Raw genomic sequence first — 229,262 nt, 5'->3', positions numbered from 1 at the left:
ATAACCATGCGGATACCCAGCGCTTCAGCCTGAGCCCGGCTACCCGGACGATAGTCCTGCCCCTGAAACTGCATCTGGCCGGTGGTCGGCGTGACCAGCCCGCCAATAATCTTCGAAAGCGTGCTTTTGCCTGCACCGTTTTCACCGGTCAACGCCAGCACTTCCCCGCGCATGAGTGTCAGGTCGATGCCGGCCAGGACCGGTTGGGCGTAGGTCTTGCCGATACCGCTGACCGAGAGGACAGCGTTCGGAGCGCAAACTGACATAAAAACTCTCCATGCGCTCGTCCGGCTGGACGAGCGCCGTTATGTCGCCAGAAGGCTACTTGGTGACCAGCTCTACCGGCGTTTCAATCACGCCATTGGCGCCGCCGTCGACCTTTTCACCCTTGAGAATTTTCAGTGCAGTCTCGATACCGAACACCGCCTGTTTGGCCGCGAACTGGTCCGCGGTGGCCAGCACGCGACCGTCCTTGAGCATTGGCTGGATGGCATTGATGTTGTCGTAGCCGACCACTTGCACCTTGCCGGCCTTGCCCGCGGCGCGCACGGCAGACACCGCACCGACCGCCATGCTGTCGTTGCCGGCCAACAGGGCCTTGGTTTGCGGGTATTCACTGAGAATCGAGGCGGCCACCTTGTTGCCTTTGTCGATTTCCCAGTCACCGGATTGCAGGGACACGACCTTGATCTGTGCCGCCTCCATCGCATCCTTGAAACCCGCGGTCCGCTGCTGGGCATTGGTGGTGGTGGACACACCTTCGATGATGCCGACTTCGTCACCGGCCTTCAGCTGTTTGGCCAGGTAATCGCCCACCAACCGCGCACCCTTGCGGTTGTCCGGGCCTACGAACGGCACATTGATGTTTTTGCTTTTGACGACGGCGGGGTCCAGCTGGTTGTCGATGTTGATCACGGTGATACCGGCATCGATGGCTTTCTTGATCACCGGGACCATGGCTTTGGAGTCTGCCGGCGCAATCACCAGTGCATTGACCTTGGCCAGGATCATCTGCTCGACGATGCGCGTCTGACCTGCGGTGTCGGTTTCATCCTTGATGCCGTTGGAGATGAGCTCGAATTCGCCGGAGTGATCTTTCTGGTAGGCCTTGGCGCCGTCTTCCATTGTCAGGAAGAACTCATTGGCCAAGGATTTCATGACCAGTGCGACTTTCGGTTTTTCAGTGGTTTCAGCAAAAGCCGAAGAGACAGGCAGTGCAGCGGATGCGGCAGCCAATATAGCGACAGCGAGAAGACGTCCAGCGAATGGCAGCTTCATGGGTTCACTCCGATCTTATGATTATTGTGAGCAACGCTTGCGCTGGCGTAAGCTTCACGGCCCACTGCGATGAAAAGCCATCACTGGAGCCGCGCAAACGTTTGCGTGAAGCAAACTATGCGAACCCTGCCGGTATTTGTCAACGACCTGAAAAGTGCTTTCAGAGATGTTCAGCGAAAAACGGCATCCCGTTCACGCCGTGGTGTTGACCACCGATCCCGTGCCAGAACCCTTGGCCAGCTCTTTGATCAGGCTCGCACTCACTTGCAGGATGGCGCCGTTGGTGTCGGCAACCTGCCCCTCAATGGCCGCTACCGCGGTGGTCTTGGCTTGCGGAGTCGGATAGGCCGCCGCCTGGGCTTGCGCCAGTTGCTGCTGTTGCTCGCGCAATTGCTGCTGAAGCTCCTTCAAGCGCTTGAGCAGGACCTTCACCGTAACGCTGGTGTTATCGCCGGTTTGCGATTCGGCCTGTGCGCCGGCACTTTCTTCCAGACCTACCGGGCCCGTTTTAACCTGGGTACCGTCGCCTTCCTTTGCACCCAGCGCTTGAGCAGCCGCATCCTCTGTCGCATCGCCTAAAGCACGAATGGTCGTCGCAGACTTTCCCCCGATGGTGATGCCCGCGGCATTTGGGAAGCCAATAGATAACGACATGTGAACTCCTGCAGAAAAAGACCCCTTGAAGGAGCATCGACCGACGCACGCGTTTCTTTAGTCGTTAACGACGATTTGAGGCGTTGAAGTCTTAAACAGAACTGCAATCCGTTTCGGAGAGCCGAACGCGAAAGTTAAACATGTTCGGTAATCCGGACGCCAAGACCCAAAACCGCCTCCGGACACAAACAGCAATACCGTTACAAATCATTAAGTTAAGCGTTTTTTTCGATTCAGAGTGTTGCTGGTACAGATCCTGCTCTTCCCCTCGCACCCCAGCGTTCAGATTCGCCTGGGGCGTATCTAGATGAACTTGCATCTGCACCACCTCACAACTAGAAGAGAAAAATAATGACATCTGCACTCAAGACCTTTGTTCCGGGCGCCTTGGCCCTCCTCCTGCTTCTGCCCACCGCCCTTCAGGCCAAAGAAGCCGAAACCCAACAGAAACTGGCCAACGTGGTGATCCTGGCCACCGGCGGCACCATTGCCGGCGCAGGGGCCAGCTCCGCCAACAGCGCAACCTATCAAGCGGCGAAAGTCGGCATCGAACAGTTGATCGCTGGCGTTCCTGAGCTGAGCCAACTGGCTAACGTTCGCGGCGAACAGGTCATGCAGATCGCCTCCGAAAGCATTACCAACGAAAACCTGCTGCAACTGGGTCGCCGCGTGGCTGAACTGGCCGACAGCAAAGACGTCGATGGCATCGTGATCACCCACGGCACCGACACCCTGGAAGAAACCGCGTACTTCCTGAACCTGGTGGAAAAAACCGAGAAGCCGATCATTGTCGTGGGCTCGATGCGCCCGGGCACCGCGATGTCCGCCGATGGCATGTTGAACCTGTACAACGCGGTGGCCGTGGCCGGCAGCAAAGACGCGCGGGGCAAAGGCGTGCTGGTGACCATGAACGATGAAATCCAGTCGGGTCGCGACGTCAGCAAGATGATCAATATCAAGACCGAAGCGTTTAAAAGCGCCTGGGGTCCGCTGGGCATGGTAGTAGAAGGCAAATCCTACTGGTTCCGCTTGCCAGCCAAGCGCCACACCATGGATTCCGAGTTCGACATCAAGACCATCAAGAGCCTGCCTGACGTCGAGATCGCCTATTCCTACGGCAACGTCAGCGATACCGCTTACAAGGCCCTGGCTCAATCCGGCGCCAAAGCCATCATCCACGCCGGCACTGGCAATGGCTCGGTATCGTCGCGGGTAGTTCCATCCCTGCAAGCCTTGCGCAAGGACGGCGTGCAGATCATTCGCTCCTCCCATGTCAACGCCGGTGGCTTTGTATTGCGCAACGCCGAACAGCCTGACGATAAATACGACTGGGTCGTGGCCCACGACCTGAACCCGCAAAAGGCCCGTATCCTGGCGATGGTCGCGCTGACCAAGACCAACGACAGCAAAGAGCTGCAGCGGATGTTCTGGGAATACTGATTCGCCCTCGCCCGACCGATCCGGTCGGGCACCCCATGCGCCATTCGCCAGCCTTGGCGAGTGGCTGCCGCTGGATCTGACAAAAAAACTCCCTTCGCCTTATGCCAAACGGAACAAATCGCTGTCAGACGATTTTCTTGATTTTTAAGCAGTTGCGAAATGGCCTACAGTTAAATACTGTATGCACGTACAGCTTAATAAGGATAATTCCGTGGACACCACCTCCTCCTCTCCTGACACCTATGTACGCATGGGCCTGCGCGTTCAGAAAATCATCAACTCTCCCACCGCACAAAAGGCCAGGGCAGCACTGATCTTCCGCCTTCCTGACGAGCCGGTGGATGAATGGGAACGCTTGCTGGAAGAAATCGACGAAAACGACAACGTCACCCTCGCCTATCGCGACGATGGCGGCGTGCAGATTTTCTGGGTTTTGCCGAAGGAAGACTGAGTCGATGAGTGCCCGCTGGTTTGCTTTGTTGTTCCTGTTTTTTGTCATGGGCGCGCAAGCCGACGCCCCGCGCACCTTCACCGAAGCGAAAAAGGTGGCGTGGAAGCTCTACGCGCCCCAATCCACCGAGTTTTACTGTGGCTGCAAGTACACCGGCAACCGGGTGAACCTTGCCGCCTGCGGTTACGTGCCACGTAAAAATGCCAAACGCGCATCCCGCATCGAATGGGAGCATATCGTTCCTGCCTGGCAGATCGGCCATCAACGCCAGTGCTGGCAAGAAGGTGGCCGCAAGAACTGCACCCGCTACGACCCGGTTTACCAAAAGGCCGAGTCCGATCTGCACAACCTGGTGCCCAGCATTGGCGAGGTCAATGGCGATCGCAGCAACTTCAGCTTCGGCTGGCTGCCCGAGCAGTCGGGGCAATATGGTTCCTGCCTGACCCAGGTCGACTTCAAGGCCAGGAAAGTCATGCCCCGCCCGTCCATCCGCGGCATGATCGCCCGAACGTACTTCTACATGAGCAAGCAGTATGGTTTACGTCTGTCGAAACGGGATCGGCAACTGTACGAAGCGTGGGACAAAACCTATCCGGTTCAGGCCTGGGAACGGCAACGCAACCAGAGCGTGGCGTGTGTCATGGGGCGCGGCAACGAGTTCGTCGGCCCGGTAAACATGAAGGCCTGCGGTTGAATCCAGGCGACACCTGAAACAAAAAAGGCCTCGGGACTAACCACCCGAGGCCTTTTTTGTTTCTTCAACGTCTGCGCTACTGAATGTTATTGAGCGGCCGGACGCTCAAGCACCAGCAATTCGATGTTCTGTTTCTTCGCGCGAGTGAGCGCGGCACGGACTTCATCCTGTTTGGCTTCGGCCTCGGCTTTCGAATTGAACGGCCCCATCAGGATTCGTGTATTGCCATTTTCCTTGACGACGCTGGACATGAAGCTGTGCTCGATCAGCCAGCCACTCAAATCGCTGACCGCCTGAGGGGTTTCACCTCGCACTTCAAGATCCCATTGCGGGCCGGACACCGCCGCGGGTACGGCAGCCATGGCCGGTTCAGGCTTCGGCGCATCCACACTACTGCCCTCGCCACATCCCGCCAGCGCCAATATCGCGATTACCAAAACCATTTTGCGCACGGCGTTTCCCTCTAAATCCATAAAGCAGGGATTTTAACATCCATGAATACTTCGCGAGTGCCGTAAAATGGGCTCAAAACAACGAGAATGATGGTTGCGGCCTCTGTATAGTTACGCCTTGGGAATTAATGCCGCATCTGCACGTCAGAAAGAGGCACCCAAACCGCGAGACTTCGCACTAATCTATACGTACCACCGACCTCTGCACTGTCCGAATCAGGTGCCCCACAAAGCAATCAAGGAGAAGACCATGCTGATACTCACCCGCAAAGTCGGTGAAAGCATAAACATTGGTGATGACATTACGATCACCATCCTGGGCGTAAGCGGCCAGCAAGTCAGGATCGGCATCAACGCCCCGAAGGACGTTGCAGTGCATCGTGAAGAAATTTATCAGCGCATTCAGGCTGGCCTGACCGCCCCGGAAAAGCCGCAACCCTGAATCCTGTTGCAGTCAGTAGCCAGCCCGTTCAGTCCGGAATCACGGCTGGCTAAAGATTCGGCATTGCATCGCTTCCGCCTGCTTTCCACACAAGCCTCCAGGGTCCGATACTAGCGACAAGCTCAACGCTCTGGCTGTCAGACATTTCTGGTTCACCCCACGGAAGTACGCGTTAACTGCGTGATCAACCAAACATCACGCCACGCGCCATACCAGTCGCCGCCACCACCATCAGCAGCACCAGCAGCGCCTCGACATGACTGATCCGCGCAAATAGCTTCGCACGGCCTGTATCGATCGCCACTTTACGGGCAAGCGCTATCCGCCATTTGATCAGCGTCACCATTGGCGCAATCTCCAGCAGCAAGATCAGGACGAACAGCGTCATCTTCAGATGAAACAGCGGCTGATGCAGGTAATAGTCCGTGCCTTTCTCGTACCCGCCAAAGGCTCGCATCCCCCCGCTGACCAGCAAAACGACAGCTGAAATACCCCAGATATTGTCCGCCATCAGAACACTACGCACTTGCGCGGCCCCATCGGCCAAACGCCGAAAAGCTGTGCCTCGAACCAACACAGCCCAAAATCCCAAGGCAAATGCCAAAAGATGAACCGCCGCTAGAAACCAGTGAGTCAGCATCGAGAAACTCCTGCCAGGTCGAAGTTGTATGAGCCTGTCAGTAGTAGCCCATGAAATGGCTGCTTGCACGGCATCTGCGGACATTGTCCGGAACACAAATGACAGACCGACTAGACTCCATTGCGCTGGTATTGAGTGTCCGTGACAGTACCAGCCCCAACGACAACTCACTCTCACCGCATTGAACTGAGTAAACAAAATCATGTGTGAATCATGTGATTCAAGCTCTGCTTCAAACACAACAGGCCGTCGTCGTTTTCTTCAACTTGCCGGATTGGGCGCAGGCGCCCTGCTGCTGACCGGCACACTGCCCGGCAAGCTCATCCAGGCAGCCGAAAAAGCGTCAGCCCCACCCAAACCTCAAAACGTAATCAGTCCCGATATGGCGCTGAAAAGACTGATGGAGGGCAATGAACGATATGTAAGCGGTACTTCCACTACACACGACTTCAAGGCTGAGCGAGAGGCCTTGGTGTCCGGTCAAAATCCGTTCGTGGCAGTACTGAGCTGCTCCGACTCGCGGATCGCCCCGGAATATGCGTTTGATACCGCGCGAGGCGATCTTTTCTCCATCCGTGTCGCGGGCAACTTCGTGACCCCGGAAGGCCTGGCCAGTCTTGAATACGGGGTTGCCGTACTGGGCGCACCGCTGATTCTCGTACTCGGTCATGAGAGCTGTGGCGCCATCGAGGCAGGCATCAAGGCCGTCAAGGATCAGACGATTTTCCCCGGCCATATCCCGAAACTGACTGACGCACTCAAGTCGGCAATCGAGACGGTGCTGAAGCAACCCGGGAGCTTGATGGAAAACGCCACCGCGCAAAACGTCAAAAACTCTGTCAACAGCCTGAAACAGGCCTCGCCATTGCTGACAGATGCCCAGAGCAAGGGCAAGTTGAAGATAGTGGGAGGCATTTATCGCCTGGCAAGCGGCAAGGTAGAGTTGATCGTTTGAACCGCAACACGTACATCGCCTGCATCGGAGCACAACCGCGCATGCAAAGGGCCCAGCGCGATGGCTGGGCTCTGTTTATTTTCGATTTTCCATCATTTTGTCGGCGAGGGCTTTAGCCCTCTCGATCAACAGGTTCTGCCTGTCTTCGTGCGTAGCACCGCCCACAACCGGGGCAGTCAGATTGCTTTCCGCAATCAATGCAGTGCAGAAGTATTGATCCCAAACAGCCTTGTCCACAGATGCCTGCTTGCTGATTTGATCGACGTTCATAGGCGGCTCCTTTCGATGAGGCAGCCCCACCAGTTTACGCCTGAATGGCAAAGAATCCGGACTATCATCCACAGTGGCCCGCCATTCGTCGCCTACGAAAACACAACGAAGAACTCACCCACATCCGCGGCTTGAGGATTGCTAAGATCGCGCGTAGCAGCGGCCGGAACGACATGATTCTGACGCAGTAGCCATTCAACCAATGCTTAAGGACTCCAGCGATACGCTTGGCCAGTCACCAGGAGATGTAACGTGTCAACGCTCAACGAAATCGCAATGAACCACGCAAGAATGGCTAGGGAAAAGGCAGCAGAATCGACCGAACCGAGCGAGCGGCAGCTCCAGATTGTAGGAAGCATCGAGGTACCGTCCATTGAAGTACAGCAGAACATCCCGCTGCACCTGATCGCGGGAGTGCAGGAGGGACATCTTGCCCATGCGACGGGTTTCGCGCTCTGACCTTTTATGAGGCAGGCGACACCCGGATCGATGTATCCGGCAACAGCTGCGCAGCGATCGGCATGCGGACGTATGCGTGGGGAGCCACCAGAGAACCAAATACCGGGACGCGCCTGCTCGAGATGCAGGCGTCTTCGCAAATCATGGCAAGGTCTGCTCTTGCTGGATGTATTGCAACCCGAGAAGCCTCGGTGAGCTCACCATGCAGGAGCTGCGAGCTGACCTTCCCATTCAAGAGTGACAGCAGAACCCGGCCGCCACGCCGCTTATTGATTGATAGCTAAAAGCTACTTCACGACATACCTCGTGCCGTGTGGATCGTTGAGTTTTGCCTGCAATATCCCCCACTCGCGCTGAATGATCGAGTAAGGAATAAAGATGCTGATCCTCTCAGCCTCCTTTACGCCGGAGTGAGTGCTCACATCGTTCAGAGTGGTTGAGTAGAAACCGATATTGATGCCAACAATACAGCCGTCACTGGTGAGGACCGGCCCACCCGACATGCCCTTGACCAGCGGGGCATCATGGATGGCATAGAGATCACCGCTGTGTTCGTCGGCATTGACGAAAGGCGTTTGATACACCTTGCCTTTCCCGGTAGTGGTCATGAGGTAAGGACTCGTCCCAACGGCAGTGATGCTCTCGCCCACACGCGGTGCGCGCCATGATGGGTAGCGGCCGCTGGCCTTGTGCTGGATGAAGACGAGATCGCAGCCTGTACTGCAGCTGTACTTCACGTTGGGGATGAACGGAGTGTGGCGGGTGGTTACCGCATAGTCATCGTTCCATTGCACGGCCGAGGCCACGTATAGATACGGTGCGGGAAACCCCGAGTGGACTAAAAAGTATGAATCATTGGCAGGACCCGAAAAGTCGGGTTTTACGATGCCGTTGCATCCTGCAGTTACAGCTCCAATTAAAAAGTAGGCCATGATCTTGATCATGATATATCACCGACTTAATTGGGAGAATGTGACTGTTTTTTGTTGTCATTATTTTGGCTTTTGTCGGATTGCAGTACTCCTCGCCGCTTGCTCTAGTTGGACGTTTTCTTACTTATGGCTGAGATTGTAATGACGCGTATGAATAAATCGTGCTAAGGCCAATCGCTTTTCGATCAACTTCAAAAGTTCAAATATTTGGCGCCTGAAAATTGTTAAAGACGAGAGAAAAAACCAGGCGTTGCTATCGACGCCTTCGTTAATGGCACCATCGATCATGGAAAGCGGCGCCTACCTGAATCAATCGCTATGCCCGTCACTCACAAGAGCGACAAGTGCAAGCGGTCGCGGTCGCAAGCGCAAGAACATTTACATCGGGCACCTATACAACAGGCAATTCGCCAATAGCAAACCCGGACCGTTTCAATATCGACGGAACGGGTTTTAGCGGTAGTACCAAGTCAACTAACCTTTCTAAAGAGCAGTCATCCATAGACGGCAATCCAGACACTACCGGAGTTAAAGGCATGGTTATTCCTCACTGTTTTATTGATACGTCCAGGCACCAGGATATTAAGCCGTCACTGACAGGGTTAATGGTAAAAACATGGGAGCCTGGCTGCATGCGCTGTTATGTAGTGGGCACTACGAACATCACGATCGAATATCGGCTGGTAACACAGGCTATAGGGGGGATCATGAGTATCGCCGTACAAACGACGGCGCAGTAACGCGAGGCAAGAGGCTTAGGCCTCCTGCTTTTAGCAGACCAGGAAAAATCTCATAAAACTTCAAACAACAAAAAAGGGCCCACCTTTCGGTGAGCCCTTCCAGACCGCCCAGCAGAGCGGATTTTGTTTGGTAGGCGCGATTGGACTCGAACCAACGACCCCCACCATGTCAATGTCTGCTTGCGCAAGCTGCAAGCCTTGCTGCTCTTGGATTTCACAGAACGCCCATTCACATCATGAGGCGTCAAAAATGGCCAATATTCGCTTACTTCCGTCCGGTAACTGGAACGCTCAGGTACGCGTAAAAGGTGAATCTCCCCAGTCAAAAACCTTCAACACCAAAGCTGAAGCAGAGTCATGGGCAAACCAGCTTGAAGCCGTGACGATGGATCGCAAACATCACACCATTTACACGTTAGGCATGACCTACTGCGAAACGATGCTCAAGGGCAAAGGTAGCTACGACCACGCACTGAAAATCGTTGAGCATCTGGGTAGGTACTTCACGCAGCCGATTCACGAAATCACCCCACAAATGATCAACGACTTCAAAATCATGCGATTGAAGAAGGTCAAGCCGTCCACGTGCAGAACGCAGCTTGCATTCATGTCGCGGTTCTACAGGTTCGCCAAACGCGGCTTACTGATCGACATTCATAACCCTGTCAGTGACATTGCACTTCCCAAACCTGACCGATCTTCTGACAAGGTGATCCGTGCAAGTGAGCTTGAGCGGTTACTGGCGAAGCTATCTCCAACCATGAAACTGATTGTCGAACTGGCGTACGAGACTGCCATGCGGCGATCCGAAATTCTGAAACTGACGAAAGACTGCCTTCACCTGAAAGAACGCATTGCCGATGTGATCGATGGAAAGAACGGCACACGATCAGTCCCCCTCACCCACCGTGCTGTTGAAATTCTCCAACTTGCCCAACTGTTGGCCACTGTGGGACGTCACCCGAACGGCCAAGTGTTTACGGTTACACCGCACGCCGTAACTCAGGCTGTGCGCTTGGCACGCGTGAAGGCAGGCTTAGACAGTAGCGTCCGACTTCACCAACTTAGGCACACCAGAATCACGAACGTCGCGAAAAAGGGATTCAACAACGCTCAGATCATGATCGTATCTGGGCACCGTGATACACGATCCGTTGCGCGGTACTCCCATCTAAACGTGAGGGACGTGTTGCACCTAATCGACTGATCAAACCGGATAGGCAGCCATGATGAATTAGGAGTTGGCTGCCTCGCCCCATGCAAATGGTTTAGTCGTACCGAACCAAAATAGGCATCACCGCACCCAAGAACACGAAAATAAGTCATTCACGTTGAACATCTACAGTGCCGGATGCTCATTTGAACAGAAGCAGAAAGCGATCCAACACCTCAACTTTAACTTTGAAAAATAGTTAAAGAAAGTGTTTGACAAACTGTCAATTGGTATTGACATTTTCAACTAATTAGTTCATACTGTCTTTATTGGAGTTGAGCAGGTTCACACCGTATTTCTGGTTGTAGAACATACAACTACGGTTCCTCACAACGAGCTTTTTCCTCCTTTCAAGTTCGTTGTTGAAGTTGTTCCTCCACTAAATTCCCCAAAGCCATTTCCTTAACCGGTATGGCTTTTATTTTGTCCTTACTGGACGTTTTGTAAACACTTTAAATTAACGAGGTAGCATCTATATGCGTATCACCCATTGTCGTGCCTGTAATTCACCATTGGTTAACCGTAGGGCGCATGCAACAACATGCTCAAGTAAATGTCGGAACATCGTTTGGCGAGCATCAAAGATCACTTTGATTCCAGAAAAGATTATGTTCAGCATTACCAACCATGCACTTATTACCAAAGCTGCATCTGTTGCTGGTAAGTCAATCAACCAATACGTGGTTGATCGTGCTGTACAAACTATGGAGAGCCCACAATGCTAATGAAATTAAACGAAGAGGCGGTTGCTCAACTGCAAACGATCATGTCGATGACTGGTCGTACCAATTACAAGCACACTCTACAGACCATGATAAGTCAAGTTCTGAACAATCTGAGGAAAGCTGAATACAAGAAGAAAGCAGTAACAACAAACATCTAACATCCATTTCAATCCTAATACCTTCAACCTACAGAGCAAGGATCGAACATACCGAAAAGGAAAACCAATGACCAACTACATCTGTGTTCATACACCATCGCAATTCATCCTACGAGTAATCACCTGTCCAACACCACCAACGCCTGATGATTACCACGGCTTTCATGAAGCTTCAATCGTTGTACTCAACCATTACTACGCACTACTGAAGAAGGCACGTCTCAAAGGCGAACTGGTAAGTGCCGGTGATCTGATGGACAACTGTCCAAGTTTCAAAGAACAAGTCAGTAATGGTAAAGAAAGTACAACTGCTGTCGTTGATCGAGTGCCAACCATTCTTGATTGGATCAAAGCCAATCCAGATGCAGATGTACATGATCTGGACGCCCACATAAACAAAATAAAGAAGTACCGCTGACAGCACCAGTAACAGTGCCGCCGAGAGCCCCTGTAACGCGATTACAGCCTTAATAAACGAAATCCTGGGCTATCCCATAGGTTGCCACTCTTGCACGCCTGTAAGCCTTGATACAAAGGATTGAAAGTGCCAAGTCAGGTGTCTTTCTATACAAACGAACCAAAAGGAATCAACAATGAAATTCTATAATGAATTTAGTAACTCACATCTACTAGAACGCCAAGCAGCGGTCTTACAAATCAAGGATTATCTGCAAGACCGCCAAGCAGCAATCGATACCTCTAACGTGGAAGCAGCACATAGAGCAACTAACAGCATTGAAAGACTAGTGAACGAATATGGTGTTCAAGTGCTACGTCAAGCACAGGAGCAATACTAAATGACAACTGAAAAAATGGGACGGCGAATGGTAGAAGCATTTGCACGTCGTACTAAAGAACGTGCCGAGCAACAAGAAATACAAGCAGCGAAGGATAAGTTGCAGAAACAACTGCTGACTATGGCTGACTTGAAAGCTCAGATTGATGTATTCAAAAATGCTGACAATGCAATCACCAATGCCAGCGCACAACAATCAAGTGACGAACAATACCGCATGACCATCATCGAAAAGATGATCAACCACATTCGACAGAAGGATAAAACAAATGACTGACAAGATCGTGATTCATGGAACGCCCCGCAAATATGATGAAGTTGAGCTAAAACAACTTCAGGAAGATTACCACGTCAAGTACAGGCAATCTGCGCAATGTTTGGAGGTTGTACAAGCTGAATTCCCTTACGAATTTATTACCGCCATTATTGAGAAATCGCAACTCGGTTATGAACTCAGCAAATGGTCACCAATCAGAACGCTGTCGCTTGATTACTCGGCATCGATGATCAAACCGCCAGAAATGCAAAAATTAGATCTCTCGATTATCGATGCTGACGTGAAAGCTCAGTATGTGAAAGAACTTGAAGTTGAAAGAGAAAAGTATCGCCAGCTGTTGACGGAACAACTTCTGCAAAAGGCAGAATTGGCAGAAGCCAAGAAAGTCGCTGACAAGAGAGCGAAGCTGTTAGCTGAGGTACAGCGTGAAGTTGACAGTGTGTTCACCGAACTAGTGATTCCAGTTTGATCCTGTAACACATGCTGCAAGCTCCCACAATAGCTTTTGAGCGCTTCACAATGAAAAGTAATACCGCTACGGCTCCGGCAGACTAACCACGTCTGTGCGGAGCTTTTGCGTCAAATGACTTCTGCCACTTTTTAGGGGGTTGACAAGTTCTCTAATATTTCTTTCGAATAAGGGAAGAAAACAGTTTGACGCGTCCGAATTGCGGGCACTAATATCCGCCCCGCTTCAAAACCACTACACACAAAACCATCTGGCAGTTACCCGAGAGGAATGCCTATGACATGAACTTGAACAAGGAGCCACACCATGCCGCACGCACTCGCTTTGAATTTGAGCACCGTAGCAACCGATCTTCCAGTTACCTCCGATCACCTCGATCTCCCCAAGCAATGCCGCACCAGTATTATCGATGGCTTCAGGATCGATAAGCACACTGGCGAAATCTATGGGCAGCTTGTCATTTCACCACTCCAGGTCAACATCGAACAGTACCGAAGTGGAATTCCACGACCTCCAGCCAGCCCGAGCCAGTACCTGCATCTAATGGATGTCAGGAAAAGCGACAATGTGGTGTACGTAGATTTTGGTGGGCCAACGCCAGCTAAACCAACAACCGTCATCGATGTGCTCAGCCCCAAGCCGAAGCGCGGCCCTAAGCCGAACGTATGCTTAAATCCGTTTGCTGCGATCATCAAACAGGCAATTATTGAGAATGCTCACTGGATCGAGAATGCCGTCATGGCAGGCATGTACATCTCAGTTGGAAGCAACAATGGCAAACTGAACATCAGACCGAGCTACGTGCGGAAGGTCATTACAATGGCAGTGATTTCAACTGACGCGATTGAGGGCAACACCGTCTTCCGCAACCACGATTTTGAGCCAGTCAAAGACCGCTATGTTCGTTACCTTGCTGCGGCAGGCCGTGTTGCGCTCCAGAACATTGAACGGTATTTGAACGCTCACCCATCAGAACAGCTGCGTCTGGAGCTGAAGGTTTTAGAGCCAAAAACCGGGGATGAAGCGGACGATATGGATGAAGCGGACTATCTGATGGATGAAACGGATGATCTGGAATGTCGTATTGAGCTAAAAAATAATTACGGCAGGATATAATAAGAGAGCGAAGCGAACGAAGCTTTTTCTTCTCGGGAGATTGTCCCGAGGTATGCTCAGTTTTCAGGGAGGTCATCCCTGATGATTCTGTCTTTAAGGAAGTTGAGAAGGAGATGGGTAAGTAAACCCATCAAGACAAAAAGTATTATCTTAAAGAATAACTATTCTGTCATGTATGACAGGAAGTGTCTATTCAGTGTAAACACTGGAAGATAGTCAAAAGCATGATGGGCTTTCGCTTCCATCTTCTGAAAGGCATTCGCTACGCTCACTTGCGGACATGTTCTGTATATGAGAGTTACAAACTCTAGAGAGTCTTTCCCTGATTGACAATTAGATGTCCAGCAATCTCCTGTGTGTCACACACAGAAAAGTATTTGATGAACATTCAGGAGAGATGAACGAAAGTTAACCAAACACCAGACATTACTTTCCACCGTTGACGGTGAATCCAACGTCTCAACAATCTCATACCCTTGATGCCTAACCAGTGTCAGGTTTTTTTTGTGGCCGATGATATTCCCCATGAAAACATTCGCACAACATTCGGATGTCAGTTGTAAATCAAACAACAGTGGAATGCTTCACCAGAATGGAATGGTTATCACCAGTTTGGTTACCACCAGTAATAGTTGCCACCTGTGATAGATGCCTTAGGTGTCAGCGTTTCCAACAGGATTGCAACAGGTGATGAAACAGGCATGATTGTGGTGTTGTAACAACCATATCTAAGACCAGCACGCCTGAAACACTGATAAAACCTGGGGCTTCAACAACACTCGGCTAAACACAATTCACTTTCTCTCCAATTTCTTCACAGGTGAAAGCAATTCGATTGAAATTGGAAGAAAACTACAGTCGTCACATGTCGATCATCATGTCAAAGTCAGCATTGAATGAAATTCTTCATAAACGCCGTACAGATGTCGTCACAGGGTGTTCACGTTAACCATGACTGGTAAACCTCACCACAGATACCACCACATCACCATCGTTCAGTAACATGTCAGCAGCATTTGTACATTCACAACAGGCGCTGTCGGCGCCAGCAACTTTCGTGTTGAGCTACGATCTTCACACCACTATCAAGGACGACAGCCATGTCAGACAACCACGCCGCCATCGCCACCGCCGATGTGCTCACCCTTCTGCTGCACAATCAGCACGCGCTCGCCGCAGCAATTGAAGAGGTCGCCTTGTGGGTAAAGGCCACAGGTTCACCAGACGTGCACAGCAACGCGATTACAGCATTGGAAACCATCGACAGGAATGCATCTGCCATCACCGACGCAATCAACCAAATACGGCAAACCTAATCGCGTTCATAGGGTGTACCCTATGACCACTGGTCTAGTGAATACAGAAAGGCGTATTCATAGGGTTGCTTTCAGCCTGATACACAGGCAAAGTGTGAGCCTCTAGACCCTATGACTACAGAGGCACACCAAATGGTTGACGTTGCGTACATCCGAGTTTCATCCGCTGACCAGAACACCGACCGTCAACTTGACGGCCTGACCTTCGCCAAGACATTCACAGACAAAGTGAGTGGTGCCACAACAGACCGTCCCCAGTTGCAGCAGATGATTGAGTTTGTGCGTGAGGGTGATGTTGTCCATGTACATTCGATTGACCGTCTCGCTCGCAGCCTTCAAGACCTTCTGAAGTTGGTAGAGCAGATCAACGCTAAAGGCGTGGCTGTGAAGTTCCACAAAGAGAACCTGCTATTCACTGGCGACAAGCACGACGCAACCCAACACCTGATGCTGTCCATGATTGGTGCCGTCGCTGAGTTTGAACGCAGCATGATCAAAGAACGTCAACGTGAAGGCATCGCGAAGGCAAAGGCGAAAGGGGTTTACAAGGGACGCACCAAGGCTGTTACCAATGATGATATCCGTGCTGCTATCACAGTGGACAAGATGAGTTACAGAGCCGCTGCTGAGTCCCTTGGTGTATCACTGTCGTCTGTTCAACGTGCCATGAAGGAATAGCTCAAGGTTCAGAGTTTGCACCAATGACCGTGAAACGTATTGTTGAACGTCTTGGACTCACCTTCCCATAATCACTTCTAAGCAACGACAAGCGACAAGTGCCATGACACTGGCATTCAGCTAGAGCCCCGCATACGCAATACTGCGAAGGCTCAGGGGGAGATTTTGAGAATATCGGGCGATGGCCTTACTCCACGGAGCCGGAGCGTTAATCGCGTCAGACCAATATCAGGGTGAACAGGGGGATTCCGTCTGTAGGGATTCCAACGGAAAAGTGTATTTACGAAAGTGAAAATAGGGAATTTGAAAAATACACAGAAAATGAATTTCAGGCAAAAGAAACCCCGCTCTAAGCAGGGTGATTATCCAAACTTTACCTTATTCAAGGTCAACCCAGTCCAACCAGCGCCGGCGTTCAAATGCACGGGATGAATATCTGAGGGGGATACAGTCCATCGCAAAGTCCTAATTGAAATTAATCCAAAAGCTACGATAAACGATTGACCGCCGTTATTTGGATTAATCAACCTGTTGTAAGGGATTAATTATTTGATCGTACGTGTGCTGATGACTCATAAACTTGTTCATTCTCAACGCCATATGCAGGCTTTTTCACACCTGCCATAATGCTATATGTCAAGCCTGATATTGACGTCACTTGTAACGTAGCTTTATATTCGAGCATTTGACAATCTACTGCATAGCGCAGTGCCATAAACTGAAAAAAGGGGAAATTAGTGATCGGCAAGGAATTGGTTCATCATTACACCACTGAAAAGCACCACCTGCCATTGATCCTTGCATCAAGGGCGTTGCTCCCAAGCAATGCAGGTGCCGAGAATGAACCTCCGTTATTATGGTTCTCTAAGGCTCAGCTTTGGGAAAAGACTGCAACTAAGATGGTGCATAGTGAACACGGTCTACGCTTACTGACATTTGCTGAGCAACTGGCTGAATTTGGTTGTGTTCGCTTTTCTCTTGCGAGTGATGATCCGCGCCTGATGAATTGGGTTAACGCTTGCAAGTACGCCGGCATTACCAGCACAGCCCGCCGCAAACTGGAGACTGTGGGCAAGAAACGGGGCGGTTCGCCAATTGATTGGTTTGCAATCTCAGGGAGCATACAGCTTACTGAGTTGAAGCTACAACGATATGATGGCTCTCAATGGGTGAACAGTCCGTTGCTTTAGATAGTACCGATCATTCCCAAGGCCACCATATGTGGCCTTTTCACATCTATCACAATGTGATATGCAATGTTTAAGTCCAGCAGGAGGTATGAATCAGAAGCTTATTAGATGCACAGCTTCAAGGTATTAACCTCCACCGCCACCCTACCCACATCAAATAGCCGGCACTTTTAGTCGAAGTCTGAATCGTAGCTATCTTGCTTGTACTCATCCATAAGCCCTTGCGACGGTCTTATTCCAACCGCGACGTTACCCCAATCTCTAACCATTTTTGCCACCCCATGATAACCGGGGAAGAGTGTCGAGCCATCAACTCCAAGTTTAGAGCAGAGATCTAACAAGTCGGGAGCTTCGCTAATCGGCAATGTCATTTTAATGAGCGGTCTGCCACCTTGAGCAGTGCTGTATATCTCTTCAACCTCTTCTAGGGTTTCTGGTTGATATATATCGTTGAGACCAAGGTTATACATATCAACTTCATGAGTAGTAAAAAGTCCAGATTGAGCCGCTTGGTTTCTACTTGTTCCCCCCGGCGTCCTAATAATCTGAACTGTTTTCCAGTGCTTCGCATGCTCGGTGCTCAGTGCCCAGATTGCTATCTTTGCATTTATACTATTAAGCTCAAAATTTGCTGACGACGCTGCAAAGTAGCAGGCAACATAGCTTCTCTCTGTCCAGTCAAGGAGGCGAGTTGGTACTTCATAGTGTTGGGCAGCGGCTAAGATTTCATACAGCTCTGGCTGGGGCCACGGTCGTCTAAAAGCACTCAAGAAGGAGCTTGGTTCATTCAATATCCTTGCCTTGATCTGTTCCGAGTATCCCGGCACTACCAAACCCGACCGATCACAGCCGTCTAGAAACTTCTTGAGCACATCGAGCTCAAAGCTCACTTGTCCTGAGCTGGAATTACTAAACATCCTGTGGGGCGAGCCGTAGGCGAATGAGCCAATACCACGACGACATATCGACGGTGTTAGCTTGTACTCATCGCTTGACTGTCCTCTGAATATATACTGTCCCTGACTCCAAGCGGGGTCGAGAGGGGACACAAAATCCAGCAGTTCGCGTGCTGTTTCAAAAGGTATCTCAGTCGGGCTTCCCATCACTTCCTCTGATTTCCACTGGCCACCACCAGTGTACAGGCATATGACATCGCCGCCATGTGAAAACTCTATCGTAGAATGCTAGTGAGCATGGCTAAGTTGAACATCGCCCCTGCGCGTACGAGTCCATACCTACTAACTACAACTTAACAACTGCCCTACCATAAATAATTTTGATTTACCCTTTCAAATCTATACTTTCAGTATCGAATCCAAAATCATTATTTTGAATAGACTCTACAATTGTAATCTCAATTCGATCATCTTGAATTACATGTAGCTGATTAGCATAATTTTTAGCTCTAGGGAATACTCTCCAGCCAATAGGCTCACGAGCCAAATCAAATTTATCCGAACCGATCAGAGCATACAATTGTTGGTCGGTTTCTATTGCTGTCCCAAATGCCGCCGTTCTCGCACGCAACACTTTTTCATTAAAACAAAGATCAATTAAAGTTCTCGAATTATTACTAGAAAATCGTTCGATCATTATCTGTCCAGCTTTTAAAAAAGAGTATTTTTTATCTCCACCAATCCAAGAAGACTGAACATCTTGATATATACTTACATCTGGCTTACGCTGCTTACTTTCTTTAATTGCAGAAAAAAAATCTGCTTCATTAGAAAAATCTTTCTTTTCTGGCATCTTGCTATACGCCGCCTCTACAACTCCTTTGTCTGTGGTAGCGAAAAGTAGTGTAGATTGCCAATCAAGGTCCACACAAGTTTCTGTTATCAGTTGCTTAACATCACTTCGCCCAATAAACTTTGATGATAATGGTGACAATGTAAAAACACCTTCTTTCCCGGCAGCGAAAGCTAGCCGCCCGAAAGAATTGGGAGATATTGCAAAACACATCTCATCAAAAATTTTTAGCTCGCCACCCAACTCCCCTGTTTTGTAATTAACATCAAGTATGGATACACCGCGCTCTGATGAAATATACAATTTATTAGCGTAGACATTTATATCTGAAGGCCAAACACCGATATCATGTGAATATAGTTTCGCAGAGTTCAGCATGGACTTTGTTATTGTTACCTCAGACACGGCGAATCTGGGGATTTCATTGCGACTATCAAGGAGAAGATTCTTTAATAAAGTAGCTTGAAAAAAATTAACCCCATCAAACCCTTTTGAAAACAGGCTCTCCCATTTAAAAACATTCACCCTGTAGTTCATATCCACAAGCAACAATAAACCTGAGTAAATATAAGAGTCTACGTAATCACCCTCTATATTTACGACAAACCTATTTATACCCATCACCATTTCCCTTTGATTATTTTAGCTTGCTGGGGCTTGGTTATGAGTTCGGCATCTCGCCACCTATCTAAAATCAACGTAGGAGGCCGATCAGCAAGACGCGATGGAGTGACGGGATATCCATGCCACTCGTGATTTTGATTTGTAACATACTTCGCCATATAGGCTATATCTCGACCTGTCCGTCCTAACTCGGCGAGGTTGCTTCCATTCTTTTCCATCGCCCATAGACAACCTTTAGGGCATACCCACTCGTTAGCTTTAGCAATAGAAAATAGTTTAATTTCTTCCCATTCATTAACAGTCCACTGAGTGCAATCATCCTTTGCCACTTGATCCCTGTGCTTCCTATTTACTTTGTAACTATCTAGCTTCAATAGAGCTCACCATATTTGTTAGACCATTTAACTAAACTAGCTGGGCTTAGCCGTCACCATGAGAAAAAACCCAAACGAAACGATAATAACTTACAAAAACCTTATAATCCACGAAGTAATACGCATTATATCCATAGCCTGCCACTTATTTTCAAAAACCAACCGACCTCATCTTGGCGTATTGCTAAGCGTTAGAGCCTATGCGGATTCGATGAGTTCTCAATTCATTATTTTTCTCAGCAACATCCAAGAATACCTCGGAGATTAATTTACGACTCCAGCGGCGAGTTAGATAACACTTTATCATCTACCTCTGGCTTAGAATCCGAACTCTATCCGATCAATCAAACAGGCGAGCTTTCGAAAGTAAGTTGCGTAGGAGGATACATCTGACCTCAGACTATCGCTATTTTGCTGCAGAAAAGCCCTGACTGCTCCAATATCGATATTTGCATCATCTTGAAACGGTATTATCAAAGGAGCCTTTTCTGCGGTTGTGCTGGCAATTATATTTTCGGTGCTAAAACCCTTAAAATTACCTTCATACTGCTTCTTGTATTGCTGAATTCGATAATCCTTACGACTTGCCTTATTTAAAATTGACTCAAGACATGCAAACTCTGAGTCTCTGAGCTCCTGAAGTGAATTTATACCTACAAGCCGAAGATATTTGTAGCCGGGAATATACTTGTTAGACCGTTTCTGAAAAGTCGGGTAGACCTCCCTCAACAGCTCAACGGGATCATACTTGACGTCACCGCTAATGACATCTGCAAAAATATCGTCTAACGTAACCCCCTTGTACCCTTGACGCGACATTCCTTCATGCTCTTTAGCGACACCCACGCCCATCACAAATTCTACATCCTCCTTGTTGTCAATCTGATCAATATCTACGACCGCAAGTTTCGTCTCAGGATCGTTGGACTTAACAAGGTCATACATCTGTTCTTTACAATAACGCAATATACGAGCGGGAATTTTCCTCTTCGTGCTCTCTATAGCCTCATACACATCTAGGTAATTATTTGACTTAATTACAGTTATATTGAGATGCGTATCCCCTATAGCCATCATTGAAGGCTGAAAAGACGGTTCCTCACTACCTTTTGTCCGCTGTATGAATACTAGATTTCTCCCAAAAACATCTAGTTTGTCTTGACCCAAGCACTTCACGATTGAGCCAATGATATTTTGTATATTTTTATCGCTGACCGAGTACCCGATAAATACAATAGGATGTTCGATAAAAATTGTGATTAGCTTTGCTGCAAGATAAGGATTTTTAGCATCGAACACCTGATAATCTTCATTTGTAAGCACTAGAGAATTTGGCTGACTGGCACATCCATGTATCTTATAAATCTCAGCAATAGATTGTGGATTCGAAAACAATAGCTCTTCCTGACCAACAAAAACTTTGTAATCGGGAAACAACTCCTCCAAAAACAAATCCCAGTTGGTTGTTATTATCCCATCAACATTAAGCCGAGAAAGTGCCTCCAACTCCTTAGCAATACTCTCCCCCTCAACAAGGTCGTGACTTTTTCCTGCCAAGTAATTCGCAACCTCAAATTTAAGGGCAGATGATACATTTATCATTTGCTCCGAGCTACGCTCCCTTGACTCAGCATAGTCCTTGTCCTTCCACCATACCTCATTGAAGTCCCGAGCCATTTCACTGGCAGCCTTTGGCATATCTTTATTATGCTGCGAAGAGTAATACCCGAACTCTTTTATGCCCTTACAAAACCTCTTAAGTAACTCATCCCACTGCTCCAGCCCTATATATCTCCGAGAAAACCCAGAACCAATAAATAGGAAGGGCGCCCCGACATTCTGGGCCAACAGTCTGGTTAAGCTTAGTGTGATGTGTGAAGTCATAATTATCCCTAATAATTTCCTGCAACCCTGACGTGTGGCAAGCCCCCCTCCCCTACAATACGTATCCGCACATCTCAGTCCCTGATCCATATACCTACCGCCGGACCCAGTAGCAGAAGAGACGAGAACGGTTCCGCCTTGGGGCGCTCGTTCGCCACCTTATCTATGGCTCACACAGAGGGAGCACTCATGCATCCACGGCCTTGACTGTATTGATCACTGATATCAGTAAGTAAATCGTCAAATGCACGTACCATCCAAGCGAACGCATCGGCATGAGTCTCCCATTCTGAATCAGCAACCTGCAAGCTCTCTACCGACTTAGGATGTACCAAACGATCTCTCACCTTGATAGACGGTTTTACATGATGCCAGCCGGTCCCACCCCCAAGGTCACGATCCGACACTTTGAAGACCTTTGCGACTAGCTGGATCGTCTGCTTGATATTGGTGAGCGTCTCCGTTCTAGGCTGCTCTAAAAACGCCGCCTCCTTTGACTCCAACTCACATGCCCCAGCATCCACCAGTATCGACACCATCAGTTTAAGGGCGTGCGTAATGGCCTCAACATACGCCCACGAAGCGCGTACAAAGCTTCGCCGAAGCACTGGATTGCTCTGGTCTGGGTAAGCGTCGAGGAGCGCGTTCAAGTCCTCCCGCAGGACGCCACTCATATCCAACAAGCTGATCAGCGCCTTGTCAAAGCGTTCGCAAGCGTTTTGCAAGCCTGAGGTCATGCTCCCCTCCTGATTACAGTGCACCAGTAGAGTGTAGCGGCAGCCACGAGCGACAGAACAACACGGAGATAGGCTTGGAGGGAGGCTTATAGCAACCTACAATGCAAAGCATAGTGCACCACTTAGGTGTACTTAATCGCTTTCACACTTCGAGTTTTTTGACTAAATAATCCTTGATAATTCAAGGACTTAGAGATAGATGGCAACCCCACCAGCCACACCCCGGCGCACAACCAGATGTGAACGCTGGCGCCATCAGTATTGCTATATATCGCTGCACCGTTTACCGCTCATCCTGACGATGGCAAAGTGCCCCCACTCTAACCACGCAGGAAGCAAAGGCAATGAAAGATATCGTGATCACCGTTGTGAATTTCTTCGCTTGGGTAGGAATCATCGTGGCAACGGTTGTGGGATATTTCGCAATGAAAGGCACCTATGAGTATATCGGTGCCCTGATCGGCTTCGCTGTTGGCTGCCTAGGCTCTGGAGTGTGGTTTGTACTCTCAGCAATCCACCAGAATATTCAGACCATACGAGACATTGCAGTCAAGCAGTCGCAAGGCTGATCACAACCTTCAACACCCGATCCAACCCCCACCGATCCGAGCAGAATCCCATCCGAGAATGAGCTGATATCGGCGTTCACATTGCCCAGTGTGAACGAACCCGATATTTTGTGAACGTTCTGCATGAATTCAAGACAACAAAAAAGGGCCCACCTTTCGGTGAGCCCTTCTAGACCGCCCAGCAGAGCGGATTTTGTTTGGTAGGCGCGATTGGACTCGAACCAACGACCCCCACCATGTCAAGGTGGTGCTCTAACCAACTGAGCTACGTGCCTGCTGTGAGGCGGCATTCTACGGAATTCCGGAGGGGTGTCAACACCTTTTTTCGAGCTAACCCTATGAATATGCAAAATATTTAATTTTGCCGGTCCAAAGAAGATTTTCCGGGTGGCTGGCGGGCGATTTTCAACTCGGGTACGATCGGCGCACTCGTAAAATATATTAAACAGAGGCTGCCGGATGGCTAACACTCCCTACCCCGAGTCCTACTACGCCGCATCGGCCAATGCGGTTCCGCCGCGCCCGGCGTTGCAGGATGATGTCGAGACCGATGTCTGTGTGATTGGCGCCGGTTATACGGGGTTGTCCTCTGCCCTGTTTCTGCTGGAGAGCGGCTTCAAGGTCACGGTGCTCGAAGCCGCCAGGGTGGGTTTCGGGGCGTCCGGGCGTAATGGTGGGCAGATCGTTAACAGCTATAGCCGCGATATCGATGTCATCGAGCGCACGGTCGGTCCCAAGCAGGCCCAGTTGCTGGGGCAGATGGCGTTCGAGGGTGAGCGAATCATTCGTGAGCGCGTCGCCAAATACAACATTCAGTGCGACTTGAAAGACGGTGGCGTGTTCGCCGCGATGACCGCCAGGCAAATGGGGCACCTCGAATCCCAGAAGCGCCTGTGGGAGCGTTTCGGGCACACCCAGCTTGAGTTGATGGATCAACGTCGTATCCGCGAAGTAGTGGCTTGCGATCAGTACGTCGGCGGCATGCTCGACATGAGTGGCGGCCACATTCATCCGCTTAACCTGGCACTGGGTGAAGCGGCGGCGGTCGAGTCCCTGGGTGGCACGATTTACGAGCAGTCGCCCGCGGTGCGCATCGAGCGCGGCGCGAATCCGGTGGTGCACACGCCGCAGGGTAAGGTCCGGGCCAAATTCATCATCGTCGCCGGCAACGCTTATCTGGGCAATCTGGTGCCGGAACTGGCCGCCAAGTCGATGCCTTGCGGCACTCAAGTGATTACCACCGAGCCACTGGGCGAAGAACTGGCGAAGACCCTGCTGCCTCAGGACTACTGCGTTGAAGATTGCAATTACTTGCTCGACTACTACCGCCTCAGCGGCGACAAGCGTCTGATCTTCGGTGGCGGCGTGGTGTACGGCGCTCGGGATCCGGCGAACATCGAAGCGATCATTCGACCGAAGATGCTCAAGGCATTCCCGCAACTCAAGGACGTGAAGATCGATTACGCGTGGACCGGAAACTTCCTGCTGACCCTGTCGCGCCTGCCCCAGGTCGGACGCCTGGGCGACAACATCTACTATTCCCAGGGCTGCAGCGGCCATGGCGTGACTTACACGCATCTGGCGGGCAAGGTGCTGGCCGAAGCATTGCGCGGCCAGGCCGAGCGTTTTGATGCGTTTGCCGACCTGCCCCACTATCCGTTCCCCGGCGGACAAATGCTGCGTACCCCGTTCGCGGCGCTGGGCGCCTGGTATTACGGATTGCGCGACAAGTTCGGCGTGTAAGGATCTGTAGGAGCTGGCTTGCCAGCGAAAATGTTTCGCCAGCCAACATTGTTGTTGTCTAGACGTCTTTCGCTGGCAAGCCAGCTCCTACAGGGGGACGGTGGTTACAGCCGGTCCCGTGGGATACCGCTGCGAATCCGCAGGATGTCCGCCAGCACTGCCAGGGCGATCTCCGCCGGCGTCTTGCTGCCCAGGTTCAGCCCGATGGGCGCATGAATCCGCGCCAACTCGGCATCTCCCAGACCACCAATGCGCCGCAAGCGCTCGAAGCGCTTTTGCGAGGTCTGCAGGGAGCCCATCACACCGATGTAAAACGCCTCGGTGCGAACAGCCTCCATCATCGCCAGGTCATCGATACGTGGATCGTGGGTCAACGCCACCACCGCCGTGTCGCTGTGACAGCCGCCGTCAGCGATGAACATCGACGGCAGTTGACGGCGAATCTCCACGTTATCCAGCACGACGCCTTCCAGCACTTCGTCCCGCGGGTCACACAGAATCACCTCGAAGCCCAGGCCCACGGCAAACTCCGCACAGGCCTGGGCGACACTGGAATACCCCGCCAGCAGCAAGCGCTGGGCCGCGCCGACGCGCACGCGCACCCGGTCGATTTCACGCTCGATACGCACACCCTGCTCACGATCATCGAACAGGCTGCACGCACCGCTTTGCAGATCCACTTCGCGGATCAACCGCCGTCGGCCCAACAGCGCCGACTCAAGCTCGCACAGATGCGCTTGCACCTCGCAATCGGCATCCAGCTTCTCGACCAGCACATCCAGCACCCCGCCACACGGCAGGCTGACGCGCGAGCGTGGGTCGTTGTCTTCGCCGTAACGAACAACGCTGACCGGCTGCAGAAACGCGCCCTCGGCGACTCGCTCGAGAAAGTCCTCCTCGACACAACCACCGGACAGCGAGCCAATCCAGTGCCCCTGCGTGTTCACCGCCAGCAGCGAACCCGGTGCGCGCGGTGCCGAGCCATAAGTGGCCAGCACCGTACACAGCCAGATGCGCTGACCGGCCGCCGACCACTCCAGCGCCCGGCGCACCACTTGCAGATCGAGATGCTGCATGTCAGTGGGCCTTGTGCTCGAGCGGCGCATCGGCCCGCAGCTTCTGCACGTCGTTCACCGCCAGATCATTCGGCTGACCGCCCCAGCCCTGACGCAGGTAGTTCAGCAGATCCGTGAGTTGCTCGTCGCTCAATTTCCCGGCGAACCCTGGCATCGGTTGCATGTGTTCGAACCCGGAGAACTTCTGCTCACCGATACCGTCGTCGATCACCCGCACCAGGTTGCGCGGGTCTTCCAGGCGCAGCGTGGTGTTGCCGCGCATGGCCACGGCGATGTGCGGCTTGCCCTCGCCGCCCGGCGCATGGCAACCGGCGCAGACATTCAAATATTCCTGACGGCCGCGCCGGGCACTTGGGCTCAGCTTGTCCAACGGCACTTCGGTGAGCATTCTCGCCGCCGGCGGCTGATCGCCGAGCAGGAAGGTCGCCATCGCCGCCAGATCCGGATCGCTGAGGCCTTGGGTGCTGTTGTGGAACACCGGGAACATCTCGTTGAACATCGTGCCCTGGGCACTCATGCCGTGCTTGAGGAACGAGCTCAGGTCCTGATGATTCCAGCCACGGGCCGCCAGGTCAGTGGCCAGCAGGCTCGGCGCCAGATAACCATTGAGAATGCCGCCGGTCATGCGCTTGTCCATCTGCATCGCACCAGGCAAGCCGCGCGGCGTATGGCATTCACCACAGTGACCCAGCACGTCGACCATGTACTGGCCACGCTTCCAGGCTTCGCTCTTGCCTTCGGCAGGCTCCAGCTTCACGTCCTTGCCGTACATCATGTTCCAGCCCATCAGGCCCAGGCGCACATTGAACGGGAAGCTCAGGCTGGTGACCGGCGCGGCGCGCTCGATCGGTTCGACGGTTTTCAGGTAGGCATGAATCGCGTCGGAATCTGCGCGCGGAATCAGGTGATACGAAGTGTACGGCATCGCCGGATACAGGTTGGCGCCATCACGGCGCTTGCCTGCGGTCAGCGCGGCGAAGAACTCGTCATCGTTGTACAAGCCGATGCCGTGCTCTTTGCTCGGGGTGATGTTGGTCCCGTAGATCGTGCCGAACGGCGAAACGATCGGCAGGCCGCCCGCGTACGGCGCACCACCCGGCGCAGTGTGGCAGGCCATGCAGTCGGCGGCGCGGGCGAGGTACTCGCCTTGCTTGACCTGCGTATCATCCGCGTGAGCTGCCACCACAGGCGCAGCCAGACCAACCGCCAACGCCAGGCGGCCAAGTAGAAGCTTCATGCTTAACCCTCCTTGACCAGGCCGAGATCGGTCAACACGTTGCGGGTGGCGCTGTAGTAGCGCACATACCCGGTGCAACGGCAGATGTGATGACCGAGGCTGTCCTCGATGACTTTTTCCAGCTGGCTTTTGACGATGGGCTGACGCTGCAGCTTTTCCACCAGCACGGTCGCGGCATTCACGAAGCCTGGCGCGCAGTAGCTGCACTGGAAGGCGAATTCGTCGACGAAACGCTGCTGGATCGGGTTCAGTTCGGTGACCTTGCCCTGCTCGTCGCGGGTCGCATGGCCCTCGATGGTCCGAACTTTCTTGCCTTCGAAATAGTGTGCGCCAGTGATGCAGGTGCGCACTTCTTCGCTGGTGCCGTCGGGGTTGTCGACGATCACCACGCAGGCGTGGCAGATGCCCTGGCCGCAGCCAAGGCGCGAACCGGTGAGGTTCTTGTATTCGTGCAGGTAGTCGATCATCGGCAGGTCATCAGGGATGTCCACCGGGCCGACGGATTGACCGTTGAGGGTCAGTTGAAGCGGACGGTTAGCCATTGAGGGCCTCCTTGATGCGTGCAGAAGTGATAGGCAGGTCGCGGACACGTTTACCGATGGCATGGGCCACGGCGTTGCCGATGGCGCCGACCACCGGGATCATCACCACCTCGGCGATGCCCTTGGACGGGTCGCTCGGCGAGAGTGGCGGTAGGATGTCCGCCGTCTGTTTCCACACCGCGACGTGACGCGCCATTGGCAGGCGGTAACGGTTGAAGTTCCAGTCACCCTCCCCCGGACCACCTTCGTACAACGGCATTTCCTCCATCAGCGCGTGGCCGATGCCCATGGCGATCCCGCCTTCGAGCTGGCCCCTGACCAGTTCTTCCACCAGCACCCGACCGCACTCGACCCACGAGTGATGGTTGAGTACCGACACTTCGTTCGAACCCTTGTTGACCTTCACTTCCACCAGCGTCGCCACCGGGCTGTAGTAAGTCACCGCCGCGTTGTTCAACTGGGTTGCCGGGTAGGCGATGTTCTGCCGATCCAGCAGATGGAAACCGGCGCTGTTCATCTGCGCCTTCTTCGCCTTCGGTGCACCGTCGCCGTACTTCACGGCCAGGCCATCGAGCGGCAAGCGCTCACGTACGCCGTCGATGCTGAACTCGGCCTCGGCCCAGCTCCAGCGGTTGAAACCGTGCACGGTGGCGCCGCTTACCAGGCCACGCTCGTGAACGCGTTTGGCGAGCATGGCGAATGGCAGTGGCTCCATGCCGTTGGCCGTGAGCTTGCCGTCGACCCAATGGGCGTCTTCGCGGCGCACCACGTAAGGGTTGGCCTGGCCGCCATAAGGACCTTGACGCCAGATCTCCAGCGCCGCCGGCCACAGGCCGTGGTTGAACAGCACACGCGCCGCTTCACGGGTGGCGTGGCTGAAGTAGTACGCCGAGTTGGTGGCCGACGAAGCCGAAGCGACCTTGCCGACCCAGCGTGGATTGCGCAGGAAATTGTCCTGCTCGGCCTGGCTCATGATGTACGGGTTGCCGCCACTGATCAGCTGCAACTCTTTCCATTCGGTTTCGCCAGTCTTCACTTCGTGCGCCGGGACACCGAGGAAATCGGCCACGACCATGGCCTGGGAGGTGGACATGCCGGTGCCGATTTCGATACCGATGTGGCGCAGGCTGATGCGACCTTCGGCGGTGAATTCAATGCTGGCCATCGGCGCTTCGGAACCGGTGCCGAAGTCTTTCTGGCAGATGGCGAAACCGACGCCGTACCAGTTGTCCGGATCGGCGGCTTCGCGTTGTTTCTTGATCGCGTCGCGGTTTTTCCAGGTGTCGTGGACGGCCGCCTTGTCGAGAATCTCGTGCAGGCGCAAGGCACCGGCCGGGATCGCGCCCTGGGTGTTTTTCATGCCCGAGCGCAATGCGTTCTTGCGGCGCAGCTCAATGGCATCGACACCGAGGCGACCGGCGATTTCATCGACCATCATCTCGGTCGCCGCCATGCTTTGCAGGGTGCCATAGCCACGCATCGACCCGGCTTCAACGGCGCGGGAGTGATAGGCCGTGACCTGCAGATCGTTCTGCGGCATGTAGTAGATCGATTGTGCTGCCGTGGCGCCTACCGCCGCCACCGACGGGCTGTAGTTGATTCGCCCGCCACCGTCGACGCTCATCTCGGAGCGGAAAATCTTGAAGCTGTGGTCGGTCTTGTCCACCGCCAATTGATAGCGAATGTCGAACGGGTGCCGTTTGATGCCGCTCTGGAACTGCTCGTAGCGATCGTTGGCCAGGCGCACCGGTACACCAGCGCCGTACAACGCTGCGAGAGCTGCGTAGTAGACGAAAATATTGTGGTCTTTGGAGCCGTAACCGACGGTGTAACCCGGGTGCATGTTCAGGTTGACCAGGCCGAAACGCGACGGCGCGATCATCTTCGCCGTTTCGGTCGCTGCCTCCAGCGGACACTGGGTGGCAACGACGAAATGCAGGGTCTTGGTCGCCGGGTCGTACCAGCCGTTGCCGTTGTCCGGCTCCAGGGCGGCCGGCTCGATCGACGGGGTCTTGTAGCGCTCGTCGAACACCAGCCAGTTGTCCGGCGGCGTATCGATCTGCTGCTTCATGCGCTCGGCGTAGAACAACCCGCGCTCGGTCAGGTTGCCGTGCAGGTTCGGCTGGGCATTCCACACTGGACGGCGATTGCGCAGCATCGGGAACAGGATCGAATCCTTGAGGCTGGCGAACTCATCTTCGTCCGCCGAGGTCGCACCGCCGACGCGTACGTAGCGGAAGCTGCCGTAAGGATCGCCTTCGTAGAACGGCGCTATATCGCCGTAGCGGATTGCCTTGTCATTGAATTTGAGTTGGTTCTTGGCCTGACGGAAGCGCTCGAAATCGTTCCAGATCAGGATCGCCACCGGGTGCCCGATGAACATCGGCACCTTGCCGGCCGGCAACAGCGGATCCGGGGCGTGCTCCTCAGGGAACACGATACCGTCCTTGACCAGGTCTTCGGCAGTGACGATGCGGTCCGGTTGCAACTCGGCACCGAGCCACGACAGGTCGATGCCTGCAAAGATGTGGTCGGCCTTGATGGTTTTCAGCAGCATGGCGTGGCCTTGCTGCTGCGGCCAGCCCGGCATGTCCTTGGCGCGGATGTCGCGGGCAAAGACCTTGCTGCCGCAGACTTTGGACAAGGCATCGTTACGGGCGCGCGCCTTGCCATTGTTGCCGAGCCACTGCTCGGACGGCACGGTCACGCTGTTTTCCATCAAGGCGGCCAGCGCCTGGCTGCTCAATGGCGTGAGCGTCACGCTCACACCCGCTACCAGCCCGCCCTGAAGGAACGAGCGCCGGGATATATCACGGTTGGACATGGATCATCCTCTGGGCGGTTATGGGGTCCGCCCTTCTGGTTATGTTCTGGAAATCTCGAGTCTTGCAGAAGCCCTTTTCGACGATGCAAAGGGCTGTTGTTGACAGTGCAAAGCTGACCGAAAGGTTAAGTTTATAGGCTTATGCCTTCGCGGAAAACCAAAAACTGACCAAGAAATCAAAAAACCGCGACTTTTCGACGCAGCAGATCGATGAACAACCCCAACTCCCGACTGATGTGCTCGCCCTTGCGCAACAACAGCCCGAAGGGTGCCATTTGCACATCCAGTTCCACCGGCAGCGCCACCACCAGTCCCATTTTAAGATAGTCACGCAATGCGGTTTCCGACAGCACCATGATCGCGTCGGTCAGCTGAATCAGTTGCTGCATGGAGTACACCGAACTGCATTCGATGATGTCTGCCGGCAACGGCAACGCCAGGCGCTGCAAAGCCTGATCCAGACCGATGCGCGCCGGACTGGTTTCCGGTTGCAGGATCCACGGCCACCCGTTGACCAACTCTGCCATGTCCAGTTTTTTGCGCCGGGCCAGCGGGTGGCCGGCGTGCACCACCACCAGCAAGCGTTCGTTACCCAATTGCTCGAAGACGTAATGCTCACTGTCGGTGGCGGCATTGCGCCGGGCGATGGCGAGGTCAATACGGCCCTGCTCCAGCAACTGGATCACCTGGTCGCTGGTGTCGCCCATGATGCGAATCCGCAGCTGCGGATTGAGCGACTTGATTTCGGCAATCGAATCCATGACCAGACCCGGCGCCGCGCCCATGATGGTACCGATCGACAGATAGCCGTAGCCGCCCTGCTGCCGCGCCATCAGGTCCTCGGCACAACGGTCGAGGCCACTGATGGCCGACTCGGCAAAGCGAATCAGCTCCTGACCCAGCGCTGTCGGGCGCATCCCCCGCGGCAGGCGCTCGAACAGATCGCAGCCGAACATGTCTTCAATCTCATGGAGCATGCGGGTTGCCGCCGGTTGCGACATGTTCAGGCTTTGCGAAGCGCGGTGCAGGTTCTGGCTGCTGCTGAGCGTCACCAGCATGTGCAGATGCTTGTAGCGCAGGCGATTGAGCAGGCTGCGGGAGATGGTCGGCGTGGTCATGGCGGGCCTTTTTTATCGATACCCTAAAGGTATCAGTTGTGAGCTAGATTCGATTTGTAACGCATCGATCTGCAGCCGTACAGTCTTCCCCATAAGAACAAATGCCCTACCAAAGGAAAACTGCGATGAAGACTCTACCCGCGCCTCTGCTCGCCAAAATTTCCTGGCGGCTACTGCCGTTTCTCCTGCTGATGTACATCATGGCCTTCCTCGACCGCGCCAACGTCGGGTTCGCCAAGCAAGCTTTCCAGGCCGACACCAACATCAGTGATGCCGCCTTCGCCTTCGGTGCCGGCGTGTTCTTCGCTGGTTACGCACTGCTCGAAGTGCCAAGCAATCTGATCCTGCATCGCGTCGGCGCCCGCCTGTGGATGTGCCGGATCATGGTCACCTGGGGTCTGGTCTCCGCCGCCATGGTCTTCGCCCACACTGAAACCAGCTTCTACATCCTGCGCTTTCTGCTGGGCGTGGCCGAAGCCGGGTTCTTCCCCGGCGTGATCCTTTACCTCACCTACTGGTTCCCCAGCGCCGTGCGCGGCAAGGCCATGGGTTTCTTCTACTTCGGTGCGCCGCTGGCGTTCATCTTCGGCAGCCCGTTGTCTGGCTTGTTGCTGGAGCTGGACGGCTTTGCCGGTTTCCACGGCTGGCAGTGGCTGTTTGCCGTTGAAGGCCTGATGGCGACGGCGGTGGGCATCTGGGCCTACTGGTACCTGGACAACCGGCCGGCCGACGCCAAGTGGCTGACCGTCGAGGAACGCCAGCAAGTGCAGAGCCTGCTCGATCAGGAAGACAGCCATAAACAGAACCACGGCCGCAGCCTGCTCAACGTGATCTGCCAACCCTCGGTGCTGTACCTGTGCCTGATCTACCTGCTGATCCAGGCCAGCGTCTACGGCGTGGTGTTTTATCTGCCGAGCCAGGTTGGCGGACTGCTGGGCACCAAGGTCGGGCTGATGGTCGGCCTGGTGACGGCGATCCCGTGGATCTGTGCATTGATCGCCGCCTACCTGATTCCCGGCTACAGCGACCGCACCGGCGAACGCCGCCGCACCGCGTGCCTGACCCTGTTGATGGCTGCTGCCGGCATCGCCTGCTCGGTGACCTTCAGCAACCCGCTGCTGGGGATCATAGCCCTGTGCTTTGCCGCCTCCGGCTTCATCGCCGTGCAACCGGTGTTCTGGACCTTCCCCTCCAGCTACCTCGCCGGCAGCGCCGCCGCGGCCGGGATCGCCCTGATCAACTCGTTCGGCGCCCTCGGCGGCTTCATCGCCCCGGTGCTGAAGAACTGGGCCGAAGGCGCCTTCCATTCACCGGCAGCAGGCTTGTACGTGCTGGCCGCTACCACCGTCATCGCCGCGTTGTTGGTGCTGGGCATACGCGCGCCCGGCCATAAAGCCTCGAACAAACCGGCCACCGTTTAACCTGAGGAGTCACACCATGGGCATTCCAACCATCAAACACGTCCGCGCTTTCACTCTGCGAGGCGGCGGCGCGGATTATCACGACCAGGCCGACGGCCACTGGATCGACGATCACATTGCCACGCCGATGAGCAAATACCCCGAGTACCGCCAGAGCCGCCGCACCTTCGGCATCAACGTACTCGGCACCCTGGTGGTGGAAATCGAAGCCAGCGACGGCACCATCGGCTTTGCCGTGACCACTGGCGGCGAGCCGGCCGCCTACATTGTCGAGAAGCACCTGGCGCGCTTCCTTGAAGGGGCGAAAGTCACCGACATCGAAAAAATCTGGGACCAGATGTACCAGTCGACCCTGTATTACGGGCGCAAGGGCATCGTCATCAACACCATCTCCGGCGTCGACCTGGCATTGTGGGACTTGCTCGGCAAGATCCGCCAGGAGCCCGTACATCAGCTCCTCGGCGGTGCGGTGCGCGACGAATTGCAGTTCTACGCCACTGGCGCCCGTCCGGACCTGGCGCAGAAAATGGGCTTCATCGGCGGCAAGATGCCGCTGCACCACGGTCCGGCCGAAGGCGAGGAAGGTCTGCGCAAGAACCTCGAAGAACTGGCGACCATGCGCGAACGCGTCGGCCCGGACTTCTGGCTGATGCTCGATTGCTGGATGAGTCTGGACCTCAACTACGCCACCAAACTGGCGGTTGGCGCCCACGAATACGGCTTGAAATGGATCGAAGAAGCCCTGCCGCCGGACGATTACTGGGGTTACGCGGCCCTACGCAACAACGTGCCCAAGGGCATGCTGGTGACCACCGGCGAACATGAAGCCACGCGCTGGGGCTTCCGCATGCTCCTGGAAATGGGTTGCTGCGACATCATCCAGCCGGATGTCGGCTGGTGCGGCGGGATCACTGAACTGGTGAAGATCTCGGCCCTGGCCGACGCCCACAACGCGCTGGTCATCCCCCACGGCTCTTCGGTTTACAGCTACCACTTCGTCGCTACCCGGCATAACAGCCCCTTCGCCGAGTTCCTGATGATGGCGCCGAAGGCTGACGAAGTAGTGCCGATGTTCCACCCGCAATTACTCGGCGAACCGGTGCCGGTCAATGGCCGCATGCGCCTGTCCGCGCTCGACCAGCCAGGTTTTGGCGTGACCCTCAACCCGGAATGCCAACTGCATCGGCCGTATAACCGCTGAGAAAGGAGTTCGACATGAACATGCCGCACAACGCGTTCAAGGCCGCGCTGAACAGCTTAGCGCCCCAATATGGCATCTGGGCCGGGTTCGCCACCGGCTACGCCGCCGAGATCGTCGCCACCACCGGTTACGACTGGATGCTGATCGATGGCGAGCACGCGCCCAACACCGTGCCCGGCGTACTTGCTCAGTTGCAGGCCGTGGCGCCTTATTTGACTGCGCCAGTGGTGCGCGCGGTGAATGGTGATGCCAACCTGATCAAGCAACTGCTGGATATCGGTGCACAGACGCTGATGATCCCGATGGTCGAAACCGCCGAGCAGGCACAGGCACTGGTGCGCGCCATGCGCTACCCGCCCCACGGCATTCGCGGGGTCGGCGGCGGCCTGACCCGTGCCACCCGCTGGGACGGCGTGCCCGATTACCTGAATACCGCCCATGAACAACTGTGCCTGATCGTGCAGGTGGAATCGCGCACCGGCGTGGAAAACGTCGCAGCGATTGCCGCCGTCGAGGGCGTGGATGCGGTGTTTATCGGGCCGGCGGATTTGTCGATCGGCCTGGGTCATGCCGGCAACCCCGGCCATCCGGAAGTCCAGGAGCGGATTCAACACGCCGTGAACGCCACGCTGGTGGCCGGCAAGGCCTGCGGCATCCTCGCCCCCAACGAAGAAGACGCCCGCCGCTACCAGCGCTGGGGCTGCCAGTTCATTGCCGTGGCCATCGACATCAGCCTGCTGCGCCAAGGCGCCATGGCCACCCTCGCCCGCTACCGCGAACCCGCTACCACTCAAGCGCCGTCACGCACTTACTGATCTGCCAAGGAGTCGCACCATGTCATCCGTGCCTGTTTACGAAAACTTCATCGACGGCCAGTTCGTGCCCAGCGCTGCCCACCTCGATGTGATCAACCCGGCCACCGGCGCCGTGCTGTCGAAAGTCCCGGCCTCGACCGCCGAGGACGTCGAGCGCGCCCTCGCTGCCGCCCGTGCAGCGCAGAAAGACTGGGCGCGCAAACCGGCGAATGACCGCGCCGGCTACTTGCGCCGGATCGCCGCCAAACTGCGGGAAAACGTCGCGCACCTGGCGCGCACCATCACCCTGGAACAAGGCAAGATCAGCGCTCTGGCGGAAGTCGAAGTCAATTTCACCGCCGACTACCTTGATTACATGGCCGAATGGGCCCGGCGCATCGAAGGCGAGATCATCACCAGTGACCGCCAGAACGAAAACATCTTCCTGTTCCGCAAACCGTTGGGCGTGGTGGCCGGGATCCTGCCATGGAATTTCCCGTTCTTCCTGATCGCCCGCAAGATGGCCCCGGCCCTGCTGACCGGCAACAGCATCGTCATCAAGCCCAGCGAAGAAACCCCGAACAACTGCTTCGAATTCGCCCGACTTGTGGCCGAAACCGACCTGCCGCCCGGCGTGTTCAACGTGGTCTGTGGCGATGGGAAGGTCGGCGCTGTCCTGAGCTCGCACAAGGGCGTGGACATGATCAGTTTCACCGGCAGCGTCGACACCGGCTCGCGGATCATGGCCGCCGCCGCGCCAAACATCACCAAGCTCAATCTGGAACTGGGCGGCAAGGCGCCGGCCATTGTGCTGGCGGATGCAGACCTCGACCTGGCCGTGAGGGCGATCCGCGATTCGCGCATCATCAACAGCGGGCAGGTGTGCAACTGTGCCGAGCGGGTGTATGTCGAGCGCAAGGTGGCGGATCAGTTCATCGAACGCATCGCGGCAGCAATGAGCGCGACCCGCTATGGCGACCCGATTGCCCAGCCCGACGTGGAGATGGGTCCGCTGATCAACCGCCAGGGGCTGGACAGCGTCAACCGCAAAGTCCGCACCGCATTGAGCCAGGGTGCAAGCCTGATCAGTGGCGGGCAGATGGCCGACCTGCCGAATGGCTTCCACTTCCAGCCCACCGTTTTGGCCGGATGCCGCGCGGACATGGAGATCATGCGCGAAGAGATTTTCGGGCCGGTGCTGCCGATCCAGATAATCGATGACCTGGACGAAGCCATCGCCCTGGCCAACGACTGCGACTATGGCCTGACATCGTCGATCTACACCCGCGACCTGAGCAAAACCCTGCAGGCGATGCGCGAGCTGGATTTTGGCGAAACCTACGTCAATCGCGAGAACTTCGAAGCGATGCAGGGTTTCCACGCTGGCGTGCGCAAGTCCGGCATCGGTGGCGCGGATGGCAAGCATGGGCTGTACGAATACACCCATACCCACGCGGTCTATCTGCAAGGCTGAGCCACGCCCTTTCTGTGAAGGGCACGCGCCTATGCCATCGCTCAGGCGCCTGCCCCCCCCCTGAAATGCACATCTCATCGGCATTTCCCCGGGCGTAGCAACGGGCAAGTCGAACAGTATTCAGCAGGCTCGGTGGCCAGGTAGTAGAAGCAGCAAGTTCGGCGAAAGCGAATGCTGCGCTGACCTTCGTCCACCAGCGTCGGCGGTCGGCGGAAATGACTCAGCGGGTTGTAATCGAGACCGAACAGCGCAGGCTCGGCTTGTGTCAGCAGCCAATTGAAATCCGCTTCACAGCGCTCGCGCACTGACGGATCTTCGATTTTCGCCATACGTTTTTCATACAGCGAATACACGCGCACGGCGGTGTTTTCCCAGAGAATGCGCCGGGAAACACCGCTGACCCGGTTGAAGGTTTGCCATAACGGTTTCAGTAATCCAGCGAACAGTCCCTGCACCAGGGCTTCCCTCCAGGCCTCGCGCTCATTGCGGCCATAGGTCAGCGGCTGACCGTGATGCAGCGGCATCGAAGACGTCCACAACCCATCATCGTGTCCGTATTCAATCACCGTGTTGTCGAGCGTCAGCAATAGCCCTTTGTCATACACCGACATCGCATACAAACAGGCGCCGGTCGCCAGAAACGACAAGCGCTTGCCCAGCAGCGAGGCCGTGATCGCCCGGGTCGGCGAGCCGATCACCGGGCCCAGGGTGTCCAGCAGTTGCTCGCACACGTCCTCCTGCAACAAGTCCCGGGCCATCAGTGAACGCAACGGGTCGCGTTCGGTGCCGTCCCTGAGCCGCAAGCCACCCGAGAGTACCGCCCACTCCGTTGTCGTGAAATGACAGGCCAGATTCATTGCGGCAACTCCCGGCCGAACGGAATGCACAGTGGCGTTGCGAAGAACGGATCGGGAATGATCCGGCAATTGAGGTCGAACACGGTCTTGACCAGGGTCTCGGTCAACACCTCGTCAGGCCGCCCCTGGGCAAAGGCCGTCCGGTTGTGCACCGCAACCATGTGGTCGGCGTAACGACAGGCCAGGTTGAGGTCGTGCAGCACCATGATGATGGTCTTGTTCTCGAGCCGGTTGAGGTCGCGCAGCAGGTCCAGCACCTCGATCTGGTGCGCCAGATCGAGAAAGGTGGTGGGTTCATCAAGCAGCACGATACCGGTGTCCTGGGCCAGGGTCATGGCGATCCACGCACGCTGGCGTTGCCCGCCGGACAACGCGTCCACCGGTCGGTCCGCCAGGGCCTGCAGACTGGTTTGCGCCAGCGCGCGGTTGACCATGGCTTCGTCTTGCGCCGACCACTGTTGCATCCAGCTCTGATACGGATAACGCCCCAGCGCCACCAACTGCCTGACGGTGATGCCCTCCGGCGCGCTGGGGGTCTGAGGCAAAATGGCCAACTCCCGGGCCACGGCGGCCGTGGACTTTTGCTGGATATCCACACCGTTGAGAATCACCGAGCCCTGCTGCGGTTTGAGCAGTCGGGCGAAGGATTTGAGCAAGGTGCTTTTGCCGCAGCCGTTGCTGCCAATCAGTACCGAAATCTTGCCCTGGGGCAGTTGCATGTCCAGCGCGTCAATAATCACCTGGCGCTGATAACTCAGGGTCAGGCCGCGACTTGCAATCGACGTCATACGTTGAATTCCTCAATGACGCTGTTTGATCAACAAATAGAGAAAAAAGGGTGTGCCCAGCACGGCGACAAAAATCCCGGCCGGAAGATCAAGCGGCAAAAACAGGACACGCCCGGCGAGGTCGGCCAGCACCACGAGATTCGCCCCGACCAACGTCGCCATCAGCGCCTGACCAGCGAAACCCGGGGCCACCAGACGCTTGGCAATGTGCGGCGCAATCAGCCCGACAAACGCTATCGCCCCACCCCAGGCAATCGCCGCACCGGCCAATGCCACGCTCACCAACAACAAACCGGCGCGCAGCCACTGCACGCGAACGCCGATGCCCTGGGCCAGAGAGTCATCCAGCTGTTGCACCATCACCTGCCGGGCCAGCAGCACCAGCAACGGGCAAATACCCAACAACCAGCCACCCAGCGCCAGCGGTTCCGGCCAACTGGCGCCGTACACGCTGCCGGTCAGCCAGACATAAGCCGACAGGGTCGTGGTCAGCGGACTGAAGACCAGAATAAAGGTGGTCGCGGCGGTCAACATCGCGCTGATGCCGACCCCGATCAACACCAGGCGCAGCGGTGAGGCCCCCTGTTTCCAGGCCAGCAGATAGATCGCCAATGCCGCCAGCCCCGCGCCGGACATCGCCGCCAGCGGCAGATACTGTTGGCCCAGAGCGACGGAGAAAAACGACAAATACAGCACCGCCGCCGCACTGGCGCCGCTGGTGATACCCAGCAAGTCAGGTGACGCCAGCGGGTTGCGGATGATGCTTTGCAGAATCAGCCCCGACACCGACAACGCCGCCCCCACCAGCGCCGCCAGCAGCATGCGCGGAAAGCGCAGTTGCTCGACGATGAACGTCAGGCTGGCGTCCTGGCTAGACAGCAAAATGCGCAGCACCTGCAGCGGCGACAGCATGACTTTGCCCAACGACAGCGAGGCGAGCATGATCAGCGCAGTCACCATCAGGGCCGCCAGCAACCGCCACAGCGTGGCGACGTTGATCCGCCGGGAAAACCTGCTGCGGCGCCAGGTCAGGACCTTATCCATAACGACCTCCACGCCGCGCCAGCAGAATGAAAAACGGTGCGCCGAACAACGCTGTCATCACGCCCACCGGCACCTCCTGCGGCAGGATCAACACCCGCGACAAGGTATCGGCCAGCAGCAGGACAATCGCGCCGAGCAGCGCACTCCCCGGCAGCAACCAGCGATGATCGATGGACAAGCCCTTGCGCACCATGTGCGGCACCAGCAAGCCGATAAAGCCGATGCTGCCGGCCAATGCCACGGCACTGCCCGCCAGACAGACCACCAGCACGCTCATCAGCAGCCGGATCAAACCGGTGCGCTGCCCCAGGCCGGTGGCGATCTCCTCGCCGGCGTTAAGCACGTTGACCTGCCCCGCCAGCAACATCGCGCCGAACAGCCCGAGTACGCCACAGATCAGCATTGGCGCGGCGACCGACAGGCTGCGCTCGGTCAACGAGCCCGCCAGCCAGAACAACACCGTGTCCAGCCCATCCTGATTGACCACCAGCAACGCCTGGCTGAACGCGGAGAACAACGCCGCCATCGCCGCACCCGCGAGCACAATGCGCAACGGGCTGAGACTGCCCTGTACCATGTTGCCGATCAGCCACACCAGGCTGCCAGCCACGGCCGCGCCGATGAACGCGCACCACAACCAGGCATCCGGGGATGACAGGGAAAACAATGAGGAACACAGGATGATAAAAAAAGTCGCACCGGCATTGATCCCGAACAAACCGGGGGACGCCAGCGGATTGCGCGTCAGCGCCTGCATCAAGGCCCCCGCCACTGCCAGGCTCGCGCCCACGGCCATAGCCATCAAGGTGCGCGACAGGCGTGTGGTGGTCACCAGCACATGACTGACGCTCAGCGGGTCGGGATGCACGAACGCTGCAGCAATTTGCGACAAGGGAATCCAGGTCGCTCCGACCGCCAGGCTCAGCACGCCGCTGAGCAGCAACACGACCCCGGCACAGCACACTTTCAAACCATTGCTCATCAGGTCGCATCCGCCGTGACCAGCCGCGCAACATCATCGAGCATGAGGTTCGCCCCGAGCATCCCGCCCGACAGGCTCCAGGCCACCCCGTCGACCCGCCACACCTGCCCCTGTTGCGGCGCACGCATTTGCTGCCACAGCGGATGCCGCACCAGGCTTTCATAATTTCGCTGCACCGCCGGTTTCTCCGCGCGCAAGAAGACAAAGAAAATGTCGGCATTGACCACCGCCAGACTCTCCTTGCTGGTGAGTTTGATCGATACCCCGCTCGCCGCCCGACTGGCCTCACTCCAGCCGAACCCCAGTTCGCTGATCACCGAACCTGGAAAACTGGCCGGCAAGTAACTGCGGATATGGTCTTCACGGACATCCAGAATCGACACCGTGGGTGGCCAGCGCCCGGCAAACCTGTGCTGCAGTTGCTGGCGCAGTTGTGCCGTGCGCAGTTGCCAGCGGGCCAACACTTCGTCGGCCCGCTGCTGGCGGTACAAGGCCAGGCCCATCAACGCCAGGGTCTTTTTGAATTCGAACACCTCCTCCTGCATCAGCACCGGGGCGATCTGCTTGAGCAAGGGTGCGATGCGCTCATGGCGAAAGCGCGAGGCGATGATCACGTCCGGCTTGAGCAGCGCGATGTCCTCAAGGCTCGGCTGGGTTTCCAGACCGACATGGGGCACCGCCTCCAGCGTCGAGCGCAGATAACGATAGGTGGGTTTTTCACTCCAGGAATCGACGATGCCGCAGGGTGTGATGCCCAACGCCACGGCGCTGTCCGTGGCGCCCTGAAACAGAGTGATCACCCGCAGCGGCGCGGCGTCGGCCTGAGCCCAGGCCGACGGAGTAAACCTGAGTGCAAGCATGCCCAGGGACAGGCGCAGCAGCGTGCGCCTGGAGGGCGTGTTGACCTGTTCGTTCTTGAGCGGGTTAGTGAGACTGGGCATGCTCTTGTCCTCTGCAATCGATGCATGACACAACTCGGCAGCGCCCTTCCCTGTGGCGCAACGCACGGTTGAATCGATTCAGAAGTCGACGGTCGCCGAAAGGAGGTAGGTTCGTGGAGTCGCAAGCGTCAATCCTGGCTCGCTGTCATCCGAGGCCCCGGCAGAACTCCAGTAGCGCTTATCGGCCACGTTCTCGACATTGGCCCGCAGGGTGATGTTCTTTTCTTCGACCTTGAAGGCGTAGCGCGCGCCCACGTCGACACGCGTCCAGGCATCGATTTCCTTGTTATTGGACTGGTCCAGATACTGCGAGCTGGAATAGATGCCGCGGCTGGTCAGGGTCAGGCCTTGCACGCTCGGCACGTCCCACTCGGCGCCCAGGTTGACGTTGTATTCCGGCGTGGCAGGCGCGCGGTTGCCGTCAAAGGTGCCGTTGGTGGTGTTGGTCAACTCGCTGTCGATATACATGACGCCGCCGAGCAGGCGGAAACCTTTGAGCGGCTCACCGAACACACTGACTTCCACACCCTTGTTTTCGCGTTTGCCGTTCGGGCCGAAAACCCGCGTCGTGGCGTTGGTTTCATAGGCAGGCTGCTTGATCCGGAACACTGCGGTGGTGATGGCGAACGCACCCGCATCATATTTGGCACCGACCTCGACCTGCCGACTGATGAACGGAGGGAAGATTTCGTCCTCGTTCACCGAGGTCGACGGCGCGATCTTGCCCTGGCTCAGGCCCTCCATGTAGTTGGCATACAACGAGAGCTTATCGGTGGCCTTGAACAGGATGCCGCCCGACGGCGAAACCTTTTCCTCATCGTAGGCCGTGTCGCCTTTGACATTATCCGTCCAGTCGTCAACCTGCACTCGCTGCCAGCGAGCGCCGAGGGTCAGCAGCACCCGGTCATCGAAGAAACCCAATGTGTCGGACAACGCCACGCTGCTGAAGCGGTTCTCGGTATACACCTTCGAATCGAGTCGCGTGGGATTGCTGGGTGTCGGTGTTTCCACGGGGTTGTAGATGTTGCTCGGGGCGGAGGCATAACGGGCGCCGCCATTTTCGAAGTCCATGTAGAAATAGCTGGCAGCCAGGTTGACCTCATGGCTTACCGAACCGGTATGAAACCAGTTGCGCACCCCGGCATTGGCCGTGCGGACATTTTCGTCACGGGTGAAGTCACGTGGCAGAACGCTGAAGTTACCCGCGTCGTTGGTGACCGCTACGGCGTGCCGGAGGAAGTCATGATTACTTTTACGCGCGCCCGCACCGGCGTACACCATGACGGAATCGCTGACATCGTACTCACCGGTCACCGTACCGAAGGTGTCCTTGGTCCGCGCCTTGCTCCACGGCTGCGCATAGTTGTGGCGAACATCGCTGGCGTGCGGAACCTGAGCGTTGGCGCCCACCTGCACGCGCTCCTGCGGGGCGTCGGTGTCACGCTCGTTATGTCCGACGTCGGTCGAGAGCCGCAGACGTTCACCGCTAAAATCCAGGCCCAGCACAGCCATCTCGCGGTCAACACTCTGGTGATCCCATTCGGTGTCGCCGGACTGCTTCACGCCGTTGAAACGAACACCGAACATGTCCCCCTCACCAAAGCGCCGACCGATGTCCACGGCCCCGCCGACCTGGCTGTCGGAAGCATAGTTGCCGGTAAACGAAGTAATCGGCACGTCGGTGGCGCGCTTGGGCACCACGTTGATCCCGCCACCCACGCTGCCCCGTGGCGAGATGCCATTGATGAGCTGGCTCGGGCCTTTGAGGATGTCGACGCGGTCGGCCATCTCCATGTCAATCGTGTAGGTCGGCAGGATGCCGTAGAGACCGTTGTAGGAGACATCACTGTTGAACAGGCTGAGTCCGCGAATGGTGAACTGCTCATACCGCCCACCCGCCGGGTTGGTGGCGCGAACCGAAGGATCGCTGGCGACGAGGTCGCCCAAGGTACGAGCCTGCAGGTTTTTCACCAACTCACTGGTGTAGGTGGTCTCGCTGAACGGCGTCTCCATGAAGTCTTTCGAGCCCAGCAAGCCTTGAGACCCACGGCGTGCGACCTGCCCGCCGGCATACGGATCACCGTGCGCCGTGTCCGCCGTCGCGTAAATAGAGGTAGCCCCCAATTGCAGGCCGCTGCCTGTTGGCACCGGGGTCAGCATGTACGCCTGTTCGCCCACCGGCTGCAGTTGCAGACCGGAACCCTGTAGCAGCAGGGCGAAGCCCTCCTCCACCGCGAAGTCGCCGGAAAGACCGGGGCTGGTGCGCCCGCTCACCAGTGCCGGGTCCACTGACAGATTGACCCCGGCCAGCCCGGCGAAACGGGTCAGCGCAGCGTCGAGGCTACCGGCTGGCACCTGATAGCTGCGGCGCGGCGCGTCTTCGGCCCAACTGGCAGTGATGAACAACGGACAGGCACTCAGGCTCAACAACAGACTCAAGTGCAACAACGGGCGCAACCTGGATGGAGCCGGACGCATACTGCTAGACATCACTGCGGGCATTGTGAATCTCTCTGATTTCGTTTCACTTGCCTTGAATGACCAGCGAGACGAAAAAAGGGGACACGCTTTAAACACTATTTTTGCGCGGTACCAGCGTTACCCAGTAACGCGTACGCGAATGCACTTCCAGTGGCAGGCTGGCCGCCAACAGGGCCAGAACGCGATCGGTGTCTTCAAGGCGGAAACTGCCGGTGATGCGCAACGATTCCAGCTCGGGGTCCCATCGCAAAACGCCCGGACGATAGGTGCTGAGTTCGCGCAGAAAATCCCCCAAGGGCTGGTTCTGCGCCATCAGCACACCGTCACGCCAGCCCGGGGCCAGCACGTCGAATGGCTCCACGGCACCGGCGCCCGTCGCTTGAAGACTGACCTGCTGGCCGCCGCGCAGCGAAATGACCGGCCCGCGCAGAGGCTGCAACTGCACCGCGCCTTTAAGCACTGACACCTTGCAACCCGCCTGCCCCTGACGAACACACACTTCGCCCTGACTGAAGACCACTTGCCCGAAACGCGTGACAATCGTCAGCGGCGAGACCCCGGGCACATTCAGTGCCATTTCGCCTTCCACGAGTGTCAGACGCCGGCTCTTCAAATCGATGTCGACGGCACTGGCCGTATTCAGTTGCAGAGAGCTGCCATCGGCCAACCGGACTTTTTTGCTTTCCCCAGTGGCGGTCCGCAGGTCGGCACTCCAGACATCCAGAGGCAACTGTCGACTGACCAGCCAGGCGGTCGGCAGCAAAGCCACCGCCCCGACGGCGCGTTTGAGCACCGTACGTCGACTGGCTTGTGGCCGGTCCAGACTGGCCATGGCAAGGGACGATGGCAGGTCGGCAAAGCGTTGGCGCAAGAGTTGCGCTTTCTGCCAGGCCTGCTCGTGACTGGAATGACTATCGCGCCAGTTTTGCAACTGCGCCCGGTCCTGCTCATTAGCGCAGCCGGATTCCATGAGGGCCAGCCACTGCGCGGCGGCCCGCACGACTTGCCGGGCCTGGGCCGAAGGTGCCGAACCGTTCACATGTCCACCAACAGGCAATGTTCGTAGGCTTGAGCCATGTAGCGCTTGATCGTGCGTTCCGACACTTGCAGACGCTCGGCAATCTCTTGATAGCCCAGGCCTTCCAGCTGACTCCAGAGAAACGCTCGTCGCACCAAGTTCGGCAATCCATCGAGCAACTCGTCCAGGGCTTGCAGGGTTTCCAGCAGGATCCAGCGTTGCTCGGGGGACGGCACGCAGTCCTCTGGCAGCAACGCCAATGCATCGAGATACGCTTGCTCCAGGCTGCGGCGCTTGTAGAAGTTGGCCAGCAGCCGTTTGCCAACTGTCGCCAGGTAGGCGCGAGGCTCTTGCAGGTCGGCGATGCGCTGAGAGCTGGCGAGCAAACGAACGAAGGTATCCTGGCTCAGATCCGCTGCGTCGCTGCCATTGCTCATGCGTCGTCTCAACCATCCTTCGAGCCAGCCCCGATGGTCGCGGTACAGGTCGTGGAAGGTTTGCTCCGGCGGCAACGCTGCATCATTCATCTAAAGAAACCCTGCGCGAAGAAATATTATAAATGCGACTCATTCTAATTAGTGTTGAGAGGTCAAACCAAGTCCTTTGTGCGAATTGCACCCGGTAAATGCTTGAATTATTTAATGACAGGCAGGAATTTCGGCTGCGCAGGCGCCGGTTTATCAAGGCTGCGGGTTACCGAGGGGAATTTTCAAGAGACATCGGAATTCACTGGCCATCCGCGCTTGGTTGGCAGATGCGAAACGGTGAGGGTCGGGAGGAGGGAGAAAAAGCCAAATTACAGACACAAAAAACCCCGGTCTTTCGACCAGGGTCTTTGCTATCGACTCGAAGTAACCAGTGGTTTCTTCGTAGCTCCAAGGCGTTCAGCAGGCCTCGGGGCAGATATGGCGCAGCGGACGGGACTCGAACCCGCGACCCCCGGCGTGACAGGCCGGTATTCTAACCGACTGAACTACCGCTGCGTATCGCTTTGGACTTGCGCCCAGGTAACTCGTCTGATTGAAAACTCAGTAGCTTTTCAATCTCGAGCCAGGCATGCCCGACTCGGAAAATATGGCGCAGCGGACGGGACTCGAACCCGCGACCCCCGGCGTGACAGGCCGGTATTCTAACCGACTGAACTACCGCTGCGCGTCGGTGGAGGCATTTCAGCCTACCTCTTGCTTTCGCAAGTATCTCGGGAGTGGTGGGTGATGACGGGATCGAACCGCCGACATTCTGCTTGTAAGGCAGACGCTCTCCCAGCTGAGCTAATCACCCGTTTGCATCTCCGAGGCCGCGAAATTTACGCAGGTAGCGAACCTAAGTCAATAGCAGTATTGAAGTTTTTCTGAAAAAGACAAAATCATTTCATTCCGGCCAATGTCGGCAACCATCAGTCCGACGATGAGGGCGATACATTCAACGCCAGTATCACTCGCTGTAAATCATCTTCTTGGTCATGCCACCATCGACGACGAATTCCTGGCCGGTGACAAACCCGGCATTTCGCGACAGCAGCCAGGCCACCATCGCCGCGACATCCTCGACCGTCCCTACCCTGCCCGCCGGATGCTGGGCATGATCGGCTTCGGTCAAGGGTTCGGCACGCCGCACCGAAGGATCGCGCGCGTCGATCCAGCCAGGGCTGACGGCATTGACCCGGATCTCCGGGCCAAGACTGATTGCAAGTGCATGGGTCAGAGCCAACAAACCACCCTTGCTCGCCGCATAGGCCTCTGTGTCGGGTTCCGACTGCCCGGCGCGGGTCGAGGCCAGATTGACGATGGCACCGCCATGAGCGCGCAGGTACGGCGCACAGTGCTTGGCCAGCAACATCGGCCCGCTGAGGTTCACCGCCAACACCCGATTCCAGTGAGCCAGATCGAGGCTTTCCAGGGTGATGTTATGCGGATCGGCAACCGCGGCATTGCAGACCAGCGCATCCAGGCGCCCGAACTGGCCGAGCACCTCGGCCACCCCCAGCGCGACCTGCCCCTCGTTGGAGACATCCATGGCGATGAACCAGGCGTTGTCACCCAGCACTTTCGCCACTTTCGAGCCGCGCTCGCGGTCCAGATCCGTCAGCACGACTTGCCAGCCTTCGCTGAGCAGCCAGGCCGAGATCCCCAGGCCAATGCCCCGCGCAGCACCGGTCACCAGCGCTACGCGGCCATTTGAGCCTGCGATCGGCGCAGACAAGTCGATCACAACGCAGCCAGGCCGCGCGCCAGATCGGCTTGCAGGTCCGCAACGTCTTCCAGACCGACCGCAATGCGGATCAGGCTGTCACGAATACCCGCCGCTTCACGCTCCTGCGGCGCCAGGCGGCCATGGGACGTGGTGCTCGGATGGGTGATGGTGGTTTTGCTGTCGCCCAGGTTGGCGGTGATCGAAATCAGGCGCGTGGCATCGATAAAGCGCCAGGCGCCCTCTTTGCCGCCCTTCACCTCAAAACTGACGACCGCACCAAAACCCTTCTGCTGGCGCAGCGCCAGTTCGTGCTGCGGATGGCTCTTGAGGCCGGCGTAATGGACTTTCTCGATGCCTTCCTGCTGCTCCAGCCACTCGGCCAGTTGCTGGGCGTTGGCGCAATGGGCCTTCATCCGCAGGTTCAGGGTTTCCAGGCCCTTGAGGAAGATCCACGCATTGAACGGGCTCAGGGTCGGGCCGGCGGTACGCAGGAAACCCACCACTTCCTTCATCTGCTCGCTGCGACCGGCAACCACGCCGCCCATGCAACGGCCTTGGCCGTCGATGAACTTGGTGGCCGAGTGCACGACGATGTCCGCGCCCATTTTCAGCGGCTGCTGCAAGGCCGGGGTGCAGAAGCAGTTGTCGACCACCAGCATCGCGCCTTTGGCGTGGGCGATTTTCGACAGTTCGGCGATATCTACCAATTCGGCCAGCGGATTGGACGGCGACTCGACGAACAGCAATTTGGTGTTGGATTTGATCGCTGCATCCCAACCGGACAAGTCCGCCAGGGCCACGTAATCGACTTCGATACCGAAACGCTTGAAGTACTTCTCGAACAGGCTGATGGTCGAGCCGAATACGCTGCGCGACACCAGCACATGATCACCGGCGCTGCACAGGCTCATCACCACGGCCATGATGGCCGCCATGCCGGTGGCGGTCGCCACGGCCTGCTCGGCGCTTTCCAGCGCGGCGATGCGCTCTTCGAACGCGCGCACGGTCGGGTTGGTGTAGCGCGAATAAACATTGCCCGGCACTTCGCCAGCGAAGCGCGCAGCGGCGTCGGCGGCGGTACGGAACACGTAGCTGGAGGTGAAGAACATCGGATCACCGTGTTCGCCTTCCGGCGTACGGTGCTGACCGGCGCGTACGGCCAGGGTATCGAACGCTACACCTTCGAGGTCGCTGTCCAGCCGACCGGCATCCCATTCCTGACTCATGCTGTCACTCCTTGCCTTATTCGATAGTAGGTACGAAACCGGCCTTGAGGAGAGACGCCTTTTGTAGGAGCTGGCTTGTGTAGGAGCTGGCTTGCCAGCGAAGAAGGCGTCACATTCAACATCACCATTGCCTGTGATACCGCCTTCGCTGGCAAGCCAGCTCCTACAGCCAGCTCCTACAGGGCCGGTGTTAAATCAGTTGTTGTACAGATCGATGATCGCACTGACTGCCTGCGTCTTGACCTTGGAGGCATCGTTGCGTGCCTGCTCGATCTTGTTCAGGTAAGCCTCGTCGACGTCGCCGGTGACGTACTGGCCATCGAACACCGCGCAATCGAACTTGTCGATCTTGATCTTGCCGCCACCGACCGCCTCGATCAAGTCAGGCAAGTCCTGATAGATCAACCAGTCAGCGCCGATCAGGTCTGCCACGTCCTGGGTCGAACGGTTATGCGCGATCAGCTCGTGGGCGCTCGGCATGTCGATGCCATAGACGTTCGGGAAACGCACCGCCGGCGCTGCGGAGCAGAAGTAGACGTTCTTGGCGCCTGCTTCGCGAGCCATCTGGATGATCTGCTTGCAGGTGGTGCCGCGAACGATGGAGTCGTCCACCAGCATCACGTTCTTGCCGCGGAATTCCAGCTCGATGGCATTGAGCTTCTGGCGTACGGATTTTTTCCGCGCGGCCTGGCCCGGCATGATGAAGGTCCGGCCGATGTAGCGGTTCTTCACGAAACCTTCGCGGAACTTCACGCCCAAGTGGTTCGCCAGTTCCAGGGCCGCAGTGCGGCTGGTGTCCGGGATCGGGATGACCACGTCGATATCGTGATCCGGACGCTCGCGCAGGATCTTCTCGGCCAGTTTCTCACCCATGCGCAGGCGGGCCTTGTAGACCGACACGCCGTCGATGATCGAATCCGGACGCGCCAGGTACACATGTTCGAAAATGCACGGAGTCAACGACGGGTTGGTCGCGCATTGACGGGTGTGCAGCTTGCCGTCTTCAGTGATGTAGACCGCTTCGCCCGGTGCCAGGTCGCGAATCAGGGTGAAGCCGAGCACGTCCAGGGAAACGCTTTCGGAGGCGATCATGTACTCGACACCTTCGTCGGTGTGACGCTGGCCGAACACGATCGGACGGATGCCGTGCGGGTCGCGGAAACCGACGATGCCGTAGCCGGTCACCATCGCCACGACAGCGTAGCCACCGACACAACGGTTGTGCACGTCAGTCACGGCGGCGAACACGTCTTCTTCGGTTGGCTGCAACTTGCCGCGCTGGGCCAGTTCGTGCGCGAACACGTTGAGCAGCACTTCCGAATCGGAGCTGGTGTTGACGTGGCGCAGGTCAGATTCGTAAATCTCCTTGGCCAGTTGTTCAACGTTGGTCAGGTTACCGTTGTGCGCCAGGGTGATGCCGTAAGGCGAGTTGACGTAAAACGGTTGAGCTTCGGCCGAGGTCGAGCTGCCCGCGGTCGGGTAGCGCACATGGCCAATACCCATGTGACCGACCAGACGCTGCATGTGACGCTGATGGAACACGTCACGCACCAGGCCGTTGTCCTTGCGCAGGAATAACCGGCCATCATGGCTGGTCACGATACCGGCAGCGTCCTGGCCGCGGTGCTGGAGGACGGTTAGCGCGTCATACAGCGCCTGATTGACGTTCGACTTACCGACGATACCGACGATGCCACACATGCGACGCAACCCCTACTTAATGGATCTGAACTGAACACAACTCACTGAGGCGTTTTGGCCATCGGCAAGAGGTGCTCCTTGAACGGTATATCAGCGGGTACGCTGATTCCGCTGGCAAGCCACTGACTGCTCCACCCGAGGATCAGGTTTTTGGACCAGTCGGCGACCAATAAAAATTTTGGCACGAGCTGTGACTCTTTCCACCACCCGTCCTGCTGTACCGGCCCCAGGCTCAACAGCCCGACGGCGATAACCACCAGCAACCCGCCACGCGCGGCGCCGAAGGCCATGCCGAGGAATCGGTCGGTCCCGGAGAGCCCGGTGACGCGAACCAGTTCGCCGATAAGATAGTTGATCATTGCGCCTACGATTAAAGTGGCGACAAACATGATGGCACAGCCCGTGATTATACGAGCCGATGGCGTTTGAATGTACCCGCCGAGGTACTCGGACAGTGAGCCACCGAACATCCAGGCAACGACTCCTGCGATGATCCAGGTCAGCAGCGACAATGCTTCTTTGACGAAGCCGCGACTCAGACTGATCAATGCGGAGATGGCGACGATTGCTACGATCGCCCAGTCAACCCAGGTAAATGGCACAGTGCAGCCTACAGACGGATAAGGCGGCGCATTTTAGCAGAGCCCATGCTTATCGGTAAGCTGCTATTGTCAGTGCATTTCATATCGGGGCGATAGTTTTAGCCACGTTCCGGTTGAAAGCGCACGACAAACCCCTTGAGATTCTGCTGGCGGTTCAATAAGTCACGCAGCCGGTCGGCTTCGGCGCGCTCGATCAGCGGCCCGACAAACACCCGGTTTTTGCCGTCGGCGGTACGAATGTAGGCGTTGTAACCCTGGCTGCGCAGGGTTTTCTGAAGCTTTTCCGCGCTTTCACGACTCGACAGGCTGGCCAGTTGCACCGACCAACTGACAGACAAGCCATTGGCATCGACACGGCTTTGCGTGGTGTCCGGCTTGCCCGGTGCCGCCGTGATCGGCTGAGCAGGCGCTGTCGCAGGCTTGGCCGCCAAAGCCGGGACCGGCGCGGGCGCAGCCGGTTTGGCCGCTGGCGCTGGAGCCGCATGCGCTGGAACCACCGGCGCAGTTGGCACCGCCAATTCCTGCTGGGCGATTTCCTCATCGCTCGGCACGGGCTCCTGAGGCAAGGCTTGCGGCTCGGGCACCACCACGGGCTCGACCTGTACCTGGGGCATCACAGGCGCCTGCGGAGCCGCAGGCGCTTCGACTGTCACCCGGCGCTGTTCATCCTGGCGGGAAAACAGCATCGGCAGAAAAATCACCGCCAGCGCGACCAACACCAGGGCGCCAACCATGCGCTGCTTGTATGCCTTATCCAGCAATGCCATTCGCCGCGTCCTCCGTGGAGCGCCGGGCCAGCCATTCAAGGGCCTCGGCGACACAATAAAATGATCCGAACAACAGGATTTCGTCGTCGCTCGTGGCCTGCGCGCACTGCCCTTCCAGGGCGGCCGCGACACTTTCGTAGGGCGTGACCGACGCACCAAGACCTTGCAACGCATCGTGCAAATCCGCAACCGGACGCGCCCGAGGCGAATCCAGAGGTGCTACGGCCCAGTGCTGGACACTAGCATTCAATTCGCCGACAACACCATCCAGATCCTTGTCCGCCAGCAGACCGAACACCGCCAGACGCTTGCCGACCGGCGGACGACTGGCCAAGCGACGCGCCAGATACTCCGCCGCATGCGGGTTATGCCCCACATCCAGCAATAGATTCAAGCGCTTGCCTTGCCACTCGAACTCACGGCGATCCAGACGACCGACCACCTTCGTTGCCCGCAGCGCCTCGATAATCTGCGCATCCACCCAAGGCAAGCCGAGCAGCAGGTACGCCTGCAACGCCAGCGCAGCGTTTTCCATCGGCAGATCGAGCAGTGGCAGGTCGCGCAGTTCAACCGCACGCCCTTGCGCATCGACACCACGCCACTGCCAGTTGTGATCGGTGACGCCGAGATCAAAATCGCGCCCACGCAGGAAAAACGGGCATTTGAGCTCGCGCGCCTTGTCCAGCAACGGTTGTGGAGGATTCAGATCGCCGCAGAGCGCAGGCGCGCCCTGACGGAAAATACCGGCCTTCTCGAAGGCCACGGACTCACGGGTATCACCGAGGTAATCCGCATGATCGACGCCAATACTGGTGACCAGCGCCACGTCGGCGTCCACCACGTTGACCGTATCCAGGCGACCGCCCAGACCGACTTCCAGCACCACCGCATCGAGCCCTGAGCGCTGGAACAGCCAGAACGCCGCCAGGGTGCCCATTTCGAAGTATGTAAGGGAAGTATCACCGCGCCCGGCCTCTACCGCAGCAAAGGCCTCGCACAGCTCGGCGTCCGTGGCTTCGACACCATTGAGCTGCACCCGCTCGTTGTAACGCAGCAGGTGTGGGGAGTTGTAAACCCCCACGCTCAAGCCCTGGGCTCGCAGCAAGGACGCCACGAACGCACAGGTGGAACCCTTGCCGTTGGTCCCGGTGACCGTAATCACCCGAGGCGCCGGCTTGCCCAGTCCCATGCGGGACGCTACCTGCTGCGACCGCTCCAGGCCCATGTCGATGGCCGAAGGGTGCAACTGCTCGAGGTAGGCGAGCCATTCGCCAAGGGTACGTTCGATCATAGGCTGGCTGGCACCGGCGGAACCACGATCGGCTCGATGGGTGCAGCAACGAACGTCGGCGTCGGCAGCCCCATCATTTGCGCCAACAGATTGCCCAGACGCGGACGCAGCTCCTGACGATCGATGATCATGTCGATGGCACCGTGCTCCAGCAGGAACTCGCTGCGCTGGAAGCCTTCCGGCAGTTTTTCACGCACGGTTTGCTCGATCACACGCGGACCGGCAAAACCGATCAACGCCTTCGGCTCACCGACAATCACGTCGCCCAGCATCGCCAGACTGGCGGAAACGCCGCCGTAGACCGGATCGGTCAGCACAGAGATGAACGGGATGCCTTCTTCACGCAGACGCGCCAGCACCGCAGAGGTCTTGGCCATTTGCATCAGGGAAATCAGCGCTTCCTGCATCCGCGCACCGCCGGAAGCGGCGAAGCAGATCATCGGGCAACGTTTTTCCAGGGCGTAGTTGGCGGCACGAACGAAACGTTCACCGACGATGGCGCCCATCGAACCGCCCATGAAGGAAAACTCGAACGCCGAAACCACGACCGGCATGCCCAGCAAAGTGCCGCTCATGGAAACCAGCGCGTCTTTTTCGCCGGTCTGCTTTTGTGCAGCGGTCAGGCGGTCCTTGTACTTCTTGCCGTCGCGGAATTTCAGACGGTCAACCGGTTCCAGGTCTGCACCCAGCTCGGTACGGCCTTCAACGTCGAGGAAGATGTCGATACGGGCGCGGGCGCCGATACGCATGTGATGATTGCACTTGGGGCAAACGTCCAGGGTCTTTTCCAATTCCGGGCGATAAAGCACAGCCTCGCAAGACGGGCATTTGTGCCAAAGACCTTCAGGCACCGAGCTCTTCTTGACCTCGGAACGCATGATCGAAGGGATCAGTTTGTCTACTAACCAGTTGCTCATGCTTTCTTTCTCCAGTACCGGCGGCCCGAACGCTCTGGTTCGCGGCCCCGTGTATGCCCTAGCGCTAAATTCATGTGTGCGGCGACGGTCGATGGACTGCCACGGTCAGCGCGAAACATGACCTGCGTGCAACCACAAACCCTCGGATCTACCTGCTGTGTGCAGTGCATCCGCTTTTTACAGTGCAGTGGACGGCGGCAGTCTGCCAGCCGTCACATCAACAGGTGCTACCGCGTACCGCTTTGATAAATGCCTGAATCTTTGCGTGATCCTTGATGCCCTTGCTCGCCTCTACCCCGCCGCTGACATCCACGGCGTAAGGTCGAACGCGCGCAACCGCTTCGGCGACGTTGCCCGGCGTCAGACCGCCCGCCAGAATGATCGGCTTGCTCAGGCCTTGCGGTATCAGTGACCAGTCAAATGCCTCACCGGTTCCTCCGGGAACGCCTTCGACATAGGTATCGAGCAAGATGCCGCTGGCACTGGCATAGGCATCACAGGCCGCGGCGATGTCATCACCCGCCTTGACCCGCAGCGCCTTGATGTACGGGCGATGCCAACCTTCGCACTCGGCCGCGCTTTCATCGCCGTGAAATTGCAGCAGGTCCAGGGGCACCGCGTCGAGAATTTCACCCAATTCGCAACGGCTCGCATTGACGAACAAGCCCACGGTGGTCACGAACGGCGGCAGCGCCTTGATGATCGAGCGCGCCTGCTGGAACGTCACCGCGCGAGGGCTTTTGGCGTAGAACACGAATCCGATGGCATCCGCCCCGGCCTCGACGGCTGCCAACGCATCTTCCATGCGGGTAATCCCACAGATCTTGCTGCGAACGGCTGACATGTCGACACAACTCCAAGACAAATCCGGGAAAGTCCCGGATGGTAACAAAAGCATTCGAGGGCGTCAGCCGCCAAGTTCCGAGAAACCGGTCAGGAAGTGTGGACCGATGTAACGCTCGGGCAATTGGAACTCGTCACGGTACTCGACCTGCACCAGATACAACCCGAACGGATGCGCCGTCACGCCACCGGTCCGCCGAATCCGGCTCTCCAGCACCTCTTTCATCCACTCCACCGGACGCTCTCCGGCGCCGATGGTCATCAGCACGCCGGCAATGTTACGCACCATGTGATGCAGGAAGGCGCTGGCACGAATATCCAGCACGATCATCTTGCCGTGACGGGTGACGCGCAGATGATGCAGTTCCTTGATCGGTGACTTGGCCTGGCACTGGCCGGCGCGAAACGCGCTGAAATCATGGGTACCGAGCAGGTACTGGGCGGCCTCGGCCATGCGCTCGACGTCCAGCGGACGGTGGTTCCAGGTCACTTCTTCGTTCAGGTGCGCCGGGCGGATCTGATCGTTGTAGATCACGTAGCGATAACGCCGGGCGATGGCCTTGAACCGTGCATGGAAATGCGCCGGCATGACCTTGGCCCAACTGACACTGACGTCGTGGGGCAAGTTGATGTTGGCGCCCATGGTCCAGGCCTTCATCGAACGCTCGACCTGGGTGTCGAAATGCACCACCTGTCCGCAGGCATGCACCCCGGCGTCGGTACGCCCGGCGCACATCAGCGAAACGGGTGAGTCGGCGACTTTGGACAAGGCGTTTTCGAGGGTTTCCTGCACGGTCAGCACCCCGGACGCCTGGCGCTGCCAGCCGCGGTAGCGCGAGCCTTTGTATTCGACGCCCAGCGCGATCCGGAAAAAGCCGTCGGCTGCCATTTCGGCGGCCGGGTTATCTATATTTGCCAAGGAGAGACAGCCTGCTGATGTACCAAAGGCGGGCATTATAAGGCCGCCGGGCGGGGATGCCAGAGAGATCTCCTTTGACTGTTCCGGCCCTTTCGCGGGCAAGCCCGCTCCTACAGGGTTCTGTGGGCGACATAAATCACTGTAGGAGCGGGCTTGCCCGCGAAAGCAATTTCACAGTCACCAACGCACACCAGCCAAACAAAAACGGCAGCCTCAATGGGCTGCCGCTCTGTTTACAACCTACCGGAAACTCAAGCCAGGCGCGAAAGCATTTCCTCGGCTTCGCTCTTCTGCTCGACACTGCCTTCGCTCACCACCTCATTGAGGATGTCGCGAGCGCCATCGCTGTCGCCCATGTCGATATAGGCCTGAGCCAGATCGAGCTTGGTAGCGGCTTCGTCAGTACCCGAGAGGAAGTCGAAGTCATCATCGTCGCCCAGCGCGGCATCTGCTTCGGTGAAGGTCGGTTCGCCGATGCTGCTGGACAGGCTCTCCAGCTCGGCGTTGACATCATCCAGCTCAGCCGCGAACGCATCCGGTGCGTCCATTTCGTCGGCCAGCGACAGATCGAAATCGGCCGGCAATTCCAGGTCATCCAGCGCGACCTCAGGAACAGCCGGGGTTTCAGCGACCGGAAAATCCTTCACGCCTTCGTCCAGATCCAGCAGGAAATCGTCTTCAGCCAGTATCGCCGGCGACGGTTGCGCACCGAGATCCAGGTCGAGATCGAAGTCCGACAGGTCGTCGAGGTTTTCCTTGATTTCAGTCTGTTGCTGCAACACCGACTCAAAACTCAGATCGTCATCCAGCGGGAACTCGTCCAGGTCCGCCAGCGCCGTCACTTCAGGCTCCGGCGCAGGTGCAGGCGCAGGCGCCACAGGCGTGATCGCGTCCAGATCATCCAGGCTCAGGTCGAAGGCGCTGTCGAGGTCATCCTCGAACGGCGCTGGCACCGGCTCTGGCGCCGGTGCTTGCGGCTCATCGAGCAACAGGTCCTTGACGTATTGCGCATCCAGCTCGGCAGCAACGGCGGCTGCGGCGATGCCACCGGCAGCCACCAGCGCCATGGCCGGGAAGCGGCTTTTGAGCTTTTCAACCTGGGCGAAGTTGTCGCCATTGGCCACCAACTGACGCTCCTGGCCGACGAACGCATCGCGGTCGCCTTGCTGGCCGTAGACTTCCATCAGTTTCAAGCGCAAGTCGCTGCGCTTCGGCTCTTGCTTGACGCCGTCCTCCAGCAACGCGGCAGCCTGGTTCAGGCGACCGGCATTGATGTGCGACTGAGCCTGGCCCAGCACATCGTCGGAACGCTCGGCAGCCGGCGCCACCAATGGCGCGGCGATCGGCGTGGTCATCACGACCGGGGCAACCACCGGCGCTGGCGCGGGAGCAGGCGTCGGGGCAGTCGCCAGCTTCACGCTCGGCGATGGAACTTCCAGGCCTTCGAAGCTGGTTTCCGGCAAGTCGAAATCGGCCGAGAACGGCTGTTCTTCAGCCAAGGCACGGGCCATGCGCATATGCTTTTCGGCTTCTTGCCGGGCTTTGCGGCGGCGCGCCAGCAACAGCAGCAAGAGCAGCAGAACCACCGCACCGCCACCCACCAGGCCCAGCAGCACCGGATTGCTCAGCAACTCATTGAATTTCTGATCGTCGGATGCTGCCGCAGTTGCCTCTGGCGCGGTGACCACTGCTGCAGTTTCAGCCGGAGCAGGCGCAGCAGGCGCTGCCGGGTTGGCAGCCAGCTCGGCCGACATCGCCGGAGCTGTCGCAGCCGCTGGTGCACCCGCAGCGCCCTCGGTTTGCAACTTGGCCAGTTGATTGTTCTTCAACTCGATCAGGCGCTGCAGCTTGTCCACCTGGCTTTGCAGGTCGGTCATGCGACTTTTCAGTTCGGCGTTATCACGACGACTGGTATCGAGGCTTTCCTGGGTCATCGCCAGCTTGTTGCTGAGGGCCGTGGCATCTCCAGCGGCCCCTTTGCCACGGTTCTTGCCGGACTCGGCAGAAACCAGGCTCAGTTTGTCGGTGGCCGCTTGAGCGGGCGCACCATCGGTGCGAGCGCGATTGGTAGCGTCGAGCTGTTGCTGCCCTGCCCCGGGTTTGGCCACGTAGCGACGCCCCTGGCGCCATGCGGTGTTCTGTGCAGCCACTTCGGCAATGGCCTTGGCTTGCGGCAGGCCCGCGCTCTGCACCTGGTCCGGCAGGCGCAGCACCTGGCCGGTTTTCAAGCGGTTGATATTGCCGTCAATGAAGGCGTCCGGGTTCAGCGCCTGGATGGCGAGCATGGTTTGCTGGATCGAACCGCCATTACGCGCCTTCGCGGCGATTTCCCACAGGGTATCGCGCGGTGTGGTGGTGTATTGGGACGCTTTGGTCGCACCGGTGACGGGCGCGGCAACCGTTGACGTTGGTTGCGCAGCCGCTTCAGCGGTTTGCGGCGAGAATTTGGACGGATCGAGCAATACACTGTAGTCGCGCAGCAAACGACCGTTCGGCCACATGACCTGAACCAGGAACTTCACCATGGGTTCGGAGAGTGGTTTGCTGGAGGTCACGCGCAGGATGCTTTTGCCGCTGGCGTTAAGCACCGGGGTGAAGGTCAAGTCGTTGAGAAACGCCTGGCGGTCGACACCGGCCTTGGCGAAATCGTCTGGTGAGGCCAGGCTCGGCACCACTTCGGCGGCGGTGAGATCCTTGACATCGAGCAGCTCGATTTCCGCTACCAGCGGCTGGTTGAGCGTCGATTTCAGGGTCAACTCCCCGAGCCCGAGGGCATGCGCCATACCGGAGGACAGCGCCGAGGCGGCCGCTATTGCTAACACCAGTTTGCGAACTTGAACCATTAGCACATCCTTAGTTTGAACATTCCTCGGCCAGCGAGAAGATATTGATAGTCGCTGCCGTAAGGCATTGCGCGCAACGGCGAGGGTCGTCGCGCGTAATCATTCGACAAATTGTTGCAAAGTATCTTTTACAGCAGGTCTTTAAGCAACAACTCGGCCAGCTGCACCGCGTTGAGCGCGGCGCCTTTGCGTACGTTATCTGACGTCAGCCACAGATTAAGTTCCGACGGGTCGTCGATACCCTGGCGAACCCGACCGACGTAGACCACATCCTGCCCTACCGCATCGCCCACCGGGGTCGGGTAATCGCCGGCTTCCACCAGCTCGATGCCGGGTGCGTCTTCCAGGGCCGCATTGATTTTCGCCAGGTCGATTTCATTCGCGGACTGCAGGGTCACGCTATAGCTATCGCCAAAAAACACCGGGGCTTGAATGCATGTGACGGAAATCTTCAATGACGGCCGCGCCATGACCTGGCGCAGCTCACGCACCAGGCGTTTTTCCAGCAATGTATGACCTTGCTCATCCGGTTTGCCGACCTGGGCCAACAGGTTGAAGGCCATCTGCCGATCAAAGAATTTCGGCTCCAGCGGCCGCACATTCAGCAGTTCGGCGGTTTGCCGCGCCAGCTCGCTCACGGCTTCGCGGCCCTGGGCCGATACCGCCAGGCTGGCGGTCAGGCTGATGCGCTGCAAATCGAGCAAATCCATCAGCGGCGCGAGCACCACCGCCAGCGTGGTGGCCGACGGACTTGGACTGCTGACCTGAAACGGTTTTTTCAAGCCGGCCAACACCTGAGCGTTGGCCTCAGGCACGACCTGCGGCGCCTTTTCGGCCGGCAAGGCACCGGAGAGATCGATCACCGAGCATCCGGCATCGATCGCGCGGGAAGCAAAACTCAACGAAACCGCCGGGCCGGCCACGAAAAACCCAAGCTGCACCTTGCTGAAGTCGAACTCATCGACTTCCCGCACCCGCACATTCTTGCCGCGAAACGGTACGGAACTGCCGGCCGATTCGCTGCTGGCCAACAGATGAAGGGTGCCGATCGGGAAATCGCGCTCTTCGAGAATCTGCACGAGCGTTTCGCCGACAGTACCGGTGGCGCCGATCACGGCAATATCAATGGACTGGCTCATGGTTTGACCTCTGGCGAAACGGGGGGAGCGGCACTTTACCGGGTGGTGGGGATGCAGGCAATTCGGCGGGAGATTTGTGGTGTTCGTGCCGGCCTCATCGCGAGCAAGCTCGCTCCTACAAGGATAAAAAAACCCGCACCTCTCTCAAGGCACGGGTTCTTTCATTGCATCAACCGATCAACGCTCGAGCAGGATCCGCAGCATGCGGCGCAGCGGTTCGGCCGCGCCCCACAGCAACTGGTCGCCAACAGTGAACGCGCCGACGAACTGCGAACCCATGTTCAGCTTGCGCAGACGTCCAACCGGGATGTTCAGGGTGCCGGTGACCTTGTTCGGGCTCAGCTCCTGAATGCTGGTCTCACGGCTGTTCGGTACCAGCTTGACCCAAGGGTTGTGCTGGCTGATCAACCCTTCGATATCAGCGATCGGTACGTCTTTGTTCAGCTTGATGGTCAGCGCCTGGCTGTGGCAGCGCATGGCGCCAATGCGTACGCAGATGCCATCGACCGGGATCGGGCTCTTGAAACGACCGAGGATCTTGTTGGTCTCGGCCTGGGCCTTCCACTCTTCGCGGCTCTGGCCGTTCGGCAGTTCCTTGTCGATCCACGGGATCAGGCTGCCGGCCAGCGGTACGCCGAAGTTTTCGGTCGGGTACGCGTCGCTGCGCATGGCTTCGGCAACACGACGGTCGATGTCGAGGATCGCGCTGGCCGGATCGGCCAGTTGATCGGCAACAGCGGCGTGGGTCGCGCCCATCTGCTTGATCAGTTCACGCATGTTCTGCGCGCCGGCACCGGAGGCCGCCTGATAGGTCATGGCGCTCATCCACTCCACCAGACCGGCTTCGAACAGGCCACCCAGACCCATCAGCATCAGGCTGACGGTGCAGTTGCCGCCGATGTAGTTCTTGGTGCCCGCGTCCAGCTGCTGGTCGATCACCTTGCGGTTGACCGGGTCCAGAACGATCACCGCGTCATCCTGCATGCGCAGGCTGGAAGCGGCGTCGATCCAGTAACCCTGCCAGCCGGCTTCACGCAGCTTGGGGAATACTTCGCTGGTGTAGTCGCCACCCTGGCAGGTCAGAATCACGTCGAGGGTTTTCAGCTCTTCAATGCTGTAAGCGTCCTTGAGCGGAGCAATGTCCTTGCCCACGGACGGGCCTTGGCCACCGACATTGGAAGTGGTGAAAAACACCGGCTCGATAAGATCGAAATCCTGCTCTTCCAGCATCCGCTGCATGAGCACGGAACCGACCATACCGCGCCAACCGATCAGACCTACACGTTTCATCGCAACTACACCTTCTTGAAATGTGGGCCGCTGCCTTGTCTTGAATTTGGCAGCGGGCCCGAGAGATTACAGATTCCGCAGCGCGGCGACTACTGCGTCACCCATTTCCTGCGTACCGACTTTAGTGCAACCTGCCGACCAGATGTCGCCGGTGCGCAAGCCCTGATCCAGCACCAGGCTGACGGCTTTCTCGATGGCATCGGCCGCGGCCTGCTGGTTGAAGCTGTAACGCAGCATCATCGACACCGACAAAATGGTCGCCAACGGGTTGGCGATGCCCTTGCCCGCGATGTCCGGCGCCGAACCGTGGCACGGCTCGTACATGCCTTTGTTGTTGGTGTCCAGGGACGCCGACGGCAGCATGCCGATGGAACCGGTGAGCATCGAGGCCTGGTCGGACAGGATGTCGCCGAACATGTTGTCGGTGACGATCACGTCGAACTGCTTCGGTGCGCGCACCAGCTGCATCGCGGCGTTGTCGACGTACATGTGGCTCAGTTCGACTTCAGGATAATCCTTGGCCACTTGTTCGACCACTTCACGCCACAGCTGGCTGGAGGCCAGTACGTTGGCCTTGTCCACCGAGCACAGCTTCTTGCCACGGACCATGGCCATGTCGAAACCGACACGGGCGATACGACGAATTTCGCTTTCGCTGTACGGCAGGGTGTCATAGGACTGACGCTCGCCGTTTTCCAGGGTACGGGTACCGCGTGGCGCGCCGAAGTAGATGCCGCCGGTCAGCTCACGGACGATCAGGATGTCCAGGCCGGCCACGATTTCCGGCTTCAGGCTGGAAGCCTCGGCCAGTTGCGGGTACAGGATCGCCGGGCGCAGGTTGCCGAACAGGCCCAGTTGCGCACGGATTTTCAGCAGGCCGCGCTCAGGGCGGATGTCACGTTCGATGGCATCCCATTTCGGGCCGCCAACGGCACCCAGCAACACGGCGTCGGCCGCGCGGGCACGCTCCAGGGTCTCATCGGCCAGCGGCACGCCGTGCTTGTCGATGGCAGCGCCGCCGATCACGTCGTGGCTCAGCTCGAAGCCCAGGGCGAACTTGTCGCTGGCCAGCTCCAGCACCTTGACCGCTTCGGCCATGATTTCCGGGCCAATACCGTCACCTGGGAGAATCAGAATCTGCTTGCTCATGCGTTCCTCATGTCATCAGTCGGTGCGCCCTGCGGCGCTCCCGGAAAAAGTCTATCGCTCGGTGCTTTTTTTTCAGAGCTTATCTTTCAAAGCTTATCGTTCAGCCATCAGCACCAATACATCGGTACTGAACGAACCATCGGCCTCAATCTCGAAATATTCGCGTACTTCGTTGCCCATCGACTGCTGCAACGCGCGGATCGCCGCGCGCATCACTTCAGGTGTGCGCATGCGCTCGACCCAGCTGTTGTACTCCAGACGCAGGCGCTGACGAGTGGTACTGCGGGTGTGCAGCCCCGCCTCGCTGACCTGGCGCAACCACTCGCCGGCGGAATAATCGCGCACATGGCTGGTGTCGCGCAGCACTTCGACGCTTTGCAGGTAAGTGTCGAACAGCGGGCTACCCGGTGACAATACGTCGACGAACGCCGCTACACCGCCCGGTTTCAACACCCGGCGCACTTCCCGCAACGCCACGCCGAGATCGCTCCAATGGTGCGCCGAATAACGGCTGAAGACGAAATCGAATTCGCCATCGGCGAACGGCAGGCGCTCGGCGGCACCGTTGACCGTGGACACGTTGCTCAAACCACGATCGACGGCGGCAGCGGTCACCACGTCGAGCATCTGCTGCGACAGGTCGTAGGCCACCACTTCTTTCACCAATGAGGCTACGTGAAAACTCACGTGACCGGCGCCGCAGCCCAGATCCAGGACCCTGGCATCACCCTGCCCGGCCAGCTCGGCCTGTAGCAGCGCGAATTCAGTGCCTTGAGCGTGTACGGCGCTGCTCAGGTAGGCCGAGGCCTGTTCACCGAATTGCTTCTGGACTACTTGGGTGTGTCGGGCGGTGCTGGTCATGGGGACTTCCTTTTTTGGGGTGAGTCTTGGGGTGTCTGGGCGGGCCTCTTCGCTGGCAAGCCAGCTCCTACAGGGGAATGCGTTTCAACTGTAGGAGCTGGCTTGCCAGCGAAGGGGCCCGCCCTGACTACATCAATCTCGGATCAATCAAGCGTCACGAAACAACCAAGGCTGGCTCGCCCGGTGCTTGGCTTCAAACACCGCAATCGCATCGCCGTCCTGCAAGGTCAGGCCGATATCGTCCAGGCCGTTGAGCAGGCAGTGTTTGCGGAAGGCATCGATTTCGAAGCTCAACACCTTGCCATCAGGTCGGGTCACGGTCTGGGCTTGCAGATCGACCTGCAATTGATAGCCCGGATTGGCCTCGACCTGCTGGAACAGCTCATCGACTTCGGCATCGCTCAAGATGATCGGCAGCAAGCCGTTCTTGAAGCTGTTGTTGAAGAAGATGTCGGCATAGCTCGGCGCGATGATGCTGCGGAAACCGTACTCTTCCAGCGCCCACGGCGCGTGTTCACGGCTGGAGCCGCAACCGAAGTTCTCGCGGGCCAGCAATACACTGGCACCTTGGTAACGCTCGGCGTTGAGGACGAAGTCCTTGTTCAGCGGACGCCTGGAGTTGTCCTGATAAGGCTGGCCCACATCCAGGTAACGCCATTCATCGAACAGGTTCGGGCCAAAACCCGTGCGCTTGATCGACTTCAGAAATTGTTTCGGAATGATCTGGTCGGTGTCGACGTTGGCACGATCCAAAGGCGCGACAAGTCCAGTATGTTGGGTAAATGCTCTCATGCTTACTGCGCTCCCTGGATCAATTCACGGACGTCGATGAAACGACCGTTCACCGCGGCGGCCGCGGCCATGGCCGGGCTGACGAGGTGGGTACGACCACCGGCGCCCTGACGGCCTTCGAAGTTACGGTTGGAGGTCGAAGCGCAATGCTCGCCACTTTCCAAACGGTCCGGGTTCATCGCCAGGCACATCGAGCAACCCGGCTCACGCCATTCGAATCCGGCTTCGAGGAAAATCTTGTCCAGACCTTCCGATTCGGCCTGGGCCTTCACCAGACCCGAGCCCGGCACGACGATGGCCTGCTTGATGGTCGAGGCCACTTTGCGGCCCTTGGCGATCACGGCCGCCGCACGCAGGTCTTCGATCCGCGAGTTGGTGCAGGAACCGATGAACACGCGGTCGAGCTGAATGTCGGTGATCGCCTGGTTGGCGGTCAACCCCATGTATTTCAAGGCGCGGACGATGGAGTCGCGCTTGACCAGGTCCATTTCCTTCGCAGGATCCGGCACGTTCTGATCAACAGCCAAGACCATTTCCGGCGAGGTGCCCCAGCTGACTTGTGGCTTGATGTCGGCTGCATCGAGTTCGACAACGGTATCGAAGACGGCGTCGGCATCGGAAACCAGGTCTTTCCAGGCTTCAACAGCCAGGTCCCACTCCGCGCCTTTCGGTGCGAAAGGACGGCCCTTGACGTAAGCCACGGTTTTTTCGTCCGCGGCCACCAGGCCTACGCGAGCGCCGGCCTCGATGGACATGTTGCAGATGGTCATGCGGCCTTCCACGGACAGGTCGCGAATCGCGCTGCCGGCGAACTCGATGGCGTGGCCGTTACCGCCGGCGGTGCCGATCTTGCCGATCACGGCAAGCACGATGTCCTTGGCGGTCACGCCGAACGGCAACTGGCCTTCGACCGCTACCCGCATATTTTTCATTTTCTTGGCGACCAGGCACTGGGTGGCGAGCACATGCTCGACCTCGGAAGTACCGATACCGTGCGCCAACGCGCCGAATGCGCCGTGGGTCGAGGTGTGGGAGTCGCCGCAGACCACGGTCATGCCCGGCAAGGTTGCGCCCTGCTCCGGGCCGATGACGTGGACGATGCCCTGGCGAACGTCGTTCATCTTGAACTCGACGATGCCGTATTCATCGCAGTTGTCATCGAGAGTCTGCACTTGCAGACGCGAGACCTGGTCAACGATGGCGTTGATGCCGCCCTTGCGCTCCGGCGTGGTCGGTACGTTGTGGTCCGGGGTCGCGATGTTGGCATCGATGCGCCATGGCTTGCGCCCGGCCAGACGCAGGCCTTCGAAGGCTTGCGGCGAGGTCACTTCGTGGATGATGTGACGGTCGATGTAAATCAGCGCAGAGCCATCGTCGCGCTGCTTGACCAAATGCGAATCCCAGAGCTTGTCGTAGAGCGTTTTGCCGGCCATCAGACGGTTCCTCATCAGCTTGTTTCTATGCCCCGGGTTTTGAAAGTCTCAATAACCCTTTGGCTTGTGAGGCTGATCCTATGGGGTTACATTAAATAACTCAAATTCATATTTTTTATGCTTTGGATAACCAACTGGAATACAACCATGGACCTGGCCAACCTCAATGCTTTTATTGCCATCGCCGAGACCGGAAGCTTCTCCGGCGCCGGGGAACGGCTGCACCTGACCCAGCCGGCCATCAGCAAACGCATCGCCGGGCTGGAGCAGCAATTGAAGGTGCGGCTGTTCGATCGCCTGGGTCGTGAAGTGGGCCTGACCGAGGCCGGGCGCGCCCTGCTGCCGCGGGCCTACCAGATTCTCAATGTCCTCGATGATACGCGCCGCGCCTTGACCAACCTCACGGGCGAGGTGACCGGCCGTCTGACCCTGGCCACCAGTCACCACATCGGCCTGCACCGCTTGCCGCCTTTATTAAGGGAGTTCACCCGACGTTATCCCGAGGTGGCGCTGGATATCCAGTTTCTCGATTCGGAAGTAGCCTATGAGGAGATCCTCCATGGTCGCGCCGAACTGGCGGTCATCACCCTCGCGCCAGAGCCCCATGCGCTGGTCAAGGCCACCCCGGTGTGGAACGACCCGCTGGATTTCGTGGTCGCCCCGGAGCATTCTCTACTCAACAACGGCAAGGTCAGCCTGGCAGACATCGCCCGGCACCCGGCGGTCTTCCCCGGCGGCAATACCTTTACCCACCACATTGTGCAACGGCTGTTTGAAGCCCAGGGCCTGACGCCAAACATCGCCATGAGCACCAACTATCTGGAAACCATCAAGATGATGGTCTCGATTGGCCTGGCCTGGAGCGTTTTGCCGCGCACCATGCTCGATGACCAGGTAGCACGCATACCTTTGCCGGGCATACAGCTCACTCGCCAGCTAGGCTATATCCTGCACACGGAAAGGACGCTGTCGAATGCTGCGCGGGCCTTCATGGCCTTGCTGGACGCTCAACTCGATCCGCCAGGGACTCAAGGCTAACTTGTGCTACTCCTATAGAGCCGAGAATTCCTGCAACAAACGCCCAAACTCAGCTCAAGGCTTGCCAATGCCGAAATCTGTAGACCGTATTCCGCCGATGCCGCGAATTCAGGCACTTGATCCGAAAAGCTCCGAACAGAGCTGGGAAAGTGCCTCGCAATTACTGGCCGCGCTCAACGGCGCGCGCCTGGGCGCCTGGTATTGGGACATCGAGCGCGGGCAGATCAGTTGGTCCCGGGGCACGCAGGCGCTGTTCGGCTTCGACCCCCGCAAACCATTGCCATCGGATCTGGAATACCTCGACCTGCTGCCTCCGGAAGATCGCGCGAAAACCCTTCGCGCCTTCCACGCGGTCATCGCTGGCGCGCCACTGGAGCAAGCGATGCATCACCGCATCCGCTGGCCCGATGGCAGCCTGCACTGGCTGGAAATCAACGGCAGCCTGTTGCCGGACAAGCACGGCAGGCCACGGATGATCGGCGTGATCCGCGAGATTACCCACCAGCGCCAGCGCGAGCAGGCGTTGAGCAGCTCGGAAAAACGCTTCGCCACCCTGTTTCACCTGTGCCCGAACATGGTCCTGCTGACCCGCCAGGAAGACGGCCTGATTTCCGAAGCCAACCAGCATTTCGAAAGCCTGTTCGGTTGGCCGGTACAAAACGCGATCGGCCGCACCACCCTGGAACTGGGGCTGTGGGTGCATCCCGAGCAACGGGCCGACCTGGTCAAGGCCACCAAGGCCAAAGGCGACCTGGTGAGCATGGAAGTGCAGTTTCGCGCCAGCAATGGCCAGGTCCATGACGGTATCCTCAGTGCGCAAAAAGTCGAGCTCGAAGGCCAGCCCTATCTACTGAGCACGTTCCTGGACACCACCGAACGCAAAGTCGCCGAACATGCCCTCAAGGACAGCCAGGAACGCCTCGACCTGGCCCTGGACTCCGCGCAGCTCGGCACCTGGGACTGGCACATTCCCAGCGGCATGCTCTACGGATCGGCACGGGCCGCCCAACTGCACGGCCTGGACGCCAAACCCTTTCACGAGTCCTTCGACGAGTTTTTCGAAGGCGTGCCCGGCAAAGAACGCGACACCATGCGCGACGCTTACCGCAGCCTGCGTGAAGGCCCGGCCGGCAACTATCAATTGACCTACCGCGTGCAATTGCCTGACGGCAGCTCGCGCTACCTGGAAAGCCGCGCCCGCCTCTACCGCGATGACAACGGCGTGCCGGTGCGCATGGCAGGCACATTGCTCGACATCACCGACCAGGTGGAGCGCGAACAACGGCTGGTGGCCTCCGAAGAGAAATTCGCCACGCTGTTCCAGGTCAGCCCCGACCCGATCTGCGTCACCCACCAGGACAGCGGCCAGTTCATTGAAATCAACTCCAGCTTCACCCAGACCTTCGGCTGGAGCACCGCCGATGTGATCGGCCGCAGCGCCGACGAAATAGGCCTGTGGGACGCTTCAGCGAAAAGCCTGCGACGGATCGAACAAGTGATCCGCGAACAAGGCCTGAACAACGTCGCCATTCTCGTCCAGCACAAGGACGGACAGGTCCTGACTTGCGTGATTTCCAGCCGCCAGATCAGCGTCGGCGACCAGCCCTGCATTGTCACCACGCTGCGCGACATCACCCAGCAACAGCGCTCGGAAGCGGCGCTCAAGGCCAGTGAAGAGAAATTCGCCAAGGCGTTCCACTCCAGCCCCGACGCCATCACCATCACCGAGCGCGACACCGGGCGCTATCTGGAGGTCAACGACGGCTTCTGCCGCCTGACCGGCTACCGCGCCGAAGAAGTGGTGGGCCGCACGGTGTATCAGGTGGGGATTTGGGCTGAAGAAAAACAACGCTCGGCGCTGCTGGCGGAATTGCAGATCAAGGGCCGGGTTCATCACCAGGAAATGCTCGGGCGTAACAAGCGCGGCGAACTGCTCACTGTCGAAGTCTCGGTAGAGCCGATCACCCTCAACGAAACCGCCTGCCTGCTGTTGACCGCGCGAGACGTCAGCCTGCTGAAAAACGCCGAAGCGCAGATTCGCCACCTGGCCTACCACGACTCACTGACCAACCTGCCCAATCGGGCATTACTGATGGACCGCCTGAGCCAGCAGATCGCCCTGCTCAAACGGCATAACCTGCGCGGCGCGCTGATGTTCCTCGACCTCGACCATTTCAAGCACATCAACGACTCCCTCGGGCATCCGGTGGGCGATACCGTGCTGAAAATCATCACCGCGCGCCTGGAGGCCAGCGTGCGCATGGAAGACACCGTTGCGCGCCTGGGCGGTGACGAATTCGTGGTACTGCTCAGCGGTCTCGAAGGCTCGCGCAGCGAGGTCAGCGATCAGGTACGCCAACTGGCCGACACCATCCGCGAACTGCTGTCCGAACCGATGTTCCTCGATGGCCAGCGCCTGCAAGTGACACCAAGCATCGGCATTGCGCTGATCCCCGATCACGGTTCGACCCCGACCGACCTGCTCAAGCGCGCCGACATCGCGCTCTATCGCGCCAAGGACTCGGGGCGCAATACCGCGCAGATGTACCACAACACCATGCAAAAGGCCGCGAGCGAACGCCTGCGCATGGAAACCGACTTGCGCCTGGCGCTTTCCCGGGGCGAGTTTCGCGTGCATTACCAACCCCAGGTCGACGCCCGGGGCGACCGCATCGTCGGTGCCGAGGCCCTGGTACGCTGGAATCATCCGGAGCTTGGCCCGCAGTCACCCAACGAGTTCATCAAGGTACTGGAAGACAGCGGACTGATTCTGGAAGTCGGCACCTGGATCCTCGACGAAGCCTGCCAGGCCTTCAAGCAATTGATCGAAAACGGCCTGATAGACCCGCTAAGATTCAGCCTGTGCGTGAACATCAGCCCGCGCCAGTTCCGCCAGAACGACTTCGTCGAGCGCGTCGAAAACAGCCTGAACAGCTATGGCCTGCCCTGCTCCCTGCTGAAGCTGGAAATCACCGAAGGTATCGTGATCCAGAACCTGGAAGACACCATCAGCAAAATGCGCCGCCTGAAAAAACTCGGCGTGAGCTTCGCCATGGACGACTTCGGCACCGGCTATTCCTCGTTGACCTACCTCAAGCGCTTGCCGGTCGACACCCTGAAAATCGACAAGTCGTTCATCCGCGATGCCACCAGCGACCCGAACGACGCCGAGATCATCCGCGCCATCGTCGCCATGGCCCACAGCCTGGACTTGAAAGTGATTGCCGAAGGGGTGGAAACAGCGGAGCAACTGGAGTTCTTGCAGGGGCTGGATTGTCACTTCTACCAAGGGTATTTGCACAGTCAGCCGTTGCCGGTTGAGGAGTTTCAAAAACTGCTGAAGTAGCGTTTTTAGAGGACAAGGCACAAAAAAGTTTCAGGCCGCTTCAGCCACCGGCAGACCCAACAAACGCGAGACGTTATCCAGTTCGGTCTCACGGCGCAGCACGGTGAACAGCTCCACCGCCTCGGGATAATTGCGGGTCAGCATCGCCAGCCATTGCTTCAGGCGACCCGGCGACTGGCGTGGCGTCATCTGCGCCTTGGCTTGCAGCCAGAAGTCCTGGATCAGTGGCAGCAACTCGGCCCAGGTCATCTCGACCACCTCCTCCCCGGCCCGCGCGGCAGCGATCTGCCGGGCCAGATCCGGACGCGACACCAGGCCACGACCGAGCATGATGTCTTCCACGCCGCTGATCTCGCGGCAGCGACGCCAGTCTTCGACGCTCCAGATATCGCCATTGGCGAACACTGGCACCTTGACCACGTCCTGCACCCGTGGAATCCACTCCCAGTGCGCGGGCGGTTTGTAGCCGTCAACCTTGGTCCGCGCGTGCACCACGATATGTTCCGCACCGCCTTCGGCCAGGGCCGTGGCACACACCAGCGAACCGTCCGGGCTGTCGAAGCCCAGGCGCATCTTGGCGGTGACCGGAATGTGTGCGGGAACGGCGCGGCGGACGTATTCGACGATCTGGTTGAGCAGCTCGGGTTCCTTGAGCAGCACCGCGCCACCACGGGATTTGTTGACGGTCTTGGCCGGGCAGCCGAAGTTCAGGTCGATCACTTCAGAACCCAGCTCGCAAGCCAGCGCGGCATTTTCTGCCAGGCACACAGGATCGGAACCGAGCAGTTGCACACGCAGCGGCACACCGGAGGCCGTCCGGGCACCGTTGAGCAACTCCGGGCCGAACTTGTGGAAATAGGCAGGTGTCAGCAGCTGGTCGTTGACCCGAATGAACTCGGTCACGCACCAGTCAATACCACCCACGCGGGTCAGCACATCGCGCAGGATGTCGTCGACCAACCCCTCCATGGGCGCCAAAGCAATTTGCATGAAAAACACACTCGAGGAAAAACGTGCGGCAGTTTACTGGTTTCAGCAGGACTCTGCAGAACATCGCAGATCCCCTGTAGGAGCGAGCTTGCTCGCGATGGTCGTCAACGTTAACGCGACCAGCCTGACGCCCCGCGGCGGTCTCAGGTTTTTCGCGAGCGAGCTCGCGCCTACATTGGTTAGAGCGATAGCAATGCCGGAGCATAACCCTCGATGAACTCTACCGGCATGCGCTTGGGCTTGCCGCTGGACAGCTCGATACAGACGAAGGTGGTTTGCGCGCGCAGCAAGGTCGAATTGTCGCTGGGTCGCTTCAACTGGAAATGCCGGGTCATTCTCAGGCGCTGATCCCAATCGACAATCCAGGTCGCCAATTGCAACTCATCGCCTTCATAGGCTGCCGCCAGGTAATCGATCTCGTGGCGCACCACTGCCATCGCGCGGTCCAGCCGCCGGTATTCGACCAGGTCCAGGCCAAGGCGTTGGGAGTGGCGCCAGGCACAGCGTTCGAGCCAGGTCACGTAGACCGCGTTGTTCGCGTGCCCCAACCCGTCAATGTCCTCGGCGTCCACTTGCAGATCAATGATAAATGGCGTTTCCCGATCCCAGCCCATGCCCGACTCCCTGGTCAGATAATTTCGACCAGGGCAGTGTAACGGATGCTCAAGCGGATTGGCGCGATTGCAGACGGCGACCGGCCAGCAGTGATAACACGCCATCAATCACCCGAGGGTCAGCCAGCACCCGCTGATGCCCACCTTCTTGCAGGCGCAGCAAACGGCTGTCGAACCACGCTTCGTGAATCAGCTGGGATTCCTTCACAGAGACAAGATTGTCGTCTTCGGCGTGGACAATCAGTCCGGGCATGTCGAGTTGATAGTGTGCGACATCCAGCGTCGCGGCGCGCATGCCGACGTCTTGCTCGACCTGGCGAATGAACGCCGAACGGGCTTTTGGTGGCAGTCCGACGTAGCGGGCGAACCCACGCAACACACCAAGAATCCGCGCTGGGGCGGCGATGCTGACCAGGGTTTCCGTACGCAGGCCCAACTGCACCGCCAGCATCGCACTGGCGCCCCCCATGGAGTGGCCGATGACCGCTTGCAGTGGCGGCAGTTCGGCGGCGGCTTCGAGCATGGCACGAGCAAAGAGCACCACATTCGCCTCGCTGCCCGGCGAGCGGCCGTGAGCCGGACCATCCAGCGCGACCACGGAGTAACCGGCATCGACCAACGCCGTGATCAGGCTGGCAAACTGCGTTGGCCGCCCTTCCCAACCGTGCATCAGCAACACGGCCGGGCCTTGCCCCCAACGCAACGCCGAAAGGCCGAAACGCAAGGTGATCCGCTCGGACCTCGCCAGCAGCGGCAGCTCCCAGTCACGGGGCGGCAGATCCCGCGGTGTCATGAAGGCCAGTCGCATTTTGCTAGCGACCAGTTTCGGGGCAAACCAGCCCAAGGTGCCATTAACGCCACGAACCCACTTTAACGCGCTCATCGCATTCTCCTCAGGCCGCAGCCTTCAGGTCAACGCACTGCCGATTTGGCGGCGCGCAGTAATCGATCGGACAACTCTCCTGGCCCCAGCGCCCGCGCCAGAGCCAGCCCACCCACCATCAAGGCCATATCGGCCAGGGCTTTTTCGGTTTCTTCAGGACTGGCCGCCAACTGCGCGACCATCATTTCGACGTGTTCATTCAATGCAATACGAAACGCTTCCGGCAGCCGCCCCAGTTCACCGACCGATGCCGGGATCGGGCACGCCGATTCGGAGGAATCACGGTGCTTGCGCGACAGGTAAAACGCTGCCACCAGAGTGCGGCGCTCTTCGCCGGTCAACTCCGCGTCCATGTCGGCAATCAGGTCGCGGCGGTGACCGAGCAATTGCTTGAACGCCTCCAGCATCATCGCGTCCTTGCTTTCGAAGTGTGCGTAGAAGCCGCCGACCGTCAGGCCCGCCGCGCCCATCACTTCGCCCACGCTTGGCTCGGCCGGGCCGCGCTGAATCAGCGCTGCGCTGGCAGCCTTGAGGATGCGTTCGCGGGTTTGAGCTTTTTTATCGTTCATCGTTGCCTCCGAATATTACGATTGAAATATTATTCTCATAATAAATTTTAGCAAGTCATGGGTGTGACCGCTGGTCTGAAGAACAGTTTTTTGGAAAATGGAGGAATTTGGCCAAACGCCAGACAAACAAAAGGGCCATTCAATAATTGAATGACCCTTATAAATCCCGCAGAGCGGGTAATCGTGGCGTCCCCTAGGGGACTCGAACCCCTGTTACCGCCGTGAAAGGGCGGTGTCCTAGGCCACTAGACGAAGGGGACACAAACCCTTCTATACAACTGATCAGTGCTGAGAGCTGATCGATTCAAGGCCGGTGTGGCCAGACCTTGAACTGTAAAATTGGTGGAGCTAAGCGGGATCGAACCGCTGACCTCCTGCATGCCATGCAGGCGCTCTCCCAGCTGAGCTATAGCCCCGGATTTTTCGCCTCGCGGCGGAGCGACATCTTGCAACATCGCTTCTGTAAAACTGGCGTCCCCTAGGGGACTCGAACCCCTGTTACCGCCGTGAAAGGGCGGTGTCCTAGGCCACTAGACGAAGGGGACGCAAACCCTTCTATACAACAGATCAACGCTGAGTGTTGATCGCTTCAAGGCCGGTGTGGCCAGACCTTGAAGTGTAAATTGGTGGAGCTAGACGGGATCGAACCGTCGACCTCTTGCATGCCATGCAAGCGCTCTCCCAGCTGAGCTATAGCCCCTCATCGTTGATGTCATCGCTGAGGACGGGGCGAATCTTAAGGGCGTATCGAAAGCCTGTCAAACTTATTTTTCAAAAAATTTAAAATTTTTTGCCGACATAACAATCACTTACCGCCCTCCCCCGGAAAATCCGGGAGGTTTGCAACCAACGCAGACCTGTAGGAGCTGGCGCAGCCTGCGATCTTTTGGCTTTGCTTTTTGAAAACAAGATCAAAAGATCGCAGCCTTCGGCAGCTCCTACAGTAGACCGCAAGCGCTTAAGCGATAGCGCCCAACAGCTTTTCCCACTCTTTGTTTTCTTTCTTCGACACACCGCCCAGCAGGTCGATCGCTTGGCGCAGACGGAAACGGGTCAGGTCCGGCCCGAGGATTTCCATCGCATCGAGCACCGACACCGAACTGGCCTGGCCGGTGATCGCAGCGAACATCAGCGGCATGGCATCACGCAGCTTCAGCTCCAGGGATTCGACCACCGCCTGAATGGTTGCGGTGATGCTGTCCTTCTCCCACTGACGCAGGCTTTCGAGCTTCCACAGGATCAACTGCATCAACTGGCGGACCTGATCGCCCGACAGCTTCTTGGATTCGAACAGCTTGGCATCGGGGTTCACGCCACCGGCAAAGAAGAACCCGGCCAGCGGTGCCACCTGGCTGAAGGTTTCGACGCGGCCCTGCACGTGCGGTGCGATCTTCATCATGTAATCGGAATTGAACGCCCACTTCTGCACGCGCGCAGCGAACTCTTCCACCGGCAGGTCACGCAGCCACTGACCGTTGAGCCAGGACAGTTTCTCGATGTCGAAGATCGGCCCGCCGAGGGACACGCGCTTCAGATCGAAGTTGTCGACCATTTCCTGCAACGAGAACTTCTCGCGCTCGTCCGGCATCGACCAGCCCATGCGGCCCAGGTAGTTGAGCATCGCTTCGGGCATGAAGCCCATGCGCTCGTAGAACGTCACCGAAGTCGGGTTCTTGCGCTTGGACAGCTTGCTCTTGTCCGGGTTACGCAGCAGCGGCATGTAGCACAGCTCCGGTTGTTCCCAGCCGAAGTACTCGTAAAGCAGGATCAGCTTCGGTGCCGATGGCAGCCACTCTTCGCCGCGCAAGACATGGGTGATGCCCATCAGGTGATCGTCGACCACGTTGGCCAGGAAGTACGTCGGCAGGCCGTCGGTCTTCATCAGGACTTGCATGTCCATGCGGTCCCACGGGATTTCAACGTCACCGCGCAGCATGTCCGGCACCACGCAGACGCCTTCGCTCGGCACCTTCATGCGGATAACGTGGGGCTCACCAGCGGCCAGGCGACGGGCGACTTCTTCCTTGGACAGCAGCAGCGCGCGGCCGTCGTAGCGCGGGGTTTCGCCACGGGCCATCTGCTCGGCGCGCATCTGGTCCAGTTCTTCGGCGGTGCAGAAGCACGGGAACGCATGGCCCAGGTCGACCAGTTGCTGGCAATACTTCTGATAAATATCGCCGCGCTCGCTTTGACGGTATGGACCGTGCGGGCCGCCGACGTCAGGGCCTTCGCTCCATTCGATGCCGAGCCAGCGCAAGGCGTCGAAAATCTGCTGTTCGGACTCGCGGGTCGAACGCAGTTGGTCGGTGTCTTCGATCCGCAGGATGAACTCACCGCCGTGCTGCTTGGCAAAGCAGTAGTTGAACAAGGCGATGTAAGCGGTACCTACGTGGGGATCCCCGGTAGGCGATGGCGCGATGCGAGTGCGGACGGTGGTCATGGCATGTCTCGAAAAGAAAAAAAGCAAAGTTCAAACAAGGCGCGAATGGTAACAGGCGACACCCGCCCGGCTCCAGCGAACAGGGCATTTAAGCCAAGGTTGCGGCTGTAACGCCCGTATGCCGCGGATATCGGCCGACGGCATTTACCGTTTATCGGCTGTATGCCAGATTCACCTGCTGATAACTTCCCTTACAATTTCTCGACTACAGTTTTCCCCATGCCTGCCCAACTCAAGCGTCGCCTGTCCTTTTTCCTGCTGATCATCCTGTTGATTGCCGGGGGCCTGTTTGCCCACTGGTTTTTAAAGGGGCGCTTTTATGAAAGCACCGACAACGCTTATGTCCAGGGCGAGATCACCCGTGTGTCGAGCCAATTGGGCGCGCGTATCGATCAGGTGCTGGTGCAGGACAACCAGCATGTCGAGAAAGGCCAGTTGCTGGTCAAACTCGAAGGCGACGACTTCCGCCTCGCTGTCGACCGCGCCAATGCCGCCCTGGCCACCCGCCAGGCCGAGCGCCTGCAAGCCCAGAGCAAACTGACCCAGCAGGCCAGCCTGATTGCCGCCAGCGAAGCGCAAGTCGCGTCCAGCCAGGTCAGCCTGGGCCGTTCGCAGATCGACCTGACCCGCGCCGAGACCTTGCGCAAACCCGGTTATGTCTCGGAAGAACGGGTGACCACCCTCTCCGCCGAATCCCACATTGCCCGCTCGCAAGTGGCCAAGGCCCAGGCCGACGCGCAAAGTCAGCGCCAGCAGGTCAATGCACTGACCGCCGAGATCAAACGCCTCGACGCGCAGATCGCCAACGCCAGGACCGACCTCGCCCAGGCAGAACTGAACCTGACCCGCAGCGAAATCCACGCACCTATCAGCGGCCTGATCGGCCAGCGTGCAGCCCGCGAAGGCCAATACGTGCAGGCCGGCGCTTACCTGTTATCGATCGTGCCGGATGAAGACATCTGGATTCAGGCCAATTTCAAGGAAACCCAGATCGGCCACATGCAGCCCGGCCAGAAAGCCGAACTGACCTTCGACGCCTACAGCGACACCCCTATCGAAGCCCGGGTCGACAGCCTGTTCGCCGCCTCGGGTGCGCAGTTCAGCCTGTTGCCGCCGGACAATGCCACGGGCAACTTCACCAAGGTCGTACAACGGATTCCGGTAAAACTGACCTTCGCCGCGGACAACCCGTTGCGCGGCAAGATTCGTCCGGGCATGTCAGTGACCGCCAAGGTGAACATCAAGGACGCGCCTGAAGATGTCACCACCAAAGTGAGCAGCAAAGACGCCGCTGACAATGGCCGGTGATCAACTGATCCGCCCGATCGGCGAACCGACCCGGCGGGACTGGATTGCGGTGATGAGCGTGATGCTCGGTGCGTTCATGGCGGTGCTGGACATCCAGATCACCAACTCCTCGCTCAAGGATATTCAGGGCGCGCTGTCGGCGACCCTGGAAGAAGGTTCGTGGATTTCCACCTCGTACCTGGTGGCGGAAATCATCATGATCCCGCTCACCGCCTGGCTCGTGCAGTTGCTGTCGGCGCGACGGCTTGCCGTGTGGGTGTCCCTCGGGTTTCTAGCGGCCTCCCTGCTCTGCTCCATGGCCTGGAGCCTGGAAAGCATGATCATGTTTCGCGCCTTGCAGGGCTTTACCGGCGGCGCGCTGATCCCGCTGGCATTCACCCTGACCCTGATCAAACTCCCGGAACACCACCGCGCCAAGGGCATGGCCATGTTCGCCATGACCGCCACCTTCGCCCCCTCCATCGGCCCGACCCTCGGCGGCTGGCTGACGGAAAACTGGGGCTGGGAATACATCTTCTACATCAACGTCCCGCCCGGCCTGATCATGATCGCCGGCCTGATGTACGGCCTGGAGAAGAAAGAAGCGCACTGGGAGTTGCTGAAAAGCACCGACTACGCCGGCATTCTCACTCTCGGCGTCGGGCTTGGTTGTTTGCAGGTTTTTCTGGAGGAAGGCCATCGCAAGGACTGGCTGGAGTCGAACCTGATCGTGACCCTGGGCAGCATCGCGCTGGTCAGCCTGATCACCTTTGTGATCGTGCAGTTTTCCAAACCCAATCCGCTGATCAATCTCGGCATCCTCGGCAACCGCAACTTCGGGCTATCCAGTATTTCCAGCGTCGGAATGGGGGTCGGGTTGTACGGCTCGATCTACCTGCTGCCGCTGTACCTGGCGCAGATCCAGAACTACAACGCCCTGCAGATCGGTGAAGTGATCATGTGGATGGGCGTACCGCAGCTGTTTCTGATTCCACTGGTGCCCAAGCTGATGAAGTTCGTCTCGCCAAAATGGCTGTGCACGCTGGGCTTCGGGCTATTCGGGTTGGCGAGTTTCTCTTCGGGCGTGCTGAACCCTGACTTTGCCGGGCCACAGTTCAATCAGATCCAGATCATCCGCGCCCTGGGCCAGCCGCTGATCATGGTCACCATCTCGCTGATCGCGACCGCCTACATCCTGCCCCAGGATGCGGGATCGGCCTCGAGTCTGTTCAACATCCTGCGCAACCTCGGCGGCGCCATCGGCATCGCCCTGCTCGCCACGCTGCTGGATGCGCGGACCAAGGTTTACTTTGACTACCTGCGTGAGTCCATCGTGCCGAGCAATCCACAGGTGGCCGAGCGCGTTGCCTCGCTGACCGACCGGCTGGGCAGCGAAACGGCCGCACTGGGCAAACTCAGCGAGATCGCGCATCAACAGGCGTCGATCATGGCCTATAACGATGCGTTTCATTTTGTCGGGATTGCGCTGGGGATCAGCATGCTGGCGGTGTTGCTGACCAGGAAGTTGCCGACGGGGTTGAAGGCTGGTGAGGCGCACTGACCAGGTTCTGCGGCGATTGTCAGGACGCCTTCGCGGGCAAGCCCGCTCCTACGGTTTTGCGTGCACCCGAGAGCCCTGTAGGAGCCGGCTTGCCGGCGAAGGCGTTTTTGAAACTTGTAGTGCGCTTTCGGCCGTCTTCGCTGGCAAGCCAGCTCCTACAAAAACGCGTACACACCGTCATTTTTTGTGTCCACACATTCCCCGTAGGAGCCGGCTGGCCGGCGAAGGCGGTAGTCCTGTCACATCCGGCCCCAAACCTGTACGACGTAAATTCATCTGCGCACTAGCCTTACCCTTTCCGATCGATAAAGGAGGGCAACGGATTGCTCACTCGTCTACACGCCAGCCACCTGCGCACAGGGCGCCACTCTCAATCCGGGCAGATCTACCTGCTCACCACAGTCACCCATCTGCGTGAACCGCTCTTCAGTGACTGGCGTGTGGGGCGTTTGGTGGTGGATCAATTTCGTCAGGCCCAGATAGACGAACGGGCCAACTCCCTTGCCTGGGTAGTGATGCCCGACCACTTTCACTGGTTGCTCGAACTCAGGAACAGCACGTTGCCAGGGTTGATGCTCGCCACCAAGTCCCGCAGTGCGAGAGCAGTGAATGCCTGTCTGGCACGCAAGGGGCAGCTGTGGCAGAAAGGTTTCCATGACCGAGCGATTCGTCGCGAAGAAGATTTGCAGGCGGTAGCCCGCTACATCGTTGCCAATCCATTACGCGCAGGGTTGGTCAAACGGGTGCATGACTACTCACTGTGGGATGCCATCTGGCTGTAGGAGCCGGCTTGCCGGCGAAGGCGTTTTTGAAACTTGCAGTGCGCTTTCGGCCGTCTTCGCTGGCAAGCCAGCTCCTACAAAAACGCGTACACACCGTCATTTTTTGTGTCCACACATTCCCTGTAGGAGCTGGCTTGCCAGCGAAGAGGCCCGCACAGTCAGCGCTATTCTCAAACCGTCAGCAACCGCTCGCGTAACTTGCCAATCTCATCGCGCATCTGCGCCGCTGCTTCAAACTCCAGATCACGCGCCAACGCATACATCTTCTCTTCCAGGGCCTTGATACGCTTGGCAATCTCGCCCGGCGAGCGCAATTCCGCTTCGTATTTGGCGTTCTCTTCGGCGGCCTTGGCCATGCCTTTGCGCTTCTTGCTGCGCGAACCGGGTACGGTGGCGCCTTCCATGATGTCGGCAACGTCCTTGAACACGCCTTTTGGCGTGATGCCATTGGCCAAGTTGAACGCAATTTGCTTGTCGCGACGACGTTCGGTTTCACCGATTGCCCGCTCCATGGAACCGGTAATCCGGTCGGCATACAAAATCGCCCGGCCATTGAGGTTGCGTGCCGCGCGGCCGATGGTCTGGATCAGCGAGCGCTCGGACCGCAGGAAACCCTCCTTGTCGGCATCGAGAATCGCCACCAATGAGACTTCCGGCATGTCCAGGCCTTCGCGCAGCAGGTTGATCCCCACCAGCACATCGAAGGTGCCAAGGCGCAGGTCGCGGATGATCTCGACCCGCTCCACGGTGTCGATGTCCGAGTGCAGATAACGCACGCGCACGCCGTGGTCGGCCAGATAGTCGGTCAAGTCTTCGGCCATGCGCTTGGTCAGCGTGGTGACCAGCACCCGCTCCTCGACAGCGACACGCTTGGAGATTTCCGAGAGCAAGTCATCGACCTGGGTCAGTGCCGGGCGGATCTCGATTTGCGGGTCCACCAGCCCGGTCGGACGCACCACCATGTCAATGACGCGCCCGGCGTGTTCTGCTTCGTAGTTGCCCGGGGTCGCCGAAACGAAAATCGTCTGTGGGCTGATGCTTTCCCACTCATCGAAACGCATCGGCCGGTTGTCCAGGGCCGAAGGCAGGCGGAAACCGTATTCGACCAGGGTTTCCTTGCGCGAGCGGTCGCCCTTGTACATGGCGCCAACCTGCGGAACGCTGACGTGGGACTCGTCGATCACCAGCAAGGCATCGGCCGGCAGGTAATCGTAAAGGGTTGGTGGCGCCGCGCCGGCTTCACGACCGGACAGATAGCGCGAGTAGTTTTCGATGCCGTTGCAGTAACCCAGTTCGAGAATCATCTCCAGGTCGAAACGGGTGCGCTGCTCCAGGCGCTGGGCTTCCACCAGTTTGTTGTTGGAGCGCAAGTATTCCAGGCGCTCCTGCAACTCGACCTTGATCCCTTCGACCGCGCCCATCAGGGTTTCCCGTGGCGTCACGTAGTGGCTCTTCGGGTAGAAGGTGAAACGCGGCAGTTTGCGAATGACTTCGCCGGTCAGCGGATCGAACGCCGACAGGCTTTCCACTTCATCGTCGAACAGCTCGATGCGGATCGCCTCGAAATCGGATTCCGCCGGGTGGATATCGATCACATCGCCACGCACGCGGAAGGTCGCGCGGGCAAAGTCCATGTCGTTGCGGGTGTATTGCAGGTCCGCCAGGCGTCGCAGCAATTCACGCTGATCGAGCCGGTCGCCGCGATCCACGTGCAACACCATTTTCAAATAGGTTTCCGGGCTGCCCAGGCCGTAGATGCAGGACACCGTGGTGACGATGATCGCGTCCTTGCGCTCAAGCAATGCCTTGGTCGCCGACAAACGCATCTGTTCGATGTGGTCGTTGATCGAGGCGTCTTTCTCGATGAAGGTGTCCGACGACGGCACATAGGCTTCGGGCTGGTAGTAGTCGTAGTAGGAAACGAAATACTCCACCGCATTGTTCGGGAAGAACGCCTTGAACTCACCGTACAACTGCGCCGCCAGGGTCTTGTTCGGCGCCAGCACCAGAGTTGGGCGCTGCACCTGGGCGATCACATTGGCGATGCTGAAGGTCTTGCCCGAGCCGGTCACACCGAGCAGCGTCTGGTGCGCCAGCCCGGCCTCGATACCCTCGACCATCAGGCGGATGGCTTCCGGCTGATCGCCGGCGGGCTCGAAACGGGTGACTAGCTGGAATTCAGACATGAAATACCTCTGGATCACTCTTGCCGGCAAAACCGGCACGAACGAGAAAGACCGCAAACGACCGATGTCGCCCGAGAAAAAACTGGATTGTGCTCAATGTGGAGCCGATTGCCAGCGCTTTCAAGGCAAACGTCCTACATCGCGCAAAACCTTTGCTGACACCATTCGACTAACGGTCGAAAAATAATCGGAAAAACTTAACCGAAAAGCCGAATCGCCTGTCGCCAGCAATCGCCGATGGCCTCTATACTAGCTCCCCGTTTGTGCACCGCTCTAGTGCATTCGGCTGGAGCGCGACACGTCCCTCCACTCTCCATTCAGAGCCGCCGCAATAATGAGCCTGTTCTCCGCTGTCGAAATGGCACCACGCGATCCAATCCTGGGCCTCAACGAAGCATTCAACGCCGATACCCGTACCAACAAGGTCAACCTGGGGGTCGGTGTTTACTGCAACGAGGAGGGGCGAATTCCACTCCTGCGCGCCGTTGTCGAAGCCGAAACCATTCGCGCCGCTCAACACGTTTCCCGTGGCTACCTGCCAATCGACGGCATCGCTGCCTACGACCAGGCCGTGCAGAAATTGCTGTTCGGCAATGACTCGCCGCTGATCGCCGCTGGCCGCGTAATCACCACCCAGGCCGTCGGCGGTACTGGCGCACTGAAAATCGGTGCCGACTTCCTCAAGCAACTGCTGCCGAACGCCGTTGTGGCAATCAGCGATCCGAGCTGGGAAAACCACCGCGCGCTGTTCGAAACCGCCGGCTTCCCGGTACAGAACTACCGTTACTACGACGCCGCGACCCACGACGTGAATCGTACCGGCATGCTGGAAGACCTGAACGCGCTGCCAAACGGCTCGATCATTGTGCTGCACGCCTGCTGCCACAACCCGACTGGCGTGGACCTGAGCCCGGCCGACTGGAAAAACGTCCTGGAAGTCGTTAAAGCCAAAGGCCACGTGCCATTCCTCGACATGGCGTATCAAGGTTTCGGCGATGGCATCGACGAAGACGCCGCTGCCGTGCGTCTGTTCGCCGAGTCGGGCCTGACCTTCTTCGCCTCCAGCTCGTTCTCCAAGTCGTTCTCGCTGTACGGTGAGCGCGTGGGTGCCCTGTCGATCGTCAGCGAATCGAAAGAAGAAAGCGCGCGCGTGCTGTCGCAAGTCAAACGCGTGATCCGCACCAACTACTCCAACCCACCGACCCACGGTGCCAGCGTCGTCGCTGCGGTGCTGAACAGCCCGGAACTGCGCGCCCAGTGGGAAGCCGAACTGGCCGAGATGCGCCTGCGCATTCGTGGCATGCGCACCCAGATGGTCGATCTGCTGGCACAAAAAGCGCCTCAGCGCGATTTCAGCTTCGTCGGTCGTCAGTGCGGCATGTTCTCGTACTCCGGCTTGAGCGTTGAGCAGGTTCACCGCTTGCGCAACGAGTTCGGCATCTACGCCCTGGACACCGGCCGCATCTGCGTGGCCGCGCTGAACCAGAGCAACATCAAGGCCGTTACGGATGCCATCGTTCAGGTGATCTGAATCGCGTCGTGATACGAAAAACGGGAAGCCATGGGGCTTCCCGTTTTTTATTTGTCGCAGATAAATCTCAAAGCCTTGTCCCACCCCTCTAAACTGCACACATCTACCCTGTAGGAGCCGGCTTGCCGGCGATGGCGGTCGATCCACCAACATCAATGTTGACCGTTATGGCCTCTTCGCTGGCAAGCCAGCTCCTACAGGTTGTCTTCACCCAGATGTTTCGAGAACCCACATGAAAAACGATGACCTTCGCGCCGACCGCGATGACCTGGATGACCTGGATCACTTCATCCCCCGCCCCCCGACAAAGCGCGGCAACAACCTGGTGATGCAAGTGGCCGCCGGTGTGTTTCTCGGCGGCTTGGCCCTGTGGCTGGTGCAAATGGGGGCCACGGCGCTCTACGCCAAACTGATGCTTGGCACGATTACCTTCGGCGGTTAAGCCAGTTCGGTCGCACGCTGGCTGGCAGCGTCGTCGTAGGCGACATACAGCGATTCCGCGACCTGGCTCTTGATCGCTTTAGTGCTTTCCAGCCCCAGGACAAAACCTTCGGCCTTGCCGCCAGCGCGGTTCAATGCTTCAGCGGTGCCGGCCTGAGTGATGGCGTCGAACAACTTTTCGGCGTGGGGGCCGACACCTTTGGGCAGGCTGATCTGAGAGATGCTCATGGGTGCACCCCGTAGTGTCGAGGCGTGAGGGTCAAATGATTCATGGCGCGTACCTTTTCGGCGAATGGCCGGCAGCGCGTGTCACCACTTCCGGGCGGCCATGGTAGACCTCTGGGGCGACCCTGGTAACCGCCAATCGCCGCTAAACCACCGCCCGTCCCGATGATTCGCTCCAATTGTCATTCGATGCTTGACTTCCCTTTTTGAATCAGTAACATACGCGCCATTCCGCGATAGCTCAGTTGGTAGAGCAAGTGACTGTTAATCACTGGGTCCCTGGTTCGAGTCCAGGTCGTGGAGCCATACAAGGTTCCAGAGAAGGCTTTCAAAATCTCTGAAACCATCGAAAAACCCGCCTTCTGGCGGGTTTTTTCGTTTTGGCGTTCTGTCGTGCGGCCAAGCCCACAGACCGCGCCTACAAGCTTTTCGACGGCGACGGACTTTACCTTCTAGTCCAACCCAATGGCCGCAAAGGGCAGATTGAGTTTGGGGAGCAACCCTGCAGTCAGAATTGCAGGGCGAGTAGGCTTTTTAGCCTCGACTTGGGACCGGCGAATGGGAGTCCCCTTTTCTGCTCAAAATACGAGGCGACGGCCGGCATCCACAATGGACATGGGGTTTACCGATATACAGGATGACGACGGCACAGCGCCACCACCTGTTCGCGCACATGATGTGCAACCTGCTCGCTGCCGCCGGACTCCAGTGCGTCCAGCACGTCACAGAGCCAGCCTGCCAGTTGCTCGCACTCAGGCACTCCGAACCCGCGGGTGGTCACGGCCGTGGCACTCGTGCAGGGTCAGGGTGTCGACAGCGGCGACCTCTTCAATACGGGCTTGCATCAGTTGGCGGCTCCTTTACGGGTGACAGGCTCGGCAGCAGGATTGACGACCGGCTCGCGACGCGGCAAACGGCCGTTGAGTACGGCGTACGCCGCCAGACCAATCAGCAGCCCCCAGAACGCCCCGCCGATCCCGAACAACGTGATGTTGGCGGCGGCTGCCAGGAAGGTAATCAGCGAGGCTTCGCGGGATTTGGCATCGGCCATGGCACTGGCCAGGCTGCCGCCGATAGTGCCCAGCAGGGCGAGCCCGGCCAGAGTAGTGATGAAGGCTGCCGGAAAGGCCATGAACAGCGCAGCAAGGGTCACGCCGAAGACCCCGACGAGGATGTAGAAGACGCCCGCAGCAATGCCGGCGATCCAGCGCTTGGAGGGCTCTTCGTGGGCTTCCTTGCCGGTGCAGATGGCTGCTGTAATCGCCGCGATGTTGAACGCGTGGGAACCAAAGGGCGCCATGAGCAAGGAACCTAGCCCGGTGATGGTCACGATCGGATTGGCACTGGTGCTGAACCCATCGTTGCGCAGCACCAGCATGCCAGGCATGTACTGACCGGTCAGGGTGATCAGAAACAGCGGCAGCGCGACACTGAGCAAGGCATTGAGCGAGAACTCAGGCAGGGTGAACACTGGTGCCGCGAGTTGCAGCTCCAGCCCCGACAAATCGACACGTCCCTGAATCAGCAGGAAGGCCAGCCCCAGTGCCAGAATGCCCACCACCGCGTAGCGTGCGGTAAAGCGTTTGAGCACGATGTAGGCAACAATCAGCAACCCGACCAGCATCGGGTCAAGGCTCATGCCGCCAAAAGCACCGACGCCGAACTGCAGCAGGATACCGGCCAGCAACCCTGCGGCCACACCCGGCGGGATCAGTCGGATGACTTTTTCGAAATAGCCGGACAAGCCCAGCAGCACGAAGGCAGCGGCCGAGATCATGTAGGCGCCCACCGCCTCGGCATAGGGTGTGGTGGCCAGGGCGACGACCAGGAATGCCGCCGCAGGTGTCGACCAGGCGGTGATGATCGGTGCGCGGGAAACCCAGCTGAGGAACAGCCCGGTAACGCCCACGCCAATCGACACGGACCACACCCACGAAGCCGTCAACTCAGGGCTCAGCCCGGCTACCTTGGCTGCCTGGAAGACCAGAATGAAGGTGCCGCCATAGTTGACAAGGACCGAGATCAGACCGGCGACAATCGGAGGGATGAGATCGCTGGGGCGAACAGGTGACCTGGATGCTGAAGAAGGCATGGTTTTACTTTGCTCCTTGCAAAGCGAGGTGCTTGGCCTCGACTGGAAAGTGATTTATAGCGCTGAAATGGCCTGTTTTACCCATACACTTTTGCGCATGAAACCAGACCACTTGTCGGACCTGCGGCGGTCCTTGCCTAGCCATGCACGCGGGCGAAGTCCTTCATGAAATCGGTCAATGCCTCGACCGCCAGCCGCGTGACCGCGTTATAGATGCTGGCCCTGACGCCACCAACCGAGGCATGGCCCTTGAGGCCTTTGAATCCGGACTGATCGGCCAGGCGCAAGAAGTCCTTTTCAACCGCGGTATCGGCGAGCACGAACGGCACGTTGTTGATCGAGCGAAACGGCGCTTGCACACTGTTGCGATAGAACCCGTCGCTGTCGTCAATCGTGCGATACAGCAGTTCGGCCTTGGCCTGGTTGGTCTGGTGGATCTTCTCGATACCACCGCAGCGTTGAATCCACTTGAGTGTCAAACCGGTGAGGTACCAGGGGAAGGTTGCCGGCGTATTGAGCATCGATTCCGCGTTGGCGATGTGCGCGTAATTGAGAATGTCGGGGGTGACCTCCAGTGCGGCATCGAGTAGCGCGGCGTCAATGATCACGATGGTAAGGCCCGCCGACCCCATGTTCTTTTGCGCGGCGGCATAGATAAGGCCGTGTTTGGCCACATCCATGGGTTTGGAGAGCAGGCTTGAGCAGGCGTCGCAGACCAGAGGAACCGACACGCATGGCGCGCCGGCGAATTGCACACCATGCACCGTTTCGTTCTCCGTGTAGTGCAGGTAGGCGGCGTTCGGGTTGAGGTTCCAGTCCGTCACGGCGGGGATGCGATCAAAGCCAGAAGCCTTGCTGCTGGCGGCGATACGAACGTCGCAATAGCGCTGAGCAGCCTGGATGGCCTTGCCCGACCAGAGCCCGGTATGCAAATAGTCCGCAGTCCCTTTGTCGCCCAACAGGTTCATCGGCACTTGGGCAAACTGCAACGAGGCGCCGCCCTGTACGAACAGCACCTTGTACTGGCTGGGCACCTGCAGAATCGCCCGCAGGTCCTGTTCGGCCTGATAGGCAAGTTCCATGAACACCTCTGAGCGATGGCTGATTTCCATCACTGACATGCCGGTACCAGCGAAGTCGAAAAACTCTTCGTGCGCTTGCCGAAGCACTTCAAGCGGCAGCGCGGTTGGCCCTGCGCTGAAGTTGTGTGACCTTGCCATACCTTAATCCCGCCCTTTTCAAAGTTGCCCACCAAGCGATAGATCGCCGAGCACAAAGGCAATAGCGACGGACAGAGTCTACGGATAGACTGGCCTGCCTTTGCAGGCCAATTTATTCATATAGGGCAGACCGCATGGCGAAAACCTTCGAGCTCGAAACGCTGAAGATGCGACTCAACGATGCCGAGTTTCAGCTGCTGGATCTGCACCAGCGGATTCAGCGAGCCCTGCGTGCACTGATCCTCGATGGTGCCCTTGACTCTGGCCTGAAGCTGCCGGCGACCCGGGCCCTGGCCAAGACGCTCGGCGTTGCCCGCGACACGGTCGAGAACGCCTATGTGCAATTGCACCGTGATGGCTTCATCGTGCGGCGCGAGGGCTCGGGCAGCTATGTATCCGAGACGGTTGGCACCGAATTGCGCGGGGCTGCGCGCCGGCGCATGAAATTGCAAGACACCAAACGCAGCGAGGCGGCGCCAGGATCGGGCTTGAGCCGGCGCGGCCGGATGATTTTCGACAGTGGTGGAGTTACCGATCAACAGGTGATCAAGGCCTTTGCCACAGGTCTGCCGGAAACCCGCACCTTCCCCACCGATGTCTGGGAACGCCTGCAGCGCCAGGTCATGAAGGACTATCGGGGCAATGTCCTGCTGCATGGCGACCCGCAAGGCGCCGAGCCTCTGCGCAAGGCGATCGCCACTTACTTGAACCTCGAACGCGGGGCCAAATGCTCCCCCGACCAGATCCTGGTGTTGAGCAGTACTCGCCAAGCCCTGTTCCTGTGTGCCCAGTTGCTAGTGGACGCCGGCAAACCGATCCTGCTGGAAAACCCGGGCTACTACGGCGCCAAGAAGGCCTTTGAAACGGCTGAGACCAAGGTCGTGCCCATTGACGTCGATGCACTGGGCATACGCACGGACCTGCTGCAGGCAGACCGCAGCGGCGCCAATTGCGTTTATGTCACGCCTTCTCATCAATATCCCACCGGGGCGACCTTACCGCTGGAACGCCGACTCGAGCTGATCAGCTGGGCGACCGAGCATGGCAAGTGGATCATCGAGGACGACTACGACAGCGAGTTCCACTACGACGGGCTGCCGACCGCGTGCGTGCAGGGCCTGGACAAATACCAGCGCACGATCTACCTCGGTACCTTCAGCAAGACGCTCTATCCGGGGTTGCGGATGGGCTACATGGTGCTGCCTTTCGAACTGGTCAAAGCCTTCACCTACGCGCGCAGCATCATGGACGGCCACACGCCACAGATCCTTCAGCTGACCCTGGCGCGCTTCATGGAAGACGGCCACTACAACTCCCACGTCCGGGCCATGCGCAAACTCTACGCCGGACGCCGTGCAACCATGCTCGATGCCATCGGCAAGCACCTGGACGGCATCGCCACGGCCTTACGCCCCCAAGGCGGGCTGCAGATTCCCTGCCTGCTGGCCGATGGCTGGTCGGAGGAAAAGACCATCCGCCAAGCTGCCAGCGCGGGCGTGCAACTGCCCGGCCTCAGCCGGCTGTACGCCGGCCAGGAGAAGAAACAAGGTTGGCTATTGGGCTATTCGTCCTTGACCGCCTATGAAATCGAAGCGGCCATGCTGCGTCTGGCCAATGCGCTGAGCAAGAAATAGGACAGCGAATGGCTGGCCGAGCTGCAGGGCACCGTGCCCTTTTCTGCGCAACGCTCCGGGACAAACACGTTTCAGGCGCTGTCACGTGCCTACGATGAATGCCACGCGGTAACGCTTGAATAGGCATATGGATGAGCAGCGTTTCACATTCGTGGTAATTGTTCATGGTTTCTTCATTCATGCTCTGCGGCAACATCGTGCGTCCATTCATGGCGGTGTTCCTCTGACCGCGGAAAAAGCTCGACGCTCGAACGCATCCCCTTTTGCAGTAGAACTCATGCAGGGTGAGCTTGCCCGCTCGGACTTCTTCAACAGCCTGGGCTAAAAGCAGCACGCTATGGCCTACGGCTAAAGCTTTGTGGTCAGGTGATCGACGAGAGGACGGGGTGGCGCCCTATCCACCAGGCTTGCCAGCTTATTCGCTGTTTCAGTTTGACCCGAATTGTCAGGACGGATCTTGAACCAGATGGCGTACATCGCTGGCAGGAACACCAGCGTCATGATGGTTCCGACGAACGTGCCTCCGATCAGCGTGTAGGCCAGCGTCCCCCAGAAGACGGAGTGTGTCAGCGGAATGAATGCCAGGATTGCCGCCAGCGCTGTCAGCAGTACCGGGCGGGCACGTTGTACCGTGGCTTCGACCACTGCATGAAACGGGTCCAGCCCTTCTTGCGCGTTGTGATGGATTTGCCCAATCAGAATCAGCGTATTGCGCATCAGAATGCCCGAAAGGGCGATTAGACCGACCAGAGCGTTGATACCAAACGGCTGCTGGAAGATAAGCAGTGTCGGCACCACACCAATCAACCCCAGTGGCGAGGTGAGGAACACCATGATCATCGCCGAGATCGAACGGACCTGCACAATGATGACCAGCAGCGTCATGGCAATCATGATCGGGAATAACGGCAACATCGCTTTACCGGCCTTGCCCGACTCCTCGATGGCACCCGCCTGCTCAATCCGGTATCCGCCAGGCAGCTTGTCGATGACCGGCTGTAGCTCCTTCATGATCACGCTCGAGACGTCCGGAGGCTGCAAGCCTTCGGCAATGTCACCACGCACGGTGATGGTCGGTGTGCGGTCACGACGCCGCAGGACCGGATCTTCCATACGCACATCGACCGCTCCCACCTGAGACAACGGAATCCGCTGACCCGCCGTACCTACCAACGTAAAGCCTTCTATCTTGGCGGGATCGAGCCGGATATCACCCGCTGCGCGACCAACCACCTGCACCGAACGAATGTCCTCACGAACCGCGGTGATCGGTACTCCGGCCAGCAGGAACTGCAATTGCTGCGCGACTGAATTTGACGTCAACCCCACCGCCTCCAGGCGATCCTGATCCAGAGCAAAATGCAGCGTCGGCGTCAGCGGCCCCCAATCGGTGTTGACGGTTCTCATCATCGGGCTCGACTGCAATACGTCCTGTACCTGGCCCGCAATCTCGCGCAACGTTGACGGATCAGGTCCCATCACCCGGTAGGCAACAGGGAATGGCGAGTACGGCCCGAACACAAGCTGAGTCACCCTGACACGCGCTTCTGGGGCAAGTCCCTCGGCCGCCGCTTCGCGGATACGGAACTTGAGGGTCTCGCGCGCCTCCTGGCTGTCCGTCAGCACCACAATCTTCGCGAACGACGGATCAGGGAGTTCCGGCGCCATTGCCAGATAGAAGCGCGGCGCGCCTTGCCCGATATAGACCGTGACGATCTTTGCCTCAGCCTGCTTTTGCAGCCAGGTCTCTATCTTGGCGGTGGTCGCGCTGGTCTGCTCAATGGAGGCTCCATAAGGCATTTGCACTTCAATCAATACCTCGGGACGGTCCGAGGTAGGAAAGAACTGCTTCTTGACCAGGCTCATGCCGAGGATCGCCACGACAAACGAAGCGATGACAGTGCCGGCCACCAGCCATTTGCGAGCGATGACTCGCGTCAAAACCTGGCGGAAGCGGTTGTAGTTAGGGGTGTTGTAGATGGCCGCGTGACCACCCTCGACTTTCTTGATGTTCGGCAACATCTTCACCCCCAGGTATGGGGTAAAAGCGACCGCAACCACCCAGGAGGCAATCAGGGCAATGCCCACGATCCAGAACATGTTGCTGGTGTACTCGCCGGCTGTCGATTGCGCGAAGCCGTTGGGCATAAAGCCGATAGCCGTCACTAGCGTACCGGAAAGCATCGGCGCGGCCGTATGACTCCAGGCGTACGCGGAAGCTTTGATGCGGTCGTAGCCCTCTTCCATCTTCACCACCATCATTTCGATAGCAATGATGGCGTCGTCCACCAGCAGTCCGAGCGCCAGAATCAACGAGCCGAGGGTAATACGGTCAAAGTTCTTTCCAGTGGCCGCCATCACCACAAACACCACGGCCAACGTCAACGGCACAGCCGCAGCGACCACAACGCCTACACGCCAGCCCATGCTGAGAAAGCAGACAAGCATCACCACAAGCAGCGCGACGAAGAATTTGACCATGAACTCGCCGACGGCCGAATCGATATTTACAGATTGATCGGTGACCTTGGAGAGCGTCATGCCCAAAGGCATGCCTTCATTTATCTTGACCGTCTCTGCGTCCAACGCCTTGCCGAGGTCAAGACCATTCCAGCCCTCACGCATCACGATCCCCAGCAACAAGGCTTCTTCACCGTTATTGCGCACGAGAAAGGTTGCCGGATCTTCATACCCACGTTCGATCGTCGCCACGTCGGCGAGTTTGAGCGTGCGCCCCTGAACCGCAATGGGTGTGTCACGAATCTTTTGCACCTTATCGAGGGCGCCATCCAGCCGGAGGAAGACCTGTGGCCCATTGGTTTCGATCGAACCGGCGGGCGTGAGCACGTTTTGATTATTCAGCGCGGCAAAGATGTCCTGAGGAGATACACCCAAGGTGGCCAACCGATCATGCGAAAAGGAAACAAAGATACGTTCGGGCTGCTCCCCAATGATGTTGACCTTCTTCACGCCCGGCACATGCAACAGTTGTTGGCGCAACGACTCTGCATCACGCACCAACAGTCGCTGCGGCTCGCCTTTGGCTTTCAGGGCGAAAAGCGCAAATGTCACGTCCGAAAACTCGTCGTTGACCATTGGCCCGATGACACCCGCCGGCAGCTTCCTGGCCTCGTCGTCGAGTTTTTTACGCGCCTGATAGAACTCCTCCTGCACTTGCGAGGGCGGCGTACTATCGAGCAGTGACACCATCGTGAAAGCAAGGCCAGGACGGGTGTAGGTTTCCGTGCGGTCGTACCATTTCAGTTCTTGCAGGCGTTTTTCAAGTGGCTCTGCTACCTGATCCTGCATCTCCTGTGCCGTGGCGCCCGGCCACGCGGTAATGACCGTCAACTGCTTGACCGTAAACGGAGGATCTTCCGCACGCCCCAGCTGAAAGAACGACAAGATGCCCGCAACGGCAATCAGGAAGATCAGAAACACCGTGATAGAGCGCTCACGAACGGCGATCGCGGAAAGATTGAAGCGCCCCTCGCTCATGGACGACCCCCGGCAACTTTGACGCCATCCTGTTGAGGCAATCTCACCTCTTCACCTTCGCGCAACAGATGTGCGCCTAACGCTACGATCTGCTCGCCGACTTTAAGGTCGCCCGCGACTCGCACTGTGTCGTCGCTCAAGCCCAGGACTTGTACAGGTCGCCAGGCCACCTTCGCCGGTGTACCGGCGATGACCCACACGCCAGTGCCTTGGCCTGGGTCATAAACGGCTGCGATCGGTACTTGCAGCCCCTGCCCTTGCGTGGTGCCCTCAGCGATCCGAAGCGTGACGGTCGAACCTATCGGTGCATTGGCCAGCGCGCCGTCAAGCACATACCGCGCCTCGAAGGTACGTGTCATTCGGTCGGCCGAGTCAGAAAGCAGCCTCAGCTTCGCTGTAACAGCATCCGTGGCATTGCCATAAAGCGTCGCCTGCGCGGTGGATCCTGCTGCGGGGCGCAACGTCTCGGGCAGGTGCACGATCGCTTCGCGCTGCCCTGCCCGCGCCAGTCGAACCACGGGCTGTCCCGGGCTGACAACTTGTCCTGGCTCGGCGAGCGTCTCCACCACAACGCCGTCGGAATCCGCAAACAGCACCGCATAACCAGAAGCATTACGGGCAACGTCAGCCTGCGCGTCTGCAGCGCTGAGCTGCGCCTTTGCGGTATCGGCTGCGGCTTTGATCTGGTCATAGGCCGATGCAGAAATAGCGCCTGCGGCAACCAGACTGCGGTATCGCGCCTCGTCATCTGCTGTCTGCCTGGCTCGGGCCCGAGCCGCTATGACCGACTCTTGCTGTGCTCGCGCCTGCAACCCCAGGTCGATTGGGTCGAGGCGCATGAGTGGCTGACCACGTTTAACGGTCTGACCGGTATCAACCAGACGCTCAAGTACCTTGCCTGATACCCGAAAGCCAAGGTCGCCCTGGACGCGGGCAGCCACTACACCCGTGAAGGAACGCGAGACGTCGGACGAAGCCTGAACAGCAGTGGACCTCACCAAAGGGGCATGCGTGCGTGGATCTTCAACGGTGGATGAATCACCGCACGCCGTCAGGACGAGAGGCAACAAGCAAGCGGCAATAGGGAAAGGTCGAAGCCGGCGCATAGGTTCCCTTACTTAAAAATAGGACGAGCGTCATATTCTCAGCCAGGTGACTATAAGTGTCAATGGTCACAAACCATGAAACATCCAGTGTCTCAAGCTCAACACAGAAACCGCCGTTATCAACGAGGAAAACCAAAAATTTGCTCAAATCGCCTCAATTGACAGAGTGTGACTATTGCGTAATATGGTCACAAACATCCTCTATCGAAGGAATCTCAATGCCGCCCCTCCGTCCCATTGCTCTTTTGGTCAGCGCCGGCTTATTGGCAGGTTGCGCGGTCGGTCCGGACTACCATCGTCCAGAGGCTCCGCTTTCGGATCGTTACCTGGGTCAGCCTTCTGTCGAACAGCGGCGTGGAGCGACGCCGACCAGCCTTGCAGCCTGGTGGGAAGGCTTTGGCGATCCAGTGCTAACCGAATTCATCTCCAAGGCGCTTGAGCAGAATCTGGACCTGGCGCAGGCGTCGGCGCGAGTCACGCAGGCGCGGGCCGGACTAGGTGCTGCAAATGCCGCTTTACTCCCCTCAGGGAACATCAGCGGACAGGCCGCGCGCTCCTATCAGTCAATCGAGACGCCGCTCGGCCAGGTGTTGAACTCAACGCCTGGCAATGATCGGTACGCAAGTTCCTACGAGGCCAACCTCGATGCCAGCTGGGAGGCAGATGTCTTTGGCGGATTGCGCCGCGGACGCGAGGCTGCTCTGGCCGAGTACCAGGCTTCCCAGGCGGGCGCCGCGGCCACACGACTGGCCATCGCCGCGCAGACCGCTGATATCTACATCACTATCCGCGGACTGCAGGCCCGGCTGGACATTGCGAATCGGCAAGTCAAAACGCAGCAGGCGCTACTAGAGAAAGTCCAATTGCTCTACAGCAAGGGGCTCGCCGCCAACTACCAGGTTCGTCAGACCGAGGGGGAGCTATCGCAGGGCCAAGCGACAGTGCCGGTCCTGCAGACCGGTCTGGATGCTGCCATGAATGCGCTGGATGTGATGCTCGGCACGCCACCCGGCACTCACCGCACGCAACTGGCAAGTGCGGGGAGCATTCCTGTAGCACCGCAGTTGAAGGCGATGGGAACGCCGGCCGATTTGCTGCGCCGCAGACCAGATCTCATTGTGGCTGAGCGCCGTCTCGCCGCCTCAAACGCACGCATCGGGGAGGCGATTGCCGAGTACTACCCGAAATTCTCCCTTAGCGCATTGCTGGGCAGTGCCACGGCTGTATCCGCAGGCAACCTTTTCACCAGCGGCGCCAGCCAGTCGGCGGGCGTATTGGGTCTACGCTGGAGACTCTTCGACTTCGGTCGTATTAACGCCCAAATCGACCAAGCCAAGGGACAGGAAGCCGAAACCCTGGCCGCTTACCGTCAGTCCGTGCTGCGCGCCACCGAGGATGTCGAGAACGCGCTCTCCGCCCTGGTGAATCGGGAAGCTCAAGCAACCATCCTCACCGGGGGAGAGGCGTCTCTGACGCAGGCTCGCCAATCGTCGTTCATTGCCTATGAGAAAGGCACGACCAGCCTGATCGATGTGCTGCACGCCGACGAGACGATGCTGCAGGCTTCTGATGCCCGAGCGCAAGCACGAACGGAATCGGCACGAGCGGCGGTTGCGGCATTCAAGTCGCTAGGTGGTGGCTGGCAACCTCTTGAAGCCCAGCCTGTTGCGACACGATGACCTGATAAGGTGACGTAGCACTACAGAAAGGCTCGAGATGTGCACCTAAAGGTCGGGAGGCAACGCGTGCTCCCGACCGGACAGTTATCGTGTAACAGCACTCAACTAGAAACGGTAACTGACAGAAGTACCGAGCCCGCTCGCACTGTTCTTATATTTGGCACTGTATGCACCTCTGGTGGGCGAGGTTTCGTTGACCTGCACGCTCTCCTCCCACAGGTAGGAATAAGCAACATCGATCGTGACGTTGTCCGCCGGAGTCCAGCCAGCACCGAAGCTGATAACCTTCCGGTCGCCTGTAGGAATGCGTGGTCCCCGGTTGGTGTTGTTGGTGGGCGACTGATCAACCGACAAACCTGCGCGAAGTACCCATTGGTTGTTCAGTTGATACGCCGTACCAATAGCGTGAGCCCATGTATCGTGCCAATTCTGTTCTTCGGTAATGGTGCCTAGCGCGCCGCTCAACGCAGGGGGTAAACCTGTGTTCTCGATGGTTAACTCTTTGAAGCGACTCCAGCGAGTCCAGGTGCTCCCCAAGTAGAGGGTCCAGTCGTTATCAAGCTGATGAGTCACCGAGAAATCCACTGACTCTGGTGTATCCACATCCAGCGAAGCGTCATAACTCCGGCCGCTGACCCCCAACACGCTAAAGATGCCGTCAGTGACCTTGGTCTTGGCATCCAATTGATAACTGACCCTGGAATGGTAGGTCATGCCCAAACGGGTTCGGTCTGTAGCCTGCACCAGGATACCGGCGTTGAAACCGAGGGCCGTGTCGTCGCCAGAGCTTTTGAGTTTTCCGTCGTTGCGACCAGGACTGAGTGGGTTGGGCACCATACCGGACAGCTCACCGCTGATACGGTTGATGGTCGGACCGAACCCGATCGAAACTTTGTCGTTAAAGGCATAGCTGATGGTGGGCTGGAACGTAAAAGTCGTGACCTCGCTTTTATTGGCGTAGTAACGCCCGGCAAAACCGCTGCCATAGTCAGTCATCAGACCGAAAGGTACATAAAAACCCACACCAAACGCCCAATGCTCATCGATAGGTTTGACGTAGTACCCCATAGGTACCGTGGTGGTTGGAACCATGTCGCCGTCTTCCTGGCCTCCGAATGTACTGCGGGTTTGGCTTATGTCGGACTTGGCGAAAAGAGTCGCCGCCCCCACGCTGACCTGCTCTCTTTTCAAGCGAGACATTCCCGCGGGATTACCGAAGACCGTGCTCGCATCTTCAGCGGAGGAGGCGCGACCGGCAAACCCGGATCCCATCCCACTGATGCTTTGTTCATTGAGAGCGAAGCCGCTTGCAAAAACGTTTGAGGATGCGAGCACGACAGCAAGGCCCAATGGGCTCTTGAGCAATATTGTTTTCATTGTTTGAACTCTATGGGTATCACTGAGATGAAACAGTAGAAGCGACGCATCCCCATACTTATTCATGTGACCAATTCAGTCAATAGTCACAAAGCAGATAAATAAAATGCCCTTCGACGGATGGGAAGAAGGGCAAAGTGAAAAGCCGTTTTGATGATCTGGTGCTTACCCGGGTATGCCGTAAACCTTTAGCCGAGGGTCAAGGCATGAGGCTACGCAAGATGAGGTTGGAGGTGAGCGTGGGCGCTTCCTCGACGAAATCGAGGTTGTACTGCAGCAGCAAAGGATTGACGAATGGCCGCAGCGCGAGATGTATCGCTTCTACTGTCTCGTCCAGTGGAGTCTTGCGTTCAAATTCGCCAATTTCTCGCCCTTCCCGCACGATTTGCAACACGAAGTGTTTGATCTGTGCGTCATAAACCTGCGAACTGGGCCAGCTTTCCGACGCCGCGAACGCTGCAATGTCATACAGTTTTCGGTCGTTGAAGAACAGATTCACACCTGTGGCGATCACAGTTTTGACCAAGCGTCGAAAGCGCTCCGTCGGCGACAGGTCTTCTACATTGATTGCCTGCTCCACAGCCGCGACGATTTCTGCCAGACAATTTGCGCAGATGGCTTCACCGATCGCCTGCTTGGAATCAAAAAATTTGTAGATGTAGGCCTTTGAAAACCCGATGGCCTTTGCCAGGTCGGAAACCGTGGTTTTGCCGTAGCCGTACTGACTGAAATGTTCATTGGCCGCCGCGACAATCTGGTCTCGAATGTCGTGATCGGCTGGGCCACGGGGGCTGGGCGAAGATGAAGATTTTGATGGCTGATTCATGAGCACAGCTTACTCACCCTATCGAAGACTGACAACTTGTGACCGATTAGTTTTATAGTCACAAATCGACCGTTTTGAACGACTTTTCCGAGCGATCACACATGCTGCGGCCCTGTTCATGGGGTATCGAAAGGATCAGGGGCTTTTTTGTAGTTTTTCATAAAGTCAAAAGATCGCAGCCTGCGGCAGCTCCATGTAGGAGCTGCCGCAGGCTGCGATCTTTTGATCTACCAGCCTTTAGACATGCTCACTGCTTTTCGCGTGCACCGCCCGTGGTTCTGCCACGCCGTGTTCCGATTCCAGCACCGGAATCTCCTTGCCGTCGCAATCGTGCAGTTTACCGTCGCTGAAGTAGTCCCCTTCGCGCAACGCCGCCAGATCCTGATAACGCAGCACCCGCTCGGTACCGGCCGCAAACACCGATTGCTGGTCAGAGTTACCGGCGGTGAGATGGTTGAAGGTCAGGTTCAGCACGATAGCCATGATCGCTGACGAGCTGATGCCCGAATGGAAAATGGTCGCGAACCAGCTTGGGAAGTGATCGTAGAAGTTCGGCGCCGCGATCGGGATCATGCCGAAGCCGATGGAAGTGGCGACAATGATCAGATTGACGTTGTTGCGGTAGTCGACCTTGGACAAGGTCCGAATGCCGCTGGCCGCGACGGTGCCGAACAGCACGATGCCGGCGCCACCCAGTACCGAGGTCGGCACGGCGGCGATAACCCGGCCCATGAACGGCAGCAGGCCGAGGATCACCAGGAACAGACCGCCAGTGGCCACCACGTAGCGGCTCTTGATGCCGGTGACCGCCACCAGGCCGACGTTCTGGGCGAAAGCGCTCTGGGTGAAGGATCCGAAGATCGGCGCGAACATGCTCGACAGCATGTCGGCACGCAGACCGTTGCCCAGGCGCCTGGAATCGACCTTGGTGCCGATGATCTCACCGACGGCCAGAATATCCGCCGAAGTTTCCACCAGCGTCACCATCACCACGATGCACATCGACAGGATCGCAGCGAAGTGAAAGGTCGGCATGCCGAAATGGAACGGCGTCGGGAAGCCGAACATCGGGCCCTGGGTTACAGACGAGAAATCCGCCATGCCGAGGAACACCGCGATCACCGTACCGATGACCATGGCCAGCAGAATCGACAGGCGGGAGATGGTCGCACTGCCGATTTTGCTCAGCAGCAGCACCAGCACCAATGTCACCGCCGCCAGACCGATGTTCGCCATGCTGCCGAATTCCGGCGCGTGGCTGTTGCCGCCCATAGCCCAGCGCGCGGCTACCGGCATCAGCGTCAGGCCGATGGTGGTAATCACGATCCCGGTCACCAGCGGCGGGAAGAACCTGGTGATACGCGAGAACACCGGGGTTATCAGCAACCCGATCAGGGACGCCGCTATCACCGCACCCAACACCGACTGAAACCCGCCCTCCCCGCCACTGCTGACAATCGCCACCATGGTCGCGACGCCGGAGAAGGACACGCCCTGTACCAGCGGCAATTGACAACCAAAAAACGGTAAACCCAGGGTTTGCAGCAACGTTGCCAGCCCCCCCGCAAACAATGAAGCAGCAATCAACAAACCGATGTCCGCCGGCGAGAGCCCGGCCGCCTGGCCGATGATCAATGGCACCGCGACAATACCGCCATACATGGTCAGAACATGTTGCAGGCCATAAGCCATATTCGCGCCGATCCCAAGATTTTCGTCCTCGGGCCGTTGGTGTGAAACATGGGGCGTTTTCATGGTAGGGGGTTCCCTGGTTTTTGTTATTCGCACACTGTATGCAATAGTCAGGACAAATGTCTATAGAGTTGTATACAACTTATCAGTCACAAAATGGATACCTGTCCATTTCCACCTGCTACCCACCCTCCAGGCCCCGCCAAAAAACCTTGAAATACATCCCTCCCTGTCCAAACGCGGGTGCTGGCTAGTCTTTCGAATTCCTGGCGACCATCGGTAAGGCCCGCCTCTTCTATATACATATAAAGTATGCATAATGAAGCCATTCGAAATTCAGTTCCACAAGGCAAAGAACGCAGCCAACAAACTCAAGCACCAAGGCATCAGCCTCGCAGAGACTGAACCGGTATTCCATGACGAACGAGCGCTGACCATCGAGGACAACCACCATGATGAACAACGCTGAATCACCCTGGGGCTGGATGCCAAAGGCCGATTGCTGGTCGTCGCGTACACCCATCGCGATCCGGATTTCGTTCGAATCATTTCCGCGCGCATCGCCACCAAAAGCGAGCGCCGTCAGTACCTGGAGGCATGACCGATGAAAGACGAATACGATTTCAGCAACGCCAGGCGCGGGGCCGTGGTGCCCGCCAAAGGCAAGACCCGCATTACCATCATGCTCGATGACGCTGTCATCGAAGCCGCCCGCGCACTGGCAGAAAACGAGGGGTACGGCTACCAGACGGCGATCAACAATACGTTGCGCCGGGCCCTGCTCAACGAAGGCAAGACCACACAACTGAAACCAACCCTCACCCCTGCCGAACTCAAGGGCCTGGAGCAGAAACTGGCAGAGGCCTTGCGCGAAATTCAACGGGTGATGGAGCCGGGTATTCGGCCCTGAAACACCAAGGGCCGATCAATCGGATCAGCCCTTGGTGATGTCTACGATCAGCCCGCTATTGCGGCGCTGCGATCAATCGTTCCAGTGTCCGCACCAATTGCGCCTGTTCCGGTACGCGAATGCCGAACTCGCTGCCCAGCAGGCCGATCAATTCCTGCACATCCGTCACCTGCCGCCGCTCGCTGTCGTGGCCAATCCGGTGGATCGCGAAGTTGCCGTTGTTGAGCGTACGCCGCCACCCCTCCCCGGTGCGCGCCACCATCAATTGCTCGGCGAAAGTCGACTCGGGGTGGGTCGAGACGTACCAGTTGCCCACGGCAAAATCGATATCCTCCTGGCGTTGCAGGTCGAAGATGTACATCGCTCGCCATTCCCCCGCAACGTTGGCGCGCAGGGTAAAGCCGTCGACGTGCAGGTCGATGCGATACGACTCGTGAGGGGTGAGTTGTTCGACGCGGGAATCGAGCAACAGGGGCGCGGTCGGTACCATGCCGCCGAAGCCGACGTCGGTGATGTAGCGCACGTCATCGATGATGACCAGGCTCAAGCGATGGGTCCGGGCAGTCCAGGCGCCCTCCGGCTGGCCCATCACCACCCGGCCGCTGATGGCACGGGCGTCGAAACCCAGCGCTTGAAGCAAGGCCAGGAACAGGTTGTTGAGTTCGTAGCAGTAACCGCCACGACCGTCATGCAAGACCTTCTGCTCGATGGACGGCAAGTCGATCAGCACCGGATCGCCGGATAATGTGGTGAGGTTTTCAAACGGGAAAACGCCGGTATGGCGCAGTTGCAGTTGGCGCAAGGTTTCCAGGGTCGGTGCCAGAGGTGCGTCGAAGCCCAGGCGTCGCAGATACAAAGCACGGTCAGTCAGGCATGGCTCGCTCATCGCTCAATCCTTTTGCACGCAAGCGGCGGATTACTCCGCCAGTGGCCGCTATGTATACGGGATCAAGCACTGCCGCCGACAATTGATTTAGCCAATCACCGGAAATGAAAAAACTCTACTGCGCTTGCGCAACCCTACACACCGGCATCAGGTAACGACTCATCCCTGGAGACGACCATGATGAACATCAGAATGACTTCGCTGCTCTTGGCGGGATTGTTGTCGGCAACGCCCCTGGCCACGCCCCTGGCCACGTTGGCGGCGTCCGGCAATGGCAATGGCACTGGCACGCCCGGTACGACATCGGGCGCCACCCGCAACCCAGCCACGCGGCCAGACAACAACCGACCCAGCGCACCCTCGGGTGACTACAGCCGCAGTCATGGCCCCGGCTCGTCAATCGGCAGCACCGGCGTCAATGGTCCGGGTAGCGGCGCGGGTGGTGGAACCGGCGCCCCCGGAGGTGGAACCGGCGGTGCTGGCGGCGGGACGGGCAGCTGGACAGGCAAAAGCAGCCGATGACGTGCAGTCATTGGCTGCTTTTTGTCGCCTGGGGCTTACATCGGCTTGACCGCCGGCGGGTTCCATTGGCCATTCAGCGCCTCGGCTTTCGGGCCGTACAAACGCATGGTCAGGTTGAACGGGCCTTTGGGCGCCGGCAGCCAGTTGGCCTCCAGATCCTTGCCGGGGCTTTCGTTCTGGAAATAGAGGTCCAGCGAGCCATCGGCGTTGGCCTTGAACGGCATCCAGCTACTGACCGCAAAACGATTGAGCGAGTTGCCGACCTGGAAACCTTCCGGGTCATACAGGGTGATCGACCAGAAGGCGTTCACCGGCGGCGCCTCGCCCTTGTTGAAATGCAGCACGTACTTGTTTGCACCCTCGAGCGGCTTGCCGTCACTGTCGCCGATGTTCAACGGATAAATCGCATCCTCGGGCAGGTTGGCACCGAGCCCCATCTGCGTAACGATGGCGCGCTTGAGGTAGTAGTTGCCGTAGACGCCCATGGTGTCGGTGTTCATCGACCAGCCATTGACCTCCCGCGCCAGGGTCGGCACTTTCCAGGTCATCAAGGCCTGTGCATCCTGCGGCACCGTTTGCAGCGCGGCCCGGATCTGCGGGTCCAGCGCGTCCATGTCGAACGGCTTGCCGGCTTCGATGCCGATACGCTTGATCTGCGCCAGCATTGGCTGGTCGGTGCTGTGCGGCGGGTTCACCTTCAGCAGGTCAGCCGCGTAAGTGAAGTAATTGGCAGCCGACATGGAATCGACCTGAATCTTCGGCGGCGTTTTCATGTCCACCGCCGGGTCGACCTTCACGGTGACGGCTTCAGGTTCCTTACCCAACCGGGACAACGGCGTCACCGTGTAGCCGGCCTGGATCTTGTGCACCGCCGCGTAATCCGCCGCACCGTCGGTCTTGGTTCGGCCGATGATCCAGACAAAGGGCGTGGGTGCCGACAGGTGACTCATCCCGGCGGGCACCGTGCCGGTCCACCCCGGTGGCGTCACCAAAAATTGCCCGGCCTCGGTGCCCGTGGTGCGCCAGCCCGGCGAAGCGAACACATCAGTCCACATATCCAGCATCGGCAACAGGTAGAAACGCCCATCGGTATCAGGCGCGGCGATCACCAGCGGTTCCTTGGTCAAGTCCAGCCAGGCAATCGAATACAAGGTGTCGAAATTAGCCCGCACCACCCCTTTGAACTCGGCCGGCGGATACTGCGGCACACTCACAAACATGTTCATCGGGCCTTTGCCGAATTCCTTGCCCGGTTCGATGTTGGTGAACTGCTTGCGAGTAATGTCCATGCTCAGCAGCGGGTAAAAATAGATGTAGGCATCCACGCCGATCGCGTGAGCTTCTGCGGCAGTGATTTTCGATTGCGCGTGGCTGGCCAGCGGGAAGATGGCAGCGGCTGCGACGGTCAGAGCAACGGCTGTCAACGCTTGGGGTATCAACATGTTGGCGATCGTCCGTGCGAGGGGGAGCCTGCCGGGTTCGGCAGCGCTAACGGAACTCTAGACGATCAATTCAGCCAGGCCCGAGAGGCGGACCACCGGCAGGAACAACACTTCAACGATCGGAACGCATCAATGCCTCGACACCGCCCGCCATCGACAACGTTGCCACGCGGTTTCGCCCCGAATGCTTGGCCTGATACAACGCCGCATCCGCCCGCTCGACAAACACGTCCATGCTGTCACGCCCCGACGGCACGAACGAATAGCAACCCAGACTGACCGTTACGTAGCCATTGGGCGAGCCGGTGTGACTGATGTGCTTGTCGATGACGCTGCGGCGGATCTGCTCGGCAATCGTCATGGCGCCGTGGATGTCGGTGTCCGGCAACAGCACCGCAAACTCCTCACCGCCGTAACGCACCGCCAGATCGGCCTTGCGGTGGCAACAACTCTTCAACGCGCGTGCCACTTCGGCCAGGCAGTGATCCCCCACCACATGGCCGTAGGTGTCGTTGTAGCGCTTGAAGTAATCGATATCGAGCATGATCAGGCTCAAGGGGCTGGCCTGCCGGGCGCCGCGCCCGAACTCGATGCCCAGCGCCCGCTCGAACAATCGGCGGTTGGCCAGCCCGGTCAGGCTGTCGTGGGTGGCGATCAGCTCCAGCGCTTGCTGGGCCCTGCGCAAATCCGACTCGACCCGCTCGCCAACACGCACCTGATACAGGAACACCCACCCGAACAAACCCACGACCAGCAACACCAGGGCAACGATGAGGCTGGAGCGAAACGCCGTGTCGTACCAGTCCGCGAGAATGGTCTCCGTGGACGACGCAGCGGCGACCACCAGCGGATACGCCTCCAGCTGGCGGTAACCGTACAGGCGTGTCACACCATCGATGATGGACGTGAACATCGCATTACCGGAGGTGGCCAGTGGCAGGAACTTCTGGAAAATCTCGCCCTGGGCCAGCGACACGCCGATCTGCGCCTCTACAAAAGGTCGACGCGCCAACAGCGTGCCATCGGTCAGGCCGAGAAACATCGAGCCGTTGTCGTCGAGGCTGAAACTTTTGAAGAACTGGTCGAAGTACGACATCTTGATGCCGGCCAGCAACACGCCCTGGAAATGCCCGTTCCTGTCGTTGACCCGTTTGGAAACCGGAATGATCCACTCGCCGTTTTCCCGGCTGCGGATGGCCGGGCCGATGTGCGCCACCGACGATACGTTCTGCTGGTGATACTTGAAGTACTCGCGATCCGCGACCCCGGCACCCCGGGGCAGGTTCTCAAACGAGGTCACCACCCACTGGCCCTTCTGGTCGAACAGCAGGATGCCGTGCAACTGATCCAGTGCCAGCACCCGCCGGGCGAAGGTCTGCTGCAAGCGTGGTCGTTGGTCCGGGCCGAAACCGTCGACCTGAATCCAGTCCACCAGACTGGTCAGCACCAGGTCGGCCTTCATGAAGGTGTCTTCGGCTTGCTGCGCCATGGCCCGCGTCAGGTTCGAAGACGCCACTTGCGCCAGGCTCAGATCATGGCGACGGGACTGTTCCAGTTGCAGGTAGAGCAAACCGCACAGGCACAGACACACCGTGGCAATGAACAACACCGCGGCCTTGCGCAGCGGTATGCGTTTCAATGCGACGCCAGGGGCGTGGTCCGGGTCGTTAAAGCGAGTGGGCAAAAGTTCATCCTGTCGGGGGCAAGGCATGGGCACCGACCCAAAGCCCTCAATCTTTATGGGCCGTAGTTTACGGGGTTATCCATGATAAATGGGTGGCCACTTGCCCAGCGGTATCACACCTGCCCGGGGGTGCTGCCCAAGCACAGCGCCTGCACCCTGCATGTGCCGCAAACATGACCCAAGGCAAGCGCGCCCCCCGCATCAACGAGCTACGATTAGTCTGAACTCCACACAGGGAATCGACATGAGCAAGGCAGACGAACTCGCCGCAAAATTGAAACAGACACGGCTGACCAGCGCGGATCAGGCGATCGATGGCTGGCCGGGCCAGGTCTACGAACTGTATCAACGGATAGAGGCCTGGCTGCTGCCCTTGACCGAAGCGGGCCTGGTCCTGCGGCGCAACCCCACCCACGTGTTCGAGAGTCACCCCAATGGCGACGCTTACAACTACGCCATCGACCAGTTGGTGATTGCCGGCAACGAGCACAGCCTCACCTTTGACCCGGTTGCACGCTTCACCGCCGATGGCGAAGGGCGGGTCGAGATTCACTCCCAAGGCAACGAATTCGCCCTGTTGCGTACCGTGGACGAACACGGTGAAACACACTGGTGGCTACAAACGATCGAGCAGGCCACAGCGCAGCTGGATGCGGTGGCGCTGACGGAAAGCGATCTGCTTTTAGTAGTGCAACAAGGGCTGGCGCTTTAGGGGGGAGCTGAATACCGCCCTTCCCTGTAGGAGCGAGCTTGCTCGCGATGGACCTGAGGGCGACGCGTTCATCCAGACAACACGCGTTATCGTTAACGTCCATCGCGAGCAAGCTCGCTCCTACAGTGTCCGCGTCTATTCATTACTGTTGGTTCTGTCCCTTCACCACCAGCGGTATCTCTGCACGACGCAAGTCCAGAGGGGGCAACTTCGTAGGCTGACTCAAGCCCTGCAGCACCCGGGCATCGTAATCATAAATGTCGGGCTTGAACGTCACCCGCCCGTCCTTGCTCAGGTCCACGGTCCAGTAAGCCAACAGCACCGGCACTTTCACCGGTAGCTGGATGTTCTCGGTCCTGCCATTGGCCAACTGCTTCTGAATGCCTTCGCTGTTCCAGCGCACCGGGTCGTTGAACAACAACTCGACCAGTTGCAATGGGTTTTCCACGCGGATGCAGCCTGAACTGGTGGCCCGAACCGTTTTGGCAAACAGTTCGCGGTGCGGCGTGTCATGCAGGTAAATCGAATAGTCGTTGGGGAAGCGGATCGCCACCTGCCCCAGCGAACTGTCGGGCCCGGCATCCTGACGCAGGTGGATGCCTCGCGGGTTGCTCCAGTCAACGCTCGACGGATCGAGCACATTGCCTTCGCGATCAAGCACGCGAATCCGGTTGGCCTCCAGATAGCCCGGATCGTTCTGGACTTTTGGAATCACGTCCTGCTTGAGAATGGTCGGCGGCACGGTCCAGGTCGGGTTGAACGTGATGTAGGTGATTTCGGCCTGGAACACCGGCGTGCTGCGCACCGGTTTACCGACTTGCACCCGCGAACGCCAGATCGGCAGACCGTCGCGGTACATCGCCACCTTGTATCCGGCGATATCGACGATCACGAACGTGCCCTGAAGCTTGTATAACAGCCACCGGGCGCGCTCCATGTTGACCCGCACCTGATCGATCCGCGCCTCGACCGGCACGTTCAGTGCCGCCAGCGTCGCCGCCCCCGCCACGCCATCGGCACCCAGGTATTGCTCGGTCTGATACTTCTTCACCGCGGCAATGACCTTGTCGTCGTAACCGGCCTTTTTCGACAGCTGCGGGTCCAGGTATCCGCCCGCCACCAGACGCGCACGCAATTGTGCGACAGCCACCCCGTCCATGCCGGGCTTGAGCGATTGCCCTTCGGTGACTTTCGGCCAGCCGCCCGCATCACGAACCTGACGCAACCGGGCCAGGCCCTCACGCAAGTTGCGGTAAATCTCTTCCTGAGGAGGCGCCTCGGCAAAGGCACGCGCCACGTCATGGGCATCGAGGGCGGCGAACAGGTTGTTCATGTCTTCGCGGGCATCGCCGCCGGAAGGCTCGAAATTCCAGTGAATGTCCAGCCGCGACGGATCGACCTTGCCCCGCCGCAGTTGCAGCAGCGCGGTGATGAACGTGCGGGTCGCCGCCATGTCGAACATCGCCCGTTGCGCCGTGGAAGGCATGGCCACTACCAGCGATTCATGGGCCTGAGCCAGTTCGGAGATGCGGAAATCCGCCGGATTCAGGCCGTCGATCCGGGTGTCTTCAAGGCTCTTGAGTAACTGGGCCACGTCACGTTCATCTGTCCACGCGGCGCGATAGTTGCGATGCATATAGAAATCCAGCACCACCCGGCTGACATCCACGCGCTGATAGCGCCGCGAAGTGAGCAACGGCGGAAAGGCCGAGCGCAGCGGTTCCAGTGTTGCCTGAATCGCCTGGCCGACCGCATCGTCGGGCGCTGCGGCATCGATTGTGCTGCTTGCCGCAGATACCGGCTCAATCGGCGAAGTTTGCCCAAACGCCGCACCGCTGATCAGAAAGCCCATAAAAAATATGCGGCTTATGACGAATGACCTTGTTAATTGCACCATGGATAATCCTTAATCACCCGTTTCAAACGGCTAGCTTTCCACTCGCTGCCAGCTAGACTCGAAATTATCATGATGAGACCCGACTATGGCGCTCAACCGCTTTGGCCCTTTATTTGCCATTTTACTGACGTGCCTTTCAGTAACGTCAGCCTACGCCGATTCGCTTGAAAACGCGCTGGTCAAAGCAGCTCCAGGCGCCGACGCCAAAGTGATTGCCCTGGCGGTTCGCGCAACCCAATGCAGCCGCGCCCAAGGTGTCGCCCCAGCCCAAAGACTGGCGGTGATCGATTATTCCCTGCCTTCGACCGAACAACGCCTGTGGGTCTTCGACCTTAAACGGCGCAAGTTGCTGTTTCACGAACTGGTCGCCCATGGCCGCAACAGCGGTGAAAACATGGCCACGCTGTTCTCCAACCAGAATGAAAGCCACGCCACCAGCCTCGGCCTGTTCCGCACACAAGAGAGCTACCTCGGCCAGAACGGTTACTCGCTGCGCATGGAAGGCCTGGAGCCCGGCTTCAACGATAACGCCTTTGACCGGGCCATCGTCATTCACGGCGCGCCCTATGTCAGCCCGGTGCTGGCCCGCGCGAATGGCCGGATCGGCCGCAGCCTGGGTTGCCCGGCCGTCAGACCGGCGATTGCCCATCGACTGATCGATTCGATGAAGGACGGGCAGTTGTTGTTTTCCTACTACCCGGACCAGCGCTGGTTGAAGTCGTCTTCCTACATCAACTGCGGCAGCGATACCGTGGCCTCGAGGGAAAAGACCACTTCGCGCCAGTAAGCAACGCCCCAACCTGTCAAAACTGTAATCCCCGCCTCAGCCTGCTGAAAGGCACCGCCCGTTAGCCTCGTCGACAAGTTCAACAGGCTGACGGGCGGAACAAACGGCATGCACTCCCACACTTCAAGACGCACCTTCGTCAAAGGCCTGGCCATCGGCGGGCTCTTCGGCGGCCTCGGGTTATGGCGCACGCCGGTCTGGGCGATCAGCAGTCCCGGCGAACCGCAGGTGTTGGCCGGTCACGATTTCGACCTGTACATCGGCGAATCCCCGGTCAACTTCACCGGCAGCCCACGCACCGCGATGACCATCAACGGCGGCATTCCCGGCCCGCTGCTGCGCTGGCGTGAAGGCGATACGGTGACGCTGCGGGTGCGCAACAAACTCAAGGACAGCACCTCCATTCACTGGCACGGCATCTTGCTGCCGACCAACATGGACGGCGTGCCGGGGCTGAGTTTCAAGGGCATCGAGCCGGGCGGCATGTACGTCTACCAGTTCACCGTGCGACAGAACGGCACCTACTGGTATCACAGCCATTCGGGCTTTCAGGAGCAATCCGGCGTCTACGGCCCGCTGGTGATCGACGCCAAAGACCCGGAGCCGTTCCAGTACGACCGCGACTACGTGGTGATGCTCAGCGACTGGACCGACGAAGACCCGGTCGACCTGATGAAGACCCTGAAAAAGCAGTCCGATTACTACAATTTCAACAAACGCACCGTGGGCGACTTCATCCACGACGTCAGCGAAAAAGGCTGGGGGCCGACCGTCGCCGACCGCAAGATGTGGGCCGAGATGAAGATGAACCCCTCCGACCTGGCCGACGTCGGCGGCGCCACTTACACCTACCTGCTGAACGGCCAGGCGCCGGACATGAACTGGACCGGGGTGTTCCGCCCGGGGGAAAAGCTGCGGCTGCGCTTCATCAACGGCTCGTCCATGACCTACTTCGACGTGCGCATCCCCGGCCTGAAAATGACCGTGGTCGCCGCCGATGGCCTGCACGTCAAACCGGTGAGCGTCGACGAGTTTCGCATTGCCGTGGCGGAAACCTTCGACGTCATCGTCGAGCCGACCGAAGCGGCCTACACCCTGTTCGCCCAGGCGATGGATCGCACCGGATTCGCACGCGGCACCCTCGCGGTAAAAGCGGGACTGATTGCGCCGCTGCCGCCACTGGACCCGCGCCCGCTGGTGACCATGGATGACATGGGCATGGCCGGCATGGGTATGGCCGGCATGGACCACGGCAGCATGGCGGGCATGGATCACGGCAACATGGCCATGGGCGACATGCCCGGCATGCAGTCCCACCCGGCCTCGGAAGCCGACAACCCGCTGGTGGACATGCAAGCCATGTCCACCTCACCGAAACTCGACGATCCCGGCATGGGCCTGCGCGACAACGGTCGCCGTGTGCTCACCTATTCCGACTTGCGCAGCACCTTCGAAGACCCGGACGGCCGCGAGCCCGGCCGCACCCTGGAACTGCATCTGACCGGGCACATGGAAAAATTCGCCTGGTCGTTCAACGGCGTGAAGTTCTCTGATGCAGAACCTCTGCGCCTCAAGTACGGCGAGCGGCTGCGGATCGTGCTGGTCAACGACACGATGATGATGCACCCCATCCACCTGCATGGTATGTGGAGCGACCTCGAAGACGAGAACGGCCAGTTCATGGTGCGCAAACACACCATCGACATGCCACCGGGCTCCCGGCGCAGCTATCGGGTCACCGCCGATGCGCTCGGCCGCTGGGCCTATCACTGCCATCTCCTGTACCACATGGAAATGGGCATGTTCCGTGAAGTTCGCGTGGAAGAATGAGGCGCACCCCATGATTCGATTCACCCCGGTTTTTTTCGCACTCGCGACCTCGACGGCGATGGCCGCCAGCGATGGCATGCAAGGCATGGATCACAGCCAGATGGACCACAGTCAGATGCAAAGCATGGACGAGGGCCAGATGCAGCCCGCCGCCCCCAGCGAAAGTCGCACACCGATCCCGGTGCTGACCGATGCCGATCGCGCTGCGGTGTATGCCGATCCCACCGGTCACCACGTACATGACAGCACGCTCAATTCATTCTTCCTCGCCGACAAACTGGAATGGCAGGACGCCGATGACGGCAGCACCCTGGCCTGGGATTTGTCCGGCTGGGTCGGCGGTGACATCGATCGCCTGTGGCTGCGCTCCGAAGGCGAACGCAGCAACGGCGTGACCGAGGACGCGGAAATCCAGGCCCTGTGGGGCCACGCCATTTCCCCGTGGTGGGACGTCGTCAGCGGCGTGCGCCAGGACTTCAAGCCCGGCGCCCCGCAAACCTGGGCCGCGTTCGGCGTGCAAGGCATGGCGCTGTACAACTTCGAGGCCGAAGCCACGGCCTTCATCGGCGAAGGCGGCCAGAGCGCCGTGCGGCTGGAAGGCGACTACGACATCCTGCTGACCAATCGGCTGATCCTGCAGCCGACCGTCGAACTCAACGCCTACGGCAAAAACGACCCGCAACGGGGCATCGGCGCGGGGCTGTCCAACACCGAAGCCGGCCTGCGCCTGCGCTACGAAATCCGCCGGGAATTCGCGCCCTACCTCGGCGTGACCTGGAACCGCACCTACGGCAACACCACCGACTACGCCAGTGACGAAGGCGAGGACCACAGCGAAACCCGCCTGGTGCTCGGTATTCGGCTGTGGTTCTGAACAGACTCACCTCAAACCAACAACAACCGCTTCAAGCGGTAAAGGACCTTGCATGCGCCTCATCAAACCCACCGCCGTCGCTATCACGTTGCTCAGCGGCCTGCTCATGAGCACCCTCGCTCAAGCGCACCCCAAACTGCTCGCCTCCACCCCAGCGCAAGGCGCAGAAGGTACGCCGCCCGACAAGATCGAGCTGCATTTTTCCGAAAACCTCGTCACCCAGTTTTCTGGCGCCAAACTGCTGATGACCGAAATGTCCGGCATGGCCCACGCCCCGATGCCGGTCAAGGCCAAAGTCAGCGGCGGCAGTGATCCGAAGACCATGTTCATCACCCCGACAACCCCCTTGACTGCCGGCACCTACAAGGTCGAATGGCGCGCGGTGTCGTCGGACACCCACCCGATCACCGGCAACGTCACGTTCAAAGTGAAATGATCGATGAGCGACTCGGCCAACGTCGTGCTGCGGTTTGTGTTGTATGTGGATTTGATGGTGTTGTTTGGCGTGGCGCTGTTCGGGCTGTATAGCCTTAAAGGACGGGAACGACGTTCGGGGACCGTGCTGCCCTTTTGCGGATTGTTGGCGGGTTTTGCCGGACTCGGGGCATTGTTGTCGAGCGCCGGCATGGTGCTGATGGCCAGCACCATGAGCGGCGAATCAGACGTTGCCGAGTTGCGACCTCACATCGAGATGATGCTGTTCGAGACAGACGTCGGGTTGGCCTGGGCCGTGCGGATGATTGCGTTAGCGGTCGCGGGGCTGGCGTTGATACTCAACCCACGCGCCCCCGGCATCAGCCTGGTGATCGCCGCCACGGCCGGCGGCATCGCCCTCGCCGGCCTGGCCTGGAGCGGGCACGGCGCCATGGACGACGGCAGTCGCCGCTACTGGCACTTCACCGCGGACATCCTGCACCTGCTAATAGCGGGCGCCTGGCTCGGTGCGTTGCTGGCGTTTGCCCTGATGGCGCAAACCCGGGCTCTGCAAACCGAAGCACACATTCGCTTACTGGCTCGCGCGATCAAGCGATTCGAACTTGCCGGAGCACTGATCGTCGTCATCATCACCGTGACGGGCGTGGTGAACTACCTGTTCATCGTCGGGCCGAAGCTCGATGAGGTTTTACTCAGCCTCTACGGAATTCTGCTGACGATCAAAGTGTTGCTGTTTGCCGGGATGCTGGTGTTGGCGGCGTTGAACCGCTTTCATCTTGGCCCCTTGCTGGAGCAGTCGTTACGAGAAGGCCAATATCGCGCGGCGGCCCATGCACTTCGGCGCAGTGTGGTGGTGGAAATGGCCGCAGCGGTGTTGATTGTCGGGTTGGTGGCGTGGCTGGGGACGTTGAGTCCGGAAGTGGAAATAAGCCATCTTCAGGGGGAAATCTCTGACACTTAAGTACTGATTTAAACTTGGACCACCCAGGCCTGGGCAATGGCCCAGGCGTTGGGATCTTTGCTGATTGGCATTTTCATCCTCCCGAGTACGAATTTTCTCTGAATTAGCCATACGTCTCGGCGGACTTGCCAATGAGGAACTCTTGATTCAATGTAATGACCAATGTCATTACATGAGAATCTATCCCATGGCATCTATCAACATCCGTATCGATGACGACCTCAAGGCTCGCTCCTATCTCGAACTGGAAAAGCTCGGCGTCACGCCTTCCGAACTGATGCGCCAGACCCTGCAATATGTAGCGGAGCGTGGTCAGTTGCCTTTCAAGCCTGTCTTGATGACTGAAGACGATGAGGCTTTATTGGCTACCGTGCGGGAACGGCTTGCATCTCCTCAACGAGTAAAGGTTTCTATAGATGACCTATAGCCTTGAGTTTGATGCCCGTGCATTGAAGGAGTGGCAAAAACTTGGCGACACAGTCCGACAGCAGCTCAAAAAGAAGCTGGTGGAGATCCTGAACAATCCACGCATTGAAGCTAACCGCCTGCATGGTTTTCCCGACTGCTACAAGGTGCAAACTACATAGCAGCGGTTACCGCTTGGTCTATCAAGTGATTGACCAGGAAATTACTGTGTTTGTGGTAGCCGTGGATAAACGGGAACGTGAGCAGGTTTATCGCAAGGCAGCTGAACGTTTGAAGTAGTGGTCGATTGACCCTCTCGTTTAGGGGGATCGTTCATTTTTCACACCGGTGAAAAAAACGGCACCTTCCGGTGCCGTTCGAATTTCGCAGTCCTGCTTTAACTTATCTTGCCCAGTGCCCCGGTCTTGTCACAGAGGTCCACCAGGCTACGACTGGAAATGCCGAGCGCCGTTTTAAGCTTGAGGTGATAGCCCCAAAAATCACTCCAACTTCATCAGCCCATACGCAATGAATCCCCAAACAGCAATGCCAACCAGCATCACCGCTTTGATTTTCAAAAGACGCTTTAGATGTGGGGGAAAGTTTTTAATATCCTCGGGGTCCAGCTCACCAATGCGGATTGAAACCCTTGGCATAGTCACCATCCCGGCGATTTTTGCTATCAGCAAGAGGCCCCCAAACCACCCCTGCTGCCGCAAACCTGGCCCCCAGGTGTGGACATAACGACTATTTTTTAAGGCCTCCAGCATGGCGTCAAGGTAACGCCATCTGAGGTAGAGACTGTATGCAGTGCTCGCAATGGTCAGCAAGATCGGACCGGCTAGAAGCCAAAAAGCTAGCCAGGACATCCAAAACCCCTTTCCCATCATGGCTGGGTTTTCTCGTATAAAATTTCACCCATTAGCTCACCCCCATCCCCCATATAAATCGTACCCACCCATGCTCCAGCACCTATCAAGGTCGCGGCGCAGACAACTCCCCCGATTCCTGTAGAGACTCCAAGCGCCAGACAGACGGGTCCACTGACATATTTACCTATCTCTGCACCCGCAACGCCACCAAAGGTGGACCCAACAAACTTTCCTCCCTCCGTAAACCTGACCTTCTCGCAAGCGGACCCAGAGCCACTATTACAAACCTCCTGAACAGCCAACAGCGAAGAAACCCCGCCAATACCAACACCGATGTAACCACCGGTGCTCATGTACTTAGCTGCCCGACTGGTCGCCTTCACGTGGTTGGAATACCCCGGTATCTGCCCCGGCGCCCCAGCCTTGTCCCAATGGTGCACCAGGCTACGACTGAAAATGCCGAGCGCCGTCTTCAGCTTGGGATGATCGCCCAAGGTGGTCTGGCCACGCAGGCGAGTGGAGTTCAGCAGGTGGGCGTCCAGTTGTGCGAGCAGGCGCTGGCGTTCGGCGAAGAACTGCGGCGATCGCAGGTGGCCGTGCTGACGATAGCTGTCCTGATGCAGGCGTTCCATGGCTTGCAGGGTGTCACGCAGTCGGGTCAGGTGTTTTTCCATCACCACCGCGCTGACGCCGAGCCAGGTCGAAGTCTCGCCGGTAAAACTGGCGATTTCAGCCGCGTGGCGGAACATGAATTCGGCTTCTTCCGGCGTCAGGGGATCGAGTGCCAACTTGACCTGTTGCGCGGCCTGCATCAGCTGCGCTTCCTGGTAGGTGCAGGAGGTGTTGTTCGGATCGCTCAGTACGATCAGCGAACCGGCCTTGATATCGCCTTGCTCAGGATTGAGCGCTCGAAACTTGCGCATCACGACGGCATCGGGCGTGGCGAACAGCGTTGCCTCCAATGCCTCGCGGGTCATGCTTTTGGGCACCACATGGAAGCCCGGTTCTTGAGGTTCCGCGCGGGCGAATATCGCAGGCGCTGGAGGGTTCGAAGGGGCGAAACCAGACTGACGTGGCGCGGCCGGTTGACTGGTTGCAGCACTGGAAACGGGTTGCACGGCGCTCCTGCCCGTTCGCGGTGCAGAATTAGCGCTGCGATAGGTGGCCGTGACCACAGAAGGGATCAGCCGGGCCTTGCAGGGGCAATCGCTGTGGCTGTCCAGCGTGCCCGCCATGGCTTTGCCATGACTGATCATGTGCGAAATGCCACCGACAATTTTGTAAGTCTTGCCGTCCTTGCCACAGGTGACTCGATCACCCTCGCGGGCATGGGCAATGCCGTACATCATGATCCGGGTGTCACCATCCAGGACCTTACCGCCACAGGTGGTCTTGTCATGCAGACCAATGAAATGCCCTTCGTTCATTGATGTTCTTCCTCCTTGATGGAAGGCAGAAAGTCCTCGGTTGCGATTCGGTAAATGGCGTGAGCGGGATGAGCTTCCATGTATGCCTGCCCCTGGCGAACAACTGCCAGAGCTTCGTCGCAAAAGTGCGCAAGCCGCCCTTCAGTGAAGTGAGGGGTGTCAAGACTGCGAAGAAGTTCAGCGGAGACTTCTTTGGTATACAAGGGATGCGCAGGTGCATTCATTTGCAACTTCCTTATCGTCATCGGTTTGAGTTGCCTTTCCTTCTCATCTCGGCAGAAGCGCCGAGCAGAGAGAATATTGGGCGACGACGAATAAGACGGTGGGACGCTTGCTGAACGCAATCCAATGGCATAGCCAAAATGAACGAATAGGAATTTTCGCAATAACAAACAACCCATTTCCTACAACGGTAGTTACAAGAAGTATTTTTTGCGCAGTGGAAGCCCGCTGTGTGTGTGGTTATTTCACGTGCGAGCGTAGTCCGATGGGTTAGCTAAAAAACGACATCTCCCCGGACAGGATTTTTCACACCGGTGAAAGTTTCACTACACTCCCCTTCAAAACCACTCCAGCCCAAAAGCCCGATAACAATGACGAAAATCAACAGAGCAATGATGCTCGGCGGCTTGCTCGCACTCACCCTTGGCGCCCAGGCAGAACCTTCGCACCTGGACAGCGTCATGCAACAGGGACAACTGCGCGTTTGCACCACCGGCGACTACAAGCCCTACACCCTCAAAGCCGGGGACGGCGAATATTCCGGCATCGACATCGCCATGGCCCGCACCCTGGCCGACAGCCTGGGCGTCAAGGTCGAGTGGGTGCCCACCACCTGGAAAACCCTGATGCCCGACATGCTCGCCGGCAAGTGCGACATCGCCATGGGCGGCATCTCGGTCACCCTGGAACGGCAGAAAAAAGCCTTCTTCAGCACCACCCTGGAAGTCGACGGCAAAATCCCGCTGGTGCGCTGCGAAGACCAGGCGCTGTACCAGACCGTCGAACAGATCAACCAGCCCTCGGTTCGCCTGGTCGAACCTGCCGGCGGCACCAACGAAGCGTTCGTTCACGCCTACCTGCCCCAGGCGCAATTGCAGCTGCACGACAACATCAGCATTTTTCAGGAACTGCTGGATAAAAAGGCCGACGTGATGATCACCGACGCATCGGAGGCGTTGTATCAGCAGAAACTCAAACCGGGCCTGTGCGCCGTCAACCCCACGCACTACCTGCAATACGGCGAAAAAGCCTACCTGCTGCCCCGCGACGACATCACCTGGAAGCTTTACGTCGATCAATGGCTGCATCTGGCCAAGGCGACGGGCAACTACCAGAAGATTCGGCGGCAGTGGCTGGTGGTGCCTGAAGCGAAGTAACGGGGACACCCGCACAAAAAAGGGCGCTCCCATGGGAGCGCCCTTTTTTCATTGCGGACCGCGTATCAATCGTCGTGCAGCAATCCTGAACTGTATTCGCCGAAGCTATTGCCGAGCGCGCTGCCATGGAAATTCATCTTGGCGGCATTGCTGTTGGTCGGCCCCGGGCCAAAACCGGCCGGCTGCACGGAGTCGGCCGAATAATCGCTATGGGAGCTCACACCGGAACAGGCGCTCAACAACAAAGCACCGGCGATCAGCGAGACTTTGACGAGGTTTGCGATCATTTTTTTTATTCCTGTGAGTTGAGGCGCGGGGGAAATGACATATGGCCACCATCCTATGCCTTGTCTATGCCGGGGATCATGAAATTTTGTGGGGCGACAGCGTTGGTTCAGGAACCGTGTGCACCAGGCGATATCTCACTCCCATTGCCTTGCGGATCAACATTGTCCAAGGCTCGATTCACCAACAACTCCCCCACCACCGCCAGTTGCTGAATCGACAGCGCCAAACTGCGGGTTGAACCTTCGAGCTTGCAAGCCAGGTCAGTGGTCAAGACGTTCAACGAGGCGAGGGTTTCGCAGGCGTGACACAGGAGCGTTTCAGTGTCGACGTTGGGAAGAATGGTGAACACATGGCAGACGGGATCAGCGTGATTCGGGTTTCGCAGGCGTTTGCTGACCACCCGCTGAGAGTCAGCGGATAGTTGAGGAAGATCGAGAGAATCGGAAGCCATTGCGGTTTCCGGAGGGTCAGGCGTTATCTTTTTCATCGTTTTCGTTCCTAGAATTAACCAAAGGAACTGCCAGCATCACTTCCACATGATGGGGTGGCAGCTGTGCACGGGTGTGGAAGACCGGGGATCTAGGAACCCGACGCACTCGAAAGTGCCCCGCGCACAGCCGCCATAATTTAACAGCAGACATGAAAAAAGCGCCTGCTTAAATTTAGGTGGCGCCCTGTGCGCCTAGATCTTGTGAAGGGCTTCCACACCCTTGTCGCTGAATTTGCAGCGACGGAGGGAGGTTAGCTGGGTGATCAGTGGGAGGGCAATATGGGCAATGGGGACGCGATTTGAGGGAAATCTCCTACTTTTTCGTGATGTTATCAACGCAATACCCAGCACTTGCCCAATCGTCCTGAGGCATGCCCAAGCTCCATCAGCCCATTCCTGATAAACTCCCTCACCTCCCAGCCTCACCGATTCCAGACCCCTCATGTCCGTAACCACCGCCACACCCGCCCCACTCTCCCGCCGTTTCTCCGTCGCGCCGATGATGGACTGGACTGACCGCCACTGCCGTTTTTTCCTGCGCCTATTGTCGAAAAACGCCCTGCTCTACACCGAAATGGTCACCACCGGCGCCCTGCTCAACGGCGATCACGACCGCTTCCTGCGTCACAACGAAGCCGAACACCCGCTCGCCCTGCAACTCGGCGGCAGTGTCCCGCTGGATCTGGCCGCGTGTGCGCGGATGGCGCAGGAGCATGGTTACGACGAAGTGAACCTGAATGTCGGCTGCCCGAGTGATCGGGTGCAGAACAATATGATCGGCGCGTGCCTGATGGGGCATCCGCAGTTGGTGGCCGATTGTGTGAAGGCGATGCGTGATGCGGTGTCGATTCCGGTGACGGTCAAGCATCGAATCGGGATCAACGGGCGAGACAGTTACGAAGAGTTGTGTGACTTCGTCGGTACGGTGCGGGATGCCGGCTGCACCAGTTTTACCGTGCACGCGCGGATCGCGATTCTGGAGGGGTTGTCGCCGAAGGAGAACCGGGACATTCCACCTCTGCGTTATGACGTAGCGGCGCAGTTGAAGGCGGATTTTCCGGAGCTGGAGATTATCCTGAACGGCGGGATCAAGACGCTGGAGGCCTGCCACGAGCATTTGCAGACGTTCGATGGCGTCATGCTGGGCCGTGAGGCGTATCACAACCCCTATGTGATGGCCGAGGTGGATCAGCAGCTGTTCGGCAGCACGGCGCCGGTGATCAGCCGGGCTGAGGCGCTGGCGCAGTTGCGTCCTTATATAGCGGCGCACATCGCTGCAGGTGGCTCGATGCACCACATCACCCGGCATGTGCTCGGGCTGGGCACCGGGTTCCCGGGGGCACGCAAGTTTCGGCAGTTACTGTCGGTGGATATTCACAAGGCCAAAGAACCTTTGGCGTTGCTGGATCAAGCGGCGGAGCTGCTTGAGGGGCGTTAACGGTTAGCCGCTTCCCTGCGCCCAGGCTGCATGTCCTGCAGCCTGGTGCGAGTGTCAGTGCGCTGCAGCCCCGGTCCAGTCAACCCAACCGAATACCCACGTTGCCAGAATCAGCAAACCGAATCCGATCCGGTACCAGGCGAACACGGCGTAACTGTGGGCGGCGATAAACTTGAGCAAACCACGCACGGCGATCATGGCGAAAAAGAACGCCGTCACGAAACCTAGCGCAAACACCGGCAAGTCACTGGCCAGGAACAGATCCCGATACTTATAGCCTGAATACACGGCGGCACCGACCATGGTCGGCATCGCCAGAAAGAACGAAAACTCCGTGGCAGCCTTACGCGACAGACCAAACAGTAACCCACCGATAATGGTCGACCCAGAGCGCGAAGTGCCCGGAATCATCGCCAGGCATTGCACGAAACCGACCTTGAGGGCGTCGGTCCAGCGCATGTCGTCAACATGGTCGACAGACACCACATGTTCCCGCTGCTCGGCCCACAACATGATGATGCCACCCACCACTAATGCCACTGCAACAGTGATCGGATTAAACAGATACTCATGGATCTTATTGGCAAACAACACCCCCAAGACCACCGCCGGAAGAAAACCGATTAACAGATTCAAGGTGAAACGTTGTGCATTGCGTTGGGTCGGCAAGCCGGTAACGATCTCGAGAATCTTGCGGCGGAACTCCCAGACAACCGCCAGGATCGCGCCCAATTGAATGATGATGTTGAAGGCCATGGCTCGCTCGCCGCCGAAGCCGAGCAAGTCCGCGACGATAATCTGGTGCCCTGTACTTGATATCGGCAAGAACTCCGTCAGACCTTCGACCATCCCTAAAATCAACACTGTTATGGTTGTCCAAAGATCCATCAATCCCCCCTCATCGACAAATACCGTTGCGTCGACCTCGCACTAATTCAACGCCAACACGAGAGTAAAGCGCATTAGAGCGATTAATAAAACTCAATGTTATGAAATGTCCATGGCCGCCACCACCAATACCAACGTTATATAACGGTTAATATTGGAGAGTGCTGAGCCAGACAAGCGCAAAAAATCGCACTTGAAACCACAAAACCCTACCGCCTCATGACGCCCAATCAAAAAAAGTCAGGTGGCTGGAACCTTAGCGACATGCGCGGTCATATGGGTGCGAAAATGCGGGGCATTGGACCAACAGATGGCACAATGCTACACCCCATCAACCCACGAGATTGCCATCGATCATGAGGCTCCTCGAACCACCGGCGGGCAAACGATCACGTCAGAATCACCGACAATGTTAAAAAAACGAGACGGCCGTCTGAAAAAACAGTGAAATGTTACCAATTGTCAGTCACAAGCGAGAATTGGTGCTTTAACATTCGAATGCCAGCACCCATCCGAGTCAAAGCATGATGCTTACAGGGAAAATAACGACTACAAGCCACAGCGACGTGAAGGAGGAGACAGGTATTCTCACCATTGGGCGAACCCACACGCTAGCTGAGGGCTTTAGGGAATTAGTCGCAAGCCACGTAGGCAAGGATATTGCCGTTGATGCAATGTGCTATAGCAACTCATTCAAAAGAAACAAGAATTCTAATTCATACCGTGCAATTTTTATCGTTATCGACAGCCCTCAGGCGTTGGTTGAAAGCCTCACCCTGGTAGAAAACATTCGCGCCGATAATCTGGCGTCAATAATTTTCATCGCCATCACCGGTAGAGGCACCTACAACAAGATGAAATACTATCTTGCCGGGGCCGACTACTGTATTAATTGCGACACCTTTGCAGACGAAAATACTGACGCACTGTCCGAGTTTTTTAGCAGTCCAGAATGGCAAAAAAAGCAAAATCTGCTTTTGGACCCCACTCGCATGTGCCTGATTGGCGACCATAAAAAACTGGACGTATTGCGGAAATGAAAATTCTCGAGGCTTTTTCTCAAACAAAGAACCAGATATTGAGCCATGATGAAATCGCCAGGACCATGGGTCTGAATATAAATTTTTATGACCCAAGAGCCTTGGAAAAGTCGATCAGTCGCCTTCGCGGCAAAATAAAAGGCATGTATGGCAGCAACGCCATTCAAAGTATTCGTGGGCATGGATATCGTTTAATCAGGGGTCTGATCTCGACAACCTGATTCTTAATGTAGAAGGGAGTTTCTGTATTATGAACGCAACAGGGAGCGTGCGACTCTACGGTCACGCAGAGCATTACCTGTCTCGACAATTGATTCTCACTCGGGATGACTGCCCGTTTGGCAGCGAGATCAGAATACATTTTGACGACTCCGCTTGCGCGTCCCGCGCGCCAGAGGCGCATCAGATGAGTGGGATCTACAGTGAAGTACTGATGCAGACCAGGCTGATTGCCTTCTCGCTGAAAGATCACAACACCACCAACGGAAATAAATACCTGAGCCGTAGATTTGTTTGCGTAGGGCAGTCAGATCTCGCCAACTCTGCGCTCACGGAAGAGCTGATACAGTCTGGCGCCGCTCTGCGCGAATTTGGCCAGACACTGGTTGTCGCGCTCAATGAGCTCCCCCTCTCGGCAATCAGCTTCGCAGAAAAAAAGAAAATCCTTCACAACGTATATCTGTTGAAAGATCACGGCATAGAAATCGCGCTCGACGACTACAACATCGACGATGAAAGTATCGAAATCTTTACCACCCTGAATTTATTCGACTACATAAAGATCTCCACCGCCTCTCTTGACTTGAGCCTCAAGCTCAGTGGCAACCCAGAGTTATTCAATCGCCTCCACGAACGCATGACCATGCTCACTCACAACACAAAAGTCTCGTTTATAGCGGACAGAGTCGAGCATGCTGCTAGCCATATACTGGCACGTGCACTGCCCTTTGATTACTTTCAAGGGAGTCATTACTCCCCTGCCGACAACCTTTAAACGCGCAACTCAGGAGAGAGCCATGGATAGCAGTACAAACCTCCCCAGAAAATACTTTGTCGTGGTTACACACAATCCCGCACTACAACTAGAGCTTGAGGCATTACTGTCCAGCAAGCGATATAACACTTACGGCACATCACAAGCAAAAATGTTTGTTGAAGGACTTGCCCCACACGCTTCCGCACCTAATCTGTTAGAGTTTTTTTCCCCGCAAATAGACAGAATGCTCCCTCCTGTTATCAAGCAGGATACACGGCGCATACTTTCGACATTCGAATCTGAGTGGCAAGCTGCTCAGTCCGACACACTTGCAGATGAATCCAGGGATGACACCGGGGATTCCATACCCAAGGGCGCAAACCCGCACTACCCATATACTGAAGCCTGGCATCTGAGCAATGGCAGCGGTGCCTTGGTCAAGGATGACATTGAGGTTGTCTTGACGGGCCTGGAAGCCGCATTGGTTGAAAAAATGCTACACCATGATGATCGTGTGGTCAGTAAAGACGATCTTATCCGGAGCATTGGCAGGGAACCCGAACAATATCGGGGTCTGGAAATGTGCCTAAGTCGCTTACAGGAAAAGTTTAAGAGTGCCAGCAACGGCGAACGTCTTTTCCGAGCAGTCAGGAATCGTGGTTATTGCCTGATACAAAAAATCGTCCGAGTAAAAAGCCTTACCTGACTCAATGGAATGATTCCTGGTAGTGGTGCACAACAAAAATAAAAAGCACCCACACTACTCCATCCTTCTGCCTCACCCTCACCCTCACCGCTCAAATTCCCCCCCCCCTAAAAACCGTACAAACCAACCCACATTATCGACTATTTCTAACACGTCCGGTCTCCCAATATATCAGCCAGTTACGCCAACCCCTCGTTAAAACTCGTCAGACAACACTCGTGTCAATAAATTAATCTATTCACTGATGAGAGCGCCGCTCGTTGGCGTTTCGCTCGTCAACGCAACGCCATCTTATAAAAATAATAACTCTTGCTTCGTCAACTTTGGCTGTTGTCTGTCGAAACGCGAATGGACGTATTTTGGGGATATCGCATGGTTAACAATCTTCGTATCAATCGAAATACCAACCTCAAAGGATTGACCTTCTGGGGTCAGTGGGTACTGGGTCAGGGCTTTGTTGTCGCCCTGCTACTTCTATTGGTTTATTACCAGACTGGAACGGTAGAGTTCTATTATCGAGTATGCGCAACGCTTACTGTGCTTGCATCGGTTCCGGCCTATACATGGTGCGGTGTCTATGCAAAGAAGGACAATTACCTGGAGGGGTTGATAAGACTACTGATGGGTTGGTCAATGACACTGGCAGCGCTAGCTATCGTCGCCTTCCTCTGTAAGGCCAACGAACTGTTTTCTCGTCAAATCATTCTGGTATGGGCTTTCTGCAGCTACATCGGGCAGGCGTTGTTGTACGTCCCACTGCATGGTTTTTCGAAGTACTACCAACGCTCACTTCAAAGTGAGCGTAAAACACTGATCGTTGGTACTGGCGAATTGGCATTGGGATTAGCAAACAAGCTTCGTACCCTTGAGCACTTCCCGTTGGTCGGTCTGGTAAGTTCCGACACCACTCCCTTGCTGGAGACGGGTATGCCACCTGTCGTAGGTCCGCAGGAAGAACTACTGGAACTGATCAAGACCCATGACATCCGACGCCTGTACATCACGCTGCCCCTGAGTGAAGCGGCACAAATCGAAGCCATGTATGTCGACTTGCTGGATGCCAACGTAGATGTTGTATGGGTTCCGGACTTGAACAGCCTGACGCTGCTCAATCACTCGGTCAGTGATGTGGATGGCATGCCGGCAATCCATTTGAATGAAAGCCCGCTGACCAGCCAACCCACTGCCGCGCTGAGTAAAAGCCTGCTCGATAAAAGCGTGGCGCTGATGGCCATTGTCGCTCTAAGCCCGCTACTGTTGATCATTGGCTTGGCCGTCAAATTCACCTCCCATGGCCCAGTGTTTTTCAAACAGGACCGCCACGGCTGGAACGGGAAGGTCATCAAAGTCTGGAAGTTTCGCTCCATGCGCGTGCACGACGATCACGAGGTGAAGCAAGCCAGTCGTAACGACTCTCGGATTACCCCGATCGGGCGCTTTATCCGTCGCACTTCCATTGATGAGCTACCGCAATTGTTCAACGTCTTGCAGGGCCATATGGCGCTGGTCGGGCCACGTCCTCATGCCGTTGCGCACAATGACTACTACTCCGGCAAGATTCTCGCCTACATGGCTCGCCACCGAATCAAACCGGGGATCACCGGGCTGGCTCAAATCAACGGTTGCCGCGGCGAGACCGACACCATCGACAAGATGCAGAAGCGCGTCGAGATCGACCTCAAGTACATCAATAACTGGTCGTTGTGGCTGGATCTGAAAATCTTGGTGAAGACGCCCTTCACCTTGCTGTCAAAAGACATTTATTGACGGCGAAGACTCTAGTAGATTGTGCGCCAGCAACTAAATTAGGGGACGAAAGTCCCCTTTTCGCTTGGTCTGGCGCCAACTAAAGACCATCAACTCGCCAAGTAAGGAAGACTCGGATGATCGCGAGTAAACAATATGCCAATCCCGCCTGGTACCTGATTCACTGCAAAGCCAAGCAGGATGAGCGCGCCGAGGAAAATCTGCAGCGTCAGGGTTATCAATGCTATCGCCCGACTTATCGGCGCGAACGTCTTCTGCGGGGAAAACGACAAACGCTCTGCGAGTCGCTGTTTCCTGGCTATCTGTTTATCCAGCTCAGCGGGCACGACAACTGGGCACCACTGCGTTCAACGCGGGGCGTATTGAGGACAGTCAGTTTTGGCGGTCAGCCGGTGGCGATTGCCGATGAAGTGATCGGTCATATTCAGCTACGCGAGAGCGAACCGTCAGCAGAATCGCTGCTGACACAGGGCGACTTGGTGCGTATCAACCAAGGGACTTTTGCAGAGCTGGAAGCGCTGTTTCTAGCGATGGATGGTGATGAGCGGGTTGTACTGCTGATGAACTTTCTGCAACGCGAGCAGCGTATCAACCTGCCGCTGTCGAGCATTACCAGACTTTAGGAACATTAGGGCGCTGTACCAAAGTTGCCTGGCGCAGGCGACTTTCAACCACGCCCCGCTCGACGTCTCCCTCTTCACATTCCCTTCTGACTGACCACAAAGCGATCGACAGGGCTTACCCGCCCTGTCGATCGCCAGCCCTCATTCCGTGATTTTGTCAAAGTTGCGATAGAACAGATCACTGTCACGGCTATCAGTCATGGTGTGCAGCGAGTAACTACGGTTAAGCCGTGCACCACCATCCCGGGTCAAAGGTGCCCAGACGATATTGGCGCGACGCATCGTCGACATGCTCATCAACTCGTCGAAAGGGATGGAGATGTAGATGCCTTTGTCGAAACTGCCTTCGCCATACTCCTCTTTAGTCGCCGTGGTCAGCGTGACCCAGCCACCAAATCGCACACCGTTGCGGAATTCACGGGACAGGTCGATCGTGGTACCCCAATCGCGAGCCAGGTAACGGCCGACACTGACGGCCGCTTGGGCCTCGAAAGGCAAGTCGGTATAACCAGTGATGTGGCCTGTGACGGTCGAGTAGTCACGCAGACCGAATCCCTGATCAAAGTCACGCTGGCGAACGAAGTTCAGATCGGCACCTACGGACCAGCGCTGGCCTGCCGGACGAAACAGCACCTCACCGCCGACGCCGGCAAACATCGATTCCAGATAGCCGCCGTAGACCATGCCATACAGGTCTTTATCCAACTGCTTGGCGTGGTTGAGCTGGAACGTCGGCATGGTGACGTCGGATGTCGTCAGATACTTGCGCAAGTCCGTGCGCACTCGCGGCAGCCCACTCGGTGCGTCGTAGGTAAACTTGTCATAGTTATTCAACAAATTGACGCTCAGCAAACCACTCCACCAGGTATCACGGGTAAAGCGATACTCGGCATCCGCATCGGCAGTGACCTGATAGAGCAAGCCATCGGGACCACCGATGTTCTGCTTGTAGCCTAGACCCAGTCCATAAGAGAAGGGCTCCCGTGCCCCGGTATACAGCGTGGTCTCGGTGTGCGGTACTGCGGCATTGACCTCGGTGGCGCGATGCAAGTCCTGCAAGGGCTCCTGGTGATTAACCACTTCGCGAAATGTTTCGCGGGGCACACTGGTTTCTTCCAATGGCATGTCGTATCGCTTGTTCACCAAGGTGAACCAATCGATATCGTCATTGACGCTGTTGTCCAGAATCCGGCTGGCCCGTCCCACGGCTTTCGACGGATAGAAGTAACGCGACTGCTCGCCGTAGACCAACAATTCAGAGCCACGCTGGCTGATGCGCTCCACTTTATAACCGGCGTTGTTTTGCAGGCGCTGGGACACATTGGCCCAATTGACCTGATCCGGGGAAGTGGCAGGCGCCTGGGCCGGTAGAGGTTCCGCTGGCGGGTCATAGGTCTTTGTCGGCGTCTTGCGGCTGGCAAAGTTGGTGTGCAATGTAATACCGAACATCGCGGTATTACCGCGCTCCCAGGCAGCGCTGAGGTCAATCGAGTCTGTCAGCTTGTAAACTGCGCCGATGTTGATGGGCGAGTCTTGCTTGATGTCGTTATCGAAGGGTTCGTTTTTATAGTTATTGCCTTCTAATTCGGCTTTCAAACTGAGCGGCGCCCAAGGTGTTTGATAGGCGACACCACCGAACAAGGATGGCGATCCTCTAAAATAATTCGGATTGAAGTCGCCCGTCCCTTCGCTGGGTGGTCGTGTATCAAAGCTGTCATCAACCCAACCAAGTGGGTTATCAAAATCCCCCCGACTACCCATGTATCCCCAAGCGACACCAACGCTGAAGTCTAAGTTGCCAACGCGCTTGTTACTCACAAAGTACTCGCTGGAAAACAATCCAGTACCACCGATGTCCTGAAAACCTAACGCCACTTGAGGAAGCCAGTGACTTTCCTCCCACAAACGAATTTTGGCATCGACAGCTTTATCTTTGTAGCTTTGATCGCCACTGAGTGACTCAGGTCCGTACGCCCGGTTGGTAATGGCGGTGTATCGAAACGAGCCTTCAAGCCAGTCAAAGGGCTGTAGCGAAAGGCTGTAACGAGTATAGGGGCTGGTTCGACTGGCATTGACGCTCAATTCGCCGGCAGGTGCCATACGTGCGGTAGGCGTTTGTAACAACCCCACACCACCGAAATCACTCTGCGTATAACGCGGCTCTCCATGAGCTAAACCACAAGGCAACAACAAGACAGCTGCAAAACGTAACTTCAAGGGGCCACCTCAGCCACAGGTTGAGTGGCGAGGAATTCGGCCAACTGCTGATTGAGTTCGGGTGTGGGTGGATCAAGATCATCGTTCTTGATCGGCACGAGGATTTTGCTACCTGCGGCGGGCCAATACCCCTCTTCCCGATTCCACAGTGCGATACCGATCCGCTGGGTGTGACCATCGGGCTGGATTACCCACAGGTAGTCCGTCTCTGCGTCGGACGAGGCCTGACAGGATCGAAGGTAGTCACGGGCTTCCTGCATCGCGCGATAAGGCAGTCGGCAAGGTTTCGCGACCGCACCCAACACCTCTACGGAATCGGGGCGAAGCGGATAGACAAGACGGTCGCCGTCCGCAATACGATCGTTAAGGGCAAACCCGACCTCTACGGCAACAGGGTCAAGTACCGCAACCTGGCGACCCGTTACCGGTAACCGGCCGATCTCCTCAAAGAGCTGACTCGCCAAGGCCGCCCGGGCAGGCTTGTCAAACAGCATGGCGCCACGCTGCAGTACCTTCAGGTCAAACAATACCCCGACTTTCAGCCGGCGCTGTTCTTCCAGCAAAGGCTGGCGCAACCATGCGGCACCCAACCAGTAACTCTCAGCATTGGGTTGCGCAGCGGTAATAACATCCAGTAAACGCGCCCCGGGCTGGATCTTGAATTGGCCAGGGCTGCGAACGTCACCACTGACAGTAACATCGGCATGACTCAGACCTGAGCTGGCTAATAACAAGCCCGCAAACACAATATTCAGACGCTTCAATTGATAGCTCCCTGCTCAGAACGCAACTGAATGACCTTCAGGGAAATTTGAGGCGTTAGATGCTGCTCGCTCTGAATGACGAAACCATTACTTGGTCTGATCCAGTAACGATTGACGGCATGGAAATCTATTTCAGGAGCATCAATGTGCTCATCGATACGAAGCAAGGCATAAGTCTGGTCCATCACCTTGATGTCCTCGATGCCTTCTTTGGTAAACCGACTGTTCACGGCAATACCGACGCGGTAGCTGTCATAGATATCGATCCAGCGAGTGCTGCTATAGCCATCGGGCAATTGATGCAGTCCACGCTTGAACGGCGACTCGCCCTCCCAGCGGGTACCATCGAGATTGATACCGAGGCCGACGCTACGCACGATCAAGCCGTCGCGAATCAACAACACCTGCTTACCGGAAGCAACCCAGAACTGCAGGTCGCCTCGCTGGCGAATCATCGCCATGACGCCCTCGCTGGAGGGCGTGGTGACTTTGATCTGAGGAAAGGGAACAGCGTCCAACTGAGCCTGGGTCAACTCCAGAGAGTTGGGCCCCATGGTGGACGCTTTGAGGGTATCGAAAGAGGCTTTCATTAGTGGGTTACACCCACACAGAATGAAAGCCATCGCCAGGAAGGCGCTCTTACGCAAAATTATCACGCTTAAATGGGCCTTATCTGCTGCTGGCTTCGCTTAAGTTGTTCTGTGCAGAAGCGCCGATACCGATGATGGATGCAGAAGGCACCAACTGGCTAATAAAGCGATTCCAGCGGGTAACATTGGCAGGCCCTACATAGACCACGTCCTGCGCTTGCACATCAAAACGTGTGGCCAACGCCATGGCGGAAGGTGATTCAGCTTCCAACTGGAAAATCTTCGCCGGTTCCTTGTCGAGGTTTTCGACACCCCGGATCACATAAACGGCATTGCCATTGGAGGTCGCCTGATTCAAACCACCCACCGTGCCCAGCACATCGGACAGGTTCATGGTTCTGGTTTTGAAGCTCAATGCCCGAGGCTGGTTAACCTCGCCCATGACATAGATTCGCTTGCGATCGTTGTAAGCCAGATATAGCTGATCGCCACCCTTGAGGTAGACATTGGGCAATTGGGAATTGTTCTGACGGTTCAGCGCGTCTAGATCCAGCTTATATTCGTGACCATCACGGGTAAGGGTCAGGTTTGAAAGATCAGCATTCAGAGGATCAATCCCAGCAGCACCTACGGCCTCCACGACACTCAGTGGTATTGTCGTGAGTGGCTGTTGTCCTGCCCTGATAACTGCACCAGATACGACGACTTTTTGGCTGGCAAACCGCAATACACTAATATCTACTTGTGGGCTTTCAACAAACTGTGACAACCGGCTGGATATATGAGCACGCAACTCTTCAATTGTTTTACCCGCTGCAGCGACATTGCCAACATAGGGGTAAAAAAGATTGCCGTCCGGGCGAACAAGACGCCCGTTCGCATCAATTTGCTGCTGTGGTCCAGAAGGAGCTGTCAACTCTGGGTGGTCCCACACTGTGATAAACAGCAAATCGTTGGCACCAATTCGATAACTGCCTGGCGAGTAGCTCAAAAGCTCTGATGGAATGGTCTCGCCTACCTGAGTGGCCGCGTTCATAGCGATCAATTTAGGCGTAATAGGGATCAACTCAACACGACTGCTCTCAGGCGTTCCATCACGAACGATTTGACTGGTGTCCATATGTTGACCGGGGGAAAACATACAACCTTGCAGAGTAATACTTGTCAGTATGGCAACAGAAAAATTACGAATCATATCGGCACTACACTAGTTGAGAGCACTTCCTAAAAAAACAAGGCCACTCAGGCAATCCTGCGTGACCTTGTCCTAAACACTTACGACTATTTTATCTGGTAGTTCCGGTGGTACCAGTGGTACCGGTAGTGCCACCAGAACCGCCATTAGAACTTCCGCCACTGTTGGACGCGGCTACCACACCCGCAACCACCGCAGCGCCGACCAACAAACTGGTACCCACAGTGACTGAACCCACCAACGGAGTGCTCAGAGTCAGCGGTTCCTCTGCAGCCATTGCTGAGGTACTCAAGATACCCAACAGCGAAACAGCAAATAGCTTTTTCATATCAGACTCCTTCTCGATATACAGATTTGATACTAAGTACCAAAAAAACGAAAGAATGAACAGACACCACCAAATGAAAAGCATCAAATGACTGCGCATGCCCATCCTTTACCTTCTAGAGATGATGTCACTCACAGATCATGGATGCCAGTGATCGCGGTGAATTCCACCAATGACACATAACGAACGTTAGTTTTGTCCACTGCCATAATTTCATTTTTTTCTATGAAATTCAGAGTGTTATTGACATTTTTTGATAATTTTATAGTTTTTTAACAACTGGCGATCAAGCAAACCGTTAGAAATTGTCAGGGCAATCGCCCGTGCAAATCCCAATAACGGCGTTATTGGCGACCTCCTTAGGAGATACATCGACCTAGTTAGGAGCAAGAATCCTGCAACCTACGCCTTGATCATTACTACGGACAAAAATTACGACATGCGCCGTCTATCCTCGCTACTAGTACTGAAGCAGACTTTGGAGCAATAGCAGATACGTAGATCTAGTGAATCTGAATAATACTTTGGGCAGGATAACTGTTTAAAATGAAGCAACACGAGCGCCCTCATCACTTAGAATGAGAATACGCTCTAGGCACCAGTAATCGAAAAAACATTTCACTTCCAGTCAATAGATGCAATTTCAATGTCTCCATTATTAGTAGACCTACCGAGAAAAAATCCGAAACGTATATAGCTTTCTGACACACCAGAAAAGAAAAAAGAAAATGATTTAAACTGCGTAGTTAAAATAAATTCATTCGGGGCATCAAGATGTGAGTTGGAGCCCGCAGCCATGAATAAAACGTCCCCTTTTAAAGAAGTAGTTCTAGCTCGAATCCGACAGACATAGTTAACACCTTCGGCAAACCACTGATTAATTTCAGTGGATTTCCGCTGGAGCACCCATGCGCGCGAAGTCACTGAAAATGTAACAGGCATAACTATCCGGGTACCCGACCTAATTCTAAGGCTTGCGGTCTGATCCTTCCCGCTACTTATCGCCCCTAAACATGCAGGAGTCACTCTCTCCAAGCCTTCAATGCTGTCAGATGAAAAATTATGCCACCTGTCAAATGACTGATCAAAAATTCTAACATCCCTAGGCTGCACGGAAATATCCAGCCTATTCGGACCAAATTCGTCATTCACGATTAAGCTTTTAACCTCCCCAGTAGTAGTCGAATATGGTTCGTTAATATAAATCGAAACCGATTTGGCAGCGTCGACCCGACGAACGAACTCAGTGGCTCGAATCATACCGTCAATTCGATTGTCGGCTAATGATATGGTTTGCAATTGGGTGGGAGAAACTAGATTCCCCCAATAGATTGGAGATTCAATGTCGGAAAGATCAATAAACCCTTTACATGTTTTACCAACGCCACCACGCTCAAGATAATTATCATGTATGCGAACATGTCTAGCCGTAGACTTTATATAAACACTATCAGCTCCACCATCAAGAATATCATTCTTTGTAATATCTGACTGAGAACCAAATGTTGCTGTAGAAAGCTGCAGTATTCCATATTCGGAAAAGGATCTGATACGACAGTTTCTTATTGAACCGAGATCACAACCAACTTCAACAATTCCACGTGCAAAACCAGTTATCTCTCCATGTTCAACTACATGATCGAAGCATTTAGCCAAGAGCAACCCCACCCCTACCCCTTCTGTCTTAGCCCGGAGCGTGAAATCAGAAAGATATGGCTTCATCTCGTAGGGGCTTGCTCCGCCATCCAGAATAGTCACGCTAGGATCACCGATTGTTAACGGATAGTCAGAGCAAAGCTCCATCCCAGTGATTACTATAGCTGCCCGCTCCGTCGTCGAAGTAGATGGCGTCGTGCTAAACAATTTTTGCCGGGGATTTAGCGACTCAATTACCGTTCGGTTAGAATCAAATCGATTCCCCCCCTCTCCGATTAGACGTACCCCTGGAAACCAGGATATCGGATCTGACTTGAAGCACCCTTCCGTAAAGTGACAGTCTCTTCCGGTGAGTGCCAACTGAGTCATGGCAGGAGTCCAATCCCAACTCGAAGGATCATGACGATCGCCCATAGAAGTCACATATTTCGCATATTCCCAGATACTAATCGGTTTAGTAGACAATATCTGAAGTAAAGAACTCATCGGCGCTGAATCTGCATCTAGGGGTACCCTGCGCCATCCGACCATCCCAGCCCCCCTTGAGGCGTTACTATGGTCTCTAAGATCCCTAAGAATGGCCTGCCCGTCTACATTAGGGGTATACCATACATCCCCATTCCAAAGCCGTTTTTCCAGTTCTCTGGTATTGAAGTACTCGTCGCCTACCTGAAGTGGGCTGCCATCTGACCTAAATTCAGGGTCAACAGGTTCACGACGAAAATTGGAATCAACAACGACCTTTACATCGGCAAAAAGTCTGTCCGTGTCTGCCTTCCATTTAGCCAAAGAAGGTAACGGGCCGGACTCCGTTTGGATAACTTCATCTACCCCGCCATTCACAAATCGATGTTGCAATGAGGAGGCAACATCCGAACGCTGTGCGGCGCTTGATAATTTCTCAGCATATTCTATTAACGCATCCAAGGAAGGAGGTATAGACATTAAATCCTCACCAAACTTGTAGGTACGTTAACATTTATGCTATTAAACAACTGTTGACTAGCTATACTGACTGCGCGAATAGCGTCAAATTCCCGAAACTGTGCCACCGGCTGTTTAGTGTCAAAGCTAGACAACCTCCACAATACTCCCCCCGTCACCCCTAAGGTGGCAGCACCGAGTAATTGACGTCTAGTAATATTTCGCATCGGCTGTCCTCGCTATGCGCACAAACATGAATAACATCAATGCATTTAATATTATCGGCCGCATATTACCTAACGGGATATTGGAATCCGCTACAAATACCACAATCACCTAGTTGTGGAAATTCGTTTATAATGATATTGAACGGCACTCTTAACCTAAAAACTTATGTAATTTTTCTGATCGATAAGCGCTTCCACAATCGTAATCCCTAACCGGCAGTATCTTTTATCGAAATAGTAGAATTTCAGGATTGTCATGAGGTTATTTATAAAGAAATCAAATAACATAAACTCCAAACTTCAAGGCAGCGCCAGTAACCTCACTAGCGCCGTCACTTTCCAACTACAGATTCGATCTTTCCAATTCAATAAATTTTGGTATATTTATGACCGCCACTTTTTTGACGAGCAATGAAATTAATACACCCACACTAAAAGTTAAATCACAAGACCGTTGTAAAAAATCTTATCGTACAACTAAAACCAAGCATAATCTTGGTCTATAACATATATAGACGCACCGGAAAGCTATGCTTCATTTCTCGTGGATTAGTTGATTTAGAATATGCTGAAGCTCTTTTCGCCAACCTCTTGGCAGCAGGCCATGTGCATCCGCCAGTTTTTTGCAGTCCAACACAGACCACGTAGGCCGCTTGGCTGGAGTTGGATACTCTGCGGTGGTTATTGCATTTACCTTCGGTGACTTTTCCAGCAGACCAAGGCTGAAAGCCTGGGTGAATATCTCATTGGCAAAGTCATACCAGCTGCAAGCGGGGACACCACTGTAGTGATACACCCCCCAGCCCAGACTGCCTTCCTGTTTAAAAATTAGCGCCAATGCCCACAGCGTATCGGCAATGCTGCCTGCAGAAGTGGGCGCCCCGTGCTGGTCAGCGACAACAGACAAAGTGTCCCGATCGCTTCCAAGACGCAGCATCGTCTTCACGAAGTTGTTTCCGTGCGCACCAAACACCCAACTGGTGCGCAGCACCAGATGACGTGAGCATTGCGCCTGAAGTTGTTTCTCTCCAGCCAACTTGCTCAAACCGTATACACCGGTAGGGCTGGTAACGTCATCGGGCGTGTATGGTTTGTCACCCTCCCCGCTAAACACATAATCTGTGGAGATATGCAGGAGTGGAATGCCCAGGCTCTCCGCAGCAGATGCGAGAAACCCCACTCCGTCCGAGTTAACCGCATAGGCACGTTCTACGTCAGTTTCAGCCTTGTCCACCGCCGTATACGCAGCAGCGTTAATGATCAATTCAGGCTTGACCGCTTCAAACACCGCCCGGATCTGTTCTGCATTGCTGATGTCCAGATCTTGCGATCCATAACCGAACACGGCAAAACCTTCAGGCACTCGCTGAAGCAACTCGTATCCGACCTGGCCATGAGCGCCCGTGACAAGAACACGCATACTCATTCCCCACCCAGTAGAATTCGCAAGCTCGGGTTACGCAGGTCTTTCTCCGAGAGTTTGGGTGTTTCCACTGGCCAGGGAATATTCACGTCAGGGTCATTCCAGATAAGACCACCCTCTTCTTCCGGATAATACAAATCGGTGCATTTATATTGAAAGTCGGCAATATCACTCAATACACAGAACCCATGGGCGTAACCCGGTGGAATCCACAGTTGAAGATGATTATCCGCCGTAAGTTCAACACCAACGAACTCTCCGCAGGTCGGAGACTCTGGGTTGATATCGACCGCCACGTCGTAGACCGCGCCACGAGTTACGCGTACTAACTTACCCTGAGGTCGATTACGCTGGAAATGCAAACCACGTAATACTCCATACTGAGACCGTGAGTGATTGTCCTGTACGAACGGTAACTCAATTCCGGCGTCACGATAGCGCGGCTCCTGGTAGCACTCCACGAAAAAGCCGCGCTCATCGCCAAATACCTTGGGCTCAATAATCAGAACGCCGGGCAGTTGGGTCTGGATGACATTCATTTTGAAGGCCTCGCGGCCAACAGACCAGCAAGGTATTGGCCATAACCGGTTTTGTGCAGAGCGGTGGCTTGCTTGTCCAGCTCCGCGGCACTTAACCAGCCTTGATTAAAGGCAACCTCTTCCAGGCACGCAACCTTCAAGCCTTGACGCGCTTCGATCGTCTGAACGAAATGCCCGGCTTCCATCAATGAATCATGGGTACCAGTGTCCAGCCAGGCAAAGCCACGACCCAATACGCTGACGTGCAAATCGCCGCGCTGCAGGTAAGCGTTGTTGATGTCGGTAATTTCGAGCTCACCGCGATGGGAAGGCTTTACCTTCTTCGCGATCTGCACTACATCGTTATCGTAGAAATAAAGACCGGTGACCGCGTAATTTGATTTCGGCTGCTTGGGCTTTTCCTCAATAGAAATAGCCTTTCCATGATCATCAAACTCGACCACGCCAAAGCGCTCCGGATCAGCAACGTGGTAGCCAAATACCGTCGCACCGGACTGGCGGCGCGCTGCGTCTAACAGGTTGGCGCTAAATCCATGGCCGTAGAAAATATTATCGCCCAGAACCAAAGCAACATTACTATCACCGATAAAGTCTTCCCCAATAATAAATGCCTGGGCTAAACCATCTGGCGAAGGTTGCTCGGCATAAAAAAGCTCAATTCCGAATGAAGATCCATCACCTAACAAGTTTTGGAAATTTGGTAAATCTTCCGGAGTTGAGATAATTAATATTTCGCGGATACCGGCAAGCATCAATACCGACAATGGATAGTAAATCATTGGTTTGTCGTATACTGGTAGTAATTGTTTCGAGACACCCTTAGTTATCGGGTGAAGTCGGGTGCCGGAGCCCCCTGCTAGGATAATACCTTTCATATGATAATTCCTTTTAAAGGTAAACAGAAAAATAGGGAAGTATGTGCATTATCAAACGCTTTCACCCAGCCGTCCTAATTGGTACTGACCGCTGAGCACACGTTGCCACCACTCTTGATTCTCTAAATACCACTTAACCGTTTTCCGTATACCACTTTCAAATGTTTCTTGCGGCACCCAGCCCAAATCATGCTCAATCTTGCTCGCATCAATGGCGTAGCGAAAGTCGTGACCCGGTCGATCCTTAACAAAAGTAATAAGGTCACGATATGTTTTAATACCTGATGGTTTGGCAGGTGCTAATTCTTCGAGGAGATCGCATAAAGTTTCGACAACTTCGAGATTGCTCTTCTCGTTGTGACCACCGATATTATAGGTTTCACCGACATTGCCACGACAGATTACTTCACAGAGTGCACGAGCATGATCCTCTACAAACAACCAATCGCGAATTTGGCTACCATCACCATATACTGGCAGAGGTTTGCCATGGATAGCATTAAGAATCACATGCGGAATTAACTTCTCGGGAAAGTGATATGGTCCATAATTATTGGAACAGTTAGTTACCAATACGGGTAGACCATATGTACGGTGCCAAGCCCGAACAAGATGATCTGAACTGGCTTTAGATGCCGAATATGGCGAACTTGGTGCATAGGGTGTTGTCTCGGAAAAAAGGGACTCTGTGCCTTCTAGATCTCCATACACTTCATCTGTCGAAACATGATGGAAGCGGAAAGACTGTCGTGCACTGTCTGAAAGACCACTCCAGTAACGGCGAGTGCTTTCTAACAGGGTGTAAGTACCCACGATATTGGTTTGGATAAATTCAGCTGGGCCGTCAATGGAGCGATCAACATGAGACTCTGCAGCAAGATGCATCACTGCATCCGGCTGAAAAGTGTCAAACAACTTATTCAAGCCGTCCGAGTCACAGATATCAAGCTGGTAAAAACTATAATTCGACAAATTCGATACCGTATCTACCGAATCTAAATTCCCTGAATATGTAAGTTTATCCACGTTAGTAACGACATGGTTTGTGTGATTGAGAAGATGTCGAATTACAGCCGAACCAATAAATCCGGCCCCTCCGGTTACGATAATTTTCATAATTAATTAATATAATACCTGGCTGCGTCAATGATGTGTTTTCTTAGAGCTTGCTTTTTGAATAGTGCCATCACCCCTCCATCACTACAGCGTTTTCCATCTGCAATAGCTGTATGAGAGGAATCATAGATAACATACCCTCCATGCTCGTATGCTTTTTTGCAAATTTCTATATCTGCCATAAAAAGAAAATATTTAGAGTTTAGTCCACCGACCTTGTCCCAATAACTTCTTCTTACGAATACACAAGATGATTGAAGCCATGGTACGGTCTGGGTTTTTTGTGGATCGAAACCAGACAGAAGGTATTTTGAAACAGCTTTTTCACCCCAAGAAGTTTTCCCTAATATTGTTCTCTTCGCAACTAAAGCGGCAATAGTTGGATACCCTCTAGCTATATCAGGAATAGTACCGTCATCATTTACCTGCGCAGGCCCAACCACATAGCACTTAGGATCCTTAAAATTACGAACCATTCCAGAAATAGTATGCTTATCTTTAAGAATTATATCTGGATTCAACAACAGAATTATATCTGAAGGCTCAACCCTCATGCTTACTGCCATGTTGACTGCGGAAATGTACCCGACGTTTTTACTACTGCTAATTATTTCAATCCCAGTTCCAGAGAGTTCTTTTAAAACCTCAAAGTTTTCTGAGCTACATGAATTATCAACGACAGTGACAAAAATTTTTGATTGATCATAGAGTTGCTCTCGAAGAACTTTAATAGCTTCCACAACTCTCGAAGCTTTAAAGTAATCAACCAGAACTACATGTATAACTGCGCTCATTTCCTTTAACTCCCCATGATGTGAATTGCCAGTTGCTCCCACCCATAAATCTTTGTATGCATACATGGCTTAGTCTTAGGCAAGTCCGGTCTTATATTTTCTTTTGCCCTTTCAATAGCTGCAGCCAAAGACTCTGGGGACTCCGGATCAAACCAATATATATGCTCGTACAACCCGATAGTTTCATGTGCGTATGGCAAGTCTGCAGCCACAATCGGCTTGTTGAATACTTTAAACTCGGTAAGTGGGAGCCCCCATGTTTCGAGTAAGGAAGGAAATATTAAAGCATCACACTCTTGGTATAGCTCGAATACACGAGACCGCGGCAAGAGCCCCAAAAGTTCGATATTAATAAGCGGATGCCGCTCCACCAGCCTTCTTGAATACTTATTTTCAGAACCAGTTATTGTCAACCAGAAAGAAGCCTGACTAACTAGTGGCTGAGCCTTGAAAATAACAGAGTGGTTTTTGAAATACCTAGGATATGCAGGATAGAACAAAGTAAATTCCTTCCCGCTCCCAGGTAAATATTGTTTGGAGTCAACAGGGATTTTGTCTACGTTTACGTCAGGCTCAGCAACAAGAACATTCTTGATTTTAAATATTCTCGAAAACTCATCTGCCATCCATGCTTGCTGTGTTATAACCGAGGAGTTTTTCTTGATGTTTATCTTATAAAGATACTTATAAAACTTCGAAAACAAGAACTGTTTAGGATCGAGCGGGATTGAGGAAATAGGGAATTTTAAAAAAATTGATGGATTATGACAATAAACGAACCGCTTAGAGGCTTTGACTGTTGGAGTTATATCGTGCAGTGAAAACCAAACATCCGGATGAATCTTTAAGGACAAAAAATAAAAATAGACGTACTCATAAAAAACCCTAAAAAGCCAATTTTTCTTTGATTTCTGAAAATACAGAAACTTAATGTTCTGAACATCCAAAAAAGCATGTACAACAGGTGAAGCGACTAAAAATATGACAGAGTCCCCGACTTTAACATTTGAATCAAATGCCCTTATGGCATCTTGCAAGACCGTTAAAGCGCCGCCGTCTACTATATTTACAGCCGATACTACTGTAATCTTTCCCATTTCTGTGAGATCTCGCTATATGCTTTAATAACTCTGGCGGGGGACCCAGCGGCGATGCTATTTGCTGGAATATTTTTAGTAACTACAGAGTTCGCTCCTATTACGGAACCTTCTCCAATAGTAACCCCTGAAACTATCACTACTCCTTCACCGATCCACGTATTATCACCGATTACAATCGCCGAACCTAAAATCTTACGATCGTCAGGAATAACTCTAGGAGAAGAAGATGGTTCCATGTCTGAGCTTTTATAAACACCATGATCATGGTCTACCACTGTAACAAAACTTCCTATCAAGCAGTTTTCCCCAACCACTATTTCCTCTATCGCTCCAAAATGACAATAGTCATTTATTTTTACATTATCACCAAATTTGATTGATCCATTTTTTGCCAATATCTCAATTCTTAAATCCATGCCAGCTGTGAAATTTTTACCAAACTTTAGATGCCCTTTATTAATTATCCTTGGAAAGCCCTTAATTATACGAATCTGTCGCCCTATAAAAATCTTTGAATACAATAAAAAAAAAGAGTTTCGCAGCAAGTAAGATACAGGTTTCCCGTTCAAAAAAAACATAGATGTAGCGTCCCTTAAAATTAGCATTACCTAGTGACTGAACTGCCTTGTACTTACGTAGTAGATTTCGTTTACGTAGTACCTGAGCGATAGAAATCAGTATGGCCGACAATTGCTTTCAATCTACCTTTCTTTACTGACGCCTTGGGATTTAGAGCAATGAGCGCAGCTAGAGCCAATATCAGTCCAGGAGAAAAGTAACCATAACCTCGAAAGTAAAACTCAACGACATAGGATACAACGATGGATGCGAATATCTTTTTCTTTAAAACCAACGAAACATCAGCACTCTTAGTTTTGGAAGATATAATCCTGGCGCTCTTGCATACAGCAACAATATAGTACATGCAGGCAAGCAATCCAACGAACCCAAACTCACCTATTATTTTTGCCGCTAAAAAACCACCATCTTCGCTATTAAGATACTTTCCAGCGATATGGTATATACGCTCGCTTATTAATGAGGCCTCACCTGTGCCGAGCATTTGAAAGCCAGCACCGATACCATAATCCTGAGTAAGTCCTTTATATATTTCATTCCAGCCTTGAATGTATACCAACGCGCTTAGGTTTTTCGAGTCCTGATCCATTGACACCCTTGAGGTGAAATAGTCAGATGTTGAATATATTAAATCCTGATTTAGCGACGACAAAATCAACAACGCCGGAGCTGACATCATCAAAATAAGCACTACTAAAAATCTTAGCCTAAAAAAAATAAGCGAACTAACGATACAAAACAGAAAAAGTGTCAGATTTGGAAGAAGAACAGACATACATAGTAAGTTTAATACGACCAAAGCCTTTTGTTTGGTGCTTCTAGATACACCATGTGCACAAGCTATTGGGCCATATGCCAAAGCAAAATGACTTTCTTCTGAAAACGGAAATATAGGCTTTTCTAGATTGGCGTAGTTCAGGATGTGTACACCGACAACTATCTCCAACCAACCGAGCAAGGAAAATGTAAAAAATATGATCGCAAACGTAGTTTTTATATTTTCAGCATCAGCTTTCCTTAAAGAATGGGATAGCAACAGCGCTGTTGAAACTACCAAAATAAAAGCAGGAATGCTAAGTAAAGCTTTGGTGTTACTTTTAAACATTGAGGTTGCTAAAGTAAAAAGCAACACGTAAAAAATAAATCCGGCCGTATAAATACCCTCTTTTCGTGTAATAGACTGTATCTTTTTGAGAAAAAACAAAATCGTTGTAACAGCAGCAATAGATAACCCTAGCGACAGCGACTTTAACTTTAATTCAACAAATAGAACTTGAGGCAAAACTATAATTAAAAAAAGAGAAAATAGAAGTGAAACATCAATCGAGCGACCATTTTTTTGTAAAGCGATTTTCATAAAATACAAGCCCAAAAAACTTGTGGAAGCATCGTGGCACCCCACAAGTTTTTATATTTAACGGTTATTAACCAACAATCGTTATATTGAAAACGCACTATCAAGATATTCATTTGATTTTTTCCGCTCAGCAGCTAACAGCTTTCTAGAACTGGAAAAGTCTAATTTACCTTTAAGAGCACCTTCAATATCTTCATGAGAGCTCACGAATCGTTCAGTTAAACCAACCAAGTTTAGTAGGCTTGTAACCCTATTCCCACCAGAGTAAGGCTTCACAGCTAAAAACGGGATCTCAAAATTTGTAGAAAATGCCGCACCATGAAATGAATTAGTAACAATGAATGACGCATTAATAAAAAGATCAAGGAAGTCTATTGGACCAGCGTCACGAATATGCTCGTCTACTTTCAAACCCGCGAAAGGCTCCTGGTCTATCGATATAACCTTGTACCCTAAGTGGGACTTAGCGGCAGCTACCGCGTCAATGAACAGTTTATCTTTTTTAAGAGAATATATTAATATGTACTTTTCAACACTAGGATCTTCTTTGAGATGCAAAGATGTTTTCCATTCCGACTTATCAAGCAACAATGTTGGGTCCAGGACATGCTCAACATTTCTGCTCAAGATCTGACTGATCTGATTTGCCGTGTCTGTTTCTCGACTCGATAATTTATGAAACGAGGTTAAGTAATTTTCAATTTTAGGATATTCATCTTCTTTGAACTTATAACTACCAGCGCTCGATGCGTATGAAATTTTTCTTTTGTTTTTTACAAACTCTAGAAAATAGGCCCCATCCAGCTTAGGATTCTCACCAATAATATTTGGATTCCATATTTGATCGCTCCCACAAACAAAAGCGTCGTATCTGCCTTCTAGGCCACTAAGATCTATAGCCAGTGGACCAGAGAGATTGTAGTGCTCTGAAAAAAAAGAGTTGAATTTTCTTAATAGGCGTCCCCTTGGTAAAATACGTGTAAGATCCTTCCCCGCCCTAAAAAAGTCTCTCGGTTTAGATCCAATCCGAATGAGACTCATGGTGCTAGTAATAAAATGGTTTTTATAGTTGATTACTTCTGGCTGGCCATGCTTTCGCAACGCTTGGACTGTCGCGTAGGTTTGAAGTGCCGCACCATAATTACTAGCATTATGTATCGTAATAAGACCGATCTTCATTTTAATTACCTTAGGTGTTCAATCGGGTTTTATATTGCTTTTTATATCTTGGTACAACGTATGAAAATCAGCTTCCACTTTGTAAGCTGGTTCGAGTACCGGTTCATTTTCAATATCGAATTTTTCACCCAATCGTTTTTTGAACTCAAACATATATTCAAAATGACTGCGCGTTGAAGTACTACCGTCGTTTATGAGAATATTTAGACTCTTTTTTGACGGAGTATAATTTGTGTGCCTCAGATGACTTTCGAGCAATTTATTGAAAGTCACATTACTTGGTTTCTTTCTGGCTACGAATTTGCTTACCGGATTTTTTAATAACAACTTTAAAAAATAATATATATATGTCTTAGAGCGTCTCTCGCCTCTCAAAAGTTCCCTATAAAGATCCCCCCTTACAGAAAACATACTCCCTAAGTTTGGGTATACAAACTCTTGATATGAATGACGCGCAATATGGAATGTTTCTACCTTACTTGCAATTTCCTCTTTTGAACCTGGATTCAATTTGAAGCGGACGCGCAATATAATTGACTTTGTTCTTTTAAATAGAGATTTTCGGTGACCAAAATCACACTGTTCTTTATCGATGGTCAGTAAGTTCCCATTGGAGTCAATGTAGTCTACGGAGACAATATTTTCAGCAATACTGTATCCATATGCCCCAGCGTTCATAAAAACCCCTCCACCGATACTACCAGGGATACCCTCCAACCCCTCAAAACCACCGGCACCATTCGTGATAGCAATTCGAACAAAATCCTGTAGAGAGAAACCGCAGTCTACATGAGCGTAATGTTCATCTATCTCAACATTGGTGAGGTTCTTCGTGGATATAATCACTGAGTATTGAATTTGATCGAACAACAGCACGTTTGAAGTAAAGCCAATTATTTTGAAGCCTATGTCTCTTCTCTGAAGATATGAAACCGCCTTTGTAAACTTCTCCACCGTTTGAGGGCAAATATATATCTTAACCACGCCACCGGTTTGAAAATAGGTTTCAAACTTTATTAAGTGGTCTTTTTTAAACCAAATCTGCTCATGAGAGAGAAAATCCCCAAGTTCCGTCAAAGATGTCTCTAACGATGTGAGAGTATTCTTAATTACGTGCGAATCATCGAATTGAGTAATCATTCAATTAGTCTGCCTGTGTTCTTTAAAAACCCAGCATCGCGCTGAAAAATAATAAAAAGCCAACAATACGGAGTCCGACAATATAGTTGCTATTGCGGCTCCTGATTGCCCCCATAGCTTGGTAAGTGAGACTATGAATACAATATTTAAAAACGCTGTTACGCCCATAAAGTAAACCTTTTTCTTCATGTGCTGCTGTGTTATGAGTACCGCTCCAACACTGTTCGCAAGAAATCTTATTGGTGCACACACGGCTAGAATCGATAAAACTGATATAACATCAGAATATTCGGATCCAAATAAAAATGGTATGGCCCAAGGAGAGAGAATCATGATGGCCGCCATCGCCAACACCCCCAACATAAGCATGAACCGATTACCAGACTTATAAACCTTATAAAACTTATCTCGCTCGAAGTTCGCCCATATATGAAACTTCGGAAGAAGGAATTTTTGATATATCACCGTCGGCAATAGATAGACAGCTGTCATTACAGTAAAAGCAACGTTAAAAATACCCGCCGAACTGGGGCCTATCATATAGCCTATAAGAACGATATTAGCCTGAGAGATAATTATGTGAAATGCACCAGCCAAGCCAAAAGGCCAAGCGTTTGCGGCTACATTCTTTAATGTAGGAGCCTCTTTAGAACTAAACTCGCACCTATTTTCGTGCCCCTTTAACGAAAATCTGCCCTTCCGCATTTTACCCATTTCACTAACACCCCAAATTATTATTGGGGATGCTACTACCGCATATATTACAGCCGCCGTATTTGCCGTCAAAGTCAATGCCGCAAAAAAATGCAATACAGAAAATGCAATTAGTCTTAAAGCATGGGGCGTTAGCTGAATAACTCCTAACAACATGTATCGCTCTTCGAGTTGCAGCTTCGAACTGCTAACCTCGATAAAGACTTGGCCTATAGTGTAAAGCGTTAGTGTAATCAGCACCGTGCGCATCTGTACTGAATGAGGCCCTAGCCAGGCCCATATAAAAATCATCCCTATCGCAAAAAATGTAGTCTGAACAATAAATAAAAATGAGGGATTCAACCAACGAACCCCATTGCGCCCCTCTTCCCCAAAAATCTTAAGCCAGAGTTGTGGTATTCCAAATCCTGCGATCGGGGTAAGTAGTGCCGCTAGGGATAGTGCAGAAGAAAACAACCCGAATTGCTCTAAACCTAATTCTCTGGCCATTATAACTTGCGTAAAAAACGCGCATCCCGCACCTAACAATGAACTCAACCACAAAAGCGAAATAGCTTTAAGTGCCTTACTTTTCAACATATAAAGTACAACTATAATTATGTATCAAGGGAGGAATGGTGGGTTATAAAACACATTGATATCAGAGAGGATTAATTTTGCACGCTACCGCCCCAGGATTTTCTGTCGGTTTCCTGAGGACAAGCACTGCGAGAATGACAAACAAGGTCGGACCAATCAGATTGATCTGTCTGGCTGCCATACCAATAATTCGACTTTAACTACATGGCCTGCATTTTTTAATGCCGGCCATGCATACTAACGGTCTCCCTCGATCACTCTGCAGGGCACATCTAAAGACTCCCTATTAGCAGAGACTTCTACTAAAACATCAACACTGTGCACTTAACTCTTATCGGAGGCGTATTCATAATGGTAATAACCATAAGTATTATATCCATATTTCGCAGACGCCCTCTTTTCAACTCCATTGAAGATGGCACCTTTGATATCGACCCCATTCTGGGCAAATCGATTTACTGTAAGATGAATTTCCCGGGCGGGATTTAGACCGAACCGGGTTACAATCAAACTAGTACCTGATTGTCTACCAACAATTGCAGCATCCGTAACTGCCAAAATCGGCGGCGTATCTAATATTACCAAATCATACAAATCACTTACTTGCTCAAGCAGATCGGTAAAATTTGAGTGCATTAAAAGTTCAGATGGATTTGGAGGGATTTTCCCACGACTAACAAAGTCAAAACCCTCTACACAAGTTTTATGAATAGCGGACTTTACGTCACATCGCTTGGCCAAAATATCAGAAAGACCATTACTGTCTGAAACATCTAAAATCTTGTGCAAATAACCTTTGCGCATATCGACATCGATCAACAGTACTCGTTGTCCAGCCTGGGCTATTACTGCTGCCAAATTTGCTGAAACAAATGTTTTACCAACTTTCGGGCTGGGGCCAGAAATCATCAAACGATTATTTTTAACTTCAAGCATCGCGAAATGCAAACTGGTACGTAAGCTACGAAGGGCTTCAACTGCTAGATCTGTTGAGTGACTAACAGCCAGTAAGGAGCTAGCATTATTAGAGCGGCCACCTGGACGTACGAACTTTTCTTCCTCAGCTTTTTGCAGAGTACTGAATGGGATAGAGGCGTACACCGGAATTCCAAGCTGTTCAATCGCATCGGGACTTTCCACACCCCTATTTAACACCTTACGCACGAGCACAAGAGCAATAGATAGAATCCCACCAAGAAGGGTGGCAAATATTACAATGAATATTTTCCTAGGTTTTACCGGCTTGTCTATATTCACATCAGCTGTATCGATTAGCCGCACGTTACCGACGGTCCCTGCCCGCATAACGTCCAACTCTTGAGACTTATTCAGCAGCTGAGTGTAAATCGCGGTGCCAACCTCCACGTCACGCGTCAGGCTGAGCAACTCTTGCTGGGTTGCGGGGAGCCCCTCAACCTTTGACGCTAAACCTTTTTGCTTTTCACTTAGTTCTGCGATTTGACTAAGAAGTGCACGATAAGCCGGGTGTTGACGAGTAAACTTTCGGTCCATCTCTGCTTGTTGTAGCTTCAGCTCAGAAATACTGGTATCCAAGGCAACAATTTGGTCTAGGATCGCTTTGGTCTCTAGACTTATATCCACAGACTTACTGCGAATTTGGTACTCATTCAGAGCGTTCCCCGCCGATTCTAAATCTTTTCTAACTTGAGGGAGCTGCTCTCTCAAGAACTCCAAGCTTTGAGCTGCCTCTGCGGAAGTACGTTGTATATTTTGCTGCACATAAAATTCGGCAATCTTGTTCAAGATTTTCACAGCTTGAGACGCATCAGCGCTCTCTAAGGCCAAGCCAATAATGCCTGACTCTTTCCCTCGCTCAACTACATCAAGCACTTCTTGATAATCTAGAATACTAGTTAAGCGCGACTTGCGGGTGATAGTGAACGTGGCCCCTGGATTGGCACGCATCTCTTCGATTTGCACCTTCACTCCTGCCTGATCAAAGACCTGCCCTACTTTGCTAGATGCCAAAGTATTACCATCTTCATCTCGCAGGGTAAAACTGTCATTTTCTCCTACAGTAAGAGTTAACTCTTTACCTATCTGGCTCTTTGGCAGCTCAAGTTGAAATACTTTTAGAGACTCGCCTCCCCAATGGAAACGACTCATACCAAACCTTGGACTGGCTACTGAATTTGGATTTTTATTTTTAAATCGACGAGCGATAAACTCGCCAATGATCGGGAAATAGTTTGGTTCTACAACAATATCCAACTTTAAGTTATCAACTGTCTTCCCTATTACGGTACGGGATTTGATCAACTCAATTTCAGTTGCGGAGGGCGACTCCTTCCCAAGCATGCTGCTGACATCCGAAAAACCCAACAAATCATTTTTTTTGGGCTCGACCTGTAACAATGCGTTAGCTTGATAAATAGGTGTTGCCAGAATTGCATAAGCAACTCCGGCGACCATAAAGGCACCCGTAATCACGGCAATCAACCATCTATGGTCGATAAGTGTTCCAAACAATCCGAGAAGATCAATCTCTTCGTTATTGTCGTCCTGGACATTGACTACTGGCGATTGCTGCATAAGTGATTCTTTGCCTTTATTACTGTTCGATAAATGGTAATCAGCGCATGAGGCGCTGTGCCCATGCGTGTACCGCCTCTTCAATCAACGCATAAGCATGCACAAAAGCAGGTTTTCCTTGACGGTAGGGGTCACTGATTTCACGATCGTCTTGCCATTTGCCGAGCAGGAGGACTTTACCTCGAGCTTCGGGCGCAATATTCAGTACGCCGTTAATGTGCCGTTGCTCCATTACCAGGATCAGGTCTGATTCGCTGACAGCCTGAGACGTAAGCTGGATTGCTTTGTGCTCACCCGGTAGAAGTCCGTGTTCCTCAAGGACGATCCTTGCGGTTGACTCAATTGGACTATCTACCAGCGCGGCAAGGCCAGCTGAGCTAACCGAAATGTCGGACGGGTCGAGCGCTCCACGTAGCAGAGTCTCTGCGGTTGGACTACGGCAAATGTTGCCAATACAGACGATCAGAATTTTTTTTACCATGGCACAACCCCCTCCATCTGAAGCATTGACGTGTTATCGCCTTAATACAACAAGCAGCCAAATGGCTGCTTAATAAACACTCAATTTCTTCCATTATGAATGTAAAGATGAACGAAGCCTTCCCCTCTTGGGCTTTCTGAAAAACACCCAACATTTGCCATGATGAAAATTTTAACTGCGAACCCCCGGCGGCATCAACCTTTAAATACCGACTTAATACTTATTGCCACAGCATAAAATTTAGATCCATAAGCAAATCCAGACATAAAATAACATTCACTCGCGCAACCAGACGTAACTTAACATTCGCAGCTTTCCTAATGCTAGCCGACTCAGGTTATGGTATCTATCGTAGAAATTTATAGATGAATATCGAGACATGAGCAAGTAACAATGCTCAACTCTATGGCATCAATCATTTTTTATAATTAACATTTCTATCGTATATATAACAGGACCTCTACATGATCCGTAAATGCCTTTTCCCCGCAGCTGGCTACGGCACCCGCTTTCTGCCTGCCACAAAGGCCATGCCCAAGGAAATGCTGCCGGTTGTGAATAAACCTCTGATCCAGTACGGCGTAGAGGAAGCGCGAGATGCGGGTCTTCAGCATATGGCGATCGTTACCGGTCGCGGCAAGCGGGCTTTGGAAGACCATTTCGATATCAGCTACGAACTGGAACATCAGATTCGCGGTACCGAAAAAGAGAAGTTCCTGTTGGGCACTCGGGAGCTGATGGAGACATGCACGTTTTCTTACACCCGTCAGGTAGAAATGAAGGGGCTTGGACACGCCATTCTCTCTGGTCAGCCGTTGATCGGTGACGAACCCTTTGCAGTGGTGTTGGCTGACGACCTGTGTTTGAACCTGGAAGGCGATGGTGTGCTGTCGCAGATGATCGCGCTCTATAAGCAGTTCCGTTGCTCGATCGTGGCCATCCAGGAAGTGCCCAACGACCAGACGCACAAGTACGGCATCATCGCTGGCGAGCAGATTCGCGAAGGTGTTTACCGGGTCACCAGCATGGTTGAAAAGCCTAAACCGGAAGATGCTCCGTCCAATCTGGCCATTATTGGTCGTTACATTCTGACGGCCGATATCTTTGACTTGATTGCTGATACCGCGCCTGGCAAGGGCGGTGAAATCCAGATCACTGATGCGCTGATGAAGCAGGCACAAAGCGGCTGTGTATTGGCATACAAGTTCGAAGGTCACCGCTTTGACTGCGGCGGAGCGGAAGGTTATATCGACGCGACCAATTTCTGTTATGAGAATTTGTATAAGAAAGGCCTGTAAACGGTATTTTTTAGCTCTTGGGTGCCGTGTTTTTTGAGCGGCCATAAACCTTTTGCAAGGCAGACCACTATGAACGCTTCCAGATCACCGATCGACTCTGCCTATAAATCGCTGGACCCTTTTGCACCCGGCAATATGATTGCCGGGCAGAAGTTCACCGAGGGCAACAGTGGATTGATGGCCTGGTTGCGGACATGCGAAAGCGCACCCTCCTCGTCTGCCACTCAACCCAGGTTGCTGGTGGAACGCATCGGGCTTTTCCCCTCCTCCGGGGAAATTCGATGTGTAGTCCATAATCCGATTGCCGTGCTGGCGCATCTTCGATCGCTGTATGCCAGTAAAGCGCTGGATGTAGATGAGAGCGATGGCCTAAGCCTTACGTTCGCTGAATGGCGCTTCAAGATCCACCTCTCGCAGATCGAGCCCGAAATTGTGTTGAACGTTGAGAGTCGTGGTGATGTTGCACTGATGCAGTTGAAAACAGCAGAGTTGCTGGCCCGGATTGATGAGAAAAGCTGTAGTGAGTCCTAGCTCCGCCTTCTTGCCAGGACTCAAAATCAAGCCAATCTCTATAACCGTGACGGCCCCTCAGAAGTGCGCCAATGAGGCTGCATAAAAGCCTTTTCCGCCCCCGACAGGGTCACCGCTAGCGAGTTCAATACCCCCTCAGCGGTATACTTGGGAATGCTCGTACTCAGTAGAATTACCGCCAGCCCTAGCGCAAGGGCCATGCGGGGAATTTTGCGGATTTCCTTTCGCTCCAGCCTGAAAAGAAATACGCACGCCGCGGCTGACCCAACAATCGCCCCGGCAATCGCTTCCGGCAGAGGATGAATCGTCTGCCCGACATACTGGACACTGAACCACCAGGTCGACAGTAGCCCTGCACCCAGTGCCAGCCATCGAAGCCGATGATCCAATTGGCGCAATAGCAAACTCAGGACAACGGTCGACACCAGGCAGGCGTTCATTGCGTGGCCGCTGATGACCGCGATATCCAGGCTTTCCAGGCCGATTCCCCAGCCCTTGAACAGCACCTTACTCAAACCTACGACAAAATAGGCCACGAACAGTACGCCTAGCCATAAGAGTGCGAGTTTTCTGGATGCCATGCACCACAGCCAACCGGCGACGACCATGGCCGCTGGAAGCATGACGGTGATACCGGCGTATTGTGCGATGTACAGTTTTGACACCAATCTACTTTCTCACGTCTCATGCAATTTTCCAGTGTAATGGACACTGGGCGCTTGTTCAGTAGATACAACGCTCATCGATCCGAAAAGCACTTCAGGCGATTCTCTACGACAACCACCGAATAGCTCGCGATGTGCATTGCCAGTCCGTCCTCTATCAGGGCTTCGAGCAAGGCAGCTTGTGCCGCGAAGCGCAGGTCGCGGTTGAGTTTTCGAGAGGCGTGCATCTGATCGATCAGGACATGCGTGACTTGATAAGGGGTACTGCCTCTCAGACGTCCCAGCCAGACGGGGATTTTTTTTGCGGCTTTGGATTGTCTGATACCCAGCACGCACGTTGCCTTGTCCGAAGCGGTGTTTTTCGAAACCTCCTCGATTTCTTCAAACACGTCGGTCAATTTTTTTAGTGCGTAGCCAAGCATCAAATCATCAAACGCATCCAAAAACATATACCTCTTCACGTGGTGAAGTTATTTCTACAAACACATTTCCGATTATCACATTACACTTTATTCCATGTATGTACTGGACGTATTCTAACGATCAAAATATCTGCCAGATAACATTACAGTTGTTAGCGCGAAGACTAACTTGAGCAGAGTATTAATTGACTTTTTATAACAATTATTGAGCCTGCAATCGAACTATATAGACTTCAACAATATCGGTAATTACACGTAAGGTGCGGCGAGCGTTATCAGAGGATTCAGCAGTCAGATGATCTGGTTGCAAGGCGTTAACCGTCAGATCAGTTGAACCTGTGAGCCCGCCTGGCATCCTATTTATCGACACCGCGCCCCACCTTTCAAACACCTGTTTTCAGGTTGTCGCCGCAGGGGCCATCGATACACGTACGCGCCCTTGAGTGGCTGTCAGCGCTCGGGTAATGTCATCAGACCCATAGGACAGAGCACGCCCATGACTTCCAAGCTGGAACAACTTAAGCAAATGACCACCGTGGTTGCCGACACCGGCGACTTCGAAGCTATCGCTCGCGTTAAACCCGTGGACGCCACCACCAACCCTTCCCTGCTGCTCAAGGCCGCGGCCATTCCGGCGTATGCCGGGCTGCTTAACGCCTGCGTCAATGACTGCAAGGGCGATGTGGGCCTGGCCAGCGACCGTTTTGGCGTGGCCGTGGGGCAAGAAATCCTGAAAGTGATCCCGGGCCGTATTTCCACCGAAGTGGATGCGCGCCTGTCGTTCGACACTGACGCCGTGTTGAAGCGTGCGCATCGCCTGATCGAGCTGTACGACAAGGCCGGTATTGGCCGCGACCGTGTGCTGATCAAGATCGCGTCCACCTGGGAAGGCATCCGCGCTGCCGAGATCCTGGAAAAGGAAGGCATCCAGACCAACCTGACCCTGCTGTTCTCCTTCGCCCAGGCAGCCGCTTGCGCCGATGCCGGGGTGTTCCTGATTTCGCCATTCGTAGGCCGCATCTACGACTGGTACAAGAAAGCCAACGGCAACGACTACACCGGCGCGGATGATCCGGGCGTGCAGTCGGTGACGCGCATCTACAACTACTACAAGGCCAATGACTACAAGACCGTGGTCATGGGGGCGAGTTTCCGCAATCTGGGCCAGATCGAGCATCTGGCCGGCTGCGACCGCCTGACTATCAGCCCGGACCTGATCGACAAGCTGGCGGCGGATACCGGCAAGCTGGAGCGCAAACTGGTGCCGGGCCATGCCGGTGAAGCGCGCCTGAGCCTCAACGAGGCGCAGTTCCGCTGGTTGTCCAACGAAGATGCGATGGCGACCGAGAAGCTGGCTGAGGGGATTCGTCAGTTCGCGCGGGATCAGGAGAAGCTTGAGGCGTTGTTGCAGGCCAAGCTGTGATCTGAGTGGGTGTGATGCAAAAAGGGCGAACCCTCACAGGTTCGCCCTTTTTTGTTGATGCGGGGTTCTTGCGGACGCCATCGTCGGAACGCCGCCCGGAGCAAGCTCGCTCCTACAGGGGATCAATGGCGTTCGAGCGCATTCACCAGATCATGGAACGCTTCACGATTGGTGTCGTTCAGGCCCATGAGGATTTTGTGCGCTTCAAGCACTTTGATCCGCACCACTTCTTCGGACTGATCCTGGTCTGGCAGGTCGTCCAGGCATTCCGGGCATGGCACCGGCTGGTCGACGATGTTGAACACCTGCTCGAAGCCCATGGACTGCAGCAGACGGGTGATGTCTTCGTGGGTGGTGACGACGGTCGGCAGCAGGCCGACCTGTTGCCGCGACAGGATCGACAGCTTGGCCAGCAGGCCGAGGGTGGTGCTGTCGATGCTGCGGGTTTCGGTCAAATCGATCACGATCGCGTTGAAATTCTTCGCGGTGAAGATTTTCTCTATAGTCGCATCCAACGCCGAACACAGGGTCAGGCGAACTTCACCGACGAACTTGAGGACGAAGGTGCCGTCCTGCTCGGCGAACTGGATTCTACCAGTACTCATCAAAGATTCCTGCTCAACACCAACAGGGCGATATCATCCGGCATCTCCCCTAGCGTGGCCAATCCAAAAACCTGCCGCAGCCCATCCAGGGTGCCGCCCGCAGCCTTGACCCGTTGGGGCAACGCCGCCTCTTTTTCTTTGAGTGTGGGTTCTGGCAAAAGGTCCAGAATACCGTCAGACATCAGCGTCAGGCTGAACGTCGGCGGCAGTTCCAGCACGTGGTCTTCGTAGGTGGCTTCGTTGAAGAGGCCCACCGGCAGGCCACGCCCTTCCAGATAACGAACACTGTCTGGCGTGTACAACACTGGCAACGGCAGATGACCGCCGATGCTATAGGTCAACAAACCGGTCTCCTCGTCGATGACTCCACCGACCATTGTGACGTGTTTACCCAGCTTACAACTGATCAGGCCCCGGTTGATATGACCAAGAACCTCTGAAGGCTTGAATTCCGGCAAGGTGCCGCTGCGCCGGGACTCGAACAGCAAGCGCGTGGTCATGAACTTCAACAGCACGGTGACGAAGGCTGAAGAGGCGCCATGACCGGAAACGTCCGCCAGGTAAAAGGCTACCCGGCGCTCGTCGACCCGGAAGTAGTCGACGAAATCACCCGACAGGTACAGCGACGGGATGATCTGGTGAGCGAATTTGAACTCGTTGATGGTCCAGGGGCTGACCGGCAGCATGTTCATCTGCACCTGGCGACCGGCGTTCTGGTCCTCCTGGAGCAGGTTCAGGCTGGCTTCGAGCTCGCGGTTGGCCTTCTCCAGCTTCTCGCGGTAGCGCTGGTTCTCCAGCAACAGGCGCGCACGATCCAGGGCCCGGCGCACAGAGTGCTCGAGCACGGCCAGATCTTCGAGAGGCTTGATCAGGTAGTCCGCTGCGCCCAGGCGCAGGGCTTCGACCGCGTCGTTCATCACGCCCGCACCCGAAACCACAATCACCGGCGTTTGCGGCGACAGCCCGGTCACCTGGCGAATGAGTTCGAGTCCGCCCATCTGCGGCATGCGCAGATCGCAGATGACCAGGTCGGGCTTGTCTTGCTCGAATACCTGAAGGCCCTGCTGGCCATTGCTGGCCTGCAAGACACTGAAACCACTGTCTTCCAAATAGGCGGCGAGGCTCGCGCGCACTACTTCGTCATCATCGATTATCAGCAGCGTGGCACTGGTTTTTGGCATGTGGGCAAACGGCGCCAGAATTAGGTTGGCGTAGCAGGCGGGGACTTTGGCCCGGCGCTGACTACTGGATTCGCTTTCTAGCCTCTCTGTCGCACCGCTTTCGGGCATTTGCCCTACACACTTGTACACCAGAGGTGCCCTTCTAAGGCGCAGACGGTACTCCCATCCGCGGGGCGTTTCAAGCTCACACCGATGGTCGCTTGACGTCTTTATTTGTCAAATCACCGAGAGTTATAAGAACAGGCAGATCCGTAACCCAATGGAAGGTTCGAACCCACGAGTCAAACCGGCCGGGACTACAGTGAAAAGCGTGATTACATCCGCATGCGGGTCTTCACAGACAAAAAAGGCGGCCTGTTGATGGCCGCCTTTTTCAGTTTACCGGTCGAGATCAGAAATCGTCTTCAACCTGACCGTCTTTCACCTTGAACTCACGGTTCTGCAAGTACGCATTGCGGATGAAGGTGTACTTGTCGCCGGTGATCAGCCTCTCGCTCGACAGCAGATTGGCGCGGGTATCGACGACATCCAGGGCAAAGAACGAGTTACGCACCGGAATGTCGTTTACGTAACGATAAGCGCCGGTGTAGCTGTCGACGTACCTGGACGGTGCATCACGCAAGGTGCTTGGCCCCAGGAATGGCAGCATCAAGTAAGGGCCGCTGCCGACCCCCCAGTAACCCAGCGTCTGACCGAAGTCTTCGTCATTGCGCTGCAGGCCCATTCTGGTGCCGACATCAATGACGCCCAGCAAGCCGAAGGTGGTGTTGAAAATGATTCGTGCGCTATCAACACCTGCGGCGCGAGGTTTGGCCTGCAGGATATCGTTGGCCAGGTTGCGCACATCGCCGATGTTGCGGAAGAAGTTGTGAACGCCGTCTTCGACAAACTGCGGCGTTATGTACTGGTAGCCCTGGGCCAGGGGTTTGAGCGCATAGGTGTCGATCACGTCGTTGAACTTGTAAATCGGGCGGTTGATGCTTTCCCAAGGATCCTCTTCCGTGGCTGCCTGGGCAACGAACGGAACCAGCATCACACTGGCGCACACACAAATCCTGGCTAGATGATTGCTCCAGCGCATAGAAAAAACTCCTTGGTTTGTACTGGCTCGGGCACTTGGCCCGGGCAATAAGTTGCCAAGTATAAGACGTAAACGCTGTTTAAGGCACTTTGCACGAAATCCACATCGAAGGAATCGTGCAAAATGCGAGCGATTCACGTCCATGTCACTCAACTGTCACCGTCGCCCGCTAGCCTTCAGGCTATTTCAGGGACGTCCACATGCCGCTCGCCGAAGCCTTGCCCCAAACCGCACCCAGCCTGACCGCCGTACTGTTCGGTCTCAGTGGCTGCCTGGTGGATTTCGGCGCACACACGCGCCGGCACGGCAGCCACTCGGCCGAACACGCCGAGGCCACACCCGGCGCACTGGATAGCCTGCGCAGCTTGCAGCGCCGGCAAATCCCCTGCGCCTGGCTCGATGAGCTGCCCCCTGCCCTGAGCCAATCCCTGGCCGCTGCGTTGCCTGAATGGATCAAGCAATCGCAACATCTAGCAACAAATACCCCATGGCCCGCCCCGAACGCCTGCTGGCAAGCCTTGATGACCCTGAATGTCGAGCGACTCGACGGCTGCGTACTGGTGAGCGGCGAACCCCGCCTGCTGCAAGCGGGGCTCAATGCCGGGTTGTGGACCATCGGCCTGGCGTCCTGCGGCTCGCTGTGCGGATTGACGCCTCAGGAATGGCAAGCGCTGACCCCGCAGGGGCGCGACATCAAACGCGCCAGGGCCACGATGCAACTGTTCGGCCTGGGCGTGCATTCGGTGATTGACCACCTCGGTGAACTCGACACCTGCCTGGCCGATATCAGCTTGCGTCGGCTCAAGGGCGAAAAGCCCTGACCGAGATCATGCAGGTTGCGCGCGAGTGGATTAATCTAAAGGTCAGGCATCGACCTTTGGCCTTCTGTCATGGTCTATGCCAGTGCCTATCGATTAAAGAAGGAAGAACGCCATGCCCGCCCGCGAACTGCAAGAACAGCTCAATGCCCTGCGCGAGCAATTGGAACAGAATCCTCCGCTTTCCGAAGCCGAGCGCGCTGACCTGCACGCGCTGATGGAACAGATCGAACTTGAACTTGAGCTGGAAACCAAAACCCAGGGATCCAGCCTCGCCGATGGCGTCAACCTGGCCGTGGAACGCTTCGAACTCGAACACCCTACCCTTGCCGGCACCCTGCGCAACATCGGACAGGCCTTGGCCAACATGGGGATCTGAACCCTCCTGATGCAAAAAAGCCCCGTTGGCAATAGCAGGGCTTTTTCATTTCTGAAATTTGAACCTTGAACCTTGTAGGAGCTGGCTTGCCAGCGAAGGCAATCTACCAGTCAACTAAAATGTCGACCGAACCACCGCTTTCGCTGGCAAGCCAGCTCCTACAGTTTGATGTTACTGACGGACGATGCAAAAAAGYCCCGCTGGCGATAGCGGGGCTTTTTCATTTCTCAAATTTGAAACTTGAACCTTGTAGGAGCTGGCTTGTCAGCGAAGGCAATYTCCCAGTCGACTAATATGTCGGCCGAACCACCGCTTTCGCTGGYAAGCCAGCTCCTACAGTTTGATGTTACTGACGGACGATGCAAAAAAGCCCCGCTGGCGATAGCGGGGCTTTTTCATTTCTGAAATTTGAAACTTGAACCTTRTAGGAGCTGGCTTGCCAGCGAAGGCAATCTACCAGTCGACTAATATGTCGGCCGAACCACCGCTTTCGCTGGCAAGCCAGCTCCTACAGTTTGATGTTACTGACGGACCAGGCGATGGTTCGGCAGCTGCACCTCTTCGGTGCTGCGGTACGGGTTGATATCCAGCCCGCCACGGCGCACATAACGCGCATACACCGTCAGTTTCTCCGGTTTGAGCAACCGCTGCAGGTCGAGGAAGATCCGCTCTACACACTGCTCATGGAAGTCCGAGTGCTGGCGGAAGCTGACGATGTATTCGAGCAGGCTCGCGTGATCCAGCGCCGCGCCACGGTACTCCACCGCCACGCTGCCCCAGTCCGGCTGGCTGGTGACCGGGCAGTTGGACTTGAGCAAATGGCTGTGCACGCTCTCCTCGACAATGCGCGAATCATCGCAACGCAGCAGTTCCGGCCGTGGATGCTCGTAGTTGCTGACGCTGATATCCAGCTCGTCGATGCACACGCCCGGCAAGGCCACGACGCCTTCGCTCTCGACATCCTTGAGACTGCGAATACGCACGCCCACCGGCTTGCCGGCAGCCGCCGACAAATCCTTGACCAACGTCGCCTCAAGGCTCTCGGTATCGGCAAACGGCGTCTGGTTCAGGGAGTTGAGGTACAGCTTGAACGACTTCGATTCGATGATGTTCGGCGAATCCGCCGGAATGCTGAATTCACCGATCGCTACCACCGGCTTGCCCGACGGCAGCAGCCAGGACAGCTCGAAGCAGTTCCAGAAGTCCACGCCTTTATACGGCAGGGTTTCAGCCGTCAGGCCCAGTTCCGCCCACTTCGCGGTGCGCGGGATCGGGAACAGCAAGGACGGCGTGTAGGTGGCGATGTATTCGCTGGACTTGCCCAGCGGCGAGTGTTCGGCTGCGGGATGCATGGCGGAAACCTGACTGAAGAATCAGCGGATTCTATCAGCCTTTGCTCCCGCCTTTGAGTGCTTACTGACTGACAGTCAATTTGCCGACCATGCCAGCCTCGTAATGACCGGGGATGTTACAGGCAAATTCGAGGCTGGTGGCCTTGCTGAAGGTCCAGGTCAGCTCGGCGGTCTTGCCCGGCTCCACCAGCACGCTGTTCGGGTCGTCATGCTTCATGCCGTGGTCCATCGAACCGTGATCCATGCCGGCCATGTTGCCGTGGTCCATTGCCTTCATGCCGGTGGGCGTCAGCATGCCGCCCTGCTGCATCTGCAACATTTCCTGCCGGTGTCTGGCGTGCATCGCCGCATCCCCCAGGTTGAACTCATGCAACAACTGGCCTTTATTGACCAGCACGAAGCGCACGGTTTCCCCGGCCTTGATGTCGATGGCCTGCGGCGTGAATGACATGTCCTCCATCACCACCTCGATGCTGCGGGTCGCCTTGGCCGCCGGGGCCGGCTGACCGAAATCGTAGCTATGCCCGGCGTCCGCCCACACCGGTGAACTCAGCGCCAGCAAACACAGGATGTGCGCCACGGACTTGCGTAAAAACATCGTCATACTCCAACAAGATAAGGCTCAGCATGGGGAAAACTCTAAACTGCTGCCACTGCCCGCAACCTGACAGCCAGATTACAACTTTGTCAGGTTGACCTGTATGAACGCTGCCCACGGTATAAAGCGTTCGTTCCATCTGCCAAGAGCTGCCCATGAAACTGCTGATCGTCGAAGACCAACCGAAAACCGGCCATTACCTGCGCCAGGGCCTGGCCGAGGCCGGGTTCAACACGGAACTGGTGGCCGACGGCAACACCGGCCAGCAATTGGCCCTCAGCGGCGAATATGCCCTGCTGATTCTCGATGTGATGCTGCCCGGTCGTGACGGCTGGCAGATTCTGCAAGCGGTGCGCAGCGCTGGCCTGGACACGCCGGTACTGTTTCTGACAGCACGTGACGCCGTGGAGGACAGGGTTCACGGCCTCGAACTGGGCGCCGATGACTATCTGGTCAAGCCGTTTGCCTTCTCCGAACTGCTGGCGCGAGTGCGCAGCCTGTTGCGTCGCGGCAGTGCCACGCCGCAGGAGACCAGCCTGCAACTGGCCGATTTGCGCCTGGACCTGATCCGTCGCCGGGTCGAACGCAGCGGCCAGCGTATCGACCTGACCGCCAAGGAATTCGCCCTGCTGGAAATGCTCCTGCGCCGCCAGGGTGAAGTCCTGCCCAAGTCGCTGATTGCGTCCCAGGTCTGGGACATGAATTTCGACAGCGACACCAATGTCATCGAGGTGGCGATCCGTCGTCTGCGCCTGAAGATCGACGATGAATTCCCCAACAAACTGATCCACACCGTGCGCGGCATGGGTTACGTCCTCGAAGAGCGCCCCGCCTGATGCGCCGGCTGTCCTTGAGCAGCCGCCTGGCGCTGTTGTTTGCCGCCTGCACCGCCGTGGTGTCGTTGTTCGCCGGGGTGCTGTTCAGCCGCGCCAGCGAGGCGCACTTCATTGAGCTCGACCAGCAACTGCTGGACGGCAAACTGATTGGCTTGCGTCGGGCCTTGCACGACTTCCAGTCGAGTGACAGCGAAACGAAGCTGGCGGAGGAATTGAGCCGGCAGGCTGGCCTGCCCCTGCGAATCACCGGCAGCGACGGCCAGCGCTGGTATGACAGCTCGACCAACATTCCCCAGGTATTGCCGCGCCAGCCCGGATTGTCGACGGTAAGCCATGACGGCATGGATTACCGCGTCCTGAATGCACCGCTTTTCGCGGACAAACCCGAGTCACCGCAACTGACCTTGCTGCTGGACATCACCCACCACCAGCACTTCCTGCAACGCATGCAGCATTTGATCTGGCTGACCGTCGGCCTGTCGGCCCTGGCTACCGCCCTGCTTGGCGCCTGGGCGGCACGTAGCGGTTTGCGCCCGTTGCGGCGGATCAGTGCGGTGGCCAGCGGTGTTTCCGCGCAATCGCTGAACGCGCGGTTGCCTGAAGAAAACATGCCGCCGGAACTGGCGGAAATGGCCCACAACTTCAACGCCATGCTCGGACGCCTCGACGACTCGTTTCAGCGCCTGTCCGCGTTCTCCGCCGACATTGCCCATGAACTGCGCACGCCATTGTCGAACCTGCTGACCCACACCCAGGTCACCCTCACCCGCCCTCGCCCCCTCGAGGACTATCGCGAGGCCCTGCACAGCAACCTCGAAGAATTGCAATGGATGGCGCAACTGGTCAATGACATGCTCTATCTGGCCAAGGCTGACCATGGGTTGTTGATGCCCATGCGCGAAGCGCTGGAACTGGCCGAAGAAGCAGACCTGCTGCTGGAGTTTTTTGCGCCACTGGCGGAAGACGCGCGGGTGACGCTCGCACGGGAAGGTCATGGGAGTCTGGAAGGCGACCGCAGTATGTTGAGGCGAGCATTGTCCAACTTGCTGGATAACGCGCTACGTTTTACCCCCGCCGACGGCGAAGTTCGGGTAAATATCGTCGAACAAGCGAATGGCCTGAGATTGAGCGTCGAAAACACCGGGAGCGGGATAGACGCACAGTTACTGCCGAAGCTGTTTGACCGTTTCTACCGTGCAGACCCGGCACGCCGCGAAGGCAGCAGTGAACATGCGGGATTGGGATTAGCGATCACCCAGTCGATCATCCGCGCCCATGGCGGGCAGATTCGTTGTGAATCGGAGAATGGGTGGACGCGGTTTGTGATCGAGTTGCCGAGGGGGGATTGAGGCTGGCAGGACCGGCCTCTTCGCTGGCAAGCCAGCTCCTACGAAGAGCTGGCGGTGTCAGGTCTTACGAATAGCGCAACGCATGAGCCGGCTCGATCTTCGCCGCCCGCCATGCCGGGTAAACCGTGGCCAGGAAGCTCATGACGAAGCCCGCCGTGCAGATCAGCGCCACATCCGCGCCTTGCAGCTCGGACGGCAGGTTGCTGACGAAATACACGTCGGAACTGAAGATATGCTGCCCGCTGACCCGCTCGATCCAGCCCACGATCTGGCTGACGTTCAGCGCGGCAATCACGCCCAACACACCGCCAATCAGGGTGCCGACGATGCCGATCACCGTGCCCTGCACCATGAAGATCGCCATGATCTGCCGTGGCGTGGCGCCGATGGTGCGCAGGATCGCGATGTCCGCACCCTTGTCGTTCACCACCATGATCAGGGTCGCGATGATGTTGAACGCCGCCACCGCGACGATCATCAGCAACAGCAGGCCGATCATGGTTTTTTCCATTTTCATTGCGCTGAACAGGCTGCCCTGGGTGTGGGTCCAGTCGTCTGCCTTGTAGGCGGCGCCCAGCCCCGTGGCGATGTCGCTCGACACTTGCGGCGCGGCATACAGGTCCTTCACCGCCAGGCGCACGCTCTGCACCTGATTCGGCTCCCAGTGCTGCATCTGCGCGGCATCGGCCATGTGGATCAGCGCCATGGTGCCGTCCAGCTCCGCACCGACCTTGAACACGCCGACCACATTCAGCCGCTGCATGCGCGGGGTAATGCCGCCCGGCGCATTGCTGACTTCCGGCACGATCAGGGTGATCTTGTCGCCAACGTTCAAGCGGAAGCGGCGCGCCGTGATCTCGCCGATCACCACGCCGAATTCGCCCGGCTTCAGGGCTTCGAGACTGCCCTGGACAATGTGCTTGGCGACGATCGATACCTGGCCTTCCAGCGCCGGGTCGACACCGCTGACCTGGATTGGCTGCATCGTGCCCTTGTAGGACAGCATGCCCTCCATCTCGGTGAACGGCACTGCCGCCGTCACTTCCGGGTTTTTCATCGCCGCCGCTGCCACGGGTTTCCAGTCATCAATCGGATTGACGCCGACGATGGTGGCGTGCGGCACCATGCCGAGGATGCGCGAGCTCATTTCGCGCTGGAAGCCGTTCATCACCGACAACACCACGATCATCGCCAGAACGCCGAGGGCGAGGCCGATCATCGACGTCATCGAGATGAAGGAAACAAAGCGATTGCGGCGCTTGGCGCGGGTATAGCGCGTGCCGATAAAGATCGATAACGGTCTGAACATTCGCTGGGGCACCGTATGGAAATAATAGACCCGACGCCTTTCCAGACATCGGGTTTCAGCCAATCAGATGGGAGTGAGGCAGCCTTCCTGCAGGTGCAGGACGCGGTCCATCTGGCGGGCCAGGTTCATGTCGTGGGTCACCACCAGGAACGCCGTGCGCATCGAGGTGCTGAGTTCCAGCATCAAGTCCTGAATGCCCTGGGCGGTATGGGAGTCGAGGTTGCCGGTTGGCTCGTCGAGCATCACCAGGCCCGGCGTGTTCACCAGGGCGCGGGCGATGGCCACGCGCTGACGCTCACCACCGGACAATTCGGCCGGCTTGTGCTCCAGGCGATGGCCCAGCCCTACCCGCTCCAGCAACGCCGTGGCACGCTGGCGCGCTTCGGGGATCGCGGTCTTGCCGATCAGCAGCGGCATGCAGACGTTTTCCAGCGCGGTGAATTCCGGCAGCAGGTGGTGGAACTGGTACACGAAGCCGAGGGCGCGGTTACGCAGCAGGCCGCGTTTCTTCTCGCTCAGCGCCGACAGTTCCTCGCCGTCGAGCCAGACGCTGCCCTTGGTCGGCGTATCGAGGCCGCCCAGCAGATTGAGCAAGGTACTTTTGCCCGAGCCCGACTTGCCGACGATCGCCACGCGCTCGCCCGGGTGCAACTCCAGTTGCAGGTCGGCCAACACTTCCACCGACTCCGGACCTTCCTCGTAGGACTTGCCCAGGCTGCGGCAGCTCAAGATTGCTTTATCACTCATGCCCGACTCACTCATAACGTAGCGCCTCCGCAGGCTGGGTGCGCGCGGCACGCCAGGCTGGATACAGGGTGGCGAGGAAACTCAGGACCAACGCCGCAGAGCAGACCATCACCACGTCCTGGCTCTGCACTTGCGATGGCAGGTAATCAATGAAGTACACGTCGGCGTTGAGGAACTTGTGGCCGATCAGGCCTTCGAGGGCCGCAATCGCGGCACTGACATTCAGCGCCGCGAAGATCCCGACCACGGCGCCGATCACGGTACCGACCACGCCAATGACCGTGCCTTGCACCATGAACGTGCGCATGATCGTGCCCGGCGTGGCGCCCAGCGTACGCAGGATCGCGATGTCGCCCTTCTTGTCGTTCACCACCATCACCAGCGTGGATATGATGTTGAACGCCGCGACCGCGACGATCAGCAGCAGCAACAGGCCGATCATGGCTTTTTCCATGCGGATCGCCTGGTACAGGTTGCCGTGGGTGCGGGTCCAGTCGCGGGCGTAGTAGCGGTCTTCACCGAGATCGCGGGCGATGCTCCACGCGGTGCGCGGTGCCTGGAACAGGTCGTCGAACTTCAGGCGCAGGCCCTGGACCTGATCCGGTTTCCAGCGGTGCAGCCGAGCCAGATCCTGCAGGTTGGTGACGCCCAGATAACCATCGAGCTCGCCGGCGCCGACATGGAAAATGCCGACCACGGTAAAGCGCTTCATGCGCGGGAACATCCCGGCCGGGGTCACGGTGACTTCCGGTGCGACGAAGGTCAGCTTGTCGCCGATCACGGCTCCGAGCTTGGTCGCAGCCTTGTCGCCGATGACGATGCCAAACTCGCCCGGCACCAGATCGTCGAGTTTTCCCTGGGTCATGAAGTGATCGATGATCGACACCTGGCGCTCTTGCGCCGGGTCGATGGCATTGAGCAGGACTTTCGAGACCTTGCCGTTATTGGTCAGCAAGCCCTGCATTTGCGTAAACGGCGCCACGGCCGCCACCTGCGGGTTCTGCTTGACCTTGGCCGCCAGGCTTTGCCAATCGCTGATCGGCTCGCCGGACTCGATGGTCGCGTGGGGCACCATGCCCAGCACGCGGGTGCGCATCTCATGATCGAAGCCGTTCATCACCGACAGCACCACGATCATCACGACCACGCCAAGGGCGAGCCCGATCATCGAAGTCAGGGAAATGAATGACACAAAATGATTGCGACGCTTTGCACGGGTGTAACGCGTGCCGATAAATACGAAGAGAGGTCTGAACATGTCGGGGCTTGTTCGGAGGGAAAAGGAACGTCCTTGTGGCGGGGGTCGATAACCAGCTTTACACTCAGACCACCGCCGCTACCATGGGTTCGCCATGTCGACATTAGATGAAGAAGATCGCCGCGAATACTACCGTATCGAGGATACGATCGCACTGGAAATTCGGCCCCTGTCCGCTCGCGAAGCCGCAGGCCAGGAAGTGTTGCAGGATGCTTCCCCGCTCTTCAACTTGCTCAGCGAACTGCACCTGAGCGAATTCGAGTCGCAACACCTGTTGCGCCAGATCAGCGAACGCGACCGCACGACAGCCGCATTCCTCAAATCCCAGAACAAACGCATCGATTTGCTGAGTCAGGTCGTCGCTCTGACAGTGCTCGGGCAGATCGGCGAACCGCGGCCGGTGATCATTTCCGAAGGCGGCATCGACTTTCAGCATCCACATCCCATCGCCGCCGGTGCACGCCTGTCGGTCAAGCTGGTGCTGATGCCGCAGGCCCTGGGCCTGCAGCTGCGCGCTCGCGTCACCCACTGCGACCGCAAGGGCGATGGCTATGACGTCGGCACCGAGTTCGAACACCCGACCGACGCCCAGCGCCAACTGCTGGCCCGCCACATCTTGCAAAAGCAGGCCCAGGAACGACGCCAGGCCCGCGAACAGCTCGAATCAGGCAATTAATTTAAGGAAGAACCGTGACCCTCATCTACGGCCATCGCGGCGCCAAGGGCGAAGCACCGGAAAACACCCTGACCAGCTTTCAGGAATGTCTCAAGCACGGCGTGCGTCGCTGTGAACTGGACCTGCACCTGTCCATGGATGGCGAGTTGATGGTCATTCACGACCCGACTCTCAAGCGCACCACGGACCGTCGCGGCAAGGTCGTCGAACACACGGCGGCCGAGCTGGTGACGTATGACGCACGCAAGGGCGGCCCGGACTGGATCAAGCCGTGCCCGATTCCGACGCTGGAAGAACTGTTCGAGAAATGCGACTTCGATCACTGGCAGTTGGAAGTCAAAAGCGCATCGAGGATGCGTGCCGCGACCACCGTGCTGGCGATTCGTGAAATGGTCCAGCGTCATGGCCTGATGGACAAGGTGACCATCACCTCGAGTTCCCGTGAAGTGCTCAAGGCGGCGCTGGAGTTGGTGCCGGACGTATCCCGCGGGCTGGTGGCCGAGTATGCCTGGCTCGACCCGCTGAAGGTCGCGGCCAGCTATGGCTGTGAGATCCTGGCGCTGAACTGGACCCTGTGCACGCCGGAACGCCTGCAAAGGGCGCAGCGTCAGGGGCTGCATGTGTCGGTATGGACCGTCAACGAGCCTGCGCTGATGCGCAGACTCGCCGACTTCGGCGTTGACAGCCTGATTACAGACTTTCCCGGTTTGGCCACCGCCACCCTCGAGAATTGCTGAAATCGGTCTCCCCGGCCGGCTCAGGCCACCGGCCGGAGCCCGTCAAAAAAGCCGGTTGAGGCCGTCGTACGCGGCTACCCGATAGGCTTCGGCCATGGTCGGGTAGTTGAACGTGGTGTTGACGAAGTACTTCAGCGTATTCAGTTCGCCCGGCTGGTTCATGATCGCCTGACCGATGTGCACGATCTCCGACGCCTGATAACCGAAGCAGTGAACGCCCAGGACTTCCAGGGTTTCACGGTGGAACAGGATCTTCAGCATGCCTTGCGGCTCGCCGGCGATCTGCGCCCGCGCCATGCTCTTGAAGAACGCCTTGCCGACTTCGTACGGCACCTTGGCCTGGGTCAGCTCCTGCTCATTCTTGCCGATCGAGCTGATCTCCGGAATGGTGTAGATGCCGGTCGGCACGTCATTCACGAAACGCCAGCTACCGTTATCGACGATGCTGCCAGCGGCCGAACGACCCTGGTCATGGGCCGCACTGGCCAGGCTCGGCCAGCCGATCACGTCACCGGCGCCGTAGATGTTCGGCACGCAGGTGCGGTACGCCTCGTCGACTTCGATCTGACCACGGCTGTTGACCTTCACGCCGATGTTTTCCAGACCCAGCTGATCGGTGTTGCCGGTACGACCATTGCACCAGAGCAAGGCGTCGGCCTTGATCTTCTTGCCGGACTTGAGGTGCAGGATCACGCCGTTGTCCACGCCTTCGACGCGGTCGTAGTCTTCGTTATGGCGAACCGTGATGTTGTTGTTGCTGAAGTGATAACTCAGGGCCTGGGAAATTTCCGAGTCGAGGAAGCTCAGCAACTGACCACGGTTGTCCACCAGCTCCACCAGCACACCCAGACCGCTGAAGATCGAGGCGTATTCGCAACCGATCACACCGGCGCCATAAACGATGAGTTTGCGCGGGGTGTGGCCGAGGCTGAGGATGGTGTCGCTATCGTAGATACGCGGGTGGTGGAAATCGATGTCCGCCGGGCGATAAGGGCGCGAACCGGTGGCGATGATGATGTGCTTGGCCACCAGTTTTTCGACCACGCCGTTGGCGCAGACCACTTCGATGGTTTGCTCGTCGGCGAAGCTGCCGGTGCCGAAGAACACGTCGACGCGGTTACGGGCGTAGTAGCCGGTACGCGAAGCGACTTGTTTGGAGATGACTTTCTCGGCGCTTTTCAACACGTCCGGGAACGAGAACCAGCGCGGCTCACCAATGGCCCGGAACATCGGGTTGGTGTTGAATTGCATGATCTGCCGCACCGAGTGACGCAGTGCCTTGGACGGGATGGTGCCCAAGTGAGTGCAGTTGCCGCCGACCTGGCGACGGCTATCGACCATCGCCACCTTGCGCCCTGCCTTGGCGGCGTTCATTGCCGCGCCTTCTCCCGCCGGGCCGGAACCCAACACCACCACGTCGTAGTTGTAGACAGCCATGCGTACTCCTCAGAACAGGCCGCGGCACCCTCGGCACCTGCGGCTAAATCACGCCAATGCGTGGCATGAAGGAACAATTTGGGGCCAGTGCAGAACCCGGACACAGTCTATAGAAGCGTCAACGCCGCGCACATTAACCCTTGGTCGCGTCGTAGGCTACTTTTGCCTGCACTACAACGCCAGTTTTCAATGCTCAAATCGCCGAAATCATTCGGTTTTTTCGCCACTGAGGCGTTCAAAAGCGTGACTGCTGCGTGTGACGAAACCTGTATCGGCACGAATCACAAAAAATGCGCCGATATCGTGCTTTTCTGCGTAGTCCCAACCGCGCTCCGGGCCGAGAATCAGCAACAGCGTCGATAAGCCATCGGCCATCAACGCTGAAGGATGAATCACCGTGACCGATGCCAGACGGTGTGAGACCGGCGCACCGGTGCGCGCATCGAAGGTGTGGGAAAAACGCTGGCCGTTCTGCTCGAAATAATTACGATAGTCGCCGGAAGTGGACAGGCCATAACCGTCGACAACAATGACGCGCTCGGCCACTTGCCGGTCATCCCGCGGCTCTTCCAGTGCAATGCGCCATGGCGAACCGTCAGCCTTCCTGCCGGACGCCTTGAGCTCCCCCGTCGCTTCGGCGAGATAATCGCGAATGCCCATCGCCTCGAGTCTTGCGGCAATCGTGTCCACCGCATAACCGGCGGCGATGCTGTTGAAGTCGACCTCGACGGCGGCGTCCTTGCACAACTGGTCGCCCTCGATGCGCAAGTGTTCATGGCCGACGCGCTGGCGGGTTTCGGCGAGCGCTTCGGCAGTCGGGACTTTTTCCCCGCGGGCCTGCGGACCAAATCCCCAGAGATTGAGCAACGGCTCCACCGTCAGATCGTAGGAACCTTCACTTTGCGCTGACAATTGCTCGCCCACGCGAACCAATTCGAGGATCGACGCCGGCATTGCCTGACAACGGTTGGCCGGTAATGCATTGAAGCGCTCGATGTCCGAGTCGCTGCGGTAGGTCGACATTTGCCGGTCAATGTCAGCGAGGATCTGCTCGACCTGGACGCGGACTTCGTCCGGCGCCGGAAGGTTGGCGTGGCGTACATACTTGATCGAATAAGTGCTGCCCATGGTGGGGCCGCCGAATGTTTCCAGAGTGTCGCCGTTGCCGCAGGCGGACAGCATGATGATCAGAGCCCCAAGGCCATACAGCCGCCATTTCAACAAATCCCGCCTCTCCAACAATCTCTGACACGCCGCCAAGGCCAGCCATTATGCGACAGAACTGTGGGAGCGAGCCTGCTCGCGATGAGGCCATCACAGCCAGCATTGATAGCCCTCTCAGACCGCTATCGCGAGCAGGCTCGCTCCCACATTGAATGGCTGGCGTAATCACTACCGCGCAAACACCACCAATCCCTGTAGGAGCGGGCTTGCCCGCGATGAGGCCATCACAGTCAACATTGATATTTCTGCCAGAACGCTATCGCGAGCAAGCTCGCGATGGTCGTCAACGATAACGCGTGCTCACTAGTTAAACGCAGCGCTCTTGGCTGCATCATCGGAACACCGCCCGGAGCAAGCTCGCTCCTACTAAATACTTGACCGAACAGCAACGACTGCAAACGGGGCCTTTTCATGGCGTCGCGGTATCGGTGACGCATTGTTTTAGTCGATCCGAATCCGTACCGCTGCCTTCGCTGAGATCAATATCGCCGTTGGCATCAAGGTAGATGTTCGTATTCGGCCACCTCGGAGTAATGTTGACGCAGTGGGCTCGAACATTTTTGCTCCACCAGGATATTTCCATAAAAAAATCGTCATCAGGAAACAGAAAACCGTTATCAACCGTACCTCCGCCGGGTTGCATCCCGCCCTTGTATATCTGGTGCTGGACATTCCAGATATACCTGAGTTCTTCCCTTCCATTTTCGGAGTAGTGAATGGTTACGGTCGGAAGTGCAATATCCCAGTAGCTAATGGCCAGATACAAAAATGGAATCCATAACCACCTTCTATACCTTGGACCTGTTTTACGTACAGGTGTGGACACGATTTCCATCCCCTCAGCTTTATGAAGTAATTGCCGACACCTTATTCACGATCATCTATGGACATCCCGCTCTGTGGGTATTACTTGGCCCACCTCACACCGATACTGATTGTCAACTATGGCACATATCAAGGTTTCGCCAAGTCCCACTGGCACTCCTTCAACCGATCTACGTCAGTACCGCTCCCCTCCCGCATATCAATATTGCCGCCGGAGTCGAGGAATATATGCGTATTTGGCCACTTAGGTTTAATGCTGATGCAGTGCAAACGGCCTTTCTCACTCCCCCAAGAAAACTCCATGAAGAACTCAGCATCCGGAAATAGAAATCCATGATCGATAACGGCGCCTCCCGGAGGCATTCGTCCCTTATATATCCGGTCCTGGACGCTCCATATGTATCGCAGCTCTTGTACAGCATCCGTGGAGTAATGGACGGTGGCAGTAGGTAGTACAAAAATATTCCATAGCACTATCGGCAGTAGCGCGAGTAACGGAAGCAGTAGCGGTAACAACGGAATCCATAGCCACCGAATGTAACGCGACCTAGGTTTTTTACTGGAATGGACACGAGCTCCATCTCCCAGAATCGCACTGCATATCGCTTTGATCCCTTGGCTCTTCATGGGCTCGCTGTATCAGTGATGCATTGTTTTAGTCGATGCGAATCCGTGCCGCTGCCTTCGCTGCGATCAATATCGCCATTGGCATCGAGGTAGATGTGCGTATTGGACCATGTCGGGGTGATATTTACGCAGTGTCGGAGATCTTTATCGTTCCACCAAGAGACCTCCATGAAAAACTTCTCATCTGGAAACAAGAACCCATGATCTCGTGTGCTGCCGCCTGGAGGGAGGCCTCCTTTGTAAATCCGGTGTTGCACATTCCAGATGAACCGCAGTTCGTCAACGCCGTTCTTGGAGTAATGGACGATTGCGGTAGGCAACACAATAATTTGCCAGAGGACAATCAGCAAAAGCACCAGCAGGGGCAGTAATAGCGGTAGCAACGGAATCCATAGCCACTTAATGTAACGTGTTCTTGGTTTATTTACAGACGTGGACACGGACTCCATCCCCCCAGTTCTCTTATGGAACTGCCAGCACTTTATTCATGATCATCTACGCCGTCATCCCACCTTCAGGGTGCTGACTGGCGAGCTTTATACCGATGTTTATCGACACTTTATCACCCAATGTTCACAATTCAGTCCAAGGGCCGGCCGTAGAATGAGTGTCGGAGCATTTTATTTTTTTGATGTTGTACTCATTGCCGAGGGCATTCCGTTAATCGATCTGAATCGGTTGCACTAGTGTGACCGCTATCGAGAGCTCCATCTGCTCCAATATATATACGGGTCGTTGGCCACTTAGGACTTATCCTTACGCAATGACTTTTCCCTGAGACAGTCCAGTCGAACTGCATAAAGAAATTATCATCTTTAAAAATATGGCCAGGACCTCCTGTAGATTGGCCAGGGGAGATTCGCCCTCGAAATATATCGTGCTGAGTATTTAGAACAAAACTCAACTTCCCGACCCCCGCCTCTGAGAAATAGACTTTCACCCTCGGCACGGAGACATACCAGACAAAATACATCAGAAGCAATATTGCTAGCGGTCTACCCTTAAACAAAAGCAGCACCATTTACTTGCATTTGTGCCCCCCCCAACCCGGAGTAAATCGCTAGCATTTCGTTAATCAAACCAATACCGACTTTTAATCTTGACGCATGTTAGGGCTTCACCAAATCCCATTGACACTCTTTCAGCCTATCCACATCTGCACCACTCCCTTTGCGCATATCAATGTTGCCGTCGGCGTCGAGAAAAATATGCATGTTGGGCCACTTCGGTGTGATGCTGATGCAGTGCCAACGCCCGTTCTCGGCTGCCCAAGAAAACTCCATGAAAAATTCGGTATCCGGAAATAGATATCCGTGGTCGCTGGTGGCACCTCCTGGGGACATCCGCCCCCTGTATATCCGGTCTTGAACGTTCCAGGTGTACCGCAATCCGCGCTCGGCATCCTTGGAATAATTGACGGTTGCACTGGGTAGAACATAAACATTCCAGAGGGCCATCAACTGCAGTACCAGCAGTGGCAGCAGCAGTGGTAAAAACGGAATCCATAGCCACCGTAAGTAACGAGATCGGGGGTTATTTACAGACGTGGACACGGACTCCATCTCCCCAGTTCTCTGGTGGAACTGCCAACACCTTATTCATGATCATCTGCGCTGTTATCCCGCCTTCAGGGTGCTGATTGGCGAGCTTTATACCGATGCTTATCGACACTCTATCAGCTACATCATCCCATGATCGCAATTCAGTCCAAGGGCTAGCTGTAGGACGAGGGCCAAGGAGCTCTCTATCCTCTTTGGGCGTTGTTCGTAACTCTTCGGCTTTGCGCAGGGTATCTGAGGCGATTTGCTCGGCCCCTGCTCCGTCTAGCAGTAAGCTTTCTGAAAGTCCACCTATGATTCCGACATAACCGTAGTGGATGTTCGACCAAATGTCGTAGTAGTAGAGATACTTCCCTTGCTTGTGTCGTACCCCGGGAAACAGCTCCCGAAGCTTCGGCTTGTGATCCCACTCCATGTTTTGACCCACTTGTTTAGTCCAGATCGCCATCGCCTCTAGCTTATTCATCAATGCAATTCCGTTGAAATTCGGTGGTCCCGCCAGTCTGGCGTACCAGGGTAACGCCCGAAATTTCCTGGCTTCCGCGCTGCTGTCGTAGCTCATCAGCTCTTTCATTTTCAACACGGACGGATGCTTGATGTTCCTATTCATCTCACCTGCGATGTAGCTGGCAAGCTCTTCCATCTGGTCTGGATGGTTACAGGCTTCGCTTCCACCAAGGTCGCCGGGTGGTGCAGAGATTTTATCTGCCAGCTTCAGATCAACCACATTAGGCTTGGCTGTAAAGCTGTTTTCAGCCGGAGCCGCCGATGAGCCCGCAGCCCTGGTGGCCGGCTGTGCAGGGCTTGCGTTGCTTTGATACGTGGCCGTCATTACGGAGGGGATCAGTCGAGCTTTACAGGGGCAATTGCTGTAACTGTCCAGCGTACCAGCCATGGGTTTTCCATGACTGATCATGTACGAAATGCCACCGACGATCCGATACGTCTTCCCGTCTTTTCCACAGGTGACCCGATCACCATCGCAGGCGTGGGCAACGCCATACATCATGATCCGGGTGTCACCATCCAGAACTTTGCCACCACAGGTGGTTCGGTCATTCAGACCGATGAAATGTCCTTCTTTCATTGAATTTCTTCTCCGTTACTTCCGGCCGAGTCCAGAAAGTTTTCGACCATCAGCTGCGTGAGCATTTAAGCAACGCAGCACTGAGACAGCCTTGGGCAGCGCCAGACTTCGTCACTCAGTCCGCGACCGATGACAAAAAATCCTCGCCCATCGACACACCTTCGCGCGCAATAAACACGTAGCCGCCTTGCGGTGTATTGATGATTTCGTCGCCATTGCTGAGCATGCTGCCGACCAGCGCCACATCATTGTTGTCTTGCCCTGCGCCGGTGATGATTTGCGCTGTACTGCCATCGGCATACAGGACGTAGTCGCCTGTTCGCGCTACGCGCACCGACCGTCCATTTTCCAACTTGAACTCCAGCGGCCCTGTCCCTTGCTGGATCACCCCGCCGTTACGGGTCTGGCTGCCCTCGGTTGCGCACCGGAAGATGGCGATAGCAGGATGAGTGTCGATGTAAGCCTGCTGTTGACGCACAACCACTTGGGCGTGCTCATGGAATTGCGCAATTTGCTGCTCAGTGAAGTGTGGATTGTCCAGACTGCGCAGATACTCTGGGGAAACATCGTTGGTATACAAAGGTTGCAAGGGTGCATTCATTTCAAAATCCTTATCCTTGGTAGGGTGTTCAGAAATAATGCGGCGGACGCTAACAGCGGCGCGACTCTCACGGCAGGGTCAAAAGAATGATTCAGAAATTTCGCCAAAAGAAACGATCCTTTTCCTACAGGATTGTTTCTAAAGCGTATTTATTGCGGAGCGCCCAAACAAAAACGCCCCGACCAAAGTCGGGGCGCTTCATGTGCCGCTAAAGGCTTAGCGCGGGAAGGCTGGCGGGTTTACACCGGCCATGTCTTCCATCACGCGAACCACCTGGCAGCTGTAACCGAACTCGTTGTCGTACCAAACGTACAGAACAACGCGGTTATCCTGGGTGATGGTCGCTTCCGCGTCCACTACGCCTGCGTGGCGCGAGCCAACGAAGTCGGTGGAAACCACTTCCTGGGAGCTCACGTAGTCGATCTGCTTGTGCAGATCCGAGTGCATGGCCATCTGGCGCAGGTACTCGTTGATCTCTTCGCGAGTGGTGGCCTTTTCCAGGTTCAGGTTCAGGATGGCCATCGACACGTTCGGCGTAGGAACGCGAATCGCGTTGCCGGTCAGCTTGCCCTTGAGCACTGGCAGCGCCTTGGCGGCTGCGGTGGCGGCACCGGTCTCGGTGATAACCATGTTCAGCGGCGCGGCGCGGCCACGACGGCTGCCCTTGTGGAAGTTGTCGATCAGGTTCTGGTCGTTGGTGAACGAGTGAACGGTTTCGACGTGGCCGTTGATGATGCCGTACTTGTCGTTGACTGCCTTGAGCACCGGCACGATGGCGTTGGTGGTGCAGGAAGCCGCCGAGATGATCTTGTCGTCAGGGCTGATATCGCCATGGTTGATGCCGTGCACGATGTTCTTCAGCGCGCCCTTGCCAGGTGCGGTGAGGATCACGCGGGCAGCGCCCGGGCAGGCCAGGTGCTGGCCCAGACCGTCAGCGTCACGCCATACACCGGTGTTGTCGACGATCAGAGCGTTTTCGATGCCGTACTGGGTGTAGTCGACTTCGGCCGGGCTCTTGGCGTAGATCACCTGGATCAGGTTGCCGTTGGCGGTGATGGTGTTGTTGGCTTCATCGATGGTGATGGTGCCATCGAACGGGCCATGGACCGAGTCGCGGCGCAGCAGGCTGGCACGCTTGACCAGGTCGTTCTCGGCGCCCTTGCGGACAACGATGGCGCGCAGGCGCAGGCCGTCGCCACCACCGGTTTTCTCGATCAGGATGCGCGCCAGCAGACGGCCGATACGACCGAAGCCGTAGAGGACAACGTCGGTGCCTTTGCGGGCGGATACGTTTTGCTGGCCAACCACGTCAGCCAGTTCTTCACGGACGAACTGCTCGGCAGTACGGCCATTGCCTTCGGCCTTGAATTTGGCCGCCAGCTTGCCCAGGTCCACCGAAGCGGCGCCGAGCTTGAGCTCGCTCATCGCCTTGATCAGCGGGAATGTTTCGTGGACGGACAGCTCGCTTTCGTCGGACTGACGGTGACGAGCAAAGCGGTGAGCTTTGAGAATCGCAATGACTGAACGATTGATCAGGCTGCGGCCATAGATCGAGCTCACCACGTTGTTATTGCGGTAGAGCTGACCGATAAGCGGAATCATCGCTTCTGCGAGTGCTTCACGGTCGATCCATTCACCAAGACACTGGTCGGGCTTCTGAGTCACGGGAACCTTCCACATGTAGGGGCAGAAAAAAGGGGCTACATTATGCCGCCGAGTGACCGCCGTAGCAATGCGCGCCCGTCGTGCTTTACGTAACAAATCGTCGTTCAAAAAACTTACGCATCGCGCCAGCCCAATAAAACCGGGGCTTGCAGCGCAGTCAATTTTTTGGAGGTCACGCCTCGTTATCCGTAACCCTCCGTAACACTCGTTGTTTTTGCCACTACATATTCAGTAATTTCTGGCAAAAAACCGCCGAATTTTGTCTTTACCACTACATTTCACCAAACCCGTGCTTTAGACGCAGTCAGCAACTGACAGGCGGCATCGTAGACCGCTACAATTACCGACTTTGTCGCAACGCTTGGAGCTCAACCTTCCGTGCCCGTTCTGCGTCTACCGCTTCTCCCTGCCGCGGCAGGTAAACAGCACTGGGGCAACCTGCCCGGTGCCGCCCTGAGCCTGGCCATTGCCGAGGCCGCCAGCGCTGCCAAGCGCTTTACCCTGCTGCTGACCGCCGACAGCCAAAGTGCCGAACGGCTGGAACAGGAGCTGGGTTTCTTCGCCCCGGATTTGCCCGTATTGCACTTTCCCGACTGGGAAACCCTGCCCTACGACCTGTTCTCGCCGCACCAGGACATCATTTCCCAGCGCATCGCCAGCCTGTACCGGCTGCCGGAGCTGAGCCATGGCGTGCTCGTGGTGCCGATCACGACCGCCCTGCATCGCCTCGCGCCGACCAGATTCCTGCTCGGCAGCAGCCTGGTGCTGGATATCGGCCAGAAACTCGACGTCGAGCAAATGCGCACCCGCCTCGAGGCCACCGGCTATCGCTACGTCGATACCGTGTACGAGCATGGCGAGTTCACCGTTCGCGGTTCGCTGATCGATCTGTTCCCGATGGGCAGCAAGCTGCCGTATCGCATCGATCTGTTCGACGACGAAATCGAAACCCTGCGCACCTTCGACCCGGAGAACCAGCGCTCCATCGACAAGGTCGACTCGGTCAAGCTGTTGCCGGCCAAGGAGTTTCCGCTACAGAAAGAAGCGGTCACCCGCTTCAAGGCGCGGTTTCGCGAGCGTTTTGACGTCGACTTCCGCCGCTGCCCGATCTTTCAGGACCTGAGCAGCGGGATTACCCCGGCCGGTATCGAGTACTACCTGCCGCTGTTCTTCGAAGAAACCTCGACCCTGTTCGATTACTTGCCCCAGGACACGCAAGTGTTCTCGCTGCCCGGTATCGAACAGGCCGCGGAAAACTTCTGGAACGACGTGCGCAATCGTTATGAAGAACGCCGCGTCGACCCGTCCCGTCCTTTATTACCACCCGTCGAACTGTTCCTGCCGGTGGAAGACTGCTTCGCGCGCCTGAAGAACTGGCCGCGCGTGGTGGCCAGTCAACAGGACGTGGAAAGCGGTAGCGGTCGCGAGCGCTTCCCCGCTCGGGAGCTGCCGAACCTGGCCATCGAAGCCAAGGCCACCCAACCGTTGGCGGCACTGGCCGAGTTCCTCGACCAGTTCCCCGGTCGCGTGCTGTTTACCGCCGAATCCGCAGGCCGCCGCGAAGTGTTGCTGGAGCTGCTGGAACGTCTGAAGCTGCGACCGAAAACCGTCGACAGCTGGCCGGACTTTGTCGCTGGCAAGGATCGCATGGCGATCACCATCGCCCCGCTCGACGAAGGCTTGCTGCTCGACGCCCCGGCCCTGGCCCTCGTCGCGGAAAGCCCGCTGTTCGGCCAGCGCGTGATGCAGCGCCGTCGCCGCGAAAAGCGCGCCGATGCCAACAACGATGCCGTGATCAAGAACCTCACCGAGCTGCGTGAAGGTGCGCCGGTGGTGCACATCGACCACGGTGTCGGTCGCTACCTGGGCCTGGCAACCCTGGAAATCGATAGCCAGACCGCCGAGTTCCTCGCCCTGGAGTACGCCGAAGGCGCCAAGCTTTACGTGCCGGTGGCCAACCTGCACCTGATCGCCCGCTACACCGGCAGCGACGACGCCCTGGCCCCGCTGCACCGCCTCGGTTCCGAGACCTGGCAGAAAGCCAAGCGCAAAGCCGCCGAACAGGTGCGTGACGTGGCCGCCGAGTTGCTCGACATCTATGCCCGCCGCGCCGCCCGCGAAGGCTACGCTTTCGCCGATCCGAAAGCCGACTACGCCACCTTCAGCGCCGGCTTCCCGTTCGAAGAAACCCCGGACCAGCAAACCACCATCGAAGCGGTGCGCGAAGACATGCTCGCGCCCAAGCCAATGGATCGCCTGGTGTGCGGCGACGTCGGCTTCGGCAAGACCGAAGTGGCGATGCGCGCCGCGTTCATTGCCGTGCATGGCGGTCGCCAGGTGGCGATCCTGGTGCCGACCACCCTGCTCGCCCAGCAGCATTACAACAGCTTCCGCGACCGCTTCGCCGACTGGCCGGTGACTGTGGAAGTGATGAGCCGCTTCAAGTCGGCCAAGGAAGTGAATGCGGCGGTCGCGGACCTGGCCGAAGGCAAGATCGACATCGTCATCGGCACGCACAAGTTGCTGCAGGACGACGTGAAGATCAAAAACCTCGGCCTGGTGATTATCGACGAAGAACACCGTTTCGGCGTACGCCAGAAAGAACAGCTCAAGGCGCTGCGCAGTGAAGTCGACATCCTGACCCTGACCGCTACGCCGATTCCGCGCACGCTCAACATGGCGGTGTCGGGCATGCGCGATCTGTCGATCATCGCCACGCCGCCGGCTCGTCGTCTGTCGGTACGCACCTTCGTCATGGAGCAGAACAAGAGCACGGTCAAAGAGGCCTTGCTGCGTGAGTTGCTGCGTGGCGGCCAGGTCTACTACCTGCACAACGACGTGAAGACCATCGAGAAATGCGCCGCCGACCTCGCCGAACTGGTACCGGAAGCACGGATCGCTATCGGTCATGGGCAGATGCGCGAACGCGATCTCGAACAGGTGATGAGCGACTTCTACCACAAGCGCTTCAACGTGCTGATCGCCTCGACCATCATCGAGACCGGCATCGACGTGCCGAGCGCCAACACCATCATCATCGAGCGTGCCGACAAGTTCGGCCTGGCACAGTTGCACCAGTTGCGCGGCCGGGTCGGACGCAGCCACCACCAGGCCTACGCCTACCTGCTGACGCCGCCACGCCAGCAAATCACCCCGGACGCGGAAAAGCGCCTGGAAGCGATTGCCAACACCCAGGACCTCGGCGCGGGCTTCGTGCTCGCCACCAACGACCTGGAAATCCGTGGCGCTGGCGAACTGCTCGGCGACGGCCAGAGCGGGCAGATCCAGGCCGTCGGCTTCACGCTGTACATGGAAATGCTCGAGCGCGCAGTAAAGTCGATCCGCAAGGGCGAGCAGCCGAACCTCGACCAACCGCTCGGCGGTGGTCCGGAAGTCAACTTGCGCGTGCCGGCGTTGATTCCCGAGGACTACCTGCCGGACGTTCACGCCCGCCTGATTCTCTACAAGCGCATCGCCTCGGCCACCGATGAGGACGGCCTCAAGGATTTGCAGGTGGAGATGATTGACCGTTTCGGCCTGTTGCCGGAACCGACCAAGAACCTGATCCGCATCACTGCATTGAAATTGCAGGCCGAGCAACTGGGCATCAAGAAAGTCGATGGCGGCCCCCAAGGCGGTCGCGTCGAGTTCGCCGCACAGACGCCGGTCGACCCGCTGACCCTGATCAAACTGATCCAGAGCCAGCCAAAACGCTACAAATTCGAAGGCGCCACGATGTTCAAGTTCATGGTTCCGATGGAGCGCCCGGAAGAGCGCTTTAATACTGTAGAGGCGCTGTTCGAGCGCCTCGTTCCGAAAACTGCTTGAAGGACGCCGCATGCGCCTGTTTCGCTCACTGACCTTGCTGACCCTGTTGATGCCAGCACTGGTTGCACCCACGGCATTTGCCGATGACCTGTATCAGGTCGAAATGATTCTGGTCCGTCAAAACGCCGTGCCGGCGATTGTCAGCCGCGCCGCACCGGAAGACTGGGCCGCTGGCGCCCAACCCGTCAGCCCCGACAGCCTGCGTACACCAAGCCTGAATGGCGAGGTGGATAAACTCACCAGCAGCGCCGACTACACGGTGTTGCTGCACAAGGCCTGGCAACAGACTCTCGGCGAAAACGCCAGCAAAGTGGCGATCAGCGACGGCAAGGAACAATATGGTCAGTTCCCGATCGAGGGCACGCTGAACATGACGCTGGGACGCTTTACCGACGTCGACGCCGATTTCTGGGTCAATCAGATCGATGCCAATGGCATGGTGACCGCCAGCGAGCGCCTGAAACAGGAAAGCCACACCAAAAACGGCCAGTTGAACTTCCTCGACAACGGCCACCTCGGCCTGCTGATCAAGATCACCTCGCTGACCGCTCCCGCACCCCGAGCAGCTCCCGAAGAAATTCCGGACTGATTCCCTATGTCCGCGACCCTGAGCAAACCCCTGGCACCATCCTGGGTCAGCCGATTCAAGGAACAGAGCCTGGAGCGTGGTCGCCGTTACGCGCTGGAGAATCGTGTCAGGATCGTCGAGGCCGGCGACGCCACGATCATTGCCGCCTGCGAAGGCTCTGGCAGTAACGTTTACCGTCAGACCATTCGCCTGCGCGAGTCAGCCAAGGGCACGCTGCTGATGGTCGACGCCACCTGCTCCTGCCCGGTCCACATCAACTGCAAACATTGCGCAGCGGTGCTCCTGCAAGTGCAGGAAACCCTCGACTACCCCGCTGCCGCCAAAGACGCCGAACTTCTGGAAAAACTCCAGGCAGTCCTGGAAAACCGCAGCCCGAAAGCCCCGCCGCAAGTGCTGGTGGACAATGTGCAGCCCGTCCCGCGCCTGTGGCTGGCCAGCATCGAGTTCAGCGCGTTCGAACCGCGCAACGGCCGAATGCAGCGGTACATTCAGCATCGGGCGGCGCTGTCTTTCAGCTACCTGGACGAGTACGTGTCCGGGCAGAGAAACTCCGACATCCTGATTCGTCAGGAAACCCAGACGCTGCGGATAAAACGCCACCCGGAAGTGGAACAGTCCTACCGGGAACAGCTGCGAATCCTCGGTTTCAAAGTCGCCACCCGGCAAAGCAAGGCCTTGCCGGAAAGTGCCGGCGAGCTGTTCGAGATGGTCAATGACAGCGCCTGGCTGACCTTTACCCTCAATGAACTGCCGAAGTTGCGCACCCAGGGCTGGGAATTGCAGATCGACGAGGACTTCGGTTTCGACCTGACGGCGGTAGACGACTGGTACGCCACGGTCGAACAGGCACCGGAGCGCGACTGGTTCGACCTGGAACTGGGGATCATCGTCAACGGCGAACGCCTGAGCCTGTTGCCGATCCTGCTCAACCTGATGCGCTCCCACACCGAAATCCTCAACCCGGAACGCCTGGCCCGACGCCGCGACGACGAGCTGATCCTGGTCAACATCCCCAATCGCCCGAACTCCGAGTACGGCCCGCTGCAAGTCGCCCTGCCCTTCGGCCGCTTGAAGCCGGTGCTGGCCACCCTCGGCGAGTTCTACCTGCAGGAGCCCGGCGACACCACGCTGCGCCTGAGCAAGGCCGATGCCACGCGCCTGAACCCGCTGGAAGACATGCCACTACTGTGGGAGGGTGGCGAACAGATCCGCACCCTTGCCCAGCGGCTGCGCGACATCAAGGACCACACGGCCGCCGCCCCGGACGGCCTGAATGCGACGCTGCGTCCGTATCAGCTCGAAGGCTTGAGCTGGATGCAGTCGCTGCGACAACTGGAAGTGGGTGGAATTCTCGCGGACGACATGGGCCTGGGCAAAACCCTGCAGACACTGGCGCATGTTCTGAGCGAGAAAAACGCCGGCCGCCTCGATCGGCCGTGCATGGTCGTAATGCCGACCAGCCTGATTCCCAACTGGCTCGACGAAGCGGCGCACTTTACGCCGCAGCTCAAGGTACTGGCGCTATACGGTGCCAGCCGCAAAAAGCACTTCGACAAGCTGGCTGACTACGATCTGATCCTGACCACCTATGCGCTGCTGCCCAAGGATGTCGAACGCCTGGCGGCGCAGCCCTTGCACATACTGGTGCTGGACGAAGCGCAATACATCAAGAACCCGAGCAGCAAGGCCGCCCAGGCTGCCCGTGAGCTCAATGCCCGGCAACGCCTGTGCCTGAGCGGCACGCCGCTGGAAAACCATCTGGGCGAGCTGTGGTCGCTGTTTCACTTCCTCTTGCCCGGCTGGTTGGGCGACGTCAAAAGCTTCAACCGCGATTACCGCGTGCCGATTGAAAAACGCACCAGCGAGGTCAGGCTCCAGCACCTCAACGGCCGGATCAAACCTTTCCTGCTGCGCCGCACCAAGGAACAGGTGGCCACCGAGTTGCCGCCGAAAACCGAGATCATCCACTGGGTCGAACTCAACGAGGCCCAACGCGACGTGTACGAAACCATGCGCCTGGCCATGGACAAGAAAGTCCGCGACGAGATCACCCGCAAAGGCGTGGCCCGCAGCCAGATCATCATTCTCGAAGCGCTGCTGAAACTGCGCCAGGTGTGCTGCGATTTGCGCCTGGTCAACGAGGCGACCCTGCCAAGCCGTGGCAGCACGTCAGGCAAGCTCGACAGCCTGATGGAAATGCTCGAGGAATTGTTCGAAGAAGGTCGACGGATCCTCCTGTTCTCGCAGTTCACTTCAATGCTGTCGCTGATCGAAGACGAACTGAACAAACGCGGCGTGGCCTACGCCCTGCTGACCGGCCAGACCCGCGACCGCCGCACGCCAGTGAAGGAATTCCAGAGCGGCAAACGTCAGATATTTCTGATCAGCCTGAAAGCCGGTGGCGTTGGCCTGAACCTGACCGAAGCGGACACGGTGATTCATTACGATCCGTGGTGGAACCCGGCGACGGAAAACCAGGCGACTGACCGGGCGTATCGCATCGGCCAGGAGAAGCCGGTGTTCGTTTATAAACTGATTGCGCGCGGCACGGTGGAAGAAAAGATTCAGCACCTGCAAAAGGAAAAATCCGACCTCGCGGCCGGCGTGCTGGATGGGCGCAAGGCCGGGGACTGGAAACTGCAGGGCGATGATATCGAAGCGCTGTTTGCGCCGCTGCCGGAAAACCTCGAAAAACGCTGAGATTTGCGGCGCCTGAACCGGCCTCTTCGCTGGCAAGCCAGCTCCCACAGGTTCAGTGGCGTTCGTAGAATTTGTATTCGACGCGACACTGTAGGAGCTGGCTTGCCAGCGAAGGAAGCCACTCGGTGTCGAGTGAACTCAGCCCTTGAGCACCCGCGCCAATGTCGATTTCACCTTGCCCATGCCGTCATGCAACGCCTGCTCGATTTCGGCCATGGTGATCACCGCCGTCGACTTGCCCGCCGCCGGGTTCACCACCAGCGCCAGACAGGCGTAATCCAGTTCCAGTTCCCGGGCCAGGGCGGCCTCCGGCATACCGGTCATGCCGACGATGTCGCAGCCATCGCGCTCCAGCCGGGCGATTTCAGCCACTGTCTCCAGGCGCGGCCCTTGAGTGCACGCATACACGCCATGACTGCTGTAGCCCACACCTTCCGCCGCCAATGCCGCGATCAGTTGCTGGCGCAACGGTTCGCTGTAGGGGTAGCTGAAGTCGATATGGGTGACGTGTTCCAGGTCATCGGCAAAGTAGGTGTGCTCACGACCGCTGGTGTAGTCGATCAACTGATGCGGCACGCAGAAGTGCCCGGTGCCCATGGCGGAATGAATTCCACCCACGGCATTGACTGCGAGAATCGCTTGCGCCCCTGCCTGCTTCAGCGCCCAGAGGTTGGCGCGGTAGTTGACCTGATGCGGCGGAAAACGATGGGGATGACCGTGACGGGCGAGGAACAGCACTTCCTTGCCGGCATACTCGCCGATCTGAATGTCGGCCGAAGGTGCACCATAAGGCGTGTCCACTGCCAGTGACTGGCGAATGCTCAGGCCTTCGAGTTGAGTCAGGCCAGTACCACCGATAATCGCGTAAACCGTCATAACGAACAGTCCTTAATCAATCAATTGAGCTTCTTTGAGCGCGCCGACAGCGGCCAGCCAGCGCGGGTCCTGACGGTATTCGGTGCTGGCGAACGACTGGCCGCGCATCCGCGCAATGCGCTCGGAAGGCTTGACCTTCAGGCGTTGCGCAGCGCTCAGGGCCAGTTCGGCGGCCGCTCGATCGTTGCACACCAGGCCCATGTCGCAACCGGCAGTCAGCGCCGCTTCGATACGGCTGGCGGCATCGCCGACCACGTGGGCGCCCGCCATGGACAGGTCGTCACTGAAGATCACCCCGTCGAACTGCAACTCGCCACGCAGGATGTCCTGCAACCAGCGGCGGGAGAAACCGGCGGGCTGGGTATCGACTTGTGGATAAATAACGTGGGCCGGCATGACCGCGGCCAGCTGCTTGCTCAATTTGGCAAACGGCACCAGGTCGTTGGCACGGATCTCGTCGAGGCTGCGCTCATCATTCGGGATCGCGACGTGGGAATCCGCTTCCGCCCAGCCGTGACCGGGGAAATGCTTGCCGGTGGCCGCCATGCCTGCGCTGTTCATCCCGCGGATGAATGCACCGGCCAATTGAGCGGCGCGCTCCGGGTTACCCTCGAACGAACGGGTACCCACCACCGCACTGCGCTGGTAATCGAGGTCGAGCACCGGGGCGAAGCTCAGGTCCAGGCCGACGGCCAGCACTTCGGTCGCCATGATCCAGCCGCACTGCTCGGCCAGGTACTCGGCGTTCGGGTTGTCGGCGATGGCGCGCATGGCGGGCAAGCGCACGAAACCCTGGCGCAGGCGCTGCACACGACCGCCCTCCTGGTCCACAGCCAGCAACAAGTCGGGACGGACGGCTCTGATCGCCGCACTCAATTCACGCACCTGGCGTGGGTGCTCGATGTTACGGGCAAAGATGATCAGGCCGCCCACTTCGGGCTGGCGCAACAATTGGCGATCTTCAGCCGTCAGCCAGGTACCGGCGACGTCCACCATCAACGAGCCTTGCAAGCCAGCAGTCATAAAAATTCCTTGATAACAGAAAACCCGGCCCACACGAATTCGCCGCCGGGCGCTGTGCCCGGCAGGTCGGCGATATCAATGGAAAACGGGTTCAGAACGAGAGTCGGCATGGGCGGCTAGCTTAGCGGATGTCGGCTGCCGCGCCCACCCGTGTGCGGTTAAACCTTGGCGGCAACCGGTGTCGATTTGCTGCGTGGACGCAACTGGGCAGTGGCCATGGCCGCGTCAGTCACACCGGATTCGGCACGCATGCCCGCGGCCAGGAATGGCACCATCAGACGCATGACCTGCTCGATCGAGGTATTCACGCCGAAGTCGGTTTCAGCAATCGCCCGCAAGGCCTTGATACCGGACATGCTGAACGCCGCAGCACCCAACATGAAGTGCACGCGCCAGAACAGTTCGATGGGCGGAATACGCGGTGCCGCGTCGTTGACCAGTATCATGTAGCGGCGGAACACCTTGCCGTACATGTCTTCCAGATAACGACGCAAGTGCCCCTGGCTCTGACTGAACGCCAGTCCCAGCAAACGCATGAAGATAGACAGGTCGTTGCCACTGCGCGGCTGCACCACCAGAGCCTGCTCGACGAGGATTTCCAGCAACTCTTCGAGTGTCGGCCTGATTTCAGGTTTGGCCTGGCGCCGCTCCAGCTCTTTATCGAGACTGATGCAGAACGGCCCGAGGAACCGCGAGAAAACCGCCTGGATCAACGCCTTCTTCGAACCGAAGTGATAGTTCACCGCCGCCAGGTTGACACCGGCCTTGCTGGTGATCAGGCGCAACGAGGTTTCGGCGAAACCTTTTTCCGCGAACAACTGCTCGGCAGCATCGAGAATGCGTTCAACGGTTTCCGACTGGGCCATGGCTACTCCGCCTGACAAACACTTGTTTGAAACATACGTTTCAGCCTGCGCCTTGTCAAGCCTGGCAGTTCGTTTCGGGAATGGTCGGTCAGACATTTAACCACACAACAGCGAAGCTTCAATCCACTGCCTGATTGACCGTCCGGCGGCCATTAAAAAAAGGAGCATTGCCAAGACCGGCTCACTGTATATAATCCCAGTCACTGTATAAAAAAACAGAGCGATCAATATGCTAAAGCTGACGCCACGCCAAGCCGAGATTCTGGCCTTCATCAAACGCTGCCTGGAAGACAACGGTTATCCACCTACCCGCGCGGAAATCGCTCAGGAACTGGGTTTCAAATCACCCAACGCGGCGGAAGAACACCTCAAGGCACTGGCCCGCAAGGGTGCAATCGAGATGACGCCTGGCGCCTCCCGTGGCATTCGCATCCCCGGCTTCGAAGCCAAGGCCGACGATTCCACCCTGCCGATCATTGGCCGGGTCGCAGCCGGCGCCCCGATTCTTGCGCAGCAACACATCGAAGAGTCCTGCAACATCAATCCCGCCTTCTTCCATCCGCGCGCCGACTACCTGCTGCGCGTCCATGGGATGAGCATGAAGGATATCGGCATTTTCGACGGTGACCTGCTGGCGGTCCACACCACCCGCGAAGCCCGTAACGGCCAGATCGTGGTGGCGCGAATCGGCGACGAAGTGACCGTCAAGCGCTTCAAGCGTGACGGCAGCAAAGTCTGGCTGATCGCCGAGAACCCCGAGTTCGCCCCGATTGAAGTGAACCTTCAAGACCAGGAACTGGTGATCGAAGGCTTGAGTGTCGGCGTCATTCGCCGCTAAAGGAGGCACCATGCAGTTCCCACAGCCATCACCACAGCAAACCCAACTGCCGTTGTTCGAAGCGTTCATGGCGCAGCCATTGGCGCCGATTCTGAAAGACGTAGTCGAGTCCCCCTGGAGCGCCGAACCTGACGTTTTCAGCGAGCTGTCACTGCGTGGTGCAACCGGGAACTGCCTGAGCCTGCTGGCACCGATCCTCAGGGAATTGAGCCAGGACCAGGATGCACGCTGGCTGACACTGATCGCGCCACCCGCCAGCCTGACTCAAGCCTGGTTGCGAGATGCCGGCCTCAACCGCGAGCGCATTCTGTTGCTGCAACCGCGGGGCACCCAGAGCGCCCAGCAACTGACCTGCGAAGCGCTGCGTCTGGGTCGCAGCCACACGGTGGTCAGCTGGATCAACCCGTTGAGCCCGCAATCGCGGCAACAACTGATCAGCGCCGCCCGCACCGGGGACGCTCAGAGCCTGAATATTCGACTGGGCTGACTGACAGACAAAACGTGTGCTTCACCGCGCGAGGCTTCTCCAGAGACAGAGAAGCCGATGGGTAGCGATATCAAGAAAAACGACAGACGGGGATCAATGAAGAACCCGCGACCCCTCTTCCTTTTCGAATTCGCCTTCAACCAGGCGACCCGCCATCTGAACACCCACGCTCAACATCGCCTTGGCGACTTCCACGTGCTGTCCTTGCAGGAACGCTTTGGCGTCCTCGGAGAAATCCAAAGTAACCAGAGAACCCTCGTCCTCGGCCCTGCGCAGCTCGATACGGCCGTCTGGTAACTCGACAATTTCTAGAAAGGACGTTGGCATAAAGGACTGTTCTCCACGAAAGGCGGGGATTATATAGGCATCGTTCGGGCTTCGCTTGGGATCTTGACCAGATGTCATTACCCAAATGTGTGCGTCAGCACTCGTTCAACCCTTCACGAAACCGGATCGCCAATGCTTTCAGGTTCTGACGCCAACTCTCCAGCTCCTCCCGACTCAGCTCTTCCGGCGCATCCTCTTCATCCAGGTTGACAGCCAGGATCAGTGGCTGGGTCACGTCCCCTTTCGGCTTGTGCGGCGCGCGCGGCGGCTGAAACAGCGCAGCATGGGCGGCCAGGAGTTTGGCCAGCCAGGTCTCCGGGTTATTGGCCAGCTCGACCAGCTCAGCCATTTCCGGAATGGCGATGGTATCCAGCACCTCGCGAGTCAGCAATAACTCTGCACGGGGCGCATTGGCCTGAGGCAAGCGATAGTAACCGGCGATTTCGTGACACAGCCCCAACAGCGCGCCGTACAGGTGAAACAGAGCGGATTCGCGTCCCGCCTGGATCAGCGCCAGCGAATTCATCGCCCGCCCCTCTTCAGTGCGGGCCAGTGCTTCCAGCGACAGGCCGGCGAAATAAATCTTCTGATTGGTGCGGGTATAAAGTTCGTGGGCCATGACGGCAGCCTCCACAACGAAATAATTGCTTCACGCAGGTTGGACAGTGTCGTGGATCAGCCGATCCAACCGCAAGCCCAAAACAAGAAAGGCCGCATGAAAACCCGAAGGTTCTCATGCGGCCTTGCGCACTGTAGGAGCTGGCTTGCCAGCGAAGGCGTCCGCAAGTTCGGCGCATGACTCAAGGGACCCTTCGCTGGCAAGCCAGCTCCTACAGGGTCGGCGGCTTTAAGCCTTGGCAGCCGGACGCTTGTCTTCGACTTTCCACTTGCCGCCGTCGTAGAACGCTTTCCAGCCAGTGGGCTTACCGTCAACCTCGGTCTGCACGTACTGTTCCTTGGTCTTGCGGCTGTAACGAATCACAGTCGGGAGACCATCCGGATCTTTCTTCGGCGCCTCACAGAGGAAGTGATACTTCGGATCGATCTCATCCTTGTGCGGGATGATTTCCATCACCAGCGGAGCACGGGTCTCGCGGTTTTTCGGGAACTGGCTGGCCGCCAGGAACAGACCGGATGCACCGTCGCGCAGAATGTAGGTGTCGTTGACCTTTTCGCACTTCAGCTCAGGCATCTTCACCGGGTCCATCTTCGGCGGTGCCGCATCGCCGCTCTTCAGCAGTTTGCGCGTGTTCTTGCAGGTCGCGTTGGTGCAACCGAAGAACTTGCCGAAACGGCCGGTCTTGAGCTGCATTTCGCTACCGCACTTGTCGCATTCCAGGCTCGGGCCTTCATAGCCCTTGATGCGATAGGTGCCCTCTTCGATTTCGTAGCCATCGCAATCCGGGTTGTTACCGCAGATGTGCAACTTGCGCTTCTCATCGAGCAGGTAGGCATCCATCGCCGTGCTGCAGATCGGGCAGCGATGCTTGCCACGCAACACCAGCGACTCCGACTCACCCTCGTCGTCCGCGGCGATTTCATCGCCCGGCACCAGGTTGACGGTGGCCTTGCAGCGCTCTTTCGGCGGCAGGCTGTAGCCCGAGCAACCGAGGAACACGCCGGTCGACGCAGTACGAATCTGCATCGGACGACCGCAGGTGGTGCACGGGATGTCGGTCATCACCGGTTGATTGGCACGCATGCCGCTTTCCGGGCTTTCGGCTACTTCGAGTTTCTTCTTGAAGTCGCCGTAGAACTCGTCGAGCACGTTTTTCCAGTCGCGTTCGCCCTGGGCCACGTCATCGAGATGCTCTTCCATGCCAGCAGTGAAGCCGTAGTCCATCAGGTTGGAGAAGCTCTCGGCCAGACGCTCGGTGACGATATCGCCCATCTTTTCCGAGTAGAAACGACGGTTGTGCAGCGCCACGTAACCACGGTCCTGGATGGTCGAAATGATCGCCGCGTAGGTCGAAGGACGACCGATGCCGCGTTTTTCCATTTCTTTTACCAGGCTGGCTTCCGAGTAACGTGCCGGTGGCTTGGTGAAGTGCTGGGTCGGATCAAGCTTGATCAGCTTCATCGCGTCGCCCTGGGCCATGTCCGGCAATACATCGTCGTCGCCCGGCTTGGCGATTTGCGGCATGACACGGGTGTAACCGTCGAACTTGAGGATGCGGCCCTTGGCGCGCAGCTCGAAGTCGCCGGCACCCACGGTGACGGTAGTCGACAGGTATTGCGCCGGCAGCATCTGGCAAGCGAGGAACTGGCGCCAGATCAGTTCGTAGAGGCGCTCAGCGTCACGCTCCATGCCCGATAGCTTGCTTGGCTCGGTATTGGCGTCGGAGGGACGAATCGCTTCGTGAGCCTCTTGTGCGCCTTCCTTGCTGCTGTAGACGTTCGGGGTCTCCGGCAGGTACTTCTTGCCGAACTCGCCTTCGATATAGGTACGCGCCATCGCCACCGCATCGACCGAAAGGTTGGTGGAGTCGGTACGCATGTAGGTGATGTAGCCGGCTTCGTACAAACGCTGGGCCATCATCATGGTTTTCTTCACACCAAAGCCCAGGCGGTTGCTTGCGGCCTGTTGCAGGGTGGAAGTGATGAACGGTGCCGACGGTTTGCTGCTGGTCGGCTTGTCTTCACGCTTGACGATGCTGTAGCTGGAAGCTTTGAGCTTCTCCAGCGCGGCCATGGCCTGGGTTTCATTGAGCGGCTTGAAGGCTTCGCCTTTCTCGCGAGCCACGTCGAAGCGCACAGTCGCGCCCTTGGCGGTGCCGAGGTCAGCGTGGACTTCCCAGTATTCTTCCGGGTTGAACGCACGGATTTCGCGCTCGCGCTCAACCACCAGTTTTACCGCAACCGACTGCACGCGACCGGCGGAAAGGCCACGGGCGATCTTGGCCCACAGCAGCGGTGAAACCATGTAACCCACGACGCGGTCGAGGAAACGACGCGCCTGCTGGGCGTTGACGCGGTCGATATCCAGCTCGCCCGGCTTTGAGAAGGCTTCCTGAATCGCCTTCTTGGTGATTTCGTTGAACACCACGCGCTTGTAGCGGCTGTCGTCACCACCGATGGCTTCGCGCAGGTGCCAGGCAATGGCTTCCCCCTCGCGGTCCAAGTCGGTTGCGAGATAGATGGTGTCAGCATCTTTGGCGAGCCGGCGCAGCTCTTCGATGACTTTTTCCTTGCCCGGGAGGATCTCGTACTTGGCTTTCCAGCCATGATCCGGATCGACACCCATGCGCGCGACCAGCTGCTTGCGCGCTTTTTCCTTCGGCGACAGTGCCGGCACTTCACCCGCAGCAGCCTTGCCGCGCTTGGCGGCTGGCTCTTTGCTGGCGCTAGCCGAACCGCTGGTGGGCAGGTCTCGGATATGGCCGATACTCGACTTCACCACGTATTCGTTGCCCAAATACTTGTTGATGGTCTTGGCCTTAGCCGGGGATTCCACAATGACCAGCGATTTGCCCATGGATCAGAAAATTCCTGAATTCGAGAAGTGAAAGGCGATTGGCGCCTGACGCGGCACCGCTATATATAGTGGCTACAAGGTGAGGTCAAGCGCAGGGTTCTGCGCGCACTCCCCTTATGGCTGCGGAAAAATGCTCGGTTCGGCCTGCACCAAAGCAAAGCGTGGCACCTGTTCGCCGTCAACCTCGACGGACTCCAGGAACATGCTCAAGGGACGCACCCAAAAGCCGTAATCGCCATACAGGGCTTGATAGAAGACCACTTCTTCTTCGCTTTCCGAATGCCGCGCAACACTGAATACGCGGTACTGCGGACCTTTGTAATGTTGGTAGAGCCCAGGTTGTATCGGCATGCTTTGGCCCTCACTCAAATGTTTTCAAAATAAAAACAAAAATAAATCCGGAAAAACAAAAACCGGGGCACTTGGCCCCGGCTTCCATCAACGAGACGCTTAAACGCGTTCGAAGACGGTGGAGATGCCTTGGCCGAGACCAATGCACATGGTGGCCACCCCGAAGGTGCCGCCATTCTGCTTCATCACATTGAGCAAAGTGCCGGAGATACGCGCACCGGAGCAACCGAACGGGTGGCCCAGGGCGATCGCGCCGCCGTGCAGGTTAACCTTCTCGTTCATCTTGTCGAGCACTTTCAGATCTTTCAGCACTGGCAGGGCCTGTGCGGCGAAAGCTTCGTTGAGCTCGAAGAAGTCGATGTCGGAGATGCCCAGACCTGCGCGCTTCAATGCTTTTTGTGTGGCCGGTACTGGACCATAGCCCATGATTGCCGGATCCACACCTGCCACCGCCATCGAACGAATCACCGCCAGAGGCTGGATACCCAGGTCCTGTGCACGCTGCGCCGACATCACGATCATGCACGAGGCACCATCGGTGATCTGCGACGAGGTACCGGCTGTCACGGTGCCGCCCTTCGGATTGAACGCCGGCTTCAGGGCCGCCAGGCTTTCCAGGGTGGTTTCCGGACGAATGGTTTCGTCGTAGTCGAAGGTTTTCAGGAAACCGTTCTCGTCGTAGCCCTGCATCGGGATGATTTCGTCTTTGAACTTGCCTTCCACGGTCGCCTTGTGGGCGAGTTGGTGGGAGCGCACGCCGAAAGCGTCCTGTTGCTCGCGGGTGATGCCGTGCATTTTGCCCAGCATTTCCGCGGTCAGGCCCATCATGCCCGAGGCTTTCGCCGCGTACAGCGACATGTGCGGGTTCGGATCGACACCGTGCATCATGCTCACATGGCCCATATGCTCGACGCCACCAACCACGAAGACGTCACCATTACCGGTCATGATCGCTTGCGCAGCTGTGTGCAGAGCGCTCATGGACGAGCCACACAGGCGGCTGACGGTCTGGCCGGCCGAGGTGTGCGGGATCTGGGTCATCAGCGACGCCATGCGCGCAATGTTCCAGCCCTGCTCCAGGGTCTGGTTCACACAGCCCCAGATCACGTCTTCGACTTCGCTCGGGTCAACCTTGACGTTGCGTTCCAGCAGTTTGCTGATCAGGTGCGCCGACATGTCTTCGGCGCGGGTGTTGCGGTGCATGCCGCCCTTGGAGCGGCCCATCGGAGTACGACCGAAGTCGACAATCACGACGTCTCTAGGATTCAAGCTCATAAGTTCACTCTCACTCTAGTTGGGGGCGCTTAACCGAAGAAGCTCTGGCCGTTCTTGGCCATTTCGCGCAGCTTCGCGGTCGGGTGGTACAGCGCGCCCAAATCAGCGTACTGGTCAGCCAGGGCAACGAACTCTGCCACACCGAGCGAGTCGATGTAGCGCAGCGCACCGCCACGGAATGGAGGGAAACCAATACCGTAGACCAGACCCATGTCGGCTTCGGCGGCGGTTTCGACGATGCCGTCTTCCAGGCAACGCACGGTTTCCAGGCACAGCGGGATCATCATCCAGTTGATGATGTCTTCGTCGGTGACTTCGCGTTGCTCGTAAACGATCGGCTTGAGCACTTCCAGTACCGACGGGTCGGCCACTTTCTTCTGCTTGCCTTTCTTGTCGGTCTCGTAGGCGTAGAAGCCCTTGCCGTTCTTCTGGCCCAGGCGCTTGGCTTCGTAGAGCACGTCGACGGCCGAGCGACGGTCGTCCTTCATGCGGTCCGGGAAGCCTTCAGCCATCACGTCACGACCGTGGTGACCGGTGTCGATGCCGACCACGTCCATCAGGTAGGCCGGGCCCATCGGCCAGCCGAACTTTTCCATGATCTTGTCGATACGGACGAAGTCCACACCGGCGCTGACCAGTTTGGCGAAACCGCCGAAGTACGGGAACAGGACGCGGTTGACCAGGAAGCCCGGGCAATCGTTGACGACGATCGGGTTCTTGCCCATTTTCTTGGCGTAGGCAACGGTAGTCGCTACGGCCAGTTCGCTGGACTTCTCGCCACGGATCACTTCCACCAGCGGCATCATGTGCACCGGGTTGAAGAAGTGCATGCCGACGAAGTTTTCCGGACGCTTGAGGGCTTTGGCCAGCAAGGTGATGGAAATGGTCGAGGTGTTGGACGCCAGGATGGTGTCCTCCTTGACCTGGTCTTCAACTTCAGCCAGTACCGCTTGTTTGACCTTCGGGTTCTCGACGACCGCTTCCACCACCAGGTCCACGTGACCGAAGTCGCCGTAAGACAGGGTTGGACGGATGCCGTTGAGCACTTCGGCCATTTTCGCGGCGGTCATACGGCCTTTATCAACGCGGCCAACCAGCAGCTTGGCGGCTTCGGCCAGACCCTGCTCGATACCGTGCTCGTTGATGTCCTTCATCAGGATCGGCGTGCCTTTGGAAGCCGACTGATAGGCGATACCGCCACCCATGATGCCGGCGCCCAGTACGGCGGCCTGCTTCACGTCCTTGGCGATTTCGTCGTAGGCCTTGGCCTTTTTCTTCAGTTCCTGATCGTTCAGGAACAAGCCGATCAAGCTCTGCGCAGCAGAGGTCTTGGCCAGTTTGACGAAACCGGCCGCTTCGATTTCCAGCGCCTTGTCGCGACCGAAGTTCGCGGCTTTCTGGATAGTCTTGATCGCTTCAACCGGCGCCGGGTAGTTCGGGCCAGCCTGGCCGGCCACGAAACCTTTGGCGGTTTCGAAAGCCATCATTTGTTCGATGGCGTTGAGCTTGAGCTTTTCCAGCTTCGGCTGGCGCTTGGCCTTGTAGTCGAACTCGCCGGAGATGGCACGCTTGATCAGTTCCAGCGCGGCATCCTGCAGCTGCTCAGGAGCAACCACTGCGTCGACAGCGCCGACTTTCAGCGCGTCTTCAGGACGGTTTTCCTTGCCGGCGGCAATCCACTCGATGGCGTTGTCGGCACCGATCAGGCGCGGCAGGCGCACGGTACCGCCGAAGCCCGGGTAGATACCCAGCTTGACTTCCGGCAGGCCGATCTTGGCATTGGTGGACATGACGCGGTAGTCCGCCGCCAGGCACATTTCCAGACCGCCACCCAGCGCGATGCCGTTGATTGCGGCGACGGTCGGGACGTTGAGGTCTTCGAAATCGCTGAAAATCCTGTTGGCTTCGAGGTTGCCAGCAACAAGTTCTGCATCCGGCAGCTTGAAGTTGTCGACAAATTCGGTGATGTCGGCGCCGACGATGAACACGTCCTTGCCACTGCTGACGATCACGCCCTTGATCGAAGCATCTGCCTTGATGGTGTCTACGGCCTGACGCAGTTCGTTCAGGGTTAGACGGTTGAACTTGTTGACGGACTCACCCTTGAGATCGAACTTCAGTTCGACGATGCCACTTTCAAGAGCCTTAACCGTGATGGCTTTACCTTCGTAAATCATCAACTGATCTCCACGATATGGAAGCTGAACAGTACACGTCGGACGCAGGCGAATGGCTTGGCAGGGACGTTGATCGTCAATGCTACGCCCATTCCCCCGGCACACCCGCCAACGCGATAGTCGGGATTCTGTAGGAGCGGTCTGAAATACAAACGCTCAATTCATACGCCCGTTTGATTTGGGTACGTCACCTTCACGGAATTTCCGACAATTGTCAATCGCCTGAAAAACGGGTTGAAACGCGACTTTCCGGTCATTTCCGTACTGCGAAGACCTTAAACACGTTTGAGCATGCAAGGTCATTCATAGAATCAATTGTTAGAAAATTCGCCCTAATTCGCTGCAGCCCGTGTTTAACACGCTACGCTGGCGAAACCAGGGGGAAAATTGTGAACGCTTTTGGCGAATGCCCAGCGTAAGATCAGCCAACACCGATTTACCGGCCTGCCTGGCCAACCCGCCCGATGATTTTGTCGGGCTTTTTATTGCCTGCAAAAAGCTTTTCGTAGGAGCTGGCTTGCCAGCGAAGACGGTAGTTCGCTCAACATTTTTGTTGAATGTGAAATAGTCTTCGCTGGCAAGCCAGCTCCTACAGGGGGAGTCGGCTTAAGCGAGGGCTTTGAGGATGGCGTCGATCTGTTGCAACACCTCGGCCTCGCCCTTCTCGCCCCAATACAAGGCGATTATTTGCTTGTCGGCCTCGACCTTGAAGACATTGCCTGGCAATTTTTCGAAATGATCGAGCAGCGCCCGATCTTCACAGATTTCCTGCCACTGATTCACCCAGACACCCGGTGATTTTTGCCAGTAACTCCAGCACGCCGGCTGACTGCCACGTCGCGGGCGATGGTACTGGGCGCAGGGGCTCGGCGGCTCCTGGCTCAGCCAGTGCGGCCATTGCTGGGGCGCCAGTTGCATGGCCAGGCCGATGCGCCGGGCCTCCATCCGCAGGGCGATACGCCCACTCTGGGCGCGCGAGGGGCGCAACCATGCCAGCGGGCTAAGTACCACCAGCAGGATTGACACCACTATCCAGACCGTCATATCTGTACTCCCGAATTTGAATGAGCCCATTGTGTCACTTTGGAACCAATGCGCTTGAAACCAGCCATACTTACCAATATTGCATCCCTCAGGAGGAGCACCTCATGCCCTACAACCATATTCTGGTCGCTGTAGATCTGACCGAAGAGTGCGACCCTGTGATCCACCGCGCTCGCGAACTGTCGGTGAGCAACGGCGCGAAGTTGTCACTGGTGCACATTGTCGAGCCGATGGCCATGGCCTTCGGCGGCGACGTGCCGATGGACCTGTCACAACTGCAACAGCAGCAGTTCGATCAGGCCAAGGAGCGACTGGAGCGCCTCAAGCACAAATACGCCGAACTCGAAGGCGCCAACTGCCACCTGACCTACGGCCAGCCACGCCAGGAAATTCACCAGATGGCCAAGGAGCAAACCTGCGACCTGATCGTGGTGGGCAGCCATGGCCGGCACGGCCTGGCACTGCTGCTGGGCTCCACCGCCAATGACGTGCTGCATGGCGCGCCTTGCGATGTGCTTGCTGTGCGCCTGCAAACCAAAAGCTGACAACACAAAACCCATGTAGGAGCTGCCGCAGGCTGCGATAGCTCCTACAAGGATTGCATTGCATATGAAAAGCCCGGCGTTCATCACTGAGCGCCGGGCTTTTTTTGTTACCGGATCAATCAGGCATCCAGCTCGGCCCAACGCTCGACCATGATGTCGAGCTCAGCCTGCAACTGCTCCAGCTGAGCAATCACCGCAGCCGTTTCGGCAGCAGGACGCTGATAGAAGCCCGCATCCGCCATCTGTGCTTCAACGGCGGCGATCTGTTGCTCCATGGCTTCGATCTGCCCCGGCAACGCTTCCAGTTCGCGCTGCAACTTGTAGCTGAGCTTTTTCTTCGCCACTGGCGCTTCGACGGCCGCCGCAACCGGCGCAGGCTCGGCCTTCACCACCGCGGAGTTCAGGTCGGCCTTGCCGGATTTGCTTTCGGTCACGCCCAGCAGGCGCGGCGAGCCGCCCTGGCGCAGCCAGTCCTGGTAGCCACCGACGTACTCGCGAACCTTGCCTTCACCTTCGAAGACCAGGGTGCTGGTGACCACGTTGTCGAGGAATGCCCGGTCGTGGCTGACCATCAGTACGGTGCCGTTGAAGGTCAGCAAGACTTCTTCGAGCAGTTCGAGGGTTTCAACGTCGAGGTCGTTGGTCGGTTCGTCGAGTACCAGCAGGTTCGCCGGCTTGCTGAACAACTTGGCCAGCAACAGACGGGCACGCTCACCACCGGACAGCGCCTTGACCGGCGTGCGCGCACGCTGCGGGCTGAACAGGAAGTCGCCGAGGTAGCTCAGCACATGGCGGCTCTGACCATCGATATCGATGAAGTCGCGACCTTCGGCCACGTTGTCGATTACGGTTTTTTCCAGATCCAGTTGATGACGCAACTGGTCGAAGTAGGCGACATCGATCCTGGTGCCTTCTTCCACTTTGCCGCTGGTCGGTTGCAGGCCGCTGAGCATCAGCTTCAGCAGCGTGGTCTTGCCGGTACCGTTGGCGCCGAGCAGACCGATACGGTCGCCGCGCTGCAACACCATCGAGAAGTCCTTGATCAGGAACGGGCCGCCCGGGTGAGCGAAGCTGACGTTCTCGAGCACCATCACTTGCTTGCCGGACTTGTCGGCAGTGTCCAGCTGGATATTGGCCTTGCCGGTACGCTCACGACGCTCGCTGCGCTCGACACGCAGAGCCTTGAGGGCACGTACGCGGCCTTCGTTACGGGTGCGACGGGCCTTGATACCCTGACGAATCCACACTTCTTCCTGGGCCAGGCGCTTGTCGAACAACGCATTGGCGGTGGCTTCGGCAGCGAGTTCGGCTTCCTTGTGCACGAGGAAACTGGCGTAGTCGCCGTTCCAGTCGATCAGGCCGCCGCGATCCAGTTCGAGGATGCGGGTGGCCAGGTTCTGCAGGAAAGAACGGTCGTGCGTGATGAACAGCACGGCGCCCTGGAAATCCTTCAATGCTTCTTCAAGCCAGGCGATGGCACCGATGTCCAGGTGGTTGGTCGGTTCGTCGAGCAGCAGCAGGTCCGGCTCGGACACCAGGGCCTGGGCCAGCAGGACGCGACGACGCCAGCCGCCGGACAACTCGGCGAGGGTCTTGTCGGCCGGCAGTTGCAGGCGGCTCAGGGTACTGTCGACTAAAGTCTGCAAACGCCAGCCGTCACGGGCTTCGAGGTCGTGCTGGACGTGCATCAGCTTGTCCAGGTCGGCGTCGGTGACGCAGTTCTGGCTCAGGTGGTGATACTCGGCAAGCAACGCACCGACGCCGTCCAGGCCTTCGGCCACCACATCGAACACGGTCCGCTCGTCGGCCACCGGCAATTCTTGCGGCAATTCGCCGATTTTCAGACCGGGGGCACGCCACACCGAGCCGTCATCGGGCTTCTGGTCGCCCTTGACGAGCTTCATCATGCTGGACTTGCCAGTGCCGTTGCGGCCGATGATGCACACCCGCTCACCACGGGCGATCTGCCAGGACACCTTGTCCAACAACGGCATAGCGCCGAAAGCAAGGGACACATCGCTGAATTTGAGCAGGGTCATGAGCTTCTCCAAAAACCGGGCGCGCATTCTACCTGACTTGAGGCTTCAGAAGGCCGGCAATTTCGCTGTCGTAGCACTCTGCATGACAAATGTTGCGAACTGACGCGGGAAGACCCGCAAAGCTTTCACCGGCTGCTGGCAAAAGGCTAAGCTACAGACAATTCAGCGCGGGTCTGGCCCGCGCTTGTCATGATTTTTCTCTGCCCGGACGTCTCATGCGCAGTCGCCTTTTCAATCTTTTATCTGTTTTTTTACTGTCTGCCGCTGCCGTTCAATCCGTCCAGGCGGTGGACCTGTCCACCCAACGCCAGTATTACGATGAAGCCAAACGCGCCTTGGCCAAGGGCGACAGTGGCCCGTATTTCCGTTACAGCCAGGCCCTCGCCGATTATCCGCTGGAACCCTACCTGGCCTACGACGAGCTGACCGCGCGCCTGAAAACCGCGAGCAACGCCGAAATCGAGAAATTCCTCGCCGAACACGGCGACCTGCCCCAGGCCAACTGGATGAAACTGCGCTGGTTGCGCTGGCTGGCGGATCGGGGCGACTGGGCGACCTTCGTCAAGTACTACGACCCGAAAATGAACTTTACCGAACTGGACTGCCTGAACGCGCAGTACCAGCTCAGCCACGGTCTCAAGGCCGAAGGCAACGCCAACGCGGAAAAGCTCTGGCTGACCGGCAAGTCCCAACCCGACGCCTGTGACACGCTGTTCGGCATGTGGGCCGCCGAAGGCCAGTTGACCGAGCAAAAACGCTGGGAGCGCGCCAAACTCGCCGCCCAGACGCGCAACTACCCGCTGGCCAACAGCCTGGTCAACGGCATGACCGCCCTCGCCCCTCGCGGTCGCTTGCTGGTGGACGTCGCGCAGAAACCGGAACTGCTCAACCAGCCGTCACGCTTCACCCCGGCCGATGAAGCCATGTCCGATGTGGTCAGCCTCGGCCTGCGCCGCCTGGCCCGCCAGGACCCGGACAAGGCCATGGACCTGCTCGACGGTTACGCCAGTAGCATGCACTTCTCCCGGGATGAAAAAGTGGCGATCGCCCGGGAAATCGGCCTGACCCTCGCACGACGTTTCGACAGCCGTGCACTGGACGTCATGACCAAATACGACCCCGAGCTGCGCGACAACACGGTTTCCGAATGGCGCTTGCGCCTGCTCCTGCGCCTGGCGCGCTGGGACGACGCCTATCAGTTGACCCGCCGCCTGCCCCAGGACCTGGCCACCACCAACCGCTGGCGTTACTGGCAGGCCCGCAGCCTGGAACTGGCGCAACCGCAGAATCCGCAAGCGCAGACGCTCTATAAAAGCCTGGCCCGCGAACGCGACTTCTATGGTTTCCTCGCCGCCGATCGCTCCCAGTCGCCCTACTCTTTGCTCAACAAACCGCTGGTGCTCAGCCAAGCCACCATCAACAAGGTGCGTAACACGCCCGGCGTACGCCGCGCCCTGGAGCTGCACGCCCGCGGGCAGATCGTCGATGGCCGTCGCGAGTGGTATTACGTCAGCCGTCACTTCAGCCGCGACGAAATGGTCGCCCAGGCGAAACTGGCCTACGACCTGAAATGGTACTTCCCGGCGATCCGCACCATCAGTCAGGCGCAGTATTGGGATGACCTGGATATCCGCTTCCCGATGGCTCACCGCGAGACCCTGGTCCGTGAAGCGAAAAACCGCGGCCTGCATCCGAGCTGGGCGTTCGCCATTACCCGCCAGGAAAGTGCGTTCATGGACGACGCCCGCTCCGGGGTCGGCGCCTCGGGCCTGATGCAACTGATGCCGGCCACCGCCAAGGAAACCGCACGCAAGTTCAGCATTCCCTATAGCTCGCCACAGCAACTGTTCGATCCGGACAAGAACATCCAGCTCGGTGCCGCCTACCTGAGCCAGGTGCACAGCCAGTTCAACGGCAACCGCGTCCTCGCCTCCGCCGCCTACAACGCCGGCCCCGGCCGCGTACGCCAATGGCTGCGTGGTGCGGACCACCTGAGTTTCGACGTGTGGGTGGAAAGCATCCCGTTCGACGAAACCCGCCAGTACGTGCAAAACGTGTTGTCGTACTCGGTGATCTACGGTCAGAAGCTCAATGCGCCACAGCCGATAGTGGATTGGCATGAGCGGTTTTTCGACGATCAATGATTCAAATCGACCCGCAAAAAAAGCCCGTATCACAGATGCGGGCTTTTTTATTACTCAGTGTTTCTTCGCCGATTTGAGCTGTGCGAAGACCTGTTTTCCGAGCGGGGTCAGGCGATACTTTTGTGCCGGACTACTTGGCGATTCGGGATGGGTCATCTCTATCCATTCGACCGCTAATGCCGGCCTGAGATAGTTAGCCCGAAACGTCGCCTTGTGCACCAATCCGATGTCAGCCATCAGGTCACTGATCTTACGCGGACCGTTAAGATGCAATACAGAAAGCAACTTCTCTACTGGGTCGCTTACTGGGTCGCTTACTGGGTCGATTTCTGCCCCCCGTACCGCCTCCGATAGTGCAAGGCTCATGGCTTGCAACATGAACTCTACGAACGGCGTTGATTCGGCCAAATGATCGGCCGCCGACAATGCCGCGTAGTACGCCTCCTGCTGATCCCGAATCACCGCCTCAACCGGCAAATATGATAATGCCGGGCGCCACTGACTGAGTATCAGGGTTTGCCAAAGGCGTCCCATACGTCCATTACCGTCAGCGAAGGGATGGATGAACTCGAACTCATAATGAAAGACGCAGCTGGTAATCAGCGGATGCCAATCCGAGGCACCAAGCCACGCCAACAAGTCGTCGATCAAGTGCAAAACGCGACTCGGCGGCGGCGCCATATGGAGCAACTTATCGCCACGATAGATACCCACGCCGGATCGACGAAACTGCCCGTAATCATCAATCAATCCGCCCATCAGCAATTCATGGGCACGCAGTAAATCGGCCCGGCTGCTTGGCTGCCAATCAGGCATGGCTTCGTAAGCAGCAAACGCATTTCGTACTTCCTGGATTTCCCGAGGCAACCCCAGCACACGATGCCCTGCCAGAACGGCAGTCACCTGCTCGATGCTCAGCGTATTATTTTCGATGGCCAAAGAAGCCTGAATCGTTCGAATCCGATTGCCACGACGTAACTGAGGCGTCTGCAGGCGTTCGTCCATCGCCGTAAGCTGACCGATCTGTTCGCTGATATCGGCGATCAGCGACAACATTTTTGTCGTCAAGGTCAACGGTGGTTGATAACGGCTCATATCCTCATCCGGGCTCATGACAGAGGACGACATAATGCCCGAACCGGGCGTCATTCATCAGTAGTCATTCATGCCGCTTCATGTCCATCACTGAACTGCAACGCCGCCAACCGCGCATACAACGCATTGCTGGCAATCAGCTCCTGATGCGTGCCCACCGCCACCAGTTTCCCCTGGTCCATCACCGCAATTCGGTCGGCGTTTTTCACCGTGGCCAGGCGATGGGCGATTACCAGGGTGGTACGGTTTTTCATCAGGCTCGGCAGCGCCTGCTGGATCAGGTGTTCACTCTGGGCATCGAGGGCGCTGGTAGCTTCGTCGAGGAGCAGGATCGGGGCGTCCACCAGCAACGCGCGGGCGATGGCCAGACGTTGGCGCTGACCACCGGACAAGCCGAGACCACCGTCCCCCAGATGAGTCTGGTAACCGTTGGCCATGGCTTCGATAAAGTCATGGGCATAAGCGATTTTTGCCGCTTCCTGTACCTCGGCCAAAGTCGCCTTCGGACTGCCGTAGCGAATGTTTTCTTCAATGCTGCCGAAAAACAGTGCCGGGGCTTGCGACACCAGGGCGAAACAGCGACGCAGGTCCAGCGGATCGAGTTGAGTCAACGGCACGCCATCGAGCAGGATCCGTCCCTCGGCCGGGTCGTAAAAACGCAGCAGCAAGTCATACACCGTCGATTTTCCGGCCCCCGATGGCCCGACCAGCGCCAGCGTCTCACCGGCATTTACAGTCAGGCTCAAGCCGTCGACGGCATAACTTTCCGGCCGCGACGGGTAGGAAAAACGCACATTTTGCAGTTGCAGTTGGCCGTCGACCCGGTCCGGCAGTGTCACCGCGCCTGCCACCGGCGGCAGGATGATGTTTTCCGAACGCAGCAACTCGGCAATCCGCTCGGCCGCGCCGGCTGCCCGTTGCAATTCGCCAATCACTTCGCTCAAGGTGCCGAACGCGCTGCCGACGATCAGGCTATAGAACACGAACGCCGCCAGCTCGCCGGCGGAAATTCGCCCGGCGATGACGTCCATGCCACCGACCCAGAGCATCACCCCGACCGCGCCCAATACCAAGACGATCACCAGGGTAATCAGCCAGGCCCGCTGGAAGATGCGCTTGCGTGCGGTGTTGAACGCCTCCTCCACGGTCACGGCAAACCGGCGCTCGTCCTCGGCCTGATGGTTGTAGGCCTGCACGGTCTTGATCTGGCCCAGGGTTTCGGAAACATAGCTGCCGATGTCGGCAATCCGGTCCTGACTCAGGCGCGAGAGGTTACGCACCCGCCGGCCGAAGATCAGAATCGGCGCGATCACCAAAGGCAAGGCCAGCACCACGATGCTGGTGAGCTTGGGGTTGGTGATGAACAGCAAGACGATTCCGCCGATCACCATCAACAGATTGCGCAGGAACAACGACAGCGAAGAACCGATGACCGATTGCAGCAGCGTGGTATCGGCGGTCAGGCGTGACTGGATTTCGGAGCTGCGATTGTCTTCGTAAAACCCCGGGTGCAGGTAAATCAGATGATTGAACACGTTGCGCCGGATATCGGCGACGCAGCGTTCACCGATCCACGACACCAGGTAAAACCGCGCAAACGTACCGATTGCCAGCCCCATGACCAGCAACATGAACAGCGTGATGGATTGATTGAGCAGATGCGGTGACTGGGTCATGAACCCCTGGTCCACCAGCAGGCGAATGCCCTGCCCCATGGACAAGGTGATGCCGGCGGTGGCGATCAGCGCCAGCAAGGCGCCAAAGGCCTGCCAGCGATACGGCGCGATGAAACGACGAGCCAGGCGAACAGCACGGCGGTGACGGGCAGAGAGCATCGCAATCATCCAGGACAAAGCAGTCATTAGGGTCAGCCTACACCGCTCAATGGGGTGGCTCGCTGCAAATCACAATGAGTCAGGTTAATTATGTCCACCAACACTAGAGGCTAGACGCTATTGGTCTAAAGTTCGGCTAGCCACGCGAAGGCATTTCTGGTGGACTGTTTCTGTCCGCCCGGAAAGATCGCAGGGAGTTGTCATAGCCCGGTCACCTGGCGGTTCTACAGTAAGCACACAACCTGATGAGGAGACAGGCCATGTCCTTGCAACACAGCAGCGATGACAAGATTCAAGTGATCCGCACGCAACCAGACCAGTCTCTGGGTTGCTCGATTATTGACGAGCAGGGTCGCGAAGTACCGATCACTGAAAAAATGATCCAGAAAGCTTGCAGCGAACTGGAAAAGCGATTGGTCAAACCTGCCGAACAAGAGTGATATAGCCACCGTCTTCTTGACCCGGCCCATGGTTGGCCGGGTTTTTTATGCCTGCTTAATCCAATCCGGGACTGTGTCGCGCCCTTCACGGGCAAGTCGGTCTTTAAACCAGTGTTGCCCCCAACGCTGCCACAATCCCCAGCAACTCAGGCGATTCACCTTCGATCCGCACCTGCAATCCGTCGATCTCCCGGCGCAACGGGTATTGCTTGCGCAGCATATCGAATGCCGCACGCTGCTCGCTGACACTGCCGACCAGGCTGCGACGGAAATCCGCATCGTCACGACGCGGGTCATATACGCCACGGCACAGCATCGCCAAGGCCCAGGCCGGGTCGCTTTGCGCATTCAGGGTCACGTGCGACAGCCACGGTGCCGGCAGCAAATCGCTCAGGCTGACGCGGGCCGGCTGCCCGAGAAAGTCGCAATACGCCTGATAAATCTGCGCGGTCCCCCGCTGCTTGCCGTCGAGGCTGTAACCGGCAATGTGCGGCGTTGCCAGCACGCACAGCTCGGCCAGCGCCACGTCGACTTCAGGCTCGTTTTCCCACACATCGAGCACCGCTTGCAGGTCTTCGCGCTCCAGCAGCACATCGCGCAGGGCCGTGTTGTTCACCACCGGTCCGCGACTGGCATTGATCAGCCAGGTGCCGGACTTGAGCTGGTTCAGGCGTGTCTCATCGAACAAATGCCAGGTCGATAGCTGTCCCTGCCTGGTCAGCGGCGTGTGCAGGCTGATGACGTCGCACGCTTCGATGATCTGCTCGAGGCTGACGTAGTCACCGCCTTCAGCGGCCTGCCGTGGCGGATCGCACACCAGCACCTTCCAGCCCAGACCCTGCAGGACTTTGACCAATCGCCCGCCCACTTCGCCGGCACCGACTACGCCGTAGGTACGCCGGGTCAGGTCGACGCCTTCGATTTCGGCCAGGGTCAGCAAGCTGCCGAGCACATAGTCGACCACGCCGCGGGCATTGCAGCCCGGTGCGCTGGACCAGGTGATACCGGCCTGCTGAAAGTAATCCAGGTCCAGATGATCGGTGCCGATGGTGCACGTACCGACAAAACGCACCTTGCTGCCTTCGAGCAGCGTGCGATTGACGTTGGTCACCGAACGCACCAACAGCACATCGGCCTGTTCGACCGTGGCACGGTCAATGGAACGACCCGGCACCCGGCGGATTTCACCGAAGCCTTCGAAGAAGGCATCGAGCAGGGGGATATTTTCGTCGGCAACAATCAGCATGGCAGGCTCCTTTGGCGGATCGGCAGTGTAGGCGTAGATGACGCATCGCGCCTAGACGCATCTCTCTGTAGGAGCAAGCTCGCTCCTACAGAGGGTTGATTACAAATCCACAACACGGGTCTTTTCCTGACTGCCGCGTCAACGCGTAGAATGCGCGCCTGTGCATCAACACCTTTTGGACGTTTCGCTATTGAATCCTGTAATCGAGAATACCGCCGCCATTGCGCCTGCGCGGACAACCCCCGTTCGCCTGGAACTCAAAGGCCTGCTCAACCTGGCCCTGCCCATCATGATCGCGCAACTGGCGACCACGGCCATGGGCTTCGTCGATGCGGTGATGGCCGGCCGCGTCAGCCCACGGGACCTGGCCTCGGTGGCCCTGGGCAACTCGATCTGGATTCCCGTCTACCTGTTGATGTCCGGCGTCCTGCTGGCTACCACACCCAAGGTCGCACAACGCTTTGGCGCCGGGCAGTTTGACGAGATCGGCCCGCTGGTTCGCCAGGCGCTGTGGCTCGCGCTGTGTGTCGGGTTGATCGGCAGTGGCCTGCTGCTCGGCGCCGAGCCGATCCTGCACTGGATGAAAGTCGATCCGCAGTTGATCGAGCCGAGCATGGGTTACCTGCACGGGATCGCCTTCGGCTTGCCGGGCATGGCTTTTTATTACGTACTGCGCTGCTACAGCGATGGCATGGGGCGCACCCGTCCGAGCATGGTCATTGGCTTGTGCGGCCTGCTGCTGAACATCCCGCTGAACTATGCGTTGATCTACGGCCACTTCGGCGCACCGGCCCTGGGCGGCGTCGGTTGCGGCTGGGCCAGCGGCATCGTGATGTGGTTCATGGCGTTGAGCATGGCCGGCTGGACGTTCTGGGCGCCCTTCTATTCCCGCACCCGTGTGCTGGTGCGCTTCGACCGTCCGCAATGGGTCGTGATCAAGCGCCTGGTCGGCATTGGCCTGCCGATTGGTATCGCCGTCTTCGCCGAGTCCAGCATCTTCGCGGTCATCGCGCTATTGATCGGTAGTCTCGGCTCTACCGTGGTGGCCGGGCATCAAATCGCCCTGAACATCAGCTCACTGTTGTTCATGATTCCTTACTCGCTGGGCATGGCGGTGACCGTGCGCGTCGGTCAGGCACTGGGGGCCGGCAATCCTTGGCAGGCGCGCTTCGCGGCAAAGGTCGGGCTCGGCGCGGCACTGGTGTTCGCGGCGTTCTCGGCGAGCCTGATCCTGCTGCTGCGCGAGCCCATCGCCTCGATCTACACGCCTGACAGGAACGTGATCCAGATTGCATCGATGCTGATTGTCTATGCTGCGCTGTACCAGTTTTCCGATGCCATCCAGGTGATTTGCGCTGGCGCGTTGCGTGGATACCAGGACACCCGGGTGACGATGATCCTGACCTTGTTCGCCTATTGGGGCATCGGCCTGCCGGTCGGCTACGTGCTGGGACTGACCGACTGGTTCGGTCCGGCCAGCGGCCCGAGCGGGCTCTGGGAAGGGCTGATTGCCGGCTTGAGCTGTGCGGCGCTGATGCTGTCGATCCGCCTGACGCTCAGTGCGCGCCGGCGGATTCGTAACAGTCAGGGTTGATCGCCGTACCCCTTGTAGGAGCGAGCTTGCTCGCGAAAAACGCCAGGACACCGCGGGGCATCAGGTATTACGCGTTATCGTTGACGTCCATCGCGAGCAAGCTCGCTCCTACAGGGGCTTGATGATCAGCCGGATTTCTTGCGAATCCAGTAGAGGTAGGTGCCCGCCTCTTCGTGCTGCGCCACCAGTTCATGGTCGAGAAACACACAGAACTTGGGAATGTCGCGACGGGTCGACGGGTCAGTGGCGATCACCTTGAGCAAGCCGCCAGGCACCAGGTCACGGATATGCTGGTGTAGCATCATCACCGGCTCCGGGCAGTTGAGGCCGGTGGCGTCGAGGGTGCCGTCTACCGGCGTATCAAGCATTTCACTCATGATTCACTCCTGAAACTGGCCGGCATTGTCGCGCATTGCCGGGTGTAACGTCATCTGCGACAGACATCCATCTTTGTAGGAGCTGGCTTGCCAGCGAAGGCGTCCGCAAATTCGGCGCATGACTCAAGGGACCCTTCGCTGGCAAGCCAGCTCCTACAGGGGGTGGTGTGGTTAGCGGGACTTGGGCTTCTTCACATCCAGCCGGCGCAAATGGCAGGTCACTTCCTCGCGGTCGTGGTACAGCTGCTTGCAGCCAATCTCGACCTTGATGCCCCGGGCCTTGAAGCCATCGGCAATGCGCTCGAGCAAACGCTTCACTTCGGCGTAACGCTGCTTCATCGGCAGCTTGAGGTTAACCACCGCTTCACGACAATGCCCCTCGCCGATCCACTCTTCCAGCATCGCGGCGTTGCGCGCCGGCTTCTCGACGATGTCGCAGACCATCCAGTCCACCGGTTGCTTGGGCTTGAAGGTGAAACCGTCGGCCATCAAGTGCTGCACCAGACCGGTGTCCATCAGGCTTTCGGCCATCGGGCCGTTGTCGATCGCCGTCACCAACATGCCGCGGTTGACCAGTTGCCAGGTCCAGCCACCGGGGGCGGCCCCGAGGTCAACGCCGGTCATGTCGCTGTGCAGGCGCTCGTCCCACTGGTCGCGCGGGATGAAGTGGTGCCAGGCCTCTTCCAGCTTGAGGGTCGAGCGGCTCGGCGCTTCGCGTGGAAACTTCAGGCGCGGAATGCCCATTGGCCACATGGCCGAGTTGTTTGACTCGGCCAGGCCCATGAACACTTCACGCCCACTCTTGAAGGTCAGCAACAGGCGCGGCTTATGCGCGTCTTCCACCAGTTTGCCAGCGGCCATCAGCGCCTTGCGCAGGTGCACTTCGAATTTCTTGCAGAAGTTCGACAGTTCCTTGCCGTCATTGGTGTCGACCATTTCCAGCCACAGGCTGCCGCACAGCGGAAAGTCCGCCATATGCGCGAGGATCACGCTGATGCGGTCGGTTTCCGGCAGATCGATGAAAATCCCCCGAGCCCACTGGCGCGGGAAGATCAGCTCGGCGAAACGCTGCCCGCGCATCAGGCGCTCGGCGCCGTCTTCTTCGGTGCAGACGAATTCGGCGCAGGCAGTTGCAGCTTTGGCCTTGGCATAACCGGCCACATTCAAGCGCGCGGCGAGGTCGGAAATCTCGGAACAGACTTCGCCTTCGAAGCCCGGCCGGCAATGCATAAAGAGGGTGTTCATTCTTACTCCTGGGCAATGGCGAGGAATTTCGGCCACTGCACGATGCCCAGGCTTGCGTTGAAGCAAAGCCTGTCACGAAAACCCGCGCATGATAGCTGACTTCGGAACCTCGGACTTGCCCATAGAATCGAGTTATTAGCCAGCTACTTAAAACAGGGCTAGGTTTAATGTTCTGCCCGTCCCCTCAGTCCGTAGCCGTGCGGACTTTAAGGAGTGATCGCAATGCCGTCCCTCGATAGCCTGAAAACGCTCAAGACCCTGCAAGTCGGCAACAAGACCTACCACTATTTCAGCCTGCCCGATGCCGCCAAAAGCCTGGGCGACCTGGACAAGTTGCCGATGTCCTTGAAAGTCCTGCTGGAAAACCTGCTGCGCTGGGAAGACGAAAAAACCGTCACCGGCGCCGACCTCAAGGCACTGGCCGCGTGGCTCAAGGAGCGTCGCTCCGACCGCGAAATCCAGTACCGCCCGGCGCGGGTCTTGATGCAAGACTTCACTGGCGTTCCCGCTGTGGTCGACCTGGCCGCGATGCGTGCGGCGATGGCCAAGGCCGGCGGCAATCCACAGCGGATCAACCCGCTGTCGCCGGTAGACCTGGTGATCGACCACTCGGTGATGGTCGACAAGTTCGCCAGCAGCAGCGCCTTCGAGCAAAACGTCGACATTGAAATGCAGCGCAATGGCGAGCGTTATGCGTTCCTGCGCTGGGGCCAGAGTGCCTTCGACAACTTCAGCGTGGTGCCGCCGGGCACCGGGATCTGCCACCAGGTGAATCTTGAATACCTCGGTCGCACGGTCTGGACCAAGGACGAGGACGGCCGCACCTATGCCTTCCCCGACACTTTGGTCGGCACCGACTCCCACACCACCATGATCAACGGCCTCGGCGTGCTCGGCTGGGGCGTCGGCGGTATCGAGGCGGAAGCGGCGATGCTCGGGCAACCGGTGTCGATGCTGATTCCCGAAGTCATTGGTTTCAAACTCACCGGCAAGCTCAAGGAAGGCATCACCGCCACCGACCTGGTGCTGACCGTCACCCAGATGCTGCGCAAGAAAGGCGTGGTGGGCAAATTCGTCGAGTTCTACGGCGATGGCCTCGCCGACCTGCCGCTCGCCGACCGCGCGACCATCGCCAACATGGCCCCGGAATACGGCGCCACCTGCGGTTTCTTCCCGGTGGACGACGTCACGCTGGAGTACCTGCGCCTCTCAGGCCGCCCCCTCGAAACGGTGCAACTGGTCGAGGCCTACAGCAAGGCCCAGGGGCTGTGGCGCCTGCCCGGCCAGGAACCGCTGTTCACCGACACCCTGGCGCTGGACATGGGCCGCGTCGAAGCCTGCCTCGCGGGGCCGAAACGCCCGCAGGACCGGGTGTCGCTGCCGAATGTCGCCCAAGCCTTCAGCGACTTCGTCGACCTGCAATTCAAACCCACCAGCAAGGAAGAAGGCCGCCTGGAAAGCGAGGGTGGCGGCGGCGTCGCCGTCGGCAACGCCGATCTGGCCGGCGAAGCGGATTACGACTACGAAGGCCAGACCTATCGCCTGAAAAACGGCGCGGTGGTGATTGCCGCGATCACCTCCTGCACCAACACCTCCAACCCGAGCGTGATGATGGCGGCCGGGCTGGTGGCGAAGAAGGCTGTGGAAAAAGGCCTGAAACGCAAACCCTGGGTGAAGAGTTCGCTGGCCCCCGGCTCGAAAGTGGTCACCGACTACTACAAGGCGGCCGGCCTGACCCGTTACCTCGATGAATTGGGCTTCGCCCTGGTCGGCTATGGCTGCACCACCTGCATCGGCAACTCCGGGCCGCTGTCGGAGCCCATCGAAAAAGCCATCCAGCAAGCCGACCTCACCGTGGCATCGGTGCTCTCAGGCAATCGCAACTTCGAAGGCCGGGTGCATCCACTGGTGAAAACCAACTGGCTGGCCTCCCCGCCACTGGTGGTCGCCTACGCGCTGGCCGGCACGGTGCGCACTGACCTCAGCCGCGAACCGTTGGGCGATGACAAGGACGGCAAACCGGTTTACCTGCGGGATATCTGGCCAAGCAGCAAAGAAATTGCAGACGCGGTGAATCAGGTCAACACCGCGATGTTCCACAAGGAATACGCCGAAGTGTTTGCCGGTGACGCGCAATGGCAGGCGATCAAGGTTCCGCAAGCGGCGACCTATGTCTGGCAGGACGACTCGACCTACATCCAGCATCCGCCGTTTTTCGATGACATCGGCGGGCCGCCGCCGGTGGTCAAGGATATCTGCGCAGCGAACATTCTCGCGTTGCTCGGCGACTCGGTGACCACCGACCACATCTCCCCCGCCGGCAACATCAAGGCCGACAGCCCGGCAGGGCAATACCTGCGCGACAAAGGCGTGGAGCCACGGGACTTCAACTCCTACGGTTCGCGGCGTGGCAACCACCAAGTGATGATGCGCGGCACCTTCGCCAACATCCGCATACGCAACGAAATGCTCGGCGGCGAGGAAGGCGGCAACACCCGCTACATTCCCACCGGGGAAAAAATGCCGATCTACGACGCCGCCATGCGCTATCAGGCTTCGGGCACGCCGCTGGTGGTGATCGCCGGCCAGGAATACGGCACCGGATCGAGCCGCGACTGGGCGGCCAAGGGCACCAATCTGTTGGGGGTGAAAGCGGTCATCGCCGAAAGCTTCGAGCGGATTCACCGCTCCAATCTGGTGGGCATGGGCGTGTTGCCGCTGCAGTTCAAGCTGGACCAGAACCGCAAGAGCCTGAAACTGGGCGGCAGTGAAACCCTGGACATCCTCGGATTGACCGGCGTCGAGCTGACGCCACGGATGAACCTGTCGCTGGTCATCACCCGTGAAGACGGCAGCAAGGAAAAGGTCGAGGTGTTGTGCCGGATCGATACGCTCAATGAAGTGGAATACTTCAAGTCGGGAGGAATTTTGCATTACGTGTTGCGGCAGTTGATTGCCTCATAACGGCTCGCTCCCACAAGTGCAAATCAGGCAAACTCCTCGCGCAGCATCGCCACGAACGCCTCGCGCGCCGGGTGCACCCCGGCGTTTTCGTGCCAGTAAAACAGGTTGTCGACGGCGGTCAGTTCGGGGAATTCAAACCCCGCGCACCCCGCGCCTTTGGCGTATTGGTCGAACACGCCTTTGGGCACCAGTGCCACCCCAGCCCCGGCGCTGACGCAACCGACAATCGCGCCATAACTCGCCAGGCTGACAATCGGCAGTGCCTGCCCCTGTCGCAGCAACCAATGCTCCAGCGCCGCCCGGTACGGACAGCCCTGTGGCCACATGAATACGGTCTGGTCCCGCAAGTCGCTGATGTCCCGCAGCGGCCCCAGGGAGGTCGAGGCAATCAGCAATAAATCCTCACGGTACATCGGCGTGCGCTTGAGGTGCGAACGCTCGACATCCACCGCCACGATGGCCCCGTCGAGCTTGTGATTGAGTGTGTCGTCAAGCAACTGCCCCCAGGAGCCGGTGGCCAGCTCCAGCGCCACCTGCGGGAAACGCTTGTGGAATTTCGCCAGCAGACGCGGCAAGCGCCCGGTGGCCGACGACTCGATGGCGCCGATGCGCAACGGTCCCGAGGGCTCGGCCGAAGGGTCGACCGCGCGCTTGGCCTCGGCGGTGAGAGCAAGGATTTTCGAAGCGTAGGCCAGGAAGGTTTGCCCCGACGGGCTGATGCGCAGCCCTCGGCCCTCACGCAAAAACAGCGCGACACCCAGTTCGGCCTCAAGGGCCTTGATGCGGGCCGTGATGTTCGACGGCACGCAATGCAACAGCTCGGCCGCGCGGGCGATGCTGCCGACATCGGTCACGGTCTTGAACATGCGAATCTGTGCCAGCTCCATACATCACCCATAGTGAACAGTTTGAGCATTATAAGTCAGTTGTGGCGAACGATACGCTTTCTGATACTCGGTGCATCCACCCACAGGTGCACGACCATGTCGCCGCTCACACCCTCCTCCGTTTCACCCTGGAAAATCATCCTGGCCATGGCGTTTGTCGTGGCGTGCTGGGGGTATTCCCCAACCGGCATCCATATCGGCCTGCAGGCCTACGACCCCGTGCACCTGGCACTCCTGCGCTTCCTGCTGGCCTCCGTGTTCATGGCAGTGATCGCGATACTCAAGGGCATTCGCTTGCCCAGGCTTCGAGACTTGCCGCTGATGTTCGGCCTGGGTTTCTTTGCGGTAAGCCTGCACCACGTGGCGATCAACTTCGGGCAGCAGGGTATCAGCGCCGGGGCTTCGAGCGTCCTGGCCCAGACCACACCGCTGTTCAGCACATTGATTGCGCGCTTCGTGTTCAAGGATCAGGTGAGCCTGTGGCGCTGGGGTTGTGTGCTGCTCGGCTTGTTTGGCGTGCTGATTGTGGTGGCCGGCGATCATGGCCTGGGCAGCCTCGACGCCCACGGCTTGCTGATCCTGTTGGCGGCGGTGTCCTGGAGCCTCTACTTTGCCCTGCAAAAGCATCACACCGGGCGTTACGACGGGCTGACGCTGGTGTGTTACACGGTGTGGTCCGGGACGGTGTTGTTGTTGATTTATCTGCCCGGCCTGATGGATCAAATCGCGATTGCGCCGCTGCATGTGCAGTTCGCCGTGTTAGCACTGGGGATTTTCCCCAGTGCCCTGGCGTACCTGGCCTGGGCCTATGTGCTGGCGCATGTCGATTTGAGCCGGGCGACGATGACGCTGTATTTGACGCCGCCGACGGCGATGGTCATTGCGTCCTATGCGCTTGGCGAGCGGCCGACGTTGATGATCGTGGTCGGCGGGCTGGTGGTGTTGGCGAGTGTGCTGGCGTTGAATCTGGAGCGGCGGGTTGTGGTTGTTCAGGTTGCCAGGGTCTGATCCATGCTTTTTGTTGCCTGGACTGACGCCTTCGCGGGCAAGCCCGCTCCTACAGGGGTACGCATTCCAATGTGGGAGCGAGCCTGCTCGCGATGAACGATGACTCGGTGCAACTGAAAAACAGACAACCTCAGCTAGCCGAAAACCGGTCGCGACTGTTGGTCAGGTGCAGCCACATCGCCGCCCGCGCCGTGTCCGGGTCCTGGCGCTTGATGGCGTTGAGAATCGCCTCGTGCTCAAGGTTGGCCAACTGGCCGAGCTTGCTCAAGTCCACCGCGCCACGCTCGGCGGCATTGACCCGGGTGCGCGGGATCATCGCACTGCCCAGGTGCTGCATGATCTCGGTGAAGCACAGGTTGCCAGTGGCTTCGGCGATCAGCAGATGAAAACGCCGGTCCGCTTCGACACAGCTGTCGTTGTTGGCCAGCAGGCTTTGATAGTCATCCAGTGCTTCACGCATCTGCGCCAGTTGCAGATCGGTGCGGCGAGTTGCCGCCAGCGCCGCCGCCTGGGTTTCCAGGCCCATGCGCAACTCCAGAATGCTGCGCACCCCCAACGCCGTATCGACATTCAGCCGCAGCCCCTGCTCCGGTGCGCGCTCGATCACGAACGTGCCAATGCCGTGCCGGGTCTCCACCAGCCCCGAGGCCTGCAGCTTCGAGATCGCCTCGCGCACCACCGTGCGACTGACCCCGTGTTCCTGAACGATGGTGTTTTCCGACGGCAACTTGTCGCCGGGCAACATCTGGCCGAGCAGGATGCGCTGGGTCAATTTTTCGACCAGGTCATGGGCCAGGTTGTGGCTGCGCTTGCGGGCGGGTACTTCGAGGTCTTCTTGCATGGGGGTGTCCGGAAATCGGGGCTATCGAATCGTAGCACCGCGCCGGGTGGGAATCCTGAAAAATCTCGCTCAACTTGTATGACAACACTCAACAACCACCCCATATTGAGTCGTTTCAAAGGCTACCTGCCACCACAAAAAGAATAAAAAATCTCTGCAATCGCTCTATTTCATTGGATAAACGTGGTTGCAAGATCAAAAAACCTAGTTGTATGATGTCTAGCAACAACGCAGCACCCAGCTTCACCCCGCATAAAAATAACGAGTGGGAGAAAACGCAGTGAATACATCCATCTCCGCGATGCACGACGACGCCAATTCAGCGCTGAAGTCCGCCATCGCCAAAGTCAAACGTCACGTCTTGCCGCTGTTCGTCATCATGTTCATCGTCAATTACATTGATCGCGTGAACATCGGTTTCGTCCGCACCCACATGGAACACGACCTGGGTATTGGCGCGGCCGCCTATGGCCTGGGTGCCGGTCTGTTCTTCATCGGTTATGCGTTGTTCGAAGTGCCCTCCAACATCCTTCTGCAAAAAGTCGGCGCACGTATCTGGCTGACGCGGATCATGCTGACCTGGGGCCTGGTCGCCGCGGGCATGGCGTTCATCCAGAACGAAACCCACTTCTACATCCTGCGTTTTCTGCTGGGCGTGGCCGAAGCCGGGTTCTTTCCCGGGGTGATCTACTACTTCACCCGCTGGTTGCCCGGCGTGGAGCGCGGCAAGGCGATTGCGATTTTCCTCAGCGGCTCGGCGATTGCCTCGCTGATCTCCGGCCCGCTGTCCGGGCTACTTCTGCAAATCAGTGGCCTGGGCCTGCACGGCTGGCAGTGGATGTACTTCATCGAGGGCATGTTTTCGGTGGGGTTGTGCGTGTTCGTCTGGTTCTGGCTGGACTCCAGACCCCATGACGCCAAATGGCTGAGCCGCGAGGAGCAGGACGCGCTGGTCAAGGCCATCGACGACGAACAGCTGGCCCGGGAAGCGGCGACGCCGATCAAGCCGTCACTGGGCAAGTTGCTCAAGGATCGCCAGATCATCCTGTTCTGCCTGATCTACTTCTTTATCCAGCTGACCATCTACGCCGCGACTTTCTGGCTGCCAAGCATCATCAAGAAGATGGGCGACCTGAGCGATGTCCAGGTCGGGCTGTTCAACTCGATTCCGTGGTTGCTGTCGATTGTCGGCATGTACGCCTTCGCCTCCTTGTCGGGCAAGTGGAAACACCAGCAAGCCTGGGTCGCTGCCGCCCTGCTGATCGCCGCGGCCGGGATGTTCATGTCCACCACCGGCGGACCGATCTTCGCCTTTGTCGCCATCTGCTTTGCAGCACTGGGCTTCAAATCCGCCTCGTCGCTGTTCTGGCCGATTCCCCAGGCCTACCTGGATGCGCGCATTGCCGCCGGCGTCATCGCGTTGATCAACTCGGTGGGCAACCTCGGTGGCTTCGTTGCGCCGACCACCTTCGGCCTGCTGGAAGAACGCACCGGTTCCATTCAGGGCGGGCTGTACGGCCTGGCCGCGACCTCGATCATCGCCGCGATCATCGTGTTTGCCGCCCGCAACACACCGAAATCCGCACCCGCCGTGGCGCAGAGCAAAGCTGCACCCAACCACGCCTGAATTCAGCTTTTTAAGGATTGGAAAATGAACCCACAAGACACCGCAAAAGCCCCGGTCATCACCAGCATGCAAGTGGTTCCGGTCGCCGGCCACGATGGCATGCTGCTCAACCTGAGCGGCGCCCATGGGCCGTTCTTCACTCGCAACATCGTGATCCTCAAGGACAACGCCGGCCACACCGGCGTTGGCGAGGTGCCGGGGGGCGAACGTATCCGCCAGACCCTCGAAGACGCACGCAGCCTGGTGGTCGGCAGCCCGATTGGCACTTATCAGAAGATTCTCAATCAGGTGCGCCAGACCTTCGCCGACCGCGATGCCGGTGGGCGCGGTTTGCAGACCTTCGACCTGCGCATCACCATTCACGCCGTCACCGGCCTGGAAGCCGCATTGCTCGACTTGCTCGGCCAGCACCTGGACGTGCCGGTGGCCGCCCTGCTCGGCGAAGGCCAGCAGCGCGATGAAGTGAAGATGCTTGGCTATCTGTTTTATGTCGGTGATCGCAACGAAACCGACCTCGCCTACCGCAGCGAACCGGACGCCGACAACGACTGGTTCCGTGTGCGACATGAGAAAGCCATGACCGCCGACGCGGTGGTCCGTCTGGCCGAGGCGGCCCATGCCCGTTACGGTTTCAAGGACTTCAAGCTCAAGGGCGGCGTGCTCAGCGGCGACGCCGAAATCGAAGCGGTCACGGCCCTCGCCGAACGCTTCCCCGATGCGCGCATCACCCTCGACCCGAATGGCGCCTGGTCGCTGAAGGAAGCCATCCGCCTGTGCCGCGATCAGCACCACGTGCTGGCCTATGCCGAAGACCCGTGCGGGGCGGAAAACGGGTACTCGGGACGCGAAGTCATGGCTGAGTTCCGCCGGGCCACGGGCCTGAAGACCGCGACCAACATGATCGCCACCGACTGGCGGGAGATGGGCCACGCGATCCAGCTGCAGTCGGTCGACATTCCCCTGGCCGACCCGCACTTCTGGACCCTGCAGGGCTCGGTGCGCGTGGCGCAGATGTGCCACGAATGGGGCCTGACCTGGGGTTCGCACTCCAACAACCACTTCGACATCTCCCTGGCGATGTTCACCCATGTCGCGGCGGCCGCGCCGGGCGAGATCACCGCCATCGACACCCACTGGATCTGGCAGGACGGCCAACGCCTGACCAAGGCCCCGCTGCACATCGTCGACGGCTGCGTGCAGGTGCCGCAGAAACCGGGGCTGGGGGTGGAGCTGGACATGGATCAACTGGCCAAGGCCCATGAACTGTACAAAGGCATGGGCCTGGGGGCACGGGATGACAGCGTGGCGATGCAGTTTTTGATTCCGGACTGGAAGTTCGATAACAAGCGGCCGTGCCTGGTACGTTGAATCGACGGTGCGCACCTTGTAACAATAAACCCGACCCGCCTGTGGGCGGTCGGATTTAAAAACAGGGTTTTCCCCATAGAATGGCGCGCACCTGAATCAACGACGGATGAAACCAATATGGACAGGCTGAAAACCATCGCCGCTTGCATGGCGATATTCGCCGCGGGCCAGTGCGTGGCACAGGATCAAATCGAGACAGTGGTGAACGCCGCTGTACAACCGGTGATGCAAGCCGAGGGTATTCACGGCATGGCCGTGGCAGTCACCGTCAACGGCCAGGCGCATTACTTCAACTATGGCGTCGCCTCGAAAGAAACCGGCAACCCCGTCACGCAAGACACCCTGTTCGAAATCGGCTCCGTCAGTAAAACGTTCACCGCCACCCTCGCCGCCTACGCCCAGGCCACGGGCAAGCTGTCGCTGTCGGACAAAGCCAGCCAGGTCCTGCCGGCCTTGCGCGGCAGCGCGTTCGACCACATCAGCGTGCTGCAACTGGGCACCTACAGCGCTGGCGGCTTGCCACTGCAATTCCCTGCTGAATCTGATTCGGCCGACAAAATGCTCGGCTACTACCAACAATGGAAACCGCTCTACGCTCCCGGCAGCCACCGACTGTATTCGAACCCCAGCCTTGGCCTGTTCGGCTACCTCGCCGCCCAAAGCATGGGCCAGTCGTTCGATGAGCTGATGGAGAAAACCCTGCTGCCGAAACTGGGCCTCAAGCACACCTATGTGCATGTGCCGCAGGATCAGATGGCGCTGTACGCCCAGGGCTACAACAAGTACGGCAAACCGGTACGGGTCACTCCGGGGGCGCTGGATTCCGAGGCGTACGGGGTGAAAACCAGCGCCGCGGACTTGCTGGGCTATGTCGGCGCGAACATGAAGCCGGCGTCTCTGGAAAAGCCATTGCAGCAAGCCATCGCCTTGACCCATAGCGGTTACTACACCGTTGGCGATATGACCCAGGGCCTGGGCTGGGAGATGTATCGCTACCCGATCACGCTGGATCGCTTGCTGGACGGCAACTCCACGCCGATGGCCATGGAGGCGCACAAGGTCCAATGGCTGAACCCGCCGCAAGCGCAGCCGCAGAGCGTGCTGGTCAACAAGACCGGTTCAACCGGGGGCTTTGGTGCTTACGTGGCATACGTGCCATCGAAGGACATCGGCATTGTGATTCTGGCCAACAAGAATTATCCCAATGCGCAGCGGGTCAGGATTGCCCATCAGATTCTGAGTGCCCTGACTCAATAAACCTTGTCGCCTTCTCCATAGATAAGGGCGACCTCTAGAGGTCGCCTTTTTTACTTTATCGGCACACCTTCGGGCGGGTCGATATTGTCCAGCGCGCGGTTCACCAACAACTCGCCCACCACTGCCAATTGCTGAATCGAAAGCGCCACGTTGCGGTTGGAGCTTTCCAGCTTGCAGGCCAGGTCCGTGATCAGCACATTCAGGGACGCGAGGGTTTCGCAGGCGTGACACAGCAGCGTTGGGGTGTCGACGTTTGGGAGGATGGTGAAGATGTGGCTGACCGGGTCGGCGTGTTTGGGGTTGCGCAAGCGAGCGCTGACGGCGGGTTCGGTGATGTCGGAGAGTGGGACATCTGCCTCGGATGGGGATTCCGGGGGATTCGGACTTAGCTTTTTCATGAAGAAGTACCATTGGGGATTGTCGAGAAAACTACCCATCTCACTTCCACATGAGGGTGGCAGCTGTACGCAGGTGTGGAAGTCCAGGTCAATCCACCAAAACCCGGTGCACTCGAAAGTGCTCCCGCGCACAGCCGCCAAAACGCGGCGATGTTGACATAAAAAATGTCGACTGCGCTCTAGGGGCATTGGTAGATGGCTTGAACCAACGGACTTCCACATCCGACCGCTGATTTTGCAGCGGCTGAAGAAGGTTATCGATACGGCCCAATGGGCACCAGTTCACGGGGTGCGCCACGTCATGCAGGAAATTTCCGACGCAACTGAAGTCCTTTGCCTACGCTCGATTTTCTGAGCATCCAGTTACAAATACCTTTTTGCTCATGACCGTTGTGGTGCAGGTGAAACCGTTGTATCTAATGGACCTCTCAAGCCTGCGAACGGCATCGGATCAATCCGTGGCCAGGAATGACATAATGCGCGCTCAACTATTCAAACCGACTGACCCTAAAAGGGCGTTGTAATGGAAATTTTCAGCTTTCAGCTCAAGGATGTCGGTCGCTTCACCGATATGACCATTTACCTGGCCCCCACCCCCAAACACCGCTCAAATGTGACGGTGCTTGTGGGAAACAACGGTGCCGGGAAAACCACCCTTTTAAAATCATTGGCCACCTCATTGAGTTGGCTAGTTGCCAGGATTCGTACTGAGAAAGGTGTTGGCAGTTACCTTACAAATGAAGACATTCGAAACGGCGCTACAGTCGCAGTCGTTTTGACTTCCGTATCAGACAGTTCACCGGCGCAACCACGTTCCCCCGACGATTATTCAAAACATGATCTCTTTAACTGGGCCATTGCTCGTGGCAGACAAGGGCGAAAGAGTGATGTCCATAGTGAATTAGCGGAAGCCAGCCTCCTTGCAGACCACTATCGCACTCAACTAACCATCGATGAAAAAGCTTCACTCCCTCTGATCGCCTACTACCCGGTTGAGCGCTCGGTTTTGGAAATCCCGCTAAAAATTCGCACCAAACATACCTTCGATCAGCTCGACGGTTACGACAACGCGTTGAATCGTGGAGTGGACTTCCGTCGTTTCTTCGAATGGTTCCGCGAACGCGAAGACAGCGAAAACGAAACCGGTGTATCCGATACTGCGTTATCCGAGATTTCCGCAAAGTTCGGCAATGACAGTGACATCTGGAAAACCCTTTCCCAATTGAAAGCTTCTTCCCGGGATCGTCAGTTGACCGCCGTTCGTTCCGCCATCGCCGCGTTCATGCCCGGCTTCAGCAACCTGCGAGTGCAACGCAAACCGCGCCTGCACATGGCCATCGACAAAAACGGCGTGACGCTTAACGTCTCCCAGCTTTCACAGGGCGAAAAGTCGATGATGGCGCTGGTCGGCGACATCGCACGCCGATTGGCGATGATGAACCAGTCTCTGGACAACCCATTGGAAGGTGACGGCATTGTCCTGATCGACGAGGTCGATTTGCACCTGCACCCCAAATGGCAGCGCAGTTTGATTCGACAGTTGAGCGAAACCTTCCCCAATTGCCAGTTTGTCCTGACCACTCACTCGCCATTGGTCATCAGCGACGCGAAAGACGTGCTGTGCTACGTACTCAATGACGGGGAACTGCACGAACAATCAGGCCTGTGTGGATTGGATGCCAATCAGGTGCTTCTGGAAGAACGCAACCTGGCACAAAACCTGTGGGAGCGAGCTTGCTCGCGATGACGGCCTGACATTCAACATCGATATCGACTTTTACGACGCCATCGTCGGAACGCCGCCCGGAGCAAGCTCGCTCCCACAGGTTAATTGCTCACCACAAGAATTCAGTGTCGGTTCAATCATCCGGCATTTCAGGCGGTTTGGCGGCCTTCGCCGGTTTGCTGCTTTTCCCGGGCTTGGTGCCTTTGGCCGCCGGCTCGGCCTCAGTGACCGGAGCCGCCACTGTCGCCGTGAATTCTTTCTCGGCCGCCGGCAACTGATCGACAGCGCTGAAAATCTCGTCCAGCTTGATGGCGTCCGATTGTTCGAGTTTCTTTTCGCCGTCCTTGCCGACCAGGATGACCTTGGTCTTGGCGCCGGCGCCCAGCTTGAGCGAGCGGATCAGCGCCGCCGTGTCTTGTGGCCCGAGGTCTTTGCCGTCGCGCTGGCCCATCAGGTTGAGTACGGTGTAGAGCACCATGTTGCGGTCGGTGAACCCCTTGCGATTGGCCGGCTCATCCAGCGACTTTTTCAGGCCGACCCAGGTCGGATCAACCGTGCTCGGAGCGATGACAATCAGTGGCCGGGCCCTGCCCTTGTCCATGTCCAGCGGTGAGTCGCCATCAGCGGCGAACGAAGTGCCGGCAATCGCCAGCAAAGTAGCCAGGGTCAGTGACCTGATGAGCATGCGCATCTCCTTTTGATATCCACGCTCTAATGATTGCGCATTGCGGCGATCGTTCCGGGTGACGTACCGCAAATATGTCTCGCCTTGCCCCAAGCTTAGGTCAGGGCGGTCATTGCGCAACAGGCTGGGCTAATCTGAAGACTCATGACAACCCGCCTGATCCGTCGTGAGGACTTGTGCATGAGCACTCAGTTGAACCACACCATCGTCTGGTGCCGGGACAAGCAGGTTTCGGCGAATTTCCTGGCCAGCCTCCTTGGCCTGCCCGCCCCGCAGCCCTTCGGGCCCATGCTGATCGTCAAACTGGATAACGGCGTGTCACTGGATTTCTACGATAACGACCCGCCGATAGCATCCCAGCACTACGCATTCTTGATGGGCGACGAGGATTTCGATGCAGCCTTCGCTCGCCTGCAAGCCAACGGTCAGCCTTGGTGGGCCGACCCGTGCAAGCAGCGACTGAGGGAGATCAATGATTACGCGGGAGGACGGCGGGTGTATTTCGATGACCCGGACGGGCATCTGCTGGAAATATTCACCCGCGAATGAAGCTGGCGTGGCGGTTTGAATCAGAACGCCAATTTGTAGCCGATCAACAACAGCATGGTCGCCAGGCAAGGGCGCAGCAGTTCGTCGGAGATGCGCCCGGTCAGGTGGCTGCCCAGGTAAATCCCCGGCAACGAGCCCACCAGCAAGTAACCCAGGACGTGCCAATCCATGTTGCCCATGCTGGCATGGCCAAGGCCCGCGACCAGGGTCAACGGCACGGCGTGGGCGATTTCAGTCCCCACCAGGCGGCGGGTCGGCAGCATCGGATAGAGGATGAACAGTGCCACGGTGCCCAGTGCACCGGCGCCGATGGACGTCAGCGCGACCATGGTGCCAAGGACCAGCCCGGTGATGACCGTCATCACATTCAGGCGCAGTCCGCTGGGGTTGTAATGGCCGCCCGCCCGTTTGTGGGCAAAGTCGAGCAGGCGCTTCTTGAACAGGATCGCCAGTGCGGTGGCAAACAACACAAAACCGAGGGCCTGCTTGATGATCGCGTTCATCGCCTCGGGGGCGCTGTGCAGGGTGCTGAGGAACCACAGCGTCAACGCCACAGCGGGCACGCTGCCCAAGGTCAGCCAGCCGGTAATCGCCCAGTCGATGTTGTTGTTCTTGCGGTGAACCAGTACACCGCTGGACTTGGTGATGGCGGCGTACAGCAGGTCGGTACCGACCGCCGTCGCCGGGTTGATGCCGAACCCTAGCAGGATCGGCGTCATGAGCGACCCGCCACCCACGCCAGTCATGCCGACGATGAAGCCGACGACCAGCCCGGCAACGACCAACCCGATGTTCACTAAATCCATGAATACGTCCACAAAGATCGCAAGGGAAATCTGGCCCGCAGCATAGCGATATTTCTTATAACCAGTTATATCGATGCGATCTATCTTTATACCCTGAACTCAATTCCCACAAGGAATATGTGTCGTGCTCACTGCACCGGCAGGAAATTCAGGAACAGCAAGCTCTGGGCATAATTCAGGCCAATGCGCCGGTAGCGTTCGTCGAGCATCTGGGTCAGCAGGTCCAGCCGGGCGACGATCTTGCCGAACTCGACGGCAAAACTCAGGTTGCTGCCCTCCTCCGAGATTTCGTTGGAGAACAGCAAGGGCTCGCCCTCTTTGTTCTGTCGCTGGCTGAGGATCCAGGTGGCGATCTCGATGTTGCGCGCGGCATTGCTGACGAATACCGGGTTGATCGTATCGGTCATGTAGAACTCGAGGCGACTCCCATGGGCGGTCACCAGCATGCTGCCAATGGCATAGATGAATGCCCCGACCCGGTCGCCGAGAAACTCCGGGCTCATGGCAAAGCGCAGGGCCGCCAGATCCTTTTTGCCACCCAGGGTCGGTAACGGCTGCTGCTGTTCGATGGCCATGCGCACTTGCTTGCCGGCGGTGCGGGCATCGAGGAAACCGGACTTTTTCAGCTCATCGGGATTACGCAGGTAGAGCTTGCTCATCAGCAGGTAAAGGCTGTTGAGGTTGTCGCGCATGGTCAGGGAGGCCATGCGGTCGACGCTGGTCTGCATTAACTCCTGGGGTTTGCCTTCGCGCATCTGGGTGAGGATGTCGCCGCCCTGCTGCTGGCTGCAACCGCTGACGAAGAACATCGACAGACCTGCCAGCAGCAGGCAATGACGGCGGATTTTTGAAGTGATTGCGGGTGAAACTCGAGCCATGGGTTCTTGAACTTGGGCATGGGCCGACGGTGGGGATCGCCGCAGGCTGCCATGGATAGAGCCGGACATTGCGAAAAAGTGCAGTTTCGGGCGGTACCAATCGATCACTGGCAGGGGAATGTTCAAAGAAAAAACGGATCAGAAAATCATTAGGTCGGTACACACTCCCTGTAGGAGCTGCCGCAGGCTGCGATCTTTCGATCTTGAACAATCAAAGTCAAAAGATCGCAGCCTGCGGCAGCTCCTACACTTTTCACCGAATACACACAGGAGGTTTGCATGCGCACGCTTGAATTGGCTGGCGCCAGGGTCCCGGTTATCGGCCAGGGGACCTGGCAGATGGGCGAAGACCGTTCACGGCACACGGAAGAAGTCGCGGCCCTGCGCCTGGGTATCGAACTGGGCATGAGCCTGATCGACAGCGCTGAAATGTACGCCGAAGGTGGCGCCGAGGAAGTGGTCCGCGATGCCATCGCCGGCCAGCGCGACAGCGTCTTTCTGGTCAGCAAGGTGTACCCGCACAACGCCAGTCGCCAGGGCATTCCCCTGGCGTGCGAGCGAAGCCTGCGCAGGCTTGGCACCGATTACATCGATCTGTATCTGTTGCATTGGCGTGGCCAGTATCCGCTGGAGGAAACCGTCGAAGCCTTCGAACGCCTGCGCGAAGCCGGCAAGATCGGTCGTTGGGGCGTGTCCAATTTCGACCTCGACGACTTGCTGGAACTGGACGCCCCGGCCTGTGCCACCAATCAGGTGCTCTACAACCTCGAACAACGGGGCATAGAATTTGATTTGCTGCCCTGGAGCCAACAACGGCGGTTGCCGGTCATGGCTTACTGCCCGATTGGCCAAGGCGGTAAAATGCTCGCCAATGCTACGCTCAGGCAAGTGTCCGCCCGTCACGGGGTCACACCGGCACAGGTGGCGCTGGCATGGATACTGCGTCAGGAAGGAGTGATCGCCATCCCCAAAGCGGTCCAACCCGAGCATGTGCGGCTCAATGCCCAGGCCGCAACATTGCAGCTTGAACCCGGGGATCTGGAGGCGCTGGACCAAGCGTTTCACGCGCCACAACGCAAACAGCGGCTGGCCATGGTCTGAACCACCGCAGTCTGTCAGAGAGCTTCGCCATGAGAAGCACCGACCACCTGGACCCGTTCAATCTGCAACGCTTTCTCCAGGCTCAGGACCCGGTATTCGACCGGGTTCAAAACGAGCTGAGCAACGGGCAAAAGCGCAGCCACTGGATGTGGTTCATTTTTCCGCAGTTTGCCGGGCTCGGCGGCAGCGAGATGTCGCGCCGCTTTGCCATCCGCTCGCGGGAGGAAGCCCTGGCCTACCTTGAGCACCCGTTGCTGGGCGCCCGGCTACGCACCTGCACCCAGGAAGTGCTGAATATCCGGGAGCGCTCGGTGGCCGGGATTTTCGGCCCTCCCGACGACCTGAAGTTTCATTCCTCGATGACCCTGTTTGCCCAGGTCGCCGCCGCCGACAGCCTTTTCCAGCAAGCCTTGAACCAGTACTTCCACGGCATCCTGGATGACTGGACCTTGTCGCTGATGGACTCAAAACAGGCCCAGTTGCCCCCCAATCAGGGTTGAGAAGTCGTCGTCGACAAACGGCAGTATCGCGTCCGCCACCGGTTGCAGTTGCCGGGTGATGTAGTGGTCGTAATCGATGGGCGCGCTGCGCACTTCCAGCGGCTCGGGGCCGGCGACGCTGATCACATAGCTGATCCAGCCACCGTTCTGGTATTGCCGAGGACGACCCTGGCGGTCGTTGTATTCGTCGGCCAGGCGCGCCGCGCGCACATGGGGTGGCACGTTACGCTGATAGTCATCGAGGCTGCGGCGCAGGCGCTTGCGGTAGACCAGCCGGTCATCGTATTCACCGGCCAGGGTCTTGCGCACGTAGTCACGCACATAGTCCTGATAGGGCTTGCGCAGGAAGATCCGCGAATACAGCTCCTGCTGGAATTGCCGGGCCAGCAGTGACCAGTCGGTGCGTACGGTTTCCAGGCCTTTGTAGACCATTTCGTCGCTGCCATCGGCACGGGTCACCAGCCCCGCGTAGCGCTTTTTACTGCCTTCTTCGGCGCCGCGAATGGTCGGCATCAAAAAGCGCTTGTAGTGGGTTTCGAACTGCAATTCGAGAACGCTTTGCAAGCCGTATTCCTGCTGCACGTGCTCGCGCCACCACTGATTGACGTGCGCCACCAGCGCGTGGCCGATCTGCGCCGCCTCCTGCTGACCATGGGCGCGACGCAGCCAGACGAAGGTCGAATCGGTGTCGCCATAAATCACTGCATGCCCCTGGGCCTCGATCAACTGGCGGGTACGCAGCATGATCTCGTGCCCGCGCAAGGTGATGGACGAAGCCAGGCGCGTGTCGAAGAAGCGACAACCGCTGGAGCCGAGCACACCGTAGAACGCGTTCATGATGATTTTCAGTGCCTGGGACAGCGGTGCGTTGTGTTCGCGCTTGGCGGTTTCCCGGCCTTCGGCCACCCGGGCGACGATGGATGGCAGGCAATGCCGGGTGCGAGAAAAGCGCGCGCCACGAAAACCCGGTACCGACTCGCTGTCGTCCGGGTGCTCGAGCCCTTCAATCAGCCCCACGGGGTCAATCAGGAAGGTGCGGATGATCGACGGATAGAGGCTTTTGTAGTCGAGCACCAACACCGATTCGTACAGTCCTGGTTGCGAATCCATGACAAAACCGCCGGGGCTGGCTTCGGGTGGCTTGCCACCAAGATTCGGCGCAACGAAACCCTGACGGTGCATCAGCGGCATGTACAAGTGAGTGAACGCCGCCACCGAACCGCCCATGCGATCGGCCGGCAAACCGGTGACGCTGGCCCGCTCCAGCAAGAAGGTGAGCAACTCGGTCCTGGAGAAAATCCGCGTGACCAGTTCGCAGTCTTTGAGGTTGTATGTGGCCAGCGCCGGTTTGTCCTCGGCGAACATGCGATTGATTTCGTCCATGCGCTGGTACGGGTTGTCGATGGACTTGCCCTCGCCGAGCAAGGTTTGCGCGACGTTTTCCAGGCTGAACGAAGGGAAACTCCAGGTCGCCGAACGCAGGGCCTCGATACCATCGATGATCAGGCGGCCAGCGGCTGAAGCGAAGAAATGGTTGCCGCTGCCGTGTTCGCGCCACTGCATTTCCTCACCGCCACGCCCCAGTTTCAACGGCACCGCCAGGCGCCGGGCGTGTTCGTGAAGCACCCGCAAGTCGAACTGCACGACGTTCCAGCCGATGATCGCGTCGGGGTCGAAGCGGGCAAACCAGTCGTTGAGTTTTTTCAGCAGCAAGGTCCGCGAATCGCAGTATTCGAGCTGGAAATCCACTTGGCTGGCGTCGCCATTCGGCGGACCGAGCATGTACACCTGACGTTCGCCGCAACCTTCCAGGGCAATGGAATACAACTCGCCCCGGGCCGTGGTCTCGATGTCCAGGGACACCAGTCTGAGGCTCGGCCGGTAGTCGGGATCGGGTTTCATCTGGGCGTCGAGCAGCAGGCCCTCGGCATTCGGCGTGCCACTGAAGCGCACCGGCGCGGTGATGAAGCGTTCCATCATGTAGCGTTCCGGCGGGCGCACGTCGGCTTCGAACACCTCGACACCGGCCCGGCGCAGCGCGGTTTCCAGGCGCATCAACTGGCCATGTTGCTGGCAGTAAAGTCCGAGGACCGGGCGATGTTCGAAATCCTGCAGGGCCAGGGGCCTGAGCTCGACGTTCTTCTCGTCACGCAAAACGCCTTCGGCCGCCTGACGCTGCGCAGCAGGGATGAACGCCACCGACGGTTGATGAGGCAGGCGGATGCGCCGGGGACCGCTGTCGGTCGCCAGCCAGAACTCGACTTCCGTGCCGGCCGGGGTGTCGCGCCAATGCCGGGTCAGGACGAAGCCCTGCTGTAGATCCACCACTGCAAACCTCAACGTTGATTCAGAGGGGGATTCTACCCGTCATCGGCCGGGATAGCGCGTTTGCCCCCGGTATCAGCGGTAAACATCAACCCTGTAGGAGCAGGCTTGCCTGCGAAGGGGTCAGTACATTCAACATCTTTGTTGGCTGACAGTCCGTCTTCGCTGGCAAGCCAGCTCCTACAAGTAAGGTGCTGGCCGGAAATGAGGGGTTTACCGAAGAAAAACCGTCGAATGACGTTTTTTGCGTGTTATCTGCCGCTTTCGCCCTTGCCCTGAACGCTCGCGTCTACGATTCTTCAAGAACAACGACAACACCCGAGTAACCACCATGAAAACCGTCGCCCAACTGCTCAAGCTCAAAGATCAGAAGAATCAGGAAGTGCACCAGATCAAACCCGATCACATGGTGCTCGAAGCGCTGATGAAGATGGCCGAGAAAAACGTCGGCGCCTTGCTGGTGGTGGAGAATGATGAAGTGCTGGGCATCATCAGCGAACGGGACTATGCACGCAAACTGGTGCTGCACGGCCGCTCTTCGGTGGGCACGCCGGTGCGCGACATCATGGTGTCGCCGGTGATTACCGTCGACACCCATCAAACCGTGGAGACCTGCCTGGGCATCATGTCCGATAGGCGCCTGCGGCACTTGCCGGTGGTGGAAGGCGGCAAATTGATTGGCTTGCTGTCGATCGGCGACCTGGTCAAGGAAGCGATTGCCGAACAGGCGGAGCTGATCAAACAGCTGGAACAGTACATCCGCGGGGAGTAAATCCGCACACGCCGCACCCCCCTGTAGGAGCGCGCAGGGCTCGCTCCTACAGGGGGTTTACGGTGTTCAGGCCGGCCAATGCCGGGCGAATACCGGCGTTAGCGCCGGGTAGCGGTCGATGCGTTCCAGCCAGGCGAAAAAACCCGGCCGGGCATTACGCAAATGCTCCCGACTGCCCGCCCATCGCGAGATCACCGCCGCCAGCACATCCAGCGCCCCTGGCTTCTCGCTGCCCAGGTACAACTCGCCCGAGAATTGATCGGCGAACACCTCCCAACTCCAGTGCAGGCGCCGGCGGGCGCCCTCCATGAGGTTGTGCCTGGACGACTCATCCGCCTTGGCCAGCCAGCGTTCGGGGTAATCAATGATGCCGATGGCCGCATAGCAATTGCTGACGATGTACGCCATGCCGCGAATGGCCTGCGCCCGCTCGGCCGGGTCTGACGGCAACAACCCCGATGCGGGAAAGGTCAGCCCGAGGTGAATCAGGATCGCCGCGCTCTCGGTCAGGACGCTGCCATCAGGTAGCTGCAAGGTCGGAATCTGTTTGAGCGGGTTGAGTTTCTCCAGCGCCTGGGCCGCCTCCGCGGAGGTCTCGACATCGATGAAGCGATAAGGAACATCACAGAGTTCAAGAGCGGCTTCGACGGCCGCCGCCCCGGAGTTCTGATAACCGTAGAGCTGGTACATAAACGTCTCCTTTCACACCGCGATCTCTGCAGTGCCTCATCATCCGTCCCGGCAGAGGAACGCGCCAGCTATCCAGTGTAGAAGCCGCCAACCGTCACACAGCGGCCATCCGACGATCGCACCATCACGCTCACAAGGGGTATGGCACGGGCCCTATCATTGCCGTCGATGTTCACCATCACCTCAATGAAGTTCTCTTAAAAAATCCCCGGCGTAACATCTGCTCCATACCAACCCATAAGCACCCCGGAGCACACCATCATGAAACGCCAAGTCCTTCTCAGCATCGCTTTCTCGGTTTTCGCAGTTAACGCTTTTGCCGCAACTGCTGCTCAACCTGTGGTCGCTGAAGGCGGCTCGGATCGTCTGATTGAAAGCCGTGTGGCCGAGGGTGGTTCCGATCGCCTGCTGGAAAAACGTGTTGCCGAAGGCGGTTCCGACAAGCTGCTGGAAAACCGCGTCGCTGAAGGCGGTTCCGACAAGCTGTTGGAAAACCGCGTCGCTGAAGGCGGTTCCGACAAGCTGTTGGAAAACCGCGTCGCTGAAGGCGGTTCCGACAAGCTGTTGGAAAACCGCGTCGCTGAAGGCGGTTCGGATCGTCTGATCGAAAGCCGCGCTGTCTGAATGCAGTGCTTTACCGCAGGACTCAACGAAAACCCGGCCTCACCCGCCGGGTTTTTTATGATTTTTTTGCACCGCAATTACTTCCCTGCCCGCGCCATGCAGCGCTGGTAACGTTCATCGACCCGTTTGGCGAACCACGCGGTGGTGAGTTTGCGGGTGATTTTCGGGCTTTGCAGCACGATCCCCGGCAACACCTCACGGGGTAACGGCCGGCCCTCGGCCCGTTCGGCCAGTTCGAAAACCCGCCGATAGAGTTTGCTGTCTTCGAACGCCAGGGTTTTCCCCTCCTCCAGTTGCTCGCGGATCGTCGGATTGCGCATGTCCAGTTGCTTGCCGAGGGTGCGCACGGCCAGTTCCGTGGTGCCGGGCATGATCGAACCGTAGTTCACCAGATCGCCATCCAGCGCCAACGGAATACCGGACGCCCGGCTCACTGCGTTCTGAAACGCGGCGTTGCGGCTGGCGTACCAACCCGCGTTGAAGTCCGCAAAACGGTACAGCGGCTGCGGGTAGCTCACCGGGTACCCAAGCAGATGCGCGATGCCGAAATACATGCCACCGCGCCGGGTGAACACTTCATGGCGAATCGAACCCTGCACCGGGTACGGATAGCCCTTGGCCTGCTGTTCGGCAAAATCAATGCCGACCTGCATCGGCCCGCCGGTATGCACCGGGTTGAAGCCGCCGAACAGTTTTTTGCCCATCGGTACCATGTCGATGAAGTCGTCGAAAATCGCGCTCAGTTCCTTTTCACTGCGCGCGGCATTCAGGCGGCTGCTGTAGCTTTTGCCATTCGGCGAATCGAGCATTAATGCACCGCTCACCAACAGGCCGGGAATGTGCGCCTTGGCGGCACGGCGGTCGATCTCGTCGCGGGCGATCTTGCCCAGCCCCGGTACGCCCGGATCGACTTGAAAGGTCGATTCCTGTTCGGTCACGGCCAGCACCGAGCACAGGTTTTGCGTGGTCGGCGAGATGTCTTGCGCGGTAAACGCCACCTGGATATCCGTGGCCCAACCCTGGGGATCGGCTGCTTTCGCCGGCAGCAAACGCACAATCTCGGCCTTCACTTCGGCCGGGGTGCGCGTCGTCGGCTCCTGGGCCCGCTGGCTGCCGCAACCGGTCAATACCAGCAACACGCCGACGCTTGTGATCAATCTGATTTGCATGTCGTTCCATCTGATCCGTTGGTCCGGGCTAACCATACGACCAATGGCAGGTCAGCGGCTACGGTCGTGGTAGTCCGACGGTTGCCGCCCTCCCCGACTGGACCATACTTGATTCACACAGCGAGGAGGACAGGTTCATGCACCGCAGCGACGTGTTGATCGTCGGCGCCGGCCCGACCGGGCTGGTCCTGGCGTTGTGGCTGAGCAAACTGGGGGTTCGCGTGCGGATTGTCGACAAAACCTCGGCCCCCGGCACCACATCCCGGGCGCTGGCCGTCCAGGCACGGACGCTGGAGTTGTATCGCCAGCTGGGCCTTGCCGATGCCGTGGTGCAACACGGCCATCAAGTAAAGGCCGGCAACTTCTGGGTCAAGGGTGAGCCCGTTGCGCGCCTGCCCCTGTCCCAGATCGGTGAAGGCCTGACGCCCTATTCGTTTCTCGAGATCTTCCCGCAGGACGAACACGAACGGCTGCTGATCGAGCGCCTGGAAGCCTTCGGCATCACGGTGGAACGCAACACTGAACTGGCAGGCTTCGAGCAAACCGCAGATGGCATCACGGCCACACTGCACCTGCCCGACGGCCAGCAGGAAACCTGCCAGGCCTGTTACCTGGCCGGGTGCGACGGTGCCCGGTCGATTGTGCGCAAGACCCTGGATACCGGGTTTCCCGGCGGCACTTACCAGCAGATTTTCTACGTCGCCGACGTGCAGGCCAGCGGCCCGACATTCAACGGCGAACTGCATGTGGATCTCGACGAGGCGGACTTCCTCGCCGTGTTCCCGCTGGGAGACAGTGGTCGTGCCCGTCTGATCGGCACGGTGCGCGACGAGCGCGCCGAACACGCCGAGACCCTGCGTTTCGAAGACGTCAGCAGCCGGGCCATCGAGCATATGAAGGTGAAGATCGAGCAACTGAACTGGTTCTCGACCTACCGCGTACATCACCGGGTGGCGGATCACTTCCGCAACGGCCGGGCGTTTTTGCTGGGCGATGCCGCCCACGTCCACAGCCCGGCGGGCGGCCAGGGCATGAACACCGGGATCGGCGATGCCATCAACCTGGCCTGGAAACTCGCGGCAGTGTTGAGCGGCGGCGCCGAGGCCAGACTGCTCGACACCTTTGAAACCGAGCGCATCGCCTTCGCCCGCAAACTGGTGGCCACCACCGACCGGGTCTTCAACTTCGTCACCGCCGACGGGCCGATTGCCGATTTGCTGCGTACGCGCCTGGCCCCGTTCTTGTTACCGAAAATGACCTCGTTCGAAACCTCCCGTCAGTTCCTGTTTCGCACAGTGTCGCAGATCACCCTGAATTATCGTGGAATGCCGCTGAGCACGGGCGTTGCCGGGCGTGTGCATGGCGGTGATCGCCTGCCCTGGGCCCATGACGGTGAGGGGGATAATTTCGAGTCGCTCAAGTGCCTGACCTGGCAGGTGCATGTCTATGGCGACACCAGCGACGAGATGATCGCCTGGTGCCACGAGCACCATTTGCCGCTGCATGTGTTCGACTGGCGACCGGCGTTCGAAGCGGCGGGCCTGGGGCGCAATGGCTTTTATCTGTTGCGGCCCGATACCTATGTGGCGATTGCCGAGACGTGTGCGGACCCGAAAGTGATCGAACGGTACTTCCGTGATCACGGGATCCGGCCGTTTTTTGGCGTTCCCTGATGCAACACAACCCCCTTGTAGGAGCTGGCTTGCCAGCGAAGGCGGTGGGTCAGGCAGCATTGATACTGTCTGACCCACCGCCTTCGCCGGCAAGCCGGCTCCTACAGGGGGTATGCAGTGGTCCTTAGATCCCGGCCAAGGCCAGATCCATCGCAAAGTACGTAAAGATCAGGTCTGCCCCGGCGCGCTTGATCGCTCCAAGGCTCTCGCGCACCACACGGTCCTCATCGATGGCCCCGGCCTGGGCGGCAAACTTGATCATCGCGTACTCACCGCTCACCTGATACGCCGACAGCGGCAGGCGCGAGGCTTCGCGGATGTCGCGGATGATGTCCAGGTACGCACCGGCCGGCTTGACCATCAGCGCATCGGCACCTTCCTGCTCGTCGAGCAACGATTCGCGTATCGCTTCGCGGCGGTTCATCGGGTTCATCTGGTAGCTCTTACGGTCGCCCTTGAGCGCACTGCCGCCCGCCTCGCGGAACGGGCCATAGAGCGCCGAGGCGAATTTGGTCGAATAGGCCATGATCGCCGTCTGGGTAAACCCGGCGTCATCGAGGGCCCGGCGAATCGCCTGGACTTGCCCGTCCATCGCCGCCGACGGGGCGATCACGTCGGCACCGGCACGGGCCGCCGCCACCGCTTGCCTGCCGAGATTGATCAGGGTCTGGTCGTTGTCGACTTCATGGTTGTGCAGCACGCCGCAATGGCCGTGGTCGGTGTACTCGCAAAAACAGGTGTCGGACATCACGATCATTTCAGGCACCGCGTCCTTGGCGATACGCGACATGCGCGAGACCAGACCGTCCTCGCGCCAGGTGTCGCTGCCGCTGCTATCCAGGTGATGGGACACGCCGAAGGTCATCACCGACTTGATCCCGGCACGGGCGTAGCGCTCGATCTCGCCGGCCAGTTTCGACTCGGGAATGCGCATCACGCCCGGCATGCTTTTGATCGGCACGAAGTCGTCGATTTCTTCTTCGACGAAAATCGGCAGCACCAGGTCGTTCAGGCTGAACTCGGTCTCCTGGAACAGGCTGCGCAGGCTCGCATTGCGGCGCAGACGGCGTGGGCGTGCTTCGGGGAACTGACTGGACATGGGTATTCCTGGATTTCAGAGGATGAGATGTAGGAGCTGGCTTGCCAGCGAAGGCGTAGTGTCAGGCAGCGATTATATGACTGACCCACCGCTTTCGCTGGCAAGCCAGCTCCTACAGGGGAATGATTTCAACCAGCGACCGGGCTCGGAATCTGCAACCCGCGCACCACCGCCGGCCGCGCCAGGAAACGTTCCAGCACCCGCGTGACGTTAGGGAAGTTCTGGATGCCCACC

Annotated in this window: 207 protein-coding genes, 9 tRNA genes and 5 pseudogenes (2 of these 221 running past the window's edge); 83 read left to right on the top strand and 138 right to left on the bottom strand. The window is 57.2% G+C overall.

Features of this window, described 5'->3' with window-relative positions; all coding sequences use genetic code 11:
• The 3 genes from AC1D19_RS13875 to AC1D19_RS13865 form a co-directional block, all read right to left on the bottom strand.
• Window positions 1-266 carry the 5' portion of a sugar ABC transporter ATP-binding protein gene (locus AC1D19_RS13875; RefSeq protein ID WP_477763551.1) on the bottom strand. 1,288 nt of this gene lie to the left of the window's left edge, so the window shows 266 of its 1,554 coding nt (coding positions 1-266); the start codon lies at window positions 264-266; the stop codon falls past the left edge of the window.
• A 55-nt stretch (window positions 267-321) separates the two neighbouring features.
• Window positions 322-1,278 carry a substrate-binding domain-containing protein gene (locus AC1D19_RS13870; protein ID WP_477763550.1) on the bottom strand — a complete coding sequence of 319 codons (957 nt, stop codon included), beginning with the start codon at window positions 1,276-1,278 and terminating at the stop codon, window positions 322-324.
• A gap of 192 nt (window positions 1,279-1,470) precedes the next feature.
• A complete protein-coding gene (locus AC1D19_RS13865) occupies window positions 1,471-1,932 on the bottom strand; it encodes a hypothetical protein (RefSeq protein ID WP_477763549.1) in 462 nt (153 codons plus the stop codon).
• Between the two features lie 351 nt (window positions 1,933-2,283).
• Here AC1D19_RS13865 and AC1D19_RS13860 point away from each other — a divergent pair, with 351 nt between their 5' ends.
• From AC1D19_RS13860 to AC1D19_RS13850, 3 genes are all read left to right on the top strand, one after another.
• The gene (locus AC1D19_RS13860) at window positions 2,284-3,372 is read left to right on the top strand and encodes an asparaginase (RefSeq protein ID WP_477763548.1); all 1,089 of its coding nucleotides are present in this window, start codon (window positions 2,284-2,286) and stop codon (window positions 3,370-3,372) included.
• A 181-nt stretch (window positions 3,373-3,553) separates the two neighbouring features.
• Window positions 3,554-3,823, top strand: coding sequence for a DUF1654 domain-containing protein (locus tag AC1D19_RS13855; RefSeq protein ID WP_150727134.1), 270 nt, complete (start codon window positions 3,554-3,556; stop codon window positions 3,821-3,823).
• 4 nt (window positions 3,824-3,827) lie between these two features.
• Window positions 3,828-4,517 (top strand): endonuclease, encoded by a 690-nt coding sequence (locus tag AC1D19_RS13850; RefSeq protein ID WP_477756028.1) that lies wholly within the window; start codon window positions 3,828-3,830, stop codon window positions 4,515-4,517.
• 86 nt (window positions 4,518-4,603) lie between these two features.
• Here AC1D19_RS13850 and AC1D19_RS13845 read toward each other — a convergent pair whose 3' ends face one another.
• Entirely contained in the window at window positions 4,604-4,969 is a 366-nt protein-coding gene (locus AC1D19_RS13845) for an SPOR domain-containing protein (RefSeq protein ID WP_477756027.1), read from the bottom strand.
• A 250-nt stretch (window positions 4,970-5,219) separates the two neighbouring features.
• On the opposite strand from AC1D19_RS13845, the gene csrA reads away from it, so the two are divergent.
• The gene (gene csrA, locus AC1D19_RS13840) at window positions 5,220-5,411 is read left to right on the top strand and encodes a carbon storage regulator CsrA (protein WP_053161267.1); all 192 of its coding nucleotides are present in this window, start codon (window positions 5,220-5,222) and stop codon (window positions 5,409-5,411) included.
• Between the two features lie 184 nt (window positions 5,412-5,595).
• Here csrA and AC1D19_RS13835 read toward each other — a convergent pair whose 3' ends face one another.
• Window positions 5,596-6,051: a DUF2214 family protein gene (locus AC1D19_RS13835; protein ID WP_477756026.1), complete on the bottom strand. Its 456-nt coding sequence runs from the start codon at window positions 6,049-6,051 to the stop codon at window positions 5,596-5,598.
• Window positions 6,052-6,253: 202 nt separating this feature from the next.
• Here AC1D19_RS13835 and AC1D19_RS13830 point away from each other — a divergent pair, with 202 nt between their 5' ends.
• Entirely contained in the window at window positions 6,254-7,006 is a 753-nt protein-coding gene (locus tag AC1D19_RS13830) for a carbonic anhydrase (protein WP_477756025.1), read from the top strand.
• Window positions 7,007-7,081: 75 nt separating this feature from the next.
• On the opposite strand, the gene AC1D19_RS13825 is transcribed toward AC1D19_RS13830, so the two are convergent.
• Window positions 7,082-7,276, bottom strand: a complete 195-nt coding sequence (locus tag AC1D19_RS13825; protein ID WP_477763547.1) for a hypothetical protein — start codon at window positions 7,274-7,276, stop codon at window positions 7,082-7,084.
• Window positions 7,277-7,528: 252 nt separating this feature from the next.
• Between AC1D19_RS13825 and AC1D19_RS13820 the strand changes: the two genes are divergently transcribed.
• The gene (locus tag AC1D19_RS13820; RefSeq protein ID WP_108217769.1) at window positions 7,529-7,735 is read left to right on the top strand and encodes a hypothetical protein; all 207 of its coding nucleotides are present in this window, start codon (window positions 7,529-7,531) and stop codon (window positions 7,733-7,735) included.
• A gap of 287 nt (window positions 7,736-8,022) precedes the next feature.
• Here AC1D19_RS13820 and AC1D19_RS13815 read toward each other — a convergent pair whose 3' ends face one another.
• Entirely contained in the window at window positions 8,023-8,679 is a 657-nt protein-coding gene (locus tag AC1D19_RS13815; RefSeq protein WP_477756023.1) for a trypsin-like peptidase domain-containing protein, read from the bottom strand.
• Window positions 8,680-9,011: 332 nt separating this feature from the next.
• On the opposite strand from AC1D19_RS13815, the gene AC1D19_RS13810 reads away from it, so the two are divergent.
• The 10 genes from AC1D19_RS13810 to AC1D19_RS13765 all read left to right on the top strand — a co-directional run bounded on the left by AC1D19_RS13810 (window position 9,012) and on the right by AC1D19_RS13765 (window position 17,345).
• Entirely contained in the window at window positions 9,012-9,407 is a 396-nt protein-coding gene (locus AC1D19_RS13810) for a hypothetical protein (protein WP_477763546.1), read from the top strand.
• Between the two features lie 250 nt (window positions 9,408-9,657).
• A complete protein-coding gene (locus AC1D19_RS13805) occupies window positions 9,658-10,614 on the top strand; it encodes a tyrosine-type recombinase/integrase (protein WP_477763545.1) in 957 nt (318 codons plus the stop codon).
• Between the two features lie 956 nt (window positions 10,615-11,570).
• A complete protein-coding gene (locus tag AC1D19_RS13800; protein ID WP_477763544.1) occupies window positions 11,571-11,921 on the top strand; it encodes a hypothetical protein in 351 nt (116 codons plus the stop codon).
• Between the two features lie 175 nt (window positions 11,922-12,096).
• Window positions 12,097-12,300 (top strand): hypothetical protein, encoded by a 204-nt coding sequence (locus tag AC1D19_RS13795; RefSeq protein WP_477763543.1) that lies wholly within the window; start codon window positions 12,097-12,099, stop codon window positions 12,298-12,300.
• A complete protein-coding gene (locus AC1D19_RS13790; protein WP_477763542.1) occupies window positions 12,301-12,576 on the top strand; it encodes a hypothetical protein in 276 nt (91 codons plus the stop codon). It begins immediately after the preceding gene.
• On the top strand, window positions 12,569-13,045 hold the full coding sequence (locus AC1D19_RS13785) for a hypothetical protein (RefSeq protein ID WP_477763541.1): 477 nt from the start codon (window positions 12,569-12,571) through the stop codon (window positions 13,043-13,045). Before AC1D19_RS13790 ends, AC1D19_RS13785 begins: the two co-directional genes overlap by 8 nt.
• A gap of 306 nt (window positions 13,046-13,351) precedes the next feature.
• Complete coding sequence (locus AC1D19_RS13780; RefSeq protein ID WP_477763540.1) at window positions 13,352-14,161, top strand: hypothetical protein; 810 nt, start codon at window positions 13,352-13,354, stop codon at window positions 14,159-14,161.
• A 1,100-nt stretch (window positions 14,162-15,261) separates the two neighbouring features.
• Window positions 15,262-15,477 carry a hypothetical protein gene (locus tag AC1D19_RS13775; RefSeq protein ID WP_477763539.1) on the top strand — a complete coding sequence of 72 codons (216 nt, stop codon included), beginning with the start codon at window positions 15,262-15,264 and terminating at the stop codon, window positions 15,475-15,477.
• A gap of 132 nt (window positions 15,478-15,609) precedes the next feature.
• Window positions 15,610-16,155: a recombinase family protein gene (locus tag AC1D19_RS13770; protein ID WP_477763538.1), complete on the top strand. Its 546-nt coding sequence runs from the start codon at window positions 15,610-15,612 to the stop codon at window positions 16,153-16,155.
• A gap of 737 nt (window positions 16,156-16,892) precedes the next feature.
• Entirely contained in the window at window positions 16,893-17,345 is a 453-nt protein-coding gene (locus AC1D19_RS13765; protein WP_477763537.1) for a hypothetical protein, read from the top strand.
• 170 nt (window positions 17,346-17,515) lie between these two features.
• Here the strand turns inward: AC1D19_RS13765 and AC1D19_RS13760 are convergent, their stop codons facing one another.
• From AC1D19_RS13760 to AC1D19_RS13745, 4 genes are all read right to left on the bottom strand, one after another.
• The gene (locus AC1D19_RS13760; protein ID WP_477763536.1) at window positions 17,516-18,448 is read right to left on the bottom strand and encodes an FRG domain-containing protein; all 933 of its coding nucleotides are present in this window, start codon (window positions 18,446-18,448) and stop codon (window positions 17,516-17,518) included.
• Window positions 18,449-18,626: 178 nt separating this feature from the next.
• A complete protein-coding gene (locus AC1D19_RS13755) occupies window positions 18,627-19,715 on the bottom strand; it encodes a hypothetical protein (protein ID WP_477763535.1) in 1,089 nt (362 codons plus the stop codon).
• Window positions 19,716-20,410: 695 nt separating this feature from the next.
• Window positions 20,411-21,976, bottom strand: a complete 1,566-nt coding sequence (locus AC1D19_RS13750) for an SIR2 family protein (RefSeq protein WP_477763534.1) — start codon at window positions 21,974-21,976, stop codon at window positions 20,411-20,413.
• Window positions 21,977-22,146: 170 nt separating this feature from the next.
• The gene (locus tag AC1D19_RS13745; protein ID WP_477763533.1) at window positions 22,147-22,713 is read right to left on the bottom strand and encodes a hypothetical protein; all 567 of its coding nucleotides are present in this window, start codon (window positions 22,711-22,713) and stop codon (window positions 22,147-22,149) included.
• A gap of 344 nt (window positions 22,714-23,057) precedes the next feature.
• Here AC1D19_RS13745 and AC1D19_RS13740 point away from each other — a divergent pair, with 344 nt between their 5' ends.
• A complete protein-coding gene (locus tag AC1D19_RS13740) occupies window positions 23,058-23,282 on the top strand; it encodes a hypothetical protein (protein ID WP_477763532.1) in 225 nt (74 codons plus the stop codon).
• Between the two features lie 198 nt (window positions 23,283-23,480).
• Here AC1D19_RS13740 and AC1D19_RS13735 read toward each other — a convergent pair.
• Window positions 23,481-23,557 (bottom strand) — tRNA-Val (locus AC1D19_RS13735).
• Between the two features lie 184 nt (window positions 23,558-23,741).
• Here AC1D19_RS13735 and AC1D19_RS13730 point away from each other — a divergent pair.
• Window positions 23,742-25,025, top strand: coding sequence for an NAD(P)/FAD-dependent oxidoreductase (locus tag AC1D19_RS13730; RefSeq protein ID WP_477763531.1), 1,284 nt, complete (start codon window positions 23,742-23,744; stop codon window positions 25,023-25,025).
• A 104-nt stretch (window positions 25,026-25,129) separates the two neighbouring features.
• Here the strand turns inward: AC1D19_RS13730 and AC1D19_RS13725 are convergent, their stop codons facing one another.
• The 5 genes from AC1D19_RS13725 to AC1D19_RS13705 all read right to left on the bottom strand — a co-directional run bounded on the left by AC1D19_RS13725 (window position 25,130) and on the right by AC1D19_RS13705 (window position 31,822).
• Window positions 25,130-26,101 carry an XdhC family protein gene (locus tag AC1D19_RS13725; RefSeq protein WP_477763530.1) on the bottom strand — a complete coding sequence of 324 codons (972 nt, stop codon included), beginning with the start codon at window positions 26,099-26,101 and terminating at the stop codon, window positions 25,130-25,132.
• A gap of 1 nt (window position 26,102) precedes the next feature.
• On the bottom strand, window positions 26,103-27,338 hold the full coding sequence (locus AC1D19_RS13720) for a c-type cytochrome (protein WP_477763529.1): 1,236 nt from the start codon (window positions 27,336-27,338) through the stop codon (window positions 26,103-26,105).
• A 2-nt stretch (window positions 27,339-27,340) separates the two neighbouring features.
• On the bottom strand, window positions 27,341-27,880 hold the full coding sequence (locus tag AC1D19_RS13715; protein ID WP_007982256.1) for a (2Fe-2S)-binding protein: 540 nt from the start codon (window positions 27,878-27,880) through the stop codon (window positions 27,341-27,343).
• Window positions 27,873-30,704 (bottom strand): xanthine dehydrogenase family protein molybdopterin-binding subunit, encoded by a 2,832-nt coding sequence (locus AC1D19_RS13710; protein WP_477763528.1) that lies wholly within the window; start codon window positions 30,702-30,704, stop codon window positions 27,873-27,875. The genes AC1D19_RS13715 and AC1D19_RS13710 overlap by 8 nt, the downstream gene beginning before the upstream one ends.
• Before the next feature lie 176 nt (window positions 30,705-30,880).
• Window positions 30,881-31,822 carry a LysR family transcriptional regulator gene (locus tag AC1D19_RS13705; RefSeq protein ID WP_477763527.1) on the bottom strand — a complete coding sequence of 314 codons (942 nt, stop codon included), beginning with the start codon at window positions 31,820-31,822 and terminating at the stop codon, window positions 30,881-30,883.
• 125 nt (window positions 31,823-31,947) lie between these two features.
• On the opposite strand from AC1D19_RS13705, the gene AC1D19_RS13700 reads away from it, so the two are divergent.
• Genes AC1D19_RS13700 through aldA form a run of 4 tightly spaced genes read left to right on the top strand, consistent with a single transcriptional unit; the run spans window position 31,948 to window position 36,712 of the window.
• Complete coding sequence (locus AC1D19_RS13700; RefSeq protein ID WP_150727122.1) at window positions 31,948-33,243, top strand: MFS transporter; 1,296 nt, start codon at window positions 31,948-31,950, stop codon at window positions 33,241-33,243.
• 16 nt (window positions 33,244-33,259) lie between these two features.
• Window positions 33,260-34,444 carry an L-rhamnonate dehydratase gene (rhmD, locus tag AC1D19_RS13695; protein ID WP_477763526.1) on the top strand — a complete coding sequence of 395 codons (1,185 nt, stop codon included), beginning with the start codon at window positions 33,260-33,262 and terminating at the stop codon, window positions 34,442-34,444.
• A 14-nt stretch (window positions 34,445-34,458) separates the two neighbouring features.
• Window positions 34,459-35,259 carry an aldolase/citrate lyase family protein gene (locus tag AC1D19_RS13690; protein WP_477763525.1) on the top strand — a complete coding sequence of 267 codons (801 nt, stop codon included), beginning with the start codon at window positions 34,459-34,461 and terminating at the stop codon, window positions 35,257-35,259.
• Window positions 35,260-35,278: 19 nt separating this feature from the next.
• Window positions 35,279-36,712 carry an aldehyde dehydrogenase gene (gene aldA / locus AC1D19_RS13685; RefSeq protein WP_477763524.1) on the top strand — a complete coding sequence of 478 codons (1,434 nt, stop codon included), beginning with the start codon at window positions 35,279-35,281 and terminating at the stop codon, window positions 36,710-36,712.
• Window positions 36,713-36,786: 74 nt separating this feature from the next.
• On the opposite strand, the gene AC1D19_RS13680 is transcribed toward aldA, so the two are convergent.
• From AC1D19_RS13680 to leuC, 27 genes are all read right to left on the bottom strand, one after another.
• Window positions 36,787-37,569, bottom strand: coding sequence for an IucA/IucC family C-terminal-domain containing protein (locus tag AC1D19_RS13680; RefSeq protein WP_477763523.1), 783 nt, complete (start codon window positions 37,567-37,569; stop codon window positions 36,787-36,789).
• The gene (locus tag AC1D19_RS13675; protein WP_477763522.1) at window positions 37,566-38,357 is read right to left on the bottom strand and encodes an ABC transporter ATP-binding protein; all 792 of its coding nucleotides are present in this window, start codon (window positions 38,355-38,357) and stop codon (window positions 37,566-37,568) included. The genes AC1D19_RS13680 and AC1D19_RS13675 overlap by 4 nt, the downstream gene beginning before the upstream one ends.
• 12 nt (window positions 38,358-38,369) lie before the next feature.
• Window positions 38,370-39,401, bottom strand: a complete 1,032-nt coding sequence (locus AC1D19_RS13670; protein ID WP_477763521.1) for a FecCD family ABC transporter permease — start codon at window positions 39,399-39,401, stop codon at window positions 38,370-38,372.
• Window positions 39,394-40,383, bottom strand: a complete 990-nt coding sequence (locus tag AC1D19_RS13665; protein WP_477763520.1) for a FecCD family ABC transporter permease — start codon at window positions 40,381-40,383, stop codon at window positions 39,394-39,396. The genes AC1D19_RS13670 and AC1D19_RS13665 overlap by 8 nt, the downstream gene beginning before the upstream one ends.
• The gene (locus AC1D19_RS13660) at window positions 40,383-41,324 is read right to left on the bottom strand and encodes an ABC transporter substrate-binding protein (protein WP_477763519.1); all 942 of its coding nucleotides are present in this window, start codon (window positions 41,322-41,324) and stop codon (window positions 40,383-40,385) included. Before AC1D19_RS13660 ends, AC1D19_RS13665 begins: the two co-directional genes overlap by 1 nt.
• A 78-nt stretch (window positions 41,325-41,402) precedes the next feature.
• Window positions 41,403-43,826 carry a TonB-dependent receptor gene (locus tag AC1D19_RS13655; RefSeq protein ID WP_477763518.1) on the bottom strand — a complete coding sequence of 808 codons (2,424 nt, stop codon included), beginning with the start codon at window positions 43,824-43,826 and terminating at the stop codon, window positions 41,403-41,405.
• Between the two features lie 67 nt (window positions 43,827-43,893).
• Window positions 43,894-44,844 carry a FecR domain-containing protein gene (locus AC1D19_RS13650; RefSeq protein ID WP_477763517.1) on the bottom strand — a complete coding sequence of 317 codons (951 nt, stop codon included), beginning with the start codon at window positions 44,842-44,844 and terminating at the stop codon, window positions 43,894-43,896.
• Entirely contained in the window at window positions 44,841-45,350 is a 510-nt protein-coding gene (locus AC1D19_RS13645; protein ID WP_477763516.1) for a sigma-70 family RNA polymerase sigma factor, read from the bottom strand. Before AC1D19_RS13645 ends, AC1D19_RS13650 begins: the two co-directional genes overlap by 4 nt.
• 379 nt (window positions 45,351-45,729) lie before the next feature.
• Window positions 45,730-45,806, bottom strand: a tRNA-Asp gene (locus tag AC1D19_RS13640).
• 92 nt (window positions 45,807-45,898) lie between these two features.
• Window positions 45,899-45,975: transfer RNA gene (locus tag AC1D19_RS13635), tRNA-Asp, on the bottom strand.
• Between the two features lie 53 nt (window positions 45,976-46,028).
• Window positions 46,029-46,104, bottom strand: a tRNA-Val gene (locus AC1D19_RS13630).
• Window positions 46,105-46,257: 153 nt separating this feature from the next.
• Window positions 46,258-47,034, bottom strand: a complete 777-nt coding sequence (locus AC1D19_RS13625; RefSeq protein WP_477754002.1) for an SDR family oxidoreductase — start codon at window positions 47,032-47,034, stop codon at window positions 46,258-46,260.
• Window positions 47,031-48,242, bottom strand: coding sequence for an O-succinylhomoserine sulfhydrylase (locus tag AC1D19_RS13620; RefSeq protein ID WP_477754001.1), 1,212 nt, complete (start codon window positions 48,240-48,242; stop codon window positions 47,031-47,033). The genes AC1D19_RS13625 and AC1D19_RS13620 overlap by 4 nt, the downstream gene beginning before the upstream one ends.
• 195 nt (window positions 48,243-48,437) lie before the next feature.
• A complete protein-coding gene (purF, locus tag AC1D19_RS13615; RefSeq protein WP_020795479.1) occupies window positions 48,438-49,943 on the bottom strand; it encodes an amidophosphoribosyltransferase in 1,506 nt (501 codons plus the stop codon).
• A gap of 41 nt (window positions 49,944-49,984) precedes the next feature.
• The gene (locus AC1D19_RS13610; RefSeq protein WP_223457095.1) at window positions 49,985-50,545 is read right to left on the bottom strand and encodes a CvpA family protein; all 561 of its coding nucleotides are present in this window, start codon (window positions 50,543-50,545) and stop codon (window positions 49,985-49,987) included.
• Between the two features lie 98 nt (window positions 50,546-50,643).
• Window positions 50,644-51,312, bottom strand: coding sequence for an SPOR domain-containing protein (locus AC1D19_RS13605; RefSeq protein WP_477763515.1), 669 nt, complete (start codon window positions 51,310-51,312; stop codon window positions 50,644-50,646).
• Window positions 51,296-52,603: a bifunctional tetrahydrofolate synthase/dihydrofolate synthase gene (folC, locus tag AC1D19_RS13600; RefSeq protein WP_477763514.1), complete on the bottom strand. Its 1,308-nt coding sequence runs from the start codon at window positions 52,601-52,603 to the stop codon at window positions 51,296-51,298. Before folC ends, AC1D19_RS13605 begins: the two co-directional genes overlap by 17 nt.
• Window positions 52,600-53,520 (bottom strand): acetyl-CoA carboxylase, carboxyltransferase subunit beta, encoded by a 921-nt coding sequence (gene accD, locus AC1D19_RS13595; protein WP_477753997.1) that lies wholly within the window; start codon window positions 53,518-53,520, stop codon window positions 52,600-52,602. The genes folC and accD overlap by 4 nt, the downstream gene beginning before the upstream one ends.
• A gap of 217 nt (window positions 53,521-53,737) precedes the next feature.
• A complete protein-coding gene (locus tag AC1D19_RS13590; RefSeq protein ID WP_477753996.1) occupies window positions 53,738-54,364 on the bottom strand; it encodes a phosphoribosylanthranilate isomerase in 627 nt (208 codons plus the stop codon).
• Window positions 54,365-54,427: 63 nt separating this feature from the next.
• On the bottom strand, window positions 54,428-55,252 hold the full coding sequence (truA, locus tag AC1D19_RS13585) for a tRNA pseudouridine(38-40) synthase TruA (protein WP_095943676.1): 825 nt from the start codon (window positions 55,250-55,252) through the stop codon (window positions 54,428-54,430).
• Window positions 55,253-55,533: 281 nt separating this feature from the next.
• Window positions 55,534-58,125, bottom strand: coding sequence for a motility hub landmark protein FimV (locus AC1D19_RS13580; RefSeq protein WP_477763513.1), 2,592 nt, complete (start codon window positions 58,123-58,125; stop codon window positions 55,534-55,536).
• A 128-nt stretch (window positions 58,126-58,253) separates the two neighbouring features.
• Window positions 58,254-59,264 carry an aspartate-semialdehyde dehydrogenase gene (locus tag AC1D19_RS13575; protein ID WP_477763512.1) on the bottom strand — a complete coding sequence of 337 codons (1,011 nt, stop codon included), beginning with the start codon at window positions 59,262-59,264 and terminating at the stop codon, window positions 58,254-58,256.
• A 177-nt stretch (window positions 59,265-59,441) separates the two neighbouring features.
• Complete coding sequence (asd, locus tag AC1D19_RS13570) at window positions 59,442-60,554, bottom strand: aspartate-semialdehyde dehydrogenase (protein WP_007975660.1); 1,113 nt, start codon at window positions 60,552-60,554, stop codon at window positions 59,442-59,444.
• A gap of 66 nt (window positions 60,555-60,620) precedes the next feature.
• Window positions 60,621-61,703, bottom strand: coding sequence for a 3-isopropylmalate dehydrogenase (gene leuB / locus AC1D19_RS13565; RefSeq protein ID WP_007997553.1), 1,083 nt, complete (start codon window positions 61,701-61,703; stop codon window positions 60,621-60,623).
• Window positions 61,704-61,796: 93 nt separating this feature from the next.
• Window positions 61,797-62,564, bottom strand: coding sequence for a class I SAM-dependent methyltransferase (locus AC1D19_RS13560; protein ID WP_477763511.1), 768 nt, complete (start codon window positions 62,562-62,564; stop codon window positions 61,797-61,799).
• Window positions 62,565-62,711: 147 nt separating this feature from the next.
• A complete protein-coding gene (gene leuD / locus AC1D19_RS13555) occupies window positions 62,712-63,356 on the bottom strand; it encodes a 3-isopropylmalate dehydratase small subunit (protein ID WP_477763510.1) in 645 nt (214 codons plus the stop codon).
• Window positions 63,357-63,358: 2 nt separating this feature from the next.
• Window positions 63,359-64,789 (bottom strand): 3-isopropylmalate dehydratase large subunit, encoded by a 1,431-nt coding sequence (gene leuC, locus AC1D19_RS13550; protein WP_477763509.1) that lies wholly within the window; start codon window positions 64,787-64,789, stop codon window positions 63,359-63,361.
• A gap of 147 nt (window positions 64,790-64,936) precedes the next feature.
• On the opposite strand from leuC, the gene AC1D19_RS13545 reads away from it, so the two are divergent.
• On the top strand, window positions 64,937-65,827 hold the full coding sequence (locus tag AC1D19_RS13545) for a LysR family transcriptional regulator (RefSeq protein WP_477763508.1): 891 nt from the start codon (window positions 64,937-64,939) through the stop codon (window positions 65,825-65,827).
• A gap of 67 nt (window positions 65,828-65,894) precedes the next feature.
• On the top strand, window positions 65,895-69,173 hold the full coding sequence (locus AC1D19_RS13540) for a sensor domain-containing protein (RefSeq protein WP_477760701.1): 3,279 nt from the start codon (window positions 65,895-65,897) through the stop codon (window positions 69,171-69,173).
• A gap of 30 nt (window positions 69,174-69,203) precedes the next feature.
• Here the strand turns inward: AC1D19_RS13540 and AC1D19_RS13535 are convergent, their stop codons facing one another.
• The 9 genes from AC1D19_RS13535 to gltX all read right to left on the bottom strand — a co-directional run bounded on the left by AC1D19_RS13535 (window position 69,204) and on the right by gltX (window position 74,669).
• On the bottom strand, window positions 69,204-70,163 hold the full coding sequence (locus tag AC1D19_RS13535) for a tRNA dihydrouridine synthase (RefSeq protein ID WP_477763507.1): 960 nt from the start codon (window positions 70,161-70,163) through the stop codon (window positions 69,204-69,206).
• A 179-nt stretch (window positions 70,164-70,342) separates the two neighbouring features.
• Window positions 70,343-70,777: an acyl-CoA thioesterase gene (locus AC1D19_RS13530; RefSeq protein WP_477755762.1), complete on the bottom strand. Its 435-nt coding sequence runs from the start codon at window positions 70,775-70,777 to the stop codon at window positions 70,343-70,345.
• Between the two features lie 49 nt (window positions 70,778-70,826).
• Entirely contained in the window at window positions 70,827-71,660 is an 834-nt protein-coding gene (locus AC1D19_RS13525; RefSeq protein WP_477755761.1) for an alpha/beta fold hydrolase, read from the bottom strand.
• 29 nt (window positions 71,661-71,689) lie between these two features.
• Entirely contained in the window at window positions 71,690-72,229 is a 540-nt protein-coding gene (locus AC1D19_RS13520) for a TetR/AcrR family transcriptional regulator (RefSeq protein ID WP_477755760.1), read from the bottom strand.
• Window positions 72,230-72,413: 184 nt separating this feature from the next.
• Window positions 72,414-72,489, bottom strand: a tRNA-Glu gene (locus AC1D19_RS13515).
• 80 nt (window positions 72,490-72,569) lie between these two features.
• Window positions 72,570-72,645 (bottom strand) — tRNA-Ala (locus AC1D19_RS13510).
• Window positions 72,646-72,698: 53 nt separating this feature from the next.
• Window positions 72,699-72,774, bottom strand: a tRNA-Glu gene (locus AC1D19_RS13505).
• 79 nt (window positions 72,775-72,853) lie between these two features.
• Window positions 72,854-72,929 (bottom strand) — tRNA-Ala (locus AC1D19_RS13500).
• A gap of 258 nt (window positions 72,930-73,187) precedes the next feature.
• Complete coding sequence (gene gltX, locus AC1D19_RS13495) at window positions 73,188-74,669, bottom strand: glutamate--tRNA ligase (protein WP_477763506.1); 1,482 nt, start codon at window positions 74,667-74,669, stop codon at window positions 73,188-73,190.
• A 219-nt stretch (window positions 74,670-74,888) separates the two neighbouring features.
• Between gltX and AC1D19_RS13490 the strand changes: the two genes are divergently transcribed.
• The 3 genes from AC1D19_RS13490 to AC1D19_RS13480 all read left to right on the top strand — a co-directional run bounded on the left by AC1D19_RS13490 (window position 74,889) and on the right by AC1D19_RS13480 (window position 78,299).
• Window positions 74,889-75,977 carry an HlyD family secretion protein gene (locus AC1D19_RS13490; RefSeq protein WP_477763505.1) on the top strand — a complete coding sequence of 363 codons (1,089 nt, stop codon included), beginning with the start codon at window positions 74,889-74,891 and terminating at the stop codon, window positions 75,975-75,977.
• Complete coding sequence (locus tag AC1D19_RS13485; protein WP_477763504.1) at window positions 75,967-77,517, top strand: MDR family MFS transporter; 1,551 nt, start codon at window positions 75,967-75,969, stop codon at window positions 77,515-77,517. The genes AC1D19_RS13490 and AC1D19_RS13485 overlap by 11 nt, the downstream gene beginning before the upstream one ends.
• A gap of 323 nt (window positions 77,518-77,840) precedes the next feature.
• The gene (locus tag AC1D19_RS13480) at window positions 77,841-78,299 is read left to right on the top strand and encodes an REP-associated tyrosine transposase (protein WP_477763503.1); all 459 of its coding nucleotides are present in this window, start codon (window positions 77,841-77,843) and stop codon (window positions 78,297-78,299) included.
• Window positions 78,300-78,469: 170 nt separating this feature from the next.
• Here AC1D19_RS13480 and uvrB read toward each other — a convergent pair whose 3' ends face one another.
• On the bottom strand, window positions 78,470-80,485 hold the full coding sequence (gene uvrB, locus AC1D19_RS13475) for an excinuclease ABC subunit UvrB (RefSeq protein WP_477763502.1): 2,016 nt from the start codon (window positions 80,483-80,485) through the stop codon (window positions 78,470-78,472).
• On the opposite strand from uvrB, the gene AC1D19_RS13470 reads away from it, so the two are divergent.
• The 3 genes from AC1D19_RS13470 to AC1D19_RS13460 all read left to right on the top strand — a co-directional run bounded on the left by AC1D19_RS13470 (window position 80,484) and on the right by AC1D19_RS13460 (window position 82,458).
• Window positions 80,484-80,672, top strand: a complete 189-nt coding sequence (locus AC1D19_RS13470) for a hypothetical protein (protein ID WP_477763501.1) — start codon at window positions 80,484-80,486, stop codon at window positions 80,670-80,672. The two genes, uvrB and AC1D19_RS13470, sit on opposite strands and share 2 nt — an antisense overlap.
• Before the next feature lie 147 nt (window positions 80,673-80,819).
• Entirely contained in the window at window positions 80,820-82,016 is a 1,197-nt protein-coding gene (locus tag AC1D19_RS13465) for an amino acid aminotransferase (RefSeq protein WP_477763500.1), read from the top strand.
• A gap of 232 nt (window positions 82,017-82,248) precedes the next feature.
• Window positions 82,249-82,458 (top strand): hypothetical protein, encoded by a 210-nt coding sequence (locus tag AC1D19_RS13460; RefSeq protein WP_477754977.1) that lies wholly within the window; start codon window positions 82,249-82,251, stop codon window positions 82,456-82,458.
• On the opposite strand, the gene AC1D19_RS13455 is transcribed toward AC1D19_RS13460, so the two are convergent.
• Window positions 82,455-82,685, bottom strand: coding sequence for a hypothetical protein (locus AC1D19_RS13455; RefSeq protein ID WP_007978659.1), 231 nt, complete (start codon window positions 82,683-82,685; stop codon window positions 82,455-82,457). The genes AC1D19_RS13460 and AC1D19_RS13455 overlap by 4 nt on opposite strands.
• 227 nt (window positions 82,686-82,912) lie before the next feature.
• On the opposite strand from AC1D19_RS13455, the gene AC1D19_RS13450 reads away from it, so the two are divergent.
• Window positions 82,913-82,988 (top strand) — tRNA-Asn (locus AC1D19_RS13450).
• 56 nt (window positions 82,989-83,044) lie between these two features.
• A pseudogene (locus AC1D19_RS13445) lies at window positions 83,045-83,161 on the top strand (Arm DNA-binding domain-containing protein); the annotation flags it as partial.
• 143 nt (window positions 83,162-83,304) lie between these two features.
• Here the strand turns inward: AC1D19_RS13445 and glyA are convergent.
• From glyA to serC, 3 genes and pseudogenes are all read right to left on the bottom strand, one after another.
• Window positions 83,305-83,466: pseudogene (glyA, locus tag AC1D19_RS13440) on the bottom strand (serine hydroxymethyltransferase); the annotation flags it as partial.
• A 60-nt stretch (window positions 83,467-83,526) separates the two neighbouring features.
• Window positions 83,527-84,774, bottom strand: a complete 1,248-nt coding sequence (locus AC1D19_RS13435) for a benzoate/H(+) symporter BenE family transporter (protein ID WP_477763499.1) — start codon at window positions 84,772-84,774, stop codon at window positions 83,527-83,529.
• A 137-nt stretch (window positions 84,775-84,911) separates the two neighbouring features.
• Window positions 84,912-85,994 carry a 3-phosphoserine/phosphohydroxythreonine transaminase gene (gene serC / locus AC1D19_RS13430; protein ID WP_477763498.1) on the bottom strand — a complete coding sequence of 361 codons (1,083 nt, stop codon included), beginning with the start codon at window positions 85,992-85,994 and terminating at the stop codon, window positions 84,912-84,914.
• A 134-nt stretch (window positions 85,995-86,128) separates the two neighbouring features.
• On the opposite strand from serC, the gene pdxR reads away from it, so the two are divergent.
• Complete coding sequence (pdxR, locus tag AC1D19_RS13425; protein ID WP_477763497.1) at window positions 86,129-87,628, top strand: MocR-like pyridoxine biosynthesis transcription factor PdxR; 1,500 nt, start codon at window positions 86,129-86,131, stop codon at window positions 87,626-87,628.
• Between the two features lie 127 nt (window positions 87,629-87,755).
• On the top strand, window positions 87,756-87,953 hold the full coding sequence (locus tag AC1D19_RS13420) for a hypothetical protein (RefSeq protein WP_477763496.1): 198 nt from the start codon (window positions 87,756-87,758) through the stop codon (window positions 87,951-87,953).
• A 23-nt stretch (window positions 87,954-87,976) separates the two neighbouring features.
• On the opposite strand, the gene AC1D19_RS13415 is transcribed toward AC1D19_RS13420, so the two are convergent.
• From AC1D19_RS13415 to AC1D19_RS13405, 3 genes are read right to left on the bottom strand one after another with little or no spacing between them, the layout of a single operon-like run.
• Window positions 87,977-91,126, bottom strand: coding sequence for an efflux RND transporter permease subunit (locus tag AC1D19_RS13415; protein ID WP_477763495.1), 3,150 nt, complete (start codon window positions 91,124-91,126; stop codon window positions 87,977-87,979).
• Window positions 91,123-92,232 (bottom strand): efflux RND transporter periplasmic adaptor subunit, encoded by a 1,110-nt coding sequence (locus AC1D19_RS13410; protein ID WP_477763494.1) that lies wholly within the window; start codon window positions 92,230-92,232, stop codon window positions 91,123-91,125. Before AC1D19_RS13410 ends, AC1D19_RS13415 begins: the two co-directional genes overlap by 4 nt.
• On the bottom strand, window positions 92,165-92,380 hold the full coding sequence (locus AC1D19_RS13405; RefSeq protein WP_477754083.1) for a hypothetical protein: 216 nt from the start codon (window positions 92,378-92,380) through the stop codon (window positions 92,165-92,167). The genes AC1D19_RS13410 and AC1D19_RS13405 overlap by 68 nt, the downstream gene beginning before the upstream one ends.
• A 70-nt stretch (window positions 92,381-92,450) precedes the next feature.
• Between AC1D19_RS13405 and AC1D19_RS13400 the strand changes: the two genes are divergently transcribed.
• Window positions 92,451-93,911 (top strand): efflux transporter outer membrane subunit, encoded by a 1,461-nt coding sequence (locus AC1D19_RS13400; RefSeq protein WP_477763493.1) that lies wholly within the window; start codon window positions 92,451-92,453, stop codon window positions 93,909-93,911.
• 105 nt (window positions 93,912-94,016) lie between these two features.
• Here the strand turns inward: AC1D19_RS13400 and AC1D19_RS13395 are convergent, their stop codons facing one another.
• From AC1D19_RS13395 to AC1D19_RS13385, 3 genes are all read right to left on the bottom strand, one after another.
• On the bottom strand, window positions 94,017-95,288 hold the full coding sequence (locus AC1D19_RS13395) for an OmpP1/FadL family transporter (RefSeq protein WP_477763492.1): 1,272 nt from the start codon (window positions 95,286-95,288) through the stop codon (window positions 94,017-94,019).
• A gap of 199 nt (window positions 95,289-95,487) precedes the next feature.
• Window positions 95,488-96,114, bottom strand: coding sequence for a TetR/AcrR family transcriptional regulator (locus AC1D19_RS13390; protein WP_477754065.1), 627 nt, complete (start codon window positions 96,112-96,114; stop codon window positions 95,488-95,490).
• 237 nt (window positions 96,115-96,351) lie between these two features.
• Entirely contained in the window at window positions 96,352-97,869 is a 1,518-nt protein-coding gene (locus AC1D19_RS13385; protein WP_477754066.1) for a nucleobase:cation symporter-2 family protein, read from the bottom strand.
• A 256-nt stretch (window positions 97,870-98,125) separates the two neighbouring features.
• Here AC1D19_RS13385 and AC1D19_RS13380 point away from each other — a divergent pair.
• Window positions 98,126-98,407 (top strand): annotated as a pseudogene (locus AC1D19_RS13380) (BrnT family toxin).
• A 3-nt stretch (window positions 98,408-98,410) separates the two neighbouring features.
• Window positions 98,411-98,716 carry a BrnA antitoxin family protein gene (locus AC1D19_RS13375; protein ID WP_477754067.1) on the top strand — a complete coding sequence of 102 codons (306 nt, stop codon included), beginning with the start codon at window positions 98,411-98,413 and terminating at the stop codon, window positions 98,714-98,716.
• Between the two features lie 55 nt (window positions 98,717-98,771).
• Here AC1D19_RS13375 and AC1D19_RS13370 read toward each other — a convergent pair whose 3' ends face one another.
• A complete protein-coding gene (locus AC1D19_RS13370; RefSeq protein WP_477763491.1) occupies window positions 98,772-99,602 on the bottom strand; it encodes an arylamine N-acetyltransferase family protein in 831 nt (276 codons plus the stop codon).
• A 177-nt stretch (window positions 99,603-99,779) separates the two neighbouring features.
• On the opposite strand from AC1D19_RS13370, the gene AC1D19_RS13365 reads away from it, so the two are divergent.
• A complete protein-coding gene (locus AC1D19_RS13365; RefSeq protein WP_477763490.1) occupies window positions 99,780-100,124 on the top strand; it encodes a hypothetical protein in 345 nt (114 codons plus the stop codon).
• A gap of 35 nt (window positions 100,125-100,159) precedes the next feature.
• On the opposite strand, the gene AC1D19_RS13360 is transcribed toward AC1D19_RS13365, so the two are convergent.
• Complete coding sequence (locus tag AC1D19_RS13360) at window positions 100,160-101,566, bottom strand: DUF1254 domain-containing protein (RefSeq protein WP_477763489.1); 1,407 nt, start codon at window positions 101,564-101,566, stop codon at window positions 100,160-100,162.
• Window positions 101,567-101,678: 112 nt separating this feature from the next.
• The gene (locus AC1D19_RS13355; RefSeq protein WP_477763488.1) at window positions 101,679-103,277 is read right to left on the bottom strand and encodes a sensor domain-containing diguanylate cyclase; all 1,599 of its coding nucleotides are present in this window, start codon (window positions 103,275-103,277) and stop codon (window positions 101,679-101,681) included.
• A gap of 217 nt (window positions 103,278-103,494) precedes the next feature.
• Here AC1D19_RS13355 and AC1D19_RS13350 point away from each other — a divergent pair, with 217 nt between their 5' ends.
• Window positions 103,495-103,962, top strand: coding sequence for a hypothetical protein (locus AC1D19_RS13350; RefSeq protein ID WP_477763487.1), 468 nt, complete (start codon window positions 103,495-103,497; stop codon window positions 103,960-103,962).
• Window positions 103,963-104,104: 142 nt separating this feature from the next.
• Here AC1D19_RS13350 and AC1D19_RS13345 read toward each other — a convergent pair whose 3' ends face one another.
• Window positions 104,105-105,859: a L,D-transpeptidase family protein gene (locus AC1D19_RS13345; protein ID WP_477763486.1), complete on the bottom strand. Its 1,755-nt coding sequence runs from the start codon at window positions 105,857-105,859 to the stop codon at window positions 104,105-104,107.
• A gap of 85 nt (window positions 105,860-105,944) precedes the next feature.
• Between AC1D19_RS13345 and AC1D19_RS13340 the strand changes: the two genes are divergently transcribed.
• From AC1D19_RS13340 to AC1D19_RS13310, 7 genes and pseudogenes are all read left to right on the top strand, one after another.
• Complete coding sequence (locus AC1D19_RS13340) at window positions 105,945-106,646, top strand: murein L,D-transpeptidase catalytic domain family protein (protein ID WP_477754074.1); 702 nt, start codon at window positions 105,945-105,947, stop codon at window positions 106,644-106,646.
• 108 nt (window positions 106,647-106,754) lie between these two features.
• Window positions 106,755-108,476: a copper resistance system multicopper oxidase gene (locus AC1D19_RS13335; protein ID WP_477763485.1), complete on the top strand. Its 1,722-nt coding sequence runs from the start codon at window positions 106,755-106,757 to the stop codon at window positions 108,474-108,476.
• Between the two features lie 10 nt (window positions 108,477-108,486).
• Window positions 108,487-109,350, top strand: a complete 864-nt coding sequence (locus tag AC1D19_RS13330) for a copper resistance protein B (protein ID WP_477763484.1) — start codon at window positions 108,487-108,489, stop codon at window positions 109,348-109,350.
• 52 nt (window positions 109,351-109,402) lie between these two features.
• Window positions 109,403-109,786 (top strand): copper homeostasis periplasmic binding protein CopC, encoded by a 384-nt coding sequence (gene copC, locus AC1D19_RS13325; protein ID WP_477763483.1) that lies wholly within the window; start codon window positions 109,403-109,405, stop codon window positions 109,784-109,786.
• Window positions 109,787-109,789: 3 nt separating this feature from the next.
• A complete protein-coding gene (gene copD / locus AC1D19_RS13320) occupies window positions 109,790-110,746 on the top strand; it encodes a copper homeostasis membrane protein CopD (protein ID WP_477763482.1) in 957 nt (318 codons plus the stop codon).
• Between the two features lie 187 nt (window positions 110,747-110,933).
• Window positions 110,934-111,173 (top strand): type II toxin-antitoxin system RelB/DinJ family antitoxin, encoded by a 240-nt coding sequence (locus AC1D19_RS13315; protein ID WP_477763481.1) that lies wholly within the window; start codon window positions 110,934-110,936, stop codon window positions 111,171-111,173.
• Window positions 111,163-111,451, top strand: a pseudogene (locus AC1D19_RS13310) (type II toxin-antitoxin system RelE family toxin). Before AC1D19_RS13315 ends, AC1D19_RS13310 begins: the two are co-directional and overlap by 11 nt.
• 200 nt (window positions 111,452-111,651) lie before the next feature.
• Here the strand turns inward: AC1D19_RS13310 and AC1D19_RS13305 are convergent.
• The 3 genes from AC1D19_RS13305 to AC1D19_RS13295 are packed head-to-tail and all read right to left on the bottom strand — an operon-like array spanning window position 111,652 to window position 113,674.
• Window positions 111,652-112,020 (bottom strand): hypothetical protein, encoded by a 369-nt coding sequence (locus tag AC1D19_RS13305; protein WP_477763480.1) that lies wholly within the window; start codon window positions 112,018-112,020, stop codon window positions 111,652-111,654.
• A 17-nt stretch (window positions 112,021-112,037) separates the two neighbouring features.
• The gene (locus AC1D19_RS13300) at window positions 112,038-113,450 is read right to left on the bottom strand and encodes a PAAR domain-containing protein (protein WP_477763479.1); all 1,413 of its coding nucleotides are present in this window, start codon (window positions 113,448-113,450) and stop codon (window positions 112,038-112,040) included.
• Entirely contained in the window at window positions 113,447-113,674 is a 228-nt protein-coding gene (locus tag AC1D19_RS13295; RefSeq protein ID WP_477763478.1) for a hypothetical protein, read from the bottom strand. The genes AC1D19_RS13300 and AC1D19_RS13295 overlap by 4 nt, the downstream gene beginning before the upstream one ends.
• Before the next feature lie 393 nt (window positions 113,675-114,067).
• Here AC1D19_RS13295 and AC1D19_RS13290 point away from each other — a divergent pair, with 393 nt between their 5' ends.
• Window positions 114,068-114,829 carry a transporter substrate-binding domain-containing protein gene (locus AC1D19_RS13290; protein ID WP_477763583.1) on the top strand — a complete coding sequence of 254 codons (762 nt, stop codon included), beginning with the start codon at window positions 114,068-114,070 and terminating at the stop codon, window positions 114,827-114,829.
• 65 nt (window positions 114,830-114,894) lie between these two features.
• Here the strand turns inward: AC1D19_RS13290 and AC1D19_RS13285 are convergent, their stop codons facing one another.
• Both AC1D19_RS13285 and AC1D19_RS13280 read right to left on the bottom strand, forming a co-directional pair.
• Window positions 114,895-115,116, bottom strand: coding sequence for a hypothetical protein (locus AC1D19_RS13285; RefSeq protein ID WP_218428851.1), 222 nt, complete (start codon window positions 115,114-115,116; stop codon window positions 114,895-114,897).
• 107 nt (window positions 115,117-115,223) lie between these two features.
• Window positions 115,224-115,604: a DUF6124 family protein gene (locus AC1D19_RS13280; RefSeq protein WP_477763477.1), complete on the bottom strand. Its 381-nt coding sequence runs from the start codon at window positions 115,602-115,604 to the stop codon at window positions 115,224-115,226.
• Between the two features lie 445 nt (window positions 115,605-116,049).
• Here AC1D19_RS13280 and dusA point away from each other — a divergent pair, with 445 nt between their 5' ends.
• Window positions 116,050-117,045, top strand: a complete 996-nt coding sequence (dusA, locus tag AC1D19_RS13275) for a tRNA dihydrouridine(20/20a) synthase DusA (protein ID WP_477763476.1) — start codon at window positions 116,050-116,052, stop codon at window positions 117,043-117,045.
• Window positions 117,046-117,099: 54 nt separating this feature from the next.
• Here dusA and AC1D19_RS13270 read toward each other — a convergent pair whose 3' ends face one another.
• Window positions 117,100-117,933: an undecaprenyl-diphosphate phosphatase gene (locus AC1D19_RS13270; RefSeq protein WP_477756907.1), complete on the bottom strand. Its 834-nt coding sequence runs from the start codon at window positions 117,931-117,933 to the stop codon at window positions 117,100-117,102.
• A 524-nt stretch (window positions 117,934-118,457) separates the two neighbouring features.
• Here AC1D19_RS13270 and AC1D19_RS13265 point away from each other — a divergent pair.
• From AC1D19_RS13265 to rfaH, 5 genes and pseudogenes are all read left to right on the top strand, one after another.
• Window positions 118,458-119,194: pseudogene (locus AC1D19_RS13265) on the top strand (winged helix-turn-helix domain-containing protein).
• A 185-nt stretch (window positions 119,195-119,379) separates the two neighbouring features.
• Complete coding sequence (locus AC1D19_RS13260) at window positions 119,380-119,967, top strand: EAL domain-containing protein (protein WP_477760120.1); 588 nt, start codon at window positions 119,380-119,382, stop codon at window positions 119,965-119,967.
• A 22-nt stretch (window positions 119,968-119,989) separates the two neighbouring features.
• Window positions 119,990-120,655, top strand: coding sequence for a helix-turn-helix domain-containing protein (locus AC1D19_RS13255; protein ID WP_477763475.1), 666 nt, complete (start codon window positions 119,990-119,992; stop codon window positions 120,653-120,655).
• Window positions 120,656-121,027: 372 nt separating this feature from the next.
• Entirely contained in the window at window positions 121,028-122,422 is a 1,395-nt protein-coding gene (locus AC1D19_RS13250) for an undecaprenyl-phosphate glucose phosphotransferase (protein ID WP_477763474.1), read from the top strand.
• Between the two features lie 116 nt (window positions 122,423-122,538).
• Window positions 122,539-123,045, top strand: coding sequence for a transcription/translation regulatory transformer protein RfaH (gene rfaH, locus AC1D19_RS13245; RefSeq protein ID WP_477763473.1), 507 nt, complete (start codon window positions 122,539-122,541; stop codon window positions 123,043-123,045).
• Window positions 123,046-123,186: 141 nt separating this feature from the next.
• On the opposite strand, the gene AC1D19_RS13240 is transcribed toward rfaH, so the two are convergent.
• From AC1D19_RS13240 to AC1D19_RS13150, 19 genes are all read right to left on the bottom strand, one after another.
• Window positions 123,187-125,262 carry a YjbH domain-containing protein gene (locus AC1D19_RS13240; protein ID WP_477763472.1) on the bottom strand — a complete coding sequence of 692 codons (2,076 nt, stop codon included), beginning with the start codon at window positions 125,260-125,262 and terminating at the stop codon, window positions 123,187-123,189.
• The gene (locus AC1D19_RS13235) at window positions 125,259-126,026 is read right to left on the bottom strand and encodes a capsule biosynthesis GfcC family protein (RefSeq protein ID WP_477763471.1); all 768 of its coding nucleotides are present in this window, start codon (window positions 126,024-126,026) and stop codon (window positions 125,259-125,261) included. The genes AC1D19_RS13240 and AC1D19_RS13235 overlap by 4 nt, the downstream gene beginning before the upstream one ends.
• Entirely contained in the window at window positions 126,023-126,682 is a 660-nt protein-coding gene (locus AC1D19_RS13230; protein WP_477763470.1) for a YjbF family lipoprotein, read from the bottom strand. Before AC1D19_RS13230 ends, AC1D19_RS13235 begins: the two co-directional genes overlap by 4 nt.
• Window positions 126,683-126,695: 13 nt before the next feature.
• Window positions 126,696-127,811 (bottom strand): polysaccharide biosynthesis/export family protein, encoded by a 1,116-nt coding sequence (locus AC1D19_RS13225; protein WP_477763469.1) that lies wholly within the window; start codon window positions 127,809-127,811, stop codon window positions 126,696-126,698.
• 91 nt (window positions 127,812-127,902) lie between these two features.
• The gene (locus tag AC1D19_RS13220) at window positions 127,903-128,139 is read right to left on the bottom strand and encodes a hypothetical protein (RefSeq protein WP_477763582.1); all 237 of its coding nucleotides are present in this window, start codon (window positions 128,137-128,139) and stop codon (window positions 127,903-127,905) included.
• Between the two features lie 618 nt (window positions 128,140-128,757).
• Entirely contained in the window at window positions 128,758-130,740 is a 1,983-nt protein-coding gene (locus AC1D19_RS13215) for a hypothetical protein (RefSeq protein WP_477763468.1), read from the bottom strand.
• A 741-nt stretch (window positions 130,741-131,481) separates the two neighbouring features.
• Window positions 131,482-132,366, bottom strand: a complete 885-nt coding sequence (gene rfbD, locus AC1D19_RS13210; protein ID WP_477763467.1) for a dTDP-4-dehydrorhamnose reductase — start codon at window positions 132,364-132,366, stop codon at window positions 131,482-131,484.
• Window positions 132,367-132,368: 2 nt separating this feature from the next.
• Window positions 132,369-132,908 carry a dTDP-4-dehydrorhamnose 3,5-epimerase gene (rfbC, locus tag AC1D19_RS13205; protein ID WP_477763466.1) on the bottom strand — a complete coding sequence of 180 codons (540 nt, stop codon included), beginning with the start codon at window positions 132,906-132,908 and terminating at the stop codon, window positions 132,369-132,371.
• Entirely contained in the window at window positions 132,905-133,783 is an 879-nt protein-coding gene (rfbA, locus tag AC1D19_RS13200; protein WP_477763465.1) for a glucose-1-phosphate thymidylyltransferase RfbA, read from the bottom strand. The genes rfbC and rfbA overlap by 4 nt, the downstream gene beginning before the upstream one ends.
• A gap of 51 nt (window positions 133,784-133,834) precedes the next feature.
• Complete coding sequence (gene rfbB, locus AC1D19_RS13195; RefSeq protein WP_477763464.1) at window positions 133,835-134,899, bottom strand: dTDP-glucose 4,6-dehydratase; 1,065 nt, start codon at window positions 134,897-134,899, stop codon at window positions 133,835-133,837.
• 2 nt (window positions 134,900-134,901) lie between these two features.
• Entirely contained in the window at window positions 134,902-135,693 is a 792-nt protein-coding gene (locus tag AC1D19_RS13190) for a glycosyltransferase family 2 protein (protein WP_477763463.1), read from the bottom strand.
• A gap of 5 nt (window positions 135,694-135,698) precedes the next feature.
• Window positions 135,699-136,790, bottom strand: a complete 1,092-nt coding sequence (locus AC1D19_RS13185) for a glycosyltransferase (protein WP_477763462.1) — start codon at window positions 136,788-136,790, stop codon at window positions 135,699-135,701.
• A complete protein-coding gene (locus AC1D19_RS13180) occupies window positions 136,772-137,371 on the bottom strand; it encodes a DapH/DapD/GlmU-related protein (RefSeq protein WP_477763461.1) in 600 nt (199 codons plus the stop codon). Before AC1D19_RS13180 ends, AC1D19_RS13185 begins: the two co-directional genes overlap by 19 nt.
• Before the next feature lie 71 nt (window positions 137,372-137,442).
• Window positions 137,443-138,729, bottom strand: a complete 1,287-nt coding sequence (locus AC1D19_RS13175; protein WP_477763460.1) for a hypothetical protein — start codon at window positions 138,727-138,729, stop codon at window positions 137,443-137,445.
• Window positions 138,730-138,810: 81 nt separating this feature from the next.
• Entirely contained in the window at window positions 138,811-139,908 is a 1,098-nt protein-coding gene (locus AC1D19_RS13170) for a polysaccharide pyruvyl transferase family protein (protein WP_477763459.1), read from the bottom strand.
• A gap of 18 nt (window positions 139,909-139,926) precedes the next feature.
• Window positions 139,927-141,048: a UDP-N-acetylmuramate dehydrogenase gene (locus AC1D19_RS13165; RefSeq protein ID WP_477763458.1), complete on the bottom strand. Its 1,122-nt coding sequence runs from the start codon at window positions 141,046-141,048 to the stop codon at window positions 139,927-139,929.
• Window positions 141,049-142,341, bottom strand: a complete 1,293-nt coding sequence (locus AC1D19_RS13160; protein WP_477763457.1) for an oligosaccharide flippase family protein — start codon at window positions 142,339-142,341, stop codon at window positions 141,049-141,051.
• A gap of 324 nt (window positions 142,342-142,665) precedes the next feature.
• The gene (locus AC1D19_RS13155; protein WP_477763456.1) at window positions 142,666-144,894 is read right to left on the bottom strand and encodes a polysaccharide biosynthesis tyrosine autokinase; all 2,229 of its coding nucleotides are present in this window, start codon (window positions 144,892-144,894) and stop codon (window positions 142,666-142,668) included.
• Window positions 144,895-144,934: 40 nt separating this feature from the next.
• Window positions 144,935-145,375, bottom strand: coding sequence for a low molecular weight protein-tyrosine-phosphatase (locus AC1D19_RS13150; protein ID WP_477763455.1), 441 nt, complete (start codon window positions 145,373-145,375; stop codon window positions 144,935-144,937).
• Between the two features lie 464 nt (window positions 145,376-145,839).
• On the opposite strand from AC1D19_RS13150, the gene galU reads away from it, so the two are divergent.
• Window positions 145,840-146,673, top strand: a complete 834-nt coding sequence (gene galU, locus AC1D19_RS13145; RefSeq protein ID WP_477763454.1) for a UTP--glucose-1-phosphate uridylyltransferase GalU — start codon at window positions 145,840-145,842, stop codon at window positions 146,671-146,673.
• Between the two features lie 69 nt (window positions 146,674-146,742).
• Complete coding sequence (locus AC1D19_RS13140) at window positions 146,743-147,204, top strand: mannose-1-phosphate guanylyltransferase (RefSeq protein ID WP_477763453.1); 462 nt, start codon at window positions 146,743-146,745, stop codon at window positions 147,202-147,204.
• Window positions 147,205-147,242: 38 nt separating this feature from the next.
• Here AC1D19_RS13140 and AC1D19_RS13135 read toward each other — a convergent pair whose 3' ends face one another.
• A complete protein-coding gene (locus AC1D19_RS13135; RefSeq protein WP_477763452.1) occupies window positions 147,243-147,869 on the bottom strand; it encodes a hypothetical protein in 627 nt (208 codons plus the stop codon).
• A gap of 74 nt (window positions 147,870-147,943) precedes the next feature.
• Entirely contained in the window at window positions 147,944-148,318 is a 375-nt protein-coding gene (locus AC1D19_RS13130) for a hypothetical protein (protein ID WP_477757162.1), read from the bottom strand.
• 469 nt (window positions 148,319-148,787) lie between these two features.
• Here AC1D19_RS13130 and tal point away from each other — a divergent pair, with 469 nt between their 5' ends.
• Window positions 148,788-149,714, top strand: coding sequence for a transaldolase (gene tal, locus AC1D19_RS13125; RefSeq protein WP_477763451.1), 927 nt, complete (start codon window positions 148,788-148,790; stop codon window positions 149,712-149,714).
• Window positions 149,715-149,836: 122 nt separating this feature from the next.
• Here tal and rssC read toward each other — a convergent pair whose 3' ends face one another.
• From rssC to AC1D19_RS13110, 3 genes are all read right to left on the bottom strand, one after another.
• A complete protein-coding gene (rssC, locus tag AC1D19_RS13120; RefSeq protein WP_477755957.1) occupies window positions 149,837-150,319 on the bottom strand; it encodes an anti-sigma factor antagonist RssC in 483 nt (160 codons plus the stop codon).
• Window positions 150,319-151,500, bottom strand: coding sequence for a two-component system response regulator RssB (gene rssB / locus AC1D19_RS13115; protein WP_477755956.1), 1,182 nt, complete (start codon window positions 151,498-151,500; stop codon window positions 150,319-150,321). Before rssB ends, rssC begins: the two co-directional genes overlap by 1 nt.
• A 391-nt stretch (window positions 151,501-151,891) precedes the next feature.
• Window positions 151,892-152,581 carry an MlaA family lipoprotein gene (locus AC1D19_RS13110; protein WP_477763450.1) on the bottom strand — a complete coding sequence of 230 codons (690 nt, stop codon included), beginning with the start codon at window positions 152,579-152,581 and terminating at the stop codon, window positions 151,892-151,894.
• A 200-nt stretch (window positions 152,582-152,781) separates the two neighbouring features.
• Between AC1D19_RS13110 and AC1D19_RS13105 the strand changes: the two genes are divergently transcribed.
• Together AC1D19_RS13105 and AC1D19_RS13100 are read left to right on the top strand one after the other, a co-directional pair.
• Window positions 152,782-153,402, top strand: a complete 621-nt coding sequence (locus AC1D19_RS13105; protein WP_477763449.1) for an HAD family phosphatase — start codon at window positions 152,782-152,784, stop codon at window positions 153,400-153,402.
• A 112-nt stretch (window positions 153,403-153,514) separates the two neighbouring features.
• Window positions 153,515-153,778: a DUF4404 family protein gene (locus AC1D19_RS13100; RefSeq protein WP_477755953.1), complete on the top strand. Its 264-nt coding sequence runs from the start codon at window positions 153,515-153,517 to the stop codon at window positions 153,776-153,778.
• Window positions 153,779-154,299: 521 nt separating this feature from the next.
• Here AC1D19_RS13100 and queF read toward each other — a convergent pair.
• Both queF and copI read right to left on the bottom strand, forming a co-directional pair.
• On the bottom strand, window positions 154,300-155,130 hold the full coding sequence (gene queF, locus AC1D19_RS13095; protein WP_477763448.1) for an NADPH-dependent 7-cyano-7-deazaguanine reductase QueF: 831 nt from the start codon (window positions 155,128-155,130) through the stop codon (window positions 154,300-154,302).
• Window positions 155,131-155,191: 61 nt separating this feature from the next.
• Window positions 155,192-155,728 carry a copper-resistant cuproprotein CopI gene (copI, locus tag AC1D19_RS13090; RefSeq protein WP_477763447.1) on the bottom strand — a complete coding sequence of 179 codons (537 nt, stop codon included), beginning with the start codon at window positions 155,726-155,728 and terminating at the stop codon, window positions 155,192-155,194.
• 155 nt (window positions 155,729-155,883) lie between these two features.
• On the opposite strand from copI, the gene AC1D19_RS13085 reads away from it, so the two are divergent.
• A complete protein-coding gene (locus AC1D19_RS13085) occupies window positions 155,884-156,564 on the top strand; it encodes a heavy metal response regulator transcription factor (protein ID WP_007995297.1) in 681 nt (226 codons plus the stop codon).
• The gene (locus AC1D19_RS13080; protein WP_477763446.1) at window positions 156,564-157,913 is read left to right on the top strand and encodes a heavy metal sensor histidine kinase; all 1,350 of its coding nucleotides are present in this window, start codon (window positions 156,564-156,566) and stop codon (window positions 157,911-157,913) included. Before AC1D19_RS13085 ends, AC1D19_RS13080 begins: the two co-directional genes overlap by 1 nt.
• Window positions 157,914-157,977: 64 nt before the next feature.
• On the opposite strand, the gene AC1D19_RS13075 is transcribed toward AC1D19_RS13080, so the two are convergent.
• The 3 genes from AC1D19_RS13075 to AC1D19_RS13065 form a co-directional block, all read right to left on the bottom strand.
• Window positions 157,978-159,222, bottom strand: coding sequence for a lipoprotein-releasing ABC transporter permease subunit (locus tag AC1D19_RS13075; protein WP_414873149.1), 1,245 nt, complete (start codon window positions 159,220-159,222; stop codon window positions 157,978-157,980).
• 63 nt (window positions 159,223-159,285) lie between these two features.
• Entirely contained in the window at window positions 159,286-159,969 is a 684-nt protein-coding gene (gene lolD / locus AC1D19_RS13070) for a lipoprotein-releasing ABC transporter ATP-binding protein LolD (protein WP_218428817.1), read from the bottom strand.
• A gap of 7 nt (window positions 159,970-159,976) precedes the next feature.
• Window positions 159,977-161,227 (bottom strand): lipoprotein-releasing ABC transporter permease subunit, encoded by a 1,251-nt coding sequence (locus AC1D19_RS13065; protein ID WP_477763445.1) that lies wholly within the window; start codon window positions 161,225-161,227, stop codon window positions 159,977-159,979.
• A gap of 94 nt (window positions 161,228-161,321) precedes the next feature.
• Between AC1D19_RS13065 and AC1D19_RS13060 the strand changes: the two genes are divergently transcribed.
• Together AC1D19_RS13060 and AC1D19_RS13055 are read left to right on the top strand one after the other, a co-directional pair.
• Window positions 161,322-161,903 carry a PilZ domain-containing protein gene (locus tag AC1D19_RS13060; RefSeq protein WP_477763444.1) on the top strand — a complete coding sequence of 194 codons (582 nt, stop codon included), beginning with the start codon at window positions 161,322-161,324 and terminating at the stop codon, window positions 161,901-161,903.
• Window positions 161,904-161,917: 14 nt separating this feature from the next.
• Window positions 161,918-162,640: a glycerophosphodiester phosphodiesterase gene (locus tag AC1D19_RS13055; RefSeq protein WP_477756820.1), complete on the top strand. Its 723-nt coding sequence runs from the start codon at window positions 161,918-161,920 to the stop codon at window positions 162,638-162,640.
• 42 nt (window positions 162,641-162,682) lie between these two features.
• Here the strand turns inward: AC1D19_RS13055 and sthA are convergent, their stop codons facing one another.
• The 8 genes from sthA to AC1D19_RS13015 form a co-directional block, all read right to left on the bottom strand.
• Window positions 162,683-164,077 (bottom strand): Si-specific NAD(P)(+) transhydrogenase, encoded by a 1,395-nt coding sequence (gene sthA / locus AC1D19_RS13050; protein WP_007984277.1) that lies wholly within the window; start codon window positions 164,075-164,077, stop codon window positions 162,683-162,685.
• A gap of 207 nt (window positions 164,078-164,284) precedes the next feature.
• On the bottom strand, window positions 164,285-165,259 hold the full coding sequence (locus AC1D19_RS13045; protein ID WP_477763581.1) for an FAD:protein FMN transferase: 975 nt from the start codon (window positions 165,257-165,259) through the stop codon (window positions 164,285-164,287).
• A 451-nt stretch (window positions 165,260-165,710) separates the two neighbouring features.
• Entirely contained in the window at window positions 165,711-166,067 is a 357-nt protein-coding gene (locus AC1D19_RS13040) for a hypothetical protein (RefSeq protein ID WP_477763443.1), read from the bottom strand.
• Between the two features lie 682 nt (window positions 166,068-166,749).
• On the bottom strand, window positions 166,750-167,193 hold the full coding sequence (locus AC1D19_RS13035) for a hypothetical protein (protein ID WP_477763442.1): 444 nt from the start codon (window positions 167,191-167,193) through the stop codon (window positions 166,750-166,752).
• Window positions 167,194-167,862: 669 nt separating this feature from the next.
• Window positions 167,863-168,306, bottom strand: a complete 444-nt coding sequence (locus AC1D19_RS13030) for a hypothetical protein (protein WP_477756679.1) — start codon at window positions 168,304-168,306, stop codon at window positions 167,863-167,865.
• Entirely contained in the window at window positions 168,287-169,399 is a 1,113-nt protein-coding gene (locus AC1D19_RS13025) for a polymorphic toxin type 44 domain-containing protein (RefSeq protein WP_477759925.1), read from the bottom strand. The genes AC1D19_RS13030 and AC1D19_RS13025 overlap by 20 nt, the downstream gene beginning before the upstream one ends.
• Before the next feature lie 115 nt (window positions 169,400-169,514).
• Entirely contained in the window at window positions 169,515-170,000 is a 486-nt protein-coding gene (locus AC1D19_RS13020) for a hypothetical protein (RefSeq protein ID WP_477759924.1), read from the bottom strand.
• Between the two features lie 216 nt (window positions 170,001-170,216).
• Entirely contained in the window at window positions 170,217-171,680 is a 1,464-nt protein-coding gene (locus AC1D19_RS13015; RefSeq protein ID WP_477756617.1) for a glyceraldehyde-3-phosphate dehydrogenase, read from the bottom strand.
• Window positions 171,681-172,043: 363 nt separating this feature from the next.
• Between AC1D19_RS13015 and mfd the strand changes: the two genes are divergently transcribed.
• Genes mfd through AC1D19_RS13000 form a run of 3 tightly spaced genes read left to right on the top strand, consistent with a single transcriptional unit; the run spans window position 172,044 to window position 178,782 of the window.
• The gene (gene mfd, locus AC1D19_RS13010) at window positions 172,044-175,493 is read left to right on the top strand and encodes a transcription-repair coupling factor (RefSeq protein WP_477763441.1); all 3,450 of its coding nucleotides are present in this window, start codon (window positions 172,044-172,046) and stop codon (window positions 175,491-175,493) included.
• A gap of 10 nt (window positions 175,494-175,503) precedes the next feature.
• Entirely contained in the window at window positions 175,504-176,082 is a 579-nt protein-coding gene (locus AC1D19_RS13005) for a CsiV family protein (RefSeq protein ID WP_477763440.1), read from the top strand.
• A gap of 6 nt (window positions 176,083-176,088) precedes the next feature.
• Entirely contained in the window at window positions 176,089-178,782 is a 2,694-nt protein-coding gene (locus AC1D19_RS13000; RefSeq protein ID WP_477763439.1) for an SNF2-related protein, read from the top strand.
• 138 nt (window positions 178,783-178,920) lie between these two features.
• On the opposite strand, the gene AC1D19_RS12995 is transcribed toward AC1D19_RS13000, so the two are convergent.
• The 3 genes from AC1D19_RS12995 to AC1D19_RS12985 form a co-directional block, all read right to left on the bottom strand.
• A complete protein-coding gene (locus AC1D19_RS12995) occupies window positions 178,921-179,658 on the bottom strand; it encodes an S-methyl-5'-thioinosine phosphorylase (RefSeq protein WP_477763438.1) in 738 nt (245 codons plus the stop codon).
• A gap of 12 nt (window positions 179,659-179,670) precedes the next feature.
• The gene (gene nagZ / locus AC1D19_RS12990; protein ID WP_477759921.1) at window positions 179,671-180,681 is read right to left on the bottom strand and encodes a beta-N-acetylhexosaminidase; all 1,011 of its coding nucleotides are present in this window, start codon (window positions 180,679-180,681) and stop codon (window positions 179,671-179,673) included.
• A gap of 158 nt (window positions 180,682-180,839) precedes the next feature.
• Window positions 180,840-181,547, bottom strand: coding sequence for a TetR/AcrR family transcriptional regulator (locus AC1D19_RS12985; RefSeq protein ID WP_477763437.1), 708 nt, complete (start codon window positions 181,545-181,547; stop codon window positions 180,840-180,842).
• Window positions 181,548-181,776: 229 nt separating this feature from the next.
• Here AC1D19_RS12985 and lexA point away from each other — a divergent pair, with 229 nt between their 5' ends.
• Complete coding sequence (gene lexA / locus AC1D19_RS12980) at window positions 181,777-182,385, top strand: transcriptional repressor LexA (RefSeq protein ID WP_007995278.1); 609 nt, start codon at window positions 181,777-181,779, stop codon at window positions 182,383-182,385.
• A 10-nt stretch (window positions 182,386-182,395) separates the two neighbouring features.
• Entirely contained in the window at window positions 182,396-182,872 is a 477-nt protein-coding gene (sulA, locus tag AC1D19_RS12975; protein ID WP_477755311.1) for an SOS-induced cell division inhibitor SulA, read from the top strand.
• 93 nt (window positions 182,873-182,965) lie between these two features.
• On the opposite strand, the gene AC1D19_RS12970 is transcribed toward sulA, so the two are convergent.
• The 7 genes from AC1D19_RS12970 to AC1D19_RS12940 all read right to left on the bottom strand — a co-directional run bounded on the left by AC1D19_RS12970 (window position 182,966) and on the right by AC1D19_RS12940 (window position 191,521).
• Window positions 182,966-183,199 carry a hypothetical protein gene (locus AC1D19_RS12970; protein WP_223442005.1) on the bottom strand — a complete coding sequence of 78 codons (234 nt, stop codon included), beginning with the start codon at window positions 183,197-183,199 and terminating at the stop codon, window positions 182,966-182,968.
• A 94-nt stretch (window positions 183,200-183,293) separates the two neighbouring features.
• Window positions 183,294-183,818, bottom strand: a complete 525-nt coding sequence (locus tag AC1D19_RS12965; RefSeq protein WP_477763436.1) for a DUF6586 family protein — start codon at window positions 183,816-183,818, stop codon at window positions 183,294-183,296.
• A 228-nt stretch (window positions 183,819-184,046) separates the two neighbouring features.
• A complete protein-coding gene (gene topA / locus AC1D19_RS12960) occupies window positions 184,047-186,674 on the bottom strand; it encodes a type I DNA topoisomerase (protein WP_477754641.1) in 2,628 nt (875 codons plus the stop codon).
• 114 nt (window positions 186,675-186,788) lie between these two features.
• Window positions 186,789-187,025, bottom strand: coding sequence for a DUF1653 domain-containing protein (locus AC1D19_RS12955; RefSeq protein ID WP_477754640.1), 237 nt, complete (start codon window positions 187,023-187,025; stop codon window positions 186,789-186,791).
• A 99-nt stretch (window positions 187,026-187,124) separates the two neighbouring features.
• Window positions 187,125-188,300, bottom strand: a complete 1,176-nt coding sequence (gene fadA, locus AC1D19_RS12950; protein WP_053160736.1) for an acetyl-CoA C-acyltransferase FadA — start codon at window positions 188,298-188,300, stop codon at window positions 187,125-187,127.
• Window positions 188,301-188,329: 29 nt separating this feature from the next.
• Window positions 188,330-190,477, bottom strand: a complete 2,148-nt coding sequence (gene fadB, locus AC1D19_RS12945) for a fatty acid oxidation complex subunit alpha FadB (RefSeq protein ID WP_477763435.1) — start codon at window positions 190,475-190,477, stop codon at window positions 188,330-188,332.
• Window positions 190,478-191,083: 606 nt separating this feature from the next.
• The gene (locus tag AC1D19_RS12940; RefSeq protein ID WP_477759919.1) at window positions 191,084-191,521 is read right to left on the bottom strand and encodes a hypothetical protein; all 438 of its coding nucleotides are present in this window, start codon (window positions 191,519-191,521) and stop codon (window positions 191,084-191,086) included.
• Between the two features lie 104 nt (window positions 191,522-191,625).
• Between AC1D19_RS12940 and AC1D19_RS12935 the strand changes: the two genes are divergently transcribed.
• Window positions 191,626-192,066, top strand: coding sequence for a universal stress protein (locus tag AC1D19_RS12935; protein WP_477763434.1), 441 nt, complete (start codon window positions 191,626-191,628; stop codon window positions 192,064-192,066).
• A gap of 119 nt (window positions 192,067-192,185) precedes the next feature.
• Here AC1D19_RS12935 and AC1D19_RS12930 read toward each other — a convergent pair whose 3' ends face one another.
• Window positions 192,186-194,105 (bottom strand): ATP-binding cassette domain-containing protein, encoded by a 1,920-nt coding sequence (locus AC1D19_RS12930; protein WP_477754636.1) that lies wholly within the window; start codon window positions 194,103-194,105, stop codon window positions 192,186-192,188.
• 215 nt (window positions 194,106-194,320) lie between these two features.
• Between AC1D19_RS12930 and AC1D19_RS12925 the strand changes: the two genes are divergently transcribed.
• Window positions 194,321-196,249 carry a transglycosylase SLT domain-containing protein gene (locus tag AC1D19_RS12925; RefSeq protein ID WP_477754635.1) on the top strand — a complete coding sequence of 643 codons (1,929 nt, stop codon included), beginning with the start codon at window positions 194,321-194,323 and terminating at the stop codon, window positions 196,247-196,249.
• Window positions 196,250-196,303: 54 nt separating this feature from the next.
• Here the strand turns inward: AC1D19_RS12925 and AC1D19_RS12920 are convergent, their stop codons facing one another.
• Together AC1D19_RS12920 and AC1D19_RS12915 are read right to left on the bottom strand one after the other, a co-directional pair.
• Window positions 196,304-197,344, bottom strand: a complete 1,041-nt coding sequence (locus tag AC1D19_RS12920) for a Fic family protein (protein WP_477763433.1) — start codon at window positions 197,342-197,344, stop codon at window positions 196,304-196,306.
• A 68-nt stretch (window positions 197,345-197,412) separates the two neighbouring features.
• Window positions 197,413-199,188, bottom strand: a complete 1,776-nt coding sequence (locus tag AC1D19_RS12915; protein WP_477763580.1) for an ABC transporter transmembrane domain-containing protein — start codon at window positions 199,186-199,188, stop codon at window positions 197,413-197,415.
• Between the two features lie 251 nt (window positions 199,189-199,439).
• Between AC1D19_RS12915 and AC1D19_RS12910 the strand changes: the two genes are divergently transcribed.
• Window positions 199,440-199,619, top strand: a complete 180-nt coding sequence (locus AC1D19_RS12910) for a PA1571 family protein (protein ID WP_126046427.1) — start codon at window positions 199,440-199,442, stop codon at window positions 199,617-199,619.
• A gap of 103 nt (window positions 199,620-199,722) precedes the next feature.
• Here the strand turns inward: AC1D19_RS12910 and pdxB are convergent, their stop codons facing one another.
• Complete coding sequence (gene pdxB / locus AC1D19_RS12905; RefSeq protein ID WP_477754633.1) at window positions 199,723-200,865, bottom strand: 4-phosphoerythronate dehydrogenase PdxB; 1,143 nt, start codon at window positions 200,863-200,865, stop codon at window positions 199,723-199,725.
• A gap of 190 nt (window positions 200,866-201,055) precedes the next feature.
• Here pdxB and AC1D19_RS12900 point away from each other — a divergent pair, with 190 nt between their 5' ends.
• Complete coding sequence (locus AC1D19_RS12900) at window positions 201,056-202,459, top strand: MATE family efflux transporter (RefSeq protein ID WP_477763432.1); 1,404 nt, start codon at window positions 201,056-201,058, stop codon at window positions 202,457-202,459.
• Between the two features lie 125 nt (window positions 202,460-202,584).
• Here AC1D19_RS12900 and tusA read toward each other — a convergent pair whose 3' ends face one another.
• Together tusA and rlmM are read right to left on the bottom strand one after the other, a co-directional pair.
• Window positions 202,585-202,836 (bottom strand): sulfurtransferase TusA, encoded by a 252-nt coding sequence (gene tusA, locus AC1D19_RS12895; protein ID WP_007987255.1) that lies wholly within the window; start codon window positions 202,834-202,836, stop codon window positions 202,585-202,587.
• A gap of 171 nt (window positions 202,837-203,007) precedes the next feature.
• Window positions 203,008-204,081, bottom strand: coding sequence for a 23S rRNA (cytidine(2498)-2'-O)-methyltransferase RlmM (gene rlmM / locus AC1D19_RS12890; protein WP_154910041.1), 1,074 nt, complete (start codon window positions 204,079-204,081; stop codon window positions 203,008-203,010).
• Window positions 204,082-204,303: 222 nt separating this feature from the next.
• On the opposite strand from rlmM, the gene acnA reads away from it, so the two are divergent.
• Window positions 204,304-207,045, top strand: coding sequence for an aconitate hydratase AcnA (acnA, locus tag AC1D19_RS12885; protein ID WP_477763431.1), 2,742 nt, complete (start codon window positions 204,304-204,306; stop codon window positions 207,043-207,045).
• A 23-nt stretch (window positions 207,046-207,068) separates the two neighbouring features.
• Here the strand turns inward: acnA and AC1D19_RS12880 are convergent, their stop codons facing one another.
• Window positions 207,069-207,932, bottom strand: a complete 864-nt coding sequence (locus AC1D19_RS12880; protein WP_477763430.1) for a LysR substrate-binding domain-containing protein — start codon at window positions 207,930-207,932, stop codon at window positions 207,069-207,071.
• A gap of 96 nt (window positions 207,933-208,028) precedes the next feature.
• On the opposite strand from AC1D19_RS12880, the gene AC1D19_RS12875 reads away from it, so the two are divergent.
• Window positions 208,029-208,940, top strand: a complete 912-nt coding sequence (locus AC1D19_RS12875) for a DMT family transporter (RefSeq protein ID WP_477755753.1) — start codon at window positions 208,029-208,031, stop codon at window positions 208,938-208,940.
• Between the two features lie 130 nt (window positions 208,941-209,070).
• Here AC1D19_RS12875 and AC1D19_RS12870 read toward each other — a convergent pair whose 3' ends face one another.
• Window positions 209,071-209,781 (bottom strand): FadR/GntR family transcriptional regulator, encoded by a 711-nt coding sequence (locus tag AC1D19_RS12870; RefSeq protein ID WP_477755754.1) that lies wholly within the window; start codon window positions 209,779-209,781, stop codon window positions 209,071-209,073.
• 280 nt (window positions 209,782-210,061) lie between these two features.
• On the opposite strand from AC1D19_RS12870, the gene AC1D19_RS12865 reads away from it, so the two are divergent.
• From AC1D19_RS12865 to ampC, 3 genes are all read left to right on the top strand, one after another.
• Window positions 210,062-211,408 carry an MFS transporter gene (locus AC1D19_RS12865; RefSeq protein ID WP_477759915.1) on the top strand — a complete coding sequence of 449 codons (1,347 nt, stop codon included), beginning with the start codon at window positions 210,062-210,064 and terminating at the stop codon, window positions 211,406-211,408.
• A 24-nt stretch (window positions 211,409-211,432) separates the two neighbouring features.
• On the top strand, window positions 211,433-212,776 hold the full coding sequence (gene gudD / locus AC1D19_RS12860) for a glucarate dehydratase (RefSeq protein WP_477763429.1): 1,344 nt from the start codon (window positions 211,433-211,435) through the stop codon (window positions 212,774-212,776).
• A 147-nt stretch (window positions 212,777-212,923) separates the two neighbouring features.
• Entirely contained in the window at window positions 212,924-214,033 is a 1,110-nt protein-coding gene (ampC, locus tag AC1D19_RS12855) for a class C beta-lactamase (RefSeq protein WP_477763579.1), read from the top strand.
• A gap of 50 nt (window positions 214,034-214,083) precedes the next feature.
• Here the strand turns inward: ampC and AC1D19_RS12850 are convergent, their stop codons facing one another.
• The gene (locus tag AC1D19_RS12850; RefSeq protein ID WP_477755757.1) at window positions 214,084-214,431 is read right to left on the bottom strand and encodes a DUF6124 family protein; all 348 of its coding nucleotides are present in this window, start codon (window positions 214,429-214,431) and stop codon (window positions 214,084-214,086) included.
• Between the two features lie 523 nt (window positions 214,432-214,954).
• Here AC1D19_RS12850 and AC1D19_RS12845 point away from each other — a divergent pair.
• Window positions 214,955-216,178 carry an AAA family ATPase gene (locus tag AC1D19_RS12845; protein WP_477763428.1) on the top strand — a complete coding sequence of 408 codons (1,224 nt, stop codon included), beginning with the start codon at window positions 214,955-214,957 and terminating at the stop codon, window positions 216,176-216,178.
• A 112-nt stretch (window positions 216,179-216,290) separates the two neighbouring features.
• Here the strand turns inward: AC1D19_RS12845 and AC1D19_RS12840 are convergent, their stop codons facing one another.
• Window positions 216,291-216,842 carry a DUF4174 domain-containing protein gene (locus AC1D19_RS12840; protein ID WP_477763427.1) on the bottom strand — a complete coding sequence of 184 codons (552 nt, stop codon included), beginning with the start codon at window positions 216,840-216,842 and terminating at the stop codon, window positions 216,291-216,293.
• A gap of 180 nt (window positions 216,843-217,022) precedes the next feature.
• On the opposite strand from AC1D19_RS12840, the gene AC1D19_RS12835 reads away from it, so the two are divergent.
• The gene (locus AC1D19_RS12835) at window positions 217,023-217,391 is read left to right on the top strand and encodes a VOC family protein (protein WP_108219214.1); all 369 of its coding nucleotides are present in this window, start codon (window positions 217,023-217,025) and stop codon (window positions 217,389-217,391) included.
• Between the two features lie 20 nt (window positions 217,392-217,411).
• On the opposite strand, the gene AC1D19_RS12830 is transcribed toward AC1D19_RS12835, so the two are convergent.
• Window positions 217,412-218,197 carry a sulfite exporter TauE/SafE family protein gene (locus AC1D19_RS12830; RefSeq protein ID WP_477756576.1) on the bottom strand — a complete coding sequence of 262 codons (786 nt, stop codon included), beginning with the start codon at window positions 218,195-218,197 and terminating at the stop codon, window positions 217,412-217,414.
• A gap of 128 nt (window positions 218,198-218,325) precedes the next feature.
• On the bottom strand, window positions 218,326-219,075 hold the full coding sequence (locus AC1D19_RS12825; RefSeq protein ID WP_477759912.1) for a hypothetical protein: 750 nt from the start codon (window positions 219,073-219,075) through the stop codon (window positions 218,326-218,328).
• A gap of 279 nt (window positions 219,076-219,354) precedes the next feature.
• On the opposite strand from AC1D19_RS12825, the gene AC1D19_RS12820 reads away from it, so the two are divergent.
• Together AC1D19_RS12820 and AC1D19_RS12815 are read left to right on the top strand one after the other, a co-directional pair.
• Entirely contained in the window at window positions 219,355-220,176 is an 822-nt protein-coding gene (locus AC1D19_RS12820) for an aldo/keto reductase (RefSeq protein WP_477757007.1), read from the top strand.
• A 29-nt stretch (window positions 220,177-220,205) separates the two neighbouring features.
• Complete coding sequence (locus AC1D19_RS12815) at window positions 220,206-220,676, top strand: DUF1810 domain-containing protein (RefSeq protein ID WP_477763426.1); 471 nt, start codon at window positions 220,206-220,208, stop codon at window positions 220,674-220,676.
• Here the strand turns inward: AC1D19_RS12815 and AC1D19_RS12810 are convergent.
• A complete protein-coding gene (locus AC1D19_RS12810; RefSeq protein WP_477763425.1) occupies window positions 220,641-223,001 on the bottom strand; it encodes a DNA polymerase II in 2,361 nt (786 codons plus the stop codon). The two genes, AC1D19_RS12815 and AC1D19_RS12810, sit on opposite strands and share 36 nt — an antisense overlap.
• Window positions 223,002-223,332: 331 nt before the next feature.
• Between AC1D19_RS12810 and AC1D19_RS12805 the strand changes: the two genes are divergently transcribed.
• A complete protein-coding gene (locus AC1D19_RS12805) occupies window positions 223,333-223,773 on the top strand; it encodes a CBS domain-containing protein (protein WP_007987990.1) in 441 nt (146 codons plus the stop codon).
• A gap of 66 nt (window positions 223,774-223,839) precedes the next feature.
• Here the strand turns inward: AC1D19_RS12805 and AC1D19_RS12800 are convergent, their stop codons facing one another.
• Complete coding sequence (locus AC1D19_RS12800; RefSeq protein WP_477759911.1) at window positions 223,840-224,463, bottom strand: glutathione S-transferase family protein; 624 nt, start codon at window positions 224,461-224,463, stop codon at window positions 223,840-223,842.
• 261 nt (window positions 224,464-224,724) lie between these two features.
• Between AC1D19_RS12800 and AC1D19_RS12795 the strand changes: the two genes are divergently transcribed.
• Window positions 224,725-225,087, top strand: a complete 363-nt coding sequence (locus tag AC1D19_RS12795; RefSeq protein WP_477763424.1) for a hypothetical protein — start codon at window positions 224,725-224,727, stop codon at window positions 225,085-225,087.
• A 77-nt stretch (window positions 225,088-225,164) separates the two neighbouring features.
• Here the strand turns inward: AC1D19_RS12795 and AC1D19_RS12790 are convergent, their stop codons facing one another.
• A complete protein-coding gene (locus tag AC1D19_RS12790; RefSeq protein ID WP_477763423.1) occupies window positions 225,165-226,256 on the bottom strand; it encodes a DUF1615 domain-containing protein in 1,092 nt (363 codons plus the stop codon).
• A gap of 137 nt (window positions 226,257-226,393) precedes the next feature.
• Between AC1D19_RS12790 and AC1D19_RS12785 the strand changes: the two genes are divergently transcribed.
• Window positions 226,394-227,929, top strand: coding sequence for an FAD-dependent oxidoreductase (locus tag AC1D19_RS12785; protein ID WP_477763422.1), 1,536 nt, complete (start codon window positions 226,394-226,396; stop codon window positions 227,927-227,929).
• 124 nt (window positions 227,930-228,053) lie between these two features.
• On the opposite strand, the gene hemB is transcribed toward AC1D19_RS12785, so the two are convergent.
• Together hemB and AC1D19_RS12775 are read right to left on the bottom strand one after the other, a co-directional pair.
• Window positions 228,054-229,028 (bottom strand): porphobilinogen synthase, encoded by a 975-nt coding sequence (gene hemB, locus AC1D19_RS12780; protein ID WP_057714015.1) that lies wholly within the window; start codon window positions 229,026-229,028, stop codon window positions 228,054-228,056.
• Between the two features lie 128 nt (window positions 229,029-229,156).
• Window positions 229,157-229,262 carry the 3' portion of a glutathione S-transferase family protein gene (locus tag AC1D19_RS12775; protein ID WP_477763421.1) on the bottom strand. Its footprint extends 605 nt past the window's final position, so 106 of the gene's 711 nt are visible here — the last part of the coding sequence; its start codon lies beyond the right edge, outside the window; it ends in the stop codon at window positions 229,157-229,159.

It is taken from the genome of Pseudomonas sp. P1_C12 (assembly GCF_056406435.1).
This window is presented reverse-complemented; position numbering and strand designations above follow the sequence as displayed.

Excerpts from the sequence above, each read along its gene's own strand:
- AC1D19_RS13870 (WP_477763550.1), bottom strand. The coding sequence starts at position 1,278 with ATGAAGCTGCCATTCGCTGGACGTCTTCTCGCTGTCGCTATATTGGCT.
- AC1D19_RS13865 (WP_477763549.1), bottom strand. The coding sequence starts at position 1,932 with ATGTCGTTATCTATTGGCTTCCCAAATGCCGCGGGCATCACCATCGGG.
- AC1D19_RS13860 (WP_477763548.1), top strand. The coding sequence starts at position 2,284 with ATGACATCTGCACTCAAGACCTTTGTTCCGGGCGCCTTGGCCCTCCTC.
- AC1D19_RS13855 (WP_150727134.1), top strand. The coding sequence starts at position 3,554 with ATGCACGTACAGCTTAATAAGGATAATTCCGTGGACACCACCTCCTCC.
- AC1D19_RS13850 (WP_477756028.1), top strand. The coding sequence starts at position 3,828 with ATGAGTGCCCGCTGGTTTGCTTTGTTGTTCCTGTTTTTTGTCATGGGC.
- csrA (WP_053161267.1), top strand. The coding sequence starts at position 5,220 with ATGCTGATACTCACCCGCAAAGTCGGTGAAAGCATAAACATTGGTGAT.
- AC1D19_RS13835 (WP_477756026.1), bottom strand. The coding sequence starts at position 6,051 with ATGCTGACTCACTGGTTTCTAGCGGCGGTTCATCTTTTGGCATTTGCC.
- AC1D19_RS13830 (WP_477756025.1), top strand. The coding sequence starts at position 6,254 with ATGTGTGAATCATGTGATTCAAGCTCTGCTTCAAACACAACAGGCCGT.
- AC1D19_RS13825 (WP_477763547.1), bottom strand. The coding sequence starts at position 7,276 with ATGAACGTCGATCAAATCAGCAAGCAGGCATCTGTGGACAAGGCTGTT.
- AC1D19_RS13815 (WP_477756023.1), bottom strand. The coding sequence starts at position 8,679 with ATGATCAAGATCATGGCCTACTTTTTAATTGGAGCTGTAACTGCAGGA.
- AC1D19_RS13805 (WP_477763545.1), top strand. The coding sequence starts at position 9,658 with ATGGCCAATATTCGCTTACTTCCGTCCGGTAACTGGAACGCTCAGGTA.
- AC1D19_RS13800 (WP_477763544.1), top strand. The coding sequence starts at position 11,571 with ATGACCAACTACATCTGTGTTCATACACCATCGCAATTCATCCTACGA.
- AC1D19_RS13795 (WP_477763543.1), top strand. The coding sequence starts at position 12,097 with ATGAAATTCTATAATGAATTTAGTAACTCACATCTACTAGAACGCCAA.
- AC1D19_RS13790 (WP_477763542.1), top strand. The coding sequence starts at position 12,301 with ATGACAACTGAAAAAATGGGACGGCGAATGGTAGAAGCATTTGCACGT.
- AC1D19_RS13785 (WP_477763541.1), top strand. The coding sequence starts at position 12,569 with ATGACTGACAAGATCGTGATTCATGGAACGCCCCGCAAATATGATGAA.
- AC1D19_RS13780 (WP_477763540.1), top strand. The coding sequence starts at position 13,352 with ATGCCGCACGCACTCGCTTTGAATTTGAGCACCGTAGCAACCGATCTT.
- AC1D19_RS13775 (WP_477763539.1), top strand. The coding sequence starts at position 15,262 with ATGTCAGACAACCACGCCGCCATCGCCACCGCCGATGTGCTCACCCTT.
- AC1D19_RS13770 (WP_477763538.1), top strand. The coding sequence starts at position 15,610 with ATGGTTGACGTTGCGTACATCCGAGTTTCATCCGCTGACCAGAACACC.
- AC1D19_RS13760 (WP_477763536.1), bottom strand. The coding sequence starts at position 18,448 with ATGGGAAGCCCGACTGAGATACCTTTTGAAACAGCACGCGAACTGCTG.
- AC1D19_RS13755 (WP_477763535.1), bottom strand. The coding sequence starts at position 19,715 with ATGGGTATAAATAGGTTTGTCGTAAATATAGAGGGTGATTACGTAGAC.
- AC1D19_RS13750 (WP_477763534.1), bottom strand. The coding sequence starts at position 21,976 with ATGACTTCACACATCACACTAAGCTTAACCAGACTGTTGGCCCAGAAT.
- AC1D19_RS13745 (WP_477763533.1), bottom strand. The coding sequence starts at position 22,713 with ATGACCTCAGGCTTGCAAAACGCTTGCGAACGCTTTGACAAGGCGCTG.
- AC1D19_RS13740 (WP_477763532.1), top strand. The coding sequence starts at position 23,058 with ATGAAAGATATCGTGATCACCGTTGTGAATTTCTTCGCTTGGGTAGGA.
- AC1D19_RS13730 (WP_477763531.1), top strand. The coding sequence starts at position 23,742 with ATGGCTAACACTCCCTACCCCGAGTCCTACTACGCCGCATCGGCCAAT.
- AC1D19_RS13725 (WP_477763530.1), bottom strand. The coding sequence starts at position 26,101 with ATGCAGCATCTCGATCTGCAAGTGGTGCGCCGGGCGCTGGAGTGGTCG.
- AC1D19_RS13720 (WP_477763529.1), bottom strand. The coding sequence starts at position 27,338 with ATGAAGCTTCTACTTGGCCGCCTGGCGTTGGCGGTTGGTCTGGCTGCG.
- AC1D19_RS13715 (WP_007982256.1), bottom strand. The coding sequence starts at position 27,880 with ATGGCTAACCGTCCGCTTCAACTGACCCTCAACGGTCAATCCGTCGGC.
- AC1D19_RS13710 (WP_477763528.1), bottom strand. The coding sequence starts at position 30,704 with ATGTCCAACCGTGATATATCCCGGCGCTCGTTCCTTCAGGGCGGGCTG.
- AC1D19_RS13705 (WP_477763527.1), bottom strand. The coding sequence starts at position 31,822 with ATGACCACGCCGACCATCTCCCGCAGCCTGCTCAATCGCCTGCGCTAC.
- AC1D19_RS13700 (WP_150727122.1), top strand. The coding sequence starts at position 31,948 with ATGAAGACTCTACCCGCGCCTCTGCTCGCCAAAATTTCCTGGCGGCTA.
- rhmD (WP_477763526.1), top strand. The coding sequence starts at position 33,260 with ATGGGCATTCCAACCATCAAACACGTCCGCGCTTTCACTCTGCGAGGC.
- AC1D19_RS13690 (WP_477763525.1), top strand. The coding sequence starts at position 34,459 with ATGAACATGCCGCACAACGCGTTCAAGGCCGCGCTGAACAGCTTAGCG.
- aldA (WP_477763524.1), top strand. The coding sequence starts at position 35,279 with ATGTCATCCGTGCCTGTTTACGAAAACTTCATCGACGGCCAGTTCGTG.
- AC1D19_RS13680 (WP_477763523.1), bottom strand. The coding sequence starts at position 37,569 with ATGAATCTGGCCTGTCATTTCACGACAACGGAGTGGGCGGTACTCTCG.
- AC1D19_RS13675 (WP_477763522.1), bottom strand. The coding sequence starts at position 38,357 with ATGACGTCGATTGCAAGTCGCGGCCTGACCCTGAGTTATCAGCGCCAG.
- AC1D19_RS13670 (WP_477763521.1), bottom strand. The coding sequence starts at position 39,401 with ATGGATAAGGTCCTGACCTGGCGCCGCAGCAGGTTTTCCCGGCGGATC.
- AC1D19_RS13665 (WP_477763520.1), bottom strand. The coding sequence starts at position 40,383 with ATGAGCAATGGTTTGAAAGTGTGCTGTGCCGGGGTCGTGTTGCTGCTC.
- AC1D19_RS13660 (WP_477763519.1), bottom strand. The coding sequence starts at position 41,324 with ATGCCCAGTCTCACTAACCCGCTCAAGAACGAACAGGTCAACACGCCC.
- AC1D19_RS13655 (WP_477763518.1), bottom strand. The coding sequence starts at position 43,826 with ATGCCCGCAGTGATGTCTAGCAGTATGCGTCCGGCTCCATCCAGGTTG.
- AC1D19_RS13645 (WP_477763516.1), bottom strand. The coding sequence starts at position 45,350 with ATGAATGATGCAGCGTTGCCGCCGGAGCAAACCTTCCACGACCTGTAC.
- AC1D19_RS13620 (WP_477754001.1), bottom strand. The coding sequence starts at position 48,242 with ATGAGTCAGGAATGGGATGCCGGTCGGCTGGACAGCGACCTCGAAGGT.
- purF (WP_020795479.1), bottom strand. The coding sequence starts at position 49,943 with ATGTGTGGCATCGTCGGTATCGTCGGTAAGTCGAACGTCAATCAGGCG.
- AC1D19_RS13605 (WP_477763515.1), bottom strand. The coding sequence starts at position 51,312 with ATGGCATTGCTGGATAAGGCATACAAGCAGCGCATGGTTGGCGCCCTG.
- folC (WP_477763514.1), bottom strand. The coding sequence starts at position 52,603 with ATGATCGAACGTACCCTTGGCGAATGGCTCGCCTACCTCGAGCAGTTG.
- accD (WP_477753997.1), bottom strand. The coding sequence starts at position 53,520 with ATGAGCAACTGGTTAGTAGACAAACTGATCCCTTCGATCATGCGTTCC.
- AC1D19_RS13590 (WP_477753996.1), bottom strand. The coding sequence starts at position 54,364 with ATGTCAGCCGTTCGCAGCAAGATCTGTGGGATTACCCGCATGGAAGAT.
- truA (WP_095943676.1), bottom strand. The coding sequence starts at position 55,252 with ATGGCAGCCGACGGCTTTTTCCGGATCGCGCTGGGCGTCGAATACAAA.
- AC1D19_RS13580 (WP_477763513.1), bottom strand. The coding sequence starts at position 58,125 with ATGGTTCAAGTTCGCAAACTGGTGTTAGCAATAGCGGCCGCCTCGGCG.
- AC1D19_RS13575 (WP_477763512.1), bottom strand. The coding sequence starts at position 59,264 with ATGAGCCAGTCCATTGATATTGCCGTGATCGGCGCCACCGGTACTGTC.
- asd (WP_007975660.1), bottom strand. The coding sequence starts at position 60,554 with ATGAAACGTGTAGGTCTGATCGGTTGGCGCGGTATGGTCGGTTCCGTG.
- leuB (WP_007997553.1), bottom strand. The coding sequence starts at position 61,703 with ATGAGCAAGCAGATTCTGATTCTCCCAGGTGACGGTATTGGCCCGGAA.
- AC1D19_RS13560 (WP_477763511.1), bottom strand. The coding sequence starts at position 62,564 with ATGACCAGCACCGCCCGACACACCCAAGTAGTCCAGAAGCAATTCGGT.
- leuD (WP_477763510.1), bottom strand. The coding sequence starts at position 63,356 with ATGAGAGCATTTACCCAACATACTGGACTTGTCGCGCCTTTGGATCGT.
- leuC (WP_477763509.1), bottom strand. The coding sequence starts at position 64,789 with ATGGCCGGCAAAACGCTCTACGACAAGCTCTGGGATTCGCATTTGGTC.
- AC1D19_RS13545 (WP_477763508.1), top strand. The coding sequence starts at position 64,937 with ATGGACCTGGCCAACCTCAATGCTTTTATTGCCATCGCCGAGACCGGA.
- AC1D19_RS13540 (WP_477760701.1), top strand. The coding sequence starts at position 65,895 with ATGCCGAAATCTGTAGACCGTATTCCGCCGATGCCGCGAATTCAGGCA.
- AC1D19_RS13535 (WP_477763507.1), bottom strand. The coding sequence starts at position 70,163 with ATGCAAATTGCTTTGGCGCCCATGGAGGGGTTGGTCGACGACATCCTG.
- AC1D19_RS13530 (WP_477755762.1), bottom strand. The coding sequence starts at position 70,777 with ATGGGCTGGGATCGGGAAACGCCATTTATCATTGATCTGCAAGTGGAC.
- AC1D19_RS13525 (WP_477755761.1), bottom strand. The coding sequence starts at position 71,660 with ATGAGCGCGTTAAAGTGGGTTCGTGGCGTTAATGGCACCTTGGGCTGG.
- AC1D19_RS13520 (WP_477755760.1), bottom strand. The coding sequence starts at position 72,229 with ATGAACGATAAAAAAGCTCAAACCCGCGAACGCATCCTCAAGGCTGCC.
- gltX (WP_477763506.1), bottom strand. The coding sequence starts at position 74,669 with ATGACCACCGTCCGCACTCGCATCGCGCCATCGCCTACCGGGGATCCC.
- AC1D19_RS13490 (WP_477763505.1), top strand. The coding sequence starts at position 74,889 with ATGCCTGCCCAACTCAAGCGTCGCCTGTCCTTTTTCCTGCTGATCATC.
- AC1D19_RS13485 (WP_477763504.1), top strand. The coding sequence starts at position 75,967 with ATGGCCGGTGATCAACTGATCCGCCCGATCGGCGAACCGACCCGGCGG.
- AC1D19_RS13470 (WP_477763501.1), top strand. The coding sequence starts at position 80,484 with ATGAAATACCTCTGGATCACTCTTGCCGGCAAAACCGGCACGAACGAG.
- uvrB (WP_477763502.1), bottom strand. The coding sequence starts at position 80,485 with ATGTCTGAATTCCAGCTAGTCACCCGTTTCGAGCCCGCCGGCGATCAG.
- AC1D19_RS13465 (WP_477763500.1), top strand. The coding sequence starts at position 80,820 with ATGAGCCTGTTCTCCGCTGTCGAAATGGCACCACGCGATCCAATCCTG.
- AC1D19_RS13460 (WP_477754977.1), top strand. The coding sequence starts at position 82,249 with ATGAAAAACGATGACCTTCGCGCCGACCGCGATGACCTGGATGACCTG.
- AC1D19_RS13455 (WP_007978659.1), bottom strand. The coding sequence starts at position 82,685 with ATGAGCATCTCTCAGATCAGCCTGCCCAAAGGTGTCGGCCCCCACGCC.
- AC1D19_RS13435 (WP_477763499.1), bottom strand. The coding sequence starts at position 84,774 with ATGCCTTCTTCAGCATCCAGGTCACCTGTTCGCCCCAGCGATCTCATC.
- serC (WP_477763498.1), bottom strand. The coding sequence starts at position 85,994 with ATGGCAAGGTCACACAACTTCAGCGCAGGGCCAACCGCGCTGCCGCTT.
- pdxR (WP_477763497.1), top strand. The coding sequence starts at position 86,129 with ATGGCGAAAACCTTCGAGCTCGAAACGCTGAAGATGCGACTCAACGAT.
- AC1D19_RS13420 (WP_477763496.1), top strand. The coding sequence starts at position 87,756 with ATGGATGAGCAGCGTTTCACATTCGTGGTAATTGTTCATGGTTTCTTC.
- AC1D19_RS13415 (WP_477763495.1), bottom strand. The coding sequence starts at position 91,126 with ATGAGCGAGGGGCGCTTCAATCTTTCCGCGATCGCCGTTCGTGAGCGC.
- AC1D19_RS13410 (WP_477763494.1), bottom strand. The coding sequence starts at position 92,232 with ATGCGCCGGCTTCGACCTTTCCCTATTGCCGCTTGCTTGTTGCCTCTC.
- AC1D19_RS13400 (WP_477763493.1), top strand. The coding sequence starts at position 92,451 with ATGCCGCCCCTCCGTCCCATTGCTCTTTTGGTCAGCGCCGGCTTATTG.
- AC1D19_RS13395 (WP_477763492.1), bottom strand. The coding sequence starts at position 95,288 with ATGAAAACAATATTGCTCAAGAGCCCATTGGGCCTTGCTGTCGTGCTC.
- AC1D19_RS13390 (WP_477754065.1), bottom strand. The coding sequence starts at position 96,114 with ATGAATCAGCCATCAAAATCTTCATCTTCGCCCAGCCCCCGTGGCCCA.
- AC1D19_RS13385 (WP_477754066.1), bottom strand. The coding sequence starts at position 97,869 with ATGAAAACGCCCCATGTTTCACACCAACGGCCCGAGGACGAAAATCTT.
- AC1D19_RS13375 (WP_477754067.1), top strand. The coding sequence starts at position 98,411 with ATGAAAGACGAATACGATTTCAGCAACGCCAGGCGCGGGGCCGTGGTG.
- AC1D19_RS13370 (WP_477763491.1), bottom strand. The coding sequence starts at position 99,602 with ATGAGCGAGCCATGCCTGACTGACCGTGCTTTGTATCTGCGACGCCTG.
- AC1D19_RS13365 (WP_477763490.1), top strand. The coding sequence starts at position 99,780 with ATGATGAACATCAGAATGACTTCGCTGCTCTTGGCGGGATTGTTGTCG.
- AC1D19_RS13360 (WP_477763489.1), bottom strand. The coding sequence starts at position 101,566 with ATGTTGATACCCCAAGCGTTGACAGCCGTTGCTCTGACCGTCGCAGCC.
- AC1D19_RS13355 (WP_477763488.1), bottom strand. The coding sequence starts at position 103,277 with ATGCCTTGCCCCCGACAGGATGAACTTTTGCCCACTCGCTTTAACGAC.
- AC1D19_RS13350 (WP_477763487.1), top strand. The coding sequence starts at position 103,495 with ATGAGCAAGGCAGACGAACTCGCCGCAAAATTGAAACAGACACGGCTG.
- AC1D19_RS13345 (WP_477763486.1), bottom strand. The coding sequence starts at position 105,859 with ATGGTGCAATTAACAAGGTCATTCGTCATAAGCCGCATATTTTTTATG.
- AC1D19_RS13340 (WP_477754074.1), top strand. The coding sequence starts at position 105,945 with ATGGCGCTCAACCGCTTTGGCCCTTTATTTGCCATTTTACTGACGTGC.
- AC1D19_RS13335 (WP_477763485.1), top strand. The coding sequence starts at position 106,755 with ATGCACTCCCACACTTCAAGACGCACCTTCGTCAAAGGCCTGGCCATC.
- AC1D19_RS13330 (WP_477763484.1), top strand. The coding sequence starts at position 108,487 with ATGATTCGATTCACCCCGGTTTTTTTCGCACTCGCGACCTCGACGGCG.
- copC (WP_477763483.1), top strand. The coding sequence starts at position 109,403 with ATGCGCCTCATCAAACCCACCGCCGTCGCTATCACGTTGCTCAGCGGC.
- copD (WP_477763482.1), top strand. The coding sequence starts at position 109,790 with ATGAGCGACTCGGCCAACGTCGTGCTGCGGTTTGTGTTGTATGTGGAT.
- AC1D19_RS13315 (WP_477763481.1), top strand. The coding sequence starts at position 110,934 with ATGGCATCTATCAACATCCGTATCGATGACGACCTCAAGGCTCGCTCC.
- AC1D19_RS13305 (WP_477763480.1), bottom strand. The coding sequence starts at position 112,020 with ATGTCCTGGCTAGCTTTTTGGCTTCTAGCCGGTCCGATCTTGCTGACC.
- AC1D19_RS13300 (WP_477763479.1), bottom strand. The coding sequence starts at position 113,450 with ATGAACGAAGGGCATTTCATTGGTCTGCATGACAAGACCACCTGTGGC.
- AC1D19_RS13295 (WP_477763478.1), bottom strand. The coding sequence starts at position 113,674 with ATGAATGCACCTGCGCATCCCTTGTATACCAAAGAAGTCTCCGCTGAA.
- AC1D19_RS13290 (WP_477763583.1), top strand. The coding sequence starts at position 114,068 with ATGCTCGGCGGCTTGCTCGCACTCACCCTTGGCGCCCAGGCAGAACCT.
- AC1D19_RS13285 (WP_218428851.1), bottom strand. The coding sequence starts at position 115,116 with ATGATCGCAAACCTCGTCAAAGTCTCGCTGATCGCCGGTGCTTTGTTG.
- AC1D19_RS13280 (WP_477763477.1), bottom strand. The coding sequence starts at position 115,604 with ATGAAAAAGATAACGCCTGACCCTCCGGAAACCGCAATGGCTTCCGAT.
- dusA (WP_477763476.1), top strand. The coding sequence starts at position 116,050 with ATGTCCGTAACCACCGCCACACCCGCCCCACTCTCCCGCCGTTTCTCC.
- AC1D19_RS13270 (WP_477756907.1), bottom strand. The coding sequence starts at position 117,933 with ATGGATCTTTGGACAACCATAACAGTGTTGATTTTAGGGATGGTCGAA.
- AC1D19_RS13260 (WP_477760120.1), top strand. The coding sequence starts at position 119,380 with ATGAGTGGGATCTACAGTGAAGTACTGATGCAGACCAGGCTGATTGCC.
- AC1D19_RS13255 (WP_477763475.1), top strand. The coding sequence starts at position 119,990 with ATGGATAGCAGTACAAACCTCCCCAGAAAATACTTTGTCGTGGTTACA.
- AC1D19_RS13250 (WP_477763474.1), top strand. The coding sequence starts at position 121,028 with ATGGTTAACAATCTTCGTATCAATCGAAATACCAACCTCAAAGGATTG.
- rfaH (WP_477763473.1), top strand. The coding sequence starts at position 122,539 with ATGATCGCGAGTAAACAATATGCCAATCCCGCCTGGTACCTGATTCAC.
- AC1D19_RS13225 (WP_477763469.1), bottom strand. The coding sequence starts at position 127,811 with ATGATTCGTAATTTTTCTGTTGCCATACTGACAAGTATTACTCTGCAA.
- AC1D19_RS13220 (WP_477763582.1), bottom strand. The coding sequence starts at position 128,139 with ATGAAAAAGCTATTTGCTGTTTCGCTGTTGGGTATCTTGAGTACCTCA.
- AC1D19_RS13215 (WP_477763468.1), bottom strand. The coding sequence starts at position 130,740 with ATGTCTATACCTCCTTCCTTGGATGCGTTAATAGAATATGCTGAGAAA.
- rfbD (WP_477763467.1), bottom strand. The coding sequence starts at position 132,366 with ATGCGTGTTCTTGTCACGGGCGCTCATGGCCAGGTCGGATACGAGTTG.
- rfbC (WP_477763466.1), bottom strand. The coding sequence starts at position 132,908 with ATGAATGTCATCCAGACCCAACTGCCCGGCGTTCTGATTATTGAGCCC.
- rfbA (WP_477763465.1), bottom strand. The coding sequence starts at position 133,783 with ATGAAAGGTATTATCCTAGCAGGGGGCTCCGGCACCCGACTTCACCCG.
- rfbB (WP_477763464.1), bottom strand. The coding sequence starts at position 134,899 with ATGAAAATTATCGTAACCGGAGGGGCCGGATTTATTGGTTCGGCTGTA.
- AC1D19_RS13190 (WP_477763463.1), bottom strand. The coding sequence starts at position 135,693 with ATGAGCGCAGTTATACATGTAGTTCTGGTTGATTACTTTAAAGCTTCG.
- AC1D19_RS13185 (WP_477763462.1), bottom strand. The coding sequence starts at position 136,790 with ATGGGAAAGATTACAGTAGTATCGGCTGTAAATATAGTAGACGGCGGC.
- AC1D19_RS13180 (WP_477763461.1), bottom strand. The coding sequence starts at position 137,371 with ATGTTTTTTTTGAACGGGAAACCTGTATCTTACTTGCTGCGAAACTCT.
- AC1D19_RS13175 (WP_477763460.1), bottom strand. The coding sequence starts at position 138,729 with ATGAAAATCGCTTTACAAAAAAATGGTCGCTCGATTGATGTTTCACTT.
- AC1D19_RS13170 (WP_477763459.1), bottom strand. The coding sequence starts at position 139,908 with ATGAAGATCGGTCTTATTACGATACATAATGCTAGTAATTATGGTGCG.
- AC1D19_RS13165 (WP_477763458.1), bottom strand. The coding sequence starts at position 141,048 with ATGATTACTCAATTCGATGATTCGCACGTAATTAAGAATACTCTCACA.
- AC1D19_RS13160 (WP_477763457.1), bottom strand. The coding sequence starts at position 142,341 with ATGTTGAAAAGTAAGGCACTTAAAGCTATTTCGCTTTTGTGGTTGAGT.
- AC1D19_RS13155 (WP_477763456.1), bottom strand. The coding sequence starts at position 144,894 with ATGCAGCAATCGCCAGTAGTCAATGTCCAGGACGACAATAACGAAGAG.
- AC1D19_RS13150 (WP_477763455.1), bottom strand. The coding sequence starts at position 145,375 with ATGGTAAAAAAAATTCTGATCGTCTGTATTGGCAACATTTGCCGTAGT.
- galU (WP_477763454.1), top strand. The coding sequence starts at position 145,840 with ATGATCCGTAAATGCCTTTTCCCCGCAGCTGGCTACGGCACCCGCTTT.
- AC1D19_RS13140 (WP_477763453.1), top strand. The coding sequence starts at position 146,743 with ATGAACGCTTCCAGATCACCGATCGACTCTGCCTATAAATCGCTGGAC.
- AC1D19_RS13130 (WP_477757162.1), bottom strand. The coding sequence starts at position 148,318 with ATGTTTTTGGATGCGTTTGATGATTTGATGCTTGGCTACGCACTAAAA.
- tal (WP_477763451.1), top strand. The coding sequence starts at position 148,788 with ATGACTTCCAAGCTGGAACAACTTAAGCAAATGACCACCGTGGTTGCC.
- rssC (WP_477755957.1), bottom strand. The coding sequence starts at position 150,319 with ATGAGTACTGGTAGAATCCAGTTCGCCGAGCAGGACGGCACCTTCGTC.
- rssB (WP_477755956.1), bottom strand. The coding sequence starts at position 151,500 with ATGCCAAAAACCAGTGCCACGCTGCTGATAATCGATGATGACGAAGTA.
- AC1D19_RS13110 (WP_477763450.1), bottom strand. The coding sequence starts at position 152,581 with ATGCGCTGGAGCAATCATCTAGCCAGGATTTGTGTGTGCGCCAGTGTG.
- AC1D19_RS13105 (WP_477763449.1), top strand. The coding sequence starts at position 152,782 with ATGCCGCTCGCCGAAGCCTTGCCCCAAACCGCACCCAGCCTGACCGCC.
- AC1D19_RS13100 (WP_477755953.1), top strand. The coding sequence starts at position 153,515 with ATGCCCGCCCGCGAACTGCAAGAACAGCTCAATGCCCTGCGCGAGCAA.
- queF (WP_477763448.1), bottom strand. The coding sequence starts at position 155,130 with ATGCATCCCGCAGCCGAACACTCGCCGCTGGGCAAGTCCAGCGAATAC.
- copI (WP_477763447.1), bottom strand. The coding sequence starts at position 155,728 with ATGTTTTTACGCAAGTCCGTGGCGCACATCCTGTGTTTGCTGGCGCTG.
- AC1D19_RS13085 (WP_007995297.1), top strand. The coding sequence starts at position 155,884 with ATGAAACTGCTGATCGTCGAAGACCAACCGAAAACCGGCCATTACCTG.
- AC1D19_RS13080 (WP_477763446.1), top strand. The coding sequence starts at position 156,564 with ATGCGCCGGCTGTCCTTGAGCAGCCGCCTGGCGCTGTTGTTTGCCGCC.
- AC1D19_RS13075 (WP_414873149.1), bottom strand. The coding sequence starts at position 159,222 with ATGTTCAGACCGTTATCGATCTTTATCGGCACGCGCTATACCCGCGCC.
- lolD (WP_218428817.1), bottom strand. The coding sequence starts at position 159,969 with ATGAGTGATAAAGCAATCTTGAGCTGCCGCAGCCTGGGCAAGTCCTAC.
- AC1D19_RS13065 (WP_477763445.1), bottom strand. The coding sequence starts at position 161,227 with ATGTTCAGACCTCTCTTCGTATTTATCGGCACGCGTTACACCCGTGCA.
- AC1D19_RS13060 (WP_477763444.1), top strand. The coding sequence starts at position 161,322 with ATGTCGACATTAGATGAAGAAGATCGCCGCGAATACTACCGTATCGAG.
- sthA (WP_007984277.1), bottom strand. The coding sequence starts at position 164,077 with ATGGCTGTCTACAACTACGACGTGGTGGTGTTGGGTTCCGGCCCGGCG.
- AC1D19_RS13045 (WP_477763581.1), bottom strand. The coding sequence starts at position 165,259 with ATGCTGTCCGCCTGCGGCAACGGCGACACTCTGGAAACATTCGGCGGC.
- AC1D19_RS13025 (WP_477759925.1), bottom strand. The coding sequence starts at position 169,399 with ATGAAAGAAGGACATTTCATCGGTCTGAATGACCGAACCACCTGTGGT.
- AC1D19_RS13020 (WP_477759924.1), bottom strand. The coding sequence starts at position 170,000 with ATGAATGCACCCTTGCAACCTTTGTATACCAACGATGTTTCCCCAGAG.
- AC1D19_RS13015 (WP_477756617.1), bottom strand. The coding sequence starts at position 171,680 with ATGTGGAAGGTTCCCGTGACTCAGAAGCCCGACCAGTGTCTTGGTGAA.
- AC1D19_RS13005 (WP_477763440.1), top strand. The coding sequence starts at position 175,504 with ATGCGCCTGTTTCGCTCACTGACCTTGCTGACCCTGTTGATGCCAGCA.
- AC1D19_RS13000 (WP_477763439.1), top strand. The coding sequence starts at position 176,089 with ATGTCCGCGACCCTGAGCAAACCCCTGGCACCATCCTGGGTCAGCCGA.
- AC1D19_RS12995 (WP_477763438.1), bottom strand. The coding sequence starts at position 179,658 with ATGACGGTTTACGCGATTATCGGTGGTACTGGCCTGACTCAACTCGAA.
- nagZ (WP_477759921.1), bottom strand. The coding sequence starts at position 180,681 with ATGACTGCTGGCTTGCAAGGCTCGTTGATGGTGGACGTCGCCGGTACC.
- AC1D19_RS12985 (WP_477763437.1), bottom strand. The coding sequence starts at position 181,547 with ATGGCCCAGTCGGAAACCGTTGAACGCATTCTCGATGCTGCCGAGCAG.
- lexA (WP_007995278.1), top strand. The coding sequence starts at position 181,777 with ATGCTAAAGCTGACGCCACGCCAAGCCGAGATTCTGGCCTTCATCAAA.
- sulA (WP_477755311.1), top strand. The coding sequence starts at position 182,396 with ATGCAGTTCCCACAGCCATCACCACAGCAAACCCAACTGCCGTTGTTC.
- AC1D19_RS12970 (WP_223442005.1), bottom strand. The coding sequence starts at position 183,199 with ATGCCAACGTCCTTTCTAGAAATTGTCGAGTTACCAGACGGCCGTATC.
- AC1D19_RS12965 (WP_477763436.1), bottom strand. The coding sequence starts at position 183,818 with ATGGCCCACGAACTTTATACCCGCACCAATCAGAAGATTTATTTCGCC.
- topA (WP_477754641.1), bottom strand. The coding sequence starts at position 186,674 with ATGGGCAAATCGCTGGTCATTGTGGAATCCCCGGCTAAGGCCAAGACC.
- AC1D19_RS12955 (WP_477754640.1), bottom strand. The coding sequence starts at position 187,025 with ATGCCGATACAACCTGGGCTCTACCAACATTACAAAGGTCCGCAGTAC.
- fadA (WP_053160736.1), bottom strand. The coding sequence starts at position 188,300 with ATGAGCTTGAATCCTAGAGACGTCGTGATTGTCGACTTCGGTCGTACT.
- fadB (WP_477763435.1), bottom strand. The coding sequence starts at position 190,477 with ATGATTTACGAAGGTAAAGCCATCACGGTTAAGGCTCTTGAAAGTGGC.
- AC1D19_RS12940 (WP_477759919.1), bottom strand. The coding sequence starts at position 191,521 with ATGACGGTCTGGATAGTGGTGTCAATCCTGCTGGTGGTACTTAGCCCG.
- AC1D19_RS12935 (WP_477763434.1), top strand. The coding sequence starts at position 191,626 with ATGCCCTACAACCATATTCTGGTCGCTGTAGATCTGACCGAAGAGTGC.
- AC1D19_RS12930 (WP_477754636.1), bottom strand. The coding sequence starts at position 194,105 with ATGACCCTGCTCAAATTCAGCGATGTGTCCCTTGCTTTCGGCGCTATG.
- AC1D19_RS12925 (WP_477754635.1), top strand. The coding sequence starts at position 194,321 with ATGCGCAGTCGCCTTTTCAATCTTTTATCTGTTTTTTTACTGTCTGCC.
- AC1D19_RS12920 (WP_477763433.1), bottom strand. The coding sequence starts at position 197,344 with ATGAGCCGTTATCAACCACCGTTGACCTTGACGACAAAAATGTTGTCG.
- AC1D19_RS12915 (WP_477763580.1), bottom strand. The coding sequence starts at position 199,188 with ATGATTGCGATGCTCTCTGCCCGTCACCGCCGTGCTGTTCGCCTGGCT.
- AC1D19_RS12910 (WP_126046427.1), top strand. The coding sequence starts at position 199,440 with ATGTCCTTGCAACACAGCAGCGATGACAAGATTCAAGTGATCCGCACG.
- pdxB (WP_477754633.1), bottom strand. The coding sequence starts at position 200,865 with ATGCTGATTGTTGCCGACGAAAATATCCCCCTGCTCGATGCCTTCTTC.
- tusA (WP_007987255.1), bottom strand. The coding sequence starts at position 202,836 with ATGAGTGAAATGCTTGATACGCCGGTAGACGGCACCCTCGACGCCACC.
- rlmM (WP_154910041.1), bottom strand. The coding sequence starts at position 204,081 with ATGAACACCCTCTTTATGCATTGCCGGCCGGGCTTCGAAGGCGAAGTC.
- acnA (WP_477763431.1), top strand. The coding sequence starts at position 204,304 with ATGCCGTCCCTCGATAGCCTGAAAACGCTCAAGACCCTGCAAGTCGGC.
- AC1D19_RS12880 (WP_477763430.1), bottom strand. The coding sequence starts at position 207,932 with ATGGAGCTGGCACAGATTCGCATGTTCAAGACCGTGACCGATGTCGGC.
- AC1D19_RS12875 (WP_477755753.1), top strand. The coding sequence starts at position 208,029 with ATGTCGCCGCTCACACCCTCCTCCGTTTCACCCTGGAAAATCATCCTG.
- AC1D19_RS12870 (WP_477755754.1), bottom strand. The coding sequence starts at position 209,781 with ATGCAAGAAGACCTCGAAGTACCCGCCCGCAAGCGCAGCCACAACCTG.
- gudD (WP_477763429.1), top strand. The coding sequence starts at position 211,433 with ATGAACCCACAAGACACCGCAAAAGCCCCGGTCATCACCAGCATGCAA.
- ampC (WP_477763579.1), top strand. The coding sequence starts at position 212,924 with ATGGCGATATTCGCCGCGGGCCAGTGCGTGGCACAGGATCAAATCGAG.
- AC1D19_RS12850 (WP_477755757.1), bottom strand. The coding sequence starts at position 214,431 with ATGAAAAAGCTAAGTCCGAATCCCCCGGAATCCCCATCCGAGGCAGAT.
- AC1D19_RS12845 (WP_477763428.1), top strand. The coding sequence starts at position 214,955 with ATGGAAATTTTCAGCTTTCAGCTCAAGGATGTCGGTCGCTTCACCGAT.
- AC1D19_RS12840 (WP_477763427.1), bottom strand. The coding sequence starts at position 216,842 with ATGCTCATCAGGTCACTGACCCTGGCTACTTTGCTGGCGATTGCCGGC.
- AC1D19_RS12835 (WP_108219214.1), top strand. The coding sequence starts at position 217,023 with ATGAGCACTCAGTTGAACCACACCATCGTCTGGTGCCGGGACAAGCAG.
- AC1D19_RS12830 (WP_477756576.1), bottom strand. The coding sequence starts at position 218,197 with ATGGATTTAGTGAACATCGGGTTGGTCGTTGCCGGGCTGGTCGTCGGC.
- AC1D19_RS12825 (WP_477759912.1), bottom strand. The coding sequence starts at position 219,075 with ATGGCTCGAGTTTCACCCGCAATCACTTCAAAAATCCGCCGTCATTGC.
- AC1D19_RS12820 (WP_477757007.1), top strand. The coding sequence starts at position 219,355 with ATGCGCACGCTTGAATTGGCTGGCGCCAGGGTCCCGGTTATCGGCCAG.
- AC1D19_RS12815 (WP_477763426.1), top strand. The coding sequence starts at position 220,206 with ATGAGAAGCACCGACCACCTGGACCCGTTCAATCTGCAACGCTTTCTC.
- AC1D19_RS12805 (WP_007987990.1), top strand. The coding sequence starts at position 223,333 with ATGAAAACCGTCGCCCAACTGCTCAAGCTCAAAGATCAGAAGAATCAG.
- AC1D19_RS12800 (WP_477759911.1), bottom strand. The coding sequence starts at position 224,463 with ATGTACCAGCTCTACGGTTATCAGAACTCCGGGGCGGCGGCCGTCGAA.
- AC1D19_RS12795 (WP_477763424.1), top strand. The coding sequence starts at position 224,725 with ATGAAACGCCAAGTCCTTCTCAGCATCGCTTTCTCGGTTTTCGCAGTT.
- AC1D19_RS12790 (WP_477763423.1), bottom strand. The coding sequence starts at position 226,256 with ATGCAAATCAGATTGATCACAAGCGTCGGCGTGTTGCTGGTATTGACC.
- AC1D19_RS12785 (WP_477763422.1), top strand. The coding sequence starts at position 226,394 with ATGCACCGCAGCGACGTGTTGATCGTCGGCGCCGGCCCGACCGGGCTG.
- hemB (WP_057714015.1), bottom strand. The coding sequence starts at position 229,028 with ATGTCCAGTCAGTTCCCCGAAGCACGCCCACGCCGTCTGCGCCGCAAT.